The sequence below is a fragment of the Nocardia sp. NPDC049737 genome, assembly GCF_040674755.1.
Taxonomy (GTDB): domain Bacteria; phylum Actinomycetota; class Actinomycetes; order Mycobacteriales; family Mycobacteriaceae; genus Nocardia.
In genome coordinates, this window is record NZ_JBFANH010000017.1 from 1 (window position 1) to 204,524 (window position 204,524).

Consider the following 204,524-nt stretch of genomic DNA (forward strand, 5'->3'; position numbering starts at 1 on the left):
TGGTCGAGGCGGTCCAGGATGCTGGTGATGAATTCGGTTGGTGTGGGCCGTGTCCCGTTGAGGCGGGCATGCGCGGCGTGGGCTGCGGCGAGTGCGACCGCGACGGCGCCGGTGATCCCTTCGGGATGTAGATGGGTCACCTGCGCCGACCGGACCGCTTCGGTGACAACCTTTTCCGGGTCGCCGGCGTAAAAGGCACCCAAGGGGGCAACCCGCATGGCCGCACCGTTGCCGCAGGAACCTTCGTCACCGAACGCGGCTGCGGCCGCCTTGCGCCAATGCACGCCATCGCGGACTCGCCCCAAGGTGCCGACTGTGGCGAAGCCGTAGTCACGGCTCGGGTCGAAGCGTCGCGCGAAGGCGGTGGCAAGCCGATCCTGGTCGATCTCGCCGCGACTGGACAGCTCGGTAACCACGGAGCAGGCCATTTCGGTGTCGTCGGTCCACCCCCACGGTCCGGCGGGAAGATTGTCTGCCCGAAGATCTGCGATGGATCGGCGCATGATCGGGAACTGTTGCCCCAAAGCGTCCCCCGCGGACAGTCCATCCAAAGAATCAAGCATCAACTCGACATGCATTGCGTCTGATGATAGCCAAAGGGAAGACGATCTACGCGGATGGCGAATGTGTGTCTGTCGACAGTGTCTGAATCTTCAACGGTGGCAGTGGATGTCGGTTCGTCGCCGTAAGTGCGCGGATGAGCTCGGTGACGTGTTTGCGTTGCTCGTGCCCAGCAGAGCTGCTTCCGGTTGGCGGGGTGTATGCCTCGTCGAGTTCGAGTGCGATCCCGGACTCGTGCGCGAGATCGCGCACGTCGAGCTTCAAGGCTTGGATACAGCGCGATTGGTGTCGATCGAGGACGGGTGCTCGGGGTTGTCGATCAACCGGCTGACCGAGGTCCCGAATCAAGACGACATCAGACCGGTGCGTGTCGCCGTGATCGCCACGGTGATAGCCAGCCGTGATGTGACGGCATTCCCCAGCCGGTTACATCTGGCCGTGGCGGACCTGGCCGGCTGGTTCGTAGGTACCGAGGACGATGCCGAGATCGGTCACGGTGAGCTCGACTGGGCGCATCGTCGCCGGGAGGATGCCGTCGTTGAACAAGCGGCGACCGGAGCCGAGCACCAGCGGAAACGTCATCAGGCGGAAGCGGTCGACAAGCTCGTGCTGCAACAGTGTCTGGAGCAGTTTGCCGCTTCCCCAGATCTGCAGCTCGTCGCCGGGTTCGTCCTTCAGCGCCTGCACGGCCGCGACGACGTCGCCGGTGAGGAGACGAGCGGTGTCGGGGTGCTCGCCGCGCCACGTGGCATCGGCCTGGCTGAGCGAGTTGGACACGACGTATTTGGGCAGTGAGTTGATCGCGGTGGCAATGGGGTTGCCGGGGTCGGTCTGATCAGGCCAGTAGCCGCGGAAGATGTCGAATGTTCTGCGACCGAACAGGAATGCGCTGGCGTGGCTGTTGAGTTCGGTGACGAACTCGCCGACGGCTTGGTCCGGGAAGGGGGCCTGCCAGCCGCCGTGGGTGAAGGCGTCGCTGGGATCTTCCTCGGGCCCGCCGGGGGCCTGCATCACGCCGTCGAGGGTCAGGAACGTCTGAACGGTGAGCTTCATGTGGATGTAGACGGAGCGGCGCACTGATTCTGAGCGGTCTCACGTCGAATCGCTGCGGGCGGAGTCAGAACGCATCTCTTTCATGCCGGTGACAACAACCTGGTCGACATGACCGGCGACCCCTCCGCGCACACGCCACCTCTTCCGACGCCTTGCGAGAGTTCCTCGACCGAGGTGTAGAGATCACTCTGCACGCCAAAGTCGCGGCTACGGCGACCTCAGCGGTCATAGGCTCAGCAAACGCCTCTCACCACTCGACGGCAATCGACGAAGCGGTGATCATCAGCGACGACCGCCTGTCGTCGAACAGGTCGTCTTGCCGTCCGAATCGGAATTCGTCTGGCTTCTGCGTGAAACGCAGGAACTCCTCGAATAGGCCGACCGCAGGGAGTCTGTTCAAGTGTTTGTTTAGCTGCTGTGCCGCCGCGTGTATCGCACAACTCCCGCAACAGGGCGGTACCCAGTTGGCCGTACTCGTGCCGCTCTACCCAATGTTGTCATCCACGGTCAGCGGCCGATCGCGTTGGACCGCCGCCGCGATCTCCGAGATCCAGCAGACCAGTCACGCGAACCAACGACTGACCTCTTACAGTCCCTCGTCGAACGGGTACCGGTCGTGTAACGCGGATCGGTCGCCGACAAAGTAGTTCAGGACTAGGTCGTCAGCGACTTGGACCAGCACATCGCGGCCCTCGACTACGGATGCCCACTCCATCGGCAGTCCGGACACACCATGGGCGGCGCCGATCAGGTTGCCGGCGACCGCACCGGTGGAATCGGAGTCACCGGAATGGTTCACCGACAACAGCAGTGCTGCGCGCGCATCGCCGGTCCGGACCGCGTACAGGGCGCAGTACACCGCGATGGCCAGGCACTCTTCTGCGATCCACCCCGCGCCGACCTGCTCGACCTTTTCAGCGGTCGCCACGCCCTCGGACAGCTCGACAGCGCGGGTCAGCGCCGCCATGGTTTCCGCACCTGCGGGAAACGCCGCGAGTTGAGTAATGGTTTGCTGCACGGCAATCGGCAGTTCGATACCGCTGACAACACGATCGATCAGTGCCGCGAACGCACCTGCGGCGAGGTATCCCGTGGGATGCCCGTGGGTCAGTTGCGCGCTGCGAGCGGCCGTGGTGAATGCGAGGTCTGGGCCCGCCCCGGCCAGTCCGAACGGTGCCGACCGCATCACGGTGCCGCAACCTTTCGAGCCCGGATTCACGGGACCGGGTTGGTCGAGCATGTCTGGGGCGAGATACCCCAATGCCTGCCTGTTCAGACCGGACATACAGGCATTCCCAGGTGCCCGCGCCGCATACAGAAACGGTTGACTCGCCAGCCAGCCGTCACTGTCCAGTACGGCAGCATCGGGTGTCTGGGTCTGCAACCAGCGCAGATACGCTCTGCGCAGCGCTGGCACCGGGTCAACTCCCGGAACCGACCGCAGCAGGCCCTCCGCGGTGAACAATGTCATCTGGGTGTCATCGGTAATCTGTTGCGGCGCACCCGCGTCGTGCTGAGGCAGAAAACCTTGCACCCCGTCGGCTCCATACCGTTGGCGAATCTGGGCCAGTTGCAGGAATTCGATAGGCCACCCGAGCGCGTCACCGATCGCCCCACCCAGCAGCGAACCCCGTACCCGGTCGAAGACCGGCGTGTAATCACCCACGGGACAACATCATTGCGCATCCGGTTGGCACAAACACCACCCAGCCACATCCGAGGGCCCGCGGGACATCCCCTGACCATGCGACAGTATGGAAATCAGCAGGTACCGACAGCCCCGCAACGGTCATGGAAATTCGCGGACTTCGACAACGTCGAGGCCGACGGACCGGGCGGCGGTTTCGAGCATTTCCTGCCACTGGTCCACGTCGGTGCTGTCTATCAGGGCATCGGGCATGACCTCGACGCTGATGGACCACTGGTTTTCGCCGTCGCGCCATAGCTTGGCCAGTACGGAGGTATCCCCGCCCGCGCCGAGCTCATGTGAACCGAACTGCACGGCATCGGGATCATCGAGACGGCCGCGGCGGCTCAGGCTGAGGGTGTCACGCAACTGTTCCAGTCGATTGTGGTTGAGGTCGCCCGAAAGGGTCAGCAGCAACCGGCGTTTCGGTCTGGCCGGGATTTTCGGCCCTGTCGCCGGTGCCGCCTGGTTGGGGGTTGGTTCCAGTCCCAGCAGGGGAAGGGCGAGGTCGGCGTTGCCCTTGTTCTCGTTCCACGCCGTATACGTCAACTGCGCCGGTGCAGCGATCCCGAACGCATCCCGCAAACCGGAGGTGATCATCGCCGCCAGCCGATGGTATTCGGCCCGTGGCGCGGGCCACGCCACGTTGAACGACCAGTTGTAGCTGTCGCGCCCGATAGGCGGCTGCCAGCCCAGATCAGCGATGTACTCAAGCCCTGCGGCATCGGCCCGCACCTCAGGGTCCAGCATGCCAGGACCGGGTAGCTCGGCGTACAGTTTGGTATCGGTCTGATAGAACTGCGCATACCGGCGTCGATCCGGGTTCGGTACACGCTCTCGGATGGATACAATCGCACCCGCGGGCAGCACCGCCAACTGGTTCGCCAACCTATCGGTGAACTCGTCCCAGCCGGTCATGACTGTTCTGCCTCGGCGAGCGCTTCGCCCTCGTCGTCGAGAGCCAACTGCTCGTTGGGCACCAGCTCCAGGTTCACCACGCTAGGAAAGGCTTTCAGCGCGAGAGTCTGCTGTGGTCCTGCCCAGCGCACCTCGGGATATTCACCCGGGACTCGCGTGCTCGGCGCCCCGAGCGCATCAGTAAGCGCACGTGTCATGCGCACGAACGCGTCCCACACGTTGTCGGCCTCATCGGAGTCGATGTCGGTCACCGACTGCACGATGTGGTGGGCGTGTCCATCCCAGCCGTCGACGCGGCCACTAGCCAGCCCGAACCCAACGTCAACGCTTACCGAATGTGGACCTATTCGCTCTATGTGCCATCCGAATTCGGCGGCCAGTTCCTGCACGTCGGCCAATCGCCACGACCAATGCAGCGACCGCAATCGAAGCGCCAGCTCGACAATCTCGGCGTCGTCCAGCGCCCGCCACCCCGTCATAACCCCGCCCTATCGTCAGTCTCCAACACAGCCATCCCGCTCCCGCCCACACTCTCACGTTCACGCGCCCTGGCCTGATCCGCCCAATTCCAGCTCGCTGGTCGACGGGCGTTGTCAATCGTCCTCGTCGAGGGCGCTGAGCCAGTCGTTGGTTACCAGCTGTAACCGGACCGTGTGGTGGAAGTCGATCAGCCGCAGGGTTGTTTGCGGACCGGCCCAGCGGATTTCGGGAACCCTGTCGTCGAGGCGAGCGGTTGATTCGCCGAGGGATCTGGTCAGTACGTCCGCCATCCGGGCATAAGCCGCCACTGTGTTGTCGCGGCCGTCTGGTGTATCAGCGGCCTGGGTGCTGACGGTGACTTCGATGCGTACCGCGTCGCCGTCGAAGCCGATGATATCGACGGTGTCCGGGCCGAGACCGGAGGCGAACTGGACCCGGTCCGTTGAGTGGATCGTGGGTTCTTGCCAACCGAATACGGTCACCAAGCGCAGCAGATTGTCCATTCGCCATGACCAGACCAGCGTGCGTAGTTTCTCGGCGAGATCGGCGATCGCGTTGTCGGACAACGCCTGCCATCCGGACGGTCTCGGCATCGGCTTTGCGACGGGTATGTGGTCGGCGACGAAGAGCGGTTTCGAGACAGGTCGGCCCGCGTGGGGCGTCGACAGCGATTCGGTGGCTGCCGCATAGTCCAACGTCAGGTCGTCTTCGGAAGTGATACGGGCTCGCGGTGCTTCGGGGGGCGGTGTGCCGAATGTGAGGGTGTCACCCCACAGTCGTGTGCTGGATTCTTCCAAAATTTTGCGTGCGCGCTCCAGCGAGGCAGCGCTGGGCGGTGCGTCGCTTACGGTTGCGTCCGCTGACAGATGCCGGTCGATGACAGTCAGTCCTGCTGCGCGGCAGCCGACTTCGACGAGCCCGATCGATGTCGCGATATCGAAAAAGGGGAGGGCATCAATGGTGATGGACCATTCATCGGCGCCGGTGCGCAGCAGCGTGATAGTAGAAGCGCGAATTGATGGGTATCGCGGGTGGTTTCGGATGCGGTGCCCCAATTCGCTGCCCACCGCGTCGTTCGCAGCACCGGAGGGGGTCAGCCCGATGACCGCTCGAAGTTCCTCGAGTTGGGCTTGATCGAGCCGACCAGTCGTGACCAGGCGAAACCGCCGCATCAGTTTCATTCAAGGGCTCCCGATGGTGCCTTCATGACTGCACTACGAGGCGCTCGGGCGTTGTGCCGCTGTCCAACCACGCCGTTGCGATCTTTCTCGCAACGGCCCGATAGAGCATGTCGTCGGCGCTGTTCTCCGACGCGATTACCTCGGTGGCCTTGTTCAGGACCAATGTGTACTGACTGCCCTGTATATCGGTGTACCGGTAACGAACTCTTTCCTCGTCTTCCTCGATTTTCTCGATTTCTGCGTACAGTGCCAATGTCATGGTCTCCGTTTCCCCAAAGCTCGGATGACAACCGATCAGTCCTGGCGTGCCAGCCCGAGCAGTGGCAGGTGAAGGTCGCGTTCGTCCGCGTTCTTGTTCCATGCGGCGTAGGTCAACGACTCTGGGGCGCTGATTCGGAACGCGTCACGGAGTCCGGTCACCACCATCGCCGCCAACTGGCGGTATATGGCGGAATAGACCGGCCACGGCAGCTCGATCCACCAGTAAGGGCCATGGTCGTCATCGGGTTCCTGCCAGCCTGACTCGGTGATCAGCCGGTATCCCGTTTCATCAGGCCGTGCGGTGGATTCGAGGAACTCATCGCCCACCAATTCGGCCAGTAGCTCGCTGTCGGTCTGCGCGAACTGCGCGAATCGTTGCTGGCCTGGGGGGACCCCCGCTTCGACGATCTTTACGATCGCGCCTGCGGGCAGTACCGCTAATTGCTCGGCCAGTCGCTCGGTGAATTCCGTCCAATCCGTCATATCAGGCCCTGCCGTTCGAATTCGATGGATCTATCGAGAGCCGCCAGCGAGGCGTTCGTCTGATACGTCAGCTGAACAGTATGCGCGAGACTCAGATTCTTCAGGCGCAAGGTTGTTTCCGGGAAAGCCCAACGGATTTCGGCGGCTTCCCCCGGCATGCGGGCGGTCGGTTCGCCGAGAGCGCCGGTTATGGCCTCGGTCATCCTGACGAACGCGTCACGCAACATTGCTCGGCCGGTCGCGTCCCCGCTTGCGGAGTCTGCCACCATCAACTCGATGGACTCGGCTACCCCGTCACGGCCTGTTACCGCACCGCTGCTCAGCCCGAAACCGCAGTCGAGCATGACCCAATCCGCTCGGGCCATCAATACCTGCCAATCGAACCGTGCGGCTATCGCGGGCACATCCTGCAGTTGCCACGACCAGTCCAACGATCGCAAGCCGGTAGCCAATTCGATTATCTCGTCGTCGGTCAGCGCACGCCATCCCGTCATGGATTCACCTTATTCCTATCGCCGGACTACGTTTGGTTCCGTTCCCGGGGAACGGTCATCGCGATGCACTCCTGCACATGTCCCTGCTCAGGACGGCGTTCGACCTTCTCGCTCCAGCGCGCGGGCTTGGTCACGTAAGCGTTCATCACGCCGCATCTGTACGCGTCGTTGCTCGGCTTGTCTGTCGTCTTCGCGCTCGCGCGCGCCCACGGCCTCCGTCGCGATCCGGCCTTGGCCGGCGCTGACCACATGTTCGACTTCGACTGTTTGGACGGGTGTCCCGCGCTCGATGTTCTTGATGATTTCCGCCTGACGGCGCTCCATGGAGTCGTAGGGGACTCGCACAGGTGGTTGTCCGGTCGGCTCGTAGGTGAAAGACCTCGATTGCGGATCGAAACCGGTTGGTTCGAGTTCGAGGCAGAGCGCATACGTCCGGACATCCATGGTTCGCGCCTGCTCACGAGTCAACTGCAGAACTCGATTGTCGCCGACCGTACGATTATGTTCTTGCCGAAGTATTTCTCGTCCGAATTCTTCGCGTGCCAGCTCTAAATTACGTGCGCGCGCGGCCTCGATCGATTCGGTCACTTGCCGGTCATGAGCGGGGTCCAGCCCCAGTCCATCGAGCGCGCGGGCTTCTTTTTCTCGTTCGACCTCGATCACGCGTTGCACACGATCGTGGTTCGCCCGGACTGTGGCAAGGTCTGGCTCCTTGCCTTGCGCGAAGGCCGTATCCATCTCGCGGACCTGCTCAAGCGCGTGGGCGATGAACCGGGAGCGCTCTTTCAACTGCGGATCCCGGTATTCCAAAACCCTGGCCTCCGCCTCTTTGACTATCTCCCGGTTGGCCGCTTCGATGTTTGCTGTCACCGACATATCTCGCGATTTAACATCCAATTCCAGGAGCTTCTCGATAACTGCAGACTCGGAGCCAAGATCCAAACGCTGAACGAGCTCCCAGTTGCGCGCGAATTCTAATTCCTGCGCCCGAATTAGACCTGCTTTCGTGGCCGTGACCAGCTGGCTTCTTTCGTCGAGCGATAGGCCTCTTTCTACTGCCTGATTGATGGTCTCCAATGATTGGCGCATCTGAAGGTGCAGCATTGCTGCTTGGGGATCCAACACGTGGGGTTCGCGCGCTAGTTCTACAACTAGGCCGACAACCTCCCGTTCACGTGGAGACAACCCCTCGAGTACGCGTGTGATTTCGAGGGTATGTTCTAGAACCAGCTCGCGTTCCATTTCGATTACCAACTCCGGCAGGCGAACGCGGGGGCGTTCGATGCCGCCGAGGATCGGGACGGGAACCAGCTCGCCATCACGTACCAGGCTGTATTTGGTCACCGAGACATTGCCATTGATATCGACGTGAACTTTGTGGTTCTCGATTACCAGGGTGCCGTCTCGGTGCACCTGGATCAATTCATCTCGGGCTTTTATGAACGCGACGCCTTCAGGGCTGTTCGGATCGAGACCGCGAGCCTTCATCTGCGCGGGGGTCTCATTGAAAATTGTGATGAGGTTCCGGTCGATGGCCAAGGTTCTCGCCGTATGCTCCGGAGACATCTGCTGCGCGCGGCCATGTGGGGTATCCGCAGCGCCGAGTTCGGAGCCGACGCCCTTCTGCTCGCCATTGATGAGCTTGGTTGGTGTTGATTCGGTCTTGGGTTGGAGCACGAGTCTGTCGGCCATATCCCTGCCATCGGCAGCGCCCTTGAAAGGGGTTAACTGCACAGCGCCAGGAAATATCTCTTTGTCGTGGAAATATGCGTCACCGCCCAGGTCGCCCATCCCCTTGGAGGTGTTCACCATATCAACGCCCTGGCTATTCCAAATCCTGGCGTTGGCCTCGAGATCCCTCACATCCGCCAACCGCTCCAGCTTTTCCGTTGGGCTGAGGCTCGGATTGTCACGGATCTCTTTTTCCAGCTCTTTTATCACGCCCTTATCGAGTTCGCTGTCCTTGAGTTGACGAACCTCTGATATCCCGAAATCCTTGAACTTCGGGATGAGCCTGGCGAGTTCTTGCCCGGCCGGATCGCGGGCAGATTGCTGTTTCTTGCGCTCGTCGGACTCCAGTTGAATCTTTTTTGCGATCTCGGGGTCTTTCACCTCATAGGGTTGTTTGGGGCCTTCCGGGATTGCGGAAAAGATGACCTTCTTATCATTTTCTTTGTCGGGATTGGGGGCAAACCCTTTTTCGTTGTGCCTATCATAGTTCTTATTGCGGAATACGCCGGGCGGGTCGCTGTAGTCGTGTAACCTGCCTTTTTCGCGATCGCGCCAGGAATTGGGTGGGTCTCCCGGCTTGTGCAGGCAACCGTCGTCTCCGCGATACATGCCCGGTGATGGCGGTAGATCGTCCCGCTCCGGTATTGCCGGGGCAGGACGGTCGTTGCTTTCTCCTGGAATCCGGTACGGACTGTCGGTCGATTCTGCGCGCTGCGTGTTCGCGGTGTTCTGCTGATCTCGAGTCGCTTCTGCAGGCTCGATATGACTACGCGAGCGCTGAGGCTCCGCGGACGGAGTGGGTTGGTCCCGTGCGCCGGATGTTCTGGCGCTAGGAGATTCATCGGGACCGGTGATGTGACTTCGAGGGACCTCGAAGCCGGCGTTGCCGGGAGTTCGCCCAGGGTTCTCCCTCCCTGACGGATTGTTGGGTTCGTGTCCGCCCGGCGGCCGCATTTCGCCGCCGCTTTGGCCTGGCATTGGACGTCGACCGTCGAGGTGTGAGTCGGTGTCGGCGTGAGTTCGGTTGTTTTCGTGGACCGGCCCATCCCATGTGTAATCCTCGGGACTGGATGCGCGGCGTCCTTGCTCCCAATTGGCGACTTCGTTTGCGGCCCTGTGCGAGTCTGCATAGCTGGCATCGGGATTTTCCACCGAGTGCTGGTGTTCGGCTAGTTCGTGCTCCAACAGGAGAAGATCAGAGTCGGTGAACCTACCGGATCGCAGTCGGATCCACGCCTCCGCGATATCTGGGTTGGCCTCGAAACGTGCATTGATGAGACCGCCATCGGTTGCGCGTAGCGGATGCTCTTGGTGGAAAAGGTGATCCTTTACCGCTTCGATCATCGAGTGCGTATATTTCGATCCGTCCGGGCGGTGAGCACCTTCGAGGCTCGAGACGACCCGACCCACATCATCCGCGTTGCGGATGGCGTTGTATGCCTCGACAGCCCATCGTTCTGCTCGGCGGAGGTCTGCGGCAGTGTCGCGGGCAGTATTCGAAAGATCCGGTCCGTGCTCCGCTTCGGTGCCCGGCGTCGGTGTGCTCTCGTCGGTTGCGGCTTGTCGGTGAGCATCGGCTTCGCCGTAGTTGCGAGCAGCTTGTTCAGGATCTGCGCGGAGGGGCGCGTCGTCGCGGGTGATCTGGGTGGGGGCGTCGAGATGAGGCGGACGGTGTGTCGATTCTGGACTCGGTTGATCGCTGTCCAATGATGAGTGACTGGGTCCCGTGTCGACCCGCGAGGTATCCCGAGGTACGGGGAAATCCTCTGTGGCTGCTGGTGTCCAGTCGGGTGCCGACATTGATTTTGGGACTTCAACGTCGCGCGGTAGCTCCGCGTGTTCGGAACCTAGTCCTCGAAGGTTCCCTGTTCCGGCCAGGTCCCGTCCTGGCGGGATTTCCATTGCGCCCACGCCGCTGCGCGTGACGCGCCAGCCCGGGTCGGCCGAACGCTGAGTGGGTGCTTGGTGATGGTCAGTTGGAATTCCTCGGTCGGCTCCGGGGGTTGGAGCAGCGACTCGATTCGGACTTGATACTGGATCGTCTCCGAGTCCTCGTGTGTGCGTTGAATTGTCGTCCGGGTGCGATGTGGGTAAATCTGGGCGCCCTGGACCGGTTGGCCCGCTTCGATCGCCTGGTCGTACATCTCCCCGATCGTGAACGGATGCAGACTCGGGTGCACCGTCACCACGCCCGTTTCCCGGTTCACCACGTAGCTGGTCAGGCCCAGATCCATGCCCCGCGCTATCTCCTCCGGGGTGAGTTTCGGACGGCACACCCATCCGTGCTGGAACGAAATCGGCCCTTCGAACTGCAGGCTCGGGAATGCTTGGGCCAGATACTGCTGGACCTGTTGCTCGGTTTGGAACCGTTGTGCCGCCATGTGATCCTCCATTCGGGTCGCAAATCATGAATCGCACCCCCATCGACCTGTCGACCAGGTGCGCTGGGGGCTTATCGGAGATGATCGGCGGCTTCGGTTGCGCGTCTACCCACATCGGCCCGCTTGCCCCGTGCGGGTAGACGATCGCGGTGGCGTGCGAACCCCCCATGATCGGACTGCCGTCGGGGTTGTAGAGCTTTTGCCCAGTTTGGGGGTCGAGGGTATGCCAGGCATTGTGCACGTATGCCGAGGCACCCGGTCCTTGTTGAGCTACCCAGTCATGCAATGCCTGGAACTGCTCGGGTATCGATCTGCCGCCGTCGTTGAAATGTTGCCAAGTGCCGCCGATCCACGCTTCGGCGCGCTGTAGACCGAGGGCCTCACCTCCGTGGGTGTCGATGCTCCCGTCAGGCAACACATCCGGCCATCGAGGGGCGGCGACCATCGGCCGACCGTTGTGGGTGGACAGGATCGCCATCGTGCAATCACTGCAGTCGTTGCTACGACCCGGTTTCGTGGGGCCACCATCGTTGATGTGCTGTGCGTACAGGTGCGGATCGGCACCGACAAGGAATCTATTGCCAGCACGGACGGAATCCTCGACTACGTGTTGATACGCGGGATCCTCGATGTTGTCGAGGTTGCCTTCGCCGATCACCCGACCATCGGCGATGTCGCCGCGGGTGACTGGGGTATTGGCCTCGGCGATGTCGTTGCTGAGCTGGCGAATCTCGTCCGGGCTGAACCCGTTTCCGCGCGGGCCTGGTTCCGGTTGCAATCCGAGATGCTCGCGTAGCTGCTGGACGATCGCGTCGGGGTGGCTGTCGGGATGCCAGGGGCCGGAGGTGTCACTGACGTGGATGTGGAGGTTCGCCGCTGCCGGATCCGGCGTGTGCACCAAGTCGATCAGCACCCGGTCACCGGACAACAACCGCTGACCATGATTGAAGGTCAGATCCGTTGCCAACTGCGCCCTTTCCCACAACCGCGCCACCTGTTCCGGGGATACGCTGCGGTCTGCGGTGACATGCACCTTGATGCCGGCTACCGCGACGGGGCCTTGGTGCTCGTCGGGGTAGCGCCGGAAGTCGTAGGCGGGCTTGGCATTCGCCCTATGCTCGGTGGGCACCTGAGTGGTATGGCCGCCCTCGGGCAGCTGATGGCGGTACCACTCACGTATCTGTCGCACTTGCTGTGCCTGCTGCAACTCCTGAGGCGACAGCCGTTGCGGACCCTGGTGTGGACCAGGCTGATCCGGCCTCGGCGCTCTGCCCGGATGCTGGGGATCCTCTGAGCTATGTGCCCGCGGACCGCGCTGCTGCGGTGCGCGCGAATCCGAGTGCGGCGCTGAGTGTTCCGCTGGACCCGCATGTCGTACCGGTGTTCGCGGGACCGGTGTGTGTGACTCGATGACTTGCGGGGGTGTCGAGCTGCGAGGGGATTCGGGAGGCGCCAGTGAAGTGCGGGGGTGCGGTGGCGGGACAGGGTGCGGGCTGAGTTCTGGTGGACGCTGGTGTGGTGTCGACGGTGTGCGGGCCACCGGCTGGTGTGGTGGTGTCGGCTTATGAGTGGGCGAATTGTGGGGCGCTGGCGCCACATTCGTTGGCGAGTGATGCGGAGAAGGTGAGACGGGTCGATGTGTTTCAGGGGAATGTTGCGTCGGCGGTGTCGGAGAGTGCGACTCCGGCGCAGGCGCATGCGGTGTCGGCAGTGGCGACTCGGGAGCACGCGAGGACATCCACGGCGCGTGCGGCGAGGGTGACTCGGGAGCGTGCTGCGACACCGAATGCGATTGTGCCTGTGAATGATCTGGCGATACAGGCTGCCGTGGGGCCGGGTCAGGCGTGGTCGGCGGATGTGGTGTCGTCGGCTCGTGCGTCGGTGCGTGAGTTATCGGTGGCAGCGATTCCGGTGCTCGCGACGACCTCCATGGTTCCTGTGGTGCTGGCGGCGGGGACTCCGGAGCAGGATCGCTGGGGTGCGATTGTTGCTGGGTGTCGAGCCAGTTGCGCACCTGGATGTCGTGTGGGCTCTCGCCCGGTGGGTGGGCACGGGCGGCGGCGATTTCTTGCTGGGTGGGTTGGTAGCGCCCGATGTGGGGGTTGTATTCGCCGCTATAGAACGGGTCCATCGGAATGAGGCGGCCGTCGTCGAATCGGGCGACGTATTTGTGGACTTCGGGGTCGAAGCCTGGACGTTGCGGTGGCGGCTCCGGAGACGGGGCTCGAGTGGGTGACGGCGCGTGTTCTGTTGCGGGAGAGTCATTTTCGGTGTACTCGGAGCGAGCCTCGGGCCGCGCGTGAGATTGGTTGGCGTCGGCTTCAGTCATCGAATCCGGGCGTGCCCACCGCGGCGGCTCTGATTCCGGTGCGCGCGTCGTCGACGGTACCGGGCGGTCGACCGGACCATGGTGCGGCGCAACCGATTCCGGTTCTATTCCGTCGTTTCTCCCTGTTCCCGAGCGATACGCTTCAGTTCCGACTCCCCCCAGGCTTGCCAGATCTTGACCTGCTCCTCCGATGCTGGACGACGCCCCTTCGCTTCCAATGCGGCTCGGTGGGCGTCCATCTCCCGTACTGCTTCCTGACTCTCGGGGTCGGGGTTGGACTGGCGCAGCGTCGGGCCGAGAATTTCTAGCGCTATCTGTTTCATTTCCTCTGGACTGATGGCCATCGGGAGTCCTTCCCAGATCGGTGAGACGGATGATGTGTTTGCCCGGGTCGTGCGGGCGTCTTCCCGGCTCGAACGACATGTGATCGACCCGGAACTGGTGCCCCGGCGGGAAGATGATCTCGGCCTGGTTGAGGCTGGCCCAGGAGATGTCCTTACCGTAGCGGGACTTGATGATGAGCTCGACGTTTCCGCCTGCCATCGAGGTTTCCTTGTCCGAGGACGCAAAGCCAGGATCGATGACTACCGGGTCAGACCTATTGGGGTTGTAGTACTGGAGAAACCTCTTGAGAGCTGCGGGGTCGTCGATATACAGAGATCGATAGACCACACCCTGATGGTCGGGCAGTTTGTTGTAGGCGTTGACCAATGCCCGGATCTCGAGATCGTGTTTCGCCAGCAGCGCCTCGTCACCGTTGCGCATGGCTTTGTTGGCGGACTCATTGAGCACGACATCCTGATTCCGGCGGATGAGCTCGATCTCTGAGTCGGACAGTCGGGCTAGCTCCGGATATTCCTCGATGCTGTTGCGGGACCGGATATCCCGCGCTTCAGGACTCACCGGGTGGTCGCGCGCGTATTCGTGTTCGGCGATCGGGTCGTGGTAGTCCGGATTGGCGTAGTACGGCTTGCTCTCCACTGGCAGCTTCGGCCAGTATTTGGCCTCTTCGGGTCGCGCCGCCGGATCGCCTCCAGCACTGTGGTTATCAGGGTCTGATGGGTGGCTGCGGCTCGCCGCCGGGTCGTGAGAGCCGGGGGCGGGGAAGGCGTGCTCGCCTGCGCTGGGCATTCCGGGCCGGGGCGAATGACCAATGATCGGTTCGGGGACCGATGTGTCGCGGCGCTCGCCGCCCTCGGTTAGGAGGCGATCACCCCGTTCTGCGGCCATGCTTTCTCGCGTTTGGCCCGGAGCATGATCTGTCCCGCCGCGGACCGGAAAATCACGTCCTCCGGTTGGTCCGTGCGGGCGGTGTTGTTGGTCGTGTCGATCGTCAGGATGCGGTCGAGGTTGTCCCTCGTCTCCCCGAACTGGTATGCCACCTCGTTCGGGTCGTTCCTGATTCGGTTGTAGTAGATCAGTAGCGCCATCGTGTGGTCCCCATAGTGTGTCGTACCGTTCGCCGCTGCGCGGCGCCGCAACCGGTGCCCAGTTGTGGTCGATGTTGGCGTATGCGTGGGCCTCTTGATAGAGCGCCCCCGGGTTGTCGCGATAGTAGTTCGACTCCGCGAGTTCGTGTTCGAGCAGCACGAGATCGGCGGGGTGCGGCCTGCCGGATCGCAATCGGATCCATGCTTCGGCGATGTCGGGGTCCGCGTCGTAGCGTCGGTGTGCGACGGTTCCGTCATAGTCCTGGATCGGATGTTCTTCGCGGAACAGGTGGTTTTTGATCTGCTGGACGTCGTCGTGTGTGAAGTGCGTCCCGTCGACGCGCGGATGATCGGCGAGAACGCCGGCGATGTCGTCGATATCACGGTCGTCGCTTCGGAAAAGGTCGTAGGCGTTTTCGGCCCATTCGAACGCCGCGAAGTCGTCGCGTGGCCGGACCGCTCCGCCCGAATAGGCGAGGTCCGGTTCGTCTGGTACGGCGGTGTCACGGGGCGAGTGATCAGTCGAATCCGTGTGTGGAGAGTCGCTGCGACGCTGGCCTGGTGCCGAAGAACCATCACGGATGTCACCGCTGGAAGGCGGGTGCGCAACGACCTGCGGTGCCTGGTCGCCCGTGCCCTCGGTCCAGGTGTCACGAACTTCTGGCTCGAGTGTGTGATGGTCTGTGCCGTTGGGCCGGTCCGAAAGATCGGCGGCTCGTCGATCTGGGACGCTGTCGGGATCGTCGCCTGGTGCACGGTGGCTGCGGGGCTCTGTATTGCGGTCCGCGGCAGGCGTATTGCGGTCGGCAGCGGGCGCACGGTTGGTAGCGGATTCTGGGGGGCGGGGCGCGGTGCGTTGTCCCGTGTCCGGGTTGCGCGAATTCGCCGAGTTTGCGGTCTCTCGTGTCGGGGAGGCGGTGTCACGTGGACCCGGCAGGTGGGTATCGGGTCGACTGGCGGCTGAGTTGGGGTGTGGTGACCGGTCACCGGTCCCGTTGCCGGGTGCCCGGTCAGTTGGTTGGTGCCGTCCGGAGTCGAGACGTGGTGTGTTGCTGGTGGTTTCACGTGCGGAGGGCGTTGACGTCGTCCGATCCGGTGTGTCGATGCTGCTGGATGATCGAGGAGTATCGCCGGGGCGCTGTGAGGTTGTGGCGCGATCGGTCGCGGCGGGTGTGTCTGATCGGGGCGAAACCTCCGAACGCTGGGGGATGTCGGTGGATGTCCGAGCCGGACTTGCAGGCGAGGGACGGTCGCCGCCGGGGGTGGCCGCGTTGGAGACAGGTGTCGCTGTCCCATGCGCGACTTGTCGGTCCGGTGTGGGTGGCGTGGTTGTCGCCGACGATGCCTGTCCTGCGGCGCCACGGTCAAGGGCTGAGTGCCCTCCGGTATTGCTAGCGGGGGCGGCAGATGGGTCGGAGGAAATGGAACGGCTGTCGGCGGTGTGGCCGGGTCCTGCTGAATTGGATTGGGCCCCAATCGGATTGTCATGGCCGACGGCAGTGGAAGTCGGACCGTGGGTTTCCTGGACTCCTGTTGTGGTCGCGGCGGCCGACGAGGTCGTTTCCGAGTGCGTTGGGCTGGACGAGGACGCGGTGTCGGTGTGGGTTTGGTTCGTCGGTGTGGATGTGTCGGCGGTGGAGGGGCGCTCGCTGCCAGCGGTGACCGGGGGTTCGTGGGAGGAGTCGGTGTGAGTGCTGGCTGGGGTCGTGGTGCCGGTTGATGATCCGGTGTCGACATGTGTAGGGACAGCTTCATGTGGTTTGGCGCGACCGAATCCAGCGCCTGCGCCGTCGGCGACGGTGCTGAAGTCGACGTGCCCTCCGGACGTTGCGGCAGCGGCCGCGGTGTTGCCGGCGATGTTGCCGGGGACTGCACCCACGCCGCGGGTCAGCACTCCACCTAGCGAATTCGATCCGAGGTCGGTGCCCACCGCACTGGCCAGACTCTGGCCAGACTTCGCCGCGATCGGCCCGGCCACCGCGCCGGCAATGGCGCCTGCGCCGGCGGATCTGCCAACGGAGCCCAGGTCGAGGCCGTCGCGATTGCCTTCAGCGATCTGGACACTCTGGGCGGCCAGATCCGTGCCCGCGCCGAAAGCCGTGCCGAAGGCCGAGCCGCCGGCAGCTTCCGTACTGACTTTGAGAGCCAGTCTCGACGCCGCGTCCGCGCCCAACTTGCTGGCTGCTTCCAAACCGACCCGTTCGGCGAGAAATGCCGCGCCTTTGGCAGCGAGCTTGTCGATCAGCTCTTGCACCGTCTTACGGATGATGAGCTTGACGGCGGCAGCGGCAGCGACATCGACGAGCTCACCGATACCGGGCACGAAGGCTATCGCCAACATCGCGGCCAACGAAAAGTAGATCGACAGCTTCGCGTATTCGATATCGGTGGCACCGTGTTCGAGTTGCTGGGCGAAGCTGTCGCAGGCATTGATCAGGCCCTGCAGATCGCTGCCGTCCCCGCCGGCGACATCCTGCCAGTACGTGGACATCGCATCGTGGATCTTGCCGTCGATAGCCGACAAAGCGGTGTTCATCGCTTGATCGGCAGGACGCTGCAGTTCCCGCAGGGCATTGGCCATGTTCGACCAGTGTTCGGCTGTTCGGCGCATGGCGTCTTCGTCGCCCTCGGGCCAATGACCGACAAGGAAGTCCTCCAGCCATCCCAGCGGGCCCGGAAGATGCGGAAACCACAGAGTCACAGGTCTCTATCCCTACAGTGGCCGGTACTGGTCGGCGTTGTGTTGATCTTGGTTTTGCAGGCCGTTGGCGGTGGTGGTGATGCGATCACCGGTTGTCTTCAACTTGGTCGCCAGGTTCGCCAGCGCGGCAAGGCATTCCCCGACGCTGCCCTGGCCGTCCCCCTGCGGATAGTTCTGCTCGAACTGTTGTCCGGGCTTGTCCTCACCCCAGCAGCGTCCCTCGGACTGGATACCCTGCCGAAGCGTCTCCAAGGCCGTATTCACATCGTCGCCCAGTTGCTCGAACTGCGGCGATACCGCGCGTAACCGGTCCGGATCAGCCCACAGTTCAGCCATGTTCGCTCTCCCTCATCAGGTTTCGGACAGTCTTCGACTTCGACGCTGCGGCAGCGCCTTTGGTTCCAGGGATCTATGTCAGCTCAACGGGATTGCTCGGGCGGCGGCGATGTCCGCGACAGCACCGCCTGCAGATCCCGCAAACTCGGTGCGCCCGGAATGATTTCGTTGAGATCGGCCATACCGTCCACGATCGACTTGAAGGGCGCCAGCACCTTCTCACGGGCTGCGGCTGCCGCCTCGACCGCGCCCCGGATCGCGGCATTGAGATCCTCGGTCAACTGCTGCGGTGTGCTGCGGCGGTAGGCGTCATCGGCGATGGTTATCTCTGTGACCATCCCGGATGAGTTCACCGTCACCCGCGCGAGATTCTTCGGTGTGGTCGCATGGATCTTCATCGCGGCCAGCTTGCGCTGGATCTCGCCCAATTCATCGATCTCACGGTCGAAGTCGTTCTGGATCGCATCCAATGCCGAACGCAGCCCAGCGTTGGCCGACCGGATCTGCTCCTGTTCCCATCGCTCCACGAGGTCACTCACCGTCGGATTCTGTTGCGAGACGATTGCTTTCGGCAGCAGTCCACTCATGCCACCAATCGGCCAGGTTCGAGCCACGCAACTCCATGTTCGGGAAGCTTTCGCGGTTGACGATCACCCACGTCCGCTCCTGCGTGCATACCTGCTCGAGCACTTCCCGGCCCGAGACCGTCCGGCGCAGCCACGGATTGACATCACTGGGCAACATGCCCGCAGAGGTATGAACCTCCAAGAGCATGGAGTCCCGTACGGCGTCCAGCGGCAAACCCCGCTGTCCATCTGGATCATCGGCGGGCAGAACCACGATGAGCTCACTGCGGCTGAACGCGTCGATGAATCGACCGATGTTGTTGAACCCGTACTCGACTCGCCACATCACCAACTCGAACTCGTTCGCGATGTCCCGACGTGCGTACTGCGGAGTCGGTATGAAATCCGGATTCAACCAGGTCTCAGCGAATCCGCCCTTGTCGTCGGCCAACCAGCCACCGATCACATTGGTCTGCTGGATCGCCGATTTGTCGGCGGTCGGGTCCACGAAATGCTGCCACTTGCCTGGATTCTCATGTGCCCATGCGACATCCGCGTCCGTCGGCTCGGGCAAGACCTGGGTATTGTCCGCCAGATAATCGGAAATATGGAGCTTGTCCTGTTTAGCCCGCTGGCTCAGATTCACAACCGCCCCCTACCACTCGTTCGGGCCGTGATGGACACACGTGGACGTCCCGGCCGGATCAACTCGCAACCTCATCTCCCGAAAACCAAACACCTTGTTGCGCAGGCGAATAGAACCGCCCACTGATAGAGCCCTAGATCAGCCAGGACTTCGGTGAGCCATAACCTTCTTCCCTGGCCTCGTCCTCATCGGTCCAATCGGTCGGCATCACGTAGTTGTCCCTGCTGTTCTTGCGCCCGGCCGCCCTAGCCCGGTCGGCGGCTTCGCGTAACAGTCGATCATGCTCGGCACGGGCCTCGTCAGCCGCTCGTTGTTCCGGGGTCTGCTGGTGCTGTTGTTCGCGCTGAATCAGCTCTTGGCGGACGTCGTCGAAAACCTCGGCACCGCTACGAGCGGTCCGCGCATCGGCGTCGAGAAACCGGTTGAGAACCGTGCGTGAAGCCGCTGTGTAGTCGGCGACAATTCGGTCCATCTCGGCCGCGTAGTTCATCTCTTATCGTCCATTTCGATCTCGATCTTCACGCCGTCGTCACGTGGAACCGGTGTTGTCGCGGGCTCGGGTGCCGACGCCGGATCGGTAGGCGCTTCGACATCCGAGGCCACTTGTGATCCGCTGTCCAATGGCCCAGCCGTTGCCAACACGGGACCGAGGGTCGTTGCGCCGTCCGGTCCGGGTGGGGCGTCGAGTACCCCATCGAAACCCGGAGAGGTGCTCCACATCGGTTGTGGTAGCACGAGTCCGGTGGAGCTACGTTCGTCGCCTGTTGTGCTCTTGGCTCCGGCGGCGCTACTTCCAGGCATGCCGCTTGTCGTCGATCCCGTGGTTGTCTGCGATCCGCTCGAGGACGAGCCGGACGTGGAATCGGTTGCCGCAGTGTGCGATGTCTGCTCCACTGACGTTCCCGACTGCGTTACCGGTACAGACGGTGTTGCCGTTGGCGCCTCCACCCGCGTTGTTGCCCCGCTGCCGGCTGTGGATCCGACTGCGGGGGTCCCGGAGTCGGGGGTTGTTGAGGGCGTTGTCGTCGATTCCTCACTCGGGGTAAAGAACGGCACGCCGTCCTTGATCCCCATCGAGTACTGCTGCGACTTTCCGTCGGGTCCGGTGATCTTCGCGGTGACCGGACCGTCGGGTGCCTGCGTCACCGCCATACGTTGCCCGGCAACAGTGAAGTCCGCCAGCGTCCTCGATCCGGATGTCTCGCTCGTGCCGGCAATCGTTGATCCCGTACCGGTCGTTGCGCCGCTGAGCCCGGTCAATCCTTGTTGGACGGTGGTCCCGAGCTGGCTCAGACCCTGCTGCACTGTCTGTCCGGCCTGGCTGGCTTGGCTGGCGAGGCTCGTCAGCGTCTGCAGCGGATTCGTTTGCGAAGTGGTCGAGGTAGCCGATGTGGGGATTGTTGATGTCGATTGGGGCGTGGTCTGCGATGTGGTCGAGTTGACCCCCGCAGTCTGGACGCCGGTGTTTACCCCACCAGTCTGCGACGTGGACGATTGCGTAGGTGTCTGCTGGTCCTGCGGTTTGGGAAACGACTTGGCATCGTGGTTGTCCAGCAGGTCCATCACCGGCTGATAGGCGCGGCGAATGTAGTAGTCCGCCAGCGCGCACTGATGGATGAAAGCTTTGAAAGCCTCTCGCACCGCCGGGCCGAAATGACCGGTCAGCCATTGTTTGCAGGCATCCCGTATCTTCTGGGAGCCATCGCTGGTGCCAGGGCCGACGTTGGTCAGGTGAAACTGGTCGGCTGCCTTTTGGTTCGTGTCCCCGTAAAGATAGCCCCAGGTGGTGCTTTCCGACGCCACGGAAATGATTGTGCTCACAGGGTCTTCGCCACCGGCTAGTCGCATGGCGTGCCCAGCGACCGGACATTGGGAGCTGTCGAACGCGGCGACGAAATTCGCCTTGTCCCTGACGATCTGCAGTAGTACGTCCGGTAGGCCATTCATGGCTGCCGCAACCGATTGCAGGTACTGGCTCTGCTGATCGGCGTGCGCGTGTAATCCGGCCAGATAGTCCTGAGCGGCTCCGCCGGCGTTTCCCTGCCATGCCTCTGGCACCGCGTCCTTGACGCCGGCCAGGTCGGTCGTGATATCGGTCGTGCTGGGGTGAGAATCAGTCCCAGAGGAGGCACCGTCGAGCGCTGTGGCCAGACTACGCAGGCTATCGAGCTTCATGCTGCGTTGCTGGTCGTAGTACGTCCCCTCCAGGCGACGCATCTCGTTGTTCGGATCCTTGATGGTGTCGATGCGTTCACCGCCGACCGCCGTACCGTCGACAGTCAGCGGCTCGACGACGATGCTGTCGAACCCCGGCAGCTTCAACACATCCCACACACGGTGGTAGCGCACGAGCGCCAACCGGAACCACTCGAGCCCGGGAGCGGCCTGATCCAGCAGTTTGTTGACGTCGGAATCGGTGAGTTTGGGCTTGTCGTTCCAGATCGCCTTGTCGAAGACGCTGTTGCCGTCTTCTTTGAGGAAACGCGCAAGGTCCTGCTGCGCCTTGTTCAGGTTGGCTTGATACTGCTGCTCATACTGTTGGGGAGTCGTCATGCCGATCCCAACTGGCCCTCGGCTGCGGCAATCTGGGCCCGATGCTCCTGATCGGTGGTCACCGTCGTAGTCACTGCCTGCCGCAGAACCTCCACCGTAGCGCCGGAAGCCTCGGACCACGACTGCAGCATTGTGACGAGCCCCTCGACTCCCGCCGCGAGTTTCTGTCCCTGCTCCAGATAGTCCTGCCCGGCATGAGCTGCCTCGAATCCAGCACCCGCGATCCGCGTCGCGTGTCCCTGGGTGGCATCAACGGCCGGCTCAATCGTGCTTGCCATACCAAGCACCGACTCTGGGACGAAAAGCACTGCCCCTCCTCATCTTCCGATGTCACCCCACAGAAAGCCAACCCATCGAAACCGGCCAGCTTCATGATCATGACACACCCGGAAGGAAGCGCTCGATTTGAAAGACGTTGCTTTGCAATGTCTTTACCCATGTATGGCAGCAGGCGTGGATTCGGTGGGTAACCATCTGCCGTCACCCAGGATTACGCGCCTCGGCGTTGAGACCCCCGACCGGCAACACCGGCCGCCTGGCATAGTGGCAGAGGCGTGGATCCGCTAGCCACAACTTCGACGAGTACTCTTCGTAGTTCGCTGCGGCCGCGCACCCCAGCAATCGCCGCGGCGAGCTGCTGGCTGTTACTGCGGATCTCGGCGAGTTCTCGCTGAAGTTGCCGCTCCCATTCCTGGATGTCTGTAGTCACTGCGAGCGGAAACCTTTCCCGGTGGGAACCGAGTACACCACGTCGCCGGGTTCGATTCGAGACGACACATCGGCGGAGAAGACCAGCGAGAGCTTGCCCGGCGCGGTCTGGTGGAAGTCAAGCGCTTCCAGGACTCCGCGGTAGGTCGTTCCGTCCTTCTTTTGCAACTCGACCTGTTGGTCCACCGCGAAGTCCCCGACGGCCCGACCGACGACGAACGGATTCGATCTGAAACTCACCGGGAAGATGTCTTCAACATGGAATTCGCTCATTGCGCTCGCGACGATACAGATCGCGATGATGCAGGCCGACCTGGCGGCAATCCCGGACGAGGACGAGATCGCGGCGAAGCGGGTGGTTCGTGACGAGGCGGTAGCACGATTGTGTACGGAGTTGGCGTCTGCTGAAAGTTCCACCGCCGAGACACAATTCGCATCGGAACTTGTCACCGGGATCGAAAGAGCTCGACCTTCCGCATGTACCCGTCAGGATCCTCGCTGATCCACCACCGGTTCGGGGTGCTGGGCCGAACTCACCCCAACAATGACTGGTTGTGCTGATCGCTGCAACTGCCCTTCGGACTGCTGCTGCACCTCGTGAAAGTCCATTCGGAACGATCGTGCAGCCACGGAGCGAGCATGCTGTGGCAGCCGTGTCCCTATTCAAGCTTCCGCGACCAGGGCGTATGTCGATCGACGCGAGGGGGACCGGACGTACGGAGCTGGGACGTTGATGTCAACGTCGCGGGCGATGGACCCGCCGCAGCTCGGGACAAGCCTCGATCAAGCAGCGGCATCCTCAGGGACGGAATGGTGATCGGATATCCGGTCGACTGGCGGCAGTTCCGTTCGGCACTGCCGTGGCCGACTCGCGCACTGGCCGCAGCCTCCATGGTGCACCGCAGTGTTCTCCCGGTTCCGGCCGGAAGATTCGGTGTCGGCGTGGGTGACCAACCGCTATGGCGGCTATCTCACGGGATTTCTGGTGGATCCGCATGCGCGCAAGGTATTCGGCTTTGAGTCAACAGCATTCCGGCTACCTGGATGCCGCAGCGTTTCGCGGATCCGCCACTACGGGCGGCTCCCGCTGCCGCATCTGTGCAAATAGAGTGAGCGGACTCGAAAGCCATACGGCACAGCCTATCTCGCATGGCGTCTTATGCCGCTCGATTCAGCGTGGACTCGTCAGGTTCCGCCATCTCGAAGCACATGACCCAAATTGAGCGCCAGTCAACAGAATCCGATCGGCGGCCGTTCAATTGCGCTGGCAGCGCTCCTACGTCGGACCACCTTCGATGGTCATGAGTCGACTTCGGTGGGTGCCTCTGAGTTCGCGCTCGCGACCATCGGGTTCGGTAGAGTGCTGGGGGTTCAACCTGGATAGTTCCACTGTTGACTGGGGGGCGTATGGGTACGTTCAAAGCTGATCTGGAGCAGCTGGGGAAGCTCGGAACAACACTGCACAATCTGGCTCGTGAGGCCGAGGGCGCCAAGCCGAAGCGAACCGCGGAGGTCGGCTCGCCTGAGCAGTTGCAATCTGTGGGTGCCGGGTTGCTGCTCGAGAGCGAACAACTTCTCGGGGTTCTCATCCCAACGCTCAAGGAGCGTCTGAGCGAGACCGGTGATGTGATGGCTAATGTTGCCCAGCAGTTCAAGGACGCGGACGAGAGCAACGCCGGCAACATCATGGATCTCTATCGCAAATCCACTGGCGACTGGACGGCGTAGGGGCGGGGATGACTCTGAAAAGCTGGATCGAGAACACTGATCCATCGAAGCTGATCGCACTCGGTGACTCGTGGATCACTTTCGGCACCGACCTCGAGCACCTCTTCGACAGATACGTCGACGCCGTCACGAAGGTGAACGGCGCTTACTGGGATGGCCAGTGTGCTCAAGCGGCGCAGGTCCGTGCGCAAGCCGACCAGAAGACCATGCAGGCGCTCGCCGACAAGATCAATGCTGTCGCGCAGCGCGTTAAGCAGGGCTATGACGAGATCGATGCGCCGCTGCGGCGCGCGCGGGGAGCGCTGATCGAAGCGGCTCATCGTGGCTATGTCGTTACCGACACCCTGGCGTTGAGCATTCCTCCTGGGAAGTCGGTCACTGACGAGGACAAACAGGCACTTCTTGTCCTGCAGGACGAGCTGAACGACGCTGTCCGTTCCACTGTGCAAGCCGACAGTCAGGTCCGCGACGACCTGAACAGCGCCCGCGCCGAGCTCCGCGCAGCCTTCATTGCCACAGCTGCGCTCGGTGTCGACCAGGGTAAGGCGGACGGGGCGAACCTGACGGACAGCCCGATGCGCTTGGGACCGGACGGCGTGCAGCGCTTGATCGAGGCAGGTCAGCTGACACCGGAGCAAATAACCGCGTTGCAGCGTGGCGACACAGCGACGATCCCGGCGTCACAGATGGAGTACTTGACCCAGATCAATCGGTCTCTGGATAGCAAGAGCCCGCAGGAGATCGAACAGATCATGGCCAAGCTGCCACCCGACGGACAACGGGCACTGGCGAATTCATTCCAGATCGTGTCGAGCGAGAAGATCAATGCCGGTGTCACCAACGATCCAGCAATACCGAAGCACGGCGGCGCGGACCAACTGCCGAAGCAGATCCAGGCGTCACTGACACGAAAAGACTTGGTAGTAAACCAGTTCCACAACACAGCCGGTGGAACAACCCGCAGCATCGAGTTGAACGGCGTCGCCGACAACCAGGCCATCGCCAACATGGTCAGAGTCAGCGATCCTCAACTCAGGAACGGGTCCGCGATCGATAGCGAACTGCTCGATGTCGGTCGACAATATCTTGGCGCGCAGGTCAACCATGAACAGTTGCAGCACAGCGCGCTGACGTCGTTCACCGTCGACGGCAAGGGGGCAAGTGATACCTCCGCGATTACCGAGGGAATCTTCAACGCGGTGGGACAGGACAAGGTCGCTGTCGAGTCGGTTGTCACCGGCGCAAATGGCAAGGACTTCGTGTCCGATGCCCTCAGCCACCAATGGCCCGACAACGGGAAAGCGGTGTCCTCGCTGTTCACCTTCGGGGACAAAGACGCCACCATCGAGGACTCGGGGAACCCGGCCGATGTGCAGTCCGCGATGCGCACCGGCCGGATCATGCAGTCGGTAGCCGAGGCAACCAGCACCGACGAGGCGTGGAAGTTGTTGTCGAATGTTCCCAATACCGACGGCCAGTCGGCCGGGCAGCTGAATCCTGATCTGCTGCAATCAATATCGAAGAGCATGTCACCGTATGTGCCAGACCTGGCCGGCGCTGACCAGCCCGACAAGCCCGGCTTCAACCTGCTGCGCTCGGACCACACGTCCTGGGCTGACCCTAACGGTAACAACAGTTTCAGCGGATCGGCCAACATTTTCGCTTTGATGAATACCGATGAAAGAGCGGGCGAGCTGTTCAATGGGGCCGCGGTGGCTGAAGTGCTGCGGCAGGAAGCCAAGTTCGGGGCAGACCCGACCAACCCTGATGCCGGTGGCTGGTTGTCGACGGCCGGTAGGCTGCATGGGCTCATCGATAAGGGCAACATGATCGAGGTTCAGGATCAGTACGACGATCAGCATGCGCAAGAGGAAGCGAGCTACAAGCGGAAAGCGGCATGGTTCGATGCTGGTAAAGCGGCGTTCAGTTTCGGGTCCGGTTTTGGTGGTACCACCGAGAAATTCGCATATGCCCTCGTCAACGGCAGCGGGGACTCGCTGAAGGACGCATTCACCGGAGGTCGACCGGGTCCCGCCGCGCTTGCTGGCCTGTCAGGCGCCGATTTCTACCGGGACGACTACGCCATTCTCAAGGCGCGTCAGGACATCGGGCTTTCCTTGCCGCATATCCCTTCTCAGCAGTCGTGGATGTTGGACGGAAACGGGCAATTGCTCAACTACGAGTAGATGCGAGACAAGCTCGGAAATGACCCGCAACGCAAGGATGCGTTCGAATGGTTGGTCACTCAAATGGGAGGAGGCGACGGCCATCAGATCCGCAATGGATACTCCGACGTGGTTCGTAAAGATGGGTGACCGTCGCAGATTCGGCGTCGCGGTGGTTGCGGTGCTGGTGTTATCGGCGAGCTGCTCAACCACTGACGACGCCAAGCAGATGCCCGCAACGCCCACACGCACGAACCTGGAGTTGATCAACTCCGACGTGTGGTCCGCAGACCCGGGAGTCGACCTGTTCAGCAGAGGTGCCGAGTTGGTGCGCGCGACCGTCGAGTCAGGCGATCTCACGCTGTTCGGTGGAATCGACGTAGCATTCCCGGGATATGCTGCCGCCTTTGAATCGCCTCATGATCCCGGCAATTACGATATCGAATCGACCTTCTACTCTGACCACGGGACGTTGCCTCAGCAGCGGAGGACGGAATATCTTCACATTACGAGCTACGTCGCTGACAGTCATAGAGTTTCTGCTGTTGTGTGCCGGTTCTACACCCGGCCGGGGGCTATCCCGGGGGAGGAAAGCAGTGCGCACACGTTTTGTCAGGGAGTTGCTCTTGAAAACAGTGGGACCGACGCCGGGGCGCATGGTCGGCGCGATGAATCCGTGGAAAACGACACCGCTGGCGGAGGCAGGGTTCCTGCGTGGAATGTGTTTGGAACCTGGAGGATCAAGAAAATAAAATTCCTGGGCGGAGACGAAACTCCGGACAGTTGCTTCACCTGGTGGAGCGAAAAGTTTCCCTATTTGATTCGGATAGGGGCCAGGAGGTTTTACGAAGTAGCGCCCGGTGCCACGATGCCGACGGAGTCGCTGGCGAAACAGTATCCGGAATGGATCGGGCCGTCCTCGTGATAAGCCGGTGTGAACTATTTGGCGGGCAGGGCTGACTCGACGATCGTTGCGATCTCCTGGGCGTGATCGCACGCGTTCCAGTGTGTGAGCGCTAGGGTGCTGCTCACTGACATGTCAATCGTCGCGTCCGGGCCGGTCATGACGACGTAGCATGCTTCTGCTGCGGGCTCGCGGTAAGTAATCGCCTCGCGGTCGTTTACCTTTATTTCAGTCGCTGCGTTGCCTTCGCGTCTGCGGAACTCGTCGAGGGTCACGTTGGTCGAAGAAATCGTCAGGGAACCCACTCTGCCCGTCTTCCCGTGCACATCCTCCTGACGTTCGAAGGTGCAACTAATGAACGCGTAGCCGTCATGAACCTGATCGGCACGTTCACGGGTTTTAGGGACGAACCCCACTTTAGTGATGGTGTCGTCACCGATTTCGAAACACGGATCGAACTTCACCGGACTGCGGGAGTTATGAGGTTGATCCGGGGCAGGTTTGACGACTACAGCGATGCTTGGTCTTGCTGCGATCGATGTGGTCGCGCCCGTCGGTTCGCTCGCGTTGTTGCGACTCGAACAACTGGCAGCCACGAGGGCGCTCATGGCCACCGCCACAGCGATACTGGTGTGTTTCACAGCGTGTCGTCACCCATCCCTGACAGATCTCCCGCGATCTTGACCCTGTTCGCGTTGACCTGATCGGCCTCGGAGATCAGCCGACCGGCGCGTAGGTATGCTTCCTGCAGCCGCATCGCTCCATCGATCAACTGGTTGATCACCTTGATCCCGTCGGCTGCTTTGTTCGAGAAGCCATCTTGCAGTTGGTGCCCGGAGGGGAAGCCACCGAAACCCTTGGCATCCTTCACCGTGCGGAGCTTGTCACTGATCTTTTGCAGTCCGATGATCATCTGGTCGTACAGTTGGACTGCTTCGTGGACTGCCTGGGGATCGAATGCGATTTCGCCTGCGGCCGCCGCGTCATTGAATGCTTTGATCTGAGCTTGCCCGTAGTCGATGTTCGTCGTGCTCACCGCTGCCCCCAATCTGCCAGCTTCCGAAGAAGGTTACACGAGCCGACATCGGGTTCGGGCGCCTGACGTTCACTCTGACGGCTGTGGTCGGCGAGCGCATCTACCGAATGCCATGGGAGAGATCGGCATTGAGCGTCAGCTGGGAAGATCTGCTGGTAGTGGTCGTGTTAGGCTCCGAACGGACCGATCGGTGATGCCTAGGGGGAATGACCGCGATGGGTGATCAGGACAAGCCATCCACGGCATCGATTCCCGGTCTTCGGGATCTGTTGGACCAGCGCGACGTCCAGGTTGCTACGCAGAGGTCAGCCGATTCGCAATCACGAGCGCGACGCGATGACGCGGAACTCAGCAACCTGGGCGCAGGCGCTGACCCGGATTACGTCAACACCGAAGAGCACTTCGAGGGCATGACTCTGGAAGCCATGTACGCCGCGGTCCACGGTGATGCCGCCGGTATGGGTGGCTTGGACGCGACGGGCCTCCAGACGATGCGCAGAACATGGTTCGAGTGCTTCTCCGAGCTCGCCAATCTGTCGACGTTCAACCTGATGGGGCTGAATCGGGTCTTCGGCAACGGGCTCTGGCAAGGCGCTAGCGGATCAGCGGCTCAGAATGCCTCGCAACAGTATTCGGCCGTTGCCAACCAAGTCGGCCGGGTGTTCGAGACGATGAGCCAGCGCCTGGATTCCCTCGGGTGGGCTGCGGAAGCTGTGCGCATCGCCGTCCCGGCTCCGCCGTCGTCAGTAGTCGATGGGCTCGATCCGGATAATCCTGCGCAGTCGGTGCTGCCCGCCCTGATCAACCCTGAGTACTCCGATCAGGTCGATAACGCGCGTGAAGAGGCCCGGCAAGCCGCTATCAGGGCGCTGAACAGTGTGTACAAAGAGACATTCCCTCCGGCAGGAACCGGGGTGCCCACCTATGCGACCGTGCCGCAGCTCGGCACGAATACAGACCCCGGCGGTATCGCCGCGAACCCCGGCGGCGTTGACCCTGGGCTCAGCGGCACCGACCTGAGCAAGTCCGGCGATCCATCTCGCCGTGATGCCACCGCCGGACCGACCACGACTCAGCCATCGAGCACGGCAGCAACCGACACGAGTCCTACCGGGATTCGCACCCCGGACCTGACCGGCAGTACTCCCAGCACCACAACCGCCCCCGCCAGTGTCAGCAGCGGGCCCGGCGCATCCGGAGCTTCTGTGCTGACCGGACTGGGGCGAGGGGCAAGCAGTCCCGGTGGGGCGGGCACGACCCCGCGGACGGGTGGGCCTGGGTCCTCGGTTCCAGGAGCACCGGGGGCCAGCACGCCTGGGTCGGTTGGCTCTGCCACAGGGGCAGCGGCAGCAACTCGCGCTGGAATAGGCACCTCTGGGCCGATGGCACCGGGCGCGGGTGCTAGACGCAAGGACGGCGAAGGCGATGGCGAGCACCATGCTCCCGACTATTTGCGGGGAGTCGCCTCGGACTGGACAGAAGGTCTGGACACACCCGTCGAAGTAATCGGCGACGCCGGTTATCCCGACGCTGATCCGTACGCCATCGTCGAGCCGATTCCGCCAACACCTGTCCGCACCCCTCAACCGGCAGCGCCGACCTTCGTTGAGGCCGCGCCCGTCGAGCCACGAAACACAGTCGACGCCGCTGCCGCGCCGACCGCGAATACTGTGCCCGTATCGGACTCCTCCGCGACCCCGGACGCTGGTATCGAAACAAAGCCCACCGGGTCGGCTGGGTTCTCCGGGACCGGACCCTCGCTCGATAGCTTGTTCGCCGAATACGGATGGAGCACAGACGATTCACCGGCCCCGCCCACCGTCCTAGATGCCGGAGCACCGACAGAGCCACCTGGGCAGGCCGAGAAGCCAAGGTCGGGCACCGAGTAGTGAAGACCCAGACGGTGTGGACCTTCACTCCGGACGAATTCGCGTGGGTTTGGGCAGAAACCGGACTCGATGAATATCCGGACCCGATCCGGATCCTCGAATCACCCACGACCGCAGACGAATACACGCAGCTGGTACAGCAGATCAGTGCCCGTTACCCACGCGGCCGTGATCCCGATCTGGCCGGACCACTTCGGGTGTTAGCGCAGCCTGAACTGCGGATTGTGTGCAAAGGCCGATCCCTCAACTCCCACAGGCGTGTTCGCTCGCTCGGGGCGGCTACGGCTGACCTCGGAGTTGTTTTGTTCCAAAAGTCCGGTCCAACAGCTGATTTCGGTGGTGACATCAAGCTGGCTGTCACCCAACGGCACAACCTCGCCAAGCATATCGCCGCGACCATGCCACCATCCCCGGCCGGTGCGGCCGGAGCGATGATCGGCTACACACCACGGGTGCGCGGTGAACAGCCGCCGACCTCATGGAAGCCAGCCCCCAACGGTGAGCGCGCCGTCGAGGAACGCATCCGCGGCTTACTGCAGTTGCCCCGAAACGCTGAGGGACACTTCCGGATCCAACGTCACGCTCAGAATCAACGGCCGCACCCTCCGGTGTATCTGAGCTGGATCGACATCCACAACGATCACCCGGTCGCCGGTCGTTATCTCATCGACGTCAACGACAACGACACCACCATCACGCCCGCTTCCCCCGCAACAGTTGCCCGCGAGCTACACCGCCGCGCTGCACTCGACCTCGTCTGAGGACAGTCGACACTGCGTTCATGATGTTGCGAAGCCGATAACCTCGACCCGCGTGCTTGCGTAGCAAACCACCACGACGGCGCCGGGTACCGCCAGTGGCGCACTGCCTTCGCACCGGTTGTTGTCGCGGTCGAGCGAGTAGACCATGGCGGGGGTGCCGTCGGTTCGGTTCCACGAGTGGATCTCGGCGCGGTATTGACCGTCGGCTCCCTCGTAGAGTGTCGCCTCGACGAGTTCGGATGCGAGGAATAGGTCGTTCGCCCTGGTGGCTGGGTATCGGCTGGAAAGACCGGGAAGCTGGTATCTGACTGTGTTTTCGTTGAGTGCCATCACCTGCAGCGCGCCCGAATCGTAGGGCTGTGTCGGGTACTCGGTCAGCACCTCGGGGCCGTTCGGGTCGGCTGCGATCGGCTCCGGGGTATTGCCTGGCAGGATCGGGACGTTCGCGAGGCGATCGGGTCGGTCGACGATGATCGTTCCAGACCCGTGCGGGAAGGATGACCAGTCGACGACGATGGTGTTGGCGAGCGTGTGTGTGAGCACCGTGATGTCGGTCTTGGCCGGTGCCCGGGCGAGCTCACGGGTGCTGGTCACCGCACCGGTCTTCGGGTCCAGGGCGGTCGCGGTGAGGCGGGTCTCGTTGTCGCTCTTACACCGTGCGATCCGATAGATCGCGGTATCGGTGATCAGGATGTTCTGGTTGGGGTCGCTGCATCCTTCGGCAGACCACATCGGTGTTCCTGTGCGGCCGTCGTATCGCACCACGTGTGTTCGGTTGGCAAGTGTCAAAAACTGTGGGGCAGGCCGGAAGTCGAGTGCTCGTGGCAGGCTCCATGGATTCATTTCCGATGTCGACACGACATGGGTGTTCGGATCCGGCGCATTTCGAGCGAAGGCGGAGTCGCTCCATAACACCTGCCCGGTGACCGCGTCGAACGCGATCCAGCCCTTGTTATCCCAGCGCGCGAGTACCACGGTGCCGCCGTCGACCGACCGCAGCGATCCGTGGATGTATTCGACGCCGAGTTGCTCGCCGCGTTGCGCATTGGTGCGCAGGTAGTGCCACCGTGGCACACCGGTGGCCCCGTCGTAGGCAGTGAGGCCTTCGGTCGAGGCGACCACGAAACCGGTGCCCGCCACCACCGTATCCGGGGCGCGACGGTCGTAGCCGTTGTCGGGATATCGGTCGACGGCAGCCATTGGAATCGGCACCCGATAGCGTTCGCTGCCCAACCGTTGCGGAAGCGCCGGGACTTCTACTGCGGCAATGGTGTTGTGGTCGATGTTGGCATTGTCGTCACCCGCGCGGACCGCTGCCCCGGTCACCGCCGCACCGACCACCAGCCCCAGCGACGCCAACCCCACCGAGGTTCGTCGCCTCAGCCGCTGCACATTCGCCGGACGTAGCGTAAGGCCGAGCACGAGCACAGTCCCGGCGAGTACGAGCCCGCTGGCGGCTACTGCGGTAGGCAGCTGGTCGAAGAATGGGTACTCGAATCGGATGCGCCCGTATATGCCGGGCAGGTGGCTTTTGACTGGCAGGACCACCGCCATCGTCGCGGCGAGGAGCGCGGCCAGCGCTAACACGATTGCACGGCCGGAGCCTTCCCGCGCTCGCAGACCTCGGACTACAACGCCAGCCGACACGAATAGCATAAGTGCACCGAGAATCACTGCGGCGGTGGCGAATCGGTCGGGCACGCCATCGATCGGCAGCCGGAATGATCCGAAAAAGTCCTCACCGTCGACCATCCGGTCATCCAGCTCCACCTTCGCCGCGAAAAACCGGCTGTAGAGGCCGAGGATCGTGCCGCTCGCGATAAGACCGAAACCCATGGCACCGGCGGCGGCCGTTAGCCGGGCCAGCCACTTGGGCGAGCCGTTCGTTGTCGACGTGGTGTCGGAATTCATTCTGTCCCCCGATGTTCGAACGCACTGCAGTGCGGTTGTTGAGTTGTGTTGTCCTGCTGCAGGAACCAGTTCTCGGCCGCGGTGGCGAACGCGACGACGTCGGTGCGCCGACCTCGGTCGGAGTCAGCCAGCCTCGCCGAGACCGCATGGGTGGCCAACTTGTCGCCGATATTTCTCGGCCCAAGGGTCATCGGGCAATACAGCCGACTGGTTCCTGGACAGGCTTCGGATCGAGCTCGATGAGGTCTGCAAATCCCGCGTCACTGAACGCCTTGATCTTGGCTTGAGCCCTGAGTCGATATTCGCCGTGATCACCGCTGCCCCCCCATCTGCTCGGTTTCGGAGGAAGAGTACACAAGGCGGGATCGGATGCGATCCAGCAACTTTCGACGGCATCCCTGTCTGATCCGTAGGAGTGCCATTACCGCCCGCGCCTGCGATTCGCCTCGGCCGAATCGACTTCCGGCACCGGGAATGAGAAGTCCGGCATTCGACGCGTTCCAGCCGCGATCTCGAAGCACAGATCGCTGTAGCCCACGGCGAGCTCGGTGAGGCGATGCTGGGTGTAGCGAAATTGCAGTGTCGAAGTGCCCTGCTGGGAGGCGATGCGGGCATCGACCGAGAACTGAGCGAGCCGGTCGATCACCATGCCGACCGTCTCGGTGTGTTGGTACGCGGCATCAAAGGCTGGCGGGTGATCGGTGCTCACCCAGCTGTCGATGCGGGACACCAGTCGATCGCGTTCGCGGTCGATCGCGCCGATATCGGCGCTCTGGTCCAGACGGGCTTCGTGCAAGCTGGCCAGTTCGTAGGCGCCTTGCAGGAGCGGGTGCTGGATGGCCATTGTCCCAGCGCAGGCTTGCAAGATCATGTCTTTGGAAGGCAGCGGCGTCCTCATGACCGCCTCGCCCGGCAGGTCCGCAGACGTGGGCGATAACCGTGACGGAAACCGGTAAGTCGTTGACGCTGTGCATATTTGATCCACAATCTGTCGCAGGAAGTCATACGGTGCTCCGTTCAGGACATGTCTTGACGCAGTCGATGTCCGAATGTTGTTGGCTTGGAATTAATTCCGGGGCGAACCTCAGGCGTCGCTTGCTTCCACCAGGAACGCCGCGACCTGGAGGTGTACGAAGCAGTCGTCGGGCCGGTGCGTTGCGTGGATACGCTGCAGCTGCACTGCCCGGGCGACGGTCAGCTCCATGAGATGGACATGACACCAGCGCTCGGCCAACGTGCCGTCCGCCGCGACGAACTCCTTGCGCTGTGGCGGATCTGGCATCGTCACTGCTCTGTGTGGCTGGCGGCGGTGTCACTGCCGCTAGCCGTGGTAGGGGGTTGCCCGTGCACATCTTCGGTGCCATCCAGTCGCACCGTCTGGGGTGGCAGAGCATCGGCTGCTGTGTCGGGCAGCTGAACTCCTCCAGCCCTGACATCGCTGACCAGCTGGTCGAATGCCTCGATGTGGCAGGACAGCATGTACGCATCACGTTCGCGGTGCTCGGGATCGTTTCGGCGCAGGGTGTAGAGAAGGTATTTCCAGGCCAGCCAAGTCACCATTTCGGCGTACGACAAGGAAGCGAGCGGAGCGCTGGGCTGGACCGCGATCTCCTTCGTGTCTCCTTCGGCTTCGTGGTCGATCAGGAAGGTCAGAATCGACAATTGTTCGTGGACGACATCGGGAACATCCCGGCGATGGTCGTAGATCACGCGCAGGATGCCGATGTACTGGTGGGCGCAGCGCAGCATCACCGTCGTCGGTTCTTCTGCCCCGGCGAAGACCCGCAGGAAGGGTCCGGCATCGGGCAGCGGCTGATCGGCTTGGGTCTCGACGGGTGGCAACGAGAAGGAGGCTGGTGTGCTCGGGGAGGTGCCCAACGCGACGTGGCCCGGCGGCTGGCGGTCCAGTGGCATGAGGAAGTGGCCCTTCAGATTTCGAGTGTCGATAGTCCGCGCGGCGGTTGCGCAGAATGAGTTGAGGAACGTCAGTCCCACAGCGCCGCACATGGCAGCGGTGGTAGGTCGGCAGCCACGTCGTTATCGACCGTGACGGTGAACTCTGGAAAGCCTTGGGCCAGTTCGGCGGCGACGTCGGCGGCTTGCTCGGCCGAGGCAGCGAAATCCAGTTTCAGCGCACCGGATTCGATGTGAATGTGGCGGATGCGACGCGGTGGACGTGGTGCTCGGACGGGCCGAAGCGGTGCCATCACCGATCACCGCCCGAGCACGAGTTGCTGGCCGGATTCGATCGCGGCCACCAGGCAGTCGTAGCCCTGGCACAGCTGTGCCAACCGGGTTGCCTCGGGCGGCTCCTCGTCGGTCGCAACGGCGGCGAGTACCAACCCCCAGAGGTCGGCCATCCGTGCAACCAGCGCCCCGATGCTTTCGGTCTGCACGACCATGACTGGAGTGCCCTCCGGCACGCCGGTGATCGGGACTGGTGGTGGGGCCGAGGGTGGTGCGATTACCGGTTGCTTTTGGCGGTGGTCGACCGCATCGTCGATGACGGCGATCAGGGTGTCGATAGCCTCGCGCGCCGAAACCAGCTGCGAGGCAGCCTGTTTAAGTTTGCGATGGCCGGTCTGTTCGTCTGCGAGAGACAGTAGTGCGTGTCGATATTGTCGCTGGCAGGCCACCAGATCGATCGCCGCATCGACGATGTCACCGCCCTGCAGCGGCCGTAGCCCGGCTAAGGACGCCAGCAATACCTCACTCGACGGCAACGCCGTCACCGGCGCCCATGTTGAGGTTGTCTCACTTGGAGTGTCGTCTGTGGCGTTCGGGGGACGATCCTGCCGTGCGTCGTTCTCATGCGTGCTGGTCACGGCCGATCACCGCGGCTTACTCGTGGACAGCACCATCTGGCCGGCTTCGACCAGTGTGTCGAGCGCGGATGCTTTCCGCGGGCAGTTCTTGGCCCGGCAGGCGAGATGGATCTGAACGACTTCGTGGGCTTGGGCGGGGGTGAACGGCACCATCGGTGCGGCATGCGCCGCAGCGTCGCACAGCGCGATGAGTTGGTACATGGCAAGGGAATTGGCAGTGGCCATCGTTTTCGGCATCTCCTGGTCGGGCGGGCTCGATCGGGGGTGCCCGGCACCGGGGGCGTTTCGCCACCGGCCTGCCACTCTGGCGGGTCGGTGCGCCGGACGAGGGGTTCGGCGTCGGCCCGGTGCCGGGTACCAGGGCTGACCGTAGGGCCGCAAAAGCGGCTATTTCCCGCTCAAATGGGGAGTCGTTTTAAAACATACGGAAATCGGTATAAAGTCCGTATGGGCGTGAAAACGCTTGATAGTCAATGCCGATCCGCCATAACCATGAACGCAACATGATGTAGCGGGGAGCCCGACGATGCACATGACGACCGGTGAGACGATCCGACGGATACGCAAATCCATCGGTATGACACAGGCGGAACTCGGCGCACTCCTGCACTTCACGCAGCCCGCTGTCTCGCAGCTGGAGCATGATGGCCCGGCCGTTTATGATGTGCGCGTTCTCCGCCGTGTGGCGAAAGCTCTACAAGTGCCGCTCGCCATACTCGCGGTGGAGTCGGATGAGGAGGCGGAGGTGAACCGACGCCAATTTTTCAAATCGGGGGCGGTCGGAGTTGGTACTGCTATGGCGGCAGATAGACGACAGATCCCTCCGCCGGTTTCCGCGGGAGTCAGGCTTGGCCAAACGGACGTCGAGCGAATCACCAAGAGCGTCAATCAGATCCACGAGCTTCAGCTGATAGCTGGTGGTGATCGGTTGTGCGAGGTCGCCGCCAACGAAGTGCGGTATGTCGAACAGCTACTGGATCTGGGTAGCTACAGCGACGAGGTCGGTAAGGCCCTGACCGGCACCGGTGCCGAGATGATGACTGCTGCAGGATGGGTCCACTACGACGCCGGCCGCTGGGGCGACGCGAGACGCTATTACGCCGATGCCGTTCAGGCCGCTACGGCTGCGGGTGAGGGTACCGCTGCTGCTCACGCTTGGATCAATGCCTGCCTGTTGTCATATCGCGAGGGTTCGCGGCCCAGAGAAGGGGTCCAGTTGGCTGAAGCCGCGCAGCTTGCGGCTAGGAGGCAGGGTGGCCCGAAGCTGCGGGCCCTTGCAGCCATCCGCGAGGCCGAAGCGCACAGCGCGATTGGCGATCGTGCCGCTATGGAGGCAGCAGTGAGCCGGGCGCACCGCGCGTACGACTCGACCAGAGGGCAGGATCCCGCCTATCTGGCGCATTTGCCTGAAGCGCAGCTCAGTGGTTTGACTGGGCTGGCCTTCATGCGCCTCGGCAATCATCAGTCAGCGACGGCCTATCTGCAGGCGGCCATATACGGCACGGCGGTCTATCCCCGTGAACGTACTGCCTGGCAGATCCGTTTGGCGCAGAACTTCATTCGGGCCGGGGACGTTGCCGAGGGATGTGTCGTGTTGACCGACAACTTTGAGGACATCGCCAAGGTTGGGTCGACCCGCCTTCAAAGAACACTTCACGAGATCGCTGATGATCTGCGACCGTATTCATCGGTACCTGAGGCTAGGGACTTCCTTGGTATGTGGACGGCCCGCTGATACCGCTAATCTCTCTCGCGAAGATATCTGGCAACTCGTCTAGTCAGCAGTGCATATCTTTGTCTCGTGCTCTCGTACGACAGGCAGAACTCGCGGGTCGATGCGAAGCCTTTCCTTTTTGGTTCTGGCTTAGAAAACTGTGTCGTATCCGGGAACTGCTGCCGGGTGAGGTCGACGATGCCGCCATCGACGAGATTGAAATAGTGCGAGACTGTTTCAGCGGTGGGCAGGGTGGCAGTCGTATTGAGGATCTCGCCACCGAGGTAGTCCTGGACGACACACGCAGTGACAGCGCACTGTCCCTTTGCGCGGTTGGCTTCCGTCCAGCTCGAGGCTGCACTTGTATCCACTGACCACGAATGTTCCAGTGCAGTTCTGAGGGCCTCAATGGCGACTGTGCCCATGCTCGGAGAGTACCAAGCGGCTGGTGGCGCTCTGCGAAAGCCCTGATGGGCGCCGAGCAGGATCTCGGTGATCCGAGTGCTGAATCCCGATATCGAGCAGACAGTCTGCCGCACAGACAGGCGGGTCGGCACAAGTCTGACGCGCCACTGACCCCCTTGAAGATCGCTGGTCGGCTGGATATCGGCGCCCGTCAGTGGGTGAGTGGTTTGCTGGCGCCGGTGGGGTGACCGGTCGGACACTGAGCTCGTTTCGAGGTAGTGCCTGGTTACTCCAGCATTGGATGCGGTCAGGCTCGGGCGGTGGCCGGTTATACGAGGGAATCGGCCAGACCAGAGATGAACTCCTGGGTTTCTGGGTCGACCGCGTAGAGGACCACCCCTTGCATCCCTCGGGTCAGCAAAACCTTGTACGTGTTGCGAATGAGGATGTCGAAATCTTCATCGAAGAGTTTCTTGCTTTTGAGCTGTTTGTCTTTGTTGGCGTCCCGCCGCACTACCAGGTGCCCGTCCTGTACGACGATCTCCGGTCCAAGAATGACACCTGCCCAGTCGAACTCGAATCCCTGTGCGGTGTAGATGCAACCGACCTGTTCGAAGCCCCTTGGGTCATGCGCCCACAGCCAACTCGGAGGGGGGTCATCTGGACCGCCGATCGTTTTCTTGTATTTGTTCCACGGTTTGGACCAGTCACCGATCTTGATGTCGGGTACGAGGGTCCCGTCGATGTCCGGGTCGGGAGTCCACTCCCAGCAGTAGCCTGCGGTGATCCTCGCGGTGACCGTTGGAGTGATTTTCGAGCGGAGGAAGTCCTCCATCTGCTGCGGTGAACTTGCTATGCGGACTACGAAATGGTCGTCGTCTTTCCATGGCATCGGTCCAAACGCTCTCAGGCCGAGCAGGTTCAGTACCCACTCGTCGTAGGCTGCGCTGCCACCGCAGCGGAATTGACCGTCGAGGTTGATCTGGAAGACCGGCAGCCCTGCACGAGCGGCATGGTCTCTGATGTGGTCGATCGTTCCGACTTCGTTCGGCCGGACCACTTGGTTCTCGTCGAGCAGGAAAACCGGAACCGTTGCGGCCTCTATCAGTTCATCGACCTGCGGGCGCTTCGTCCGAAGCGTGCTCCGAGTGAATCGGTCGGTCGAAGTCCGCCGGAGGCGGTGAGCTTCGTCGCAGATGACCACATCCAACCACTCCGTCTGCATGGTGGTCAGGCTCTTGTAGTAGGTGATCTGCTTTTCCAGGTCGGCTTCTTGCTTACCGTAGATTCTTCGCATGGTTCTGGTTATGGCCTCCGACCCTGTCGCGTATCGCACCTGACGTTTCTCCTTACGGAGACGTTGAAGTAGCGACAGCGCGATGATGCTCTTACCACTGCCAGGGCCGCCGGTCACGAGCACGACGGTCCTGTGCTTGCTTCTGTGTGAGAGACTGATCCGGCTCATCACCGCCTCGAAGGCGAGTTTTTGATTGTCCACCAGCGACTCTCCGGCCGTGCGGAGATCTGCCGTTGTGGAATTCAGGAGTGTCGTTCTTCGGCGGACCGCGCTAGCGAGCAATCGATCCGCCGCGGAGCTGCCGGAGGTGGGTGCGAGCTGAGTGTGTAGATATTTGATGAACTCGTCGCGCTGGTCGTCGGTAAACAAGCGTCCGAATTGATCGGGACTGAGGTGGAACAGTGGCTCGACAGACTCCTTTTCGGCGTTGTGCAAGAAGGCCACACCGTGCAGTGCCTCGGGGCGGTCATGGAATATGGTGACGTCTCTTTGGAGATACCTGCAGTAGCCCCGCACCTGCTCGACGGGGTGAAGGTGATCGCCCTGCGTGTGTAGTGACCACACGATCAGGTCGCTGCCCCAACCCAGCTCGGCATGGCTCCATTGCTTCAGCTCCACCACAACGTAGTTGTCGGCGCCAGTCTTCGGATGGACGCCGGCGAGAATCACGTCGGCGCGTTGGCTCGAGCCCGGAAGCGAGCACTCGATCAGCATGGCGACGCCGCGCAGTTTGGCTTTGATCAAGAGCTTGGCAAGTACGGGAAGACTGTTCTCCCACGATCGCCGCTCCTTCGGATTACCTTTCTTACCTGCTCCTTCGGCGATAGCCGTCACCAGCTCACCTCGGCGTGCCAAGGCCACGACTTCTGGAGCAGTCGAGTTGAACGACCGAAGCGTCACAGAACCCCCACCATTCGAAACCTGTTGTAGTGCCGCAATATCCGAGACGTGGTCGCTCAGCGGACCACTGTTGATCATCGGAATGCTAGCGCGTCCTGCACGATTGCTAGGCGAACCCTTCCAGATCGAGGTGATTTAGTCCGACTCCCGTCGCCACGATGGATTCCTGTTGATCGTCGACCGCAGGTTCGCGCCCGTGGCGTAGATCGCCGGGCATCACCTGCTAGAACCAACCCATGGCAATCGACAGGCTCCAGCGCATGGTTGCGGACTTCGCGGCGGAGCGATCGTGGGAACGTTTCCACACACCCAAGAACCTCGTCATGGCGCTGACCGGGGAGGTCGGTGAGCTGTCCGAGCTCTTCCAATGGCTGACCGCTGAGCAGAGCCAGGCGCTCATGGACGACCCAGCGCGGCGCACTCCCGTCGAGGAGGAGGTCGCCGACGTTTTCATCTATCTGCTGCGACTTGCTGATGTCCTGCAGATCGATCTCGTTGCCGCAGTTGAAGCGAAGTTGCGGAAGAACGCCGAACGCTATCCGATCCAGCAGGCTTATGGCCAAGCAGTCAAGTACACGGAACTCGGCAGCAGCAAGGATTAGGTTGTTCAGCGCTGGTAGTGAGGTGTTTCCAGATGCTGCTATCAGGTGAAGCCATGAGCCAATCCGTAGCCGCGACAGGGTAAATCCGCCTCGCCGTGGATGAATGGTCAAGATGGCCGTCAGCGAAGACCTTTCCTCAGCCAGCTCGTGATATCGGCTGCGATCAATCGGTGCTTGTGCCTCAAATCCGTTGAGACACAGCCATGAACACGAGCAATGGCTACATCAAATCGTTGAACGCCGTTCGCGACGAATGCCTCAACATCGACAGCTTCTGGTTGCTTGACCCATGCCAGGGTCGTGATCAGCGACTGGAGGTAACGTGACCGCGCTGGTTTGGTCCGGGGTTTGTGAGAGTCTGCATGCCCAGGATTTGGGCGGGAGGACTACTACAACTACCACCGTCTCCACGGCGGCCTCAAGACGTCCGGCATTCAAGCATCTTCGATATTCGTTGCACTACAATGTCTTTCGATCTGATCGAAGCACACATCGAGATGTACTGAGCACGGGGGACGCATGGCCGCATCCGAGATTCCCTCCGATGTCAACCTCGGCGAAATCGCCGGAACGCGATATTCGATCGCCCTGACAAGCAGCCCGTGGGAAACGGATGTCGACACGATCGTGGTTTCCGTAGGCGGCAGCCTTGGCCAGCTCGGCCAGGCGCTACAAAGTGAGTTCCCGAATGCCGCATGGGAATCGATCCCCTTCGACAAGATCAGCGCGGGCGAGCCTCAGGTTCTGCCGTTGCGCGCCCTAGGCAACTCCAGCCGGTTGGAGCGGGCCGTGCTCGTCACCGTGCTCGACGAACCCGGTGGATTGGGGGACATCAACGATGACTCGTTGAAAATGGCAGTGCTCAGCGGGATTGCCACCGCTATCGACAGCGGCGCGAAGATCCTGGGGCTGCCCTTGCTGGCTACCGGCGCCCATAGCCTGCCTAGGGATCAGGTTGCAGAAATCCTTGTGCCCACCGTGATCGGTGGGGTGCAGGACATGTCTGGCCGCAAACTCGAAGCACTCGTGTTCGTGTGCCAGACCGAGGAGACCGCAGCGCCGATCGAGCGCACGTTTCGGCGATTGTCTGCCGCTTTCACTCCATCGATCGAGCTGACCGGCGGCACTACTACCGATATGGTTGACCCCAACAAGGGGCTCCCGCTGACCGACGACTGTATGGGCACCGCGCTCTATGTCTCGATGCTCGCTACAGTTCTGGCCGATCGGGACACGCAATTGCCGATCTCTGTAGGAATTTTCGGTGAATGGGGCTCCGGCAAAAGCCATTTCATGGCAATGCTACGTCATCAAGTCGCCATAGTGGCTGGAGCCGATGGCAATCGGTATTGCGATCACATCGCGCAGATCGGTTTCAACGCATGGCACTACGCAGACAGCAATCTTTGGGCGAGTCTTGCCGACGAGATATTCCGGCAGCTGGCCGTCCCCGAATCCGACTCGGACACACCGAAACTCGCTGAGAAGGTGCGTGCGGCACTCACCGACAATCTCGAGCAACGGCGGCAGCTCGAAGCCACAGTGGAACATGCACGGACCAGCGCCGCCGAACTACAGGCCGAGCTGGACTCCGCGATCGCGGAGCAACAAGGCAAGGTATCGAATCTGCTGGTGGCGCTGCGCAAATCGCCGAAAGTGCGCAAACGGATCGATGATGTGTGGCGCCAACTCGGTATCGAGGACGACATTACCCAGGTTAAGGTGTTTCAGGCGCAACTCAACGGCACCATGTCCGAAGCCGACGCCCTCGGTCGGGCAGCGACCGACCGCAACGGCCGACGCCGTCTGATCGTTGCGGTCTTCCTCCTCCTGAGTGGTGCCATCGCCGCGATGGCGCTCCCGGCCGCGCGCGGATGGCTGATCGGAATCGTGGGCGTTATGTCGTTGTGTACCGGCGCGTCCGGTGTCACTTTGCTGAGCCGCGCACGGGATGGGTTTCGACATCTGCGCGATATCGTCGAAGATCTCGAAGCGGGCACGATGCTTGCCGGCCAGGACGCGGTGCGGGAAAAGCTCTCGGTCGAGTTGGCCGAACTCCGCGCCGCCGAGTCCAAACAGCGTGTTGCGCAGGGACAACTCGATGATGTCGTCGCCCGTCTCGGCGAGCTGAAGGTGCAACTGGCCGGGCTCGAACCCGGCCGGCGACTGTATGCCTTTTTGGCCGATCGCGCGCACGGCGACTCGTACACGAGAAATCTTGGCCTCATCTCCACGATCAGAAAGGACTTCCAGCAGCTCGTCACGTTATTGGCCGAGGCGCGTCAGTCCCCGGAGAAATGGGGAGTATCTGGGCCGCCGATCGACCGAATCATCTTGTATATCGATGATCTCGACCGTTGCCGACCTGAGCAGGTCGTCGAGGTTCTCCAGGCTGTCCATCTTTTGCTGGCTTTCGAGCTCTTCATCGTCGTTGTCGGCGTCGACCCGCGGTGGCTGCTGCGCTCCTTGCGCAGTCAGTACACGGGCCTGTTGCACGACGGCCAGACCAATCCATTCACGGACTGGCATACGCCGGAGGACTATCTGGAAAAGATCCTTAACATCCCACTCACACTGCCCCCGATGCCGACGGGGAGCCTGGGCCGGCTGGTCCGATCGATGGTCGCAGGAGCCACCCCGAACATGAACTCGGCCACTCGCCAAGCACGCGTGCCGCGGTCGGCCGGAGACATCGGCCGCGCACCATCCGTGAGGTCCGAGAGCATTCTCGATATCGGCATCGATCCCGGATCGGAGGTTGACAGCCAACGCCGTCCGGAAATCGTTCGCCAAGAACGCAAGCCGCTCACCGAACCCGAGATCACACTACTGGCTGTGTTGGAGCCTCTCATCGACACACCACGCGAAGCCAAACGTCTGATCAATCTGTATCGCATGGTGCGCGCCACACGCGATCTGTCCGACGCATCCCGATTCCTCGGCATCGACGGCAGACCGGGAGAGTTCCAAGCCGTCGTCATACTGCTGGGACTGCTGACAGCGCACGCAAAGCTGTTGAGCAGCGTGCTCGACACACCACCCGATCCTGAGAGCGGGGTGGAAGGTGGTCTCAGGTATCGACCGGTGCGGACGACCTGGAACCAGTTCGTCGCGGACCTCGAACCGCGCTGTGCGAACAGCGGCTGGACCAACGCGACTGTTGGCCCGCTCCCGGAACATCAACTGCAGCAATGGGTCCGGCTGTATCGTGGCATGACCGCAGTTTCGGCGTTCATAGACATTCCGGATCTGTCCTCCCTACAGACCTGGCTACCGCACATCCGACGTTTCTCTTATTCCATGGTATCGACCAACGGTTCGGAACCAGAGATACTGTCGCAAATCCAGCACGTAGCGACTTGATCAAAGTACGTACGAAAGAGCTCAAACCCCATGGTGTAACGACGTTTTTCGGATCACGGGACCATCGCAACATGGTGTTCCTGGGTTTGCCCGGGACGGGTAATCAACGTTGCCTATCGGCCAATCAGCGCGAAGCGGCAATAGCGGGTATGGGAAAGCATCCTCTGGTGCCTACGGGTGTCAGCGATGCTCGTCTTTATCAAGGCGAGTTCAGTCTGGGCGGTCTGGACCTGTACGAGACGTCTGGCGAAATCCTCGCGCTGTTTTGCGGCCGCTTCGGCCGCTTTTGCAGCGTCGTCGGACAGGCGTCTCAGTCCGACCTCGAGCCGTTGCTTGGCCAGGTCTCTCCGAGACTGGGCGTCGATGTCGAGGCTTTGGCGTTCACTCCTGAGTTGTTTGCGATCACTGGCGAACCGATCGGTTATCGCCGGGCCTAGAGTGGGTGAGTGAATAGTGCATCGCAGCCGCGCTTTCGAGGCTAGGTCGTCTCTCCACGCCATCAGCGCGCTCGCCTTGGCCTCCCCGATGCCTCTGACGTGCACTGCCTGTCCATTCGCGCGGACGATCATCACCGTCACAGAGTTGTAGCCATAGCCGCTACCCTGACTCAGGCGGGTTCCGGTGAAGTCAGCGGCTGTACGTATCCCGTGGTTCGCCAGTTCCCGTGTGAGCGCCTTTCCGATTCCAGAAATCGACGCACTGGCCACGGTGAACCGACCCAACTCGCGCTGGATAAAATCGTTCCGCTCCTTGGCGAGAGCGGCGCTGAGAGCATCCTGCAACTTCTGCGCCAGAGCACTGATTCTCCGGTCGAGATCGGCCGATACCGCGATCCTGTTTCTCTCGACCTCGGCGAGATCCTTGTCGTACTGGTGCTTCAACTGATCTCGCAGGCCCGGCAGTTGCGCCAATCGCTGCTGTTCGGACAAATCGAATTTCTCACGTTTCCTACGCAGTGCCGCTCCGGCGTTGACGGCGTCGGCGGCCTCACGCCGTCGAATGCCGAGGTCGCGCAGCTGCTGCCGAAGAGTGATGGTTTCCGCGCGGGATCGCTGGCCCGCCCACACTGCGACCGCGGCACCGGCCATCAGGGCGAGCGTGATCGTGACCGGAATGCTCAAGGCCACACAGACAACGGGGATCACCAGCGTGACCATGAGCAGAATCGCAGCAAGGATATCGATGCCTCGGCGCCCTGCAAATCGTGGCATCATGTCGAGGGGGGTCGTTGCACCGCCCGATGGCGGTGGCGTTGGAGGCACTAGGTGCCCGTTCATCCAGCTGGGGAGACCGCCGTTGCCGGTCGCACCCGTGTGAGCGACCACGGGGGCAACCGCCGCAGCGACTGATGTCGTCGCCAGTGCAGGGAGGTCCGCCAGAGGTTGTGAAGCCAGCCAACAAACCTGCTCTGCCAGTTTCCGTATCTGCCCGTCCGAGTGCGACAGCAATGCCGGAAATCTCGGTGAGATCGACGGGTGTTTGAAATCCTCGTCGGTGAGCAGCAGATACTCGCCTTGTGGTTCGTGTAGCTGCCCCCATAAGACGGGGTCGACAGCGATGGCTTTCAATGCAAAGTAGATGACCCACGCAGAGAATCGGTCCATTTCGGCATCGAAGTCGTGGTCACCACGACTCGGGGACTGATAGTTCCGGTGTCCTCTCTCGGTTCCGCCCAGATCGGCTAACGCTGGCACGAACATGCCGTCGTAGTCCAGCAGGCGCAGGGTTCCGTCATCGGCGACGAGAAGGTTGCCATGCTGCAGGTCGCCGTGGGCGATGCCGTGTAACGCGAGATCTGAGATCAGCTCCGAGAACCGTTCGGCGAGGCGGTCGATACCGTGGCTATCGCGGTGGTGCGCGTCGAGCCATGCCGATAAGGTGACGCCTTGTGCCCACTCCATTTTCAGGACCGGGTATCGGCTCGTTCCGACGAGCACTGCGTCCGGTAGATACTCGAAGCCGATCTTCCACGGCTGGGATAGCTTCGATGAGGACAACGCGGTGAGCTTCTCGCTGATGGCACGGTATCGGGCCTGCTGATCAGGTACATGACGTGTGAAGCATTTGACGGCGTATCGGTGACCGGTAACCTCGTGGGTCAAGGGGAAGACGCTGGCGAATGCTCCTGAAATTGCCCGTGGCTGACGGAGTTTGGTCAGTTCCGGGACGGATTCCCTGAGCTCGGCGTGTGTGAAGCATAGTCGAGGATGCTGGAGGGCCTCTTGGTAATTTCCAGCGGTGGGGAATTCGCGCATCGCGTCTGGGACGGTGGCCATCCGCGCTATCTCCCCTCGACATCGATTCGAATCAAGGCGACGTCGTCGTTACGTAGCTCCTGTCGATCGCGGAGCTTCTCCAGCCAATCGGTGAATCCGCTAGCGTCGTGCGGGCCGCCGAACTCTAGAAGTTCGTGGAGTGCTGTGATCGAGTTGTCCGCGGCCAGGAACCATGCAGCCAAGGCGTCGGACATCAGCAACAGTCTGTCGCCAGGCAGACAAACGCCTTCGGCGAACCGGGTACGGGCCATCAACAGGGCCGTGTCGCGGTTGCGACTGCCGAAAAGGTCAGGGTTCGTGCCGAATTCATCGGCGTTCTCGATAGGAAACGACCGGATCGGCAGATCGTCGCGGATATGGAACAGGCAGGAGTCTCCCAATGCTGCGGCCTGCCAACGCCACTCGAAAATCGGCTGCACTGCCTCGGAGCAGGCGTCGGGTGGACTGCTCGGTGCGACTCGGACACTGAGCATGGTCGCGAAGGTGCTTCCTGCAAGTTTCGCCTGCTCATACCACTTGAGCGGGCGGCCTGCCGCCGCGCGGCGGCAAGCGTATTCGTCCAGCCAGGGATCCCATCGGTTTACGACATCAGTGGCGAACTCTTCGAAAGTCGGCCCTGCTTTGAAGAAATGCGGTTCGGATAGTGCTCTGGCTGCTGAGGCAGAGGCCAGCACGAATGCCCAATCCTTCGCGAGCACACTCTCGGTCGCGCCATCGCACACGCTGGCCGCGACCGGACCCTCGATCAACTCATCGAACGGGGCTTCCGGCAGCACAGATACCACGTCCTCGCACTCGCTCGCTGAGCTGCCGCGCTTCGCTGCGACCAGATGAGTGACGTAGAGACCGGGAGATGTCACCTCAGTTCGGTCGCACGCGTTCCGATGTCCAGGAATTGGACAACCGACGTGATGTCCGCGTTGTAGACGAATCCGCGAGTGGACTCGCTGACTTGCTGGCCTTGAGCCGCCGCGTAGGAGCGCATGTGACTGGGCAGCACACTCGACATTGCAAAAAGTGTTTGAGCGTAGGTATCGGGCAGACCGGCATCGGAGCTGGGAAATGTGAACGGAGAGCCGCCGGTGGCCGAAACGTGCAGATTGAACAGCAGCACGGCTCCGTCCGCGGTGGCCTGAGAGGTAATGGCGGCAGCGGCTTCGGTGGGAGTGCCGTCGGTTGACTCGCCATCAGTCAGATTGATGACGATAGGCGGGAATCCTCCCGGGTAGCGCTCGATCCACCCCCTTACAAGAGTCTCCGCGTATCGGAGCGCACGGTTCATCGGCGTACCACCGTTGGCGACGGGGTCCATCCACAGCGGAAACGCGACCGTTGTCTCGACCAAGCCACCGGCCCCGTCCGGGACTTTCTTGGTTCGTTCGTCTACGCGTGCCGGGTTGTCGGCGACCTCGCTGAGTGGTACCAGGTCCCTACTGGCGAGTGCTCCGGAGAAAGCCGATCCGACGGTCGCGCCGTAGCCGATCACCGCAACGTGAAAGTAGTCCCTGACCCCTTCTTCCTTCGCGCACTTGACGGATAGCTCGGTCAGCAACCGGTTGATCGCATCCGCAACGACATCCGCCTTCTTCTGCGGCACTTCACCACCGATCTGGTCGGCCATTGACGTCGACTGGTCGACGAGGAAGACGAAGCAAGTCGGATTTGTGCGGCTGATCTCTGCCGTATACGGCATAGACGCTCCCCCAATGCATAACGACTGACGGGATACGCCAGCGTGGCGCATCACACGAAACTCGGCAATTATAATGGAAGCGAACCTTCCGAACAAGGGTCAATCACATTGCGCACCTTGCGGTTTGGTGAGGTCATGCGATGGATAAATACCAGCGAGTCGGTATTTGAAAGACTGGGCTACCTCACCTCCGGGTTTCCTATTCGGACCGACCGTCATCCCCTGAGCTGGTCGAATTCCCGCCGAAGCCGCTCGACCTCTTCACTACCGGTGGTTGGAAACCGTAAGAGCGGTATCCGGTATGCATCGCAGATACTGTCCTTCAACGCATCTCGCGACAGTTGCACGGGATCGTTCTCGTGATACGCGAACCCATCCACTTCGATCGCACACAGCGGCAGATTGGTCACCCGGTTGTAGACGACGAAGTCGATCGATGCGCGCCTGCGTACGAACCCGCGCTGCTCTTCGCTGAGCAAGCGGGTGTCGGGCAGTAGGTTCATCAGCAGGACTTGCGAAGTCACGCTCAGTTCGCGGTACTCGTCTTCGCGCACCAGATCCTCGAGTACGGTCTGCATGATCGCTTCGGACGGAACCTCCCCGGTTCGGTTGCGGACTCGTTTCGCCAGTGGGCGCAGACGCGCCGAGTATTCCCCGTACAGCAGATCGAACACCGAAACCACCGAACTGTCGAAAGCCTCCTTATCTGGATGGTGGTATCGGATGTAGCCGATCAGATCCCGCAAGTGTCGGCTCCCCGGCAGCATGTCGCGGTTGGTCACCAGCACGAAGCGCTTCTTGGCGCGCGACACCGCGACATTGACCAACTGCGGATTGTCGGCAAATTTCAGTCCGCCCTTTCCCCTTTGGCTGGCCTTGCGCTCATCCAGGACGGTGGTCATGACAATGGCGTCCTTCTCACGCCCCTGGAAACTGTGCACGGTATCGGCCTCGATGCTGGCGATGAGTTCGTCGGCCGCCCGGTCGGCCTGCTTCCGATAGGGTGTGGTGATGCCGATCTGCTGGGGCGGGAACTCGGCACAGTACTGTGGCAACACCTCTCGCCGAATCACATCGATTTCCCGCCGATTGGTGCGACCGCCCCCGTCGTGCCACCGCATATGGTTGCCCTCCACGGTCCTCGCCACCACCATCGCCTCGTATCCGGGCGGGTTGCTGGTGAAGGGAATGAGTTCGTCTCGGTAGAACTTCTTGTTGCAGAAGCCAATGATGCTCGGGTCGCAACGGTAGTGCTCCCGCAGCATAACGCGCGGCAGAAACGTATCGCCGTACAGTTCGATCAGCGACGACAGAATACTGTGCCGCTGGCAGTCATACGCGGATGCGGGTGCGGGCGGACACAGCTGTTTCGGCATATTGTCGATGAACTGTAATTGCCGCAGATCGCCGACAACGATCAGATTTCGACAGCAGGCCATCGCGATTCCCGCTGCGAGCAAATCTACCTGGGATGCTTCGTCGATAATGAGATAGTCGAGCAGCCGTCCCTTGCCGATGCTGCGCTCGAGCGAGTGGCAGGTGCTCAGGATGACCGGATAGTCGTGGCTGAACCGAGCCCATTGGCGTCGGTAGCCCTTGTCGTAGGTGCGAGGCGCCCGCTGCGCGTAGCGCTGCCGCAGACTCGCCGCGAGCCAGTCCTCGGAAAGTTGCCGCTGTTCATCCGCCAGCTGTTCGAATCGCGCCCCCGCCAAGGAGTTTCGGACCCTGTCGATCTCTCGTCCGAGCTCTGCGACCTTCTTGTCGTAGAAGGCCCTTTGCAGACGCAGCACGATCTCCACGTCCCCGGCATCGAGATGCCGCATGGACCGGTACCTGAAGTACCTCCGCATCCGGTCCCAGAGCAGCGTGATCCCTCCGGCTCGAACCAGTTCGGGATCGGTCTCGCCGATGTAGACGAGAATTTTCGCCGAGCTCCAGCGCAGCACCGGGAGCTTGTCCAGCGGTGGCAGCTCGTGCCGCTCGAAGTAGCCCTCGAAATGACGGCTCTCCAAGTCGAAGCCGCCGAGCTGTGAACGCAGTTGTGCCAGTTCTCGTTCGATGTCCTGCAGACCGCGCAGGCGACGATCTAGCTCGATCAGCCTTTTCGCGGAGGGCGGTTCCCACTGCGCGGATGCCCGCAGCTCATCGACGACCTGATTCCGCGGTGCCTGATTGGCGAGAAATTCCGCCCGCTTCTCCGCGCGCCCGAGATCGGCCGCGACATATCCGAGTCCTGCCTCAGCGAGCTTGTCGCGGACGTTCTCCACCGCCGCATTGTTGGACGACACCACCGCGATCGTCCTCGACTTGTCGACAAGGATATTGGCGATCAAATTCAGAATTGTCTGCGTCTTCCCGGTCCCCGGCGGCCCATCGATCACCGAAACTCGGTGGCGCAGAGCGTTGTCGATGGCCTCACGTTGACTCAGGTTCGTGTGGAAGGGATAGATCGGAGGAGACTGCGTAGACCCTTGCGGCTCTATCGGCCCTGCCTCGAGAAAGCGGTGCAACACGCTCTCCGGATGCACGAATGTCAACCCGGCGAATCCCTCACGCAAAGACTGGCTTCCCTCCGGCAGTAGGGCGGCCACGGCGCGCCAGTACCCCAGAACATTCGTGGTCCGCACATCGAGTGCGCCATTGCGAACAAACTGGACGCTCTGCTGCGACCGCACGGAGTACTTTCCGGATGTGCCGTAGAAGAGGTGCCACCACACCTGTCCTGGCCCAGTGAAGTACCACGCCTCGGTGATATTCTCCCAGATCTCACCATCGACCGATATGCCCGTATCCGGGCCGATTGGAACGGCCTGCGCATTGTCGAGAACGAGAACGCGTTGCGCGCTGTACCTGAAGGTCTTCCCGCTTGCGAAGGTCACATGCATCCGCCCGCCCTCGAACCGCAGGCCGGCCACCTCTCCGGTCTTGTCCTCGAACACCCCATCCGTACCGATGAGAACGGCCACCTGGCGCGGATCCATCGCATGCCCCTCCCCGACATCTCAGCCCCCCGAGCGTACTGCCGGGAAGCCAAGCGGGGCAGCATTTTTCGCTTTACAGTCAGTCGGCGAGGAGTTTCGACGTGGCCGGGTCGGTGGTGGCGCAAGTGAGGTGAATCCCCAACGGGTGATGCACATCTGACTGGACCCCGTGATTCGGTCCTCATGCGGATAATCGACAACGACATCGAAGCCGGTGCAAGAACCGCGACCCGGGTGGCGCGCCAGGGCCTCGGTTCCTCGATCCGCAGGCTTGTCCGACGAATGTGGCCGCTGCGTGAGATTCGCGTCTCACGCAGCGTCTATGACGCCGGTCTGATCCGCTGCGGAGGCGACGGTGTCCGGTGATACGAGGCGGGTATCGATTGCCGCACACTACAATTGATTCGGTCCGGAGAGTTGCCGAGTCGCGGCAGCACACGATTCTGAACGACCGTGGAGGTCTTTCGGTGGCTCGTGGATCAGTGGTCCGGAGAGTTGCGTTGCCCACGCTGGCGGGCGGCGTTGCCGCGACAGCCTTCGGGTCGTTGTAGCTGCGGCTGGCCGGGTAGCGCGGAACGCTGATAGGAACAGCAGAGCCGCAACCGCCAGCGAGCGCCCGGCGCCCCAGGTCAGCACAGCCACGGAGTACCACCATCACTGCGCTCACAGGTAGCTGCATTGACCCGATACCGATTCCGCATGTGATCGCACCCAACACGAAGAACGGAGCCGACAGGCCCGCAGCACAACCCAGAGAAAGCAGGGACGGGCACCTGTACGCACCACCACTCGGTAAGTGTCCGAGCCAGCACCCGCTTGTCAGCTTCACCCTCTGTGCCAAGGTCCAAATCTTCAATCGCTCCGCCGCATGACCGCCGGACTTCTGGGTGCCCGACGGTCCGCGCGGCCCAGGCGGAGATTCCGTGTGGATTTAACGAGAGTAGGCAACCAACCGATTCCGTGCCGCTCGTGATCGGGTAACGGAAGCTCCCCAGCCGCCGATGCGTTCAAAGGGTTCAGCGATGCGTTCGGACTTGTCGTACGCACCGAGTACCCTGCCTTTACGACATTTGGGGACGACTTCAGGGGTGTGCGCTGTGCAAGGTGGGCGTTGGACTGAAATCTCGCCCTCGCAGTTCGATCACGAGAAAGACGGCCTCGACATCGTCGAGACGCTTCTGCCGGACGCACCGCCTTTTCGAGCCTGGTCCAACTTCGAATTCCGCGATAACAAAGGCCGCTGGCATGAGGTTGACCTGCTGGTTCTGGCACGGGACACGCTGTATCTGATCGAGCTCAAGTACTACAGCGGCGTGCTGCGCGGCAACGATCATGTGTGGCGTCGTGGCGGCCATCGCTCCGAGGACTCGCCGTTGCTGCTGGCCAGGCGCAAGGCGCAGTACTTCGCCTCTTTGCTCAAAGATCGCCTGATCGATCGAGTCGGTCCAGTCCCGCGCGGCACCATCCCCTACGTGCAGGAACTGGTGTTCCTCCACCATCCGAACTTGGTCTGTGAGCTGCCCCCGAGTTCGGCGATCAACCTGTACGGACTCGACGGAAACGAGTCCAGGAGCAATCTGCCGGGCATCTCCGAGCGATTACTCGGACCCACCACACGGGCACCGGTCAGCGAGGAGAAATCCTTGTTGCTGGCCGACTTGATGAGAGCGATCGGTCTCGCGCCGCGCCGCCAGCGGGAGCTGGGGTCGTGGGTCATCGACGAGGAACCACTCGATGATGGGGACGGTTGGCAGGATTGGCCGGCGTTCCATCATGTCGATACAGAGCGCAGCGCCCGCATCCGCTTCTATCTGCCGAAGCCGGGTTCCAGCCCGGCCGAGGAGCATGCGCGAGTTCGGGCCGTGGAGGGTGAATACCGGCTGCTGGCCCGGCTCAAGCACGATGGCCTCCAAGTGCCGGTCGATGTGGTCAAGGATCGGGAACTCGGCATCGGCCTGGTTTTCCTTCAGCCGAAGGACGTCGAACGTCTCGATCTGTGGCTCGCTGACAACGCCACCACGTTGACGCTGGAGGATCAGCTGGAGCTGCTGGGGCAGCTTGCCGAAGTCGTCCTTTACGCGCACCGGCATCGCGTCGTTCACCGCACACTGAATCCACGCGCGGTCACGCTGCGTATGCGGGGGAAGAATCGCCTGCTACAAGTCACGGACTGGGACAGCGCGGGGGTTCTTCCTGCCAATTCGGAGATGGGCACATCGTCCCTCTCCGGCGGGCTGTTGAGTTTGGATGCGGACACCCTTTCGGAGCAGGCGCGACTGTTCGCCGCTCCGGAGGGAAAGAGCGCGACCGATCCGGTGCGAATGGATGTATTCGGCATCGGCGCGTTGGCGTTTTACCTGTTGTCGGCTGGTGCCGCGCCTGCTACCGACCGCGGCGAGTTGATGGATCGATTGCGTCGCGATCGCGGGCTGGACCTGGCGGCGGAAATGCCCGAGGTGCCCTCGGCATTGCGCCAGCTGGTGCTGGATGCGACCAACCCGAGCCCTGCGGACCGGATCGCCACAGTGACCGATTTCCTGGACCGGCTGGAGGACACCCGTCACCGGCTCATCGGATCGCCCGGTGAGACAGATCCGCTGGAGGCGGGCCCCGGCGCTGTGCTCAGCGACGGTCGCTTCGAATACCGTCGCAGGCTGGGGGCGGGCTCCACCGCCGTCGGCATCCTCGTCGTAGACAACAAGGCCGGTCGGGCGCAGCGGGTGCTCAAGGTGGCCCGTGACGACGAGGCCGCGGCTCGATTGCGTGCCGAGGCACAGGTACTGGGCAAACTGAACGATCCGCGGATCGTGCAGTTGAACACGGAAGAGATCGTCGGCGGACGCACGGCGCTGGTGTTGCAGTGGGCCGGTCGCACGACACTGGCTGAGGAACTGGCAGGTAAGGACGGCGGCCTCTCGATCGACCTGCTCGAGCGATGGGGCAGCGACCTGCTGACGGCGCTGGTCGCGCTGGAACGGGCCGGTGTCACACATCGCGACATCAAACCGGCCAACCTGGGAGTGTTCTCGTCGAGTCAGCGGGCCGACACCCATCTGATGATGTTCGACTTCTCCATGGCTGGAGTCGATCCGCGCAATATCGAGGCCGGGACCCCGCCCTATCTCGACCCCTTCCTGGGATTGACGGGCAGCCGCCGCACCTATGACACTGCCGCCGAACGCTACGGCGCGGCGGTGGTGCTATTCGAGATGGCGACGGGCAACGCTCCGCAGTACGGCCCGGACCCGCAGGCGAACCCCGCGACGGTGGACGATGATGTCACCCTTGCACCGGAAATGTTCGAAGCCGCTGTGGCCGAATCTCTTTCGCGGTTCTTCGCCTCGGCGCTCTCGCGTGACTCGACGGCACGGCCGGATACCGCCGAGGACATGCTGCGTGCATGGCGCGCGGTGTTCACGGAGCTGGATGCCGCTCCTGCGCCGAGCGGCACCGCCGATGCGGCAGCCACCGCCACCGTGATCACCGCGCTGAGTCACGCCGGGTTGAGCCCGCGTGCAGTGTCGGCGCTCGCCGCCATCTCCGTCACTACCGTCGGGGAACTGCTCGCCCTGGATTCCACCCGGCTGAACCGCCTGGTTGCCAAGGAAGCCAAGAACACTCGCGTCGAGATCCGAGATCGGTATCGGGAGTGGGCCAAGAGCCTCGGGCGGCAGGCGCCTGTGGCCAGCGGGCAGACCATGCTCAGCCTCGACGATGCGGTGCAACTGTTGTTGGCGGCGCTGGGGTCGCGGCGGACGACGCGGCGTACGGCAGGCGAATTGCTGCTCGGGGAGAAGGCCGGCCTCGATGCCTTCGCTAGCGGGCACGAACTGGCTCGGGTATTGAAGAAAGCGAACCAGCGGGGGCATCAGCTCATCAAAGAGCTGCAGGCGGAATGGGCCGAGAATCCGGCCACCCGTGAACTTCTCGACGGAGTGATCGACCTCGCCCAGCAGGTGCTCCGCGATTCCGGTGACGTGGTGGCGATCCCGACGCTCACCGCGGAGATCCGCGCACGCATGCCGCAGCCCGCGTCGACCGCGGCCGACGCGATGACGCCGGTTCTCGCGGAACGGGCGGCGGCGGGCCTGCTGCGCGCCGCCTTCGATCGCCTCACCGAACACGAGACCGCCGACGGCGCAAAACGACTGGTGCGGCGCAGGCACGACGGCAGGTTGGCGCTGGTCGCCGACGACGAGGTGTTGTTGGCCGCCGCTGAGGCAGTCGGGAAGCGGGCCGACGAACTGGTATTCGGCAGCACATCCGTGGTGGTGCCGTTCGCGACGGCGGCACGCGAACTACGGGAGGCGTTCAGCCGGGCGTATCGCAGTGCCGCCGGACCCGATGTCCGGGTTCCGTTGCCGCCAGACCCGAAGTTGGTTCGCCTGGCTGCGGCCACCTCTCGCCTGGCGCACGTCTCCGGGCGAAGTGAACTGCATACGCGGGCACTCGACCCGTCCGAGGTCCTGCGGTGGGCGTTGGCCGGGTTGTCCCAGTCGGAATCATTGACCCCCAACGAGGTTCGCGCCCGGGCTGCCGCCCGCTTCCCGGAGCTCGATCGGCTGCCGCCACGAACGGCGTTGGACGCGATGATCGAGCGTGCAGGTCTCGGCCTGACGTGGGCGGATGGCGCCTACCGCTATCAGGATGCCGCGCCGCCGAGCGAATCGTCCCTGCACACTCGCGGAACAACCCGCACCGGCATGGCTCCGGAACAGGGGCCCGGTGCGAACGTTGACCGTGTTCCTTCCGCCCGGCATGTGCTGCTGCGGCAGTCGTTGCGGGAGAATGGATTCGTCGCTATCGGGGTGCCGATCCCGGCGGATCGTGCGGGCGAGCATGTGCGCGTCGCACGGAAGTTGGCCGACTCTTTCAACGGCGTGATTGTCGACGTGACAGGTGAGATCATCGCGGCCATGCGCGAACTGGCGGAGGCCAGGGGTGTGCCGTGGGATCTGGTCCGTGGTGCGGACGCCGCTGCGGAAGGCAGCCGGGACGCACACGGACTGCGGGCGGTGCTGGATCAGGTGATGCCACCGTTGGTGGCCCGGCTCGAGTCCACAGTCGTCTCCGGCGAGCCCACCGGTTCCGGGCCGGTGATCCTCACCGAACTGTCACCCCTCGCCCGCTACGGACATATGGACCTGCTCGCGCGCCTGAGTGATCTGTCGGCGCGGCGCCGCAGGCCGGTATGGGCGATACTTCCGCAGATCCGTGGTCAACGGGGCGCGCTGGTGGACGGCAAGCCGATTCAATTGGGTTCGCCCGGTGGACAATTCGTGACCTGGACGCCGATCGTCGGCGAGAGTGGGGAGAAGGTTCAGTAATGGCGGGTACCGAGGGATTCTCGGCGAGTGCATTGGTCGCGGCGCTGCGCAAGCAAGTGACGGCGCTGGAGGACGACCTACGCACACGGGTCGATGGCACCGATCTCGACTCCCGCCAGCCCGGTGTGTTCGAACGCTGGAAGAGCGAATACGAGCACGCCCTGACCGCACAGCGCACCGCCGCCTCGTGGCAGGAGTGGCGCAACGAGCGGGTGACGCAATCGGCGGTGGCATGGGTGCTGCTCACGGTGTTCGCTCGGTACTGCGAAGACAACGCGCTTGTGTCGCGGCTGTGGATCGCGGGGCCGAATCCGGACGCACGACAGCAGGCCCTCGATGCGCGTCGGGCGTACTTCACCGAAAAACCCGAGCATACCGACCGGGAATGGCTGAGCCGGATCATCGAGCACTTCGACGGGCTTGAGGCGACCCGGGGTTTGGTGGACGAATTCTCGCCGCTGCATCAGGTGACGCCGTCCGGCGATGCAGGCCGCGCGTTGCTCGAATTTTGGTGGCAGAAGGATGATTCCGGTGATCCGCTGTGGGGATTCGCTGGAGTAGACACCCGGTTCCTCGGTGATGCCTACCAGGATCTTTCGGAGTACGCGAAGAAGACGTATGCGCTGTTGCAGACGCCGGAGTTCGTAGAGGAGTTCATTCTCGACCAGACACTCGAACCGGCGCTGGCCGAGCGGGAGCTCGACGGTTTTACCGTGATCGACCCGACCTGCGGGTCGGGTCACTTTCTTTTGGGTGCTTTCCGTCGACTGTTCAACCACTGGCAGCGAGAGGCCCCGGCGCTGCAACCTCGGTTTCTCGTTCGCAAGGCGCTCGAGGGGGTCTTCGGGGTAGATATCAATCCGTTCGCGGTGGCGATTGCTCGATTTCGCCTGATGGTTGCGGCATTGGATGCCAGTGGTGACAAGTCGATCGAGAAGCTGGTCGACATCAAGTTAAATCTGGCGGCCGGTGACTCACTGCTTTGGGGATCCAGGCAGGAGGCGATCGCTGACGATCTCTTGTCTATCGGGCAGGGTGAGTTCGCGCTGTCGATCGAAAACCCTGTGGGGCTGAAGGCTATTCTGCGTCGTGAGCACGATGTGGTCGTGGGCAACCCGCCCTATGTCAGTGTCAAGGACCCAGCACTTCGGGACCTATACCGGAGGCACTACACAACCTGCCACGGAAAATATGTCCTAGCGGTTCCTTTCATGGAACTGTTCTTTGAGCTGGCGAAGTCGGGCACAAAGGGAAACCGGCCCGGTTGGGTAGGGCAGATTACCGCGAATTCGTTCATGAAGCGTGAGTTCGGCGCTAAACTTATCGATGAGTTTCTAGGGATGAAGGACCTGCGGCGTGTAATTGACACTTCCGTCGCATTTATCCCCGGTCATGGGACGCCCACGGTTATTCTGGTGGCGCGTAATCAGTCTGTGTCAACTGGAACTGTTCGAGCGGTGCTAGGGGTTCGAGGTGAACCGAGCCGTCCCGACGAACCCGCGAAAGGGATCGTATGGTCCGCGATAGTCGACCATCTCGACGATTCTGTATTCGACAACGGATGGATCACGGTCGCGGACTTGGATCGACATGCGTTCAGAAAGCACCCGTGGAGCCTTTCGGGCGGCGGTGCTGTCGGACTTCTGGCCGATATCGAACGATCCCGTGAAAAAGTGCTCGACCGAGTGGCGACCTCGGTTGGAATCACGTCATTTACACTTGAAGACGATGTGTTCATTCAACCTCCTCGGGTCTTGATGAGGGCGCAGGTCCTCCACGAGGCATCTCGAGAGATGGTGGCAGGGGACGAACTTCGAGACTGGACTCAGCTTCCGCACGATGTTGCGATATTTCCATACGGAGACAAATTAAAGGTAATCGAACGTGATGTATTTCCGGTCCAGGCGCCAAATGCTTTGCGGTTCATGTGGCCATTCCGAAATCTGCTCGAAAATAATAAGATGTTTGGGAATAAGACGAAGGTCGATGCAGGTGTTGAATGGTATGAGTACGGCAGGCTGACCGATAGCAAACTCCGTACCCCGTGGGCGATCGTGTTTGCTGAAGTTGCGACCCACAATCATTTTGTACTTGACCGTGGCGGCAAAGTGTTCAAGCAGACTGCGCCGGTGATCAAGCTGTCGGAGGGGGCGGGAGAAGATGATCACCTGAATATACTGGGGTTGTTGAACAGTTCGGTAGCATGCTTCTGGCTCAAACAGAAATGTCAGAATAAGGCTGGTGGGGGAATTGGTAGAGGTGACTCTGATGAAGGTTGGGAGCAGCGCTATCAGTTTAATGGAACAAAAGTCCAGGAATTTCCCCTTCCGGCAGGCTACCCGTTGACGCGTGCCCGTACGCTCGATGCCCTCGGCGTGGAGCTTGCTAAAAACTCTCCCGAGGCGGTCGCCGCGAACGCGGTCCCCACTGACGACGCTGTTTCTGCTGCATACGGAGAATCCGAACGTATCCGTGCACTGATGATTGCACTCCAGGAAGAATTGGACTGGGAGTGCTATCGCCTGTATGGCCTGGTCGACGAGGATCTTACCTATCCCGGTAATCTGCCTGGAATTGCGTTGGGCGAGAGAGCCTTCGAGATAGTCCTCGCCAAGACCGTCGAGAACGGTGTACACACAGTGTGGTTCGAGCGCCATCGTTCGACTCGCATTGCCGATATCCCGGCACACCTCCCTGCTGACTACCAAGCACTAATGCAACGGCGCCTTGACACCATCGCGTCCAACCCGAACATCCGTCTGCTGGAAAAGCCAGAATACAAGCGCCGATGGACGATCGAGTCTTGGGACAAGCGCCTCTCCGACGCCCTCTGCAGTTGGCTACTCGACCGTGTCGAGGACCGCACATTCTGGTTTGACCGTGACGGCCGCCCCACCATGCAAAGCGTTGCCCAGTTGGCCGACAATCTGGACCATGATGAGGACTTCCGAAAGGTCTTGCAGTTGTGGGCCGGTAGTTCCGACGTTTCGACTTCGGCCGCGCTGACGAAGCTGCTGGCCGACGAAGGCGTGCCGTATCTCGCGGCCCTCCGCTACAAATCGTCCGGCTTGGACAAGCGTGTCGCCTGGGAAGAGACCTGGGCGCTGCAACGCCGTGAAGACGCCGGTGAGAAGCTGGACATACCGATTGCTGTGCCGCCTAAGTACAGGCCCACCGATTTCGCAAAACCCGCCTATTGGTCCCGTCGAGGCAAGCTCGACGTGCCGAAGGAGCGCTTCATCTCCTATCCTGGCGCCAGCCGCGAGTCTGATTCGAGCGAGCTGCTCGGCTGGGCGGGTTGGGATCATGGGGAACAGGCGCTGGCCCTCGCCGAGCTGATCGGCGCTCGTATCGACGATGGCTGGGAGGCAGCGAAGCTCGCGCCGATGTTGGCGGGTCTGGCCGAACTCGCGCCGTGGGTTCGACAATGGCACGGCGAGATCGATCCCGAGTACGGGGAATCGGTGGCCCACACCATCGATGAGGAACTGCGTTCGCGTTGCGCGCAGGTCGGCGTCACGATCGAGGAATTGGCCGCGTGGCGTCCACCCGCCACCACGCGTGGCCGGGGGCCAGGAAAGTGACCGCATGAGCAGCATCACGCCGCACTACCGTACGATCACCGAACTGTTGCAGAGCCGTTCGTTCGCGATCGATGAGTATCAGCGCGAATACAAGTGGGAGTGCCGCAATATCCAGGAGTTGCTCTCCGACCTGCTTGGCAAGTTCGAGACGTCCTATCGCGACGGTGATTCGCCCAAGAACGCGAGCGAATACGCCGACTATTTCCTGGGCTCGATCATCGTCACCCAACGGGGGAACAAGAACTACCTGGTGGACGGTCAGCAGCGGGTCACCTCGCTGACCCTGCTGTTGATCTACCTGTACCGCGAGTCGAAGGCGCGTGGTCTCAGCGCAGCCACGGCACTGGAACCACTGATCTTCTCGGATAATTTCGGCGAGCCGAGCTTCAATCTCGATATTGCCGAACGGGTTCCGGTGATTCGCGCCCTGTTCAACGGTGAGCAGTACAACGGTGACGGCAAAGAAGAGTCGATCAGGACGATCCTCGACCGGTACCACGATATCGAGGACTTCCAGCTGGCAGGCGAGCTCGGCGAGGGCTTGGCGACCTTCGTCTACTGGCTGATCCGCAGGGTTGGGCTTATCGAGATTGCCACCGTCACCGACGCGCACGCTTACTCGATTTTCGAGACGATGAACGACCGAGGTCGTCCACTCAGCCCGGTAGACATGCTCAAGGCGTATCTGCTGGCGCCGATCGATTCCGATGACGGACGCGCCAACGCCAACCGTGTCTGGAAGAGCACCGTCCTCGAACTCACCTCGTGGGCAGCCGATCCCGACCCGGAACGCGACGCTGCCTGTATCAAAGCGTGGTTGCGCGCCCAGTACGCCGACAGCATCCGAGATCGTAAAAAGGGCGCCACCGACAAGGACTGGGAGCTGATCGGCAGCACCTTCCACCGGTGGATTCGGGACAACGAGAAGCGGGTCGGCGCGGGGGCTGGAGCGGCGAACCTGCGGATCATGACCGACGAATTCCCCTTCTTCGCACGGGCCTACCGGCAGATCTTGCATGCCGGACGCACCTACACGCCCGGTTTGGAATCGGTCTACTACAACGCGCACAACGATTTCACCTGGCAGAGCACCGTTCTGCTCGCACCGTTGACCATCGACGACGACGCCGACACCGTGCGCCGAAAGATCGAAGCCACAGCAGCATATTTGGATATCTGGCTGATGCGCCGCGTCGTCAACTACATCCGCGTCGGATACTCCAACGTCAGCTACCCGATGTGGGCTTTGTGCAAGGACATTCGGCGTAAATCGCTCGATGAACTGATCACGATCCTGATCGGCAAACTGAATGCCGACGACACCACCTTCGAGCAGAGCCCCAGCCGTGGGCGTGACGGTATGTATGCGTTGCGACTCAACCAGTTCAGCCGCCGGTATATCTACCACCTCCTTGCTCGCATCACCGCCGCGGTGGATGTCGGTGTGGGGAAGGCGGACCAGTTCGACCATTACGTGGACCGGACCCAGAAGAACCCGTTCGATATCGAGCACATCTGGCCCGACAAGTACAACCGCTACCGCGATCAGTTCGAGTCACAGCAAGAGTTCGAGGCGTGGCGCGACAGCATATGCGCGCTGATTCTGCTGCCCGCCGACGTAAACCGCAGCTACCAGGATCAGCCGTTCGAAGTGAAGGCCCCGCACTACGCGAAACAGAATTTCTACGCCGCGAGCCTGACCGCGAGCGCCTACCAGCATCAACCGCAGTTCGAGCAGTTTCGAACCCGCGAGAAGTTGGCGTTCAAGCCCTACAAAACCTTCGGCAGGGCCGAGCAGGAGGAGCGCAACGACCTCGTGCTGGCGTTGGCGAATAAGATCTGGTCACCGAGCCGATTGGAGGACCTGCGGCGATGAGCATTCTCCTGCGCGATGTGATCGACATCCCCGAACAGGTCGGCAGCGACGACTATGTCCTCAAACTCACCTCGAGCACGGGCGACGACGACCACATCCGGGCCACGATCGAGGAATACGTTCTCACCGAGTCGCTTCGCGAAAATTTCGCCACCGCACTGACTCTGGTTGCCGATGCGGTGAGCAAGAACACCTCCCGCGCTGCATATCTCGTAGGGTCGTTCGGCTCTGGTAAGAGCCACTTCATGGCGGTGCTGTACGCGCTGCTCGGCAATCATCCGGCGATGCGGACTGCGAAGTTCAACGAACTCACCGGACGGTACGACAGTAAACTGTCCGGTAAGAAGATCCTGCGTCTCACCTATCACCTGCTCGGGGCGAAAAGTCTGGAACAGGCCGTCTTCCAGGGCTATGTGGACCAGATCAGGCGACTGCACCCCGAGGCCGAGTTGCCCGCGGTGCACGTGTCGGATTCGCTGCTCGACGATGCCGAGAACCTGCGCAGTCGCCTGGGCGACGAGAAATTCCTGTCCTCACTGGGCTCCGGAGTACAAGATGCGTGGGGTGGAGTCCTGGGTGGGGGAGCTTGGGATCTGCCGCGCTACGAGAAGGCTCGCACCGCACCGCCGGAAGACGCGGAGCGTATCGCGCTCGTATCTGCGTTGGTGCAGACGCACTACAGTTCGTTCACACAGCACGCCGAGTACGTGGACCTGGACCGCGGTCTGGTCGTGATCTCCGAGCACGCGAAATCGCTCGGCTACGACGCCACCGTGTTGTTCCTCGACGAACTCATCCTTTGGCTGGCGTTCTCGGTGAGCGACACCGAGTTCTTCGCGCGCGAATCGCAGAAGATCACCAAACTCGTCGAATCCTCGGGCACACAGCGTCCGATCCCGTTGATCTCGTTCATCTCTCGTCAGATGGACCTGCGTAAATGGTTCGCGGACGCGGGTGCTTCCGGCGCTGAGCAGGAGGCAATCGACCGTTCGCTGAATTACCAGCAGGGCCGGTTCCGTGAAATCGAACTGGGCGATGACAACCTCGCCGAGGTGGCGCACGCGCGACTGCTGCGACCCAAGGACGACAACGCACGGCAGATCCTCGCGGATGCGTTCAAATCCGTCAGCCGCACACCCGACGTGTGGGATGTGCTGCGCGACAGCATGAACACCTCCGATGAGCACCGCGGAGCGTCCGAGCGCGAATTTGAGCTCACCTATCCGTTCTCCCCGGCCCTGGTCGCGACGCTGCGCAACCTGTCGACGGTTATGCAGCGCGAACGAACCGCGCTGAAGGTGATGCAGCGCATGCTCGTCGAGCGTCGCGACACCCTCACCGTCGATGACCTCATTCCGGTGGGGGATGCCTTCGACCGGATTGTCGAAGGAAACGAACCGATCGACGCGCACGCGGGCACATTGTTCAAGGCGGCATCAGAGCTGTATCGGAACAAGGTGCTGCCGATGCTGCTGGACAAGCATCAGATCACCGCTGATCAACTGGCGAACGAACCAGCGAGTGTGCCGCTCGGATTCCGGTCGCATGAGCGCATCGCGAAGACGCTGCTGCTCTCGGCGATCGCGCCGAAGGTGCCCGCACTGCGGGATATCACTGCCAGCCGATTAGCGGCGTTGAACCACGGCTCGATCAAAACGCGGTTGCGCGGCGGCGAAGCGCGAGTGGCACTCGGCGCGGTTCGGGAATGGGCGAGCAAAGACATCCCGGAAATCAGTGTGGCGGACGGGCAGGATCCGATCATCCGGCTGCAACTCGCTGAGGTCGACTACAAGTCGGTGATCGATCGGGTGCGAGGCGAGGACAATATGGGTCGTCGCCGGGTGCTGCTGCGCAAGCTCGTGCACAGTGCCCTCGCCATCACCAGTCAAGACGATTTGGCCGGTGCGGCAACACGAACCGTGTACTTCCGCGGCTCCCGCCGCGAAGTGGACGTGGTATTCGGCAATGTCCGCGATCCGGCGTCGGTGCCAGAGCAGAGTTTCGACCCGCGCCCGGGAACATGGCGTTTCATCGTCGACTACCCGTTCGACGAGCACGACTTCTCGGCGGCCGACGATATCGCGCGGGTCGACCGGTTGATCACCGGCGGAGACAGGCACACCGTGGTGTGGTTGCCAAAATTCTTCTCTACGAAGGCGATGGACGATCTGGCGCAGCTGGTGAAACTCGACTGGCTGTTCACCGGAAGCGGTGACCGCTGGCAAGAGAACTCCGACCACCTGTCGGCCGGTGATCGGGCGCAGGCGCGCGGCATCCTGGAGAACCTGTATCGCGGTTCGATGACCAGTTTCGAATTGCTGCTGCGACAGGCGTACGGAATCGAGGCGGCGGACCCCAAGAATTTCGTCGACGATGCGGGGCACACCGAGGTGCTCGTGTCGTTGAGCAGGGATTTCCAGCCGAGGCTGCCCGCAGCTCTCGGACTGCTCGATGCCTTCGAGAAAGTGGTGGACCAGGCGTTCAGCGCGACTTACCCGGCGCACCCGCAGTTCGAACCGGCTACCGAGGAGATCAGCGCACGCCAGTTCGAAACAGTGCGCGGATACGTCGAGCAGGCGTGCACGCATCGTGACGGTCGGGTGCCGACGATGCCCGGAACCGATCGCAAGACAGTCCGACGAGTGGCAGGACCGCTTCGAGTCGGAAAGGCGACAGAAGATCACTTCCTTTTCGGTGAGGACACCTTTGCCTTCTGGGCAGGTGAATTGGATCGCGCCGCAGGCGAATCGGCATCGGGCAGCGCCGTGACCGTCGGCGACCTGCAGCGTCGCATCGACGCCATCAGCCCGGCGTGGGGCCTGCGACCGGAAGCGCGTGACCTGGTGGTCAGTGCGTGGGCGCTGTTGCGTAAACGAGCCTGGTTCGAGGCGGGCGCACCGGTCACCGCGCCCCCGCTGGGACGCATGCGTGAGAGCATCGAGTTGCGGGCCGAGGAACTGCCCGAGCAGTCGGCCTGGGATACGGCGCGTACCCGAGCCTCAGAACTGTTCGGGTACACGATGCCGCGGACCTATCTCACTGGCGCCAATGTTGCAGACTTCGCACAGCAGGTCCGAGTGCGGGCCGCTGAAAAACACAGTGACCTCGTCGAGCTGATCCAGCAGTTGACCGCGGCCCATGACCGACTTCACTTCACCGCCGAACGCAACGACCGGCTCACCGCCGCGACCGAACTGGCGAATGCACTCGAACGGGTCCAAGCCACCGCGGGCAACGTGGCCGTCATCGATCAGCTCGCCGAGCTCACACTGCCGGTCGCGATGTCGACTGCGGGGCAGATTCGCGCCGAAGCAGGACGCGACGCACGGGCGCTGCGAGGTTTCCGCTGGCAGGTACTCGAGAAACTGCAGGCCGGTGCCGAAGCTTCGGGCCCCGCAGCCGATTCTGCGCGCGATCTGCTGCGGCGGTTGCGGGAGACTATCTCCGTGCCGGGGAAGTCGCTGGCCGAGGAATTGGGCCACTGCGAGGACCGGATATTCAACTGGGTGATGGCGCAGACCCCGACTCCCGTCGAGGATCCGGTCAGGGACTCCACCCCGCCGCCACCGACCGATCCGAAGCCACCGCATCCCGAGCCCGCCCCGGTGTCCTCCGAGACCAACCCAGAAACCGTGATCCTGCAAGGGCTCGACGACGTCGAGGAGTTCACCAACGAGTTGCGTGCCGCGTTCGCCCGGCACGGCAGCCGCGTGCGGGTCAAGTGGTGGGTGGAGTGACCACGCTGACCGCCACCCAGCCGATCATCGCTGCCAAACTGGCGAAGGCGGGTGAGAAGCAGTATCGCCACGGTGTTCTCGGATTGCGTGCCGCCCCCTGCTGGGACGGCGATGGCTTCGTCCACGACGGAGTCCCGGTGACAGTCGCGGCATGCCCATCCACCCTCGCGGTCTGGGAGGCACTCGAAAACCGCAGCGACGGTGAATGGTTGGTGATCCTCACGCCGATCGAAGAGGACGAGCTCGGTTCCGGCGTGCTCGCGCACCTGGTGAACGGTCGGCTGCTGACACCCGATCCCTGGGATGCGTTACGCAGCACATTCGCCGCCACCACCATCGAACCTGCGCTGTACCGAGTCGACAACGATCGGTCGCTGGCCACCGGACTCTTGGCGGTGCTGCCCTCCACGGCTTACACCCCGGCCCGTGGCGGTGTGCTCACTCAGGCGCATGCGATGAGCGCGGTGGCACGAGGCGTCCTCGCGATGACCGACGATCCGACTGTCGAAATCGACACACTCACCGTCCTGGAGTGGACTCGTAGCGGCAACGTCGACCAAGGTTTGGCGGAGCTGGCGATGGGTGGCCCGGTGCTGTCGGCGGCGTTCACCGACTGGTTGGGTGAGCGCTCGGGTCGGCTGGGCCGGGCGGTGACGGCGCTGCTGCGCAGCGGCCGGATCAAGGATCTGGTGCCGCTGGGGTTGATCGCCGGGCTGCTCGATACACAGGAATCCGGCGGCGAACTCGCTCGCGGGCTGTTCCTCGGTCGCTTCGAGTTGGGCGCACTGAGCACCGACGATCTCCGCGGGTGGTATCAGGATGCGGCGGGACTACTGACACGAATGCAGTCCGTGCGCGAACAGCACCACGTCCTCGACCTCGCCGAACGACACGTCGCCGAACTCGGCATCGGGCAAGTGGCGGGTCACTCGGAGTTCCTGCCGCAAGGTCTGCAGGCACGCTTGGCGACGCTGTCCGACGCACTCGATGCCGTACTGCCGAGCGCGCTGGGCGACGACCCGGATGCGCCGATCGTCACCGCGTCTTCAGCTCGTGTGGAGGCGGCATGGCTGGAGGTGCAGCGTCACTTCCTCGCGAAGACCGATCCCGCGTGCGACGCATTCGCCGCGGGAATCCGGCTGGTCCGTTGGCTCGCTGCCCGCAGCGAGCCAGCCACGAGCTTGGCGATGCTGACCGATCGCCAAATGATCGAGGACAGCTGGGTGGATGCGGCTGTCTCTGCGGTGCGACGTGGGGCGGAGCTGCCGGGTTCGATCGCTACTCTGCGGACGATCATCGACCTGGTTTCGCAGCGAAGGCGTCACCATGATCGGCAGTTTGCGCGAGCGTTGGCCGATGCGCCGCAACCGGCGGTACCTGGGGTCGAGGACTTGATGCGCCGTGTCGTGGTGCCACTGGCTGCATCCCGCCCGACGCTGTTACTCGTGCTCGACGGTCTGTCCGTATCGGTGGCGAACGAAATCTTTTCGGGTGCAACAGGGCTCAGCTGGCGTGAGGCTTCGATAACGTGGCTGGTCGGTGCGGGGGAACCGCGCCGAGGAGGTGCGCTCGCTGTGTTGCCGACGCTCACACGGCGTAGTCGTTGCTCGCTGCTGAGCGGAGAACTTCGCGAGGGTGACGAGCAGGCCGAGCGCACCGGTTTCGCGGCGATCCTGCGGGAGGCCGGACTGCAAGCGCCCGGCGATCGTCCCGAACCGATCTTCCACAAGAAGGCCCTCGATACGACTCCGGCCGGGGCTGCGCTGGCCACCGAGGTGAACGACGCGATCGTCGACATCAAGGGCCGTCCGCTCGTCGCGGCCGTGCTCAACTTCGTCGACGACTCCCTGCATCACACCGACCCGGGGCGAGCCATTTGGACGGTGGACGCCATTCCGCACCTGCGACCGTTGTTGAAGGCCGCGCAGCGAGCGGGCCGAACAGTGGTCGTCACCTCCGATCACGGGCACGTCATAGAACGTCGCGAGAGCGGGAGATTGCACCGCGGCCACCTGTACGGGCAACGCGCCCACGCCGACATCGGCCGTGTCGAGGACGGCGAGGTCGTGGTGCGGGGGCCGCGGGTGCTCACCGATACCGGTGCCGCGGTGCTGGCCGTCGACGACACGATTCGATATGGAGTGGTCAATGCCGGGTACCACGGTGGCGGCTCGCCCGCCGAGGTCGTGGTGCCGGTGATCGCGCTGTACACCGGTGAGTGCCCAGAATCGCTTGCGCCGCTCGATACCGTGGAGCCCACGTGGTGGAATGCTCCGCTGTCCGTGGCGCAGGGATCGGTCTCGGCGGGGACGGGACCGGTCGACACGCGCAAACCGTTGCAGACCGAACCGAGTTTGTTCGATGCCGAACCTGTGGAACCGGCCACGACGTTGTCTGCAGGTGTGCTGTCGTCGGCGATCTTCGAGGAACAGCTGCGGCTCGCAGGCCGAATCTCAGTGCGGCCGGATCAGATCGGCGCACTCGTCGACGCACTCACCTCGGTCGGTTCGCGAGAGCTCACCCTGGTCCAGGCGGCGGCGGTAGTGCAGGTCGCGCCTGCCCGAGTCAACGGCGCGCTTCTCCAGATCAAACGGGTACTTGACGTCGAGGGCTATGAGGTCCTGCTGCTGGACCAGGGGGTAGTCCGGCTCGATGAGGCGGCGCTGCGCGAACAGTTCGGGGTGCCGCAGTGAGCGCCCCGGTCTCGGCTCGGCGACGCCGCGAAATCCTCGACGCGTTGCGACGAGGAACGGTGCCGTCCAACGGACTCGATCAGCTCGCTGTCGGGCTCGACCGGTTCGACGGCGAACTCGATTCCGAGCTGGGTATCGTCGCGGGTGGTGGCGCGATGTTCAAGGCTGTCCGTGGCGACTATGGCTCCGGTAAAACCTTTTTCGCCCGATGGCTCGCCGACCGCGCACTCAAACGTGGTTTCGCAGTGGCCGAGGTGCAGATCAACGAGATCGACACGCCGCTACACAAATTGGAGACCGTGTATCGGCGCAGCATTGAATCATTGCGTACCGCATCGGTTCCGCCAAGCGCGCTCCGGCCGATCCTGGACGGGTGGTTGTTCACCATCGAGGACGACGCAGAGTCACAGGGCGCCGAAGTGGATGCACTGCTCGAACGCAGACTTGCCGGGGTCGCGATGCGGGCACCGGTATTCCCCATGGCAATTCGTGCCTATCGTCGAATGGTCGCCTCGGGTGACAACGACTCCGCTGACGGTCTGATCGCATGGCTCGGTGGGCAACCGCATGTGGCGGCATCGGTCAAAAGGCAGGCGGGGATCAAAGGCGACCTCGACAACTCGCTGGCTCTCGGGTTTCTGCGAGGATTGCTCGCCATTCTCGCCGACGCAGGCAACACGGGACTACTCCTGGTGCTCGACGAGGTCGAGACACTGCAGCGGGTTCGCAGTGACTCACGGGCCAAGGCGCTCAACGCCTTACGGCAGCTCGTGGACGAGGTGCACGACGGTCACTTCCCGGGGCTGTATCTGCTGATCACCGGAACCCCCGCCTTCTTCGAAGGGCGGCAAGGCATTGCGTTGCTGCCGCCTCTCGCAGACCGGTTGCATACCGATTTCTCGCGTGATCCGAAGTTCGACAATCCCCGTGCACCGCAACTGCGGCTGACCGGGTTCGACCTGGATCGGCTGGTGGAACTCGGCGGCCGGGTACGTGAACTCTTTGTCTCGGGACTCGATGATGCGGAGCGGATCCGCGGCGTCGCAGACGAGGAATTCCTCCGCAGATTCGCCGAGGCGGTTGCCGGCAAGTTGGGTGGACGGGTCGGTGTCGCACCTCGACTGTTCCTCCGCAAACTCGTCGATGTGCTCGATGTGATCGAATTGAATCGAGACTTCGATCCGTACGTCGACTACGAGGTGAAGATCACCGACTCCGAATTGTCGGATGCCGAGCGCGAGACCGCCTCTGCCGACGACATCGAGTTGGACCTGTAGTGGACTCCTTCGAGCGACTTCATCCAGGGGTTCGGTACCACTTGGCCAATACCCTGCGCTGGGACGGTCTGCGTCCGACCCAGGCTGCGGCGGTCGGTCCGATCCTCGACGGTTCGGATGCGCTCGTGATAGCCCCGACCGCGGGTGGCAAGACCGAGGCGGCGATGTTTCCGCTGCTCTCGGCGATGGCAGCACAGGAGTGGGACGGCGTCTCCGTCCTGTACATATGCCCGCTGCGAGCGCTGCTGAACAATCTTCAGCCGAGGTTGCACGGATACACGCAATGGCTGGGGCGTACGGCACAGGTCTGGCACGGTGACGTCGGGCAGGCTGCCCGGCAACGGATCCTCCGTGAACGACCGGATATCTTGCTGACCACGCCGGAATCGCTCGAAGCCATGCTGGTTTCGACCAGAGTCGATGCGCGAGTGTTGTTCTCCGGACTGCGGGCAGTCGTCGTCGACGAGGTGCATGCCTTTGCCGGTGACGATCGCGGTTGGCATCTGCTGGCGGTACTGGAGCGGTTGTCCCGGATCAGCGGCCGACAGATCCAGCGCATTGGGCTTTCAGCAACCGTCGGCAACCCCGGCGAGTTGTTGGCGTGGTTGCAGGGCAGCTTCATCGAGCGCGCGCGCGCCGTCGTCGCGCCTTCAGGGGTCGGTACCGCTGTGGACCCCGAGGTGACAGTCGACCACGTCGGCTCTGTCGACAACGCGGCGACGGTGATCGCCGCACTACATCAGGGAGAAAAGCGCCTGGTTTTCGTCGATTCCCGACGGCGGGCCGAGGAACTGGGTGCGGCCTTGCGCGCCAAGGGAATCGAGACCTATCTCTCACATTCGTCACTGTCGGCCGCCGAGCGTCGGCGCTCCGAGGAGGCGTTCGCCGAGTCACGCGACACCGTCATCGTCGCCACGTCGACTTTGGAGTTGGGTATCGATGTGGGCGACCTCGACCGGGTGATCCAGATCGGATCACCTCGAACCGTTGCGTCATTCCTCCAGCGGCTCGGCCGGACCGGACGACGGCCCGGTTCCGTCCGCAACTGCCTGTTCCTGTGCCTGGACGAGGACGCGGTCCTGCTCGCACTGGGAATGTTGCACTGCTGGTCGCGCGGCTGGGTCGAGCCCATCGTCGCGCCTCCGTCGCCGCGGCATATCGCCGCCCAGCAGCTACTCGCATTGTGCCTGCAGGAGCACAAAATTGGGGTAACCACCTGGAAGCAATGGTGGGGTTCGCTGTCGATATTCGATGAGACGGCCGAGGATATTCTCGAATTCCTGTGCACCGAAGGCTATTTCGAACGTGATGGTGACTTTCTACATATTGGCCATGAAGCAGAGCGGCGATTCGGTCGCCGCTATTTCTCCGATCTGACGGCGGTATTCACTGCTGCCCCGGAGTTCTTGGTGCTGGCCGGACGTAACGAAGTCGGCTCTGTCGGTACCGACCTGCTCGTCGAAGAGGTCGAAGGGCCGCGGATACTGCTCCTGGGAGGCCGATCGTGGCAGGTCACGCATGTGGACTGGCAGCGAAGGCGTTGCTTTGTCGACGCCGTGGAAACTGGTGGTCGCGCCAAGTGGTCCGGTCTGGGATCGGGTATGTCCTACGAGATCACCCGGGGGATGCGGGCGGTGCTGCTCGGTGACACTCCTGGTGGCGTCACTTTGACCAAGCGCGCGGTCACGGCGCTCGATGGTCTGCGCGCGACCTATGAGTCGACGGTCGCATCGGACGCCCTGGTAGTCGCATTGCCGCCCGAGGGGGCCGGGCGATGGTGGACGTGGGGCGGGACAGCGGCCAACCGCACCTTGCAGTCGTCACTGCCGAAGCTGGTCGACCCGCGGCAACGTATCGATGAGCGGTCACTGCGATTGCTGCCCGGGGTGACGGTACGTGAGGTGGGTGACGCTCTTGCCGAGGTGGCTTGGTCTCGCCCCGAGGTCAGCCGGAACGCTATTGCGGGCCTGAAGTTCTCGGCGGCACTGCCTCCAGATTTGGCCTACGAGACGTTGGGGGCGCGTCTGGGCAACCAGGTCGTGGCAGCTGATGTCGTGGCGGAGAATCGACGGATTCTGCGGGTCGAGGACTGAGCCGCGCAGAGCTGCCGTGATCGCAATTATCGACACGGGGAAACTGCTACAGCGCACCGATCCCGGCGGCAGTCCCGAATCCTGGTCCTACGACCGTGAACGCAACCGTTCCTCGCGGTCGATGTACACAGTTGAATTTTCCTGAAAGCGTTGTCAATGTCAGTCGGTTTTCTTGCGCGGCCGGCCCCTCCTGGCCACCGGAGGCCTCCATGCGTGTAGATCGTCGTCGCTCAAACCGTGTTTGCTCTGAACTGTCTGCCGGTATCCGTCGAAGAACGCGGAGGGTGTGCTGCTGTAGAGTTCGTCATAGTCGTTGTGCCACTGGTTGAGCCACGGCTGCAGCTCGAGGAGCCCAGCCAGCAGCGGCGTGAGCTCCTCGGTCGACAGGCTCCGGTTCGTGCAGTAGGTGGCCAGCGCTTGTGCCTGCTGTAGGTGGTCCCAGCCTGCCCAGCCGTAGAGCTCCGGAGTCGCGACATTGGTCGATCCGTAGGAGATGAACCGTTCCTTCGGCACGTCCAGTTTGCCGCGGGCCTGCCAGTACGAGGTCCGCAGGAAGTCCGTGTGCATGTACTGGGGGGGTATTGAAATCCCTTCGCGGATTTTGCGTTTCGTCGCCTCGTTGGTAGCGGCGTCCTCTTCCCGTTGCTGTGCCCACGCCTGATCCCAGTGGGCGTGCTTCTTGAGTCCTGACGGCTTGTAGCGCAGGGCTGACAAGAACGGAACGTGCTCCTCAGTGATCAGATCTGCCACGACCTTCATCAACTCGGTGCCCGGGGCATACAGTTCGGTGAGCGACATGAAGTCTTTATCCCGAGCTAGCCGATCCACTAATTGAGAAAGGCTGAGGATCGTGGGCTGATCGTTCTCGTCAAACCACAGTCCCCGAGTTTCCATGCGATCCAGCAGCCACGATCGGACGGCATTCTTCAGAATGGAATCCCAATCGGTACCGTTCCAGCGCCGCTTGAATGTCGGTTGCTCCACCCGATTGATGCCTCGCCGTCGCTCGATGAATTCGATGCGCCTCTCGACGGTCTTGCGATATTCTTCGGGCCATTCGGAAGGTATCGATGTTGTAAGTACTGCTCCGTTTATTTCGAACCATCGGGTATGCGACTCGCCGCGCGCGACGCGCCGAGCCAACACGATTTCGAAGGCGCGCTCGCCCGTCTTAATCTCAGGAACAGTTCCTACTGGTGCCAGTAGGCGATCCTCACTGTTAATCAAGCCGTACCGTTCGTAGATCTCCCAGTCCAGTTCTTCTTGCAGTCCGATCAGCCTAGCCTTCGCCTTCCGGTTTCGAGTACGCGCCGCGTCCAGCTCCGCTCTGGTCGGCGGTATAACATTCGTCAGCAACGACCGCGGGTCCGTGTCCATCAATTCGCGCGTCAGTGCATCAATCGTGTCGGCATAAATTGTCCACTGCCGTTGGAACCATTGGCCATCAGGAAGCGGGAACTGACCCAGGCGGTTACCTGCAAATTCGAAAAACTCTGCCCATGGCTCTCCTATCCCGATTTGACCCACCCCTGGTTGCCCCTTGCTATTACTGTTCTGTTTGATCCAGAAGCAGGCCAGGGAACTGTTAAGTAGCGATGTCAGTTGCAGTACGTCAGAATTGGAAACTGTATTCGGAAGCCGAACGATTGGTGCGGAATTCAAAGGTGCTACCCGGTCGCGCAGAACCGTGAAGTGATTGTGGGTGCTGACCCATGTGAATGCGATCCACCATGGATGCGCGCCTGCAACCTCGGTGACGTGACTCCACCGATACCAAGCTGGTGTGGCGGACCGGATGAGTGCTGGCCTATGCCGCATAGAGGTTCGGTACGGCCAGATCATGCGGTACAGGTAGGGGAAGGTACTGGTGTTTGGTTCAGGGGTCGAGTCTTTGAACATAACGCCGAATTCCTCGGGCGTCGCAGTCCAATCTCGAATGTCGGAGCCGCGAAGAACCGGCACCAAAACGTCGGTTTCAACTCTATTCCGTCGGTACGTTGCAGCGGTTGACAGGAATACATCATTCGCGCCCGCGACGGCAAAGAAGCCGATTCTAAGTGCTATGGAATTGAGAATGGATCCGGTACTGTCCATTCCTCGAAGGATTTCAATGGTCTCTCTGTCTGCGAGGGTCCAAGGAAACTTCCACAGCGACGGTTTATCGACATCGACCCTTTGTGTCCATAGATCCTCGTGCCCCGATTCTCGGTCGATTGCAGACCGTATCGACTGCCAGGCGAGTCCTTGTTCGGGATGATCGGGCATGGCAGACTCGCCGAGTAGGCCGATTACGGTTCTCACCGCTGCTGGAGTAGGTGGCCGGTTGCGACCGAACATTAGCACCGTCGGCGTGCCGTGTCCCGGAATGTAGGCTCCAGATGTATCTATCACCTCGGCGAGGTCGACAGTCGGGAAGAACTGTTCGACAAGTCTTTGCCCAAATTCCCGCTTCATAAAGCTGTTCGACGAGAGCAGCCCCACGAACCCTGCACTGTAAGTATCGTTTCTTGCGAGTTCGAAGAAACGTACGATGAAGGGTACCGTCAGTGCATACTTGCCAATGCACTGGCTATAGAGAACTCGGTACAGTGCATTGAGACTCGGGTCCTTCACGGTGAGATACGGCGGATTCCCTATCACAACGTGGTATCGACCAGGTTTCAGAATGTCCGGATACTCCTGTACATCCTCGGTGGCGTAGGAGAACTCGGCCAGGTCGCTTCCTGAAGCGTCGTCGATGGTCGACTTCTGATGTCGTTCCATGATCAGCGAGTCGCCGACGGCGAGTTGGATCGGCCATTCGTAGTGGGCGGCTTCGGCGAGTGTGCGGACGTTGGCTGCGGCCATGGCGGCGACGAGCAGTCGGAAGCGTGCGATGGCGATGGCGAAGGGGTTGATGTCGACACCGTGGACTGAGTTGAGTGCGTGGCGGACTCGCGTGTGGCGGTCAGTGGCGGGTTGGTCCTCGGCCCAGTGGCGGGCGAGTCGACGAAAGGCTCCAAGTACGAAGTGGCCGGACCCGCAGCTGGGGTCGATCATTTCCAGCTTCTGGTACCCGAATTCGCGTGTGGCGGGTTCGAGGGTGCGGTCGAGGATGAATTCCGCTATGAACTCCGGGGTTTGGAGCAGGGCGTAGGTTTTGCGGGCATTCTCGGAAAGGTCTTGGTAGAGGTCACCGAGGAAGCCGGTGTCCCAGCCGTTGATCCCGTCGGCGTCGAGGGGGTCGGTGAAATCGTGGACGAGGTCTCCGTGCTCGTCGTACTCGCGCCAGAATTCGATGAGCGCTCGAGCACCGTCGTGTGAGAGCGGGAGCTGGTACAGCGGGTTATGGGTCGGATCGAAGAGCAGCCTTCCGGCTTGGCCCGCGCCGAGTTCGGTGAACGCGCGAAGCAGCCAGCCACGATAGGTGGGCTCCGGGTCGGATTCGACATAGGCGAAGTAGCGAGCTTGAGCAAGATCGCGGCGGCCGGCGGTCGGACCAGTGAGATACGGCTCGGGGATCAGTTGGTTGTCTTCGCAGAAACGGACGAAGACGGTCCCAAGAACCCAGGCGAGGGCGACCTCGTTGATGCGTTCATCGCGCCAGGCGCTTTCGGAGGCGGCGGTGCGGCCGAGCTTACGGGCTTGTGTCCATTCGTCGTGCAGTCGTGACTTCACCTCGGGGAGCGTGTGCAGTTGCGTGTTCAGGTCGGTCCCGGCCGCGACAACCTGTTTCCTGAGATCGGAAAGCAAAGCGGCACGGTCGATCATCCGGTCTCCTTGGTCGCGACTCGGTCGGTTGCGCGGAAGACGTCCGCTCGACCGTTGGGGGCAAAGAAAATAATATCACGTGTCGAAGTAGGTGCTACGCTGACGGTCGCACGTCAAGCCGGCGTGCGATATGGACGCAATGTGGGCTGTTCATGCGGTTGAAGCTGATCCGGGCGTGGGCGCTGATTATCGTTTCACGTGTCGTACAGGGAGGAGTCCTGGTGCTCGACGGACTGTGGGGGCTGCGTGGTGAACCGTCCCGATGACGTCGCGATGACACTCGGCGCTGGTGTCGTACAAGTCGACATGCCCTGGTGGGCCATCTTGGTCGTGGTCTTGGCAAGTATTGCGCTGACCGCCTTCGGCCAGATCTGTCGCTATCGACTAGCTGCGCGTGCCTTGGACAAGGCTACGAGCCGAGATGTGGAAAGGATCACCCGGATAGTCATGGAGGCGATGAGCGACGGGAGGGGCCGCTGGTGGGAGCGACGCCGAAATCGATCGGTCGCGACCGATCGAGATAGACAATAACGCGCATGCTCGGAAGGTAGGGCTGGACAAGAACCTGGAGGTTTGTTTCGCTGTGTCGCAGGAGGATCCGGCGATGATCAGTATGTTCGCAGCCGACCGCACACAGGTTGGCCCGGTGCCCGATGACGACAATCCGACGCCGTCTAGTGTTGCACGCTGATGGCTAGCCAACGAATCTCTGGACGACCTGATGCCGTGCCACCGCGGGTGGAAGAGGGTGTCCGGGCAGCGGCGTGGGCGGGCGTGGTGCTCCCCCGCACAAAGGTCAGCGATTTCACGGTGTTCCCGGTCGTGGAGATCGACGTAGACGTCTGGACTGAGCGGGTAGCCAAAGGACACGGCCCGGAACTCGACCGGTCCACGTTGGTGATTTGGGAATCCTGGACTCCTGATCTGGGCGAACTACCACCTCGACCGGCCGTGTCGATCGTCGGTTTCGTGTCGATCGCACTCAAGCCTTCGGACGCGTTGAACGCGCTCGATTCACTCGCTGGCTATGGGGCCGGGCTTTGGCTCACGTCTGGAACTCGCGGTCCGTCTGCCTGGACATTGTCGGAATTCGATGTCGCCGGTGTCGGGGTTGTGCACGAACGGGCGGGCGATTTCAGCGTCTCGGTGGAGGGGCGGTGTGGGCCGATCGTCACGGCGCGGCGAATGACCTCAACGCGGCACAAGGAGGAATTGTTATTCGAGTGGGCACTCGCTACGGGGTGCTCGCCTGCGGATGCGGTGTCGACGACACCCATGCTTTGAGCGCTTTCGCTGGGTCCCATGTCCTGCCGCTCTTTCTGACGATCAGCTCGTGGTTCGATTGGGCGACGGCGCACATGGTCTTCCACTGGCTACCGCGCAGCTCTGAAGGGTGCGCCAGGAGAGTCTTTGCCAGCTTCGACTGAGCAGCTAGTGAGTGCTCGAATGCCGCTGTCTCGGGATCCGGGTGATTCACGATCCAGATGAGTGATCGCCCCATACATACACTGCAGTCGCACTTCCATACATCGAGATCGGGGTTCCGGGTAATTCCATCTTCGATGATGCTGAGTCGCTTGTAGGACAGTAGTGCGGGGACATATGCGGCCGGTGGCGGCTGGAACCCACCATCGGTGTCGACGATAGGGTAGATGTGACGCAATGCGGATTTGGTGCCGACCGATACCGCAGCAGCTCCGTGCGCAAGAGCACCCAGGACGGAGGTATCCGAGCGCAGCAATAGCACGGGTACTGGGCACCGTAGCACCGCGATCAACCCTGAGACCGCTGCCTTCGTTGCGAGCGGATCTCCTTCCGACTCGAGCATCAGCGCGACCGGTCGGCCGGCTGCGGTCAGCTCGGCGATGAGAGCCTCATGATCGAGCGTCAACCACTGGATCGCCAGCGGTAGCGCCGTAACCACTTGCGTAAGCTCCGATTCCCAGCGGAGCACAGCGCGCAGGGCAGTCAGATCACTGGCGGGAATATATCCGGAGTCAGTGAGCGCCCAGCGCGACCCGATCTTAATTTGCAGATTGATCCAACCGGAGGTCATACAGCGAGCACCGATGCCGCGGTTCTTGCCGCTGTACCTGCTTGCGTCGAGCAGGATTGCGGCGCGTGGGTTGGCCTGCCGGATATCGCGGACCGCTCGCTTTGCGTCCGCCTGATTGCGGGTGGTGATCACCGCACCGACGTCGTCGGAGCGAGTCAGCGGCGCAAGTATCGGCGCAGACGATGCGGGTGCATGCGCCATGAAAGGCGGCCCGAAGTTGGGCAGTTGGCCCGGATCGTCGAAGATCAATGCTTCCTCGATGCCGCTCACGATCTCACCGCCTGCAGTTCGGTTCTTTTGGTTTCCCGCAAGTACTGTTCCCGGAATGCCTCTGGCGTCATGTAGGCCATTCGTGCGAGGTCAGCGTCGCTGTAGCCGTGCCGGGTGCGGTACGTGTCAATGACGGTGTCGAGCAGAAAGGACCGCTCGACCGGGAGATCGATGGGTTCCACGGTATTCCATCCGAACTTGGACAGTTTGATTCGGAATTCCCTGAACTGGCGGTCGCTGATCAGTTCGAGCGTCTTTGCTCGCTGAATGAGTGCGGCGATCGACACCTTCCACTGCGCCTTCAACTCCATCAATCTGGGGAAATCCCGTGTAGTGAGCCCGACCAACTGCGGCCGGATATCGTCTGCGGGCATGAGGAATTCGGCCGCGAACAGATCAGCTTGGTGCTCCTGGTCTGCGTTGGGCAGAACGTGCATCACGATGTGACCCAACTCGTGGCAGATGGTGAACCGTTCACGATCCGGCGGCATCCCGACACGAACAACCATGAGTGGCGCCTTCCCCCGCGGCCAGGTAGTGAAGGCATCCTGCGCCGTCGAGTCAAGGCTTCGGACGACGACTACTACGCCGACGTCGTCGAGCAGCGCGTGCAGGTTGCTGATCGGGCCGCTCGGGATTCGCCAGCGTGCCCGCAGCAACTGCGCTATATGGGCAGCATCGCCATCGAAGTCGTCGATGTCCAAACGCTCGAGGGCGGTCTCGGTGCCGGTGTCGCCTACGCCGAGCAGCGAATCAATCGTGATCCGCGTCAGGTGGCTCACGGCCTCGATCTTCTTCGCTGTCCCGACAGTGATTCTGCTCTGTCGACGACGATGGAACATACAGGACACCTCGATCCCATGCTGCGCATCGTGATTGGTCAGCAGTGCGACCGGGCAGCCGAGCACCTCGGCGAACGCGGCCAAACGTTCAGCGGTGAGCTCGGTTAGGCCGTTCTCGACTTTGGATACGAAACCCTGTGTCACGCCGGCAGTCTTCGCTAGGTCGGCCTGTGACCAACCCTTCGCCTCGCGGACCAACGTCACCATCCGCGGGCTCGCGACATACGTCTCGGAGGATGGCATGCCGACGACACTACCGGGGCGATGAATAATTTGGCTCATTTTTGCCGGTGTGTCATACCGTGTTTATCGATCCTCCTCGATGAGGCTGCCGCAGACGCTGTTTCCGCCCGCACTGCATCCTTCTTCTGCGCACAGCACTGGCACTGCTCAGCGACCCTGCTCTACCAGGTCCGAATGGGGTTGGCCTGCAACGACTTGAGCTTGTGCTTCCCGAGCCCCGGAAGACATGTACGCCGCACCAGAAGCTCAAAGGTCACGTACGTCGTCGGCCGTACCTCGGGCTTGGCTACATTGAGCAGCCAGTGTTCGAGGTACAGCTTCACTGTCGCAGTAGTGACGTCGACCGGAACGATTTTGCGCTGCAGTTCCTTCAGCCTTTGGGGAGGTGGTAGCACGCGGACTTTTCGGCTCTGGCCGCCTCTCCGTTCACCGGGCAGTGCTGGGCACGACGCCAGCCGTACCCGACTTACCCCGCAGCCGCCCACGAATCGGTCGGCACTCTGCCCGGTCGACCAGCTGCGGTCCAGCTCCGTAGAGTTGCCGAACCGGAGAGTCATCCAGTCCACGACACGCGCCTTGCTGGGACCGATTTCCGGGACCTGCCGACACCGGCGCCCAAGCTCTCGGCGCTCATCGCAGGAGACAACCGGGTTACGTTGACCGCGGATGTTTCAACCCATGTTGTAAGTCTGGGTACTCGTCCAAATAGTCACGCAGCCCAGCAGAGAAGCTGGCACCAGAGTGCCCTGATGCCTGCTGAATCCGGTCTACTTGGTCACCCAGGACCACGATCCACGCCCACGGAGAACGTCTGTTCGCCGAGGCTGTTTGCGGCCTCAAGTCCGGCCTGATGGGAGGGGGGACCTTGAGGATGCGGTTCCAGATCCTCCCGTGATGTGCACAGATGTTGCGCAACACAGAAAGGCTCTGCACAGTTCCCGGCGCATCATCGGGCGACAAGTTCAGAGTTCGGGCTACAGCCTTCACTATCACTGGCTTCTTGATCAGGCCGTACATCTTCGACACGGTGCCGAAACTGCAAACTTCCGCGGCCGCCCATACCGGTACGTTCTCGCCCGCCGTCCGAAACTTCTCGATGTACGGTTCTTTGGACTGACACAGATCACGGTCTACGCCTTTTAGCAACTCGACTGGCTTATCAGCACCCTTACGCAGGTGGTATGCGGCGAGGTCCAGGTAGTGATCCGGACTACCTAGCCGCGTAGCGACCTCATACGCGAAGCGCGCACGAAAGGTGACCTCGAAGGCACACAACCCGTCGAACAGCCAACGACGCAGCTCGTCGTCGAACAGATATATCCGCTTCACCTGTTCGAAGGTGGTACCAGGATGAAAGGTGTTGTCGCCGTTGCGAGGATCCCGCTGGAAGTACCTCAAGTACCCGGTGAAGCGGTAGTAGCTGACATCGTGAAGGAACTGCTTCACCGGCTCCGGATCAGACCAGGACAAGCCACGTCCTTCGAGGAGGCGCAGTTGCTCGTCAAGCGTCAGTGCAGGTTTCAAGGTCCCCTCTGAATAACAAAAGCCCGCCTATTTAAGGAAGCTTGCGCTCTAGCCTTGGCGGGGAATGTTGCAGCAAGTGTAGCAGTCCCAGCCCAGCCCGAGCAAGCAAAGCAACCTACGGTTGCTGGGCGACTGGTGGCCTGCATTCTGTTCCCGCGCCCCTCCACCGTCAAGGGCGCCTACGCCGTCTGGCTATCGCCACCCTGACCGCGGAGCCTCCACGCGAGAAGGGAGGTCCTATCTGGGCAGGCGGGTATCTAGCCCCACTTATTCGCATGCCACCACCCAGCAGGGCCAACCCGTGGAGCGTCCGCGTGCAACTACGGGTGGAGAACGCGGGTGTACCACGGTCAATACCGGGCGCTCGACGCATCCAGGCCCGGACACAACCCGGGGGCTACCGGGCTCAATCCGGTCGTGGCAGTCTACCTCATCTACCGGGGCGCCACCCCAGAACGGGCCGCAGAGTCGTTGGCTTGCAGGTCGTTTGAAAGATCTGCCTGCCCCGTCCGGTAAGCAGTAGCAGAGGCGACTCAGTGTCACCAACGCAGCAGACGACAGGTCTGACGACACCGACGACATCTCCGCCGCCGAAGACGGACGAAATCCGCTGAGCGTCATGCTGGTTCATGCCTCCGCATCTGACTACGGATCAGAAGTTCGAGTCGGCCTCGGGTTATTGAGCGTGTTCGGTCGCGCGACGCCTGACCGTCGAGAACATGGGTTATCGGTGGTTGGAACCGGGGCGCTTTGACCTCGAACCAACTTCCGGGACCAATCCCGTGACCCGGTGCGGGAGACATCCCGTCACCCGGTGAGGGTGGTGACGTTGTCACCAGAGAGGTGGTAGCTTGGTGACTCGTAACGTACTGAAAAGTTCTGAAAGGTCTGTTGCGGCCCAACATTTGGGTCAGCTCAGGCTGCTGACCCGGGCTTTTGCGAAGCGCCGAGGCAGGGTTCGAATCCTCCACGGTCCGCCCGCATAAGTCCTGGTCATTGACCATTCAGGCAGCCTCGACTTTGTGCCGCGTCACCACAGCGGTCACCACCTGCTTCTCGGGCCCACCACCGCGCCTCCGGACGGCGCCTATGCCGGGATTTCATGGTGGGGTTCTCCAGATCTGGACCCCGCCTAAAGAAGTTCCGGTTCGTTGCGGCACAGCCTTTGTCGGATGAAACGTAGCCCGAATGTCCATGATAGGACTTGGCAACAGCTGAACGATCTGGTCGACAGGTTGCTGGCAAACGTTGTAGCGGGCCTCAACTCCATGCGGAGAGCACGTCGGCGGCGTTCCATACCAGGTCGATGGTGTCGGCGAGGGTGCGCTCGATATCGGCTAAGGACACTGCGGCCAATGCTGTTTCGTGCGGGACGAAGCCTGGAACACTGGCGACCCCGCGAGTGAGTTCGGCTAGATCGTGGTGGTCGAATGGGGTGCCGAGCCATTTGATCGATCCGGCGAAGATCACCCGATTGGCAACGGGGGAGCGGTCGGTGCCGATGAGGTCTATCTCTGGGTTGAAGGCGCGGTTCCATCCAGCCGCCGACCGCGGTGATGTCTGTCCAGGGCAGTTCTCCCGCGAGCGCGGTCAGTTCGAGCGCATCTCGCACGAGGGGGGTTCGACGGCTTTGCCGCGCCAGGAGGTCCAGCGTCGAGCGAACAACTCGTAGGCTGCGGCGACTCGCCCTCGCCGAACCAGGTCCTGAACCGAGCGCAGGGTTGCGAGGTAGAGCCGCAGGTTGCTGTCAGCGACTCGGCAGAGTGCCTGTTTCCCGGGTTTAATCGACAGTGGCTGGTCTATCGAGAGCACCTGCTTTTCTACCGAGAGTCGATGAAGTAGAGGCGATAGCGTCCCGGAAGGCAATGCGCCGCTGCGGCTGCCCGCCGAAGCCGCGATGGTGGCGTGGGTGCGTTCCCCGCTTCCGATCGCTTCGAGTACGCGTCGCGCTTGGTCGGGTGCGGGGAACTCGGCGAGGAGAGTGGCATCGGGTACTCCGAACAGCGGCGCAGCAGGATCGTCGCATTCGCGTCGCACGAACTCGAGCGGCGACAGCCCATGCGGCCAGCTACGCAAGATGCCTGGCAGCCCGCCCGGTGATCAAATACGCGTCAATGCTCTCAGCGGCGTCGAGGCCGAGAGCACGACCGACTTCGGCCGGGTTGAGCGGATCGAGGACGAGGTTGTCTGCTCGCCCGTAGAACGGGCGGTCGTAGGCGGTGAGGGTTCCATCATATGGATGTCACAACCCAGGAGTAGCAGCAAGACCGGGCGCTGCTGCAGCAACCGGTCCCACGCCGTTTGCAACGCGCCCTCGAAAACTGTGTCTTGTTCTGCCAGCCAAGGTAATTCGTCGATTACGACAGTTGTCGGCGTATCACCGAGTGTGGTGGCCAGCAGCCGGAAGGCGTCGGGCCAGCCGCCGATTGTCTCGGGGAGGGGCTCGGGATTCGCTGCGATCCCCGATCTTTTCAATTCCGCGAGAAACGTCGCCAGTGATTCGGATACCGGCATACCCTTCGTGGCGGTGAAGTGCAGATACGGTACTTGCTCCGCGTCGCGGAACTCCTGAACCAGTCGCGATTTTCCGACTTGCCGCCGCCCTCTGATCGCAACGGCCACACCTCGGCGGGATTCCGCGACACGCTTCAAGCGAGTCCTCAGAAGTCCTAGCTCGGTATTTCGGCCGACGAAACCTGATGCTGCCACCGGAGCCCCTTGTGTAATCCAAATCTATGTAGACAGGATCTATGTAGATGCAATCTACAGCGTGTTTGGCGGCTGTCCTTCGTCGGCGACCAGCGTCCGAAGGATCTCGGCCATTTCGCCCGGTTGAGACGGATCGGCGTCGCCGTTGTAGGCGAATTGCGTCGGATGGATCTCGGGTACGGGGTGGGGTGCAGGCGTTTCACCGTTGGTCGGTAGTTGTCCTGCCGCGGGACTGTCGACAGTGTGGGTGCGTGAGCCGAGTTGGTGGTAGATCAGGTCGTTGAGCTGATCGCGCCGGTAGGGGGCCGTGAGTCCGAGCCAGTATCGTGCGGGTTGGTTGAGGACTTCGGTGAAGGCGGATGCGGCGATGTGGTGGCATCCGTCGACGATGACGAATCAGCAGGAGGCATCTGCGGCGGTTGAAAAACAGCAGGTTGGCGTACCAGTCATTGGATGCTCGGGCCACAAACGCGACACGCATAACCTTCCACTGGCAGCCGACTGACGGCTAAACGTGTTGTAACACTTCGTTGCTGGTCGCGCCATGGAACGATTCTCATGAGTGGGATCAGCGAGCTGCTCGGGTTCCCATGGCGCTAACCTAGCCACGGCCTGCCGTGAAAAGGCTGATTCCTGCGCCTCGTGCGCAGGGGCAATAGGTGCTCGCGGCGCGGTCAATCCGTCAATCGCACAAAGGGATTCCCATGTCCATCGAACCAGACGAACGCCTCGGCATACGCGGGCAAGCTAATGCTGTGGTGCGCGCCCTGATCACCAGCGTTGTCGGTGTGTTCGCACTGTTAGTCGTCGTCGTGCTCGTCTCGAAGGCGCTCGGCCTGGGTGAGGAAGAGTCGGAATCGACTGCAGCGAGTACAACGAGCAGCTCAGCCCCTGCCGCGCTGCTGACCACACCGGCCGCTGCGCCGGCGTCGCTGTCGGATCCGCGATGCGCGCCAGCGGCGGAGAATGTCGTCGCGCAGGTGCAAGCGGGCCTCACCATGGATGGCTACCGGCTCACCAATGCCACGGTGATCATCGATGGTCGTCTCACGTTCTTCGGCGCGACGACCCTCGACGCATCCGGACAGATGGAAGAGCGTTCGGACGTGTGGATCCTGCGCGACCACGTCGTCTTCGCCTCCACCGGTGGCGCACGTATCAACTCGCAATTCCCGAAAGCCTCGTCGTCACCGCTGAGTATTTCGCCGGCAGACGAGCGGGTGCGAGCCGTGGATGCCTGTGTAGTGGATGCGACGCGCAGAAGTTGATGCACCTGTGGGCGCGACGGATCGGGAGAGCTCGCAGCGAGTGGTAGACCGGACCGCGCGGAACCCCGTATCCAGTGTCGTCAGAGTCGCATCAATATCTGCAATGTCTGGTCCGACTGATTCGAGGTGACTCGGTAATCTATCTGCCGTACAACGCAATCGGATCGCATTCGAAGCGGTACGAACTACCAGTTGGTCGGCGCTCCATGCCGCTACCGCCGGATTTCCGGCAGATGCTGCCTATCCCCTGGACCGCACGTAACTTCTGCCTACGACATGAGCCGGTAGTCCGCGATCTCGACTCGGCGGGTGCGTCGGTCGTATTCACTGACCAGTCCGGGCCAGTTCGCCGAGATCCGGCCGGTTTCGGAGCGATACCAGCTCGCACAGGAAGCCCATACGGTCGAGGCGAGCCTGCGCTGCACCTCGGTATCGTAGTGTCGTTCGACGTCGGCGCGAACGTCGAGCGCGGTTCCCGGACGAGTGTCGAGATGCTCGATGAGTTGGCGGATGTAGCGCGCTTGGCGTTCGAGCATGTAGATGATCGACCCGGAGCCGAGATTGGTGTTCGGGCCATACATGATGAACAGATTCGGAAAACCGGGAACCGCGATGCCTAGGTAGGCCCGCGCGCCTGCGGCCCACACATCGTGCAGGTCGCGACCGTTGTGATCTCGGATCTTCATCGGCGCCAACAGTTCCTGCGCCAGGAAACCTGTCCCGTAGATAATGGCGTCGACGTCGTGCTCAACACCGTCAGCAGTCCGGAGTCCTCGGGGGGTGATCTCGGTGATGGCCTCGGTCACTACATGCACATTGGTTTCGGTGAGCGCGGAATAGAAGTTGTTGCCGAATAGCACACACTTGCACCCGATCGGATAGTCCGGCGTCAGCGCCGCCCGCAGTTTCTCGTCCGGAACTTGTATGCGCAGATTCCATTTCGCGATCCAGCCGACAAAGCGTGCGATGCTTCGATTCCTCACAAGGCCCAAGGCGCCAAGTTCCCCGCCCGACCAGCACAGCAGCCGCTCCACGCTTTGCAGCAGTGGCCTCCGCCGAAAAGTCCACTGGTGCAGACGACCGTACGCGGTGTCCGGCTTCGGCAGGATGTAAGGAGCCGATCGCTGAAAGACCGTCAGATCGGCGACCACCGGTTGGATCCGCGGCACGAACTGGACGGCGCTCGCACCGGTTCCGATGACCGCCACCCGCTTGCCGGCGAGTTCGTAGTCGTGATTCCACTCCGCGGAATGGAAGCTGACGCCCGCAAATGACTCCCGGCCCGAAATAGCCGGAATTGCCGGTCGGCACAGCTGGCCGGTGGCGGGCACGAACACGTCAGCATCCAAAGTCTCGCCAGTCTTCGTCTCGATTCGCCACCGTCGCGTTGCCGCATCGAAGTCCGCGCCGGTTACCTCTGTGTTGAACCGGATGTGCGGGCGCAGACCGTAGTCGTCTATCAGCCGGTTCAGGTAGTCCTTGATATCGCGCTGCTCCGAATACCGTCTCGGCCAACTGGGATTCGGGGCGAATGAGAACGAGTAGTACGGCGACGGAACGTCGCATGCCGCACCCGGATAGGTGTTCTCCCGCCAGACTCCCCCTGCCTCGGATGCCTTCTCCAGGATGACGAAATCATGGTGACCGGAGCGCACGAGCTCCAACGCCATCGCCACCCCACCGAATCCTGCACCGACGATGACTACAGCCACATACTCAGCCTAGTGCCGCATCCGCTGATGCGCTGGGGCTGTGATGACCAGTCCACCAACGGGATTGGCCGACTGGTACCGAAGGTAGTGGCGGCACTTCGCCCGCTTGTGAGTTTCTTTGTTGCGGTGGCCCGGGTTCCGGTTGGGTGGCGATGGTGCTGGTCAATCTCGCGCCTGCGCTGGTTGCACTGTGGGTGCAGTTCGTGCGGCGCACTCGGCTTCGCGGGCTGGTTTGGAATGACGAACTTGCGACTGTTGAATACGCGATCCTGCCAGTCCGGAACCCCTACTGCCTGCATCGCAATAGATTCCCGCGCCAGGTCGAGGTTGATCCTCATCGACCGCGAAGCGCTCGCCGACCTATGGCGAGCTGGAGCCTCGGTCATCTCGGCGTCGAGTGCATTGGCGGGGGCCGATTCACCATCCAGCGACCACGGCTTCGTCGCGGTCGCGATATACGAAAACCCGGGCGTGGCCCGGGTTTTCGCAGCGTGGATCGGCCTCGGTTCAGCGGGTGGCGATGATTGCCGAACCGTGACCGAACAGGCCCTGATTCACTGCGATGCCTGCGCGGGCGTTCTCCACTTGGCGGCTGTCGGCCTGGCCGCGCAATTGCCACGTGAGTTCGCAGATCTGGGCGATCGCCTGCGCGGGTATCGCCTCACCGAAGCAGGCCAGTCCACCGCTGGGGTTCACCGGCACGCGTCCACCCAAAGTCGTTGCGCCGCTGCGCAGCAGGTCCTCGGCGCCGCCTGTGTCGCAGAGCCCGATGTCCTCGTACCAGTCCAACTCCAGAGCGGTGGAGAGGTCGTAGACCTCCGCGAAGGACAGGTCGGAGGGTCCGAGCCCGGCCTCTTCGTACGCGGCGTGCGCGATGGCGGAACGGAACGTGTGCGGCGGGGGCTCGACGGCCACGGCGGAGTCCGTCGCGAAATCCGGCAGGTCGAGGACGGTTTTCGGGAACGTGGGTGTGACCGTCGACAGCGCCCGGATGCGGACCGGGTCGGTGACGCCGTGGCGGCGGGCGTACTCCATCGACGTCAGCACCAGTGCCGCACCGCCGTCGCTGGTCGCGCAGATGTCGAGCAGCCGCAGCGGGTCCGAGACGATCGCCGAGTCCGCGACCTCCTCGGCCGAAACCTCCTTGCGGTAGCGGGCGTACGGGTTGTTCAGGCCGTGCTTGGCGTTCTTCACCTTGACCGCGGCGAAATCGTCGAGCGTGGCGCCGTGCAGCGCCATCCGGCGGCGGGCATAGAGCGCGAAATAGATGGGGTTGGTGGCACCGAGCAGGTGGAAGCGCAACCAGTCCGGATCGTCGCGGCGTTCACCGCCGACCGGCTGGAAGAAGCCCTTCGGGGCGGCATCCGCGCCGATCACCAGCGCTACATCGGTCAACCCGGCCAGGATCTGGGCGCGCGCGTTGGCGATGGCCTGCGCACCGGAGGCGCAGGCGGCGTAGCTGCTCGAGATCCGCGCACCCGACCAGCCCAACGCCTGGGCGAATGTCGCACCGGAGACGAAACCGGGGTATCCGTTGCGGATCGTGTCCGCACCGGCGATGTAGCCGACGTCAAGGTGGTCCACCCCGGCATCGGCCAGCGCCGCGCGCGCCGCGACCAGCCCGTATTCGACGAAATTGCGCCCCCACTTGCCCCACTGGTGCATGCCCGCACCGAGGACGGCGATGTCGCGATTATTCGTGTCAGGCATCGACCGGCCTCCACATCCACACCGTGTGCTCCGCTTCCTCGTCCTCGTACAGCACGCCGATGGTCAGTTCGACCGGCATGCCGACGGCCAGGTCGTCCACCGTGAGGCCGCGCTGGACCTGCCCGAGAATCACCATCTGCTCGACCTCGAGCTCCACCGCCGCGACGACATACGGCTCGAACGGATCGGGCGAGACATAGGGCGGGGGCGGCTTGTACCTGGCATCCGCGTATGACCAGATCCGGCCACGCGTGGAGAACAGGTACTCGACCAACTCGGAGCCGTCCTTCGGGCTTGCACACTGCGGGTTGCGACAGGCCAGCGTGTTCCGCGGGAAATACGGTGTGCCGCACACATCGCAGCGACTTCCCACGAGACGTACCGCGCCGTCGTCCGCAGTGAACCAGCCTGCCACTGCGGGGCGTTGTTCTTTCTGCACAAACCCGACGGTATAGGAACATGTTCTATTTTGGGGCTGAAATCTGCTCCGGCGATGTAGGCGCGGAGGTACGGTGACTGCGGATTGAGGACGCGATGCGATCCTCGAGTCGACTTGGAGTACCACAACGCCGATGGGCACCAAAGCCATTGACCCGCAGTCGATCCGCAACGTCACGATCATCGGGGACCCCGACGAGACGACGCGAGTCGTCCACCGCCTGTTCCGCGGTTTCGCCAGGATGGCGACCACGGTCCATTGGGTGACGGGCCGCGTCGATCACACTGTCCATATCGCCGAACTGTCGAGCCACGCGCCGATCGCGGACCTGGAGCGGTCCATCCGGGTAGCCGACGGGGTGATCGCGGTCGTGAACGCTGCTGGGAAGAGCACGCCGCGACTCGAGACGATACTGCGGCTTGCCGACGACCATCAGGTCGCACGGCTGTGTCTGGTGACCGGACTCGGTCATCCCGCCGCCGACTTCGACCGCTGCGTCCGCACGATCGCCGAGACACGCGGGGCGGTGCCGTTGACGTTGCAGATTCCTATCGGCATCGGCACCGATTTCGAAGGCGTTATCGATCTGGTCCCGATGTGGGCGCTCGAACCGATGGCCGTCGAATTCTATGGCAGCCATTGGAAAGTCGCCGAGCAGTGGTACCGCAACCTGGTGGCCACGGTGATAGAACAGGACGCGGCAGATTCGGACGCCATTCTCGGCCTGCGACAGATCCCACCTGAACACTTGCACGAGCGCATCCGCTGCCTCACGCGCATCGGCGACACTGTGCCCGTCCTTTGTGATGCGGCGACATGGAATGACGACATCGCCCCGGTCCTGGACGCCATAGTCCGGTATCTGCCGTCGCCTATGCACGTCTGTCAACCGGAACATGCCCTCGACTATTGACGGACCCTGCCATAGGACAACGACTTCGGCAGCTCCGCAACTACACAGCGATAGTCGGGCCGCTGCGTTCGTGCCCGCCACATCGAGCGAATCGTCGTCGATGACGAACAGCGGCTTGCCGACCAGATCGCGACTGGCACACCCGAGCGCATGACCCACATGCTGCCGCGGTTCTTCCAAGGCGCGCGAAGTGGCCACTTCGCCGAAACCGGCCCATGCCCCATGACCGTTCCGCCACATCGAGTAACCAAACGAAGACAGCCGGTTCACCGTTTAGTGCGAGTGGAACGCAGTTGTCTATCCGCACCACAAGGTGAGTGCAGGGGCGGTGAACGCGTCGAGTCCGAGCAGCGTGCGCTGCTCGGACTCGACGAAAAGGGATGTGTCCTAGGGGATCAGGGCAGCACCTGGGGGATGACGCCCGGGTTGATCGAGCCGACGATCCCGCCGATCACGGCGCCGATAAGGGTGGGCACGGGATCGATGAAGGAACCGGTGGCGGAGCCGATCGCAGCGCCCGCAGCCGCGCCGTTCAGCACTGGATCCGGGTACTGCGCGTCGGGGTTGGTGGTGACATCCTCCAGTGGGAGCCCGGCGATCGGCTGGGCAACAACCGGTGCCGTCGGAGCAGCAGCCTGATCCGCGGAGGCGGAAGACGCGCCCGCGAATACGACGGCCGCAGCCAATGGCAGGGCACTCACCGCAAGGACGCGACTCGTCTTGATCAGGGCAGAACGGATCATTGTTTTCCTAACCTTTCGGGCCCTCGGAACAACCGAGTTCCACTACTTCATCAGGGAAGACTGCCTTTTGCTGCTCTGATGAATTGACAGCAATCGAGCGGCCACTACTGCGCACCGCGCCCGACGATACTGCGCTACATGCGAATTCGCACATTATCGGCATCACAAAATGATTACTGGAGATCTGAGCGGACAGCCGGGTTCCATCGGGTCAGGGGACAGCACCGGTGCGCTCGCGCGAATAGCGCCGTTATGTGGCGAATTGGCATCCGCACATCGGCATTTCGGATGATCGAGAGGGGTAGATGCTCGGCCGAGCGCGAGACGCTGACCTGATCCTGTTCGTCCATTCGCGAATGTCTTCGGTGTATACATGTGGCGGCATGCCACCGGGATTCGCGAATAGCTGCCGTCATAGCTCATGGACAGAGCCACTTGGCCGAGCGGGCTCGCAAACCTTTCGCTCGATGCTGTCCTCTGCCAGTTGATCCGACGTATTGCCACCGTTGTGGCGCAAGTTGGGGTCTTCTGCCATTAACCTGATGCGCTCGGTGACCATTGCAGCGTGTTCATCGACGGCGAGGTCACTTCGAGCCACTACCCGGTCGGCCAGCGATGTTGTCCGTTCGGCGTTGCGGCTGTTCGAAGAATCGTGAGACCCAGTTGCCTGTGCTTGGTGAGGCTCTGAGCGACGGTGCGGGCCGCGGTCCACCGTTCGATTTCTATGCCTTCGGCGCCAGGCGCCAGGTGAAGGTCTCCTCGACCGGGGCCGGCATAGCGGCGGAGACGATCATGCCCCCAAAGCAGCGCGCGGGCACTTTCGACGAGTGCGCGCGGCTCCGGCCGCTCGCGTCGGTCTGGAGGCAATTTGGGGCTGTGCCTGCCAGCGGTGGATGCCGACCAGGCGCGTCATCCACGAAAGTCTGCCCAGGAAGCCGACGTGCCGGGAGCGACACCGACCGTTGCTGCCCGTGACGATGGTTGCGGGAATACGATCGGTTCGAGTTGCGGGGCGACGGGGGAGCCCGTTGCGGAATCGAAGGGCTACGGGGATGACCGATTCCGAGCGCGGACCTGGTGGTCGGCCTCCTATGCTGGGTGGCGTCGATCCCGCTGCGCGGCAACCGGATCCGCCGGCAGGCGGCTGGGGCATGCCCTACGGGCCACCTGGCCAAGGATATGGGCCGACACTGTCGTATCCGCCACCATCGACCGGCAGCAGAACGGCTTTGATCGTCGCCGGTGTTCTCGGTCTGGTGGTGGTGCTGGGGCTCGGTGTTGTGATCGGCATCGTCGTCGGCGGTGGCGACAGTAGCAGTGAGTCCGCCGGCGCCTCGGCTACTGCCCGGTGGGAAACGGGGACCTATTCGATGAATGCGATCACCAACGCCTGCGACCTTGTCGATCCCACGCCGTTGACCAAGTGGTCGCCCACGCCGAAAGGTGCGCCCGAGCATAGGGAAAGGCGGCCAACCGCCTACGAGAGCGGCAGCCTGAAGTGCGATGCCGGATACACCAGCGCGACCGCCGGCGAGTTCCCCATGAACAAGGCCGGCATGAGCGTCGAGGCCGAATTCACCAACGGTGCGGCGCCGCCCTTCTACGACCATTGGAAACACGCCGACGTCGCCACACCCGAAGCGGAGTCGGCTTCCGGTGAGGTCACCGGAATCGGCAATCAGGGCTACTGGTACTCCGAAGTCAGAGGAAACCTCGTCGCGAACATGGCCTACGTCGTCTGTGTGCAGGACGGCAATGTCTCGGTGCGGGTGAAGATTTCCCTCACGCGTGAGCAGGGTTCTCCCGCGGTGCGGCGGGAGGAACTCGATTCGATCGCCAGGTCTCAGGTCCGCAGGACGTTGGACGGTCTGCGGGAGAAGTAGACCGGCGACTCGAGTGGAACGGTGCGGACGGTGGCTGGATTACGATCGGGTCGGAGTTGAGATCGACGGGGAGCCCGTTGCGGCACCGGAGGGGCTATGGGGATGAACGATGCCCAGCGCGGACCTGACGATCGGTCGACGCCGGATCCTGCTGTGCGACAACCCGATCCGCCAGTTGGCGGCTGGGGTGCCCCGGACTCGGGCGTGTATGGGGCCGCCCCCGGTCAGCCCGTTACCGGATACGGCCCACCTGGTCGGGGGTACGGGCCAATGCCGTCGTACCCGCCGCCGACCGGCAGCGGCAGAGCGGGTCTGATCGTTGTCGGTGTTCTCGGGCTGGCGGTGGTGCTAGGTCTCGGTGTGGTGATCGGTGTCTTCGTCGGCGACACAGACAGCGAGTCCGCCGCTGCCCCGGCCCCGTCCAGCACCGCGGCCTCGTCCAGTGCGGCTCCGGCCACGACATCCCGCCAGGAACCGGCGCCGGGGATCTATTCGATGAGTGGGATCACCAACGCGTGCGATCTTGTCGATCCCACGCCGTTGCACAGGTGGTCGTCCACCCCGAGACAAGCCCCTGTGCATCAGGAATTCCCGCCGAATAACTCCGACGGCGGCAACCTGAACTGCGCCATCCGCTACACCAGCCCCTCGACCGTCCCCGACGATGCCACCGTCGACGAAGCCGGCATCGGCCTCCAGGCCCAGCTCACCGGCGCCGCGGCCGCCCTCGCCTACGACCGTTGGAAACAGACCGACACCGCCGCCACCGGATCGGGGCGGGCCTCGGGCGAGATCACCGGAATCGGCGCCCAGGGTTACTGGCATACCGCGACCACGGACACCAGCAACGGAATGACCTACATCGTGGGCGTGCAGGACAGCAATGTCTCGATACGAGTGGAAGTCGCTGTCCTGCGCGCGAAGGGCGAACCCCCGGTGAACCGGGACGAGCTCGCCACGATCGCCGAAAACCAAGCCCGCGGGGCGTTGGACGGATTGAAGAAGTCGTAGCACGTTCGCCGACACCGTCATCCGCGTCATGGGCTCGAATCCCGGTACCGATCCACTCCCTTCCTGCTGACCTAGCTCCCTCGAAATGAGGGCGTTGCACCTCGGGTCGCGGTCACCAATCCGGCGGAAACCGACCGCGACAATCTGCCCATACCTGACGTAACGCAGCTCATCGGCGGGACCACGCACCAGGTCAACTGGCAGCGGACAGAGGCGTTGCGGCTGAATCTTGCTCATGCCCAACTTCTGTCAGTACGGTTTGCTCGGGACGTCGGCGGATGGATCGGCGTGCAGCGCGAGTGTTCCCCTGCGAAAGCCGCTCGGTCTGCTACATGGCCAGACGGACGACACCTGGTCTTACTGGGCTGACACGGCCGCTGTCTCGTCTGTGTGGATGTGTTGGGTGAGGAAGAGGGCCGCGCGGTCCAGTGCCCGGTCGGCCTCGTCGAGAATGCCGGCGAAGGACTGGAATACGTGGGGGACGTCGGCGGTGATGTCCAGGATCACGTCCACTCCGGCTGCGCGGGCGCGGGCGGCCATGCGGGTCGAGTCGTCCAGGAGCATTTCGTTGGTGCCCGCCTGCAGGAGCATCGGCGGGAAGCCGGTCAGGTCCGCGAGGATGGCCGGGCTGAGCATGTGCTGGTGCGGATCCGCTCCCGCGAGGTACATGGCTCCGGTGTGATCTAGTGCCTCGCGGGTGAAGATCGGGTCGATGCCCGCCTTGGTCTCGATGCTCTCGCCCGTGCGGGTGGCGTCGAGGCCGGGGGAGAACGCCACGATCGCGGCGGGCATCGGGAGACCGGCGTCGCGGGCGGCGAGGCAGGTGGTGACGGCGAGGCCGCCGCCGGCGGAGTCCCCGGCGAACGCGATGGTCGACGGGTCCTCGCCCCTGTCGAGGAGGGCGCGGTAGGCGCTGAGTGTGTCTTCGATCGCGGCGGGGAACGGGTGTTCGGGGGCGAGCCGGTAGTCCGGCGAGAATGCTCGGAACCCAGTCTTGGACACGAGGTTTCCCGTCAGCGACAGCGCGGTCTCGGGCGAGCCGAATACGAAGCCGCCGCCATGGAAGTACAGGATCGTCCTGCTGCGCGCGCCGTTGCCCGGCTCGATGTGCAACGCGGGTCGGCCGCCGAGCATCGTCTTCGTTGTGCGCAAGCCGTCGGGGACGATCATCTGCGCCATCAGTGCCTTGAATCCGGCTCGGATCGCCTCGACCGACTGTGGACCCTCGGGCCGGGGCTGCCGCAGCATCGTGTCGACCTGTGTCCGCTGTTGCTTGCTCACGCGTTTACTCCTACCGAAAGTACCTTCCACGGCACTATATGCCACGGCATGTAATGCTAGACTACATGCCGTGGCATCCAAAGCGAGCAGTCAGACGGTCGACCTCCCGAGGTTCTTCGCCGACCTCGTTCGATGCGAGACGCGTCTGTACAACGCCCTCAACGATCGTCTCCGCGAGCGACACGGAATCGTCACCTCACAGTTCGAGTCCCTGCGCTACCTGCGCGACCACCCCGGGGTCAGGGTGGCAGACCTGGCCGCCGAGTTCGCCGCAGGCATCGGTGCCATCAGCAAGGGCATCGACCGCCTGGAAAGGCAGGGATGGGTTGCCCGCCAACCGAATCCGTCCGATCGCCGGTCCTCACTGCTGACCCTGACCGACAACGGCCTGCAGCTGGTGGACGCGGCAGAAGCGACCTTTTCCGAGCGGTTGACCGAGCTGATCGCAGACGCACTCGCGGATGCCCCGATAACCGCTGCCGCGCAGACCCTTTCGGAGCTGCGTTCCGTCTTGCAACGAGACCAGATCGGCACGCCAATCGGCTGAAGCGGGACCGCGTTCCACGGATCCTCACTCGGCAAGATCCAATGGCGAGAAACCTCGAATCCGGGGTCAGCAGCAAACATCTCAAATGACCAGTTCGCCACTCGACATTCCGCACCCAGGTCAGGCGCTTGCCTCGAGGACGAATCACTGGCTCAGGACGCAGGTGCAGGGCAACACCTGGCTGTCGCCTCGAGACCGTGCGGTTCCCTGCTGCGCTGTCGGCTTTGGCCCGCCGCCGCACTAAAAAATGTGGGCGTCTTCTATCGGGTCCGCATCATCGGCGGCCGGCTGCAGCCCGAGCCCAACGGCGAGACCGCCGAGTCGGCCTGGACACCGATCCCTGACTGCGCTCATCGGCGCGATCATCGCGAGTCCTTAAAGCTCGGATGACAATCGATCAATCCTGACGCGCCAGCCCGAGCAGTGGCAGGTTGAGGTCGCGTTCGTCCGCGTTCTTGTTCCACGCGGTGTAGGTCAACGACCCCGGGCCGCTGATTCGGAACGCGTCACGGAGTCCGGTCACCACCATTGCCGCCAACTGGCGGTATATGGCGGAATTGACCGGCCACGGCAGCTCGATCCACCAGTAGGGGCCGTGGTCGTCATCGGGTTCCTGCCAGCCTGACTCGGTGATCAGGTGGTATCCCGTTTCGTCAGGCCGTGCGGTGGGTTCGAGGAACTCATCGCCCACTAATTCGGCCAGTAGCTCGCTGTCGGTCTGCGCGAACTGCGCGAACCGCTTGTGGCCTGGAGGAGGTCCCGCTTCTATGATCTTCACAATCGCGCCTGCGGGCAGTAGCGCTAACTGCTCGGCCAGTCGCTCGGCGAATTCCGTCCAATCTGTCATGTCAGGTCCTGCTGCTGTTCGAATTCGATGGATCTATCGAGAGCGGCCAGCGAGGCATTCATTTGATACATCAGCTGGACGGTATGTGCGAGACTGAGATTCTTCAGGCGCAGTGTTGTTTCCGAAAAAGCCCAACGTATTTCTGCGGCTTCCCCCGGCATGCGGGCGGTCGGTTCGCCGAGAGCGCCGGTTATAGCGCCGGTCATCCTGACGAACGCGTCACGCACCATTGCTCGGCCGGTCGGGTCCTCGCTCGCGGAGTCTGTCACCATCAACTCGATAGACTCAGCTACTCCATCGCGGCCTGTCACCACACCGCTGCTCAGCCCGAAACCGCAGTCGAGCATGACCCAATCCGCTCGGGTCATCAATACCTTCCAGTCGAACCTTGCCGCTATCGCGGGCACCTCTTGCAACTGCCACGACCAGTCCAACGACCGCAAGCCCGTAGCCAATTCGACTATCTCGCCATCGGTCAGCGCACGCCATCCCGTCATGGATTCTCCTTATATATCGCCGGATCGGACGGCCGGTACTACGTGAAGACCGGAGATCCGACAATCGCCAACCCGATCGATGTCACGGTCATGGCCGCCGAAATCGACTGGCTCGTCACGCTCACGCGTTGTTACCGCGAGGACCGCGTGCATGACGAGTATCTACGACTGCGGAACCATACCGAACTCGGCGCGACTGTACATGTTTGGTCGATTTGAGAGTGGCGTGGAATCTGGTCAGTGTCTTTCCGGGTGACCGGGGCTAGGGAAATGTGTTAGCTGCTGGCGTAGAGGCGGGGTCATTGGCAGAGGCCTGGTTGAGCATCTGGATCCATCTCGGGCCACTGGATCAGCTGAGGGTGTGTTCCTCGCTCAACGGGTTACCGGCCGCATCGACTTCCGCATAGTCGACGCCGAATTCGAGTTTCGCGTTTCGGCACTGTTCGGCAAGCTCATGTAGCCGGGAAACGGCGGCTTCGACATCGCCATCGATATGGCCTTCGAGGAGGAAGTAATTAGGCGGATTCTGCGGCGATGCCTCATAGCAGAGCAGTTCGAAGTCGTCTGTTTCGTAATGCGTTTCCCATCCTCGGCGAGGCTGCATACGTAGCTCGTCGTTCGAAATCCACGACCTTAATATCTGCTCGACAATTTCTGGATTACCGGTTTCGATACTTCCGTGGAACGACGTACTCGGCACGAATCTGCTCCAATTTCAAAGTTGTAATCTCAGTTACTCTACCGAGCGGCGTCTGGCTTCGTCTTCACCATAGGAGATCGTAATACCTGGGTTTTTGCCGCAGAATCATGCGGATCGAGGGCGGCTGGTAAGCGAGCGGCAACGTGTTCTCGATGCCTTTTCCCATTGGACCCACGGGCTTGTTCCCGAGGCGCGGGATAACGGGTCGATCGCCTGGCTTTCGCGCTGTCGGGTGGGGATGACGGTGCTGCAGCAGAAAAGCGGTGAACACGAGCAAGTGAGAGGATCGAGCGCGGATCGGGGATTGAGGGATATCCGGGCGGATCTGACGCTGAAACGCGAGCGTTACGCGGTAGTGGAATTCTGGGTGATCTGCGCTAGCCGTTCCCAGGCGGGCGAGGTGATTCCTACGGATTCGTTCACCAGGCGGATCAGCTTCGGATCCAACGTCGGGGTTGTCCGGCCTGCTCCGGTGCGTCTGCCGGTCAGCCACCGTCGGGTGCGGTCGGCCAGGTTCGCCAGGCGCGGGTCGTCGGGGGACCAGTCGAATGCTGCGTCGTAGTCGAGGTAGATGGCCGCGAATTCCGTGTCGTTGATGGCGTCGAGTTTGTCGGCGATCCAGCCGGCCGCCTGTTTCGGGGCGACCGATTGCAGCAAAATCCAGAGGTCGCGCTCCATCCGGACTGCCCGGTCGCTCACCCCGAGTTGTTGCAGGCGATCGAGGTACTCGGCGACTTCGGTGGACACGAACAGTCGGTCGCCGGAACTCAATTCGGCGATCCGCTCACGGGTTCGGTGGATCTCCTCGGCGCGTTCGGCGAGCATGCGGTCGATCTCGGCGATCGCCGCCGCGAACTCGGCGGAGTTCGCGGTGAGCAATTCCTTGACACGCGCCAAGGGCACGCCGGCCTGCGCCAGTGTCTTGATCTTGACCAGATCGATGGCGTCTTCGGCACGGTAGCGGCGATAGCCGGAGGAGTCGCGCGGCGGCTCGGGGAGCAGGTCGCGCTCGTGGTAGACGCGCACGGCCTTGATCGTCACGCCCGCATACCGCGCGAGCTGGCCGATTGTGATCATGCGCGTCTCCTTCGAGGGTGTGTCACCTATCCGTGGCTGTCATCGCACCCGGGCGAACAGCCGACCGGCGAGATCAATTCCGGCCACGGCGCCGGATTCGTCACGGGTGAAGAAGCCGCGTTGTCCTTGCAGACCGCCGCCAGTGACGATGTACTCGTCGGCGTCACCGGGCAGCAGGCCGAGAGTAGCGGGTGGCAGGTCGGGCGGCAGTTGGGTGTCCGCGGCGGCACGTATCTCCGGTTTGATGGCGCATTCGATCGTCAAGCCGGTCCCGTCGGTGGCGAGGGTGAGCCGCATCATCTCGTTGTCATAATGTCCGAGGATCTCCGTTGCCCGTGCCCTCTCGTAGGGCAGCGGTTCCGGGTCGCGTTCAACTACGCCGAGGTAGTGTTCGAGCACCCACTTCACCACGGCTCGGTTGAAGGCGAGGCCCGCGTCCGGGCCCGCGTTCGACATCACGGCGACGGCGAAATTCCGCTCCGGCACGACGAGCAAGTCGGCGAACTGGCCATTGGCCGACCCGCCATGCCCGATGGTCGCGACACCGTCCGCCTCGCGCAGGAACCAGCAGATGCCGAACGCGTCACCCAGTGTGCTCCCACGCAGTTGCACCGTCTGCTCCCGCATCCGGTGCAGCAGTTCGGTGGGCAGAATGCGCTCGCCGCCCTCGGTCCGGCCGTCACCCAGATGGAACCGCGCCCAACGAAGCAAATCACCTACGGACGTCACCACGCCGCCACCGGGGTTGTTGGCGCGGTTGTCCTTCCACTGCCTGGCGACCGCGAGCGCACCGTTCGCATCGACGTTGTGGCCCACCGCGAACCGCCGGGTCATGACGTCGTTGACCGCGTAGCAGCTGTGTGCCAGCCCGAGCGGTTCGAACAACAGCGACGCGATGGCCCGTTCGAAGCTCGATCCGGTGACGTTCTCGACGATCCGGCCGGCCAGGTTGAAGCCCGCCTGGCTGTACGACGCGCGCGCTCCCGGTTTTCCGATCAGCTGCGACTCGGCCAGTTTCACCGCGTGCCGGGCTAAGGCGTCGTCTCCTTCGCCGGTGTCGTCACTGAGGCGCCATTCCAACCCCGCCGTATGGTTGAGCAGCCGCATTACGGTGATCTCGTCCGTGGCCGCATCAGCGGCGGCGAATTCCGGGACATACCGCCGCACCGGCGCGTCCAACTCCACCCGGCCGTCGGCGACCAGCTGCATCAACGCGGTCGCGGTGAATGTCTTACTCACAGATCCGACCACGAACATTGTGTCCCGGTCCACCGTAAGCGGATTGTCCACGCTCGTCACTCCGTGGCACGCGAAGTCTTCTCGACCACCGGCCAACACTCCGACGGCGACACCCGGCACGCCCAACTTCTCGGCCGAGGCCGCAACGAATTCCGAAAGTTCCTGGGTTATCTCGTTCATGCCACCATGCTCGAACTCTGCCCCTGGGGCAAGGTCAAGCCCCTAGGTGAAAACTCGCCGACCGTCATACGCCAAGCTCGCGTCGGCGGCAAAAGTTCAGATTGAAATGAATACATGGAAATCTGTACTATTCGGTTGTGAAGACTCTTCTGCACGGTGACGCGCTCGCCCGTTTCGGGCACGCGCTGTCGGACCCAACCCGCACCCAAATTCTGTTGAGCTTGCGCACCGGTCCTGCCTATCCCTCGGATATGGCTGAACGGATCGGGGTGACTCGTCAGATCTTGTCCAATCATCTGGCCTGTCTTCGCGGTTGTGGTCTGGTGGTGGCGGTGCCGGAGGGGCGGCGCAGTCGTTACGAGTTGGCCGACTCACGCATCGCGGCAGCGCTGGAGGATCTGCTCGGGCTGGTGCTGGCCGTCGATCCGGCCTACTGCTCGGCCGCCGACGACCAGGGGTGCTGCTGATGTCGGCGCCGTTGGGCATGCCGTCGCTACCGTCGGCCCTCGCGTTGTCGGGCCCGTCGCCCCAGCGGCGGGGGCTGCTGGCGCGACGGATCCGCTGGTTCGTGGCCGCAACGATCTCCTACAACGTGATCGAGGCGATCATCGCCCTCACCGAAGGCGCTCGCGTCTCCTCGACGGCGCTGATCGGGTTCGGTCTCGACTCGGTCATCGAGGTGTCCTCCGCGGCGGCGGTCGCTTGGCAGTTCGCCGGATCCGATCCGGAGAAGCGGGAGAAGATCGCGCTACGGATCATCGCGTTGTCCTTCGTCGCTCTCGCGGCCTATGTCACTGTCGACTCGATCCGCGGCTTGCTGGGTCTCGGCGAAGCCGAGCACTCGCCGATCGGAATCACTCTCGCCGCAGTCAGTTTGGTGATTATGCCGGTGCTGTCGTGGGGGCAGCGCCGCGCCGGCCGCGAATTAGGCTCCGCCTCCGCGGTCGCCGATTCCAAACAGACCCTGCTCTGCACCTACTTGTCGGCGGTCCTGCTTGTTGGGCTGTTGGCGAACCTGCTACTGGGCTGGTCGTGGGCAGACCCGATCGCCGCCCTGTTCATCGCCGCCATCGCCGTCAAGGAAGGCGTCAACGCCTGGCACGGCGACACCTGTTGCCCCACGCCCACTGGCCTGGCCGCTACAACCGGTGAGGCCGGGCACGAGTGCGACTGCTGTGACTGACTACACCAACCCGCGGTCGAAAGGACTTGTCATGCCATGGATTCCGGATGCCGCTCGCCGCTCGCTACCGCGACGAAATGCAGGCCGCGAAGACCGCCGCCGAGCAGTCTCGTGACTCGACGCGGGAGACTTCTCGTGACCCGGTGAGGGGTGGTGACGCCGTCTCCAACCCCGAAGATCATGGCGGACAAGGGTCCCGGTGACTATGTCATCAGAACGGTGGTGCTTGGTTCCCGCAACCTACTGAAAGGTCTGTTGAAGCTCAACATTTGGGTAAACTCAGGCTGCTGACCACGCCAATCTTATAGCGCCGCAACAGAATCCCGTCATCCTCTCCCGCCATACACTTTCATGTGCACTCGCCGACCAAGGTCGCCTCGGAAACCACGGCTTTCTCGAGCATCGTTCGGCGCTCGATCAACCCGACTGTCACACCGGCGATGATGATCACGCCGCCGAAGACCTGCCCCAACTGGACCGTCTCGCCGTTGACCGCCACGGCACCGAGCACACCGAATACGGGTACCAGGTTGAGAATGTTGACCGCGACGCTCGAGGTCATCCGACGCAGGCCGTAGTTGTAGAGAAGGAAGCCGCCGACGGAACATGCCACGGCCAGGTAAGCGAGCAGCGTTGAGACCGTGGCATCCGGTACCCGCCAGTCCCCGATCTCCAGGAGCGAGGCGAGTAGGAAGCCGGCGGCACCCGCGACGGTCTGGTAGTAGGTGAGGTTCACCGCGTCCTGCCCGCGTCCCGCGTACTTGCCGAGCACGTTGTACCCGGCCCACACCAGCCCGCCGAGCAGCAGCAGGGCATCGCCGAACCAGCGCGCGCTGCCTCCGACTTCCGCCCCGTTGCGCACGACCAGGAAGGCTCCCGCCGTGGCGAGCAGCACACCGCCGACCCGCAGCAGCGGCATCCTGGCCCGGAAGACCACTAGCTCCACGAGCATGGTCATCAGCGGGTAGGTGGCCACGATCAGAGAGGCGTCGGCGGCGGTCGACATTTCGACGCCGATGTTCTCCAGTACGAAGTAGACCGTGATGCCGAGCACGCCGCTCAGGTAGATCATCCGCCGCTGACGGGCATCCGGCCGCGCGACCGGGTTGCGGCGCATGCGCGCCATAATCCCGAGCAGCATGGCGGCGAGCGTGAAGCGGATGGCCCCGATGGTCAACGGCCCGACGTCGGCCAGCACCTGCTTGGTCACCGCGTACGAACTGCTCCACAACAGCGCGGCCGCCACGACGGAACTGATCGCCAAGACCTTGGTCCTGCGCTCGTCCACCACTGAAACCCCTTACTACATCGCCGCCCGACCGCATCGCGGGAAGCGCATCATGAACGGAATACTGCGAGCAAGCTAGCAATTAGTCCGGGAAAATGGGACGCTGACCGAACTAAGTTTGGCACCTTGGGAATGAGACGGAATATGGACGAACTAGATTCGGCGTTACTGCGGCTTCTGCAGCAAGACGGTCGGCGAACCAACCGGGACCTGGCACAGGAGTTGGGCATCGCGCCCTCCACGTGCCTGGAACGGGTGCGCTCCCTGCGTGAGCGCGGTGTGCTGCTCGGATTCCACGCCGAGGTGGACCTACCCTCGATCGGCCGGGGCCTGCAGGCGATCATCGCCGTGCGGGTGCGGCCGCCGACGCGCGCGATCATCGAGCAGTTCCAGGCCTTCGTGGCGCGGATGCCCGAGGTGATCGGAGTCTTCGTGCTCACCGGCACCGAAGACTTCCTGCTCCATGTGGCGGTTCGCGACACCGACCATCTGCACGCGGTGGTCCTGGACAAGCTGACCGTGCGGCAGGAACTCGCGGACGTACGCACGTCGGTGGTCTACGGGCACCTGCGCAAGAGCGTCATCGAACCGATTTGAGGCCCTCCCGGTCGGTACCTTGCCCACCCGCGACGGTCAGCCTGGCGAGGAACCGCATGCATCGGCGACTGAGAGGGCCGCTCTGGTCTAGCCCGCTGTCTGGGTGCACCGCGGCGCGTTGCGGCCTGACCCGGCGGAGGTGTGTCCAGGGCCTGGGTCGTGCGGGATCTGATTCCGGTTGTGCCACCGTTCGTGAACGAAGACAACGTCGCCGCGATCCGGAATCTGGCGGGTTCGGCCACACCGATGGCTCTGCGGGTCGCGGTTACCCTGGGGCTGCCGGACCGACTGTGTGGTGACGGGGCCGCCGTCGAGGAAGTTGCGACGGAACTCGACCTGTCACCGATGACGCTGGAACTTCTTCCGGGTCATCTTGCGGCCCTTGGGAATATCGAGCGTGCTGTAGGACCACCGACTACGGGGCGGTGCTGTGTAGGGATGCCGACAACGGTCTGGTCAACCTGCTGCACCTGGACATGCCCGGTGGGCGCGCTGAGTTGGCGTTCGTCGAAATCCTGCACCTACTGTCGGAGATGACCTCGGTGTCGGCTTCAGCTGTGGTGCTCGGTGGTTCGGCGGCGCTCGGCGCGGTGGGTGAGAGCCTCGATGATGCGTTGCCATGCCGGTGACGCTTCGGAGATCCGGGAAGAGATCAGCTGCAGGCTTTCTGGTCGACTGCCGTCTCGTTCGTGTCGGATTTCCCATGCGTCCAGGTCGTCGATGAGTTGGTCCAGGCGTGGATCGTGTGGCTCCCAGTCGACTGCTTGATCGCAGGCGAGATACAGCCGCGTCGTCTCGGGGTCGTCGAGGTCCGCGGTCTTTTCCCGTATCCGCTGCGGCATGGCCTGCGGGTCCAGCGCCTGCAGCAGGATCCACGAGTCGCGCTCGGCTCGTACTCTTCGTTCGCCGACGCCGAGACTGCGCATCCGGTTCAGGATGGCGACCACCTCGGGGGGTAGGACGAGGCTTTCACCGCTTGCCAGGTCGGCGATGCGGCTGCGGTATTCGGTGAGTTGGTCGATCTTGCGCTGCAATTCGGCGTCGATGTCGGTGATGGCCGCGGCGAATTCGGTCGGCTGGGCATGCAGCAGCGCGTCGATACGGGCCAGCGGAACACCGGCGTCGGCGAGGGTCCTGATCCGGATCAGATCCACCGCGGCTTGCGCGCTGTAGCGGCGGTAACCGGAGGCATCGCGCTCGGGCTCGGGTAGCAGGCCGACGTGGTGGTAGTGGCGAACGGCGCGCACGCTCACGCCTGCGGTCGCCGCGAGCCGGCCGATGGTCAGCACCGCTGTCCTGTCGTCGTCGGGCATGGTCGGGCCGAGTCTAGGCCGATGGCCCGCTGGCGGGGTGGGTGAGCGCAGCCCGGTCGACGACGTCGCGGATTGCCTGGACCACGGCGTCGGGGCGGTCGAAGCAGAGCCGGTGGTGCAGGGTGTCGGAGAGGATGCGTTGTTCCCTGTGCGAGACCGCGCCCATGCCGCGTCCACTCTCGTCCGTCGTCGGGCATGGTCGTGCCGAGTTCAGGGGGATGGCACGCTGGCGGGGTGGGTGAGCGCCGCCTGGTCCACGATGTCGCGGATTGCCTGGACCACGGCATCGGGGCGGTCGAAGCAGAGCCGGTGGTGCAGGGTGTCGGAGAGGATGCGTTGTTCCCCGTGCGAGACCGCGCGCACCAGCGCCGCGTCCATTCTCGCCTTGGCGTCGTTCATCTCCTGCGAGGTCAGCGACTGCTGGGCGGGGTCGTTGCCCACGACGGTGAGCGCGACCACCGGGACATCGGGGATGTTCGGTCCCGTTCGCAGTTCGGTGGCGAGATCGGTCAAGCCGGCACGTTCGGCGATGCCGATCCGCATCCATTCGTCGCTCGCCTTGGCATCGATCAGCGGTTGCCGTATGTGCTCGGGATAGTCCGCGAGCAACTCGGCGCGCAGCGCGCGCAGCGCCGGGCGCATCTGCCGGAGTTGCTCCGGATCAGCTGCCATCTGCTCGGCCGCGGCCAGACTCGCTGTGGGCGGCATGAAGTCGTCCCAGTCGCGGTGCAGCGCGTCCATCCAGACCAGTCCCGCCACGTCCCGCGGGTACAACTGCGCGAACCGATGCGCGTAGAAGCCGCCGAGGGAGTGTGCCGCGAGAACATAGGGAGCGCTGATGTTTTCGGCGCGCAGCAACTCGCGCAGTTCCGTGGCCACCGCGGCGGCGGTGCGCGGCAGCGGCAGGGGATCGCTGTAGCCCGTGCCGCCACGGTCGTAGACCACAGCCGTGGTGAATTGCGAAACGTGTTGCTGGACACCGAAATAGTCCAGGCCGACCGCGCTCGCACCGGGTAGGAACACGACGGCCGGTCCGCCGCGGCCCGACCGATGTACGAAAACCCGGCGGCCGTCGATTTTTTGGAATCCGCCGATCGGCGGAGCGAGCCGAGTCGAGGAAGTGATGTCATTCGTCATGCGACAAGGCTCCAACCCTGACGTAGGGTCAGGGTCAACCCCTTTCGCCGCAGTATCCGAAACACGCTGATCAACGCGCAGCCTGCGACCGATCGGAAGTTCACCGCGACACACGCTGATCAACGCACAGCTTGTGACCGATCGGAAGTTCTCCGCGACACGCGCTCATGCCGGATGCTGCGCTGCCGTCGGAATGAATTGCGATGAATGGAACGGAATCCATGATGGTGAAAGCACCCGCTGCCTCGCCGCTTGCGTCAGCTTCGACCATCGTCAGCGTCTCTGCGATGTGGGGATGCGCTCTTGCGGCGGCCCCATTCGGAGCCCTCCGGTCGATCGCCCGTCGCATCGGAACCATCGCCGCCGCGAGGACATTCGACGCTGCGAGAGTCCACGCCACCACGGGCTGATGACTGGGGCACCCTCGTGGGTGGAGCCGCTGGACAGCAGGGAAGCCACGCTGGATCGCTGACCGCGCCGTATCCGCTGGCCAATCGCTGTGACCAGGGCAAACACCGTGTCAGCTCGGTGTCAGGTCGGTATCAGGCCCGCCGATGACAGTAGTCGCCATGACAACTTCAGCGATTGCGGCGACTGGGCTGCGAAAGGCGTACGGGGACAAAGTCGTCCTCGATGGCATTGATTTGGATATCGGTGCCGGGACGATTTTTTCTCTACTCGGTCCGAATGGGGCCGGTAAGACAACGACAGTGAATGTGCTGACCACGCTGTTGAAGGCCGATAGCGGCACAGCGAGTGTTGCCGGGCACGATATCGCGTCCGAGACCAAGGCGGTGCGCGCGGCGATCGGGGTCACCGGTCAGTTCGCGGCGGTGGATGATCTGCTGACGGGCGAGGAGAACCTGCGGTTGATGGCGGATATCCACCGTCTGCGGGGCGCCGAGGGCAAGCGGGTGATTACCGAGTTGCTGGAACGGTTCGATCTGGTGGAGTCGGCACGCAAGCGGGCGGTGACCTATTCCGGGGGTATGCGCCGCAAGCTCGACCTGGCGATGACGCTGGTCACCCGGCCGGAAATCGTGTTCCTTGACGAGCCGACCACGGGGCTGGATCCGCGTAGCCGCCGCACGATGTGGGAAATCGTGCGGGATCTGACGTCCGATGGCGTAACGATCTTTCTCACCACCCAGTATCTCGAGGAAGCCGATCAGTTGGCCGACCGGATCGCGGTTCTCGACCAGGGCCGCATAGTCGCCGAGGGCACTCCCGACGACCTCAAGCGCCAGCTGCCCGGCAGCCACATCCGGCTTCGGTTCACCACGGTGACGGAACTGGATGCGGCGGCGCGGATCCTGCCCGGCTCCACCCGGGACGACGAGGCGCTGACTTTGCGGGTACCGGGCGACGGCGGGACGAAATCGTTGCGCCACCTGCTGGATCGGCTCGCCGAAATCTCGATCGACGCCGACGAAGTCTCCGTCCACACCCCCGACCTCGATGACGTTTTCCTTTCCCTGACCGGTCACGCAACTACGGAGGCCAACGCACAATGAGCACCATTTCCGCACCGCTGGCCGATTCGTCGATCATGCTGCGGCGCAACTTCAAACACATCGCCCGAACTCCGGTCACGGTATTCAACGCGGCTCTGATGCCGGTCGTGATGATGCTGATCTTCGTGTACGTGTTCGGCAGCGCCTTCGATGTCGGCGAACACTACATCGATTACGCGACACCGGGCATGATCCTGCTGGCCATCAGCTACGGGTTGTCGGGTACCGCGGTATCGGTGAGCTCCGATATGGCGAAGGGCATTATCAACCGGTTCAAGGTTATGGATGTCTCCCGTAGCGCCGTACTGACCGGTCACGTCGTGGCCACCATACTGACCAATGCGGTAGCCATCGCGGCCGTTATCGGTGTGGCCTTCGCGCTGGGGTTCCGGCCGCCGGCGACCGCACTCGACTGGCTCGGCGCGATCGGCATCATGGCGGCGACATCTTTCGCGGCCTCCTGGCTCACGGTCGCGCTGGGAATGGCTGCGAAAACTCCGGAATCCGCGGGTATGGGCGTGGTGCCGCTGATCATGCTGCCGTTTGTGAGCAGTGCGGTCGTGCCCGCCGACAAGATGGGACAGGGCGTGCGGCAGTTCGCGCAGTATCAGCCCTTCACGCCGATCATCGAATCACTGCGTGGGTTTCTTACCGGTCATCCGTCCGGCGGCTACACGGCCGCGGCGCTGGCTTGGTGTGCCGGTTTCGCCCTTGTCGGATACGTGTGGTCACGTGCCACGTTCAACAAGCGAGCGTAGTTGCGACCAGCCCACGCCAGTCCGCCTGGGCGCCCTCGGTCATCGCCTCGGTGAAGCGCGGCTCACCGAGGCGATGTCGTGCTGTCTGTTCGATGCGGGCCACATCCGGTTGGGAACGATCGGTCAGTCCGCGTACTGCGGCACTCGCCGCGAGCAGCCGTATGGCCTGCTCGATTTGGTCGGCACGCAGCGCCAGGTCCGCGATTCCGATGAGTACCTGGGCGAGCAGGGGCGCGTATCCCGCCTCGGACGCCGCCCGGAAGGCCGCTGCGTATTCTTCGCGGGCTTCGTCGAGACCGTCTGCGAGGTAGCCGAGCTGGTTGTGTATCACCGCCCTGATCTGCGCCTGCTCCGCATCGCTGCCCAGCGCGGTTGTCGCGACGGCGATCTGCCGGTATGTCTGCTCGGTGTCGCCGTTCCAACGGGCCAGCTCCGCCTGCTCCAGGGCCAAAACAGCCAGTGTGTTCGGCCAGGCGGACTGATCCGCGCACCGCTGCGCCTCGGCCATCGCCGCCGCGCTCGCCTCCGCATCACCCAGTAGCCAGTACAGCTGCGCCTGCCGCGAGCGCATCCGGACGACATCGTCGATGGTGCCCACCTCGGTGACCACCGCGATCGCCTGATCGAAATACTTGCAGGCAGTGGCGAATTCGCCACGCACGGCGATTCGATCCGCCAGCTCGGTCAGCGCGAACGAAATCCCCCAGCGCTCGCCGATGGCCCGGAATTCGGCTAGCGCGGTCTCGAGATACTCCTCCGCCTCCCGCCCGTCCTGACCGAGCACGATCCGCATCCTGCCCAGGAGCAGCCGGGCCAGTGCACGCACCCAGGGGTCTTCGTCGGTGAGCAGCGGTTCGAACGCGGACAGATACTGGTCCGGCCCCTGCAACATGTGTTCCAGCGCGGCGGTGAATGCCAGCAGCGGGTAGCGGGACCGACTGCGCTGGCTGAACCGGTACGCCTTGTGGATCCATTCGTCGACTTGGCGCTCGTCATTGGGGCCGGAGGACATGAAGTGCACGATCAGCCCGTACACGATGGCCAGGGTCTCATCATCCACCTCGCCGGGCAGGTCGGCGGCCGCGGTGATCAGCTCCATGCCCTCGGCCTTGTGCCCGCTGAGCCACCAGTACCAGCCCGCTGCCGCCGCGAGCCGCATCGCCCCCGGCACGTCCCCGGCCGCGAGTGCGCCGCGCATCGCGACGGCGATGTTGTCGTGCTCGGTCTCGAGCGTGGCGAGCCACTCCAACTGGTCGGCGCGGCGCAGGTGCGGCTCCGCGGTCGCGGCGAGTTCGGTGAAGTACGAAAGATGCTCTCGGCGTACAAGATCCGATTCCCCCGACGCCACGAGCCGGTCCCGGGCGTACTGCTTGATCGTGTCGAGCATCCGATAGCGCGGCCCACCGGGCGAGCCGGCGGGAGGAGCACTGTCCGCCACAGTGAGCAGCAGCGATTTCTCGGTCAGCGCGGTCAGCAGCTCCAGCACCTCCCACCGCTCGACCGCTGTGCTTTTCCCACCCCCCTGCCCTTCGGGCCCGCCCCCCGTGTTTTTCCCGCCCCCCTGCTCTTCGGGTCCGCCGCCCGTATCCGCGCAGACCTGCTCGGCCGCCTCCAAACTCGCGCCGCCGGAGAACACCGCGAGCCTGCGCAGCACCATCCGTTCGGCGTCGGTGAGCAGCTCCCAGCTCCAGTCGACCACCGCTCGCAACGTCCGGTGCTGCGGGATCGCGGTACGGCTGCCACCGGTCAGCAGCCGGAACCGATCGTCGAGGCGGTTGGCGAGCTGATCGAGGGACATGGTGCGCAGTCTGGCCGCGGCCAGTTCGATCGCCAGCGGTATCCCATCGAGCGCCCGGCAGACGCGCGCCATGGTCGACAGTGTGCGGGCATCGGCCGCGAGATCCTTGTGCACGACGCCGGCCCGGTCCCGCAACAGCTGAACGGCGGCGGAGGACTCGATCTCGCCGGGGTTCGCGTCCTCGGCGGGCAACGCCAGGGGCACGACCTGCCATAACGCCTCACCCGTGATGCCCAGCGGTTCCCTGCTCGTCGCGAGGATCCGCAGCCGCTGACACTCGCCGAGCAGCCGGTGGGCGAATGCCGCCGCGGCGTCGATCACGTGTTCACAGTTGTCCAGGATCAACAACGTCTCGCGTTCGCGGAGCGCCGCGATGAGCCGGTCCATCGGTTCTGCATTCGGTGCGGCGCCGAGCAGCGCATCTCGGAGCCCGAGTGCGGCGAGCGCCGATTGCGCGACGTCACCACTCGTACCGACGGACGCCAGTTCGACCAGCCAGGCCCCGTCCGGTAGGTCGTCGAGCAGCGTCCGTGCGGTTTCCAGGGCCAGCCTGGTTTTCCCCGAGCCACCGGGCCCGGTCACCGTGGTGAGCCGGTGTGCCGCAATGAGTTCGCGCACCGCGGCAATGTCCCCGTTCTTGCCGACGAAGCTCGTCAACTCGGCCCGCAGGTTCGTGTTGCGGTCGTTGTCCCGCGCTCCGATCTCGCCACGCAGCAGCGCGACGTGCAGTGCGGAAAGCTCCGGTGCGGGATCCACGCCCAGCTCATCGGCGAGGGCTTCCCGGGCACGCTGGTACACGATCAGCGCCTCGGCGCCACGGCCCGCGGCGGCGAGCGCTCGCATCAGCGCGGCGACTAGCCGTTCCCGCACCGGATGCCGGGCTACCAGCTCGGTCAGCTCGGCAACCAGCTCCGTACCTCGGCCGAGGCGGATCTCCGTTTCGTACAGATCCTCCATGGCGGCTAGGCGCAGCCCCTCGAGTCGGTTGATCACCGCGTCGACGGCCGCACTGTCCTGCACACCGACGTCCTGCATCAGCGCTCCGCGCCACAGGTCGAGGGCCTCGCGCAGCACCTCGGCCTGGTGCGTGTCGCCAGCGCCGCGGGCTTGGTCGAGAAGCTGTTCGAAACGCACGGCATCGACCGCGTCGGAATCCACCGTCAGCCGGTATCCGCCCGCCTGCACGTCGAGTGCCCCGTCCGGCAGCGCTCGCCGCAGCCGGGAAACCAGTGCTTGCAAGGCATTCGCCGCGTCGGACGGTGGCTGCTCACCCCAAATCCAGTCGATCAGCTTGGCTTTCGGGACCGCACGACCGGGTTCGAGCGCGAGAGCGATCAACAGCGCCCGCAACCGAGTACCTGGTACCTCTAACAATCCCCCGTCATCCACTCGAATCTCGAGCGGTCCAAGCATCCCGATCTGCACTTGGACCATTCTGCCGTGCACCGCAAGTCGTCCCTGCCCTCGGATTGCCGCCGCTGGGACCACCAGCCCGCAAAAGTAGGCGCCAACGATTTTCCACCGGTTCCACGGCCGGACGATCAGCGGTAGCGCACCCTGCGCACAACTTGCCCAGCAAGAAATTCGACCGCTCTGACCAGGCCGAACACCGTGCCGGTTGGCGTGTCAGGTCGGCGTCAGGTCGGTATCAGCGGCGCTGGCGACAGTAGGTCCCGTGAACAGCACAGCAAACGCGGGTTCACACCAACCGATTCACACGCTGAAGGAGAACAGCCATGTACGCATTCCAGACTGCCGAACCGATCGCCGTCACCGTTGATGTGCTCTCGGGCAATGTCACGGTCAACGCATCCGACCGTACCGACACCATTGTCGAGGTCCGGCCGGCCGATGCATCCAAGAAGGGAGACGTGCGCGCCGCCGAACAAACCCAGGTCGATTTCAGTGATGGCACCCTGACCGTCAAGACGCCGAAAGACTGGCGCACCTACACCCCGTTCGGCGGCAACCCGTCGATCGAGGTGATCATCGAGGTGCCCACCGGCTCCCGGCTCGAGGGCACCGCCGGTGTCGGTCGATTGCTGGGCACCGGTGAACTCGGACAGTGCGACCTCGAGATCGCCGCCGGCGACATCATCATCGAGCGTCCGCGCGATTCGGTGACCGCGAAAACCGCCAAGGGCAATATCCGCATCGGCGAAGCATCGCGCGGGGTGGTGCGGCTGGAGACGTCCATGGGCGAATTGGAGGTAGGTATCAGCCCGAGCAGCGCGGTCCGGGTGGAGACCAATGCCCAGCACGGCACCGTGCAGAACCAGATGCAACCGGTCGACCGGCGTGAGCACAACGAGGACACGGTGCAGGTGTACGCGCGTAACTCCTACGGCAACATCATCATTCGGCACGCCATCGCGGCGTAATGTACCCGGCTCTGTCGACACTTGACCGGCGGCACGATGCCACCTCGGCGTCGTGCGCCGGGATCGGTCGGCTCTCCTGCGGTCGCAGGTTGAGTCGCGGCCAGTGCACGCCAGCTCGCGTGCGAACTTCCCGGTCGCCTCGGCGACGGCAACTCCCTATCCGAAATGATCTCAGCGCGGTGTACAGCCGGAGGGCGGTGCACCCATGGCCCCACGGTGCGCGGGCATCGAATGGCACACCGTCCACGGACATCGCGCCGCGGACAGCTGGCGCCAAGCGCGTGGCGGGTTGCACGACACACAGCCATTGCACGAGCGCGCGGCCGTCATCACGGCCAACGGGCATCGCGCGGCGTCCGGTGTGACCAGGTCGAACGCCGTGTCAGGCCGATGTCAGCTCGATATCAGGCGGCCTGGCGACAGTGTTCATGTGAATAGTTCAGCAATTTCAGCTTCCGGGCTGCGGAAGGCATACGGCGACAAGACGATCCTCGACGGTATCGGGCTGGGCACGTACGCGCTCATCAGCGGCCCGGTCATTTCGAAGAAGGGGTAACCGATGGAACTCAGGGTGGACCGGGAACGCTGCATCGGCGCCGGCATGTGCGTACTGACCGCGCCCGGAGTATTCGACCAGAACGACGAGGACGGCCGAGTGGTGCCACTGGACACCACACCCGCACCCGAGTGGGAGTCGGCCGTCCGCGAGGTCGCCCAGATCTGCCCGTCCGGCGCGATCACCATCGTCTCCGGCGACTAGACCCTGCCAATTCATCCCTATTACCTGATCAGGAAAACCCGATGACTCAAACGGTTCCCGTCCCGCACGGCCTCCCCATGGAACGCAATGCGGGCCCCTTCGCCCCGCCCCGCGAGATCACCCGGCTGCGCGAGGCTCGCCCGGTCAGCCCCATGCTCTTCCCCGATGGTCACGAGGGCTGGCTCGTCACCGGCTACGACGCGGTCCGCAAGCTCATGGCCGACACCCGGTTCAGCTCCCGCCAGGACATCGGCATTGTCCACGTGCCGTACGAAACCCCCGGCATGCCCGCCGCCACCGAACCGTCCCCGCAGATCCCCGGCTTGTTCATCGCCATGGACCCGCCGGACCACACCCGCCTGCGGCGCAAGCTCACCGGCGCCTTCACCGTCAAACGGATGAAGCAGCTCGAAGAGCACATCATCGAGATTACCGAGCGGCAACTGGACGAGATGGCGCGCCTGACCCCGCCGGTCGACCTGGTCAAGGCATTCGCACTGCCGGTGCCCTCGCTGGTGATCTGCGAACTGCTCGGTGTCCCGTACGCGGACCGGGAAACTTTCCAGGTCAACTCCGCCCAGTTCTTGGTCAAGGACCAGACGCTGGAGGAGAAGATGGCCGCGTTCGGCGCGATGAACACCTACCTTGCCGAACTGGTCACGCGTAAACGCGCCGAACCCGGCGACGACCTACTGTCGGATCTGGCCCGCCATGACGACCTCAGCATCGAGGAGCTGGTAGGCATCGCCTTCCTGCTGCTGCTCGCGGGCCACGAGACCACCGCGAATATGTTGGCGCTCGGCACCTTCGCGCTCCTGGAACATCCGGACCAGCTGGCCGAATTGCGTGCCGACCCGGATCTGGTCCCCGATGCCGTCGAGGAACTCATGCGCTACCTGTCCGTCGCCGACATCTTCTATCGCTACGCCACCGACGACATCGAACTCGGCGGCGAAACAATCGGCAAGGGATCGACCGTCGTCGTCTCGCTGCTGGCCGCCAACCGTGACCCCCAGCGCTTCGACGAGCCCGACACGCTGGACGTGCACCGTAAGGCCCGCGGTCTCGTGTCCTTCGGCCACGGCATCCACCAGTGCCTCGGCCAGCAACTGGCCCGCATCGAAATGCGCGCCGGTTTCGCCGGGCTGCTGCGTCGCTTCCCGACCCTCGCCCTCGCCATCCCCGCCGACGAGGTGAAACTCAGGACCGACATGAATATCTACGGCGTCCACGAACTGCCGGTCACCTGGACTGCCCGGTAAAACCGTCGGCCGAGCTGCTCAGGGCGGGGATCCGGCGGATCCCCGCCCTGAGGGCACGAGCGCACCGGGTCTCCCCGGCTGCCGGGGCAGCGCTACGCAGCGATACGGTCAGGGTGTGTCGGTGCAGAGCGCTGGCGGCTCGTTCGGGAACTACCACCTCGAACACTTGGTGGGTCGTGGCGGTATGGGTGAGGTGTGGTTGGCGCGCGACCGCACCGGCAGCATCGTCGCGTTGAAGGTGTTGTCCGCGGCGTATTCCGCCGATCCGGCCTATCGACGCCGTTTCGAGCGGGAGGCCCGGCTGGGCGCCCAGGTGCGCAACCCGCACATCGTGCCGATCCGCGCCTTCGGCGAGGTCGATGGTCATCTGTTTTTGGAGATGGTCTACATCGAGGGCATCGATCTGGCCACGCGGCTGCGCTCGGGTGCACTGGTGCCGACTCGGGCGGTCGAGGTCATCGCCCAGGCCGCGGAGGCGCTGGATGCCGCACATGCGGCCGGGCTTGTTCATCGGGATGTCAAGCCGGGCAATATCCTCGAAGACACCAGCGGTTTCGTGTATCTGATCGACTTCGGTATCGCCCGCGCCGCCGACGGCAGCGCTCTCACGGCCACCGGCTTAGTGGTGGGGACCTTGGGCTATATGGCGCCGGAACGGTTCACTGGTACGGCCGATGCCCGCTCGGATGTCTATTCGCTGGCTTGTGTGCTGTATGAAACCCTTACCGGGAAGCTGCCATATGGTGACGGCGATCCGGCACGGCAGATGCATGCGCATTTGATGTCCGAACCTCCGCGTGCGTCGCGGGCGGTCGAAGGTATCCCGCCAGCACTGGATGCTGTTATCGCCCGCGGTATGGCCAAAGAACCGGGGGAACGCTACGCCAGCGCGGGGGGATTCGCCGCCGCGGCAGGTGCGGCCTTGGGTGGGCCCGCATCGGAGCTCCCGGCCCCGCCGGTCGCGGCCCCTGTGACATCGGGCGGTCCGACCCGCGTCATGACCGCCGTCGGCCCGCCCCCGACCTTGGCCGAGCCCCGGCCGGCGCCGCGAACGCACGAGCCCCGCACAGTCTCACCTGCAGCGGCCGCGCACCCTCGGCGAAAGCTGCTGGCGCGCTGGTGGTTACCGATCGCCGCCGGGCTGGCACTTGTCGCCGCGGCGGCACTGTGGCTGCTGAGCGGCGTCCTCGGCTCCGACTCAGCTCCAGCCACCACGACGTCCGCTGTTGCCTCGACCAATTCGCTGCCGCCCTCGACCGGTGGACAATCCCCGGTTCCGGCCGGTGCGGTGCGCGACGGGAACTTCGCTTTCACCATCACCGGGGTGGTATCCAACGTGAGCCGCACCGGGTCGGCGAGCCCGGGCGGTTCCTACACCATCGTGACGCTGACGGTCACCAACGTCTCCCAACACGGCCAAGGCTTTCGCATCGCCGATCAGCGCCTGATCACCGCCGCGGGCCGCACCCTCACCCCCGACGCGACGGCGACCACCGAACTGAGCAATGCCGTCGACCCGATCGATCCCGGCAGTTCCCGCACGATCCGGCTGGCCTTCGACCTACCTGGCAAGGATAAGAACGGAAAGAAAAACGACAAGAAGAACGACGCCCCGAGCCAGCTGGTCCTACATGGTGCCCCGTCGTCCTCCGGCGTGACCATGTCAGTCGGGTAACTGCGAGCCGATCGCCCGCGACGCGTCGATACCGGCGAGTCGCGGCCGATGCGGGGGTGTCGATAGCAACGGGCCCCGGCCTGTGGCTGGCACAGGTCGGGGCCCGGAATGCGGTTGGGTCAGTAGAGATCTTTGGACAGCACCGGCCAGGATTGCTTGAGGTCGTCCTGCCAGTAGCCCCAGGTGTGGGTGCCGGTCGGGGGCAGGTCGAAGGTCGCCGGAATTCCCAAGTCGTTCAACCGGTTCTGGAGGTTGCGCGAGCAGGCGCTCATCGCGGCCTCGATGATGCCGCCGACGACGACGTGGTTGGCCACGCTGATCGGGTTGTACTTGTCATCGCCCATGATGAACGGGTCGCCGGGCGCGTCGTGCGCACCGGGCAGGCCGCCGCCTGCTGCGACCCAGAGGTTCGTGCCGCGCAGTTTATCGGCGTGCAGGACCGGATCGTTGGCTTGCCAGAGCGGGTTGTCGGCAGGTCCCCACATATTGTCCGGGTTACCGCCGCCCCACGTTTCGACCGTGGTCTGCACGAACTTCTTGCCGACCGGATCGCTGGTCTGCGCGCAGCCGCTGTAGGCGCCGACATTCTGGAACAGGCCAGGCTTGGTGATCGCCAGCATCAGGACCGATGTCCCGGCCATCGAGTAGCCCGCGATCGAGTTCTTGCCGTTGGTGCCCAGTGCCGCATCGATGATCGGAGGCAGCTCCTCGGTGTAGAAGGTCTGCCATTTGTTGACGCCGAGCACCGGATCGGACGCGCGCCAGTCGGCGAAGTAGCTCCACCGGCCGCCGATCAGCTCGACGACGTTGATGTTCTTGTCGCCGAGGAATTCCTTGGCGTCGGTCTTCTGGTCCCAAGAAGCGTTACCGTCGACACCACCGCCGCCTCCGTTGACCAGATACAGCGTCGGGCGCGGGACCGAGTTGTCCGCAGGCAGATCCACCAGGACCGGGAAGGTGCGATCCATGGCCGTGGAGTGAATCTCGAGCTGCAGCTTGCGGTCGCCGCGGGTCTCTACTTTCTCGATGTAGGAACCGTCCGGTGCCTTGGCCGCGCTGTTGATCGGTGCGGCCGAGGCGGTAGGCGCCATCAGGCTCACTCCCGTGCCGACGACCGTCACAGCGGCGGCCGCCGCAACGAGATCTCTGAATCGCATACCGCGTCACTCCTGAAAATCGCATCCGCGCAACGTTCGAACCCGTTTGGCTGACCCGCCAAATGGGCAATCGTCACTACCGTAGATCGAATCGGACGACGGATGCCGCCGGAAGCCCCCAGTCCTGGGGGTTGCTGAGCGTTGCGGCCGAGAGTGGCGTCACCTCCGCCAGAAGAAGTGATGTATCACACCGCTCGGGCTCGGGATCTGCTCCAGATGAAAACGGTCGACGAGTTCGTCGGGGCTTGTCCATAACCTTTCGCCGCGACCGAGTTCGACTGGTGCGACGACGATGTGCATGTTGTCGATGAGATCGGCGTCGAGAAATTCCCGGACTGTGGCGACACCGCCGCCGATTCGCACATCCTTGCCATCGGCGGCGTCGAATGCCAGCGCCAGTGCGTCTTTCGCAGACGCATCGAGGAAGTGAAACGTGGTTTCCCCCAGGGGGATCGAGGGGCGCACATGGTGAGTGAGGACGAAAACCGGTGTGTGGAACGGGGGTTCGTCGCCCCACCAGCCCTGCCAGTCGTAGTTCTCCCACGGTCCCCGCTGTGGACCGAATTTGTTGCGTCCCATGATCTCGGCGCCGATGTTGTTGGTGAAGTCGCGGGTGCAGTAGTCGTCGAGGCCGTAGGTTCCGCCGGGATCGGTTCGGTTGGGCCAGTGGGCGGTGGCGCCCGCCCAGGAGAAGAGCGCTGTCGGGTCGGCGTGGCCGAATGGGTGCTCGCGGCTCTGTCCCTCGCCCGCGCCGTATCCGTCGCTGGAGACGTTGAAGTTCTGAACTCGGACCAGCTGTGTCATCGGAATCCCTTCTGATTGCAATGTGCAATCGGTTGGGAATCTACCTAGACTGATCCTATTGTGCAACCAGTTGGTCGCGACGATCCAATGGCCTCTCGAATAGAGCGCTTGCCGACCGCAGCGGGTGCCGACCGCGGCCGCGACTGTGTATTGCCGCACGTCGACCGCCTACCGCGGATGGACGTCATCGGCCCACTGTGCGAGTGCTCGGTATAGCCAGTCGAGAGCCGCTCCGGCGGTGGTGGTTCCGGTGATCTCGGTGGTTAGTTTCCAGTAGCGATGGATGCGCGGGTCGTTGTCGGGGGCGTCGTCGAGGAGTCGGTAACGCAGTCGTGGGGTGTCGCGGTCGCGGCGGGCGGTGGCGTGCGCGTCGATGAACCGGTCGAGTTCGGGGCCGGTGTGCGGTTGTGTACCGAGCGAGTCCACGGCCGCGCATGCTTCGGCGACCCCGGTGACCAGTGCGAGTTTGTCGTGGATTCTGGTCGGATTCGTCCGCCAGAGTTGTCGTGACATCGCGGCGGTGCATGCGGGATCGGCGATGTGGGTGGTGAGTTCGGCGAAGGCGACGATGTGCTGGGGAGTCGGATCGTCGGGTAGGTGCGGGATGTTCATCGTGACGAATCCATCGAACAGTGCCGGTGGGATCGGGGCGAGCAGTGTCCGCCAGAACGTCACCAGCGTGTCGTGCGCGCGGTGCCGATCATGTACGGACGCAAGCAGTTCCAACCGTCGGGCACGTTCGGCGGGTGGCGCTTCCTCGACGGCGCGTAGCGATGCGCGCCGCCAGGACAGCAGGCCGAGTTCGGTGTCGAGTGCGGCGCGTTCCGCGGCGATCGCATCGGCGGTGGTCAGGGTGCCGGTGAGAACTTCGATGATCGCCGACAAGCTCAGGCCGAGCATTCGGAGTCGACGCACCAGCAGCACCTGATCGACCGCGGTCAGTGGATCGAACAGCCGATGCCCGCCACTGCTGCGCCGCGATTCCAGAACCCCGTTATCGCAGTAGAAGCGCAGCGTGCGGACCGGTACTCCGGTGACTCGCGACAGCTCTCCGATACTCACGAGGCCGCCGCGGTGTGTGTTCTCGGTCACATTCGCTGGAACCTCCACCTCGGTGGAGTTCCTACCCTACTGGAACGCCAACCGGGACAAGGAGTTACGCGAATGACCGAGGACACGATGATGAGCGCCGACCAGATCTGGCGGGCTGTCGCCGCCGAGCGAGCCGGTCTGGTCGAGATATTGGAGGCGCTGTCGGAAGCCGACTGGGACCGTCCTTCGCTGTGCGATGGCTGGCGCGTGCGCGATGTCGTCGCGCATGTGGTGCTATCGGCCCGCGCCTCCATCGGTTGGATCCTGATCAATGTGATCCGCGCCCGCGGCAGCCTGGACCGGGCAATTCGCGATACCGCCATTCGCTACGCAGAGCGCGTCACGACCCAGCAACTGCTCGGCGAGTTGCGCGACAGCATCGACGCACGGGTCACGGCGATCGGCACGACACCGGCCGATCGCCTGATGGACCTACTGGTGCACGGCCAGGACATCGCGGTCCCACTCGGCATCACCCATGACATGCCGGTGGCCGCCGCGCGATTGGCAATCAACCGAATATGGACGATGGGCGCCCCATTCCGCGCCCGCAAGAAATTCACCGGCTACCGCCTCGTCGCAACCGACACCGACTGGTCCGCCGGTGCCGGATCGACTATCACCGGCCCGGTCGCCGCCCTGCTCCTGATCACAACCGGCCGCCGGCACGCCTGGCACCAACTCAGCGGTGCCGGAGCCTCGCTATATGCGCAACGTGAGCGACGGTAGTGACGGCCACCTCGCGCGGACCGATCGGGCGGATAGCATCGGCGTCGCGCTCGATCCGAGTGTGTACGGCGGGTGGGAATTCGGGGTTGTCCATGATGGGCACCGGCCGGCTCCTGGGTGCGGCGACCGGCCTGTCGACACTGCCTCGGCAGGTGCGCAGGTGTCCAGGTGATAGTCCGCCCCGCAAACCGGGTTCGGGCGACATCGAGGGCGTGACCTCGCTCATGTAAACGCGAAATTTCTTGCTGGGAATTGACTGGCAATGTCGCGAGAGGTTGCCGAGAGTATCGCGCAGCTGATTGTGGACAACCTTTGGGCGGCAGTAGCTTTCGATTGCTGATCGTTGCTCTACGAAAGGTCGAACCGATGATTCTGCTCTCCCTCTTGGCCGCGACCGGAAGTGCTGCCGCTGCATGGGCTACCGGAAGTGCCGCCATGGGACTGGGAAATAGCGGCATTCTGCAGTAAGCCAAAGGATCGGGCGGGACGACATGGGTGCCGTCCCGCCCGATTCCTATTGAGCGGTGGAGCGGAAGCCGCGCAGGCGCAGGCTGTTGCTGACCACGAAGACCGAAGAGAACGCCATTGCGGCGCCCGCGAGCATCGGGTTCAGCAGTCCGGCCATGGCGAGCGGAATCGCCGCGACGTTGTAGGCGAAGGCCCAGAACAGATTGCCCTTGATGGTGCCGAGGGTCCTGCGGGACAGCCGGATCGCATCGGCGGCCGCGCGCAGGTCACCGCGGACCAGGGTCAGGTCGCTGGCCTCGATGGCGACATCGGTTCCGGTGCCCATCGCCAGACCGAGGTCGGCCTGGGCCAGCGCCGCGGCATCGTTGACGCCGTCGCCGACCATCGCCACCACCTTGCCTTCGGCCTGCAGCCGCTTGACGGTGTCGACCTTGTCGGCGGGCAGCACCTCCGCGATCACCTCATCGATACCGACCTGTGCCGCAATGGCTTTCGCGGCGGCGGTGTTATCGCCGGTCAGCATGATCGGGGTGAGACCGAGCGCCTTCAGCTGCGAGATCGCTTCGGCGGAAGTGGGTTTCACCGCATCCGCGACCACGAGCACGCCGCGTGCTCTACCGTCCCAACCCACCGCGACGGCGGTCTTGCCATCGTTTTCCGCTGTCTGCATGGCCCGCTCCAGGTCGGCGTCCAGCTGCTGCGACCAGTCCGCGAGCAGCCTTGCGCGCCCGACGACTACCGCATGGCCGTCCACCACACCCTGCACGCCGAGCCCCTCGACATTCGCGAAATCCTCGACCTGCCGCAGCGTGCCGACCTTATCCCGCGCACCCTTGGCAATCGCCTGGGCAATCGGGTGTTCCGATGAATCCTCCAGCGCTCCGGCCAGTGCTAGCACCTCGGCGGTGTCCTCGCCCGCGGCGGCAATGACATCGAGCAGGGTCATCTTGCCGGTGGTGACGGTGCCGGTCTTGTCGAGCACCACGGTATCCACCCGACGCGTCGACTCCAGCACCTCCGGCCCCTTGATCAGAATGCCGAGCTGCGCACCGCGACCGGTGCCGACCAGCAGCGCTGTCGGCGTGGCCAGCCCGAGGGCGCACGGGCAGGCGATGATCAGCACTGCGACCGCGGCGGTGAAGGCCGCGGCGACCGATCCGCCGGTGCCCAACCAGAATCCGAGGGTCGCTGCCGACAGCGCGATCACGATCGGCACGAAGATCCCGGAGATCCGGTCGGCCAACCGCTGTGCCTGCGCCTTACCGGTTTGCGCGTCCTCGACCAGTTTCGCCATCTGAGCCAGCTGGGTATCAGCACCGATTCGATTGGCGCGCACCACGATCCGCCCGCCGACATTGACCGTCGCGCCGACCACCGCGTCCTCGGGACCGACCTCCACCGGCACTGATTCCCCGGTGAGCATCGAGGCGTCGACCGCGGAGGAACCCTCGACGACCACACCATCGGTGGCGATCTTCTCGCCGGGCCGCACCACGAAGGTGTCGCCAACGCTCAACTGCTCGACCGGAATCCGCTGTTCAACGCCACCGCGCAGCACCGACACTTCCTTCGCGCCGAGCTCGAGCAGCGCCCGCAGCGCCGCCCCGGCCCGCCGCTTGGAGCGCGCCTCGAAGTAGCGTCCGGCCAGGATGAAGGTCGTGACGCCCGCCGCGGCCTCCAGGTAGATGCTGCCGGTGCCGTCCATCCGCGCAATGGTCAACTCGAACGGATGCTTCATACCTGGCATACCGGCCGTGCCCCAGAACAGCGCATACAGCGACCAGCCGAATGCCGCGAGCGTGCCCATCGACACCAGGGTGTCCATGGTGGCGGTGCCGTGGCGCAGGTTGGCCCACGCGGCCCGGTGGAAGGGCAGTGCACCCCACACCACGACCGGCGCGGCCAGCGTCAGCGAAAGCCACTGCCAGTTGTCGAACTGCAGCGCGGGCACCATGGCCAGCGCTATGACCGGAACCGTCAGCAGCAGCGAAACCAGCAGTCGGGTTCGCAATGCCGCCGTCGGATCGTCGTCGTCGGCGGTTTCCGCGGGTTCCTCGATCTGCGGCAGCGCGGCGGTGTAACCGGCCTGCTCGACGGTGGCGATCAGCTGCTCCGGTGAGATGTCACCGCTGAAATCGACCCGCGCCTTCTCGGTCGCATAGTTGACCGTCGCGGTGACGCCGTCGAGCTTGTTCAGCTTCTTCTCGATGCGATTGGCGCAGGAGGCGCAGGTCATGCCACCGATCACCAATTCGACCTGTCCGGCGGATGGTTGTGTCGCGGTGGTCATCGTGTGCTCCGTTCTGTGCGACTCAGGGTAGTGATCAGTGGCCGTGGCCGGCAGGTTCCGCCGCGGGGACGGGTGCGGAACCGGCGACCGAAAGGGTGAATGCGGCGGTGCGAACCACGCCTTCGTGCTGGAAGTCGAGGAAGAGTCGGTAATCGCCCGTGCTCGGGGCGTCGACGTAGAAGGTAATACCTGGTCCGGCCGGGGTCACACCGTCGCCGGGGTTGCCATCCGGATGGACGTGCAGGTAGGCGAGGTCGGTGGCGCGCAATGCCACGAGGTGACCGTAGGCGCCGAGGTAGGGCTGCAGATCGGTGACCGGTTTGCCATTGCGGCTGACCGAGAGCACGACCTTTGATGCCTGGCCCGGCGTGACCGTGCCGTTCATCGCGACGGTGTACGCACCGACCTGCGCGGTAGCCGACGGCGCGGGCAGTGCCTGCGCGTCGTAGTTGCCCGCGACCCGCAGATCGGCCCCGAGCGTCAGATTCTTACCGCCCTCGGGTGTGAAGTCGGCGAAAACGCGATAATCGCCGGCCCGGGTGAGGTCAAGCGGAACGCTCCAGGTTCCGGCTTGGTCTAGTACCGGATGCACGTGCTGGAATGCGGCCATATCGCGGCGGACCACGATGAGGTGCAGATCCTTGTCGTGGCTGCGGACGTAGCTGGTGACGGGTGCGCCGTCGCGATTCAGGATGCGAAACCGCAGCGCGAAATTCGCCGCCGCGGTGGTCTGCGGGGTATCCAAGCGCAAGGTGTAGCCGTTTTCGCTGGCCATGAGCCCCGCGGGCAGCTCATCGGACTCGCCCATGTCCGCATGTCCCTGCGAGTCGTGCGCGGACTCGGTGGATTCCGGCCCGAGCGTGGCACCGACGGCCAGTGCGATCCCGAAGACCGCCGCGAGACCGAGGGTGAAGCCGGTGAACTTGGTTGCTGCGTTCATCAGGAGACTCCGTTCGGATTATTCGGCGGGCCGTCCCGTCGAACTCGGCTCTACCATACCCCCCTAGGGTACATTGTCAAGCCGGTACGGGGTGAGGGTATGTGGACGATATGACGAGAGCCCGGCTCGGTAATTGACCGGGCCGGGCTCTCGGCTATCGCTGTTCAGGCTTCGGGACGGTAGGCGACCAGAGCCACCGCGGGCGCGGAAACCACCTGCACCTCGGCCGACTCCGCGACCTTGACGTGCAGGAATCCGCCTTCTATCGATATCTCGACATCATCGATCGCGCGCACCGGCTGTCCATCCCGGTCGAGCAGTGAATATCCGTCGACCAGAGCTACTTTGGTGGCCTTACGCCATTTCGCGGTCATCGTGTTGCCTTTCGTGGGTTCGGCGGGAGGGAAGTCCAGTTCCGGCTGGGCGACGTGGTTGAAGTAGTTCGACAAGATATTCAGCGCGATGTGGCCGACCACCTCGCTCAACTCGGCATCGCTCACGCCGCGCTCGCGGGCCGAGTGGATGACGCGATCCTCGACGCGGCCGTGCGACCGCAGCACCTCGCGTGCGACCCGCAGCACCGCATCCGCGTGCGGATCATCGGCGTGCGCCTCGCAGGTGGCCGCGATGGCTTCCTCGGTGAAGCCCATCCGGCCCGCTCGCATGCTGTGCGCGGCAACGCAGTAATCGCAACCGTTTTCGCTCGCGACCAGCAGGGCGAGTTGCTCGCGGACGCGGGCGGAGAGCTTGCCGCGAGTCAGTGCGTCGCGCATGTTCAGGTATCCGCGCAGTGTCGCGGGACTGTTCGCCATGGCGGCGTAGAGATTCGGAACCCGGCCCAGTTGGCGATGCACCTCGCTGAGCATGTCGGCCTGCTCGGCGTCGGCAGTTTCGGTCGATACAAGCGGTAGCCGAGACATCGTGACTCCAAACTCGAACGTGATGGTACTGATCGGTACCGAACTGGAACGGTACTGATTGGTTCTGAAATGGTCAAGACGGTACTGATCAGTTCCGTTCTGCTACGGTGAGTGCATGGCAACACAGGCCAAGCAGCGACTGCTCACCACCGCCGAAGAGCTCTTCTACGCCGAGGGCATCCGGGCGGTCGGGATCGACCGCCTGCTCCAGGAGTCCGGCGTCGGCCGCGCCTCCTTCTACCGCCACTTCGCGAGCAAGGACGACCTGGTTGTCGCGGTGCTCGAGGAACGCGATCTGCGCTGGCTGGAATGGCTGAAGGACTCGGTCGAGGCAAATGCGAACGATCCGGTCGACCGCCCCCTGGCCGTTTTCGACGCACTCTCACAACGCTTCGCCCGCAAGGACTTCCGCGGCTGCGCCTTCATCAACACCATGGTCGAAGTGGCCGATCCGACCTCCGCCGCCCACCGGGCCGCTGACCGGCACAAACGCCGTGTCATCGACTACCTCACCGAATTACTCACCGCCGCGGGCCGCTGCGACGCTCCCGAGCTGGCGGCCGAGTTCGCTCTCCTCGTCGACGGTGCGATCGTCACATCCGTTCGCGAGGCGAGTCCGGCCGCCGCCGACCGCGCCCGAGCCATTGCCCAACGTCTGCTCGCGGCGAACTGAGTCGGCGAATAACGATCTCGCCTGACCGAACGACGGCGAGAAGGCCGGAATCGCCACGCTCACCGTCGATCTGGTTTTCCGCAGCACGCGGACTTCAAGCCGAGTGCAGGTGGCGGGCTGTCGGGGAAGTTTCCGTGGTCGCCGGATCGGGATAGGTGCCGAGTAGACGGTCGGCGGTGCCGGAGGTGGTCACGGTGAACCAGTAGTGCTCATTCTTGTAGTGGTGGTGGCGGTGATTGCGCCAAACCGCCCGGTAGAGCGAGCCTTTCGGCTTGTAGTCGGTGTGGATCAGGTAGTGCGTCCACTCGTAGGCAAGGCCGAGGACGGTGATCATCAGCAGGAACGTCAAGCCCGAGCCGAGCCGGGGGAAGGCCAGGACCGCGATCGCGATGAGGACCACCACCAGTACCGAAAGCGTCTTGGTCGGAATGAAGATCAGCGGGATATTGCGCGGATCCACGTGGTGCTCACGATGTTTGCGCGCCAGTTCGCTATCGATCGGAATCGGGCCGAGTTGCTTCGGGCGCCAATGCAATACCGTGACGTGCACGATCCATTCGAGGACCGGGAAAACCGCGAGCATGACCACGGGCACCAGCGCATCGGTCAATTGCCAGTCGCCCACAATGATTCGGGCGACCAGCGCCGCTACCAGGGTGGTGCCGATCAGCCAGGGCGAGGGGTGCCGAATGAATTCGCGGAAGGCGGCGGCCAGGGTTAGGCCGCGGCGCAGCGGCCGTCCGTCCTGATGGGCTTCATTCTTGCTGGATGACTGTGGTTTCGTCATGGTCGTTCCTCGGTGGAGCTGGTCGGTGCTGTGGCGCACCGAGCGAAGGGTGTTCCGAACCGCTGAGGGCGATCCGGATTGCCGCCGCCGCACGGCAACGTCGGCGGTAGATGCGGTCAGCGCCCTCCCAATACTTCGATCAGGGCGGTGGTCGCCGGTTCGAGTAGTGCCCGGGCCGTGGTGGCGGCCTGTTCTGGCCGACCCGCCACGATGGCGGCGGCCAATTCGCGATAAGCGTCGACATTGCCGACCTCGGCGGACATGATCGGGGCCAGCGCCGCGAGCGCGGGTTCATAGGCGGCGCGCAACATGTTGAACATCAGCCGGAAGACGATGGAATCGGCAGCGTCGACAATGTGATCCCAGAACTCCATCGCATGGCGCTGCTGTGCGATCGGATCCTGTTCGGCGGCGAGGGCTTCGACGGTGCGATGCAATTCGTCGCGGACGGCTTCCGGGTCGGTCTGTGCCAGTCGGGCTGCCGCTAGTTCGGCCACCTTGGGTCCGTTGTGCAGCCGCGCCTCCAGAATGCTGCGCGCGACCTTCGGTTCCAGCTCACCGGCCTGAACCAGCAACCGCGGTAGCACCTCGAGCCCGGCCCCGCGCCGGTAATCCAGCACGGTCGTCGCGTCTCCCTGCCGCACCGCTACCAGTCCGGCCGCCGCGAGCCGTTGTAGTGCCTCGCGCACCGCGGGCCGCGAAACACCTAATGCCTGCGCCAACTGCCGTTCACTGGGCAGTGTCGCGCCGGGTGCCAGCTCGCCACTGAGCACATCCGCCGCGATCTGCTCGAATACATCTCCCGATACCGACCGCTTGACCACAGGTTGCAACGCCATACCGCAAACTCTCCGCCGAAAAGGTCAGAAGGTCAAGTGGTCATACCAGTTGACTCGACGCGCGCCGGGCCACGACTGGTGCGGTCGGCTGACGGACTTCCTGGCAACAAATCCCTGCGTACCGTCAGCTCGGGTCAGACCCGCGAATGGCGGCGAGCCAGATGGCGGTGGCGGCGGCTACCGAGGTGGCAGCGAGGAAGGCAATGAAGCCTCCTGCGGATACGTAGACCCACATGAGGGCTACGAAGGGGGCGGCGACGGTGGATTGGGCGTCGAGCAGTAGCCGGCGACGAACCCGAGCCGAGTCGCTGGCGAGGATCGGAGCATCGGGATCGGGACGGGATGGGTTGTCGATCAGGCGGCCGGGCGGTTCGGAGCTGCGAGCCTTTCCGGATGGGTAGAAGTGCAGGTTGGCGCTATCGACGGATCGGTCGGTCACCTCGGCTTCGGACTCGGTCATGCCGAGCATCGTCGAGTCGAAAAATACCGGCAGCCAGCGAGTTCGATAGTTCTCGGTGATCTCGAGCCAGCTACGGCTGACGAGCCGATGCTGCTGTCGCACTCGCTTGATCTCCACGGTGCGCGCGGCATCGCTACGGGCGCTGCTGCGGCCTGCCGCCTCGCGATCCGCGCTGCTACTACCTGAGCTTCCGGTGCCGCAGTCTGTGCAGCTGCCGGCATCGAGGTGTGAGCCGCCATCGCCATCGCCATCGCCGCGAGATGAATCCGTTCGGCGTGGACCGATGTCCGCCAATCCATTCGGCAGCATGCCCAACGCCGTAGCGAGCTGAAAAGCCGTATAGCCCAAAATGCCCAGCGCAACCGTCGCCAATGCCGCAACTTGGTCCAAGTCGCCGAACGGCGCCCAGGCCAGACAAACAACCAGAGCGCCGATCGTCACGGAGACCGGATAGGCCAGCGGGTGGCCCGGCCCGAATTTCACTTCAGGAAGCCGACTTTGGTGTAGTCGGGCGAGGCGAGGCCGAAGGCGCCGTAGTTGGCGAGGTTATCGCGCACCGCGTAGGTGCCCGAGGCCTGCTGCAGTGGCACCGAATAGCCCTCGGCGAAGATCATCTGATCGCATTTGTTCGCCAAGTCGATGGCCTTCGCCGGATCGAGTTCGGCAATGGTCTGTTCGATCAGCGCGTTCAGTTCCGGGGAGCCGATGCGAGCCTTATTGCCCATCAGATTCGCCGGATCGTAGGCGTAGATCTGCGGCAGCGCACCCAAGGGGAGAACGCTACCGCCCCAGCTGAACTGGGCGATATCGAAGTTGCCCGGATCGATCACATTCTTGAACAAACCGCTGCCGGGGACGGTTTGGATGGTCATCTTCACCCCGACCCGCGCCAGGTTCTGCTGCACGATCTGCGCGGTCTGCACCCAGGCTTCCTGCTGGTACATCACATCGCGCAATTCGAGTTTGCGGCCGTCCTTTTCGCGAACGTCGCCATTGAGCTTCCAGCCGAGCGCGTCGAGCATTCGCGCCGCCTCATCCGGATCGAAGGCGATGGGGGCCGAATTGTCCTGGTAGCCCTTCTGGCCCTTCATGTAGATGTGGTTGTTCAGCGGCGTCGGGTTGTCGACGACACCGTTCTGGGCGGCGCTCACCAGCGCCTGCCGATCGATCGCCTTCGAAACGGCAATCCGCAGTTGCGGATCCGACAGCAGCCCGCCGGGTGCGCCGTTGAAGGTCAGATGCGACCAACTCGGCTCGGGGGTACGCCGGATGACCACATTCTTCGAATTCCGCGCACCGGTCACATTCTCGATCCCGGACATGTACGCGTAGTCGATCTCGTTGTTCTGGATACCGGGCAGCACCGCGGAATCGTCGAGCACGCTCAGCGTGATGGTGTCCAGCTTCGGCGTATCGCCCCACCATTTCGGATTGCGCCCCAGGGTGATCCGGTTCTGCGCGCGATCGATGGAGGTAACGACGAACGGCCCGGAACTGACCGGCAGTCCGTCGCGGTCGAGATTGCTGAATGCCTCCGGATTCGCGGTGACCGCCTTGGGGTACAGCGGTGAGAACTGCCCCTGCCATTCGGCGTACGGCTTATCGAAAGTGACGATCGCCTGCAGATCATCGACGCCGCGCTCGACCTTCCCGACCCGGTCGAATCCACTCGATGACGAGATGAGGAAACCGGGATCCTTGCCGCTGAGCGCGGCCGCCTCCGATCGCAGGTCCTCCCAGGTGATCGGGCTGCCATCGGACCATACGGCCTTCGGGTTGATCGTATAGGTGACCTGCTGGGGGTTGGTATTGGTCAGCTTGATATCGGTGAAGTAATTGTGGTCGACCGTCAGCTCACCCGCCGCGTTGCTGACCCACGGCGACGGCAGCGTCGGATTGATAGCGGAGGCAGTGCTTTCGGTATTGCCGTCGACGTGCAGATAGTTGAACGACTCGGGGAACGAGCTCAGTGCCAGCCGAAGATTGCCGCCGTCGCGCAGTTCGCCGCGATCCTTCGGATTGATGTCATTGGTGCTACCGATATCCACCGTGCCCGGGGTGATGCTGTTGTCGGAACAACCGGTCGCGATCAGGCCGAGCGCGACAACCGGCACTGCCACCGCGGTTGCGAATCTCATTTCTCGAACCCGACTTTCGTGTACTCTGCCGACGCGAGGCCGAAGGCGCCGTAATTGGCCAGCCCCTCGCGCACCGCGACGGTGCCCGCGGATTGCACGATGGGCAGCGAGAAGCCCTCCTCGAAGATCATCTTGTCGCATTCGTTCGCCAACTCGATGGCCTTATCGGGATCGAGTTCGGCGATTGTCCGCTCGATCAGCGCATTGAGTTCGGGCGAGCCGATCTTGCCCTTATTGCTCAACGTATTCGCCGGGTCGAAGGCGTAGATCTGCGGCAGCGCACCGAGCGGGAGAATGCCACCGCTCCAGGTGAACTGGACGATGTCGAAGTTGCCCGGATCGACCACATCGGTGAAAAGTCCATTGCCCGGGTAGGTCTGGATGACCAGCTTGACGCCGATCTTGGCCAGATTCTGCTGAGCGATCTGGGCCATCTGCACCCAGCTCTCCTGCTGGTACATCACATCGCGGATTTCCAACTTGCGGCCGTCCTTTTCGCGGACGTCACCGTTGAGCTTCCACCCCAGGTCATCGAGTTCTTTGGCGGCTTGGTCGGGGTTGTAGGCCACCGCTGCCGCATTGTCCTGGTAGCCCTTCTGACCGACCATGAAGATGTGGTTGTCGAGCGGCTTGGGATCGACCACGACGCCCTGTTGGGATGAGGTCGCGATGGCCTGCCGATCGATACCCTTCGAAATGGCGACGCGCAGCTTCGGATCCGCGAGGATCGAGCCGGGCGCGCCATTGAAGGTGAAGTGCGAGAACCGCGGCGCGGGCGCGCGGCGCACCTTGATACCGGGCGCGTTCGAGGCGGTCTTGACCTCATCGATGCCCGAGACCGACGCCGAATCCAGTTCGTTGTTCTGCAGCGCGTTCAGCCGGGCCGAGTAGTCGAGCACGCTGTAGGTGACCGTATCCAGCTTCGGCGTATCGCCCCACCATTTCGGATTGCGGCTCAATACGATTCGCTGCTGCGCCTTATCGATCGAGGTGATCGTGAACGGCCCCGCCGAAACCGGCAGACCGTTGCGGTTGACGTCGTCGAAGGCCTGCGGGGTCGCGGTCGAGGCCTTGGGGTAGACCGTGCTGAAGATGCCCTGCCATTCCGCATAGTGCTGGGCCATGGTGACGATCGCCTGCCGGTCGTCGACACCGCGTTCGACCGTGCCGATCTGGGCGTAACCCTGGGTCGCCGCCACCTGGAAAGCTGGGTTGCGCCCACTGAGCGCTTCGGCCTGAGATTTCAGATCTTCCCAGGTGATCGGCGTCCCATCGGTCCAGACCGCCTTGGGATTGATCGTGTAGACAATGGTCTGCGGATTCGTATTGGTGAGTTTGATCTCGGTGAAATAGTTGGTGTCGGTGGTGATACTGCCCGCCGCATCGGATTTGACCGAACCCGGCAACGCCCACCCCACCAGATCGGAAACCTCACCGTCGGAGTCGACGTGGGATGCATTGAAGGTCGCCGGGAAGTTCGTCAGCGCCAGCCGCAGATTCCCGCCCTCGCGCAGTTCGCCGGCGTCCTTCGGATTGATGTCATTGGCCGTGCCGATCGAGCTGGAACCCGCCGTCACGTCATCGCCCGACCCGCACCCGGACAGAATCAGCGCGATGGCGACGGCGGGCGCCGCGATCCGAATTCCCACCCGGCGCTGCCGGGCGATGCGTGCTGTTGTCATTTCACGAATCCGATCTTGGTGTAGTCGTAGGACGCGAGGCCGGGGGAACCGATATTGGCGAGATTCGCGCGGACGCCGAAGCTGCCGTCGCTCTGCATCAGTGGCAGCGAATGACCCTCCTCGAAAACCTTGCGATCCACCTCGTTGGCCAGCTCGAGCGCCTTCGCCGGATCCAGTTCCGAGAGGGTGCGATCGATCAGGGCATTGAGTTCCGGCGAGCCGACGCGGGCGTAATTGCCCTGCAAATCGTTCGGGTCGTAGTAGTACGCCTGTCGAATACTGGCGAACGCGAACGCATCACCCACCCAGATGAACTGAGCGGCATCGAAATCACCGGGCTGGATGACATCGGTGAAGTAGCCCGCCCCCGGCTTGGTGTCGATGGTCAGTCCCACGCCGATTTCGGCGAGGTTCTGCTGGATGATCTGGGCGACCTGCACCCAGGTCGGATCGTTGTACATGACATCGCGGATGACGAGCCTGCGCCCGTCCTTCTCGCGCACATCGCCGTTGAGCTTCCACCCCGCCTCGTCGAGTTCGCGCGCCGCGGCGGTCGGATCGAAGCCGAGACTATTGTCCTGATAGCCCGCCTGACCCTGCAGGAAGATGTGATTGTTCAGCGGCTTCGGATTCTCCACCAGCCCGTTCTGAATCGCGGTGACGATCGCCTGCCGATCGATGGCCTTCGAAATGGCAACGCGCACCTTGGCATCGGACAGGATAGACCCCGGCGCGCCATTGAAGGTGATGTGGCGCCAGCGATTACCGGGCGCGCGGCGCACCACCAGGCCGCCGGTATTGCGCACCGTCTGGACGTCGTCGACCGTGGTCAATTGCACCAGGTCGAGTTCGTTGTTCTGTAGCGCCGTCGTCCAGGCCGTGTGGTCGAGCACGCTGTAGGTGATGGTGTCGAGTTTGGGTTCGGCGCCCCACCATTTCGGGTTGTGGCCGAGCACGATTCGGCCCTGCGACCGGTCGGTGGCGACGACCTGGAACGGTCCGGCGCTGGGCCCCATCGCATCGGCCAGGCTGTTGTTGAACGAATCCGGTTCGGTGGTCACGGATTTCGGGAACAGCGAGGCATTACCCGCGAATTGACCGCGCCATTCGGCGTAGGGATGGCTGAAGGTCAGGACGGCCTGGCGATCGTCGACGCCGCGCTCCACCTTGTCCACGAATTCGAAACCGTTGGTGATGGCGATCAGGAACCGCTTGTCCCTACCGCTGAGCGCATTGGCCTCGGATTTGATGTCTTCCCAGGTGATCGGATTGCCGTCGGACCAGACCGCCTTCGGGTTGATGGTGTAGGTGACCTGCTGCGGGTTGGTGTTGGTCAGCGCGACATCGGTGAAATAGTCCTTGTTGATGGACAATTCGCCCGCCGCGTCCGTGTCGAACGCGCGCGGCATCAGCGGCCGTTCGATATCGGCTATCTCGCCGTCGTTACCGTCATTGGACAGGGTGTTCCAGTTGGCCGGATACGACGTGGTAGCCAGCCGCAGATTCCCACCGTCGCGGACCTCGTCGACGCTCTTTGGATTGATGTCATTGGTGGTGCCGAGCGTATCCGACAGCCCCGCCGTCGAATCGCCGCCCGAACCACAACCCGCCACGATCAGAACCAGTGCGACAACCGGTGCCGCCCATTTGGTTCGGGTTCTCGATCGCATCGCGCTCTCCCTCTATCGGCTGACGACCGGCACCGGGACCGCATCGATCAACGCCCGGGTGTATTCGTTGCTCGGGCGGTCGAAGATCTGTTCGGCGGGCCCGGCCTCGACGATCTTCCCGCGATACATCACCGCGATATCGTGGGCCAGATTGCGGACCACCGAAAGATCGTGCGAGACGAACAGATAGGACAGACCGTGTTCGGTCTGCAGGTTGCGCAGCAGATTCAGCACGCCCGCCTGGATCGACACATCCAGTGACGACACCGGTTCGTCCAGCACGAGAATCTCCGGATCCAGGGCCAGCGCACGGGCAATGCTGATCCGTTGCTTCTGGCCACCGGAGAAGTCGGCCGGATAGCGGTCGGCGTGCTCGGGCCGCAGACCGACCTGTTCGAGCAATTGCGGTATCCGCTTGGCGATTTCGGTGCGGGGACGGCCGTCGATGCGCATCGGTTCGGCGAGCACGTCGAAGATCGGCAGTCGCGGATCCAGTGCGGCCGTCGGATCCTGGAAGACGATCTGCATCTTCCGGCGGATCTCCCGCTTGCGCGCCTTGGTCAGGGTAGCGATATCGCTGCCCATGATCTCGATGGTGCCCGCTTGCGGTTTCACCAGGTCGAGAATCTGGGTGAGTGTGGTGGATTTTCCGGATCCGGATTCGCCGACCAGCGCCAATGTGCGCCCGGCGCGCACCTCGAAGCTGATGCCGTCGACGGCGCGGACCTCACCCTTGCGGCGCTTGAACACCACACCCGAGGTGATCGGGTAGGTCTTCACCAGATCCGAAACCCGCAGCACCACACGCTCATCGGTATCAGCTTCGGCGCTCGGCTCCGAAATCTCCTGGCGGTAGGCCTCGAAAAGATCGGCGGAGGTGACTTCGGCGGTGCGGATGCAGGCGGCTGAGTGGCCGGGTCCGGTCTTCTCCAACGGCGGCTCGGCCGCACGGCAGTCATCGATCGCGATGGGGCAGCGCGGTGCGAAGGAGCAACCCGGCGGCAGTGCGTGCATGGCCGGCGGTGCGCCGACGATCGGGATCAGCGGGCTGCGGGACGGACCGTCCATGCGCGGAATCGAGCCGAGCAGACCGACCGTATACGGCATCCGCGGTGCGGCGAAAAGCTCTGCCGCCGGTGCGGTTTCGACGATCTTTCCGGCATACATCACCGCGACCCGATCGGCGAGCGTGGCGGCGATGCCCATATCGTGGGTGATCATGATGACACCGGCGCCGGTGATATCGCGCGCCTTGCGCAGCAGATTCAGGATCTGCTTCTGCACCGTCACATCGAGTGCGGTGGTCGGCTCATCGCAGATGATCAGCGCGGGATCATTGGCAATGGCCATGGCGATGACCACCCGCTGGCGCATACCACCGGAGAACTCGTGCGGAAATGCCTTGGCGCGCAAGGCCGGTTCCGGAATACCGACCAGATCCAGCAGTTCAACGGCCCGTGCCGAGGCCTCTCGACTGGTCATATCCGTATGTGCCAGCAGCGCTTCGGCGACCTGATCGCCGACCCGATACACCGGCGTCAGCGCCGAGAGCGGGTCCTGGAACACCATGCTGATGGAACGTCCACGCAGCTTGGACAATTGGCGATCGCCGAGGCCGAGCAGTTCGCGCCCGCGCAGCCGGATGGAGCCGTTGATCCGCGCCTGCTCCGGCAGCAATCCGATCACCGCGAGCGAGGACACCGACTTACCGGATCCGGATTCGCCGACGATCGCGAGCACTTCACCATCGGAGACGGTGTAGTTCACCCCGCGTACCGCATCGATGCGGCCCTCTTCACTGGGGAAGGAGACCCGCAGATCGGAGACCTCCAACAGCGGTGCGGTGGAGTTCTTCTCGCTGGCGACTTTATCGCCCGTCATGCGACTACCTTCTTTTCCGACCCAGCCTTCTTTTCGGACCCAGCCTTCTTTTCGGACCCAGCCTTCTTGCGCGAGCGAGCCCGTTTGGCACTGGGGTCGAATGCGTCACGCAACCCGTCACCGACCAGATTCGCCGAAAGCACGATGACGATCAGCAGTCCACCGGCGAACATGAACAGCCAGGGGAAGGTGAGCGCCGATGCGGTGCCCGACGCGATGAGCGTGCCGAGCGAGACATCCGGCGACTGCACACCGAATCCGAGGAAGCTCAAACCGGTTTCGGCCATGATCGAAGCGCCCACCGACAGTGTGGTGTCGATGATGAGGATCGAGGCGATATTCGGCAGGATATGGCTCAGGATCACCGTCCTGATCGGCGCGCCCATATACCGTGCGGCCTTGACGAATTCGCGTTCGCGCAGACTCATGGTCAGCCCGCGCACGATGCGCGCGCTGATCATCCAGCCGAAGACGCTCAGCAGCAGGATCAGCAGCAGGATGGACCCGCTGCCCTTGGTCTTCGGCGCGAAGAGCGCGACGATGATGAAGCTCGGGACCACGAGCAGCAGGTCGACCAGCCACATGATGGCCTTATCGGTGAAACCGCCGATGAGTCCGGCGATCGAACCGGTCAGCGCCGCGATGGTGGTGCTGATGAGGGCGACGCAGAAGCCGATGATCAGCGATTTCTGCATACCGCGCAGGGTTTGGGCGAGTACGTCGTGGCCGATGGCGTCGGTGCCGAAGGGATGCTTCGCAGAGGGCGGTTTACGCAGTGCCGTGCCGTCGAGTTCCTGATAGTCCCAGGTCCAGAAGTACGGCAGCACATAGGCGACCAGCACCAGGATCAGCAGCATGATCACGCCCGCGACGGCGGCCTTATTGCGCAGGAAGCGCCGCAGTACCAGCCTGCGCCGACCCGAGGCGGCAGCGGGCTCCGGCGCGCCCTGGACGATGATTTCGGCTTCCGTCATGACTGCGCCTCGCTAGCGCTCGGCTCCGTCACGCCGGACCGTGCTGTGTTGATGGTTCGTTCGCTGCGCTCACTCACGACACACGCACCCTGGGATCGAGAATCGCGTACACGATATCGGAGAGCAGACCCGACACCAGTACGACAAGACCGGCGAACGCCGTCACCGTGACGACGACGTAGAGATCCTGGGCGTTGATCGAATTGACCAGCCATTCGCCGACGCCGTGCCAGCCGAAGATCTTCTCGGTGAAGGTCGCGCCGGTGATCAATCCGCCGAGGCTGTAGGCGAACAGCGTCGCCATCGGGATCAGTGCGGTCCGCAGGCCGTGCTTGTAGAGCGCCTTGTTGCGGGTCAGGCCCTTGGCGCGGGCGGTGCGGATGAAATCGCTCTGCAGCACATCGAGCATGGCATTGCGCTGATAGCGGCTGTAACCGGCCATTGCCCCCAGGGCCAGACCGGCCGTCGGCAGCACCAGATGCTGGAGGCGGTCGAGCAACTGCGGGAAGAAGCCGTTGATCTTGTTCGCCGAGGTCTCGCCGGTATAGAGGAAGATCTGCGAGCCGGTCAGCGTATTCACTTCCAGCGCACCGTATTTCAACAAGGTGGCGAGCAGGAACACCGGCGTGCTCAGTACCAGCAGGGATACGACCGTTGTGAAGTAGTCACTGAATTTGTATTGCCGGATCGCCCCGGCCGCACCGATCAGAACACCGAGCACCGTGCCTACGATCGAACCGATGATCAGCAGCCGCAGACTCACCAGGACCCGGCGCGGCAGCTCCTCACTTACCGGCTGACCGGCCAGCGTCTGGCCGAAGTCACCCTGCGGGATACCCTTCAGCCAGCTGATATAGCGCTGTGGGATCGGCTCGTTGAGATGCAGCTGTTCGGCCTTGGCATCGATCACCGCCTGCGGCGGACGTGGATTGCGCTGTTCGAGACTGTCCAGCGGCGTGAACGTCAGCGACGCCAGACTGAACGTCAGGAACGAAGCCAGCAGCAACAGCACGACATAATTGAACGCGCGTCGTAGCAGGAAGCCGGTCATCAGTCCTCTGGTCCTACGGCTGGTCGGGCCAGCATCGAGTATTAGCCCCTGATCATAAGGACGTGCGTGCGAGCGTGTGTGACACGCGTGAGATCGGCATGTCCTCGATTATGAGGAGACCGGTGCATCCAGGCTTTTCCCGGCGCTCTTAGGGGGGATTCAATGAGTTATCCGCAATATGAGCCTTATCCATCGGTCCCGGCACCGGCACCCGGCGGTGGCACCGCGATCACGGCCGGGGTGCTGGCGAGTGTCGGCAGTGCTGGCCAATTGCTCGGCGGCGGTTTCAACATCGTGCTCGGGCTGAGCGACCTCGGCCGTGATCTCGCGGAGTACGACTCGACCGGCTTGTTCGCGCAGAGCTGGTTCAAGACCCACCTGCTGGTGACCGGTTCGATCGCCGTGGTCACGGCGTTCCTACTCGGTGCAGGCGCGGTCATGATGTTCACCAGGCGGCCGCTCGGTCGGGTACCCGTGGTGGCCGGATGTGCGGTGGTGGTGTTCGCCGGTATCGCGGGGTATGCGATAACTCTGCGCTACACCGCCTCGGGCGGTAGCGCGGCCGAGATCAGTGGCGGCATCGGCGGGCTGTTCGGGCTGATCTTCCCGATCGCGACCGCGGTGCTCGCACTCGTGCCGCCGACGACGCGCTGGCTCAATTACAGTCCGGTGGCCGCACCGCCCGTCGCGACATACCCGTACGGACCAGTCGCGCCGCCCACGGGGTATTCGTCCGGAGCTGCTGGGCCACCTGCCGGCTCTTCGTCCGGAGCTGCGTGGCCACCGCCCGTCGCGACGTATCCGTACGGACCAGTCGCGCCGCCCGCGGGGTATCCGTCTGGAGCTGCTGGGCCACCGGCCGGCTCTTCATCCGGCCCGACGCCGTATCCGCCGTCGCCCTATCCGCATTACGGTCCTTCAGCTGATGTCCCGGCTGCGCAGCCGTATCCCCAAGCGGGGTATTCAGGTACCGATCAGGCGGACGTGCAGCCGCAGTCGGGGGCGAATCCGCAGGCAGCGCCGGTTTCCCCGCCGTCGAATCTGGTGAAACGGCAGTCCGATCCGACGCAGGCCGAGGACTCCCCGTGGCGGCGTCCGCCGTCGCAGTGATAGCCGCGATCGCGCCGAGATGGTCTTCCGGCAGGATGGAATAGGTGACGCGCCTGCACCTGCCCAAGCCGAAGATGGTTGCCACCGATGTGGACGGCACCCTCATCGATCACGACGAGCGGGTCACCGCGCGAACCAAGGTGGCCGTGGCCGCCCTGATCACCGATGGGGTGCCGTTCGTGCTCGCCACCGGACGGCCGCCGCGCTGGATCGATCCGGTGGTCGAGGGGCTCGGCTATGCGCCACTGTGCGTCTGCGGCAATGGAGCGGTGATCTACGACAGCGCCGCCGACCGGGTACTCACCAGCCGGACCCTGGATGTGGATACCCTCGCCTGGATCGCCGACCTGGCCGAACGCGCACTGCCCGGCTGTGGCCTCGCCGCCGAACGCGTCGGTGAGAGCGCCCATGACGCCGTGACGCCACAATTCGTCAGTTCGCCGGAATACGAACATGCCTGGCTGAATCCGGATGACACCGAGGTCTCGCGCGCCGAGGTCATCGATGCGCCCGCGATCAAGATGCTGGTTCGACTACGCGGCGCCCTCAGCGCCGATATGCGCGCGGTCCTCGCACCGCTCATCGGCGACCGCGCCGACATCACCTACTCGACCGACCACGGCCTGATCGAAGTTTCCGCACCCGGTGTCACCAAGGCCTCCGGCCTGGCCATCGTCGCTCAACGCCTCGGTGTCGAGCATTCCGCGATCATCGCATTCGGCGATATGCCCAACGACGTTCCGATGCTGAGCATGGTCGGCCACGGCGTCGCGATGGCCAACGCGCATCCGGAGGCGATCGCCGCTGCGGACGAGATCACGGCGGCTAACAACGAAGACGGTGTCGCGCAGGTTCTCGAGCGCTGGTGGGTCTGAACCGAACCCACTGCATCCCAAGGATTTCCGCAACGTAAGTGTGTGTACCTCCCGCCGAGGGCGCTGAGTGGCCCACCAGCACCGCGCGATCGTCTGTGTCAGCCCGCCGGTGCGGGGGCTGGCGCCGCGACGTGGCCGACCGAGTTGCGGTTGACCTGATGCTGGTAGGTGTCGTTGTAGGTCTTCCAAACGGTGGTGACGATGCCGGTCAGCTGGTTGAGAACCAGTGAGCCGTACTGGAAATCGGTGCGCAGTCCGTTCGGTACCGGGTAGGTGTTGCTCATCGGCCCCCCGAGAACCCCGGCATCCCCGCCGAGGGCGAGGAAGCGATCCAGGATCGCGCCGAGCACCTCGAATATCTGACCATTCGGTGCGGTATAGACGTACCCGTTGACGAACTTCGCGTACTGCTGCCCCTGCGCGGCGGGCATCGGCTCCGAGGTGGCCGCGCCGAGCGGACCATCCGGACCGCCTTTATCGACCCAGTGCTTGGCGATCGGATTCTGATTCACCATGCCGAGCAGCTTGGCCGTGAGTGCGGCCAGCGCGGCGATATCGGTCTGGGTCTGCGGGGCGATCTGCATTTGGGGCTGCTGGGTGGTCGGCGCTTGTGCCTGCTGTTGTGGCTTGGTGGCGGTGCCGGATGATGCCGATATGCCCGCCGCGATATCCCGAATGCGGTCCATATCCGCGTAGGCGGAGTCACCGGGGCAGCTGGTATTGCCGACGTCGCGGTGCGCGAACACCACCGGCAACCGAACCGCCTCACCCTGCGCATAGGAGGTGAAATCGGTGCCCTCGGAATACATCGTGGTGTACCCCTTGGGATCCAGCCCGGCGATCTTGGACCGCCACCCGATGAACCGGCCGATCGCATTGATCGCCTCTTCCGACGGTTCCTCGGACTCGTAGTTGCCCATCAGCGCGACGCCTGCGGTGTTCTCGTTGAATCCACCCGCGTGCGCGCCCTGCACCGGGCGATCAAGTCCGCCGAAACGGCCCTCGAAGATCTGGCCGTACTTGTCGACCAGCGCGTTGTAGCCGATATCGCACCAGCCCAACGTTTTTGCGTGATACGTGTAGATCGCGCGGACGATGCCCGCCGATTCGGCCGGGGTGTAGTCGTTGCGGCCCGCGGTGTGGTGCACGGTGAGGCCGCCGAGCTGGTCGTCGTAGGTGGGTTCTTCGCAGCGGATGGATTCGTCCGCGCCCCACTGGGATCGGCTGATGACATTGGGTCCGCCGCCGGGCAGCGCCGCGGCGACATTGTTGAGCGTTCCGTCGATCGCGCCGCGGCCCGGATCGATCAGCACGGCCGTCAGTTCGGCGGCGGTCTGGGCCGGATCATCCGAGCGCCCGGCGGCCGGGGTGGGCAGCATCGGCACGGCGCCCTCCGCGTCACCCGCGACGGGGGGATGAGGCACGTTCGCCACGGCCGGCTTGCGGGTCACCAGGATCTGCACGGACTTGGTATTGCCGACGTAGATCGGTTCGGTGCCGGTGGAGCCGCCGGTCGCCCGATCGTTGCGACGGGTGTCGACGGCTTCGGTGTCGTACCAGGAACCCCAGGTGCCATCGGACTGGCGGGCCCGCACCAATGCCTTGGTATTCACCAGATCGTGCGCGGTCAGTGCGACCACGCTGAACGGGGTATCGCGGCTGACTTCCTTGACCTGTGCGCCGACCTGGCTGAGGAGTTCCGGCGGGACGGCGCCGGGTGCCAGTGCCGGCGTGTCGGGGGTGACGTCGGGCTCGACCTGGGTGGGATCGGCGATGAAAGCGGCTGTGGAACGGCCTTGGGGTGGTTGACCAGTGGTGCCCTGAGTTGGTGAGGGGGTCTGAGCTGGGATGCTCTGGTCTGGAGTCGATTGACCCGGGATGATCTGGTCGGTTGTCGATTGACCAGGTGTGGATTGACCGGGAAGCGATTGGCCGGGGGTATCTTGGCCCGGAATTGTTTGGCCGGGCAGTGACTGGGTGGGGGTGTTTTGGCCCGGGATGGTTTGGCCGGTTGTCGATTGACCTGGCGTGGTTTGACCGGGAAGCGATTGACCGGGGGTGCTTCCGCCCGGAACTGTTTGGCCGGGTAGCGATTGGCCGGGAACGTTTTGGCCGGGTACCGATTGGCTCGGTGTGCTCTGTCCGGAATCGAGCTTGGGTAGTGGAATTTCCTTCGGTAGCTCGACGCCGGGTGGCAGCGGCAAACCTTCGGGAACCGGAATGGATTCCGGAATCGGCAGCATGCGTAGATCCGAAAGATGCAGATCAGGCAGGTCGAGACCGGTGAGTTCGCGCAGCGGAAGGGTGATGTCGGGGACCGTGGTCAGGACCACCTCGGCCAATTGCGCGGGGATTGCGGCGGGATCGCTACCAGTTGTCGGACGGTAATCGGTCGAGTCGCTCAGCGTGAAAGTCGCGAGCGGGGCCGCTACCGCAAGTGTGGTGACAACCGGGAGTACGTAGGAACGTTTCGGTTTGCGGTACGGCACGAGCATCTCCAATCAGGTCGAACCGAGCGATCATCTGCATGGATGTCAGGGTTGCTTCCTGATGCATCAACAACCACACTAGTTCACAACTGTCACATATCTAAACCTCTGGTTGAGGATTATTATTTGATTGCTCGAATGTAGCTCTCGATTTGCGACCAGATGGAACGACATGCCGACGGGTATCGAACCGACCAGGTCCCGGAAACCGTGGGAGTGAACGGATGCGAAGCAAACGGCACCGGAATGACACGACGCGGGGGGAGCGAAAATTGCGACTGAAAACGAGTGCGCCGCGCGACCGAATTGGTCGGCGGCGGATATCAGGAACTCCGATTTCCATCCGTCCGGCGCTGGTCACCGGTGGTGCGGCCGTGTTGGTCGGCACCGTACTCGCGTTCTGGGTCTGGCCGGGCGACGCCCATGTCCGGCCGATGGCGGGGCCGGGCCACGGGCGCGGGATGAGTCAGGTCGGCGCGTTCGACAGCGCCCTCGAGGGCTGGGCCGCCGAGCGAATCCTCGATCACTACTACCCGGGCGCGACGCTCGGCAAAGTCTCGGCGACCACCGTCGGGGTGCGGCTGTTCGCCCAGGACGACTCGACGCTGGACGCCTATGCCGACGCCGGATTGCGGGTCGCGGGCCAAATGCTGCCGCGAGGCCAGGTCGCGCATCTCACCGCGCTGCCCGACGGCGGCGCGAATGTGGTTGTCACGGCGGGCTGTGACGGTGAGGTGCTGTGGCAGCGGGCGACCGCCGACCCGTGGATCTACCCGCTCAACCCGCGTCCGAACCGTCCCGCCGCCGAACATCTGACCCTGTGCGGCGGTTCGGCATATCGCGGCTCACTCGGTGTCGCGATGGAAAACGGTAAGGCGCGCACGGTGAATCGCGTCGATGTCGAGGACTATCTGCTCGGCGTCGTCCCGGCCGAGGTGCAGGCCAACTGGGTCGACAAGGGCGCGACGGAAGCTCTTCGCGCACAGGCGATCGCGGCACGTTCGTATGCGCTTGCCGAACACCGTTACTCGTACGCGCAGACCTGTGATAGCACCGACTGCCAGGAGTATCCCGGCACCGCCAAGGAGGATCCGCGCGCGACTGCTGTCATCGCGTCGACCGCGGGAACGGTGCTCTTGCGCGACGGCCGAATTCTGCGTTCGGAGTACTCCTGTGCACCGGACGGTGGAGAGCCTGCCGATATCTACGCCTTCGATGTCGGACCGACCCCCGCCGAGCTCGGCATCCCGGTGGTCGGCGCAGCAACACCCGTGGATCCGCGCAAGCAATCTCTCGTCGCCGAATCTCCGATCGATGCCGAATACCGCCGGATCGGCGGCGCGAGCAGTCCGGTCGGCCAGCCACTCGGCCCAGAGCTCGCCCTACCCCAAAACGCCGGCACCTACCGGCTTTTCACCAACGGCGTCATCATCGCGACGCCGACGCTCGGCGCCCAGGTCGTCGACTTCACGACGCTGATGCAGCTGGTGCCGGACACACGTGAGGACAAGCCGCGCAGCACCGCCCCGCCGGGCAGCAACGAGCGCGCCACACCGCCCGGCGCGAATAGCGCACCCAAGAGTGCTGTGCCCGATGGTGGTGCGAGCGGTTTACCTGAAAGCGTGCTACCCGGAAGCGCGGCGCCGCCTGGCGCGAATGGTGCGCCTTCAAGCGTGCTGCCCGGAGGCAACATATCCCCCGAGGGCGCGTTGTCCGGTGGTGCGAATGGCGCGCCTGAGAGTGTCGTGCCCGGGAGCGTGCTGCCTGGCGGCGATATTTCGTCCGAGGGCGCGTTGTCGGGTGGTGCGAATGGCGCGCTCGGGAGTGTTGTGCCCGGGAGCGTGCTGTCTGGCGGCGATATTTCGTCCGAGGGCGCGTTGTCGGGTGGTGCGAATGGCGCGCCTGAGAGTGTCGTGCCCGGGAGCGCGCTGTCTGGCGGCGACGTTTCGTCCGAGGGCGCGTTGTCGGGTGGTGCGAATGGCGCGCCTGAGAGTGTCGTGCCCGGGAGCGCGCTGTCTGGCGGCGACGTTTCGCCCGAGAGCGCGTTGTCGGGTGGTGCGGACGGCGCGGCTGACAGTGCCGGGCTGGGCGATGTAGCGTCCGGGAGCGTGCTGCTCGGCGGGAAGGTCGCGTCCGGGAGCGTGCTGCCCGGCGGCCACGTATCGTCCGAGAGTGCGTTGTTGGGTAGTGCGAGTGATGCGGTGGCCGGTCGCAACGCCTGGTCCGAGGGTGCGGTGGCCGGTGGTAACGCCTTGTCCGTGAGCGCGGTGCCCGGCCGCAATTCCCCGCCTGGGAGCGCCGCGCCCGGAAATGGCATGTCGCTGGGATATTCAGCAGCACCGGGCAGCGCCATCGCACTGGAGGCCTCGGTCCCGCCCGGGACCACCGTCGCCCCGACCACCGCCTCAACGCCGACCCCACCACCCCCACGTGTTCCCGTAATCCCCTCGGCTGCACCGACAAGCGAGGGATCGGAGCTGAGCGAAGAGCTCTAATCGCATTACGTGCCTTTTGCGGGACCGCTGCCTCGGGTCATTGTGTGGCTGCGGCTCGATCGCCGCAGCTGTCGCGTCGACTAATTCGCCTGAGCGGGTCGGAGTTGAACGAAGAGCACGAGTCGCTTATCCGCGCGCTCAGGCTGTGCCCCGTCCATGGGTTGCCATAGGTATGCCCGATGGCCGGACGTTGCTATCAGCGAATCCACTTGTGCGACAGGAGTTATAAGCGCAAACGGGCATTCGTCGAATCAGGATGACGCGGTGTCGCCCAGCGATTCGGCGAGCGTTCGCAGTAGATCCGCCAGGTGGCCGCGGTCCCGCTTTTCCAGTGCGGCGAGGAGGCGCTGCTCGTTCTCCATGTGCAAGGGCAGCAGTTCGTCGATCAGGGTGCGGCCCGCCTCGGTGAGTTGGACGCGGATTGCTCTGCGGTCTTGCGGGCATGGCGCGCGCTCGACGAGGCCTTTGGCTGCGAGGCGGTCGATGCGGTTGGTGATGGCGCCGGAGGTGAGCATGGCGACTTGGTTCAGCGCCCCTGCGGTGAGGCCGTCCGTGCCGCTGGAGCGGCGCAGGGTCGCGAGCATGTCGAATTCCCAGAACTCCAGGCCGTGTCCGGCGAAGAACTTCTTCAGTTCCTGCTCCAGCAGGCGCGACAGGCGCTGGATGCGGCCGATCACCGCCATCGGTGACACGTCGACGTCCGGTCGTTCCCGGTTCCAGTGCTCGGTGAACAGATCGATCGCGTCGGCCACGGCATTCCTCTCGATAGCGATTATCTCAACATTCATCTACTTGACGGCGAGGTATGCCAGCGAGTAGATATTTCAACGTTGAGATTACCAATCAGGAGCGACCAACATGACAACAACCACCGCCGCGCGTGACTCGTATGCCGGCACCCTGGCGCTCGCCGCACTCGCCCCGATCACATGGGGCTCCACCTACGCCGTGACCACTGAATTCCTGCCGCCGGACCGCCCGCTGTTCACCGCGCTGATGCGCGCACTGCCCGCCGGACTCGCGCTGCTCGCCATCACCCGCGTACTGCCGCGCGGGGTCTGGGTCGGGCGCGCCGCCGCACTCGGCGTCCTCAATATCGGCGCGTTCTTCCCGCTGTTGTTCCTGGCCGCCTACCGACTGCCCGGTGGTGTCGCCGGAGTGCTCGGCGCGGTTGCCCCGATGTTCGCACTGGCCTTCGCCACCGTTGTACTCGCCGAAAAGCCCAGCGGGCGCAAGGTGATCGCGGGTCTGATCGGTGTCTTCGGTGTCGCGCTTGTGGTGCTGCGCGCCAATGCGCAGCTCGATACGGTCGGTGTCATCGCCGGACTCGCCGGCGCGGCGTCCATGGCGATGGGCACCGTGCTAACCCAGCGCTGGGGTCGACCCGAGGGCGTCGGACCGCTCGCGATCACCGGCTGGCAGCTCACCGCGGGTGGCCTGTTCATCGCACCGTTCGCCTTCCTGGTCGAGGGCGCGCCGCCCGCACTCGACGGCCGGGCCGTCGGTGGCTACCTGTACCTCGGTGTCATCGGCACCGCGCTGGCGTACTTCCTCTGGTTCCGCGGCATCGCCAAGGTGCCCGCGACCTCGGTCGCCTTCCTCGGACTGCTCAGCCCGGTATCAGCGGCTGTGATCGGGTGGATCGCGCTCGGCCAGGCGCTGAGCCCGCTGCAGGTCCTCGGTCTCGGTATCGCGCTCGGTGGCACGTTGCTCGGCCAGATGGCCGCCAAGCCGCGGATCGCGCGCGCCGTGGTCATGCCTCGGGTGCCGGTCGGGGCACGTTAATGGGTTGACCTTGACGCTACGTCAACTTGCAAGCTAGTTGTACCGACGAGAAAGAAGGGAGAACAGGTCATGCGAACGGACACTGAATGGTCCATCCAGGATCTGGCCAAGGCGGCTGGTACCACCAGCCGAACGCTGCGCCACTACGGGCAGCTCGGGCTGCTGCCGCCGAGTCGGATCGGCACCAACGGCTACCGCTACTACGACCAGGACTCCCTGGTTCGGCTGCAACGCATCCTGCTGCTGCGCGAACTCGGCCTCGGCCTTCCGGTCATCGCCGAAGTTCTAGCGGGCGAACAGGACACCGCCGCCGCACTGCGCGCGCACCTGGAACTGCTTCGGCAGGAACAGGATCGGATCCGGCGCCAGATCGAGTCGGTGACCACCACGCTGCACAAGACGGAACGAGGTGAACAACTCATGGCAGCAGAGGTTTTCGACGGTTTCGACCACACTCGGTACAAGGATGAGGTGATCGAACGCTGGGGCAAGGACGCCTACGAAAGCGGCGACCGCTGGTGGCGTTCGCTCAGCGAGGCGGATAAGCAGGCGTACTTCCAGACCCACCTGGATATCGCCGCCGACTACGGCCGAGCACACGCCACCGGACTCGCCCCCGACAGCGACGAGGTCCAGGTCATCGTCGCGCGGCACTACGACTGGATCGGGATCGGTTCCCAGCGCCGCCCGTCCTACGAGTACTTCACCGGACTCGGCGAAATGTACGTCGCCGACCCGCGGTTCGCGGCCAACTACGACGTACACGGTGACGGCACAACCGAATTCGTGCGTGACGCGATGAAGGCGTATGCCGAGGCCAACCTGCGATAGTTCGACGGGGTTCTCGTAGCCCACGCACCTGATAGCAGAGTGCCCGCACGCGATTGTTCGTGCGGGCACTCGGTGATCTTGCCCGCCTTCGCGCGGGCGCTTCTGGCTCTCACCTCGCTGTCGACCGATCGGGGGATCGCGGCCGAATCGACAACACCGCGTCCGGCGCGACGGCCGTAGGATCGGATCGTCCACAAACTAGTGGGGAGGAGTGTCGACGATGCTTTACCGGAGTGGGGATCGGCCGCCGAGCGGGGTGGTCGCGCAGATCGGTGCGGCACTCGCGGTGCTGTATGGGTTGGGGAGCGTGCTCGGCGGCACATTGCTCGTCGTCGACTTCATCGACAATCGAAGCCGGTTCGACAATTCGCTCGTCATCTTCACCACGCTCGGGGCGGCGCTGATGGCCATTGTCATGATCTTCGGCGGTATCCAGCTGTGGCGTCAGAACGAGACCGGGCGCTACACCCTGATCGTCGCATCCGGCCTATCACTCGCGATCGGCATTGTCGGACTTGCCGTTTCGCTCACCGATTACGAATTCGGCCTCGGTATCTTCTGGTGGTCCACCGCCGACCACCCGCTCTGGGTGTCCCCGTTCCTCGGCCTGGTCGGCCAGATGACCGCGCTGATCCAGGAAAACCTGCTCCGCTGCGCCATAGACCTCGCCCAGCCCCTCCTCATCCTCGTCCTGTGCGCCAACAAATACGCATCCCGCTGGACCGCCGCCCGCCCCACCCACCCGTCACATCCCGCGCTGACCTACTGACCGCGCTCGCATCGAACGAAACCCGCATGGCGCGGTACAGTTCAGCGATCGAAGTGGGGAGGGAGATCTCGATGGGTTACCCATATGGCCAACAGGGTTATGGCTATCCGCAACCCGCGTACGGCTATCAGCAGCGAGCGAGTGGTGGCACTGCGATCACCGCCGCGGTCATCGCGGTGATCGTCGGTTTGCTCGGACTTGTCGGCGTGGTCATCGGACTGTTCGTCGCGATCGACGAGAGCAACAAGTCGCACGAGTACGGCAGCTACGCTCCGGCCGCCCCGGCGGTGCCTGGCTACATCTACGGCCTGATCGCGCTCGGCGGACTCATCGCATTTCTCTGGCTGCTCGGCGCGATTCTGCTATTCCGCCGCAGCACGGCAGGCCGGGTGATCCTGATCATCATGTCCTCGCTCAGCCTGATCGGCTCCGCGATGAGCATCGCCACCGGCAACCCCGCCGGTGCCGTCGTGGGGGTCATCCCCTTGACCATCCTCATCTGCGCTTCCGTGGGCTCCACCGGACGTTGGATCGCCGCAGCCCGCGCCCCCTACCCGCCGCAATATCCATATCCACCCGCCCCGATTTACGCTCAACCCCCGCAATACCCCCACTACTGACGATCAGTTCGTGGTCGAGCAATTGCGGTTCGCGCGGTAACGCTCTCGCACAACGAAAGCGGGGGAGCTGATGAGCCATCCGTACGGCCGGCCACATATCAGCCCGGCCACTACACGTAGCCGCGGCAGCCTCCTGCTGGGCAATCACCGTAGCCGTCTAATGAGCTCGGCCCACAGGTTGTTTCGGCCGCACTGACGTACTCCGGACGAAGTGCCTCGGGCGCTAACCCTCGAGCGCCTGCATCAGTTGATCTTCGGTGATCGGGGGTACTGGGAGGGGGTGGGCGGCGGTGGCTCGCAGGCCGTCCAGGATCAGGGCGAGGTGGCGGCGCCAGGCTTGGGGGGCGATTTTGGCGGTGGCTTCGATGATGCGGGTGTGCGACCAGGTGATGAAGGCTATGTCTTCCAGCACCCAGTCGGGGCGCAGGGCGCCGGATTCCTGTGCACGGGTGATGATTTGACGCATCAGGCCGTGGCCGTATTCCTGGGCGCGCGCGATCGCGGGGCTGGGGGCGCCGCGTAGGGCGAGGTCGCTGAGTAGGCGGTCGGCGGCTTGGAGTTCGCAGACCTTCTCGACGAGGTAGACGAAAGCGTCCCAGGGGTCCTGGATTTCGATCGCCTCCCGGGCGATGCGGCCGCCCGCCTCGATGCGGTCCTCGACGGCGGCGGCGATGAGGTCGTCGCGGGTGGGGAAACGGTTGTAGAGCGTGCCGATGGCCACGCCGGCGCGGGCGGCGATCTCCTTGAGTGGTGCGTCCAGGCCGCGTTCCTCGAAGACCTCGCGGGCGGCGTTGACGAGCGCGTCCCGATTGCGTTGGGCGTCGCTGCGTAACGGCTTGTCCACGGGCATTCGCCGATCCTACAAATCCGATACCGGATTTATCTTGAGCATAGGTTCAACTTAATGCTACCGTCGACGCTAACTTGAACCACTACTCAACTTAGCGAGGAAGTATGACCAAGACGATCGCGATATTCGGCTTCGGCCCAGGGCTCGGCATGGGGACCGGACGGCGGTTCGGCCGGGAAGGGTTCCGTGTGGCGGTCATCGGACGGAATCCGGAGAAGGCCCGCGCGCACGTGGCGGAACTGGCCGCCGAGGGCATCGAGGCCGCGGCCTTCCCGGCCGATCTCACCGATGAGAAGCAGCTGTACGGCGTGGTCGATGACATCACCGACAAGTTCGGGCAGATCGACGTCGCGATGCATGGCGCGGCGGGTGACGCGGTCAATCGCATCCCGACGACCCTCGATGTCGATGCCGCTGATCTGCGCATCCCGCTGGAATTGAAGGTCTATTCACCGATCTGGATGACCCGCGCGCTCGCGCCCACGATGATCGAGCGCGGTGAAGGGGCACTCCTGTTCTCATCCGGATATTCGGACAGGTATCCGGTCCCATATCTGTCCAATTTCGGTGTCGCGCTCGGCGCGCAGCGCACCTACATTCGCCAGCTCGCCGTCGAACTGCAAGGCACCGGCGTCTATGTCGGCCTGCTCAATATCGGCGCGCTGATCGGCAACAGCAAGGCCGAGCGCCTGGTCGACGAGCAGCCGGAACTGTTCCCGGCCGGGCTCGAGATCGTCCGGATGACCAATGACGAACTGGGCGACCACTATTGGCGCATGTACACCGACCGCGACGCCGTCGAGTCGGACATCGGCTTTCCAGAGTAGTTCAGGGTGGCGGCCGCCGGATCGCCCTGCGGTACGACTCCCGATTCGAGGCCGAGATATGGGTCGAGCTGGTCGGCGGTGCGGCCGCCCGCTATCTCACCCTGTCGGGCCGATGCATCGATGCCGCCGAGGCACTGCGCATCGGCTTGGTCGCGGAGGTCGTACCCGCGGCGGAGCTGATGGATACTGTGGGCCGCCTCGCCCGAGATATCGCACGCGGTCCGCGCGAGGCGCTGATACCCACGAAGGCGAAGACGGTGCGGCGCATGGGGTCGCTCGAAAGGGTCAGCGTTGGTGTAGTCGCCGAACCAACGCGAGTCCACGAAACTGGACAGATGATCAGTTTGCGTGAATATGTAATAGCCGCCGAGTTGCCGCGGCGTAGTCGTTTCGGCTAACACCAGGAGAAATCCCGATGGCATCCGTCGGTGACTGCGCGCAGGTCGTGACTCCACCCGGCCCGCGGGCGGACTTCCGATACGCTGGGCACCCGTGACCGTCGCATCGTCCCCGGGTAACTCCGCAAACTCCGCCTCACAGTTCGATCTGATCGTCGTCGGCTCCGGATTCTTCGGGCTGACCGTCGCCGAGCGCGCCGCCAAACTGCTCGGTAAACGGGTATTAGTGATCGATCGTCGCTACCACCTCGGCGGCAACGCCTACTCGGAGCCGGAGCCGCAGACCGGGATCGAGGTGCACAAGTACGGGGCGCACCTGTTCCACACCTCGAACAAGCGGGTGTGGGACTACGTGACCCAGTTCACCGAATTCACCGGCTACCAGCACCGGGTCTTCGCGATGCACAAGGGGCAGGCCTATCAGTTCCCGATGGGCCTGGGTCTGATCTCCCAGTTCTTCGGCCGCTACTTCACCCCCGAACAGGCGCGCAAGCTGATCGCCGAACAGGCCTCGGAGGTCGAGACCAAGGACGCGCAGAACCTCGAGGAGAAGGCGATCTCGCTGATCGGCCGTCCGCTCTACGAGGCGTTCGTCCGCGATTACACCGCCAAGCAGTGGCAGACCGATCCGAAGGAACTGCCCGCCGGCAATATCACCCGCCTGCCGGTGCGCTACACCTTCGACAACCGCTACTTCAACGACACCTACGAGGGTCTGCCCAAAGAGGGTTACACGAAGTGGCTGGAGAATATGGCCGCCTCCGAGCTCATCGAGGTCCGGCTCAACACCGACTGGTTCGACGTGCGCGAGCAGATCCGCGCCGAGAACCCGGATGCCCCGGTCGTCTACACCGGACCGGTGGACCGCTACTTCGACTACAGCGAGGGCGAACTCGGCTGGCGCACCATCGATTTCGAGACCGAAGTGCTCGAAACCGGCGACTTCCAAGGCACCTCGGTCATGAATTACAACGATTCGGATGTGCCGTACACCCGCATTATCGAACCGCGGCACTTCCACCCGGAGCGCGACAGCTACCCGAACGACAAGACCGTGATCATGCGCGAATACTCCCGCTTCGCGCAGACCGGTGACGAGCCGTACTACCCGATCAATACACCGGAGGACCGCGCCAAGCTCACCGCGTACCGCGAGCTGGCGAAAAAGGAAACCGCGACGGCGAAGGTGCTTTTCGGTGGTCGCCTCGGCACCTACCAGTACCTGGATATGCATATGGCGATCGGCAGCGCGCTCAGCATGTTCGACAATGTCCTCCGGCCGCACCTGGAGTCGGGCGAGCCTCTTTCGGACCAGGAGGCGTAGATGAGCGACACTGGCGAAGCCCCGCTCATCGAAGCCGACCGGGTGCGGGTGTCCCGCACTGACGCTGAAAGCAACGAATGACCTCCCAATCGATTTTGGAAGACATGACCACCGAAACCCGCGCGAAGTCGCTGCTACAGCGCATTATCCTGCCCCGACCGGGTGAACCGCTGGACGTGCGCACCCTCTACCTGGAGGAGTCGCCGACCAATGCCCGGCGTGCGCACGCCACCACCCGTACCTCGCTGTCGGTGGGCGCGGAGTCGGAGGTGTCGTTCTGCACCTACTTCAACGCGCTGCCCGCGAGCTACTGGCGTCGCTGGAGCATGCTGAAGTCGGTTGTGCTGCGGCTCGAGCTTGCCGGGCACGGTCGCGTGGACGTCTACCGCTCGAAGGCGGATGGCTCGCGAATCCACGTGCAGGGCAAGGAATTCGCGGTCGCGCTCGCGGGAGCGCAGGGCCCGGATGAGGCCGCCGAGCGTGACCACGGAGGGACCAGGGAGCGCCGCCGATCCAACACTGCTACCGAATCGGTGCATGTGGAATTCGAAGCCGATCTCGGCCCATTCGAGGACGGCGGCTGGATCTGGTTCGACATCACCACCGATACGGCGGTCACGCTGCTCTCGGGTGGTTGGTACGCACCGGTCGAGGCGCCCGGTGCGGGCACAATCGCGGTCGGCATGCCGACCTTCAACCGGCCGAGCGATCTGGTGAAAACCCTTGGCGCGCTGGGCTCGGATCCGCTGGTGCTGGAGAAGATCGCCGCGGTCATCGTCGCCGATCAGGGCAACCGCAAGGTGGTCGACGAGCCCGGCTTCACCGAGGCCGCCGCGGTGCTCGGCGATCGGCTCGCCATTCGCAATCAGCCCAACCTGGGCGGTTCGGGTGGCTACAGCCGGGTCATGTACGAGGCGCTGAAGACCACCGACGCCCAGTACATCGTCTACATGGACGACGATATCGAGATCGAACCCGATTCGATCCTGCGCGCGTTGGCCTTCGCCCGCTTCGCCAAATCGCCCATGCTGGTCGGCGGGCAGATGCTCAACCTGCAGGAGCGCTCACACCTGCACAGCATGGGTGAGGTCGTGGACCGCGGCATCTTCATGTGGACCTCCGCGCCGAATGTCGAATACGACCACGATTTCTCGAAGTACCCGCTCAAGGATCGCGACAACTCCAAGCTGCTGCACCGGCGCATCGACGTCGACTTCAATGGCTGGTGGACCTGTGTGATCCCGCGTCAGGTCGCCGAGGAGATCGGTCAGCCGCTGCCGCTGTTCCTGAAGTGGGACGACGTCGAATACGGGCTGCGCGCCCGCGATCACGGATACTCCACGGTCACTCTGCCCGGTGCGGCCGTCTGGCATATGGCCTGGAGCGATAAGGACGACGCGATCGACTGGCAGGCGTACTTCCACCTGCGCAACCGTCTGGTGGTCGCCTCGCTGCATCTGCCGGGCAACGGGCGCGGCATGGTCGTCAACACCGTCAAGGCCACCCTGAAACACCTACTCTGCCTGGAGTATTCGACGGTCGCCATCCAGAACCTGGCGATCAAGGACTTCCTCGCCGGACCGGAGCGCCTGTTCCAGTTGCTGCCGAGCGCGCTCGGCGCGGTGCACGAAATGCGCAAGCAGTACCCGGATGCGGTCATCCTGCCGTCGTCCACCGAACTGCCGCTAGCCAGCCACATCGGCGTCGGCGCGGTCGGTGAACCGGCGAATCCGATCGCCAAAGTGGTCCGCCTGGCCAAGGGCGTCGTGCACAACTTCCGCGCGGCACATGCCGAGCATCATGAGCGTCCGCAGCTGAATGTGCCTACGCTGGACGCCCGTTGGTTCCTGCTCTCGCAGATCGACGGCGTCACCGTCACCACCGCGGACGGCCGTGGCGTGGTCTACCGCAAGCGCGATCCGCGTCAGGCCCTCGGCCTGTTCAAGGAGGCCATGCGGCTGCGCAAGGAGTTGGCGGCCCGCTTCCCGGAGATGCAGCAGCGCTACCGCGCCGCACACCCGACGCTGACCAGCACGGCGGCCTGGGAGAACGTCTTCGGTATCGACACGAAGGATGAGCAGTAGTGAGTCTGGAAGCCACCGCCGCGGACGACAACACCGCGGTACGCCCGAGTGCGAACGGACACGGCGGCCCGGTATCCGCGGTGCCGTCGGCGCCGCAACCGCCCGAAGTCAAGATCATCAACGCGGTTCAGGCCACCATCGGCACCAAGCCCGAGGTGATCAAGGCCGCGCGTGGCATGTCGCATTTCGGTGAGCACGCGCTCGGCTGGATCGGCATCGCGGCGGCGGGCTGGCTCGTCGACAAACCGCGGCGTCGGCAGTGGGCCGGGGTCGCGGTCGGCGCGGTCGGTGCGCACGCCGCATCGATCGTCATCAAGCGCATCGTCCGTCGCCCGCGGCCCAATGATCCATCGGTGCAGGTCAACGTCTCGACGCCGAGCAAACTGAGCTTCCCGTCCTCGCACGCGACCTCGACGACGGCAGCGGCGGTGTTGCTCGGCAGACTGACCGGGCTACCCTTGCCTGCGGTGCTCGTCCCACCGATGCTGCTCTCCCGGGTTGTGCTCGGGGTGCACTATCCCTCCGACGTGCTCGCCGGTTCCGCGCTCGGCGCCGCGTCCGCCGCTGTTGTGCTTGCCGCCGAAAAGAGACTCGATAGTGACCGCACAAGAAAAGACCTTGGTTGACATGAGTGAAGAGCCGACCAGCACGGACCTAGCCGAAGCAGTAGTCAAAGGCCCGCCCAAGACACTGCCCGGCGGGCTGTTCAAGGCGGTCCGCCCGCGTCAGTGGGTCAAGAACGTGCTGGTGCTCGCCGCGCCACTGGCCGCCGGTCCCGATACGGCCACCGACTTGACCGTGCTCGGTCACGTTGGGCTCGCGTTCGTGGTCTTCTGCATGGCGGCCTCGGGCATCTACCTGGTGAACGACGCACTCGACGTCGAGGCCGACCGGGCGCACCCGACCAAGCGATACCGCCCGATCGCCGCGGGCATCGTCCCGGTAAACCTGGCGTACCTGCTCTCGATGGTGCTGCTGCTCGGCTCGATCGCCGGATCGTTCCTGGCCTCCTGGCATCTGGCCGTGGTGATGACCGTCTATATCGGCATCCAGCTGGCCTACTGCTTCGGCCTCAAGCACCAGGCGGTGCTGGATATCTGCATCGTGTCCTCGGGCTTCCTGCTGCGCGCGGTCGCCGGTGGTGCGGCCGCGAATATCGAGCTGTCGCAATGGTTCCTGCTGATCATGGCGTTCGGCTCGCTGTTCATGGCCGCGGGTAAGCGCTACGCCGAACTGCAGATCGCGCTGAGCACCGGCGCCAAGATCCGCAAGTCGCTGGAGTACTACACACCGACGTATCTCCGCTTCATCTGGACTCTCGCCGCGACCGCGGTAGTGGTGTTCTACGGCCTGTGGGCGTTCCAACAGGACAATCTGAAGCACACCAATTGGTTCGCAATCTCGATGATTCCGTTTACCATCGCAATCCTGCGTTACGCGGTCGACGTCGATGGCGGCGAGGCCGGTGAACCCGAAGAGATCGCGCTGGGGGATCGCATCCTCCAGTTCCTCGCAATCGCCTGGATCGGAGCGGTAGGTGTCGCTGTCTATCTCACCTGACGAACTGTTGGTAGAGGGAGTGGAGCGAACAGAACAAGTAACGAAGGAGCCGGCCGAAGGGCCGGCTCGTTCGGCCTTGTGGTTCGCCAGGCTATCCCGAGCCACCTTCGTCGGTGGGATCGCACTCACTGTCGTCCTATTTTCGGTCGGCGCCTGGCAGCGACGTTGGATCGCCGACGACGGCCTCATCGTGCTGCGCACGGTGCGGAACCTGTTGGCGGGCAACGGGCCGGTTTTCAACGAGGGCGAGCGCGTCGAGACCAATACCAGTACCGCGTGGACCTATCTGGTGTGGTTCTTCAGCTGGCTCACCAAGGCCAGGCTGGAGTACGTCGTACTCGGTGTCGCGCTGACGGTGTCGATGTCGGCGATCGTCTTCGCCATGCTCGGCGCCGCACGGCTGTGGGGCGGTACGAAAACGGCGCTGCTGCTGCCGGCGGGCGTATTCGTCTACATCGCCCTGCCGCCCGCCCGTGACTACGCCACCTCCGGTCTGGAGAGCGGTCTGGTCATCTGCTGGCTGGGTCTGCTGTGGTGGCAACTGGTGCGCTGGAGCCAGACCGAGCGAGTGAAGCTGCCCGCGCTGTTCGGGCTGGTGTTCCTCGCCGGCCTCGCACCGCTGATCCGTCCGGAGATGACGCTGGTCGGCGCGCTGTCGCTGCTGATGATCTTCCTGGCCCCGATGCCGCGGTCCCGGCTGCACCCGATCGTTTTGCGCGGCTTGATCGTTGCCGCCGCCGGACTGGTGCCGATGTGCTACCAGGTCTGGCGGATGGGCTACTACGGCCTGCCCTATCCGAATACCGCGGTCGCCAAGGACGCGGGCGGCGCCAAGTGGGGTCAGGGCTGCAAATACCTGTGGGATCTGGTCGGTCCGTACTACCTGTGGGTGCCGCTGCTGGTGCTGCTGGTGCTCGGTGTGGTCGCGGGCCGCTCGTCGCGTTCCGCCAAGGAATCCGCCGAGCGCGGCTGGACGGTGCGCCGGGTCCGTGAATGGCTGCACTCGCCGAGCGCGGTGGTCGCGCTCGTGCTCGGCAGCGGATTCGTCCTCACGATCTACGCCCTGCGCGTCGGCGGTGACTTCATGCACGGCCGGATGCTGCTGCCGCAGCTGTTCTGCCTACTGCTGCCGGTCGCCGTGGTGCCGCTGCGGCTGCCCGAGGGCGGCCTGCGAGCGGTGACAGCCAAGAATTGGTCCTTTGCGGTGATCGCGCTCGCGCTGCTCGGCACCGCGGGCTGGGCGCTGTTCGCGGCCAACACCACGGCCATCAAGTCCGGCACCAAGATCAGTTCCTCCGGCATCGTCGACGAGCGCGTCTACTACGTCCTCAATACCGGCCACGACCATCCGATCCTGGCTGAGGACTACCTGGACTACCCGCGCGTGCGGGCCATGGTGAACAACATCGCCGAAACCCCCGACGGCGGTCTGCTGCTGAACTCGCCGTCGTTCATGTTCTGGTACGTCGCGCCGCCGCCGCAGCCGATTCCCGAGGGTGGCGCCGGACATACCGTCTACTTCCTGAACCTCGGCATGACCAGTATGAACGTCCCGCTGGACGTGCGCGTCATCGACCAGATGGGCTTGGCCTATCCGCTGGCCGCGCACACCGACCGGCTCACCGACGGCCGGATCGGCCACGACAAGAGCCTGTATCCGGACTGGGTCGTGGTGGATCTCGGCATGGTCGACCGGCATCCGTGGATGCCCTGGTACATGGACGAGAAGTGGGTCACCCAGGCGCGTACCGCCATGAGCTGCCCGGAGACCGTGGCACTGAATATCTCCTACCGTGATCCGCTCACCTGGGGCCGCTTCAAGCACAACCTGATCCACGCACTGCATTTCGCGAAATACCGGATCGATCGCGTGCCGAAGTACGAGATCGAGCGGTGTGGGCTAGTTGACCCGTATCCTCAACCGCAAAGGTAAGACGCAACTCCTGTCACACTGGGCCCATGGATCTCCGTGGGCTCAGTTCTTTCACTGACCAGGGCAAATAAACGTGGCGCATATCGCTTTATCTCTTTTTGATAACGTCACCGCATCGATGAAGCGATATGGTACGTGGGAACGCCCGTCGGGGCGTCCGATTCGACATGGCCCATCCAGTGGTCAACGTAGAGACGCGGTCGTAGTACGACCGCATAACGAAAGGCCGTAAACCAGATGCGAGGCGTGATCGGGCGAAGGACGCAGAATGGACGTCTGAAAACCCGTAGAGCCAGTTCGTGGCTCAAGCGGTCGGTGCTGATGTCGCTGGCTATCTTGCTGCCGCTCGGGGTGTCAGTAGCAGGTCCGGCGGGTTCCGCGTCGGCTGCGTTCAACCCGGACGGCTTCGATTTCTGGGTCGACTCCAGCATGGGTCCGATCAAGTCGCGGATCTTCCGCGCCGCGGACGGCAATACCGGCCGCGTGGTCTACGCGCTCGACGGTATGCGGGCCCGCGGTGACCTGAGCGGCTGGGAGAACGATACCGAGGTCGCCCGTGAACTGACCAAGTGGAATATCAATGTGGTCATGCCGGTCGGCGGCCCGTCCAGCTTCTACGCGGACTGGAACGCGCCGGGTAACTTCCTCGGCCTGAGCACCGGTTCGTCGGGTTCGGCCAACGGTTCTTCCTCCGGGTCCGCGATGACCGGCTCCTCGGGTTGGAACGAGACTCTCGGCAAGTCGAACACCTACAAGTGGGAGACCTTCCTGACCAGCGATCTGCGCAATGCCCTGCGTGATCGCCTCGGCTTCAGCCCCACCCGCAACGGCGTCTTCGGCCTGTCCATGGGCGGCAGCGCCGCGCTGACGCTCTCGGCCTACCACCCGGACCAGTTCGTCTACGCCGGTTCGTATTCCGGCTACCTGAACATCTCCGCACCGGGTATGCGCGAGGCGCTGCGCGTCGCGATGATCAGCGCTGGTGGCTACAACATCGACGCGATGGCGCCGCCGTGGGGCCCGCAGTGGCTGCGCATGGACCCGTTCGTCTTCGCGCCGCGACTGATCCAGAACGGCACCAGGCTCTGGGTTGCCGCCGGCAGCGCACTGCCCGGTCCGGCCGATGCCAGCTCGCCGATCGATGTCATCCAGGGCACGCCGCTGGAGGCACTCGCGCTGGTCAACACCCGGGCCTTCCAGGTCCGGATGGCGACACTGGGTGCGCAGAATGTCACCTACAGCTTCCCGTCTGTCGGCATCCACAACTGGCACAACTGGGAGTCCGAGGTCTACCGCATGATCCCGGACCTCTCCGCCAACATCGGGTAATCCGAGACCTGCTCGAAACCGCCTGGCGTGTTCGCACGCCAGGCGGTTTTTTTTGTTTGCTCGCATCCGTCCGAAACCCCCGTTGACAACGAATCAGCTGCGTGATGCCTTCGGTAGTTGTGGGGTGAATCACTTTCCAGCAACATAGAAGCATTTGCTGGAGGTTGATGTACAAAGAGCATGCATAGAGGTCGAATCGTCCGTTTTGAGTAGGACGGTGCGTCTGTATGCCCGATGAGGGGTCGGCCGAAGTCGCTAACTATTTGCTGGCTGGCCGTCTGGATGAAAGGTCGAGTCGAATGCGAAGTGTGCGCTGGAAACGTAGGCCCCCGCGTCGGGACCCAGGATCTGCCTCGGGTTACTGGGCAAAGAAATTGGTGTTCGGCGTGGCGACGGCCATGCTGTTACCGCTCGGGATCTCCGTGGCGGGCAGCGGCGCCACCGCATCGGCTGGCTTCGACCCGGCGGCCTTCGACTTCTGGGTCGACTCCAGCATGGGCCCGATCAAGACCCGAGTGCTACGGGCCGCGGACGGCAATACCAACCGTGTTGTGTACGCGCTCGACGGCCTGCGCGCTCCGGAGACGTTGAACGGCTGGGAGATCGAGACCAACGTCGCCGAGCAGATGGCGAGTTGGAATATCAACGTCGTCATGCCAGTCGGTGGCATGTCGAGCTTCTACGCCGACTGGAACGCGCCCAGTGAGTTCTTCGGGGTTCCCGCGGGCTCCGGCTCGAACTCCGGCTCCGGCGCGATGAACGCGCTCTCGGGTGGTCCCGGCAAGAGTTATCGGTATCAGTGGGAGACCTTCCTGACCAATGATCTGCGCTGGGCGCTGCGCGACCGGCTCGGGTTCAACCCGAACGGCAACGGTGTCTTCGGGCTGTCCATGGGCGGAAGCGCCGCACTCACACTGGCTGCCTATCATCCGGACCAATTCAGGTTCGCGGGTTCGTACTCCGGCTTCCTGAACAACTCCGCGCCAGGTATGCGTGAGGCAATCCGGGCGGCGATGCTGGACGCGGGCGGCTACAACGTGGACTCGATGGCGCCGCCGTGGGGCCCACAGTGGCTGCGGATGGACCCGTTCGTCTTCGCCCCCAACCTGGTGCGTAACGGCACCAGGCTCTGGATTGCCGCGGCGAGCGGATTGCCGACTTCTCAGGACGGCCCGAGCTTCAACACGCTCTACGGCATGGGCCTGGAATCGTTGGCGCTGGCCAACACTCGGGCCTTCCAGGTGCGCATGGCGACGCTGGGTGGCGGTAATGCCGTCTACGATTTCCCGGCCTATGGCGTCCACGCCTGGAACAACTGGCAGGACGAGTTCAACCGCATGCTCCCGGACCTCTCCGCCAACATCGGTTAGTTTTACGCACCGATCGGACCGCCTGGACGCCAGGCGGTCCGTTTGTTTTGTCCGGGTTCATCTATTTGTTCGCTTGTTGTCTGGGTGATCGCTGGGAAGTGTTCGGCGCGGTATGTCCGATTTCGGTCCGTAGTTGGAGTCCGCAGCGACAAATTCTCCGGATTTCCTCACGGTCCGGCACGGCGGCGGCATTTCGTTCGGGGTGCGGTTCGAAGATTTGCCTATAGAAGAGCGATAACGCTGAGACCTTCTGTGCGCGGGAGGCATCGGTGCGGAGTGTCGATCCTCATGCGCGACAACAGCGAACGGTGCTCGCATGGGCGGAAGGTCGAATCGATGCGGCCTCGCGAACTAGTTGCCAGTGGTTGGCTGCAGCGGTCGGTGGTCGGAGTGGCATTGGCACTGCCCTCCGGAATAGCCGCTGCCGATCTCAGCGGCTGGGAGATCGAAACCGAGATCTGCCGAAGTGGAATATCTGTTGTGGGCGGCAGTGCGACGCTGACGCTAGCGGTATATCACCCGGACCAATTCCGCTATGCCGGTTCGTTTTCGGGCTACTTGAATATTTCGGTGCCCAGGTATGCGCATGGCGCTGCGGCTGGCATTGCTGGAGCCGATCACGACCCATGCCTTCCGGGTCCGGCTGGATCCCCAGGCCCGAGGAACGCGGTCTTGCGCTACCCCGCGGTCGGCGTGCACGCCTGGTGCTACTGGGCCGACCGAGCACTCGGGATGGTGCCGGATCCGAGCCGGTACTCCCGGGCAAGGATTGGGACTCCCTAGTGACCCCCTAATCTTTGTCCGAAATTCCCGTTCCGACACGACATCTCCGGACGAACGCGATAAGGTCTCCGCACGATCACAGCTTGTGAACGGGCGGAATTCGGTCACTCGAATACCCCGGTCTTGCTAAGGCTTCGCATGTCGAATAACCTCCAGCGAGCGCAAGTGTGACCAGATCGTTGTAGCGCCGTCTCTTGTGCCGGAATGTCGGGTACCGGTTCGCATGTGACGCGCGTCTCGTTGGCAGCACGGGTGTTGCCCGGCCCGCAAGGGCTACGGGCGACACCACAACAGCAGAAAGAGAGCAGGATTCATGGGTTTCGGCAGGGCGGCCGCGCCGAAGAGAACCAAGTCGGGACGGCGGGGCACGCCTCGTGGTTGGCGGAATCGAATTCTGGCTGTCGGTGCCGCGGCGTTGGCGCTACCGATCGCCGCAGGCGTGACGGGCCCGACCGTTGCCTTGGCCGCGCCGGTGCACGGCCCCGCGCTGCGGACGCCGTCGGGCGGCTTCGAGGACCTGATGGTCCCGTCCCAGATGGGGCCGATCAAGGTCCAGGTGCAGTGGGCAGCGCGCGGCGGTAACGCGGCGCTGTATCTGCTCGACGGCTTGCGGGCACGTGACGACCGCAATGCATGGTCGTTCGAGACGAACGCCCTCCAGCAGTTCGGCAACGACAACATCTCGCTGATCATGCCGGTCGGCGGCCAGTCGAGCTTCTATGCCGACTGGTACAGCCCGAGCAACACCAACGGCCAGAAGACCACCTACAAGTGGGAGACCTTCCTCACCAGGGAACTCCCCGCCTTCCTCGAGGGCTACGGTGTGTCGCGCACGAACAACGCGGTTGTCGGTCTCTCGATGGGTGGTTCGGCCGCGCTGGCACTGGCCGCCTATCACCGCGACCAGTTCAAGTACGCCGCGTCCTACTCCGGCTACCTGAACATCTCCGCGCCGGGTATGCGTGAGGCGATCCGCATCGCGATGCTGGATGCCGGCCGCTACAACGTGGACTCGATGGCCGCGCCGTGGAGCTCGCAGTGGCTGCGGATGGACCCGTTCGTCTTCGCGCCGCAGTTGCGTGGTCTGCCGATGTACATCTCGGCGGCCAGCGGTCTGCCGGGGCAGTACGACAACCCGAACTCGGCTGTCGGCTACTTCAACACCGCCAACGGTATGGCGCTGGAGGCGCTCTCGCTGGTGAACACCCGCGCGTTCCAGTCTCGCCTGGGCTCGCTCGGCATTCCGGCCACGTTCGACTTCCCGGCCGCGGGTACCCACTCGTGGAAGTACTGGGAGGGTGAGCTGTGGAACTCCCACAACGGCATCCTCGACGCCACCGGCGGTTGGTGAGCTGAGGGTCTAGACGCCGAACGGCGCCATCTGCTTCCGAACGGAAGCAGATGGCGCCGTTTCGCGTTTGAAGGCGGAAAAGCCTATCCGCGTGTCTACCGGCTACCGCGCCGCAACCGGGGTAGGAAACACATGTGGCAGCACTCGCATTCGGCAGACGGGGGCGGCGCGGGCGGCGTGACGGGCGTGTGGCCCGCGGCCGGGTCGCGCTGCTCGCCATCGCCATCGTGATCCCACTCGCATCCAGCATTTCCCCGGCGACCGCGCCGGCAAACGCCCAGCCCGCCGTCGCTGCGGCCGTCGGCGCGACGATGCAGCGGGTGGTGTGGCTGACCGATCGACGGGTCGCGCTGTGGATCAATTCACCGTCGATGGCCAACCCCATCCAGGTGCAGCTGCTGCTGGCCCGGGATTGGAACACCCACCCGGAGGCCAGGTTCCCGGCCCTGTTCATGCTCGACGGTCTGCGGGCCACCGAGGAGGAGAGCGGCTGGACCCACGACGCCGGTGCGGTGGATTTCTACGCCGATAAGAACGTCACGGTGGTGCTGCCGGTCGGCGGTCAGTCCAGCTTCTACTCCGACTGGCTGCAGCCGGACAACGGTCGCAACTACAAATGGGAGACCTTTCTGACCAAAGAACTTCCGCCGCTACTGGAGAGCCAGTGGCGGACCACGGAGGTGCGTGGCATGGAAGGCATTTCGATGGGCGGCACGGCCGCGATGTTCCTGGCCGGCCGCAATCCGAACTTCGCGAAATACGCCGCGTCGTACTCCGGCGTGCTGACCACGACCACCCTCGGCATGCCGCAGGCGATCCAGTTCGCCATGCACGATGCGGGCGGCTTCGATTCGGCCGCCATGTGGGGTCCGCCGGGCGGTCCGGAATGGGACAGCCACGACCCATATGCGTTGGCGGACAAGCTCAAGGGCGTCAGCCTGTATATCTCCAGCGGTAACGGCTCGACCGGGCCGTTCGACCTGGCCAGCGGCATTCCCGGGGTAAGCACCAATTACGCGGGCATGGGCTTGGAGATCCTATCCCGGCTGACCTCGCAGAACTTCGTGACCAAACTCGCCAAGCTCTCCATCCCCGCCCAGGTGAATTACCGTCCCTCCGGCACGCATTCGTGGCCGTACTGGGATTTCGAAATGCGGCAGTCCTGGCCGCAGGCCGCCGCCGCGCTCGGGGTCGACCCGAACAAACCGCCGTGCCAGACCGGGGGCGCGATCGCCGCGCTGGCCAGCGGCAACGGCTGGCTCGGTGAATGCCTGACCGGTGAGTACCCGGTGGCGGGCGGCATCGCGCAGGACTTCAAGGGCGGTCGGGTCTTCTATTCGCAGGCCGACGGGGCGCACGCGGTCGGCGGCATGATCGGCGGCGGCTACCAGGCCGCGCTCGGCCCGAGCGGTTCGCTCGGCCTGCCCACCGATGACGAGCGCGGGCTGCCGGATGGCCGCGGACGCATGCAGGCCTTCCAGAACGGCCTGCTCTACTGGACTGCGCGAACCGGCGCCCAGGTGGTGCGCGGCGCCATTCTCGACGAATGGGGCAGGCAGGGCTTCGAGAGCGGTCCGGCCGGATATCCCACCGGGCCGGAGACCAAGGCCCCCAATAAGGACGGTGTAGTCCAGCCCTTCGAAAACGGCCCGATCTACTACAGCGCGAAGACCGGCGCACATCATGTGCAGGGGATGATCCTGGGCAAGTACGCCGAATTGGGTTATGAGAACAGTCAACTCGGTTTCCCTACCGCCGCCGAGGCCCCGAGCAAGGATTTCGGACGCTACAGCAAGTTCGAGGGCGGAAATATCTACTGGAGCCCGCTCTCGGGTGCGTGGGCGGTGCGTTCGGGTCCGATCATGGATATGTGGTCGGTGGTCGGCTATGAGAACGGCAGGCTCGGGTATCCGACCAGTGACCAGTTCGCCATTCCCGGCGGCACCCAGCAGAATTTCCAGACCGGATTCATAACCGTGCACGATGGCAAACCCGAAGTTCACGGTATTTGATCCCAACCGGTCTGTTTGCTGACCGACTGCACCTATGGTTGGCTTTCCTCTAGCCTGGGTGGCGACCCGACCCCTTAGTGAACAGATCGAGGACACGAATTCATGCATCGGACCCGCGGAAAGGTTATCGGCGTAGTCGTGGGGATCGCCGCTACCGGCTTGCTCGCCGCTTGTGGCAATAACGATTCGACGGCCACGAGTACGCCGACTCTGTCGCACACTACGACGGCGGCGCCCACCCCCGCCTCGACCAGCGCCGCTGCGACCGGTCAGCCGTCACAGGCCCCCGAGACGCCCACCGATACGGCGACGCCGGAGCGTCCGCAGCCCGTCCCGACCAATGCCGCCCCCGAGGACACCTCGAAGCTCACCGACAAGGACAAGAAGTTCCTCGACGCGCTCAAGGCCGCGGGCATCACCCCGTCCACCCCGGATATCGCGCTGAGCATCGGCTCCTACGTCTGCCAGGGCATCGCGGCGAATGCCTCCGATCAAGATCTGATGACCTTCGTCTCGGCCATGGCCGGATCGGATCCGTCCTTCGATCCGGCGAAGATGCCAGTGGAGAAGGCCGGAAGGATCTACATCGATACGGCTAAGGCGACGTACTGCCAGTGAGTGCGCGTCTCGGTTCGGCCTCCCGCCGGCCCCGAAAACCGGCGGGATGTCTGCTCTTCATCGGTCTGGTGGTGCTCGTCCTCGTCATCGCGCTGCTGCTGTGGTTCGTGCTCGCCGGTCCACTGCGCAAGCCGAAGCCCGGCCCGAAGCCGCCGCCGCCGCCGACCTCCCAGCCGGCCTGGTGCCCCGATGTGCAGATGATTTCGATACCCGGTACCTGGGAATCGAATAGCAACGACGATCCGCACAATCCGACGGCCAATCCGATCTCGTTGATGCTCAACGTCTCCGGGCCGGTGTCGCAACAGTTCTCGGAGGGGCGGCTCGATGTATACACCGTTCCGTACGTCGCGCAGTTCTCCAATCCGATCGCCATTCCGCCGGACGGTCAGCAGTCCTACAACAACAGCCGCTCCGAGGGCTGGCAGCGTGCGCTCGACGCGATGTCGAATCGGTACCGCGACTGTCCGCTGACCACGTATGTGCTCGCCGGGTTCTCCCAGGGCGCGGTGATCGCGGGCGATATCGCCAACCAGATCGGCGTGGGCAAGGGGCCGGTACCCGCGGACAAGGTGCTGGGCGTCATGCTGATCGCCGACGGTCGCCGCACCGGTGACACTGGGCCGGGGCAGGCCATCCAGATCGGCACCGCGCCCGCCGGAGTCGGCGCCGAGATCGCGCTCAACGGGTTGAAGGTGCCCGGGATCACGATGACCGGCGCAAGGGAAGGTGGTTTCGGCTCGCTCGCCGATCGCACCTACACCATCTGCGCGCCGGGTGATCTGATCTGCGATTCGCCGCACGACGCGTTGAGTCCCCTGAACATCGTGGGCAGCGTGCTGACCCTCGTCCGCGCGGTGGGCAACCCGGTGCACAGCCTCTACAACGGTTACGTGGTGGACGGCGATGGCACCACCGCGACACAGTGGACAGTGAACTGGGCCGAAGGTTTGATCGAAGCAGCGCCCCACCCGGCGCATGCTTGACCGCCTCCCCGGGCCTTTACCGGTCATGGGAGCCTCGACAGTGCCGTCGCGGACCGACGGTCGAATGCGGGTGAGCCGCTGGGCGTACCCGGCGAGTTACCCATGGGCGCACGAAATCAGTTGTTTCCTTGGTGACCGGTCACATGAAACCCGCCTGATCGCGGTGCTAGTGACGCAAGCCCGGGCAACTACACACCACAACGCTGTAAAGTGCGCCTGATGATCGCGATGCCGGCCCTCGAGCCCCCAGAAGTGTGGGCACGATGCGGCCGGGCGTCGCGCCCACATTTCCTTACAGCCAGGAGCATGAGTTCATGACAGAAGCCGCCGCTAGCGATCGCTTGCGGGTCGCTCGAAACGGCACTGCACCGGCCACCACGGCGAGCCCTGACGCGGATGCCGAGTTGACCGCGCTGGGTACTCCGCTGCGGCCCTTCCGCTTCGCGGCCGCGGGCGAGGGAAATAAGCAAGAGGGCGGGGCCAGGAAGTTCGTCCAGACCGCGCAGACGGCCGAGGAATACGGCTTCGACACCTTCGTCGTGCCCGATCACCTGGGTGACCAGATCGGCCCGATCGCCGCACTCGGTGCGCTGACCCAGGCCACCGAGCGGATCCGGCTGGGAACCTCGGTGCTGGCCAATGGTTTCCGGCATCCGGTGGTGCTGGCCAAGGACCTGGCCACCATCGACGTGCTGTCCAAGGGCCGCCTCGAGGTCGGCATCGGCGCGGGCTGGAAGCAGGACGAATTCGTCGCCGCTGGTCTGCCGTACGAATCGCCGGGTGTGCGCCTTGCGAAGTTGGACGAGACCCTGAGCATCCTCGATGTGCTGCTGCGTGGCCAGGAATGCACCTTCGAGGGCAAGTACTACCAGGTGCACGGTGTCAAGGGCACGCCACGGCCGCGGCAGGGCCCGCGCCCGCCGATCTGCACCGGCGGCGGCGGCCCGAAGATGCTGCGACTGGCCGCCAAGCACGCCGATATCATCTCGGTCGTTCCGGTCACCACCAAGAACGGCAAGGGACTGCTGTCCGGGATCACCTTGGAAAAGACCATCGAGAAGGTGAACCTGATCAAGGAAGCCGCGGGTGAGCGTTTCGCCGATATCGAGCTGAACTGGGCCATTACCGCGATCGTCATCACCGACGATCGGGAGAAGACCGCCGAGATGGCGTTGTCGGCCATCGATCGTGGACTGCACCCGGACCTCGAGGTCGACGTAAAACTGTCGGTCGAGGAAATCCTCGCCTCGCCCTATGTGGCGATCGGCACATTCGAGGAGATCGCCGAACAGATCCGTCAGGTGCGGCAACTCACATCGATGTCCTATGTCGGTGTGTTCCCAACCCAGATGGACGCGTTCGCGCCGATTATTCCGCTGCTGCGGGGGGAGTGACCCGGTCTTCTCTGTAACATGACTCTGGTTTGAGAACATCTAGCCGATAGCGGTCTACCGCGCAGACCGCAATAAAATCTGCAGGCTGGCTCTTGCATGTAGAGCACCCGCGGGCGATAGCGAGTCGGGGCCTCACAGGTAACAGCGGCGTTGTCGCCGTCTTGCTGCGTGTGCCTCGGAGGAGATGAAGGAATGGAAGAGACTTTCGACGATTACCTGGATGAGACCGGGAACATCCGTATTCCCGATGATCACACCCTGGTGGACCACGTCGAGAAGCACACCCGCAACGACGCGAACACCCTCGCGTACCGCTACATCGACTATTCGCGCGAGCGTGACGGTGAGGCGCAGGAGCTGACGTGGCGTGAGTTCGGTATTCGGCTGCGCGCGGTGGCCGCTCGACTGCAACAGGTGACCAACCCGGGTGACCGGGTCGCGATCCTCGCCCCGCAGGGCCTGGATTACGTGATCTCCTTCTTCGCCGCGATCTACGCGGGCACCATCTCGGTGCCGCTGTTCGACCCGGACGAGCCGGGCCACACCGACCGCCTGCACGCGGTGCTCGGCGACTGCGAACCCTCGGCCATTCTGACCGCGAGCTCCTCCGCGGCCGGTGTGCGCCAGTTCTTCCGCTCGCTGCCCGCCGCCCAGCGTCCGCGCATCATCGCGGTCGACGCGATCCCGGACGCCGTCGGCGAGAGCTGGGTGCGACCCGATGTCGCCGTCGATGACATCGCCTACCTGCAGTACACCTCGGGCTCCACGCGCGTCCCGGCCGGTGTCGAGATCACCCACCGGGCGGTCGGCACCAATCTGCTGCAGATGGTCGACGCGATCAACCTGGACTGGAACTCACGCGGTGTCACCTGGCTGCCGCTGTTCCACGATATGGGCCTGCTGACGGTGATCCTGCCCGCGGTCGGCGGCAAGTACATCACCATCATGTCGCCGAGCGCGTTCGTGCGCCGCCCGTACCGCTGGATCAAGGAACTGGCCGCACACAACGACGGCGCCGGAACCTTTGCCGCCGCACCGAACTTCGCCTTCGAGCACGCCGCCGCGCGTGGTCTGCCGAAGAACGGTGAATCGCTGGACCTGTCGAATGTCATCGGCCTGATCAACGGCAGTGAGCCGGTGACCACCTCGTCGATGAAGAAGTTCAACGATGCGTTCGCCCCGTACGGCCTGCCCAAGACCGCGATCAAGCCCTGCTACGGCATGGCCGAGGCGACGCTGTTCGTCTCCGCGACCAAGGCCGAGGACGAGGCCAAGGTCGTCTACGTCGACCGCAACGAGCTCAACGCGGGCCGCATGATCAGGGTCGAGCAGGGCGCCGAGAACGCCATCGCTCAGGTCTCCTGCGGTTATGTCGCGCTGTCGCAGTGGGCCGCCATCGTCGATCCGGAGACCGTCGATTCCGACGGCGGCGGGCACGAGCTGGCCGACGGTCAGGTCGGTGAGATCTGGCTGCACGGCAACAATATGGGCATCGGCTACTGGGGTCGTCCGGACGAGACCGCAGCGACCTTCCACAACAAGGTCGCCCACCGCCTGTCCGAGGGCAGCCACACCGAGGGCACCGCGCTCGACGCCAACTGGATGCGCACCGGCGACTACGGCGTGTACTACGAGGGCGAGCTGTACATCACGGGTCGGGTGAAGGACCTCGTGATCGTCGACGGCCGCAATCACTACCCGCAGGACCTCGAGTTCTCCGCGCAGGAGGCCTCGAAGGCGCTGCGCCCCGGTTTCGTCGCCGCGTTCTCGGTGCCCGCGAACCAACTGCCCGCCGAGGTATTCGAACAGGGCAGCCATTCCGGCCTGAGCTTCGATGCCGACGACGCCTCCGAGCAGCTGGTCATTGTGGCCGAGCGCGGACCGGGCGCCGGTAAGGCCGACCCGCTGCCGATCGGCGACGCGGTCCGCGCGGCCATTTCCCAGCGCCACGGCGTGACCGTGCGCGACGTGCTCTTGGTCCCCGCTGGTTCGATTCCACGGACCTCCAGCGGAAAGATCGCTCGACGCGCCTGCAAGACTGCTTATCTGGAGGGAACGCTGCGGGGTGGTTACACCCAGCAGGCCTTCCCCGATGCACCGGAAGAGTAATTGCCCGAGGGTGGCTCGATCCGAATATCGACGCTCGGCGTGGCTTTCCACGCCGGGGGTCGATTCACGGCGTGCCCGGTACGCAGACAGGTAGCTTGAGGAACTGATGGCTGACAACGAGGGCACGCCCGACCAGACGACCGAGATCGTGCCCGCCGATGCGGACGCGGTCGATACCACTGACGCCGGGCAGGCTTCGCCACCCGCCGCGACGACCGATATGTCGGTCGCGGAGCTGCGGGAGTGGCTGCGGCGCTGGGTAGCCGACGCGACCGGTCAACCGATCGAGCAGATCACGGTGGACCGGCCGATGGAGGAGTTCGGGCTGGCCTCACGCGATGCCATCGCCCTCGGCGGTGATATCGAAGAGCTGACCGGTGTCGTGCTGACGGCGACGGTCGTCTATCAGCATCCGACTATCGCGTCGCTGGCCGAGGTCGTCATCAATGGTGAGCCGGAGTTGCCGGAGGAGTCGGGTAACGACTCGTTCTACACGGCCGGGTACCAGCCGGGCGATGCGCACGACATCGCGATCGTCGGCCTGTCCACCCGGCTGCCCGGTGCGGGCGATACGCCGGAGTCGACCTGGGAATTCCTGATCAGCCGCGGTGACGCGATCCGGGAGCGCCCAGAGGGGCGTTGGGACGAGTTCACCGACGACCCGGCGGTGGCCGCGAAGGTCGCCGAGGGCAACACCTTGGGCGGCTACCTCGACCAAGACGTAGTCAAGGGCTTCGATGCGGAGTTCTTCGCTATGTCTCCGATCGAGGTCGAGCGGGTCGATCCGCAGCAGCGCTTGATGATGGAGCTGGCCTGGGAAGCATTGGAGCACGCCAGGATTCCCGCAAGCGACCTCAAGGGTGAGTCGGTCGGTGTTTTCGTCGGTACTTCTACCAACGACTTCCAGTTGGTGTCCGCCCTCGGCTTGGGTCAGTCCGATCCGAGTGCACCCGCCTCGGCTGATGCGTACGCGCTGACCGGTGGATCCTCTGGCATCATCGCCAACCGGATCTCCTACTTCTACGACTTCCGCGGCCCCTCTGTCGCTGTCGATACTGCCTGCTCGTCCACCCTGGTCGCGGTGCACCAAGCGGTGCGCGCACTGCGCGACGGTGACGCCGACCTGGCACTGGCCGGCGGCGTGAACATGTTGCTCGCGCCCGCGATCACTCTCGGCTTCGACTCGATCGGCGCGGTCGCCAAGAACGGCCGCATCAAGGCGTTCTCCTCCGATGCCGACGGCATGGTCCGTTCCGAGGGCGCCGGTCTGGTGGTGCTCAAGCGGCTGGCCGATGCCGAACGTGATGGTGATCGCATTCTCGCGGTGATCAAGGGCTCGGCGATCAATTCCGATGGCCGGTCCAACGGCATCGTCGCACCGAACCCGGATGCGCAGGCCGATGTACTGCGCCGGGCCTATCGGGATGCAGGCATCGCGCCGTCCACGGTCGACTACATCGAGGCCCACGGCACCGGCACGCTGCTCGGTGACCCGATCGAGGCCGATGCGCTCGGCCGGGTGGTCGGTCGCGGTCGCGACGACGACAAGCCCGCGCTGCTCGGCTCGGCGAAGACGAACTTCGGGCACCTGGAGTCCGGCGCGGGCGCTGCCAGCCTGGCCAAGGTGGTCATGGCGCTGCAGAACAACGTACTGCCGCCGAACGTCAACTACGCCGGGCCGAACCCGTATATCCCGTTCGAGCAGGCTCACCTGAAGGTCGTCGACGAGCCGTCGGAATTCCCGCGCTACAGCGGCACCGCGACCATCGGTGTTTCCGGCTTCGGTTTCGGTGGTACCAACGCCCACGTTGTCATCCAGGAATACAAGCCGACTTCGGCTGCGGTTGACCAGAACGAAACCCTCGGCTCGGATCACGAGACTACGGATCTCGTCGCCGAGGTCGACGAGGCGGCAGACCGGAACCAAATGGTCGATACGGACTACGAGACCACAGATGTGGTAGCGGAGGCCGCCGAAATAGTCGCCGAAAGTGCCGAGCAGGTCGCGGCAGACGTAGCGGCCGTTGCGGAATGGGAGTCGACCGAGCGGGCCGAACCGCTGCCGGTGATCCTTGCGGTATCGGCCTACCTGCCTTCGCGTCGCCGCCGCGCTGCCGCGGAACTGGCCGACTGGCTGGAGACTGAGAAAGGCCGCGACACTCCGCTCGCGGATGTGGCACGCTCGCTGGCCAAGCGTAGCCATTGGCGTTCACGTGGCGTGGTCATCGCCAAGACCCATGAAGAGGCCGTTGCCGGTCTGCGTGCGATCGCCGCGGGCAAGCCCGGGGCCGGTGTGTTCACCGCGGACGCGCCCGTCGCGCAGGGCCCGGTCTGGGTGCTGTCCGGATTCGGTGCGCAGCACCGCAAGATGGGTAAGCAGCTCTATCTGGAGAATTCGATCTTCCGCAAGACCGTCGACGAGGTCGACGAGCTGGTGCAGGACGAGGCCGGGTATTCGGTGCGCGAGATGATCCTGGACGACGCCCAGGATTACAACGTCGGCACCTCGCAGGTCGGCATCTTCACCATTCAGATCGGTCTGGCCGCACTGCTGCGTGCGCACGGTGCGCGACCCGATGCGGTGGTGGGCCATTCGATGGGTGAGGTGGCCGGGGCCTATATCTCCGGTGGTCTCGTGCTCGAGGATGCGGTGCGCGTGATCTGCGCCCGCTCGCGCCTGATGGGCGAGGGCGAGGCGATGATCAGCGATGACGATGTGCGCAATATGGCGCTGGTCGAGCTGAGTGCCGCCGATGTCGAGACGCTGCTGGTCGACTATCCGGATGTCGAATGCGCGGTGTACGCGGCGCCGACGAATACCGTGATCGGCGGTCCGCAGGATCAGGTCGCGGCGATCGTGGCGAAGGTCGAGCAGGCGGGCAAATTCGCCCGAGTGCTGCAGACCCGGGGCGCGGGACACACCTCGCAGATGGATCCGCTGCTCGGCGAGTTGGCGGCGGAGCTGGCCGGTATCGAGCCGACCAAGTTGACGGCGGGACTGTATTCGACCGTCAACAAGGAAGAGTTCTACCGGCCCGGCAGCGACCCGGTGCACGATGAGGACTACTGGGTCAAGAACATGCGCCACTCGGTGTACTTCACCAATGCGGTGAAGCTCGCAGTGGACAACGGCCACACCACCTTCTTGGAGTTGGCGCCGAATTCCGTTGCGCTGATGCAGGTTCTGGGCACGACCTTCGCGGCGGGTGTGCACGATGCGCAGCTCATCCCGACCCTCAAGCGCAAGGAAGACGAGTCGGCGGGCGTAATCTCCGCGCTGGCACAGCTTTACGTGCACGGACATCGTGTCGATCTGCCGTCGCTGCTGCCCGCTGGCGACTACGCCGATATTCCGCGGACCGCGTTCCTGCGCAAGCAGTACTGGCCGAAGGCGAAGATGGCCGGTGGCAGCGGCAATGCCCGGGTGCCCGGTGCGCATGTCGCGCTGCCGGACGGCCGGCACGTGTGGGAGGTGCAGGCCTCAGCCGTCACCGATCTCGCGGCGCTGGTGAAATCCGCTGCGACACAGGTACTCAGCGACGTGTCGTTGGGCGCTTCGGTCCCGCACGCGGTGCTGCCGAACACCGGAACACTGACCACCACGCTGATCCCGCACCTCGGCGGTGCGTCGGTGCAGGTGCACGCGCGCGAGGGCGCGAACTTCCAGCTGCTGTTCGAGGCGGTCGTCGCCTCGGGTGCGCCGCTGCCCGAACCCGTTGTCGCAGCCGCGGTTCCGGGGACCGAGGTCGCGAGCACCGGGGATGCCGATCTCGAGGTCGTCGAAACCTTCGGTGAGCGTTGGGATCCGGCGGGTACGCAGCCCCTGGAGGAGCGGCTGGCGCTGATCGTCGCCGAGTCGATGGGCTATGCGGTCGAGGATCTGCCGATGGAGATCCCGCTGATGGAGCTCGGCCTCGATTCGCTGATGGCCATGCGCATCAAGAACCGGGTCGAATACGAATTCGATATTCCGCAGCTGCAGATTCAGGCCGTGCGCGATGCCAACCTGAACGAGGTCGGCAAGGTGCTGCGCTATGCCATCGAGCACCGTGACGAGGTGCAGGCGATCGCCGATAAGCAGGCGGCCGGTGAGGAGATCGCGGTCGACGGCGGATTCATCGCTGCGGCGCGCGCGGCGGTCGCGGCAGGTGCAGATCCGGCTGCCGCGGTGGCTGATGCTGCTGGTGCCGAAGGGGTTTCGCTCGATGCCGAGAACACTTCGGTGCAGGCGGAGGCCGAGAATATTGTCGTTGAGGCGGAGACGGCTGCCGGTATCACCGGTGCTGCCGCTGGTACCGCCGCGCCTGCCCCGGCCACTTCCGAGCAGGCCGCTGCGGCCCAGGCCGACCAGGCCGCGATCGAACGCGCTCTGGATACCGAGAACACGACCTCGGTCGGCGCGGCCGAGGCCGTGGCTGCTGCCGCGGCTCCCGCCGACGCCGCCGCGATCTTCGGTGGGCAGCCCGCCGGTGCCGACGAGGACGATGTCCCGCCGCGCGATGCCGCCGAGCGATTGACCTTCGCTACCTGGGCGATCGTGACGGGTAAGTCGGCGGGTGGCATCTTCAATACCCTGCCGATCCTCGAAGAAGAGGTTGCCGAGAAGTTGGCGACGCGACTGACCGAGCGGGTCAAGGCCGAGGTGACCGTCGATGATGTGCTCGACTGCGAGACCATCGAGCAGCTCGCCGATATCGTGCGCGAACTGCAGAACAGCGGTGCCGATGTGGATGGGTTCGTGCGTCCGCTGCGGGTGCGCGCCGAGGGTTCGAATGCGGTGCCGGTCTTCGTATTCCACCCATCGGGCGGCAACACACTGGTCTACGAACCGCTGCTGAAGCGGCTTCCGGCCGATACCCCGATGTACGGTTTCGAGCGCGTCGAGGGCGATATCGCCGCGCGGGCACGCCAATACCTGCCCGAACTCCGCAAGATCCAAGGCAACGGTCCGTACGTGCTGTACGGCTGGTCGCTCGGCGCGGTTTTCGCTCTGCAGGTCGCGCAGCTGCTGCGCGCCGAGGGGGCCGATGTGCGCGTCGTCGGCCTGATCGACCTGGCCATCCCGACCGAGGGCGAGAACAACAGCCCGCAGGAGCGGGTCCGACGGATCCAGCGCTATCAGGCCTTCGCCAAAAAGACCTACGGCGTGGAAGGTGAACTCCCGCAGGAGCAGTTGGAAGAGCTTGCCGCGGCCTCGGACGAGGAGCAGTTCAAGATGGTGTCGGATCTGATCAAGATCAGTGGCACCAAGATTCCCGGGGGTGTGCTCGAGCATCAGCGCACCTCGTGGATCGAGGGACGCCACCTGGCCAAGACCACGCCGAGTCACTACGAGGGCGATGTGGTGCTTTATCTCGCCGATCGCTACCACGACGGCATGATCGAGTTGGAGCCGCGGTACGCGGATCGTCGACCCAATGGTGGTTGGGATGAATACATTCCGAACCTCGAGGTTATTCATATCCCGGGTGACCATCTCCAGATCGTTGACGAGCCGAGGATCGGAAAGATCGGAGCCGACCTCACCGCGAGACTTGCTGTGATTGCCCCTTAGGGGTGCGTGCAACCTGATGAGAGGGTCGAAGTGAGCACTACTGCCGAGAAACTTGCCGATCTGCGCAAAAGACTTGAATTAGCGCAGGAACCGGCGGGCGAAGCGGGGGTGGCGAAGCGGGCTAAAAAGGGAATTCCGAGCGCCCGCGACCGGATCAATATGCTGCTCGATCCGGGTACCTTCGTGGAAATCGGTGCGCTGGTGCGTAAGCCGGGCGATCCGACGGCACTGTACGGCGACGGCGTGGTCACCGGGCACGGCCTTGTCGAGGGCAGGCCGGTGGCGGTTTTCTCGCACGACCAGACCGTCTACGGCGGTTCGGTCGGGGAAATGTTCGGCCGCAAGGTTGCCGCGGTCCTGGAGTTCGCGACCAAGGTCGGCTGCCCGGTGGTCGGCATCAACGATTCCGGCGGCGCCCGGGTGCAGGAGGCGGTGACCTCCCTGGCCTGGTACGCCGAGCTGGGTTCCCGCGCCGAGCCGCTATCGGGCATGGTGCCGCAGGTTTCGATGATTCTCGGCAAGTGCGCGGGCGGAGCGGTGTACGCGCCGATCAATACCGACGTGGTGGTGGCTACCGGCGAGGCCTACATGTTCGTCACCGGGCCCGGCGTTATCCGGGAGGTCACCGGCGAGGATGTCAGCCTCGAGGAACTCGGCGGCGCCAATAGCCAAGCGCAGTACGGCAATATCCATCACGTCGCCGATGATGAGCAGTCCGCGTTCGAATGGGTGCGCGCGTATTTGGGCTTCCTGCCGACGAGCTGCACGGAACGGCCGCCGATCGTGAATCCGGGTCTGGAGCCGCAGGTCACCGAATCGGATCTGGAACTGAATTCGATTGTCCCGGACTCGGATAATGCCGCGTACGACATGCACGACATCTTGTTGCGCATATTCGACGACGGTGATTTCCACGAGATCGGCGCCACGGCGGGGCGCAATGTCATCACCGGATTCGCCCGGGTGGACGGCCACAGCGTCGGTGTGGTCGCGAATCAGCCGATGGTGTACGCCGGTGCGCTCGATGCGAGGGCCTCGGATAAGGCCGCGCACTTCGTGCGGATGTGCGACGCGTTCGAGATTCCACTGGTATTCGTTGTCGACACACCGGGATTCCTACCCGGTGTGGAACAGGAGAAGATCGGCGTCATCAAGCGCGGCGGCCGCTTCCTGTTCTCCTATGTCGAGGCCACCGTGCCGAAGGTGACCGTGGTCATCCGCAAGTCCTATGGCGGCGGATACGCGGTGATGGGTTCGAAACAGCTCGGTGCGGATGTGAATCTGGCCTGGCCGACCGCGCGGATCGCGGTTATGGGCGCGGAAAGTGCGGTCAGCCTGATCGGCCGCAAGCAGATCGAAGCGGCGCCGGAGGATCAGCGCGCCGCGGTGCGTCAGCAGATGATCGACTTCTACAACGCGACCATGGCGACCCCGTGGGTCGCGGCAGAGCGCGGCTATATCGACGCCGTCATCGAGCCGTCGACCACCCGCCTGGAACTCCGTCGCGCCCTGCACCTGCTGCGCGATAAGGCACTCATCCGCAACCCCCGCAAACACCACCTCCTGCCGCTCTGACGGGTCGGGCCGCATCCCCGATTGGGGTGCGGCCCGATTCTGTTGCGTGGCGGGGAAGTCAGGCGATTTTTGCCGACTCGATGATGACGTCGTCCTGCGGCACGTCCTGGTGCATGCCCGCCGAACCGGTAGAGACCGCGGCGATCTTGTCGACCACCTCCGAGCCCTCGGCGACCTTGCCGAAGACCGTGTAGCCCCAGCCCTGCGGGGTCGGTGCGGAGTGGTTCAGGAAGCCGTTATCGGAGACATTGATGAAGAACTGCGCGGTGGCCGAATGCGGGTCGTTGGTGCGGGCCATCGCGACGGTGTACTTGTCGTTCTTCAGGCCGTTGTTCGCTTCGTTCTGAATCGGGGCCTGCGTGCCCTTCTGCTGCATCTCGGGGGTGAAGCCACCGCCCTGGATCATGAAACCCGGAATGACGCGGTGGAAGATGGTGCCGTTGTAGTGGCCGGCGTTCACGTAATTCACGAAGTTCGCGACGGTGTTCGGGGCCTTCGCGTCGTCGAGCTCCAGCACGATCTGTCCGTAGTTGGTTTCGAGATTCACCTTTGTCATAAAGTCCACCTTTCCATCCCCATGGCAACTGGTCAGCAGTTCGGGTCGACTTTACTGAGCGTGACGGGCCGCCAGCGTTATACGCCGCGCCCGTGTGGGCGCTGTGCAGCCACACCAATTCCCTGGTCGCCGCACATACCGGCGTTGCCGACCACGCGGCTCAGCTCCGGTTTCGAGCGCAGCGAGATCGAGCATGGGCCGAGAACACGCCGTGCCGCAGGCGCGGCAAATCCAACACAGCTAGCATTGCCAACCGTGCCCGACGCCGCTACCGCTGTCTTGACAAAACCGCCCGCCGCGCCCGAAGTCGCACCGAGCGATTTCCGAACCGCGCGCCTCGTCGCGCTGGTCGCCGGCGTGCTCGGCGCGCTGCTCGCGCTGGCAGCTCCGTTCTTACCGGTCAGCCAGACCACCGCGACGCTGAATTGGCCGCAGGACGGCGCCCTCAACAGCGTGCAGGCGCCGTTGATGTCGCAGGTGCCGATCGACCTCACCGCCAGCATTCCGTGCGCTGCGGTCGAGCAGCTGCCGAGTTACGGCGGGATGCTGCTGGCCACCGCGCCGCCGCAGGGCGACCGGGCCTCGCTCGAGGCGATGTTCGTGCGGGTCTCGGACACCACGGTGGATGTGGTCGACCGCAATGCCGTGGTCGCCTCGGCCGAGCGTGCACAGCTGGGCGCGTGCACGTCGATCACCATCAGCTCCGATGTCAATCGGACCAGGGCTGCGTTCGAGGGGGTGACCACGACGATCGAGCGGCCGGTCGAGGGCGCGGCGCCCGGGACGACGCAGAAAGTCGAGGTACCGGTCGAGGGGCAGCTCAGCGGTGATCTGCGGCCGCAGGTGGTCGGTGTCTTCACCGATCTGAAGGGCGCGGTGCCCAGCGGCCTCTCGTTCCATATGACGGTGGACACGCGGTTCTCCTCCAGCCCGGCGCCGGTCAAGTTGATCGCGATGATCGCGGCGGTGCTGTGCACGCTGATCGCGCTCGGCGCACTGGCTCGGCTCGACGGCAGTGACGGGCGCGGGCACCGCCGGTTCCTGCCCGCCAACTGGCTGAAGCCGAACTGGGCGGACGGCGCGGTCGTCGGCACACTGCTGCTGTGGCATTTCGTGGGTGCCAATACCTCCGATGACGGCTACATCCTGAGCATGGTGCGGGTGGCGCCGCACGCGGGCTATATGGCCAACTACTTCCGCTGGTACGGCGTGCCGGAGGCCCCATTCGGCTGGTACTACTACGTCATCCAGGCCTTCTCGGAGATCTCCACCGCGAGCCCATGGGTCCGGTTGCCCGCGCTGTTCTGCGCGATTCTCTGTTGGATGGTGATCAGCCGCGAGGTGGTGCCCCGGCTCGGACGCGGGGTGCGCAACAGCAAGGTGGCGCTGTGGACCGGTGGACTGGTCTTCCTGGCGTTCTGGCTGCCGTTCGACAACGGTCTGCGCTCGGAGCCGATCGTCGCGCTCGGCGCGCTGCTGACCTGGGTGTCGATCGAGCGGGCCATCGCGACGGGTCGTCTGTTGCCCGCCGCGGTGGCGATTCTGGTGGCCGCGTTCACCTTGGCGGCGGCGCCGACCGGTCTGATGTGTGTGGCGGCGCTGCTCGCCGGTATCCGGCCGCTGGTGCGGATCGTGGTGCGGCGGCATCGGCAGTTCGCGGCGCAGGGGGTGGGCAAGTGGGGTTCGACGCTGCCGCTGCTCGCGCCGATCGCGGCGGCGGGTCTGCTGGTGCTGATCGTGGTCTACAGCGACCAGACCTTCGCCGGTATCCAGGAGGCCAACCGGGTTCGGCAGGTGACCGGTCCGAATCTGGCCTGGTACGAGGACTACCTGCGCTACTACTACCTGTTCGTGGAGACCGTCGACGGATCGCTTTCGCGCCGGTTCGCTTTCCTGATGATGCTGCTGTGCCTGTTCACCACCATGCTGGTACTGCTGCGGCGCAGGCAGGTTCCCGGCATCGCCAGCGGTCCGACCTGGCGGCTGATGGGCGTTGTCTTCGGAACCATCTTCTTCATGATGTTCAACCCGACGAAGTGGACCCATCACTTCGGCGCGTACGCGGGCATCGCCGGATCACTGGCCGCGGTCACCGCGGTGGCGGTTTCGGCAAGTGCGTTGCGGGCCAGGAAGAACCGGGCGATCTTCCTCGCCGGATTGCTGTTCGTGCTCGCGGTCGCCTTCTCGGGCATCAACGGCTACTGGTACGTGTCCAGCTTCGGCGTGCCGTGGTTCGACAAGCGGATCTCGCTGCACGGCTACCAGTCGAACACGTTCATGCTGGTGCTGTTCGGGCTGGCGCTGGCACTGGTCGCCTGGTCGGCGCTGCGCGAGGATTACACCAGGCCGCAGCCGTCGGCGAAGTCCGTGCGCGGCAAGCGGATTCGCAAGTTCGCCGCGATCCCGCTGACCGTCGTCGCCGCGCTGATGGTGCTGCTCGAGGTGTTCTCGCTGGTCAAGGGCGCAGTGGCGCAGTACCCGGCCTATTCGCTCGCACGCTCGAATTTCGATGCGGTGCAGGGTAATTCGTGCGGTCTTGCCAATGACGTGCTGGTGGAACCGGATGTGAACAAGGGCAACGGCATGCTCACACCGATCATCGATCCGGCGAATCCGCCGAAGAACGGTGATCCGCTGGCCGGCGCCGATCCGGTCGGCTTCGATCCGAACGGTGTGCCCGAGAAGCTCAGCGCCGACACCATCGAGGTGAAGCCGGGTACCGGCAATACCTCCACCCAGTCGGTCGGTCCGGTCGGCGCGGACGGTCAGAACGCGGGCACCGACGGCGGTTACGGCGCGACCGGTGTCAACGGCAGCCGGGCCACCCTGCCCTTCGGCCTCGACCCGGCCACCACGCCGGTGATGGGCAGCTACCAGGGCGGCGTGCAGCAGCCCGCGCATCTGGTCTCCAGCTGGTACCAGCTGGCGCCGCGCTCGGATGATCATCCGCTGGTGGTCATTTCGGCAGCTGGCCGCATCCTGTCCGTCGACGACACCGGCGATACCCGGTACGGCCAGTCGCTGACCGTCGACTACGGCAAGCACCTGCCCGACGGCAGTGTGCAGATGCTCGGCACCTACCTGCCGCGCGATATCGGTCCGTTCCCGTCGTGGCGCAATCTGCGCATTCCGCTCGACGAGCTCGCACCCGATGCCGATGCGGTGCGCATTGTCGCCAATGACCCGATTCTGATCGGCGATCAGTGGCTGGCGTTCACCCCGCCCCGGATGCCGAAGTTGGCCACGCTCAATAGCTTTATCGGCTCCGAGCAGCCGGTGCTGCTGGACTGGGCGGTCGGGCTGCAGTTCCCGTGCCAGCGGCCACTGGACCACAAGAACGGCGTGGCCGAGGTGCCCGGTTACCGGATCCTGCCGGATAGGCCGCTGGCCATCAGCTCGACGAATACCTGGCAGGCCGAGGAATTCGGTGGTCTCCTCGGCTTCAGTCAGATGCTGGCGAAGTCGAGCACCATTCCGACGTATCTGAAGCACGACTGGGCGCGGGACTGGGGTTCGTTGGAGCGGTACGACCAGTACTACCCGAATGCGGTTCCGGCCAAGTTGGATACAGGTACGGCCAGTCGTTCGGGACTCTGGTCGCCCGGACAGCTGCGTGTGTTCTAGGTCGTAGACAGACAGGCCCGTCGAATTCGGCGGGCCTGTTCTCGTTTCGAGGACCGAGTTGTCCTCAGCGCCCACTCGTGTCCGGATGCCAAGGAAACCCGACACACAATCCGGTGCCGGCCGCTCAGTTCAACAGCGCCCTTTAACGACGAAAGGCCGCGGCGTCGGCTGTACTGGCCGGCGCAACGGCCTGGTGGATGGTGTTCGGTGATCCGGCGGCGTCAGACCTTCGTCATACGAAGGCCTAGTTCACGACGGAGTAGCTCCTGCGGGGTTTGGCGGGATAACACACGCAGCAGCGCCGGTCGAAGCTCCCGTTGTTCATCCTCGGTGAGCAGTCCGACGAGGTCGCGCAGATCCATATCTTCGAAGGCCGCGGTCATGAATAAAAGGTTAAGGCCAGCTTCACGAGTGGGAAGGCTTTCGCGGTCAACTTTTACGACATGGTCACGCTGGTTCACCGTCGTAACGTGCGCGGGCCGCGAGCACATCGTCCATGCGCTCCTCGGCCCACGTTTTTATGGCGCGCATCACAGGTTGCAGGCTATGGCCGAGTGCGGTGAGTTCGTAGTCGACGCGGACCGGCACCTCGGCGGTGATCCGGCGTTCGAGTAGCCCGTCGCGTTCGAGGGTGCGCAGGGTTTGGGTGAGCATTTTGGGGCTGACGCCGGAGATGACGCGGTTGATCTCGGCGTAGCGCAGCGGCCCGTCGGTGAGGGCGTTGAGTATCAGGCTGACCCATTTATCGCTGATCCGGTCGAGAAGTTGGCGCGTCGGGCATTCGGCCACGTAGGCGTCGTATTGCTGCTTTGCCAGTTCACGGCGTTGTGCCGCGGTGGTCGTCGCCATCTGCTTCCCCTGCTGCCCGTTACGCACTCCTGGGTAACTACTATCTGACAGATAGTAGCTCGCCTAGGTTTGTCGACGTAACCCGACAAGCGATAAGGATTGCCATGCGTGCAGTAGTAGTCCGTCGACCTGGCCTGGGGGCGGTCGCGGAGATCATCGAGGTGCCCACGCCCGAGCCGGGGCCCGGTACGGTTCGGGTGAAAGTAGCTGCGGCGACGGTTAATCCGGTAGACCTCATGGTCCGCAATGGTGTCGGCGGGACTCCGTTCGCCGCCCCGCGCGAGCAGTGGGGAATCGGATGGGATGTCGCCGGTGTCATTGATGCCATCGGCGCGGGTGTCGACGAATTCACCGTGGGCCAAGCCGTCATCGGCATCAGCGACCGCCTAGACGTCTCGTTGGCCGCCCAAGCCGACTACATCGTCCTCGAAGCCCAAAACGTCACCCCAGCACCGACTTCCGTCCCCGCCCAGGCTGCGGCCACGATCCCGTTGAACGGCCTCACCGCGGTACAGGCCCTCACCGCCCTCGAACTGACTCCCGCCGACTGCCTGCTCATTACCGGCGCGGCAGGCGCGGTAGGCGGCTATGCCGTCGAACTGGCTGCCGCACAAGGCATCCGAGTAATCGCATCGGCCTCGACCGCCGACGAACCCGTCGTGCGTGCCCTCGGTGCCACCGATTTCATCCCGCGCGAAGCCGACCTGCCGGATGCCGTCCGAGCCCTCGTCCCCGGCGGCGTCGACGCGGCCCTCGACGCCGCGGCCCTCGGCCCCGAAACTCTCGCCGCCGTTCGTGCCCGCGGCCGCTTCGTCTCCATCAGCGTCCCCAACACCCCGATTCCCTTGCGTGGCACCAAGGTAACCACCGTCCTGGTCCACGCCGACCGCCCCCAACTCGACGAACTCGTCGCGCTGGTCGACAAAGGCCACCTCACCCTCCGCGTAGCCGAAACCTACCCCTTGGCTGCGGTAACCGCCGCCCACCAGCGCCTCTCGGCAGGTGGCCTCCGCGGCCGCCTCGTCCTCGTCCCCTAGCCCCCCGAAAACGCGTGGAAGTCGACAACGACCGCCGCAAGTTCGGCGCGCCGAAGTCCGAGCGCAGCGTGCGCGTCGTGGCCTACCGGTCAACGCAGCAAGCAGGATCGTGACGTCACATTTCGCCGATACGACACCCGGCCGACTCTGACCGCTGTAGCGATTGGGGCTAATCGGAGTCTGCGAGCATATCCAGGAAAGCGCGCATATCGCCGGCCTCCGGGACGCCGAGATCCGCGTACAGACTCATCGCGATACCGGCGTATTCGCGTGCTCGACCGACGTCACCGAGATCTCGGTACGCGCGAGCCAGCCCGTCGTTGGCGCGCGCTCGCTCGGGCACATTCAATGCCTGCTCGGCCAACGCCAGTGCGGTGCTGTGCTTTTCGACGGCGGAGCCAGGATCGCCTGCGGTGTAGGCTGTCTCGCCGAGGCCGTTGAGCGCGGACGCTTCGTCGCCATGACTGCCCAGCATCCGATACAGGTCACGGGCCCGGGAGTGGTTGTCTCTGGCCTCGTCCAGCAGGTCGTTGCGGCGGCACAGCGATCCCAGATAGTTCAGCACCAACGCCTCGCCGCGCTGATTGCCCACCTCGCAGTGCAGTGCCAGCGCGCGGTCGAGATGTTCGCGGGCGTTGCGGTACTGGTTGTTGTCGGCGCCGAGCAGCATGCCGAGGTTGCCGAGCACGTGCGCCTCGCCGACTCGGTTGCCCAGACGGTTGGCGAGATCGAGCGCGTCGCGCAGGTATCGCCTGGCCTCGTCGTAGTCCCGTTTACGCCACGCCACATTGCCGAGCGTGTTCAGCGCTCTGGCCTCTTGATAGCGATCCCCGGACGCGCGGGCAATCCGCAGTGCCGCTAGCGAATGCGTGGTCGCCCACTCGTAATCGCCTTGTCGCCAGCAGGCCCAGCCCAGGTCGGTCAACGCTCTGGCCTCGCCGAGCGAGTCGGCCAGCTGTCTGCTCGCCAGCAGTGCCACCTGATGCAAGCGTGCGGCATCGGAGTGGCGGGAGTTGCCGTCGAGATAGGGACGTAGGGTTTCAGCCGAGTCCCTGGCGTGCGCGGGCATCCCGTTGTTGGACGCGTAAGCCGCAGTGGCGATGAGGTTTTCGCGTTCGGCATCGAGCCACTCGGCCGCGTCCTCGGTGTCGTCCAGCGTCGTCACCTGGGCCGCGGCGGACGGCAGCGGTTGGCGGTGATCGGCGCTGTAGGGGAACAGCAGATCCACCGCTGCCCGCGCGGTGTGCACGTAGTGGTCGAAAAGCCGTGACAGCGCGGCGGTTCGGGCATCGTCGGATTCGTCCGCCGACACAATGGCGCGGGCATGCTGGCGCAGCAGGTCGTGAAAGGTGTAGCGGCCGGGCTCGTATTGAGCTATCACGTGAACGTCGAGGAGGTCTTCCAACAGCATTTCGGCGTCGTCCGGCGAGATATCGGCCAGCGCCGCCGCGCCGCCGGGATCGATGTCCCGCCCGGGGTGGAGGCCGAGCAGCCGGAACATCCGCTGCCCGTCCGCGCGAAGCTGCCGATAGGAGAGGTTGAACGCGGCCACGACACCTCGTTCGGCCGTGGACAATTCGGCCAGCCTGCGCCGCTCCCCACGCAGCCGTCCCGCCAGATAGCCGACGGTCCACTGCGGGCGGTGCAGTAGTCGAGCGGCGGCGATCCGCACCGCCAATGGCAGGAACCCGCACAGGTGCAGCACGTCCAACACCGCGAGCGGTTCGGCGGTGGCGCGTTCGCCGACAATCCGGTCGAAGAGGTCGACAGCATCGCGCGCAGGCAGTGGATCGACCGACAATGCCCGAGCACCATCCAGGTTGACCAGCCGCCGCCTGCTGGTTATCAGGATGAGACTGTCCGTCCCGCCGGGCAGCAGCGGCCGGACTTGATCGGCATCCACAGCGTTGTCCAGCACCGCGACCACTCGCCGCCCGGCCAGTTCCGACCGCCATAGCGCGCCGCGATCGGCGGTGGTCTGCGGAATGCGTTCGGCGGGAATTCCGATCTGGCGCAACAGGATTTCCAGCGCCGCATCCGTCGCGATCGGTTGGCGGTCGATCGTGTGCGCTTGGAGGTCGATGAACAGCTGACCGTCGGGGAATCGGGCGGCTACTCGGTGTGCGGTATGTACGGCAAGCGCGGTCTTGCCGATGCCCGCCATGCCGTCGATCGTGGAGATGGTCGCCGCGGTGCCGGTGAGTGGTGCGAGTAGATGTTCGAGTTCGGCGCTTCGGCCCGCGAAATCCGGTATGTCGTACGGCAAGAAGTTCGCACAACGTGGTACGGGTTCGGTGTGTGCGGTTACGCGTGTGGCCGGTTCGCCGTCGTCCCGCAATACTGCCTGCTCCAGCGCGACGAATGCGCGTCCCGGATCCAGACCCTGCGCCTGTGCGAGTGCCGTCCGGAACGATCGTGCGGCCGCGAGCGCATCGACCTGTCGTCCCGCTCGATGCAGTGCGAGTATCAGTTGCCCGGCCAGCTTCTCCCGCAGCGGGTTTGCGGTCACCATCGCTGCCAACTCGTCGAGCACCGCCTCGTGCCTGCCCAGCCCGAGTTCCACCTCGGTCAACTGCTCGAACGTCGCTAACTGCTTGTCCTGCAGGCGGCGCCGCGCGGGCGCGACGTAGTCGGCGTTCAGATCGGCGAGCGCCTCGCCGTGCCACAGCGCCAGTGCCGCGCGCAGTTCCGCCACCGCGGCCTCGGGGTCGGTGCCGACCAGCGATTGGCCGACACCGACCCGGCTGGTGAATTCCTCGAGATCGAACTGCCCCGGCTCCGGCAGCGCAACGTATCCGGCGGATCTGGTCTGCAGTACCTGCGCCGCGTCCGTTTCGCGCAACACCTTGCGGATCGCCGTCACCGCGGCGTGGATCTGCGAGCGCGCAGTGTCCGGGGGATCCGTGCCCCAGATGGCCTCGATGATTCGGTCTGCGCTGCACACTCTTCCGACATTGACCAGGAGATAGGCGAACACTGCCCGATGTCTCGGCGCCGCGGCCGACTCGCGACCGTCAACCACGATTTTCATTGGTCCGAGGACCGTAAAACGCACACCCATCTCGGCTCCATACAACACCCATCGTGAAGGCATCGCAAAAGTATCAACGGGCCGTAACACGCTGTTCCCATGCCGCAAATACCCCCGATAGACCCGGAGAACGCGGATGATGCTGCCGGACACCTCTTCACTGTCAGCCAGCAGCTGTTCGGCGTCACACCGAATAACGTCAAGGTGATGGCGCAAAGCCCTGCCGCCCTGCGGGGGTATGTCGCCCTCACCGAAGCGCTGGGCGGCAGTGAGATGCCGGCGTTCGCACGTTCTGCTCTCGGGCTGCTGGTCGCCCAGGAGCACGGGTGTGACTACTGCCTTTCGGCGCACAGCTTCCTCGGCAGCCGCCTCGCGGGGATGACCGAGGACGAGCTCAGCGACGCCCGATTCGGCGCGGCCGACGATCCGAAATACGCGGCGATCCTGGCCTTTGCGGCGGCACTGATCCGCCGCCGCGGCGCGATCACCGACCACGAACTTTCCACCGCCCAGACGGAACTGGCGCCCACCGAACTCGTCGACGTCATCGCTCACGTGGCGCTGGCGATCTTCGACAACTACCTCGTCCTGGCCGGACGAGTGGACATCGACTGGCCGTTGGTCCGGCATACGGACCACGCCCACGACACAAAGGAAGCGGAATGACTACGCAAGACAGCACGATCGCGGTAGCGGGCGCCACCGGACGGCTCGGCCGCCACATCGTAGACGTGCTCACCGAGACAGGGCACAAGGTCGTGGCGATGTCACGGTCGACCGGAGTGGATGTGGTCACCGGTGCAGGACTCGCCGAAGCGTTCCACGGCGTGACCGCAGTGATCGACGCGTCGAGCACGCCCTCCTTCGAACAGCAGGCAGCCACCGACTTCTTCACCGCCTCGGCCCGTAACCTGCACGCGGCCGCGCAGGCGGCCGGAGTGCGCCGGATCGTGGCTGTGTCCATCATCGGCATCGACGGCTCCACCGCTGGATACAACGCCGCGAAGCTGGTGCACGAGCAGGCACTGCTGGCGGGTCCGGTGCCGACGCGAATTCTGCGGGCCGCGCAGTTCCACGAGCTTGTCGAACAGATGATGCGGTGGGGCGCACAAGGTTCGGTGATCTATATCCCGAAGATGCGTACCCAACTGGTCTCCGCACGCGCGGTCGCCGAACAGCTGGCCGAATTCGCGACCGGCGCGTGGTCGGCGCACCAAGGAGGTCCGTTCCCGGAGATTGCCGGACCGCGCGCCGAATACCTGGCCGAGATGGCCCGTCTGGTGAACGCGCGACGCGGAGACGACAGGCCGATCGAGGAGGTCAGCGATCCGGCCAACCCCGACCGGGACCTGTACGAGAGCGGCGCTCTGCTCCCCGGGCCGGATGCCGTCCTGTCCGGTCCGGGCTTCGCCGACTGGCTCGACCTGCAGGCCCACATCCGGCACTGATTTCGAATTATCAACTCCCCGAGAGGAACACCTGACATGAACGCTCGCATGAAGAACCCCGCTATGGTCCTGCCTGACGCGATGAAGGGAATCAACACCCTCTACAAGGCGACTTATCAGGGTGGAGTTTCCGCCGAACTGCTGGAATTGGTTGCACTGCGGGTCAGCCAGATCAACGGGTGCAGCGCCTGTGTGCACTCACATCTGGCGGGCGGTCGTAAGGCGGGGGTCGGCGACGAGAAGCTGTTCGCCGTCGCCGCGTGGCGAGAATCCGCTGAGTTCAGTGCGGCCGAGCGCGCGGCGCTGCTGCTGGCAGAGGTCGCCACCCGGATCGCCGACAAGTCCGAGGATGCCGTGCCGGACGTCGTGTGGGACGAGATCGCCGATCACTACGACGAAAACCAGCTCTCCGCAGTCATTCTCATGATCGCGCTGACCAACTTCTTCAATCGCCTCAATACCAGTATCAAGGAGCCCGCGGGCGCCAGCTGGGCCTGAGCGGAATATTGCGATGACTGCTCAGAACTCGAGATCAGATGCACTTTCCCGGATCCGGACCGCCGCGTACTGGGTGACGACTATGCCGGTCGCCGCCGAGATGGTCAAAGGCGGCATGTGGGATCTGACCCGGGAGCCGTTCGCGGTCGAAACCTTCGATCAGTTGGGCTACCCCAGGTATTTCTTGACGATTCAAGGCATCTGCAAACTGCCCATGGCCGCAGTGCTGCTGGCCCCGGGAATGCCGCGGCTCAAGGAGTGGGCCTACGCCGGATCCCTCGCCGTCTATCTCGGCGGCGCGGCCTCGCACTTGGCGAACGGCAATCCACGCAAATTCGCCATGCCCGCGATGGTTCTCGCCGGGTTCGCGGCCGCTTCATGGGCGCTGCGGCCGACGGCGCGCCGCGATCCGAGTCCCGACCCGATCGGGGCGACCTGGCGGATCGGGCGGGGCATCTTGCACGCCCTGCTCTCCGCACCGCCGCCGGAAGCGGCGCGTCCGTGAGCGTCGACCCCGTTGGCGCAACCGATCCATACCGTTCCATCAGGAGAAACCCGTGACCCTCGACATGACGACGATGTACGCCATGCACAGTGCGCTGCGGCGCGAACTCGAATACATCGCCGAAATCGCCGATCGGATCGACGACGATCCGCGCAAGATCCTCGCCACCGCTGCCGGTTGGCAAATGTTCACCAAATCCCTTCTGGTGCACCACACCGCCGAGGACGATGCGCTGTGGCCGGTGATGCGGCAGACGCTCGCCGAGCGACCCGACGAGTTGGCACTACTGGACGCGATGGAGGCCGAGCACGCCGTCATCGATCCGCTGCTCGAGCAGATCGATGCGACCTTCGCCGATCCTGACAGTGGCCCGGAACGCCTCGGCGGTCTGCTCGACGCCTTGGCGACCGGGTTGACCGGGCACCTGAAGCACGAGGAGGGCGAGGCATTGCCGCTGATTCAGGCGGTCGTGACACCGGAGCAGTGGCAAGCGTTCGGTCAGTTGCACGGCAGTCGCATCGGCCCCGCTGCTCCGCAACTGATTCCGTGGCTGTTGGACGGTGCCGACGAGCAGACGGTCCAAGTGCTGCTCGCCCCGCTGCCGGAGCCGGTGCGTGCCGCGTATCGCGATCAGTGGCAGCCCGCATATGCCGCGCTCGATCGGTGGAGTGCGGGCACGGCGACTGTGTGAAGGCCGCAAGCCGCCCTCGGCGCGGGGTAATCAGGCCGAGGGCGGTGTGCGTCGGCGGTTCGAGGCTCACAGTGCCGACTCGGCTAGCTGCGATTAAAGTACCGGACGGTATTGAGATGGGGGCATGTGCGATCACGCCGGGTCTTGCCGGACCTGGCGGCGTCGACGGAAACCTGTGATCGATGAGGAGAACCGTCGGATGCGCACTCCTACCTTTGGTGAGGTCGAGGCGGCCGCCGACCGTATTGCCGGTATAGTGCGGCCCTTGACCATCGCGCCGATGGGCAGGCAATCGGATGACGAGCAGGCGGCCGGCTCCCTCCGGCCGTCGACCGAGACGGGCGGCGCCGAGATTTTCCTGGGACTCGAATTCCTGCAGCACACTGGATCTTTCAAGGCTCGCGGCGCGGCCAACCTGATGGCGGTACTGATCGAAAACGGGACCATGCCGGATGCCGGTATCGTGTCCGCTACCGGCGCCAATGCCGATATCGGATTCGCTTGGGCGGCAAGGGTATTCGACGTGCCGGCGACGGTCTTCCTGGCCGGTTCAACGCGTCGGGCCAAGGTGGCGCGGCTGCGTGCTTTGGGCGCTGAGGTTCGGTTGTCAGGCGAAACGCAGGACCACGCAAGGGAATCCGCCCACGAGTTCATAGCCGGCACCGGTGCGATCGACGCCTACACCTACGACGACACCCTGACCTCGGCTGGCGCTGGCACCATTCTGCTCGAATTCGTTGACGCGGTTGCTGGGTTGGACACAATCGTCCTCGCGGTTGGCGCGGGCGGCATGTTCTCCGGAATCGCCGCGGTCGCCGACCATTTCGGCATTCGGGTGGTCGGCACGGAACCCGATGGCAGCCGGGCGCTCAATGCCGCATTGGCTGCCGATACGGTGCTCGACGTGGACGTGGATTCCATCGCGGCCGATTCTCTCGGCGCGCCAAGGGTTTCCGCTGCCGCGCTGGCCTGGGCCAAGGCCACAGACGTGCGCTCGGTAGTCGTCGACGACGAAGCGATCGTACGGGCGCGGCGGCAGCTGTGGGAGCGGTATCGACTCGTCGTCGAACACGGCTCGGCGACCGGCTTGGCGGCGCTGGCAACCCGGGCATACCAGCCACGCGACGGTGAACGAATCGGTGTCGTGCTGTGTGGAGCCAATACCGATCCCAGCGACCTAGTCGGCTGATCGATCCGTCGCGGGCCCCGGCGAGCGAGCAGGTCGGACCGGAAGTTCTCATCCCCTAGCCCTGGAATGCCCTTCGCGTAGTGGGCTATCGGGCTCGGATCGGGTCCGATTTCTTCCAGCCGTTGATGGATTTCACGGTGGTGGCGATGGTCGCGGGGGTGGCGGTGGTGTCGTAGGGGGTGAATTGTTCCAGGGAGCCCCAGTCTCGGGTCCAGTTGTGGCCGAGGTAGGTGGGGATGGTCTGGGATTTCAGGAGTAGACCGGTCCAGCCGAGGGGGCCGCCGCCGATATCGTCCTGCCAGGCGTTGGAGGCATCGGAGCCGACGCGGTCGGGCAGGATCCGCCACTTGGGGACCTCGGCGACGCCGTCGTGGTGGTCGAACGGGCGCTGGCAGGGGAATGCCAGGCCGACGTGCCAATCCAGCAGGACCGGAGCGGTTTCGCCGACAACGGAATTCAGCGTGGCCAGATGCGGCAGCCGGGGCGGGGTGATGGCCAACCACTGCTTCTGGGTGATGTCGTTGTCGACCGCGACCAAACGCACCGCATTCACTCCGGCGGGCAACTTGTCCAGTGGCACACGGAGATTGCGCCAGGACGGTGCGGGGCCGATATCGAGCGGATCCACCGAACCGAGCGTCTGCACCTCGCCGTCCGCTGCGCGCACGCCGTACTCCAGGTGCAGCTCCTGCCCGTAGGTGAGCACACCGTCGGCGTCGACCGAGCGGATCCGGCCCGCCGCGGTAATGGCGAGCACCTGGTAGGCCGGATCATTGCGCATGCTGTCGGTCAGATCGAGGCGGTACCACTGCGAGGTGAGTTCGGCCTGCTGCTGATCGGCCCCCTCCTGGTAGCTGCCCATGATCGGGGTTCGTGCCGAATCCAGGCCGAACGGCAATGACACTGTGCTGCCGTTGATTCCGGCCTGCTGACTGCTGCCGCCGCCGGTGCCCGCACCGGTTGTATTGGTGGTCTTGTTCTTCGAATCCTTGTTCACCGAATTCGCACCGCCGGTGACCGTTTCCTCGGCATCGGCGGTGAGGTCGGCGGCCACGCCGTTGGGCGTGAATCCCTTCGATTCCGCGGACAATCCGTCGGCGGGGGAGCCGGTGTAGGGAAGCAGCAGCGAATTCGCGGTATCGGTCTCCACCAGCACCTCGTTGGCGAGTGCACAGGTATTGCCGCTCAGCGATTCGAGATTCGACTTGGCGATCGAGTACGCCGGGTACTGCGTGACCGCCGCCTTGGCCAGCGACGCCACCTCGAACAGCACGAGTAGCGCCGCCGCGATCGTCAACGGCGCGGAGGCGTAACGCTCGAAATGGCGTGGCGCATCGGTCTTCTCGTGGTACGGCTCGCGATAGTGCAGCCACACCGCGACGATCAGCGCCACTCCGCTGAGCCCGAGGAACAGCGTTGACAGGCCCTTACCCGCGACCAGCGGCGCCTTGTCCCACCACGGCACACCGTAACTGGATACGTACCACCAACCATTGGATCCGGTGAACGTGATCGCCAGCAGGAACAGCACGGCCGCCGCGAACAGTGCCCGGTTGCGTGGCGAGCGAATCCCATTGGTGCCCACCGCAACCGCCGCCAGCGCCGCCAGCGACCCGGCCAGCCCGGCGTAAACACCGAAGTGGTGGGTCCATTTGGTCGGCGTGAACATCATCAGCAGCAGTGAGGCGAAGACGATGCCCAGAATCCGCACCGACGGTCCACGCGAGGTCCCCGGGATCCGCCCCTTGCGCAGCACCTGCAGCACACACACCAGCAGGCACAGCAGCATGACCAGCACACCGAACCGCCGCGCCAGCGACCCGTCAGGCGAGAGCATCAGCAGCGAATCCCACCGCGTCCGCTCGTCGAACCAGGCCACATTCGGCCCGACGAGGGTGCGCACCCGGGTGGCTTCCATGACCGTCGCCAGCGTCTGATCGGCGAAAACCACGATCAGCACGAGAGTTCCCGCGGCTAGCCCAGGTGCCAGCAGCGCCGCATAACGGAAGACAGTGGCCAGGCGCGACGTACTGTGGTCTCGCTGAAGAGCGACGGCCGTCTGTTGCTCGGCATCCGATCCGCCTTCGCTCCCAACCGAATTCGCGCTGCCTGCGGAAACCGGCTGGGGCCGGTTCCCGGCGCGCTCAGCATCCGGTGCCGCCAGCGTGCCCGCCGCATCACGCGCCCGCCGAATAATGATCTGCAGCACCGGCCGCGAACCCGCGATCAGCGCCGCCACGCAGATCAACCCTGTGGGACCGGCAGCCAGCGAGAACGCGGCGATCAGCACACCGACCGCGGCGGGCAGCAGCCGTCCGGTCGCGATGGCCCGTTCGATCGAGCACCAGGTCAGCAGCGCACCCGCGGCGATAAGCGGTTCGGGCCGCAACCCGTTGTCATAGGGCAGCCAGAAGGCGAGGAAGACCAGACCGGCCGTCCACAGTGCCACCCTGTGCCTGCGCACCCGCGCGCCCAAGCGCGGCAGCACCTCTCGGCTGATCACCATCCAGCACACGATTCCGGCGGCCAGTGTGGGAAGCCGCATCCATGGGCTGGCGTCGGAGACCTTGGTCATCCAGGCGAGCACCTCGTAGGACCAGCCGAACGGCGCCTCGGGCACCGCGAACCAACGGTAGTAGTTGGCCATGTACCCGGAATGCTCCGAGACGCGAGCCATATTCAGGATGTAGCCGTCGTCGGAGGTATTCGCGCCGATGAAATGCCACAGCACCAGGATGCCGAGTATCGCCGCATCGGCGAGGGTGAACCGCCACCAATGCGCGGGCAGGAACCGGCGCGCCCGGCGACCGTCGGCATTGTCGAGCAGGTGCAATGCGACCAGCGCGATGATCGTGCAGATCGCCGCGACGATCATCGCACCGAGCTTCAGCGCGGACGGAGTCGAGGAGAAGCGGGAATCGATATCGGCGTGCAGCTTCGCGCCGTCGAGCTTCGTGGCATCCAGATCGGTGTAGACGCCGACCACCTGCGGGCGGATATCGCGGGTGATGGTGTTGCGGAAGGGCGTACCGTCCTGCCGCTTCGCACCGACGAATTCGACCGACGTCGCGGCCGCCGTCGTACTGATGGTGACGGACTCGCACCCGGTGATTTCCGCGACCGGCGCGGACAGCAGCGGCACATCACGCTGCAGCACCGCGAGCGTGCCGTCGGTGATCGAGACGATCAGTCCCTTCGCGCTGGCCTGACTCGAGGCGTGCGGAATGGTCGACAGCACCGTGCCTGATCCCGCCGCGGTCAAAACCGAGCACGGCAGCGTCGCATCCAGTCGCAGCGGCACATAGGAAACCAGCGGCGCTTCGACACTTGCACTGCCCGCCTGGGGCCAGTCGAGCGCGGCCTGATCCTGTTTCACCGGAAGCAACGGCGTCAACAGTGCCAATACGAATCCGAGCAACCCGGAGACGAGGGCGATCAGGCGGTTGCGGGTGAACGCTGCAGAAGTTCGGTCCGGTCGCACGAGGGACCATGCTAGCCACCCGCATCGGTGACGCTCGCCACCGAGATGATCCACGGTGCTACCGCAGCGGCCGGACGTCCCAGAGCCACACGTCATCGACCTGGCGCGGCGCCATATCGAGCAGTTGCGTCACGGTGGTACGTAGCGCCTCGGAGTTCTTGGTCGCGGGCAGGACCACCACGTCGGCCTGCCAGAAGCGCAGATCGTCGAGTGCCTGCGCGCGGGTGTCGGCGTCGATGGGTGGGACGACACCGGTGTCCAGTGCACCGACGAGCAGGGCGGTGGTCGGGCGGAAGTCCGGTCCGTAGATGCCCTTCTTGTTCGCGCCGGTGGGGCCGACGAAATAGCCTCCGGCGAGCGGGAAATCGAAACCGGCGTCGGCCTGCCAGCGCAAGGCCACCGCCCCGGCGGGGCGCGGCGGCGGCACCAGAACCACCGAACCGCCGCTCACGTACTGCTTTACCGTCCCCTCGGCGAAGAATTCCGGCGTCGGCGCGCGCTCGACCACCGGAAGGACAGTCGGAATAAGCGGAACCAGGGCCAGGGCGAGTGTCGGGAACCAGGCGAGCGGGCGCCAGTCGACCGGCGACTGCCGCCACCAGGTGACCGCCCGCTGGGTCGCCAAGGCCAGCACCGCCGCGATGGCCGGAATCGCGGCCATGGTCAGCCGGGTCTCCAGCACGGTATTGAGCAGCGGGATCTTTTCGGCCCAGCGCCAAGGCAATTCGATCCCGGTCGACTGCTTGCCGAACATGGCCACCGCACCCAGCGACAGCACCCCGAAGACCACCATCACCGCGGCCGCGGCGCGGACCACCCGATCGCGCCACAGCAGTGCCACCGTGACGAGCAGCAACAGCAGCAGTGGCCAGCCGAAATAGGCGTTCTGCTCGGTGTCGTTGATGGCCACGTACTGGCCGGGCGCGAACATGCCGCCGAGTGATTCGGCGGGGAACTGCACGATGGCCTTCAGGTCGTTGCCCATCGGCCCATGGTCGATCGAGCGATAACTCTGCGGTCCGAAGAACTGCCACCACAGCGGAATTTCGGTGAGCATCAAGGTGATCACCGCCGCCGATCCGACGGTCGGGGCGAGCGCCCGCACAACCTGCCAGCCGGCGCGCGGGGTGCGCAGGTAGTACACGACACCGAATAGTCCGAAGGCGAGCGCGAAGATCAGCAGCGGTTCCTCGCCGAGCGCGATCTGCGTCGCTACCAGCAGGGCAAGTGCGACGGCATCGCGAACTCGCCTGCGCGGCCCGGTCGTATCCGCAGCTGTCGCACGTCGCGCGATGCGGATCAACAGCAGTGCGATGACCGGAAGCAGGGCCAGCAGCACGAAATTCGGGTGGGCGTTGGCATGGGAGATCATCGCGGGCGCGAAACCGCAGAACAGGCCGCCGATCCCGGCGGCCAGCCGAGACTGCACCAATTCCCGGGAGAACAGCCAGTACCAGGCGAACGCGGTGGAGGCCAAGCCGAGGGTGAGGACGAGCACGAAGGTGACGGTCGGACCGAACAGCAGGGTGACCGGTGTCAACGGCACCCCGACCCCGAACATGGCCGTATTGGCCATCATGTTCACCCCGGCCGGGAAGTTCTGCAGATTCGTGCCGAGCGGATTGTGTAGATGTGCCACCGAATGCGCGGTGACCGCGAAGAACCACTCCCACATGGTCTGGTCCTGACCGCTCTTGATCAGGTACCCGCTGTGTGTATCGCGCCACTGTCCCGATAGCACCGTGACGGCCGATGCGAGATAGGTCACCGAGGCGACCAGATCACTCCGGTTGACCCGAATCCGTCTCCGCTTGGCGGTGCGCTGCTCGGGTCTGGCCTCGCCAGCCGGTGTCGATCCCCTTGTGACGACGCCTACTGCCGGTGGTGCCTCGACCCGCAAAACAAACTTCTCCCAGTCAATGGTCAGTCAGATCAGCGATCCACCGTAACCGAATTCCCTGTGAACTGCCCCGCCTCTCCCGTGCCTTCAGACCCGGACTCGAGTGCCATTGGCGGCTGCCGGTCAGGGGCTGGCTGGGTTAGCCGGTACCCGACGAAGTTACCCATATCCTCGCGAAATCATGCGTCGAGCGAGCACACCGGCCGCGCCGATGAGTCGGGGGACGGAGTCAGCGATTGACGACGACCAAGGTGAAGGGGCCGATATTGGTCGTGGTGAAGTGCGGGTCCGCGAAGAGCTCCTTGGGGAAGCTCACGGTGTAACGCTTCACATTGGGGTCGTTCGGGTAGACGTCCTTGGCCAGGCGCAGGGTGTAGGCGTCGTCGCTGCTGCGGAAGAGGAAGGCGTCCGGTGCGCGCCACGGGCTCTTGCCGAGTGCGTCCACCAGGGCGGCGGAGGAGTTCAGCTTGCTCCACGACTCGATGGTGGCGGCGCGGCCCGCGAAATCGGCCAAGGGGTTCGCATAGTGCGAGGTGAGCGCCTGGAAGCCGTAGTACGGGTAGAAGGACAGGAAGCTGGTGTCGGCCGTGAGGACCACTGAATCCGAGCGGGGGCGGCCGGTCTGTGCGAGTAGTGCCGCATCGATTTCGCGGTAGTACGACGCCGCGCCTGGTGCGCGCTTGTCGGCGCGCTCACCGTTGGTATCGGTATCGGTATAGGCGGTGGTGATCTCCGGCTTCAGCACCTGTGGAATGTCCTGAGTGAACGCGAGCGCGCCGACTGTGGCGACCACCACAACGGCGAACTTGAATCGCCCCGGCTCATTGAATGCCTGGTAGGCCGCCCGCGCACCCTCGACGAAGCCGAATGCTCCGGCTGCCGCCAGCAGCACTTCGAGCACGGGCGTCAACCGGAAGGAGAGCAGGGTCGTACCCGCCGCGGTCGCCGTCATCGACAGCAGACACCACAGGTAGATCGCCACCACGCCGATCCCGAGCGCCTGCGCCCGCCGCGACGACGCCACCCGCAGCACCAGCCACACCGTCCCGAGCAGGAAGAACGCCCCGGAAAGCGAGAACTCCGCCATCGGCAACGGCAATTGCGCCCCGCCTTCGGGCAGATAGTGGAATGCCGTCCCCGAACTCGGCATCGTCCCGCTGAGCATCTTCAATACGAACGGCAGCCAGACGACCAGTGCCACCAGGCCCGCGATCGCCGCGATGACAACCAGCCGAACCAGCGGCGGCACAACCGCCCGCCACACCGCACCCGCCCCGCCGCGTTGCGCTCGGTTCGCCACCCGCTGTGCCCGCACCGCGAGCCCCGCCGAAAGCAGCCCCATCAGCGCGACAGCGAATGCCGCCACCGCGAAATACAACGTGTAGAACGACGCCGCCATCCCAAGGAACAGTCCGGCCCCGATAACCGCGCCCCAGCCCCCTGCCGTTTCGGCTCCGCTGGCCGCAGCGGTGCCGACTGCCGCCGCGCCGCCGCCCGCTGCGGCTTCGTCACCAGAGGCGACGGCAGGGCCTGAGGTGGCGGCAGCGCCCGAGGTGGTGGCATTGGCTGAATTGGCGGCATCTGAGGTAGCGGTGCCGACTGCCGCACCACTGTCCGCTCCGCTGGCGCCAGCTGAGGCTGCTGCATCCCCTGACGCGCCAGCTCCGCTCGATGCCGCAGTACCCGCGGAAGTAGCCGACCGCTCGAGCGGCCGGTACAGCGCACCCCACGCGAGAATCAACGCGGGCGGCAGCAGCAGCACGATAACCGCGCTGTAGGCCTCCGGCGCGGCATAGGCCACCGTCACCGCGGTCGTCGCGGCACTGACCCCGATCGCCCAGTCGGGGCGAATCAGCTTGGACCACAATACGAGTGCGATAACCGCGACCACCGTGAGCGACCCGATGGCGTACGGCTTGAACGCCTCCCAGCCGTCCATCCCGAGCACATTCGCCACCCGACCGCCGATCCAGAACCAGCCGGCTGGATAGAACGGCGGCAGGTCGGCGTAGGTCATATCGTGCAGCGCAGCGCTATCGGTGAGCCGTGTCAGATATTCGGTGCGGAACTCCTGATCCACCGAAACGCCGAACAGGTACAGCTTGGTCGCCGCCAGCGGCATCCCCAACGTCACCGTGACGAACGTTGAAATCCCGATCCAGGACAGCAGTTTCGCCAGCCACGGCCACCGCCGCGTCCGCACCAGCCAGATCGCCACGCCGAGCAGCACGGCGGCCCCGACCTGTCCGACCGTGGTCAACGACCTCGTCACATTGGACGAGTTGAATGCGGGCCACTGCACCATCGAAAACGCCACCAGCCCAACGGCAGCCACCACGGCCGCGACCGCTGCGGCCAGCACCGCTTCGCCCACCCCGGAGCCGATATGCCGGATCAATAGGGTTCCCCGTCCGCGCGTCGGCACCGACTCCCCGGAGCGCTCTGTCATTACGGTGCTCAACGGAGTCCTCCATCTTCGATGCGGTGCGCCGGGTCTGCGGCCAGTCGGGCGATGCCGAAGCCCAGCGATGCGCGGTCCGCGACACCTGTCGTGCCGACGCCGCCCGGCCGTCGGCAAAGCCTCGCACGGCGCTGATCGCCGGGGATCCGGCGGCGAGTTGTCCGCAGGTAGTCGCTCACTCGCACCAAGCCTCCGTATCCAGGTCGACCATGATCAGCTCGGCTCCGAACCTGCCACGTCGTCCGCCTGCGCAGGAGCAGGGCCGAACTTCGGGGGTCGCGGATGGGCCGCATCAGTTCGGCGTCATGCCGTGGAGCCGGGTCGATGGTATCGACCGGATCGCATCGCGGATATGAACGAGCCGCACTCGTGCCGCGCAACGGGACGCGGTCGACGAAGTGCGGCTCGGGGAAATCAGATGGGCAGCTTGCGGAAGATCGGGCGCGGGATGTGGCGCAGGATCATCATCACGAAGCGGAAGGTACCGGGCGCCCAGACGAGCTCCTTGCCCCGCTGCGACGCCGAAACCGCCAGCGCCGCGATATCTTCCTTATTGACGGTGAGCGGAGCCTCTTTGACGTGCGCGGAGAACCTGGTCCGCACCATGCCCGGCCGGATCACCAGCACGCGCGGGCCGTACGGGCGCAGTGCCTCGCCGAGTCCGAGGTAGAAGCCGTCCAACCCGGCCTTGGTGGAGCCGTAGACGAAGTTCGAGCGACGCACCCGCTCACCGGCCACCGAGGACATCGCGATGATCCGCCCGAAGCCCTGCTTCTTCATCTTCTCGCCGACCAGCACACCGACCGAAACCGCCGCGGTGTAATTGATTCCGGCGACCTGCACGGCCTTGCGCTGGTTCTGCCACAGCTCTTCCGGATCGCCGTCCAGGGCGAACGCGACGATGGCGACATCCACATCGCCGCCTTCCCATGCCGCGTCGATCACCTTCGGATGGCTCTCGGTATCGAGTGCGTCGAAGTCGATGACATCGACCTGCGTCGCACCGGCCGCCTTCAGTTCGGAGACGGCGTCCTCGCGCAGCGGATCACCGGGCAGTGCGGCCAGGATGATGCGCGCCGGACTTTTGCGCAGGTACTCAGCGCAGATCGCCAAACCGATCTCCGAGGTACCGCCCAGCAGCAGGATGGTCTGCGGGTTGCCTACGGCATTAATCACTGGAGCTCCAGCCTTCTCGCCATATCGGACATGAAAACGCCTGTGGGATCGACGCTCCGGCGGATCTTGATCCACTCGTCGATCCGCGGGTACATCTGGTGGAAGGTCTCCGCGGTGGTGCGTGAATCCTTCGCGGTGTACAGCCGCCCGCCGAACTCCATGACGCGGCGGTCCAGCTCGCTCACCAACTCGTTCAGACCCGGCTTGATCGGGAAGTCGACGCAGATGTTCCAGCCCGGCATCGGGAAGCTCAGCGGTGCCGGGTTACCCGGTCCGAACAGCTTGAAAACGTTCAGCGCCGAGTAGTGCCCCGAGGCCTGGATATCGATGATGATCCGCTTGAACTCCTCGACTGCCTCGGTCGGCACCACGAACTGGTACTGCAGGAATCCGTTGGAACCGTAGCCGCGGTTCCACTCCGCGATCATGTCGAGCGGGTGGTAGAACTGCGTCAGATTCTGCACCTTGCCGGTGTAGTTGCCGCCCATGGCGTAGTACGCCTCGCCGATGGCCTGGAGCGTGAACTTGTTCATGGTCCAGTTCGGGAAGATATCGGGCACCGTCATCAGTTGCGGCGCATCGAATTTCAGCGGCTTTTTACGCAGGCGCTTGGGTAGTTCGTCGACCTTGGCGAGGCGGCCGCGGGTGATGGTGGCCCGGCCGAGCTTCGGCAGCGGACTGATCACGTCGAACCACGCGCTCGAGTAGGTGTAGTTGGCCTCGCTGCCGTCGCTGTGCGCGGCGATGGTCTCGTCGAGCGTGGTGGTCTTCACGCCGTCGTTGAGGAAGTACGCCGTCTCGGTCGGCACCATCTCGATGGTCGCGCGCAGGATGATGCCGGTGAGTCCGTTGCCCCCGACGGTCGCCCAGAACAGCTTGGCATTGCGCTTGGGCGTGATGTGCTGCACCTGGCCATCGGCGGTGAGCAGCTCGATCGAGCGTACGTGGTTGCCGAAGCTGCCTTCGCTGTGATGGTTCTTACCGTGGATATCGGAGGCGATGGCGCCGCCGATCGTCACCTGACGTGTACCAGGTAGCACCGGGACCCACAGACCGAACGGCAGCGCGGCCTTCATGAGCTGGTCCAGGCTGACGCCGCCGTCCACATCGACGATCCGGGTATCCCGGTCGATCCGGTGGATATTGTTCAGCGCCGTCATATCGACGACGAGGCCGCCCGCGTTCTGCGCGTGATCGCCATAGGAGCGGCCGAGCCCGCGCGCGATGATGCCGCGACGCAGGTGGGCCGGCTTGGAGTCGTTGTCCTCGGCGACCATGGCGACGGCCTTGGCGATCAGTTCGGGATCGCTCGTCGAGAGCACTTCGGAAGATGTTGGTGCGGTGCGACCCCACCCGGTCAATGCCTTGGTCTGCGTCGGCAGCGCATAGGTGCCGTCGGTGACATTGCCGGAGTTACCGGTTGTGGTGGCGGTCGGAGCTTTCGTGGACATCGGCATAGAGGCTACATGCATGAGCCGATATCCGGTCGGCGTCGCCGTACTCACCGGTATGTGAGGTCCGACAACGGTCGCGTTCCCCCGGACAAACGTCCAATCGGTGCTCGGCCCGCGTGTCCCGCGGCATCCCGTTACGCTCGTCGGCGTGCAAGCCGAACCCCACCTCCCGCTCCCGGCCGAACTGCCCTTGGTCGACGAGCCGGCAGGAACTGACGTCGACCTGAAGACGCAGATCGTCCGCTTCACCCTCACCGGCGGCCTGTCGGCCATCGTCGACTACGGGATCTACAGCTTCCTGTTGAACCTCATCGGCCTGCCGGTCAGCGTCGCGAAATCGATCAGCTTCATCGCGGGCACCACCACCGCCTACCTGATCAATCGCCGCTGGACCTTCCAGGCGCCCCCGAGCCGCGCCCGCTTCATCGCCGTGGTGCTCCTGTACGCCGTCACCTTCGCCGTCCAGGTCGGCATCAACGCCGTGCTCTACGCCACGCTCCCCGGCGACTGGTGGCGTCAGCCCCTCGCCTTCGTCATCGCCCAGGGCACCGCCACGGTCATCAACTTCGTCGTGCAACGCCTGGTCATCTTCAAACTCCACTAAAGCTGCGGCCTGCCGCAGCTCATCAGCCCTCGACCGCGGACGAACCGTCAGCGAATCACCGCGGCACCAAGTCCGCCCGCGCCGCCTTCGCCCCGAAGTAGTCGCCACCCTTCGCCCGGATGTTGTCCGTCCCCCACTCCCGCTGCTCGCGCGCCGCGGGGGCCAGATGCGGGATGTGTTTGCGGCAGTGGATGTAGGCCTCTTCCACATCGACCACCACCCAATGCTGCGCGGCTCGCCCCTTGAGGTTCTCGGGTAGTTCGGGGACATTGCGGCGCAGCGCGGTGTCGTCGACGATTCGTGCCGAACCGTTGATGTGCAGTCCGATCAGATCCTGGACGAAATCGATTAGCAGGATGCCTACGTGCGGGTTCTCCAAGATGTTGCCGAGGCTGGCGTGCACGCCGTTGCCGCGGTATTCCGGATAGGCAAGAGTGCGTTCGTCGATCACATGCAGAAAGCCGGGCAGGCCAGCGCGGAAGCTTGCGTCGCATTCGCCGTGTTTGTCCGCGGTGGCGATGAACGCCATATCCATCCTGGCGATGAATTCGATCATCGTCGGGTTCAGTTGATCGAGTACTTGATCTTGGTAGAAGCGTTCGGCGCGGTCCCGCGTGCCGTACCTGTCCTGTAGTTCCTGCTCACCGTCACTGCCACAACGTGTACCGGGCATGGCGCCCCCTCTGGTAGCTGGAATCCGGCACACCGCAACGGGTTCGACGCTGAGCCCGCGACTAAACCGAAATCCTGTCCATTTTAGTCTGGCAACACAGCAAAAATCCATGTTGAGAATGCACTGAATCTATAATTAGCGCAAGGGTTTCCACGGGTTAGCTGAAATCCGACCGGCCGGAATTCTTTAGTTCGCGACCGGTCAGATCGAGCACAGCTCAGGCAGGCGTCAGGGTCACCGGAACGCCGTTGAAGACCGCATTTCCGGACGGCACATCCACCACCGAATCATCGGTCAGCACATTGGCATTCACCCCGGCATGCGCCCGGGCCACCGTCTGCGTGCTGTCGGTATGTCCCCAACCGTGCGGCAAGCTGACCACCCCCGGCATGATCGCCTCGGTCGGCTCCAGCGGTACCGTCAGCGTCCCCGCGGCGGACTTCACCACGGCGGTATCGCCGAGCCCCAACCGCGCCACATCCGCCGGATTGATATGCAGCGTGCAGGTATTCGAACCGCTGACCAGCGCCGGGATATTGTGCATCCAACTGTTGTTGGATCGCAGTTGCCGCCGGCCGATCAACACCACATCCGGCGCCGCATCGGCGAGCCGGGCCCGCAGCCGCGCGACATCGTCGAGCAGCGGCTGCGGCGCCAATTCCACCTGCTTGGACGCCGTCCGCAGCACACCGGGCAGGCGCGGTTGCAGCGGTCCGAGATCGACACCATGCGGATTGTCCAGCAGCACCTGCAGATTCAGCGTGCGGTATTGATCTCGGTGTTCCCGGGGCCCTTCGTGGTCACGCAGGCTACCGTCTCCGGGGCCGTCGCTCGCACCGGCATTCCACTCGCCATACGGTCCGAGCCGCAGCATCAGATCGATGCGCTGCTCGGTGCTGTTGGACCCGATGAGTTCGGGCCGCCGCTCCGGTATACCCGCCTTGTGCAGCATGCCCGCGATGATCAGTTCATCGACGCCGCTCAGCGCTTCCGGTCCGGCGGGCTTACCGGTGAGCGCCGCACCGAGCCTGGCCAGGATCTCCGACTCCGAAGGCCGGTCGCCGAGTGGGACCAGCGGCCGCGAGTACCGCGCGTAATTGCGAACCGCGAACTGCAGCAACGCGAAGTCGTAATGCGGCGATTGCGTCGGCCGCGGTGGCGGCAGGATCACATCCGCGTGCCGGGTGGTCTCGTTCAGATACCGGTCCACACTCACCATGAAGTCCAACTGCGCGAAGGCCGTGTCCAACCGGACCCCACTCGGCGCGGACAGCACCGGATTACCCGCGACGGTCACCAGCGCGCGCACCTGCCCCGCCCCCGGTGTGGTGATCTCATCGGCCAGGGTGGCCACCGGCAGTTCGCCCATTGCCTCGGGCAGCTCGCGCACCCGGCTGGCCCAGCGTCCCGTCCGGAACGGCTTGGTGCGTGGGATACCACCCGCCGCAGCCTTGGCGAACATGGCACCGCCGGGTGAGTCCAGGTTGCCGGTCAGGACATTGAGCACCTCGACCAACCACTGGGTCAGCGTGCCGAATTCGGCGGTGCAGGTGCCGATGCGCGCATATACCGCCGCGGTCGGCGCCGCCGCCAACTCCTGCGCGATCCGGATAACCGTCTCGGCGGGAATTCCGGTCCGAGCCGAAACCACCTCGGGCGTGAAATCCGCGGCGGCCGCACGAACTTCGTCGAGACCCGCGACATCCAGCCGAATATCTGTCAGACCTTGTTCGAACAACGTATGCACGACACCGAACAACAGATAAGCATCGCTGCCCGGCCGGATGAACAGATGCTCATCGGCGAGCTTCGCGGTCCGCGTTTCCCGCGGGTCGACCACAACGAATTTGCCGCCGCGCTTGCGCAGCGCCTTCAACCGGCCCGGGAAATCCGGTGCGGTGCACAGCGATCCGTTGGATTCCAGCGGATTCGCCCCCAACATCAGCAGATAATCGGTGCGATCCAGATCCGGCACCGGCACGGTCAGCGGATCGCCGAACATCAACCCGCTCGCCACCTGTTTGGGCATTTGATCGGCGGTACTCGCCGAAAACAGATTCTTGGTGGCGAGGGCGCGAACCAGCACCGGCACATACAGCGCTCCGGCGACCGTATGCGCGTTCGGGTTGCCGAGATACAGTGCCGCCGACTGATTTCCGTGTTCGGCCACGATCGCCGGAAAACGTGCGGCGATGAGATCGAATGCCTCGGTCCAAGAGGCGCAGCGCCAGGTATCGGTGGACCGGTCGCGGATCATCGGTTCGGTCAGCCGGTCCGGATCCTCGTCGAGATGCCCGAAGCTGGCCCCCTTGGGGCAGATGAATCCCTTGCTGAACGGATCCTGTCGATCCCCACGAACCGAGGTCACATGGTCGTTCGAGTCGAGGGTGATCTCGAGTCCGCAGACCGCCTCGCATAGCGGGCAGGTCCGCAACAGCGTCCGGGAGTCTTCAGTGAGCTGCGCCATAACCCCCATCATCGCGCGCGATGGATCTGCGCGCATGAGGAAACAACAATGACCGGTAACTTCCCGCGTCAGCCGGAACACGAAAGACCGGTATCCACTCCTACGGATACCGGTCTTCAGTCGGTCAGGGCAGTGCGGACCCCGCCCGGTTAAGTGGACGAGCTCAGCAGGCGACGGTATTGACGGTCGTGCGACGCGAGAGCGCCGAGCGAACCGCCGCGCCGATCGCGACTACCGGCGGGATCCAGCGCGCCTCGCCGGGAGCCACGCCCCAGCAAGCCTCGCCGGTGGTGAGCTGGGTGGGCGGCAGCGGGATGCCGTCACCGTCGGTGTAGACGGTGACTCCCGCCTCGCGCAGTGCCTCCAGCGCCATCGCGGCCTTGCGCAGGCCGGTGACCAAGTGGATCTCGCGACGCTCGGCGCCGGGAATCTCGATAACCGGACCGGTCAGGTTGTTCGCGCGCAGGAACCGGCGAACCTCGCCGGCCAGCTCACCGCTGATCTCGATACCCGACAGATCCTCGTCCGTGATCAGGCAGATTCCGTTGGTCGTTTCAGCGATCGTCCACCCGCGCTGGATGTAGTCCTGCGCCGCGGCAGTCATCTCTGCCGCCGATGCGGAAGTCGGAAACGTGGTGCGCACTGTCTTTCTCCATTCCCCGATAGATCTGGGTCCTGCATACGTGGGTGGTATCGGGACGGGGTGGGGTGGGCGTTACGGGTTGTACAAAAGATCTTGGTGACTGTCGGGTTCGTCTCACCCGGTAGTGATCGGCTATCACCGAGGCACCCCTTTAATCGGCCGTGCCGGTGGCTCCGGGATCGGCCCCCGGGTCATGGCGGGCGCACGTGTTGTGTGAACCCACTCCTATTGGCCGGGCGTCGAATTGGGGGAAGGATCGCAATATGAGTGAGCATCGTGGTAGCGATTCGACGGGGAGCGGTCGGGCGACGGGTGGACACGCAGCATCACGAAGCGATTCGACCGGCGCGGCCGACGACGCCAATAGCGTCGACGCGCCGGCATCGGCAGGGTTCGAAACAGAATCACGCTGGATCGCCTGGAAAGAGACCGCGTCCAAACGGTTCTCGCGCCCGGCGGAGCCCGAACCGGCCGAACCCTTCGAAAGTCCCCGTGCCTGGACCGCCGATGCCGCCCGCGGCCTGCTCGACGTGCAGTTCCACCGTCCGGCGACCAGGACGCTACTGCCCCTTGCCTATATGCTCGGGCTTGCCTTCGCGATCGGCATCCCGATCGCACTGACGGTGCTGATGTGGCAGGTCTCCGCGGTGCTCGGCGTGCTGGCCGCGTTGATCGCCATACCGCTCGGCCTGACTATCGCGGCCGTCGTACGCCTGCTGCTCGAATTCCTGGAGAACGCGTCCAAACTGGCGACCAAGGTCGAGCACATCGCCGATCTCGCCGACGATCTGTTCCAGGCGCTCGCGGACGTCGCCGAGCCGGTCAACCAGCTCTCCGAAGACGTTCGTGCCGTGCAGTTCTGGCGTTTCCGCAAGCGCGGCGCACGCAAGTAGAACCGGGCTGAGTTGCCGGATCGCCGCCTGCGAGAACCTATTCGTCGCCGTTGCGCCTTTGGCGTGCCTGGGCCACTCGTCGTGGCCCGTGTCGGATTTACTGTGAAACAATGCTGTTCGGATATCGCGAGGGGGAACCATGGCTTTACCGCAGGGCACGACCGGCTCGACCATGCCGCGCAGACAACTCGGCCGACATCTGCGTGATCTGCGCAATCGGGCCAGGATGACCACTCGGATGGCGGCCCAGCAGCTCGAATGGTCCGAGGCCAAGATCTGGCGGATCGAAACCGGGCAGACCTCGCTGCGCAGCCTGGACGTCGAGGCCATGTGCAAGATCTACGGTGCGCCAACCGATCTCGTCGAACCGCTGACCGCACTGGCCAAGGAGACCAAGGCCAGGGGATGGTGGACCGGCTACAGCGATGTGATCGCCGAGGGGTTCGAGGTGTACATCGGTCTGGAGGAGGCCGCACACGCCCTGGCCACCTACGAGAACGAGCTGATCCCCGGACTGCTGCAGACCGAGGCATACACCCGCGCGCTACTGAAGTCCGCGCGCCCGGATGCGTCCGAGACCGAAATCGACCGGCGGGTACAGCTGCGTACGGCCAGGCAGGCGTTGCTCACGCGCAAGGATTCGCCACTGCATTTGGATGTGGTGATCAGCGAGTCGGTGCTGTGGCGGCGGGTCGGCGGCGTCGAGGTGACCGTCGAACAGCTGACGCACCTGCGGCGCATGTGCGACCTGCCGAATGTGCGAATCCAGTTGGTGCCCTCGGACTCCGGCTATCACGACGGCATGGATTCGGGTCCGTTCGTACTACTCGAATTCGCCGATACGCGGGCGGAACTGCGCGAGCCGCCGGTGGTCTATGTCGAGGCGTTCACCGGTCCGGTATATCTGGACAAGGATCACGAAATCGAGCGCTACCGAACGGCCTTCGCGAACATCAAGTCGATCGCGGTAGATGCGCGCGCAGGCATAGAGGAAGCGCGCGGCTCTGTTTAATGGCAGCGCCTTCGGCGCTACGTGTTCGCGGCCCCCTGGTGTCTCGCGTCCGAGCCGTCGAGACTCGCGACTTCGTCGCATGCGCTTCGACGGCTCGGACGCG

The 204,524-nt window shown here is 64.0% G+C and carries 159 protein-coding genes and 2 pseudogenes; 75 read left to right on the forward strand and 86 right to left on the reverse strand.

What is annotated here, in order from left to right:
- The 12 genes and pseudogenes from AB0J47_RS22630 to AB0J47_RS22685 form a co-directional block, all read right to left on the reverse strand.
- A partial coding sequence (locus AB0J47_RS22630; protein WP_364349131.1) for an ADP-ribosylglycohydrolase family protein occupies nucleotides 1-578 on the reverse strand: 578 nt, incomplete at its 3' end.
- Nucleotides 579-987: 409 nt separating this feature from the next.
- On the reverse strand, nucleotides 988-1,638 hold the full coding sequence (locus AB0J47_RS22635) for a dihydrofolate reductase family protein (RefSeq protein ID WP_364349134.1): 651 nt from the start codon (nucleotides 1,636-1,638) through the stop codon (nucleotides 988-990).
- 562 nt (nucleotides 1,639-2,200) lie between these two features.
- A complete protein-coding gene (locus AB0J47_RS22640) occupies nucleotides 2,201-3,280 on the reverse strand; it encodes an ADP-ribosylglycohydrolase family protein (RefSeq protein ID WP_364349137.1) in 1,080 nt (359 codons plus the stop codon).
- Nucleotides 3,281-3,403: 123 nt separating this feature from the next.
- On the reverse strand, nucleotides 3,404-4,036 hold the full coding sequence (locus AB0J47_RS22645; RefSeq protein ID WP_364349140.1) for a hypothetical protein: 633 nt from the start codon (nucleotides 4,034-4,036) through the stop codon (nucleotides 3,404-3,406).
- A 179-nt stretch (nucleotides 4,037-4,215) separates the two neighbouring features.
- Entirely contained in the window at nucleotides 4,216-4,698 is a 483-nt protein-coding gene (locus tag AB0J47_RS22650) for a DUF6301 family protein (protein WP_364349143.1), read from the reverse strand.
- Between the two features lie 114 nt (nucleotides 4,699-4,812).
- A complete protein-coding gene (locus AB0J47_RS22655; RefSeq protein ID WP_364349146.1) occupies nucleotides 4,813-5,880 on the reverse strand; it encodes a DUF6301 family protein in 1,068 nt (355 codons plus the stop codon).
- A gap of 22 nt (nucleotides 5,881-5,902) precedes the next feature.
- Nucleotides 5,903-6,139 carry a hypothetical protein gene (locus tag AB0J47_RS22660; protein ID WP_364349149.1) on the reverse strand — a complete coding sequence of 79 codons (237 nt, stop codon included), beginning with the start codon at nucleotides 6,137-6,139 and terminating at the stop codon, nucleotides 5,903-5,905.
- Nucleotides 6,140-6,174: 35 nt separating this feature from the next.
- Nucleotides 6,175-6,624, reverse strand: a complete 450-nt coding sequence (locus AB0J47_RS22665; protein ID WP_364349152.1) for a hypothetical protein — start codon at nucleotides 6,622-6,624, stop codon at nucleotides 6,175-6,177.
- Nucleotides 6,621-7,118, reverse strand: a complete 498-nt coding sequence (locus AB0J47_RS22670) for a DUF6301 family protein (RefSeq protein ID WP_364349155.1) — start codon at nucleotides 7,116-7,118, stop codon at nucleotides 6,621-6,623. The genes AB0J47_RS22665 and AB0J47_RS22670 overlap by 4 nt, the downstream gene beginning before the upstream one ends.
- Nucleotides 7,119-7,205: 87 nt before the next feature.
- A complete protein-coding gene (locus tag AB0J47_RS22675; protein ID WP_364349565.1) occupies nucleotides 7,206-10,556 on the reverse strand; it encodes a hypothetical protein in 3,351 nt (1,116 codons plus the stop codon).
- Between the two features lie 140 nt (nucleotides 10,557-10,696).
- The gene (locus AB0J47_RS22680; protein ID WP_364349568.1) at nucleotides 10,697-11,230 is read right to left on the reverse strand and encodes a hypothetical protein; all 534 of its coding nucleotides are present in this window, start codon (nucleotides 11,228-11,230) and stop codon (nucleotides 10,697-10,699) included.
- Nucleotides 11,231-11,339: 109 nt separating this feature from the next.
- Nucleotides 11,340-11,885: pseudogene (locus AB0J47_RS22685) on the reverse strand (toxin glutamine deamidase domain-containing protein); the annotation flags it as partial.
- Between AB0J47_RS22685 and AB0J47_RS22690 the strand changes: the two are divergent.
- Both AB0J47_RS22690 and AB0J47_RS22695 read left to right on the forward strand, forming a co-directional pair.
- Complete coding sequence (locus AB0J47_RS22690; RefSeq protein ID WP_364349571.1) at nucleotides 11,766-12,026, forward strand: hypothetical protein; 261 nt, start codon at nucleotides 11,766-11,768, stop codon at nucleotides 12,024-12,026. The pseudogene AB0J47_RS22685 and the gene AB0J47_RS22690 overlap by 120 nt on opposite strands.
- 60 nt (nucleotides 12,027-12,086) lie before the next feature.
- The gene (locus AB0J47_RS22695; RefSeq protein ID WP_364349574.1) at nucleotides 12,087-12,524 is read left to right on the forward strand and encodes a hypothetical protein; all 438 of its coding nucleotides are present in this window, start codon (nucleotides 12,087-12,089) and stop codon (nucleotides 12,522-12,524) included.
- A gap of 1,139 nt (nucleotides 12,525-13,663) precedes the next feature.
- Here the strand turns inward: AB0J47_RS22695 and AB0J47_RS22700 are convergent.
- Nucleotides 13,664-13,903, reverse strand: coding sequence for a hypothetical protein (locus AB0J47_RS22700; RefSeq protein WP_330251622.1), 240 nt, complete (start codon nucleotides 13,901-13,903; stop codon nucleotides 13,664-13,666).
- On the opposite strand from AB0J47_RS22700, the gene AB0J47_RS22705 reads away from it, so the two are divergent.
- Nucleotides 13,896-14,387 carry a hypothetical protein gene (locus AB0J47_RS22705; RefSeq protein WP_364349578.1) on the forward strand — a complete coding sequence of 164 codons (492 nt, stop codon included), beginning with the start codon at nucleotides 13,896-13,898 and terminating at the stop codon, nucleotides 14,385-14,387. The two genes, AB0J47_RS22700 and AB0J47_RS22705, sit on opposite strands and share 8 nt — an antisense overlap.
- Before the next feature lie 371 nt (nucleotides 14,388-14,758).
- Here AB0J47_RS22705 and AB0J47_RS22710 read toward each other — a convergent pair whose 3' ends face one another.
- The gene (locus AB0J47_RS22710) at nucleotides 14,759-14,989 is read right to left on the reverse strand and encodes a hypothetical protein (protein ID WP_364349581.1); all 231 of its coding nucleotides are present in this window, start codon (nucleotides 14,987-14,989) and stop codon (nucleotides 14,759-14,761) included.
- Between the two features lie 145 nt (nucleotides 14,990-15,134).
- On the opposite strand from AB0J47_RS22710, the gene AB0J47_RS22715 reads away from it, so the two are divergent.
- The 3 genes from AB0J47_RS22715 to AB0J47_RS22725 all read left to right on the forward strand — a co-directional run bounded on the left by AB0J47_RS22715 (nucleotide 15,135) and on the right by AB0J47_RS22725 (nucleotide 17,996).
- Nucleotides 15,135-15,953, forward strand: coding sequence for a hypothetical protein (locus AB0J47_RS22715; protein ID WP_364349584.1), 819 nt, complete (start codon nucleotides 15,135-15,137; stop codon nucleotides 15,951-15,953).
- Nucleotides 15,954-16,410: 457 nt separating this feature from the next.
- Nucleotides 16,411-16,680, forward strand: coding sequence for a hypothetical protein (locus AB0J47_RS22720; protein WP_364349587.1), 270 nt, complete (start codon nucleotides 16,411-16,413; stop codon nucleotides 16,678-16,680).
- Nucleotides 16,681-17,237: 557 nt separating this feature from the next.
- Nucleotides 17,238-17,996 (forward strand): hypothetical protein, encoded by a 759-nt coding sequence (locus AB0J47_RS22725; RefSeq protein WP_364349590.1) that lies wholly within the window; start codon nucleotides 17,238-17,240, stop codon nucleotides 17,994-17,996.
- A gap of 113 nt (nucleotides 17,997-18,109) precedes the next feature.
- On the opposite strand, the gene AB0J47_RS22730 is transcribed toward AB0J47_RS22725, so the two are convergent.
- The 6 genes from AB0J47_RS22730 to AB0J47_RS22755 form a co-directional block, all read right to left on the reverse strand.
- Nucleotides 18,110-18,565, reverse strand: a complete 456-nt coding sequence (locus tag AB0J47_RS22730) for a YbaB/EbfC family nucleoid-associated protein (RefSeq protein WP_364349158.1) — start codon at nucleotides 18,563-18,565, stop codon at nucleotides 18,110-18,112.
- Nucleotides 18,558-19,238, reverse strand: coding sequence for a hypothetical protein (locus AB0J47_RS22735; RefSeq protein ID WP_364349161.1), 681 nt, complete (start codon nucleotides 19,236-19,238; stop codon nucleotides 18,558-18,560). Before AB0J47_RS22735 ends, AB0J47_RS22730 begins: the two co-directional genes overlap by 8 nt.
- A 133-nt stretch (nucleotides 19,239-19,371) precedes the next feature.
- Entirely contained in the window at nucleotides 19,372-19,728 is a 357-nt protein-coding gene (locus AB0J47_RS22740; protein WP_364349164.1) for a hypothetical protein, read from the reverse strand.
- Nucleotides 19,725-21,791: a hypothetical protein gene (locus tag AB0J47_RS22745; RefSeq protein ID WP_364349167.1), complete on the reverse strand. Its 2,067-nt coding sequence runs from the start codon at nucleotides 21,789-21,791 to the stop codon at nucleotides 19,725-19,727. The genes AB0J47_RS22740 and AB0J47_RS22745 overlap by 4 nt, the downstream gene beginning before the upstream one ends.
- Nucleotides 21,788-22,069 carry a hypothetical protein gene (locus AB0J47_RS22750; protein WP_364349170.1) on the reverse strand — a complete coding sequence of 94 codons (282 nt, stop codon included), beginning with the start codon at nucleotides 22,067-22,069 and terminating at the stop codon, nucleotides 21,788-21,790. The genes AB0J47_RS22745 and AB0J47_RS22750 overlap by 4 nt, the downstream gene beginning before the upstream one ends.
- Nucleotides 22,070-22,496: 427 nt before the next feature.
- Nucleotides 22,497-22,772, reverse strand: coding sequence for a hypothetical protein (locus AB0J47_RS22755; protein WP_364349173.1), 276 nt, complete (start codon nucleotides 22,770-22,772; stop codon nucleotides 22,497-22,499).
- A gap of 1,134 nt (nucleotides 22,773-23,906) precedes the next feature.
- On the opposite strand from AB0J47_RS22755, the gene AB0J47_RS22760 reads away from it, so the two are divergent.
- The 3 genes from AB0J47_RS22760 (at nucleotide 23,907) to AB0J47_RS22770 (ending at nucleotide 27,317) form a co-directional block, all read left to right on the forward strand.
- Nucleotides 23,907-24,227 carry a hypothetical protein gene (locus AB0J47_RS22760; RefSeq protein WP_364349176.1) on the forward strand — a complete coding sequence of 107 codons (321 nt, stop codon included), beginning with the start codon at nucleotides 23,907-23,909 and terminating at the stop codon, nucleotides 24,225-24,227.
- Nucleotides 24,228-24,235: 8 nt separating this feature from the next.
- Nucleotides 24,236-26,413, forward strand: a complete 2,178-nt coding sequence (locus tag AB0J47_RS22765; protein WP_364349179.1) for a hypothetical protein — start codon at nucleotides 24,236-24,238, stop codon at nucleotides 26,411-26,413.
- 94 nt (nucleotides 26,414-26,507) lie between these two features.
- Nucleotides 26,508-27,317, forward strand: coding sequence for a hypothetical protein (locus AB0J47_RS22770; RefSeq protein ID WP_364349182.1), 810 nt, complete (start codon nucleotides 26,508-26,510; stop codon nucleotides 27,315-27,317).
- Between the two features lie 14 nt (nucleotides 27,318-27,331).
- On the opposite strand, the gene AB0J47_RS22775 is transcribed toward AB0J47_RS22770, so the two are convergent.
- Nucleotides 27,332-27,937 (reverse strand): DUF3558 family protein, encoded by a 606-nt coding sequence (locus AB0J47_RS22775; protein WP_364349185.1) that lies wholly within the window; start codon nucleotides 27,935-27,937, stop codon nucleotides 27,332-27,334.
- Nucleotides 27,934-28,332, reverse strand: a complete 399-nt coding sequence (locus AB0J47_RS22780) for a hypothetical protein (RefSeq protein ID WP_364349188.1) — start codon at nucleotides 28,330-28,332, stop codon at nucleotides 27,934-27,936. The genes AB0J47_RS22775 and AB0J47_RS22780 overlap by 4 nt, the downstream gene beginning before the upstream one ends.
- 215 nt (nucleotides 28,333-28,547) lie before the next feature.
- On the opposite strand from AB0J47_RS22780, the gene AB0J47_RS22785 reads away from it, so the two are divergent.
- Both AB0J47_RS22785 and AB0J47_RS22790 read left to right on the forward strand, forming a co-directional pair.
- Nucleotides 28,548-30,221, forward strand: a complete 1,674-nt coding sequence (locus AB0J47_RS22785; protein ID WP_364349191.1) for a hypothetical protein — start codon at nucleotides 28,548-28,550, stop codon at nucleotides 30,219-30,221.
- Nucleotides 30,221-30,982, forward strand: coding sequence for an ESX secretion-associated protein EspG (locus tag AB0J47_RS22790; RefSeq protein ID WP_364349194.1), 762 nt, complete (start codon nucleotides 30,221-30,223; stop codon nucleotides 30,980-30,982). Before AB0J47_RS22785 ends, AB0J47_RS22790 begins: the two co-directional genes overlap by 1 nt.
- A gap of 18 nt (nucleotides 30,983-31,000) precedes the next feature.
- On the opposite strand, the gene AB0J47_RS22795 is transcribed toward AB0J47_RS22790, so the two are convergent.
- The 7 genes from AB0J47_RS22795 to AB0J47_RS22825 form a co-directional block, all read right to left on the reverse strand.
- Entirely contained in the window at nucleotides 31,001-32,893 is a 1,893-nt protein-coding gene (locus tag AB0J47_RS22795) for a PQQ-binding-like beta-propeller repeat protein (RefSeq protein ID WP_364349197.1), read from the reverse strand.
- A 421-nt stretch (nucleotides 32,894-33,314) separates the two neighbouring features.
- Nucleotides 33,315-33,737, reverse strand: a complete 423-nt coding sequence (locus AB0J47_RS22800; protein ID WP_364349200.1) for a DUF4254 domain-containing protein — start codon at nucleotides 33,735-33,737, stop codon at nucleotides 33,315-33,317.
- A 240-nt stretch (nucleotides 33,738-33,977) separates the two neighbouring features.
- On the reverse strand, nucleotides 33,978-34,175 hold the full coding sequence (locus AB0J47_RS22805; RefSeq protein WP_364349203.1) for a hypothetical protein: 198 nt from the start codon (nucleotides 34,173-34,175) through the stop codon (nucleotides 33,978-33,980).
- A 2-nt stretch (nucleotides 34,176-34,177) separates the two neighbouring features.
- Nucleotides 34,178-34,888, reverse strand: a complete 711-nt coding sequence (locus tag AB0J47_RS22810; RefSeq protein ID WP_364349206.1) for a hypothetical protein — start codon at nucleotides 34,886-34,888, stop codon at nucleotides 34,178-34,180.
- Nucleotides 34,879-35,100 (reverse strand): hypothetical protein, encoded by a 222-nt coding sequence (locus AB0J47_RS22815; RefSeq protein WP_364349209.1) that lies wholly within the window; start codon nucleotides 35,098-35,100, stop codon nucleotides 34,879-34,881. The genes AB0J47_RS22810 and AB0J47_RS22815 overlap by 10 nt, the downstream gene beginning before the upstream one ends.
- Nucleotides 35,101-35,106: 6 nt before the next feature.
- On the reverse strand, nucleotides 35,107-35,625 hold the full coding sequence (locus AB0J47_RS22820) for a hypothetical protein (RefSeq protein ID WP_364349212.1): 519 nt from the start codon (nucleotides 35,623-35,625) through the stop codon (nucleotides 35,107-35,109).
- A gap of 99 nt (nucleotides 35,626-35,724) precedes the next feature.
- Nucleotides 35,725-35,943, reverse strand: a complete 219-nt coding sequence (locus AB0J47_RS22825) for a hypothetical protein (RefSeq protein ID WP_327094657.1) — start codon at nucleotides 35,941-35,943, stop codon at nucleotides 35,725-35,727.
- Nucleotides 35,944-36,244: 301 nt separating this feature from the next.
- On the opposite strand from AB0J47_RS22825, the gene AB0J47_RS22830 reads away from it, so the two are divergent.
- Nucleotides 36,245-37,453, forward strand: a complete 1,209-nt coding sequence (locus tag AB0J47_RS22830; RefSeq protein WP_364349217.1) for a helix-turn-helix transcriptional regulator — start codon at nucleotides 36,245-36,247, stop codon at nucleotides 37,451-37,453.
- Nucleotides 37,454-37,458: 5 nt separating this feature from the next.
- Here the strand turns inward: AB0J47_RS22830 and AB0J47_RS22835 are convergent, their stop codons facing one another.
- Together AB0J47_RS22835 and AB0J47_RS22840 are read right to left on the reverse strand one after the other, a co-directional pair.
- The gene (locus tag AB0J47_RS22835; RefSeq protein WP_364349220.1) at nucleotides 37,459-37,857 is read right to left on the reverse strand and encodes a hypothetical protein; all 399 of its coding nucleotides are present in this window, start codon (nucleotides 37,855-37,857) and stop codon (nucleotides 37,459-37,461) included.
- 308 nt (nucleotides 37,858-38,165) lie between these two features.
- Complete coding sequence (locus tag AB0J47_RS22840; RefSeq protein WP_364349223.1) at nucleotides 38,166-40,112, reverse strand: DUF2075 domain-containing protein; 1,947 nt, start codon at nucleotides 40,110-40,112, stop codon at nucleotides 38,166-38,168.
- 158 nt (nucleotides 40,113-40,270) lie between these two features.
- On the opposite strand from AB0J47_RS22840, the gene AB0J47_RS22845 reads away from it, so the two are divergent.
- The gene (locus AB0J47_RS22845) at nucleotides 40,271-40,636 is read left to right on the forward strand and encodes a nucleotide pyrophosphohydrolase (protein WP_364349226.1); all 366 of its coding nucleotides are present in this window, start codon (nucleotides 40,271-40,273) and stop codon (nucleotides 40,634-40,636) included.
- 519 nt (nucleotides 40,637-41,155) lie between these two features.
- Nucleotides 41,156-43,999, forward strand: coding sequence for a P-loop NTPase fold protein (locus tag AB0J47_RS22850; protein ID WP_364349229.1), 2,844 nt, complete (start codon nucleotides 41,156-41,158; stop codon nucleotides 43,997-43,999).
- A gap of 113 nt (nucleotides 44,000-44,112) precedes the next feature.
- Here the strand turns inward: AB0J47_RS22850 and AB0J47_RS22855 are convergent, their stop codons facing one another.
- From AB0J47_RS22855 to AB0J47_RS22870, 4 genes are all read right to left on the reverse strand, one after another.
- Nucleotides 44,113-46,101, reverse strand: coding sequence for an AarF/UbiB family protein (locus AB0J47_RS22855; RefSeq protein WP_364349232.1), 1,989 nt, complete (start codon nucleotides 46,099-46,101; stop codon nucleotides 44,113-44,115).
- Nucleotides 46,102-46,280: 179 nt separating this feature from the next.
- A complete protein-coding gene (locus AB0J47_RS22860) occupies nucleotides 46,281-47,135 on the reverse strand; it encodes a hypothetical protein (RefSeq protein ID WP_364349235.1) in 855 nt (284 codons plus the stop codon).
- Nucleotides 47,132-48,019, reverse strand: coding sequence for a vWA domain-containing protein (locus AB0J47_RS22865; RefSeq protein ID WP_364349238.1), 888 nt, complete (start codon nucleotides 48,017-48,019; stop codon nucleotides 47,132-47,134). The genes AB0J47_RS22860 and AB0J47_RS22865 overlap by 4 nt, the downstream gene beginning before the upstream one ends.
- Before the next feature lie 164 nt (nucleotides 48,020-48,183).
- The gene (locus AB0J47_RS22870; RefSeq protein WP_364349241.1) at nucleotides 48,184-50,949 is read right to left on the reverse strand and encodes an AAA domain-containing protein; all 2,766 of its coding nucleotides are present in this window, start codon (nucleotides 50,947-50,949) and stop codon (nucleotides 48,184-48,186) included.
- Between the two features lie 1,097 nt (nucleotides 50,950-52,046).
- Between AB0J47_RS22870 and pglW the strand changes: the two genes are divergently transcribed.
- Genes pglW through AB0J47_RS22905 form a run of 7 tightly spaced genes read left to right on the forward strand, consistent with a single transcriptional unit; the run spans nucleotide 52,047 to nucleotide 71,536 of the window.
- Nucleotides 52,047-56,276 (forward strand): BREX system serine/threonine kinase PglW, encoded by a 4,230-nt coding sequence (pglW, locus tag AB0J47_RS22875; RefSeq protein WP_364349244.1) that lies wholly within the window; start codon nucleotides 52,047-52,049, stop codon nucleotides 56,274-56,276.
- A complete protein-coding gene (gene pglX / locus AB0J47_RS22880; RefSeq protein ID WP_364349247.1) occupies nucleotides 56,276-59,860 on the forward strand; it encodes a BREX-2 system adenine-specific DNA-methyltransferase PglX in 3,585 nt (1,194 codons plus the stop codon). The genes pglW and pglX (AB0J47_RS22880) overlap by 1 nt, the downstream gene beginning before the upstream one ends.
- A gap of 4 nt (nucleotides 59,861-59,864) precedes the next feature.
- Entirely contained in the window at nucleotides 59,865-61,736 is a 1,872-nt protein-coding gene (locus AB0J47_RS22885) for a DUF262 domain-containing protein (RefSeq protein WP_364349250.1), read from the forward strand.
- Nucleotides 61,733-65,473, forward strand: a complete 3,741-nt coding sequence (locus AB0J47_RS22890) for a DUF6079 family protein (RefSeq protein ID WP_364349253.1) — start codon at nucleotides 61,733-61,735, stop codon at nucleotides 65,471-65,473. The genes AB0J47_RS22885 and AB0J47_RS22890 overlap by 4 nt, the downstream gene beginning before the upstream one ends.
- A complete protein-coding gene (gene pglZ / locus AB0J47_RS22895) occupies nucleotides 65,470-68,166 on the forward strand; it encodes a BREX-2 system phosphatase PglZ (RefSeq protein WP_364349256.1) in 2,697 nt (898 codons plus the stop codon). Before AB0J47_RS22890 ends, pglZ begins: the two co-directional genes overlap by 4 nt.
- Nucleotides 68,163-69,443 carry a BREX system ATP-binding protein BrxD gene (gene brxD / locus AB0J47_RS22900; RefSeq protein ID WP_364349259.1) on the forward strand — a complete coding sequence of 427 codons (1,281 nt, stop codon included), beginning with the start codon at nucleotides 68,163-68,165 and terminating at the stop codon, nucleotides 69,441-69,443. The genes pglZ and brxD overlap by 4 nt, the downstream gene beginning before the upstream one ends.
- Nucleotides 69,443-71,536, forward strand: a complete 2,094-nt coding sequence (locus tag AB0J47_RS22905) for a DEAD/DEAH box helicase (protein ID WP_364349262.1) — start codon at nucleotides 69,443-69,445, stop codon at nucleotides 71,534-71,536. The genes brxD and AB0J47_RS22905 overlap by 1 nt, the downstream gene beginning before the upstream one ends.
- A 159-nt stretch (nucleotides 71,537-71,695) precedes the next feature.
- Here the strand turns inward: AB0J47_RS22905 and pglX (AB0J47_RS22910) are convergent, their stop codons facing one another.
- On the reverse strand, nucleotides 71,696-75,286 hold the full coding sequence (gene pglX, locus AB0J47_RS22910; protein WP_364349265.1) for a BREX-2 system adenine-specific DNA-methyltransferase PglX: 3,591 nt from the start codon (nucleotides 75,284-75,286) through the stop codon (nucleotides 71,696-71,698).
- Between the two features lie 690 nt (nucleotides 75,287-75,976).
- Between pglX (AB0J47_RS22910) and AB0J47_RS22915 the strand changes: the two genes are divergently transcribed.
- Complete coding sequence (locus tag AB0J47_RS22915; RefSeq protein ID WP_364349268.1) at nucleotides 75,977-76,570, forward strand: hypothetical protein; 594 nt, start codon at nucleotides 75,977-75,979, stop codon at nucleotides 76,568-76,570.
- On the opposite strand, the gene AB0J47_RS22920 is transcribed toward AB0J47_RS22915, so the two are convergent.
- From AB0J47_RS22920 to AB0J47_RS22945, 6 genes are all read right to left on the reverse strand, one after another.
- A complete protein-coding gene (locus tag AB0J47_RS22920; protein ID WP_364349271.1) occupies nucleotides 76,521-77,612 on the reverse strand; it encodes a hypothetical protein in 1,092 nt (363 codons plus the stop codon). The genes AB0J47_RS22915 and AB0J47_RS22920 overlap by 50 nt on opposite strands.
- Nucleotides 77,609-78,697 carry an XRE family transcriptional regulator gene (locus tag AB0J47_RS22925; RefSeq protein ID WP_364349274.1) on the reverse strand — a complete coding sequence of 363 codons (1,089 nt, stop codon included), beginning with the start codon at nucleotides 78,695-78,697 and terminating at the stop codon, nucleotides 77,609-77,611. Before AB0J47_RS22925 ends, AB0J47_RS22920 begins: the two co-directional genes overlap by 4 nt.
- Nucleotides 78,698-78,858: 161 nt before the next feature.
- Complete coding sequence (locus AB0J47_RS22930; RefSeq protein WP_364349548.1) at nucleotides 78,859-79,254, reverse strand: hypothetical protein; 396 nt, start codon at nucleotides 79,252-79,254, stop codon at nucleotides 78,859-78,861.
- A 94-nt stretch (nucleotides 79,255-79,348) separates the two neighbouring features.
- Nucleotides 79,349-80,221 (reverse strand): Abi family protein, encoded by an 873-nt coding sequence (locus tag AB0J47_RS22935; protein WP_364349277.1) that lies wholly within the window; start codon nucleotides 80,219-80,221, stop codon nucleotides 79,349-79,351.
- 1,260 nt (nucleotides 80,222-81,481) lie between these two features.
- Nucleotides 81,482-81,691 carry a hypothetical protein gene (locus AB0J47_RS22940; protein WP_364349280.1) on the reverse strand — a complete coding sequence of 70 codons (210 nt, stop codon included), beginning with the start codon at nucleotides 81,689-81,691 and terminating at the stop codon, nucleotides 81,482-81,484.
- A 630-nt stretch (nucleotides 81,692-82,321) separates the two neighbouring features.
- Nucleotides 82,322-82,930: an ATP-binding protein gene (locus AB0J47_RS22945; protein ID WP_364349284.1), complete on the reverse strand. Its 609-nt coding sequence runs from the start codon at nucleotides 82,928-82,930 to the stop codon at nucleotides 82,322-82,324.
- Nucleotides 82,931-83,589: 659 nt separating this feature from the next.
- Between AB0J47_RS22945 and AB0J47_RS22950 the strand changes: the two genes are divergently transcribed.
- Nucleotides 83,590-84,198, forward strand: coding sequence for a hypothetical protein (locus AB0J47_RS22950; protein ID WP_364349287.1), 609 nt, complete (start codon nucleotides 83,590-83,592; stop codon nucleotides 84,196-84,198).
- A 269-nt stretch (nucleotides 84,199-84,467) separates the two neighbouring features.
- On the opposite strand, the gene AB0J47_RS22955 is transcribed toward AB0J47_RS22950, so the two are convergent.
- The 3 genes from AB0J47_RS22955 to AB0J47_RS22965 form a co-directional block, all read right to left on the reverse strand.
- Entirely contained in the window at nucleotides 84,468-85,910 is a 1,443-nt protein-coding gene (locus AB0J47_RS22955; RefSeq protein ID WP_364349290.1) for an NAD(P)/FAD-dependent oxidoreductase, read from the reverse strand.
- A gap of 507 nt (nucleotides 85,911-86,417) precedes the next feature.
- Nucleotides 86,418-87,620: a lipid-transfer protein gene (locus AB0J47_RS22960; protein ID WP_364349293.1), complete on the reverse strand. Its 1,203-nt coding sequence runs from the start codon at nucleotides 87,618-87,620 to the stop codon at nucleotides 86,418-86,420.
- Complete coding sequence (locus AB0J47_RS22965) at nucleotides 87,613-88,035, reverse strand: OB-fold domain-containing protein (RefSeq protein ID WP_364349551.1); 423 nt, start codon at nucleotides 88,033-88,035, stop codon at nucleotides 87,613-87,615. The genes AB0J47_RS22960 and AB0J47_RS22965 overlap by 8 nt, the downstream gene beginning before the upstream one ends.
- Nucleotides 88,036-88,192: 157 nt before the next feature.
- On the opposite strand from AB0J47_RS22965, the gene AB0J47_RS22970 reads away from it, so the two are divergent.
- Complete coding sequence (locus tag AB0J47_RS22970; protein WP_364349296.1) at nucleotides 88,193-88,972, forward strand: GTP-binding protein; 780 nt, start codon at nucleotides 88,193-88,195, stop codon at nucleotides 88,970-88,972.
- 395 nt (nucleotides 88,973-89,367) lie between these two features.
- Here AB0J47_RS22970 and AB0J47_RS22975 read toward each other — a convergent pair whose 3' ends face one another.
- Nucleotides 89,368-89,715: a glycine zipper domain-containing protein gene (locus AB0J47_RS22975; RefSeq protein ID WP_364349299.1), complete on the reverse strand. Its 348-nt coding sequence runs from the start codon at nucleotides 89,713-89,715 to the stop codon at nucleotides 89,368-89,370.
- 1,052 nt (nucleotides 89,716-90,767) lie between these two features.
- On the opposite strand from AB0J47_RS22975, the gene AB0J47_RS22980 reads away from it, so the two are divergent.
- On the forward strand, nucleotides 90,768-91,598 hold the full coding sequence (locus AB0J47_RS22980) for a hypothetical protein (RefSeq protein WP_364349302.1): 831 nt from the start codon (nucleotides 90,768-90,770) through the stop codon (nucleotides 91,596-91,598).
- A 270-nt stretch (nucleotides 91,599-91,868) separates the two neighbouring features.
- Nucleotides 91,869-92,609: a hypothetical protein gene (locus AB0J47_RS22985; RefSeq protein ID WP_364349305.1), complete on the forward strand. Its 741-nt coding sequence runs from the start codon at nucleotides 91,869-91,871 to the stop codon at nucleotides 92,607-92,609.
- A gap of 357 nt (nucleotides 92,610-92,966) precedes the next feature.
- On the opposite strand, the gene AB0J47_RS22990 is transcribed toward AB0J47_RS22985, so the two are convergent.
- On the reverse strand, nucleotides 92,967-93,890 hold the full coding sequence (locus AB0J47_RS22990) for an alpha/beta hydrolase (protein WP_364349308.1): 924 nt from the start codon (nucleotides 93,888-93,890) through the stop codon (nucleotides 92,967-92,969).
- Between the two features lie 70 nt (nucleotides 93,891-93,960).
- On the opposite strand from AB0J47_RS22990, the gene AB0J47_RS22995 reads away from it, so the two are divergent.
- On the forward strand, nucleotides 93,961-94,437 hold the full coding sequence (locus AB0J47_RS22995) for a MarR family transcriptional regulator (protein ID WP_364349311.1): 477 nt from the start codon (nucleotides 93,961-93,963) through the stop codon (nucleotides 94,435-94,437).
- Between the two features lie 397 nt (nucleotides 94,438-94,834).
- On the opposite strand, the gene AB0J47_RS23000 is transcribed toward AB0J47_RS22995, so the two are convergent.
- The 5 genes from AB0J47_RS23000 to AB0J47_RS23020 all read right to left on the reverse strand — a co-directional run bounded on the left by AB0J47_RS23000 (nucleotide 94,835) and on the right by AB0J47_RS23020 (nucleotide 98,977).
- Entirely contained in the window at nucleotides 94,835-95,284 is a 450-nt protein-coding gene (locus tag AB0J47_RS23000; RefSeq protein ID WP_364349314.1) for a hypothetical protein, read from the reverse strand.
- Nucleotides 95,281-95,781: a DUF6301 family protein gene (locus tag AB0J47_RS23005; RefSeq protein WP_364349317.1), complete on the reverse strand. Its 501-nt coding sequence runs from the start codon at nucleotides 95,779-95,781 to the stop codon at nucleotides 95,281-95,283. Before AB0J47_RS23005 ends, AB0J47_RS23000 begins: the two co-directional genes overlap by 4 nt.
- Nucleotides 95,782-96,130: 349 nt before the next feature.
- Nucleotides 96,131-96,385 (reverse strand): hypothetical protein, encoded by a 255-nt coding sequence (locus AB0J47_RS23010; RefSeq protein WP_364349320.1) that lies wholly within the window; start codon nucleotides 96,383-96,385, stop codon nucleotides 96,131-96,133.
- Nucleotides 96,386-96,826: 441 nt separating this feature from the next.
- The gene (locus tag AB0J47_RS23015) at nucleotides 96,827-97,558 is read right to left on the reverse strand and encodes a MerR family transcriptional regulator (protein ID WP_364349323.1); all 732 of its coding nucleotides are present in this window, start codon (nucleotides 97,556-97,558) and stop codon (nucleotides 96,827-96,829) included.
- A 39-nt stretch (nucleotides 97,559-97,597) separates the two neighbouring features.
- A complete protein-coding gene (locus AB0J47_RS23020; protein WP_364349326.1) occupies nucleotides 97,598-98,977 on the reverse strand; it encodes a serine hydrolase domain-containing protein in 1,380 nt (459 codons plus the stop codon).
- Between the two features lie 137 nt (nucleotides 98,978-99,114).
- Here AB0J47_RS23020 and AB0J47_RS23025 point away from each other — a divergent pair, with 137 nt between their 5' ends.
- Both AB0J47_RS23025 and AB0J47_RS23030 read left to right on the forward strand, forming a co-directional pair.
- On the forward strand, nucleotides 99,115-99,444 hold the full coding sequence (locus AB0J47_RS23025) for a metalloregulator ArsR/SmtB family transcription factor (RefSeq protein WP_364349329.1): 330 nt from the start codon (nucleotides 99,115-99,117) through the stop codon (nucleotides 99,442-99,444).
- Entirely contained in the window at nucleotides 99,444-100,160 is a 717-nt protein-coding gene (locus AB0J47_RS23030) for a cation transporter (protein ID WP_364349332.1), read from the forward strand. The genes AB0J47_RS23025 and AB0J47_RS23030 overlap by 1 nt, the downstream gene beginning before the upstream one ends.
- Before the next feature lie 349 nt (nucleotides 100,161-100,509).
- On the opposite strand, the gene AB0J47_RS23035 is transcribed toward AB0J47_RS23030, so the two are convergent.
- A complete protein-coding gene (locus AB0J47_RS23035; protein WP_364349335.1) occupies nucleotides 100,510-101,448 on the reverse strand; it encodes a DMT family transporter in 939 nt (312 codons plus the stop codon).
- 144 nt (nucleotides 101,449-101,592) lie between these two features.
- Between AB0J47_RS23035 and AB0J47_RS23040 the strand changes: the two genes are divergently transcribed.
- The gene (locus tag AB0J47_RS23040) at nucleotides 101,593-102,045 is read left to right on the forward strand and encodes an Lrp/AsnC family transcriptional regulator (protein WP_063040920.1); all 453 of its coding nucleotides are present in this window, start codon (nucleotides 101,593-101,595) and stop codon (nucleotides 102,043-102,045) included.
- A gap of 551 nt (nucleotides 102,046-102,596) precedes the next feature.
- Here the strand turns inward: AB0J47_RS23040 and AB0J47_RS23045 are convergent.
- Entirely contained in the window at nucleotides 102,597-103,358 is a 762-nt protein-coding gene (locus tag AB0J47_RS23045) for a MerR family transcriptional regulator (protein WP_364349339.1), read from the reverse strand.
- Nucleotides 103,359-103,568: 210 nt separating this feature from the next.
- A complete protein-coding gene (locus AB0J47_RS23050) occupies nucleotides 103,569-104,495 on the reverse strand; it encodes an alpha/beta hydrolase (RefSeq protein WP_364349341.1) in 927 nt (308 codons plus the stop codon).
- A 569-nt stretch (nucleotides 104,496-105,064) separates the two neighbouring features.
- Here AB0J47_RS23050 and AB0J47_RS23055 point away from each other — a divergent pair.
- Both AB0J47_RS23055 and AB0J47_RS23060 read left to right on the forward strand, forming a co-directional pair.
- Nucleotides 105,065-106,009 (forward strand): ATP-binding cassette domain-containing protein, encoded by a 945-nt coding sequence (locus AB0J47_RS23055; RefSeq protein WP_364349344.1) that lies wholly within the window; start codon nucleotides 105,065-105,067, stop codon nucleotides 106,007-106,009.
- Entirely contained in the window at nucleotides 106,006-106,767 is a 762-nt protein-coding gene (locus AB0J47_RS23060) for an ABC transporter permease (RefSeq protein WP_364349347.1), read from the forward strand. The genes AB0J47_RS23055 and AB0J47_RS23060 overlap by 4 nt, the downstream gene beginning before the upstream one ends.
- On the opposite strand, the gene AB0J47_RS23065 is transcribed toward AB0J47_RS23060, so the two are convergent.
- Nucleotides 106,751-109,915: a BTAD domain-containing putative transcriptional regulator gene (locus tag AB0J47_RS23065; RefSeq protein ID WP_364349350.1), complete on the reverse strand. Its 3,165-nt coding sequence runs from the start codon at nucleotides 109,913-109,915 to the stop codon at nucleotides 106,751-106,753. The genes AB0J47_RS23060 and AB0J47_RS23065 overlap by 17 nt on opposite strands.
- Nucleotides 109,916-110,301: 386 nt before the next feature.
- On the opposite strand from AB0J47_RS23065, the gene AB0J47_RS23070 reads away from it, so the two are divergent.
- The 5 genes from AB0J47_RS23070 (at nucleotide 110,302) to AB0J47_RS23090 (ending at nucleotide 114,643) form a co-directional block, all read left to right on the forward strand.
- Nucleotides 110,302-110,946, forward strand: a complete 645-nt coding sequence (locus AB0J47_RS23070) for a hypothetical protein (protein WP_364349353.1) — start codon at nucleotides 110,302-110,304, stop codon at nucleotides 110,944-110,946.
- A 430-nt stretch (nucleotides 110,947-111,376) separates the two neighbouring features.
- A complete protein-coding gene (locus AB0J47_RS23075; protein ID WP_364349356.1) occupies nucleotides 111,377-111,502 on the forward strand; it encodes a hypothetical protein in 126 nt (41 codons plus the stop codon).
- Between the two features lie 3 nt (nucleotides 111,503-111,505).
- Complete coding sequence (locus AB0J47_RS23080) at nucleotides 111,506-111,706, forward strand: ferredoxin (RefSeq protein ID WP_364349359.1); 201 nt, start codon at nucleotides 111,506-111,508, stop codon at nucleotides 111,704-111,706.
- 41 nt (nucleotides 111,707-111,747) lie between these two features.
- On the forward strand, nucleotides 111,748-112,968 hold the full coding sequence (locus tag AB0J47_RS23085; RefSeq protein WP_364349362.1) for a cytochrome P450: 1,221 nt from the start codon (nucleotides 111,748-111,750) through the stop codon (nucleotides 112,966-112,968).
- A gap of 115 nt (nucleotides 112,969-113,083) precedes the next feature.
- Entirely contained in the window at nucleotides 113,084-114,643 is a 1,560-nt protein-coding gene (locus AB0J47_RS23090; protein ID WP_364349365.1) for a protein kinase, read from the forward strand.
- A gap of 119 nt (nucleotides 114,644-114,762) precedes the next feature.
- Here the strand turns inward: AB0J47_RS23090 and AB0J47_RS23095 are convergent, their stop codons facing one another.
- The 3 genes from AB0J47_RS23095 to AB0J47_RS23105 all read right to left on the reverse strand — a co-directional run bounded on the left by AB0J47_RS23095 (nucleotide 114,763) and on the right by AB0J47_RS23105 (nucleotide 117,696).
- A complete protein-coding gene (locus tag AB0J47_RS23095; protein WP_364349368.1) occupies nucleotides 114,763-115,800 on the reverse strand; it encodes an alpha/beta hydrolase family protein in 1,038 nt (345 codons plus the stop codon).
- 159 nt (nucleotides 115,801-115,959) lie between these two features.
- Nucleotides 115,960-116,604 (reverse strand): dihydrofolate reductase family protein, encoded by a 645-nt coding sequence (locus AB0J47_RS23100; protein ID WP_364349371.1) that lies wholly within the window; start codon nucleotides 116,602-116,604, stop codon nucleotides 115,960-115,962.
- A gap of 168 nt (nucleotides 116,605-116,772) precedes the next feature.
- Nucleotides 116,773-117,696, reverse strand: coding sequence for a MerR family transcriptional regulator (locus AB0J47_RS23105; protein WP_364349374.1), 924 nt, complete (start codon nucleotides 117,694-117,696; stop codon nucleotides 116,773-116,775).
- A gap of 72 nt (nucleotides 117,697-117,768) precedes the next feature.
- On the opposite strand from AB0J47_RS23105, the gene AB0J47_RS23110 reads away from it, so the two are divergent.
- Nucleotides 117,769-118,425: a maleylpyruvate isomerase family mycothiol-dependent enzyme gene (locus tag AB0J47_RS23110; RefSeq protein WP_364349377.1), complete on the forward strand. Its 657-nt coding sequence runs from the start codon at nucleotides 117,769-117,771 to the stop codon at nucleotides 118,423-118,425.
- A gap of 514 nt (nucleotides 118,426-118,939) precedes the next feature.
- Here the strand turns inward: AB0J47_RS23110 and AB0J47_RS23115 are convergent.
- The 3 genes from AB0J47_RS23115 to AB0J47_RS23125 all read right to left on the reverse strand — a co-directional run bounded on the left by AB0J47_RS23115 (nucleotide 118,940) and on the right by AB0J47_RS23125 (nucleotide 123,043).
- On the reverse strand, nucleotides 118,940-121,183 hold the full coding sequence (locus AB0J47_RS23115) for a heavy metal translocating P-type ATPase (protein ID WP_364349380.1): 2,244 nt from the start codon (nucleotides 121,181-121,183) through the stop codon (nucleotides 118,940-118,942).
- A gap of 34 nt (nucleotides 121,184-121,217) precedes the next feature.
- Nucleotides 121,218-122,123 (reverse strand): hypothetical protein, encoded by a 906-nt coding sequence (locus AB0J47_RS23120; protein WP_364349383.1) that lies wholly within the window; start codon nucleotides 122,121-122,123, stop codon nucleotides 121,218-121,220.
- Between the two features lie 164 nt (nucleotides 122,124-122,287).
- Nucleotides 122,288-123,043 (reverse strand): carboxymuconolactone decarboxylase family protein, encoded by a 756-nt coding sequence (locus tag AB0J47_RS23125; protein ID WP_364349386.1) that lies wholly within the window; start codon nucleotides 123,041-123,043, stop codon nucleotides 122,288-122,290.
- 115 nt (nucleotides 123,044-123,158) lie between these two features.
- Between AB0J47_RS23125 and AB0J47_RS23130 the strand changes: the two genes are divergently transcribed.
- Nucleotides 123,159-123,716, forward strand: coding sequence for a TetR/AcrR family transcriptional regulator (locus AB0J47_RS23130; RefSeq protein WP_364349389.1), 558 nt, complete (start codon nucleotides 123,159-123,161; stop codon nucleotides 123,714-123,716).
- A gap of 94 nt (nucleotides 123,717-123,810) precedes the next feature.
- On the opposite strand, the gene AB0J47_RS23135 is transcribed toward AB0J47_RS23130, so the two are convergent.
- The 9 genes from AB0J47_RS23135 to AB0J47_RS23175 form a co-directional block, all read right to left on the reverse strand.
- On the reverse strand, nucleotides 123,811-124,503 hold the full coding sequence (locus AB0J47_RS23135; protein ID WP_364349392.1) for a sterol desaturase family protein: 693 nt from the start codon (nucleotides 124,501-124,503) through the stop codon (nucleotides 123,811-123,813).
- Between the two features lie 116 nt (nucleotides 124,504-124,619).
- Complete coding sequence (locus AB0J47_RS23140; RefSeq protein ID WP_364349395.1) at nucleotides 124,620-125,342, reverse strand: GntR family transcriptional regulator; 723 nt, start codon at nucleotides 125,340-125,342, stop codon at nucleotides 124,620-124,622.
- A gap of 124 nt (nucleotides 125,343-125,466) precedes the next feature.
- On the reverse strand, nucleotides 125,467-126,285 hold the full coding sequence (locus tag AB0J47_RS23145; RefSeq protein ID WP_364349398.1) for a hypothetical protein: 819 nt from the start codon (nucleotides 126,283-126,285) through the stop codon (nucleotides 125,467-125,469).
- Nucleotides 126,282-127,940 (reverse strand): ABC transporter family substrate-binding protein, encoded by a 1,659-nt coding sequence (locus AB0J47_RS23150; RefSeq protein ID WP_364349401.1) that lies wholly within the window; start codon nucleotides 127,938-127,940, stop codon nucleotides 126,282-126,284. Before AB0J47_RS23150 ends, AB0J47_RS23145 begins: the two co-directional genes overlap by 4 nt.
- A complete protein-coding gene (locus AB0J47_RS23155; RefSeq protein WP_364349404.1) occupies nucleotides 127,937-129,622 on the reverse strand; it encodes an ABC transporter family substrate-binding protein in 1,686 nt (561 codons plus the stop codon). Before AB0J47_RS23155 ends, AB0J47_RS23150 begins: the two co-directional genes overlap by 4 nt.
- Nucleotides 129,619-131,292 carry an ABC transporter family substrate-binding protein gene (locus AB0J47_RS23160; RefSeq protein ID WP_364349407.1) on the reverse strand — a complete coding sequence of 558 codons (1,674 nt, stop codon included), beginning with the start codon at nucleotides 131,290-131,292 and terminating at the stop codon, nucleotides 129,619-129,621. The genes AB0J47_RS23155 and AB0J47_RS23160 overlap by 4 nt, the downstream gene beginning before the upstream one ends.
- A gap of 12 nt (nucleotides 131,293-131,304) precedes the next feature.
- Complete coding sequence (locus AB0J47_RS23165) at nucleotides 131,305-133,173, reverse strand: ABC transporter ATP-binding protein (protein WP_364349410.1); 1,869 nt, start codon at nucleotides 133,171-133,173, stop codon at nucleotides 131,305-131,307.
- Nucleotides 133,170-134,147: an ABC transporter permease gene (locus AB0J47_RS23170; RefSeq protein ID WP_364349413.1), complete on the reverse strand. Its 978-nt coding sequence runs from the start codon at nucleotides 134,145-134,147 to the stop codon at nucleotides 133,170-133,172. Before AB0J47_RS23170 ends, AB0J47_RS23165 begins: the two co-directional genes overlap by 4 nt.
- 73 nt (nucleotides 134,148-134,220) lie before the next feature.
- Nucleotides 134,221-135,198: an ABC transporter permease gene (locus AB0J47_RS23175; protein ID WP_364349416.1), complete on the reverse strand. Its 978-nt coding sequence runs from the start codon at nucleotides 135,196-135,198 to the stop codon at nucleotides 134,221-134,223.
- A 162-nt stretch (nucleotides 135,199-135,360) separates the two neighbouring features.
- Here AB0J47_RS23175 and AB0J47_RS23180 point away from each other — a divergent pair, with 162 nt between their 5' ends.
- Both AB0J47_RS23180 and AB0J47_RS23185 read left to right on the forward strand, forming a co-directional pair.
- On the forward strand, nucleotides 135,361-136,308 hold the full coding sequence (locus AB0J47_RS23180) for a hypothetical protein (RefSeq protein WP_364349419.1): 948 nt from the start codon (nucleotides 135,361-135,363) through the stop codon (nucleotides 136,306-136,308).
- Between the two features lie 53 nt (nucleotides 136,309-136,361).
- Nucleotides 136,362-137,183 (forward strand): HAD family hydrolase, encoded by an 822-nt coding sequence (locus AB0J47_RS23185; RefSeq protein WP_364349554.1) that lies wholly within the window; start codon nucleotides 136,362-136,364, stop codon nucleotides 137,181-137,183.
- A 98-nt stretch (nucleotides 137,184-137,281) separates the two neighbouring features.
- Here AB0J47_RS23185 and AB0J47_RS23190 read toward each other — a convergent pair whose 3' ends face one another.
- Nucleotides 137,282-139,678 (reverse strand): N-acetylmuramoyl-L-alanine amidase, encoded by a 2,397-nt coding sequence (locus AB0J47_RS23190; RefSeq protein WP_364349422.1) that lies wholly within the window; start codon nucleotides 139,676-139,678, stop codon nucleotides 137,282-137,284.
- Nucleotides 139,679-139,944: 266 nt separating this feature from the next.
- On the opposite strand from AB0J47_RS23190, the gene AB0J47_RS23195 reads away from it, so the two are divergent.
- Complete coding sequence (locus tag AB0J47_RS23195; protein WP_364349425.1) at nucleotides 139,945-142,167, forward strand: SpoIID/LytB domain-containing protein; 2,223 nt, start codon at nucleotides 139,945-139,947, stop codon at nucleotides 142,165-142,167.
- Nucleotides 142,168-142,418: 251 nt separating this feature from the next.
- Here the strand turns inward: AB0J47_RS23195 and AB0J47_RS23200 are convergent, their stop codons facing one another.
- Nucleotides 142,419-142,919: a MarR family transcriptional regulator gene (locus tag AB0J47_RS23200; RefSeq protein ID WP_364349428.1), complete on the reverse strand. Its 501-nt coding sequence runs from the start codon at nucleotides 142,917-142,919 to the stop codon at nucleotides 142,419-142,421.
- A gap of 106 nt (nucleotides 142,920-143,025) precedes the next feature.
- On the opposite strand from AB0J47_RS23200, the gene AB0J47_RS23205 reads away from it, so the two are divergent.
- From AB0J47_RS23205 to AB0J47_RS23220, 4 genes are all read left to right on the forward strand, one after another.
- A complete protein-coding gene (locus AB0J47_RS23205; protein WP_364349431.1) occupies nucleotides 143,026-143,952 on the forward strand; it encodes an EamA family transporter in 927 nt (308 codons plus the stop codon).
- Between the two features lie 69 nt (nucleotides 143,953-144,021).
- A complete protein-coding gene (locus AB0J47_RS23210) occupies nucleotides 144,022-144,783 on the forward strand; it encodes a MerR family transcriptional regulator (RefSeq protein WP_364349434.1) in 762 nt (253 codons plus the stop codon).
- Nucleotides 144,784-145,003: 220 nt separating this feature from the next.
- Entirely contained in the window at nucleotides 145,004-145,552 is a 549-nt protein-coding gene (locus tag AB0J47_RS23215) for a hypothetical protein (protein WP_364349437.1), read from the forward strand.
- Between the two features lie 71 nt (nucleotides 145,553-145,623).
- A complete protein-coding gene (locus AB0J47_RS23220; protein WP_364349440.1) occupies nucleotides 145,624-146,172 on the forward strand; it encodes a hypothetical protein in 549 nt (182 codons plus the stop codon).
- Between the two features lie 223 nt (nucleotides 146,173-146,395).
- Here AB0J47_RS23220 and AB0J47_RS23225 read toward each other — a convergent pair whose 3' ends face one another.
- The gene (locus tag AB0J47_RS23225; protein WP_364349443.1) at nucleotides 146,396-147,022 is read right to left on the reverse strand and encodes a helix-turn-helix domain-containing protein; all 627 of its coding nucleotides are present in this window, start codon (nucleotides 147,020-147,022) and stop codon (nucleotides 146,396-146,398) included.
- A 104-nt stretch (nucleotides 147,023-147,126) separates the two neighbouring features.
- On the opposite strand from AB0J47_RS23225, the gene AB0J47_RS23230 reads away from it, so the two are divergent.
- From AB0J47_RS23230 to AB0J47_RS23315, 18 genes and pseudogenes are all read left to right on the forward strand, one after another.
- Nucleotides 147,127-147,849, forward strand: a complete 723-nt coding sequence (locus AB0J47_RS23230; protein WP_364349446.1) for an SDR family oxidoreductase — start codon at nucleotides 147,127-147,129, stop codon at nucleotides 147,847-147,849.
- Complete coding sequence (locus AB0J47_RS23235; RefSeq protein WP_364349449.1) at nucleotides 147,792-148,247, forward strand: enoyl-CoA hydratase-related protein; 456 nt, start codon at nucleotides 147,792-147,794, stop codon at nucleotides 148,245-148,247. Before AB0J47_RS23230 ends, AB0J47_RS23235 begins: the two co-directional genes overlap by 58 nt.
- A 94-nt stretch (nucleotides 148,248-148,341) precedes the next feature.
- The gene (gene glf, locus AB0J47_RS23240) at nucleotides 148,342-149,571 is read left to right on the forward strand and encodes a UDP-galactopyranose mutase (protein WP_364349451.1); all 1,230 of its coding nucleotides are present in this window, start codon (nucleotides 148,342-148,344) and stop codon (nucleotides 149,569-149,571) included.
- A gap of 77 nt (nucleotides 149,572-149,648) precedes the next feature.
- Complete coding sequence (locus AB0J47_RS23245; RefSeq protein WP_364349453.1) at nucleotides 149,649-151,655, forward strand: glycosyltransferase; 2,007 nt, start codon at nucleotides 149,649-149,651, stop codon at nucleotides 151,653-151,655.
- A gap of 80 nt (nucleotides 151,656-151,735) precedes the next feature.
- Nucleotides 151,736-152,281, forward strand: a complete 546-nt coding sequence (locus tag AB0J47_RS23250; protein WP_040685888.1) for a phosphatase PAP2 family protein — start codon at nucleotides 151,736-151,738, stop codon at nucleotides 152,279-152,281.
- A 1-nt stretch (nucleotide 152,282) separates the two neighbouring features.
- The gene (locus AB0J47_RS23255; RefSeq protein WP_364349455.1) at nucleotides 152,283-153,215 is read left to right on the forward strand and encodes a decaprenyl-phosphate phosphoribosyltransferase; all 933 of its coding nucleotides are present in this window, start codon (nucleotides 152,283-152,285) and stop codon (nucleotides 153,213-153,215) included.
- A gap of 19 nt (nucleotides 153,216-153,234) precedes the next feature.
- Nucleotides 153,235-155,148, forward strand: coding sequence for a flagellar motor control protein ZomB (zomB, locus tag AB0J47_RS23260; protein WP_364349458.1), 1,914 nt, complete (start codon nucleotides 153,235-153,237; stop codon nucleotides 155,146-155,148).
- A 321-nt stretch (nucleotides 155,149-155,469) separates the two neighbouring features.
- On the forward strand, nucleotides 155,470-156,477 hold the full coding sequence (locus tag AB0J47_RS23265; RefSeq protein WP_364349461.1) for an alpha/beta hydrolase family protein: 1,008 nt from the start codon (nucleotides 155,470-155,472) through the stop codon (nucleotides 156,475-156,477).
- Nucleotides 156,478-156,875: 398 nt separating this feature from the next.
- On the forward strand, nucleotides 156,876-157,847 hold the full coding sequence (locus AB0J47_RS23270; protein WP_364349464.1) for an alpha/beta hydrolase family protein: 972 nt from the start codon (nucleotides 156,876-156,878) through the stop codon (nucleotides 157,845-157,847).
- Nucleotides 157,848-158,315: 468 nt separating this feature from the next.
- Nucleotides 158,316-158,630: pseudogene (locus AB0J47_RS23275) on the forward strand (alpha/beta hydrolase-fold protein); the annotation flags it as partial.
- A 313-nt stretch (nucleotides 158,631-158,943) separates the two neighbouring features.
- Complete coding sequence (locus AB0J47_RS23280) at nucleotides 158,944-159,981, forward strand: alpha/beta hydrolase family protein (protein ID WP_364349467.1); 1,038 nt, start codon at nucleotides 158,944-158,946, stop codon at nucleotides 159,979-159,981.
- A gap of 134 nt (nucleotides 159,982-160,115) precedes the next feature.
- The gene (locus AB0J47_RS23285; RefSeq protein WP_364349470.1) at nucleotides 160,116-161,993 is read left to right on the forward strand and encodes an alpha/beta hydrolase-fold protein; all 1,878 of its coding nucleotides are present in this window, start codon (nucleotides 160,116-160,118) and stop codon (nucleotides 161,991-161,993) included.
- Nucleotides 161,994-162,095: 102 nt separating this feature from the next.
- Nucleotides 162,096-162,611 carry a DUF732 domain-containing protein gene (locus tag AB0J47_RS23290; RefSeq protein ID WP_364349473.1) on the forward strand — a complete coding sequence of 172 codons (516 nt, stop codon included), beginning with the start codon at nucleotides 162,096-162,098 and terminating at the stop codon, nucleotides 162,609-162,611.
- The gene (locus tag AB0J47_RS23295; RefSeq protein ID WP_364349476.1) at nucleotides 162,608-163,597 is read left to right on the forward strand and encodes a cutinase family protein; all 990 of its coding nucleotides are present in this window, start codon (nucleotides 162,608-162,610) and stop codon (nucleotides 163,595-163,597) included. Before AB0J47_RS23290 ends, AB0J47_RS23295 begins: the two co-directional genes overlap by 4 nt.
- Nucleotides 163,598-164,001: 404 nt before the next feature.
- Nucleotides 164,002-164,991: an LLM class F420-dependent oxidoreductase gene (locus AB0J47_RS23300; protein WP_174555182.1), complete on the forward strand. Its 990-nt coding sequence runs from the start codon at nucleotides 164,002-164,004 to the stop codon at nucleotides 164,989-164,991.
- A 192-nt stretch (nucleotides 164,992-165,183) separates the two neighbouring features.
- Nucleotides 165,184-167,100, forward strand: a complete 1,917-nt coding sequence (gene fadD32, locus AB0J47_RS23305) for a long-chain-fatty-acid--AMP ligase FadD32 (RefSeq protein WP_364349479.1) — start codon at nucleotides 165,184-165,186, stop codon at nucleotides 167,098-167,100.
- Nucleotides 167,101-167,206: 106 nt separating this feature from the next.
- Nucleotides 167,207-172,654, forward strand: a complete 5,448-nt coding sequence (pks13, locus tag AB0J47_RS23310; RefSeq protein ID WP_364349482.1) for a polyketide synthase Pks13 — start codon at nucleotides 167,207-167,209, stop codon at nucleotides 172,652-172,654.
- A gap of 30 nt (nucleotides 172,655-172,684) precedes the next feature.
- A complete protein-coding gene (locus AB0J47_RS23315) occupies nucleotides 172,685-174,229 on the forward strand; it encodes an acyl-CoA carboxylase subunit beta (protein WP_364349485.1) in 1,545 nt (514 codons plus the stop codon).
- 58 nt (nucleotides 174,230-174,287) lie between these two features.
- Here AB0J47_RS23315 and AB0J47_RS23320 read toward each other — a convergent pair whose 3' ends face one another.
- Nucleotides 174,288-174,785 (reverse strand): peptidylprolyl isomerase, encoded by a 498-nt coding sequence (locus AB0J47_RS23320; protein ID WP_364349488.1) that lies wholly within the window; start codon nucleotides 174,783-174,785, stop codon nucleotides 174,288-174,290.
- 279 nt (nucleotides 174,786-175,064) lie between these two features.
- On the opposite strand from AB0J47_RS23320, the gene AB0J47_RS23325 reads away from it, so the two are divergent.
- On the forward strand, nucleotides 175,065-178,409 hold the full coding sequence (locus AB0J47_RS23325) for an arabinosyltransferase domain-containing protein (protein WP_364349559.1): 3,345 nt from the start codon (nucleotides 175,065-175,067) through the stop codon (nucleotides 178,407-178,409).
- A gap of 221 nt (nucleotides 178,410-178,630) precedes the next feature.
- Here AB0J47_RS23325 and AB0J47_RS23330 read toward each other — a convergent pair whose 3' ends face one another.
- Nucleotides 178,631-178,792, reverse strand: coding sequence for a hypothetical protein (locus AB0J47_RS23330; RefSeq protein ID WP_364349491.1), 162 nt, complete (start codon nucleotides 178,790-178,792; stop codon nucleotides 178,631-178,633).
- Nucleotides 178,793-178,856: 64 nt separating this feature from the next.
- Entirely contained in the window at nucleotides 178,857-179,258 is a 402-nt protein-coding gene (locus tag AB0J47_RS23335) for a helix-turn-helix domain-containing protein (RefSeq protein WP_364349494.1), read from the reverse strand.
- A gap of 104 nt (nucleotides 179,259-179,362) precedes the next feature.
- Here AB0J47_RS23335 and AB0J47_RS23340 point away from each other — a divergent pair, with 104 nt between their 5' ends.
- Nucleotides 179,363-180,295: an NADP-dependent oxidoreductase gene (locus AB0J47_RS23340; RefSeq protein WP_364349497.1), complete on the forward strand. Its 933-nt coding sequence runs from the start codon at nucleotides 179,363-179,365 to the stop codon at nucleotides 180,293-180,295.
- 169 nt (nucleotides 180,296-180,464) lie between these two features.
- On the opposite strand, the gene AB0J47_RS23345 is transcribed toward AB0J47_RS23340, so the two are convergent.
- On the reverse strand, nucleotides 180,465-183,326 hold the full coding sequence (locus AB0J47_RS23345; protein WP_364349500.1) for a BTAD domain-containing putative transcriptional regulator: 2,862 nt from the start codon (nucleotides 183,324-183,326) through the stop codon (nucleotides 180,465-180,467).
- Nucleotides 183,327-183,425: 99 nt separating this feature from the next.
- Here AB0J47_RS23345 and AB0J47_RS23350 point away from each other — a divergent pair, with 99 nt between their 5' ends.
- The 6 genes from AB0J47_RS23350 (at nucleotide 183,426) to AB0J47_RS23375 (ending at nucleotide 187,657) form a co-directional block, all read left to right on the forward strand.
- The gene (locus AB0J47_RS23350; RefSeq protein ID WP_364349502.1) at nucleotides 183,426-183,992 is read left to right on the forward strand and encodes a carboxymuconolactone decarboxylase family protein; all 567 of its coding nucleotides are present in this window, start codon (nucleotides 183,426-183,428) and stop codon (nucleotides 183,990-183,992) included.
- The gene (locus AB0J47_RS23355) at nucleotides 183,989-184,774 is read left to right on the forward strand and encodes an NAD(P)H-binding protein (protein ID WP_364349505.1); all 786 of its coding nucleotides are present in this window, start codon (nucleotides 183,989-183,991) and stop codon (nucleotides 184,772-184,774) included. Before AB0J47_RS23350 ends, AB0J47_RS23355 begins: the two co-directional genes overlap by 4 nt.
- A 36-nt stretch (nucleotides 184,775-184,810) precedes the next feature.
- Nucleotides 184,811-185,272, forward strand: coding sequence for a carboxymuconolactone decarboxylase family protein (locus tag AB0J47_RS23360; protein WP_364349508.1), 462 nt, complete (start codon nucleotides 184,811-184,813; stop codon nucleotides 185,270-185,272).
- 13 nt (nucleotides 185,273-185,285) lie between these two features.
- Complete coding sequence (locus AB0J47_RS23365) at nucleotides 185,286-185,777, forward strand: DoxX family protein (protein ID WP_364349511.1); 492 nt, start codon at nucleotides 185,286-185,288, stop codon at nucleotides 185,775-185,777.
- A 52-nt stretch (nucleotides 185,778-185,829) separates the two neighbouring features.
- Nucleotides 185,830-186,468: a hemerythrin domain-containing protein gene (locus tag AB0J47_RS23370; RefSeq protein ID WP_364349514.1), complete on the forward strand. Its 639-nt coding sequence runs from the start codon at nucleotides 185,830-185,832 to the stop codon at nucleotides 186,466-186,468.
- 199 nt (nucleotides 186,469-186,667) lie between these two features.
- Complete coding sequence (locus AB0J47_RS23375; protein ID WP_364349517.1) at nucleotides 186,668-187,657, forward strand: pyridoxal-phosphate dependent enzyme; 990 nt, start codon at nucleotides 186,668-186,670, stop codon at nucleotides 187,655-187,657.
- An 85-nt stretch (nucleotides 187,658-187,742) separates the two neighbouring features.
- Here the strand turns inward: AB0J47_RS23375 and AB0J47_RS23380 are convergent, their stop codons facing one another.
- The 5 genes from AB0J47_RS23380 to AB0J47_RS23400 form a co-directional block, all read right to left on the reverse strand.
- Nucleotides 187,743-191,138: an arabinosyltransferase domain-containing protein gene (locus AB0J47_RS23380; protein WP_364349520.1), complete on the reverse strand. Its 3,396-nt coding sequence runs from the start codon at nucleotides 191,136-191,138 to the stop codon at nucleotides 187,743-187,745.
- A 58-nt stretch (nucleotides 191,139-191,196) separates the two neighbouring features.
- Nucleotides 191,197-192,906 (reverse strand): glycosyl transferase, encoded by a 1,710-nt coding sequence (locus tag AB0J47_RS23385; protein ID WP_364349523.1) that lies wholly within the window; start codon nucleotides 192,904-192,906, stop codon nucleotides 191,197-191,199.
- Between the two features lie 361 nt (nucleotides 192,907-193,267).
- Nucleotides 193,268-195,487 (reverse strand): arabinofuranosyltransferase, encoded by a 2,220-nt coding sequence (locus AB0J47_RS23390; protein WP_364349562.1) that lies wholly within the window; start codon nucleotides 195,485-195,487, stop codon nucleotides 193,268-193,270.
- A gap of 426 nt (nucleotides 195,488-195,913) precedes the next feature.
- A complete protein-coding gene (locus AB0J47_RS23395) occupies nucleotides 195,914-196,675 on the reverse strand; it encodes a decaprenylphospho-beta-D-erythro-pentofuranosid-2-ulose 2-reductase (RefSeq protein WP_062980951.1) in 762 nt (253 codons plus the stop codon).
- Nucleotides 196,672-198,126: an FAD-binding oxidoreductase gene (locus tag AB0J47_RS23400; protein WP_364349527.1), complete on the reverse strand. Its 1,455-nt coding sequence runs from the start codon at nucleotides 198,124-198,126 to the stop codon at nucleotides 196,672-196,674. Before AB0J47_RS23400 ends, AB0J47_RS23395 begins: the two co-directional genes overlap by 4 nt.
- Before the next feature lie 151 nt (nucleotides 198,127-198,277).
- On the opposite strand from AB0J47_RS23400, the gene AB0J47_RS23405 reads away from it, so the two are divergent.
- The gene (locus AB0J47_RS23405) at nucleotides 198,278-198,733 is read left to right on the forward strand and encodes a GtrA family protein (protein WP_364349530.1); all 456 of its coding nucleotides are present in this window, start codon (nucleotides 198,278-198,280) and stop codon (nucleotides 198,731-198,733) included.
- Between the two features lie 55 nt (nucleotides 198,734-198,788).
- Here the strand turns inward: AB0J47_RS23405 and AB0J47_RS23410 are convergent, their stop codons facing one another.
- From AB0J47_RS23410 to AB0J47_RS23420, 3 genes are all read right to left on the reverse strand, one after another.
- Nucleotides 198,789-199,406, reverse strand: coding sequence for a pyridoxamine 5'-phosphate oxidase family protein (locus tag AB0J47_RS23410; RefSeq protein ID WP_364349533.1), 618 nt, complete (start codon nucleotides 199,404-199,406; stop codon nucleotides 198,789-198,791).
- 217 nt (nucleotides 199,407-199,623) lie between these two features.
- Complete coding sequence (locus AB0J47_RS23415; protein ID WP_364349536.1) at nucleotides 199,624-201,873, reverse strand: molybdopterin-dependent oxidoreductase; 2,250 nt, start codon at nucleotides 201,871-201,873, stop codon at nucleotides 199,624-199,626.
- A gap of 163 nt (nucleotides 201,874-202,036) precedes the next feature.
- Nucleotides 202,037-202,516 carry a hypothetical protein gene (locus tag AB0J47_RS23420; protein WP_364349539.1) on the reverse strand — a complete coding sequence of 160 codons (480 nt, stop codon included), beginning with the start codon at nucleotides 202,514-202,516 and terminating at the stop codon, nucleotides 202,037-202,039.
- A 263-nt stretch (nucleotides 202,517-202,779) separates the two neighbouring features.
- Between AB0J47_RS23420 and AB0J47_RS23425 the strand changes: the two genes are divergently transcribed.
- Nucleotides 202,780-203,409, forward strand: coding sequence for a DUF4282 domain-containing protein (locus tag AB0J47_RS23425; RefSeq protein ID WP_364349542.1), 630 nt, complete (start codon nucleotides 202,780-202,782; stop codon nucleotides 203,407-203,409).
- 139 nt (nucleotides 203,410-203,548) lie between these two features.
- A complete protein-coding gene (locus AB0J47_RS23430; protein ID WP_364349545.1) occupies nucleotides 203,549-204,421 on the forward strand; it encodes a helix-turn-helix transcriptional regulator in 873 nt (290 codons plus the stop codon).
- Nucleotides 204,422-204,524: the final 103 nt, after the last annotated feature.

Bases quoted from the DNA above. Each gene is read 5' to 3' on its own strand.
- AB0J47_RS23070 (WP_364349353.1), top strand. From the start codon at position 110,302: ATGTACGCATTCCAGACTGCCGAACCGATCGCCGTCACCGTTGATGTG.
- AB0J47_RS22795 (WP_364349197.1), bottom strand. From the start codon at position 32,893: ATGAATTCCGACACCACGTCGACAACGAACGGCTCGCCCAAGTGGCTG.
- AB0J47_RS23165 (WP_364349410.1), bottom strand. From the start codon at position 133,173: ATGACGGGCGATAAAGTCGCCAGCGAGAAGAACTCCACCGCACCGCTG.
- AB0J47_RS22680 (WP_364349568.1), bottom strand. From the start codon at position 11,230: ATGGCGGCACAACGGTTCCAAACCGAGCAACAGGTCCAGCAGTATCTG.
- AB0J47_RS23280 (WP_364349467.1), top strand. From the start codon at position 158,944: ATGGGTTTCGGCAGGGCGGCCGCGCCGAAGAGAACCAAGTCGGGACGG.
- AB0J47_RS23130 (WP_364349389.1), top strand. From the start codon at position 123,159: ATGGCAACACAGGCCAAGCAGCGACTGCTCACCACCGCCGAAGAGCTC.
- AB0J47_RS23390 (WP_364349562.1), bottom strand. From the start codon at position 195,487: ATGACAGAGCGCTCCGGGGAGTCGGTGCCGACGCGCGGACGGGGAACC.
- AB0J47_RS23290 (WP_364349473.1), top strand. From the start codon at position 162,096: ATGCATCGGACCCGCGGAAAGGTTATCGGCGTAGTCGTGGGGATCGCC.
- AB0J47_RS22930 (WP_364349548.1), bottom strand. From the start codon at position 79,254: ATGACTCTCCGGTTCGGCAACTCTACGGAGCTGGACCGCAGCTGGTCG.
- AB0J47_RS23125 (WP_364349386.1), bottom strand. From the start codon at position 123,043: ATGTCTCGGCTACCGCTTGTATCGACCGAAACTGCCGACGCCGAGCAG.
- AB0J47_RS23255 (WP_364349455.1), top strand. From the start codon at position 152,283: ATGAGTGAAGAGCCGACCAGCACGGACCTAGCCGAAGCAGTAGTCAAA.
- AB0J47_RS23345 (WP_364349500.1), bottom strand. From the start codon at position 183,326: ATGAAAATCGTGGTTGACGGTCGCGAGTCGGCCGCGGCGCCGAGACAT.
- AB0J47_RS22915 (WP_364349268.1), top strand. From the start codon at position 75,977: ATGGCTAGCCAACGAATCTCTGGACGACCTGATGCCGTGCCACCGCGG.
- AB0J47_RS23055 (WP_364349344.1), top strand. From the start codon at position 105,065: ATGACAACTTCAGCGATTGCGGCGACTGGGCTGCGAAAGGCGTACGGG.
- AB0J47_RS23400 (WP_364349527.1), bottom strand. From the start codon at position 198,126: ATGTCCACGAAAGCTCCGACCGCCACCACAACCGGTAACTCCGGCAAT.
- AB0J47_RS23425 (WP_364349542.1), top strand. From the start codon at position 202,780: ATGAGTGAGCATCGTGGTAGCGATTCGACGGGGAGCGGTCGGGCGACG.
- AB0J47_RS23000 (WP_364349314.1), bottom strand. From the start codon at position 95,284: ATGACAGATTGGACGGAATTCGCCGAGCGACTGGCCGAGCAGTTAGCG.
- AB0J47_RS23335 (WP_364349494.1), bottom strand. From the start codon at position 179,258: ATGGCGACGACCACCGCGGCACAACGCCGTGAACTGGCAAAGCAGCAA.
- AB0J47_RS22740 (WP_364349164.1), bottom strand. From the start codon at position 19,728: ATGAACTACGCGGCCGAGATGGACCGAATTGTCGCCGACTACACAGCG.
- AB0J47_RS22865 (WP_364349238.1), bottom strand. From the start codon at position 48,019: ATGCGCCACGCTGGCGTATCCCGTCAGTCGTTATGCATTGGGGGAGCG.
- AB0J47_RS23015 (WP_364349323.1), bottom strand. From the start codon at position 97,558: ATGATCACAATCGGCCAGCTCGCGCGGTATGCGGGCGTGACGATCAAG.
- AB0J47_RS23030 (WP_364349332.1), top strand. From the start codon at position 99,444: ATGTCGGCGCCGTTGGGCATGCCGTCGCTACCGTCGGCCCTCGCGTTG.
- AB0J47_RS23430 (WP_364349545.1), top strand. From the start codon at position 203,549: ATGGCTTTACCGCAGGGCACGACCGGCTCGACCATGCCGCGCAGACAA.
- AB0J47_RS23190 (WP_364349422.1), bottom strand. From the start codon at position 139,678: ATGCTCGTGCCGTACCGCAAACCGAAACGTTCCTACGTACTCCCGGTT.
- AB0J47_RS23270 (WP_364349464.1), top strand. From the start codon at position 156,876: ATGCTGTTACCGCTCGGGATCTCCGTGGCGGGCAGCGGCGCCACCGCA.
- AB0J47_RS22925 (WP_364349274.1), bottom strand. From the start codon at position 78,697: ATGCCATCCTCCGAGACGTATGTCGCGAGCCCGCGGATGGTGACGTTG.
- AB0J47_RS23170 (WP_364349413.1), bottom strand. From the start codon at position 134,147: ATGACGGAAGCCGAAATCATCGTCCAGGGCGCGCCGGAGCCCGCTGCC.
- AB0J47_RS22670 (WP_364349155.1), bottom strand. From the start codon at position 7,118: ATGACGGGATGGCGTGCGCTGACCGACGACGAGATAATCGAATTGGCT.
- AB0J47_RS23160 (WP_364349407.1), bottom strand. From the start codon at position 131,292: ATGCGATCGAGAACCCGAACCAAATGGGCGGCACCGGTTGTCGCACTG.
- AB0J47_RS23245 (WP_364349453.1), top strand. From the start codon at position 149,649: ATGACCTCCCAATCGATTTTGGAAGACATGACCACCGAAACCCGCGCG.
- AB0J47_RS23360 (WP_364349508.1), top strand. From the start codon at position 184,811: ATGAACGCTCGCATGAAGAACCCCGCTATGGTCCTGCCTGACGCGATG.
- AB0J47_RS22660 (WP_364349149.1), bottom strand. From the start codon at position 6,139: ATGACATTGGCACTGTACGCAGAAATCGAGAAAATCGAGGAAGACGAG.
- AB0J47_RS23010 (WP_364349320.1), bottom strand. From the start codon at position 96,385: ATGCAGCCTCGCCGAGGATGGGAAACGCATTACGAAACAGACGACTTC.
- AB0J47_RS23020 (WP_364349326.1), bottom strand. From the start codon at position 98,977: ATGAACGAGATAACCCAGGAACTTTCGGAATTCGTTGCGGCCTCGGCC.
- AB0J47_RS23005 (WP_364349317.1), bottom strand. From the start codon at position 95,781: ATGACGGGATGGCGTGCGCTGACCGATGGCGAGATAGTCGAATTGGCT.
- AB0J47_RS23375 (WP_364349517.1), top strand. From the start codon at position 186,668: ATGCGCACTCCTACCTTTGGTGAGGTCGAGGCGGCCGCCGACCGTATT.
- AB0J47_RS22710 (WP_364349581.1), bottom strand. From the start codon at position 14,989: ATGGCGCTACTGATCTACTACAACCGAATCAGGAACGACCCGAACGAG.
- AB0J47_RS22705 (WP_364349578.1), top strand. From the start codon at position 13,896: ATGGCCATCGGGAGTCCTTCCCAGATCGGTGAGACGGATGATGTGTTT.
- AB0J47_RS23320 (WP_364349488.1), bottom strand. From the start codon at position 174,785: ATGACAAAGGTGAATCTCGAAACCAACTACGGACAGATCGTGCTGGAG.
- AB0J47_RS22815 (WP_364349209.1), bottom strand. From the start codon at position 35,100: ATGGCACCGCTTCGGCCCGTCCGAGCACCACGTCCACCGCGTCGCATC.
- AB0J47_RS22890 (WP_364349253.1), top strand. From the start codon at position 61,733: ATGAGCATTCTCCTGCGCGATGTGATCGACATCCCCGAACAGGTCGGC.
- AB0J47_RS23080 (WP_364349359.1), top strand. From the start codon at position 111,506: ATGGAACTCAGGGTGGACCGGGAACGCTGCATCGGCGCCGGCATGTGC.
- pglX (WP_364349247.1), top strand. From the start codon at position 56,276: ATGGCGGGTACCGAGGGATTCTCGGCGAGTGCATTGGTCGCGGCGCTG.
- AB0J47_RS23120 (WP_364349383.1), bottom strand. From the start codon at position 122,123: ATGAACGCAGCAACCAAGTTCACCGGCTTCACCCTCGGTCTCGCGGCG.
- AB0J47_RS23115 (WP_364349380.1), bottom strand. From the start codon at position 121,183: ATGACCACCGCGACACAACCATCCGCCGGACAGGTCGAATTGGTGATC.
- AB0J47_RS23085 (WP_364349362.1), top strand. From the start codon at position 111,748: ATGACTCAAACGGTTCCCGTCCCGCACGGCCTCCCCATGGAACGCAAT.
- AB0J47_RS22765 (WP_364349179.1), top strand. From the start codon at position 24,236: ATGACTCTGAAAAGCTGGATCGAGAACACTGATCCATCGAAGCTGATC.
- AB0J47_RS23140 (WP_364349395.1), bottom strand. From the start codon at position 125,342: ATGGCGTTGCAACCTGTGGTCAAGCGGTCGGTATCGGGAGATGTATTC.
- AB0J47_RS23180 (WP_364349419.1), top strand. From the start codon at position 135,361: ATGAGTTATCCGCAATATGAGCCTTATCCATCGGTCCCGGCACCGGCA.
- AB0J47_RS23095 (WP_364349368.1), bottom strand. From the start codon at position 115,800: ATGCGATTCAGAGATCTCGTTGCGGCGGCCGCCGCTGTGACGGTCGTC.
- pglX (WP_364349265.1), bottom strand. From the start codon at position 75,286: ATGATCGACCGTGCCGCTTTGCTTTCCGATCTCAGGAAACAGGTTGTC.
- AB0J47_RS23340 (WP_364349497.1), top strand. From the start codon at position 179,363: ATGCGTGCAGTAGTAGTCCGTCGACCTGGCCTGGGGGCGGTCGCGGAG.
- AB0J47_RS22845 (WP_364349226.1), top strand. From the start codon at position 40,271: ATGGCAATCGACAGGCTCCAGCGCATGGTTGCGGACTTCGCGGCGGAG.
- AB0J47_RS22655 (WP_364349146.1), bottom strand. From the start codon at position 5,880: ATGAAACTGATGCGGCGGTTTCGCCTGGTCACGACTGGTCGGCTCGAT.
- AB0J47_RS22700 (WP_330251622.1), bottom strand. From the start codon at position 13,903: ATGGCCATCAGTCCAGAGGAAATGAAACAGATAGCGCTAGAAATTCTC.
- AB0J47_RS22975 (WP_364349299.1), bottom strand. From the start codon at position 89,715: ATGATCCGTTCTGCCCTGATCAAGACGAGTCGCGTCCTTGCGGTGAGT.
- AB0J47_RS22755 (WP_364349173.1), bottom strand. From the start codon at position 22,772: ATGAGCGAATTCCATGTTGAAGACATCTTCCCGGTGAGTTTCAGATCG.
- AB0J47_RS22830 (WP_364349217.1), top strand. From the start codon at position 36,245: ATGCACATGACGACCGGTGAGACGATCCGACGGATACGCAAATCCATC.
- AB0J47_RS23230 (WP_364349446.1), top strand. From the start codon at position 147,127: ATGACCAAGACGATCGCGATATTCGGCTTCGGCCCAGGGCTCGGCATG.
- AB0J47_RS23050 (WP_364349341.1), bottom strand. From the start codon at position 104,495: ATGACGAATGACATCACTTCCTCGACTCGGCTCGCTCCGCCGATCGGC.
- AB0J47_RS23150 (WP_364349401.1), bottom strand. From the start codon at position 127,940: ATGAGATTCGCAACCGCGGTGGCAGTGCCGGTTGTCGCGCTCGGCCTG.
- AB0J47_RS23045 (WP_364349339.1), bottom strand. From the start codon at position 103,358: ATGCCCGACGACGACAGGACAGCGGTGCTGACCATCGGCCGGCTCGCG.
- AB0J47_RS23355 (WP_364349505.1), top strand. From the start codon at position 183,989: ATGACTACGCAAGACAGCACGATCGCGGTAGCGGGCGCCACCGGACGG.
- AB0J47_RS22885 (WP_364349250.1), top strand. From the start codon at position 59,865: ATGAGCAGCATCACGCCGCACTACCGTACGATCACCGAACTGTTGCAG.
- AB0J47_RS22665 (WP_364349152.1), bottom strand. From the start codon at position 6,624: ATGACGGATTGGACGGAATTCACCGAGCGACTGGCCGAGCAATTAGCG.
- AB0J47_RS23205 (WP_364349431.1), top strand. From the start codon at position 143,026: ATGACAACAACCACCGCCGCGCGTGACTCGTATGCCGGCACCCTGGCG.
- AB0J47_RS22770 (WP_364349182.1), top strand. From the start codon at position 26,508: ATGGATACTCCGACGTGGTTCGTAAAGATGGGTGACCGTCGCAGATTC.
- AB0J47_RS22785 (WP_364349191.1), top strand. From the start codon at position 28,548: ATGGGTGATCAGGACAAGCCATCCACGGCATCGATTCCCGGTCTTCGG.
- fadD32 (WP_364349479.1), top strand. From the start codon at position 165,184: ATGGAAGAGACTTTCGACGATTACCTGGATGAGACCGGGAACATCCGT.
- AB0J47_RS22825 (WP_327094657.1), bottom strand. From the start codon at position 35,943: ATGGCCACTGCCAATTCCCTTGCCATGTACCAACTCATCGCGCTGTGC.
- AB0J47_RS23155 (WP_364349404.1), bottom strand. From the start codon at position 129,622: ATGACAACAGCACGCATCGCCCGGCAGCGCCGGGTGGGAATTCGGATC.
- AB0J47_RS23350 (WP_364349502.1), top strand. From the start codon at position 183,426: ATGCCGCAAATACCCCCGATAGACCCGGAGAACGCGGATGATGCTGCC.
- AB0J47_RS22835 (WP_364349220.1), bottom strand. From the start codon at position 37,857: ATGGGCACAGTCGCCATTGAGGCCCTCAGAACTGCACTGGAACATTCG.
- AB0J47_RS22650 (WP_364349143.1), bottom strand. From the start codon at position 4,698: ATGACGGGGTGGCGGGCGCTGGACGACGCCGAGATTGTCGAGCTGGCG.
- AB0J47_RS23175 (WP_364349416.1), bottom strand. From the start codon at position 135,198: ATGACCGGCTTCCTGCTACGACGCGCGTTCAATTATGTCGTGCTGTTG.
- AB0J47_RS22805 (WP_364349203.1), bottom strand. From the start codon at position 34,175: ATGCCAGATCCGCCACAGCGCAAGGAGTTCGTCGCGGCGGACGGCACG.
- AB0J47_RS22980 (WP_364349302.1), top strand. From the start codon at position 90,768: ATGACCGATTCCGAGCGCGGACCTGGTGGTCGGCCTCCTATGCTGGGT.
- AB0J47_RS23110 (WP_364349377.1), top strand. From the start codon at position 117,769: ATGACCGAGGACACGATGATGAGCGCCGACCAGATCTGGCGGGCTGTC.
- AB0J47_RS23210 (WP_364349434.1), top strand. From the start codon at position 144,022: ATGCGAACGGACACTGAATGGTCCATCCAGGATCTGGCCAAGGCGGCT.
- AB0J47_RS23415 (WP_364349536.1), bottom strand. From the start codon at position 201,873: ATGGCGCAGCTCACTGAAGACTCCCGGACGCTGTTGCGGACCTGCCCG.
- AB0J47_RS23040 (WP_063040920.1), top strand. From the start codon at position 101,593: ATGGACGAACTAGATTCGGCGTTACTGCGGCTTCTGCAGCAAGACGGT.
- AB0J47_RS22720 (WP_364349587.1), top strand. From the start codon at position 16,411: ATGGAACGGCTGTCGGCGGTGTGGCCGGGTCCTGCTGAATTGGATTGG.
- AB0J47_RS23215 (WP_364349437.1), top strand. From the start codon at position 145,004: ATGCTTTACCGGAGTGGGGATCGGCCGCCGAGCGGGGTGGTCGCGCAG.
- AB0J47_RS22960 (WP_364349293.1), bottom strand. From the start codon at position 87,620: ATGCCTGACACGAATAATCGCGACATCGCCGTCCTCGGTGCGGGCATG.
- AB0J47_RS23135 (WP_364349392.1), bottom strand. From the start codon at position 124,503: ATGACGAAACCACAGTCATCCAGCAAGAATGAAGCCCATCAGGACGGA.
- AB0J47_RS23225 (WP_364349443.1), bottom strand. From the start codon at position 147,022: ATGCCCGTGGACAAGCCGTTACGCAGCGACGCCCAACGCAATCGGGAC.
- AB0J47_RS22760 (WP_364349176.1), top strand. From the start codon at position 23,907: ATGGGTACGTTCAAAGCTGATCTGGAGCAGCTGGGGAAGCTCGGAACA.
- AB0J47_RS23220 (WP_364349440.1), top strand. From the start codon at position 145,624: ATGGGTTACCCATATGGCCAACAGGGTTATGGCTATCCGCAACCCGCG.
- pks13 (WP_364349482.1), top strand. From the start codon at position 167,207: ATGGCTGACAACGAGGGCACGCCCGACCAGACGACCGAGATCGTGCCC.
- AB0J47_RS23365 (WP_364349511.1), top strand. From the start codon at position 185,286: ATGACTGCTCAGAACTCGAGATCAGATGCACTTTCCCGGATCCGGACC.
- AB0J47_RS22870 (WP_364349241.1), bottom strand. From the start codon at position 50,949: ATGGATCCGCGCCAGGTGGCCGTTCTCATCGGTACGGATGGGGTGTTC.
- AB0J47_RS23330 (WP_364349491.1), bottom strand. From the start codon at position 178,792: ATGACCGCGGCCTTCGAAGATATGGATCTGCGCGACCTCGTCGGACTG.
- AB0J47_RS22985 (WP_364349305.1), top strand. From the start codon at position 91,869: ATGCCGTCGTACCCGCCGCCGACCGGCAGCGGCAGAGCGGGTCTGATC.
- AB0J47_RS22840 (WP_364349223.1), bottom strand. From the start codon at position 40,112: ATGATCAACAGTGGTCCGCTGAGCGACCACGTCTCGGATATTGCGGCA.
- AB0J47_RS22850 (WP_364349229.1), top strand. From the start codon at position 41,156: ATGGCCGCATCCGAGATTCCCTCCGATGTCAACCTCGGCGAAATCGCC.
- AB0J47_RS22800 (WP_364349200.1), bottom strand. From the start codon at position 33,737: ATGGCCATCCAGCACCCGCTCCTGCAAGGCGCCTACGAACTGGCCAGC.
- AB0J47_RS22750 (WP_364349170.1), bottom strand. From the start codon at position 22,069: ATGGCAAGCACGATTGAGCCGGCCGTTGATGCCACCCAGGGACACGCG.
- AB0J47_RS23265 (WP_364349461.1), top strand. From the start codon at position 155,470: ATGTCGCTGGCTATCTTGCTGCCGCTCGGGGTGTCAGTAGCAGGTCCG.
- AB0J47_RS23060 (WP_364349347.1), top strand. From the start codon at position 106,006: ATGAGCACCATTTCCGCACCGCTGGCCGATTCGTCGATCATGCTGCGG.
- AB0J47_RS23100 (WP_364349371.1), bottom strand. From the start codon at position 116,604: ATGACACAGCTGGTCCGAGTTCAGAACTTCAACGTCTCCAGCGACGGA.
- AB0J47_RS22970 (WP_364349296.1), top strand. From the start codon at position 88,193: ATGGGCACCAAAGCCATTGACCCGCAGTCGATCCGCAACGTCACGATC.
- AB0J47_RS22745 (WP_364349167.1), bottom strand. From the start codon at position 21,791: ATGACGACTCCCCAACAGTATGAGCAGCAGTATCAAGCCAACCTGAAC.
- AB0J47_RS23410 (WP_364349533.1), bottom strand. From the start codon at position 199,406: ATGCCCGGTACACGTTGTGGCAGTGACGGTGAGCAGGAACTACAGGAC.